General features: G+C 72.1%; 189 protein-coding genes, 1 tRNA gene, 2 pseudogenes and 1 riboswitch (2 of these 193 cut by a window edge). Of the genes and pseudogenes, 114 read left to right on the plus strand and 78 right to left on the minus strand.

From position 1 onward, the window contains the following. From ACF062_RS07415 to ACF062_RS07425, 3 genes are all read left to right on the plus strand, one after another. Nucleotides 1-439, plus strand: partial view of an FAD/NAD(P)-binding protein gene (locus ACF062_RS07415; RefSeq protein ID WP_392136831.1) — the 3' end only. Its footprint begins 1,439 nt before the window's first position; only the last 439 of its 1,878 coding nucleotides appear in the window; the start codon falls outside the window, past its left edge; the stop codon is at nucleotides 437-439. Next, nucleotides 436-2,127: an AMP-binding protein gene (locus ACF062_RS07420; protein WP_392136832.1), complete on the plus strand. Its 1,692-nt coding sequence runs from the start codon at nucleotides 436-438 to the stop codon at nucleotides 2,125-2,127. Before ACF062_RS07415 ends, ACF062_RS07420 begins: the two co-directional genes overlap by 4 nt. 371 nt (nucleotides 2,128-2,498) lie before the next feature. Next, a complete protein-coding gene (locus ACF062_RS07425; RefSeq protein ID WP_392136833.1) occupies nucleotides 2,499-3,770 on the plus strand; it encodes an IS701 family transposase in 1,272 nt (423 codons plus the stop codon). Here ACF062_RS07425 and ACF062_RS07430 read toward each other — a convergent pair. Continuing rightward, nucleotides 3,760-5,520, minus strand: a pseudogene (locus tag ACF062_RS07430) (helix-turn-helix domain-containing protein); the annotation flags it as partial. The gene ACF062_RS07425 and the pseudogene ACF062_RS07430 overlap by 11 nt on opposite strands. Nucleotides 5,521-5,794: 274 nt before the next feature. Here ACF062_RS07430 and ACF062_RS07435 point away from each other — a divergent pair. Beyond that, nucleotides 5,795-6,520 carry a 50S ribosomal protein L11 methyltransferase gene (locus ACF062_RS07435; protein WP_392136834.1) on the plus strand — a complete coding sequence of 242 codons (726 nt, stop codon included), beginning with the start codon at nucleotides 5,795-5,797 and terminating at the stop codon, nucleotides 6,518-6,520. Nucleotides 6,521-6,538: 18 nt separating this feature from the next. Continuing rightward, nucleotides 6,539-8,650 carry an aminodeoxychorismate synthase component I gene (gene pabB, locus ACF062_RS07440; protein WP_392136835.1) on the plus strand — a complete coding sequence of 704 codons (2,112 nt, stop codon included), beginning with the start codon at nucleotides 6,539-6,541 and terminating at the stop codon, nucleotides 8,648-8,650. A 53-nt stretch (nucleotides 8,651-8,703) separates the two neighbouring features. On the opposite strand, the gene ACF062_RS07445 is transcribed toward pabB, so the two are convergent. Next, nucleotides 8,704-9,651 carry a transaldolase family protein gene (locus tag ACF062_RS07445; protein ID WP_392136836.1) on the minus strand — a complete coding sequence of 316 codons (948 nt, stop codon included), beginning with the start codon at nucleotides 9,649-9,651 and terminating at the stop codon, nucleotides 8,704-8,706. A 290-nt stretch (nucleotides 9,652-9,941) separates the two neighbouring features. On the opposite strand from ACF062_RS07445, the gene ACF062_RS07450 reads away from it, so the two are divergent. Together ACF062_RS07450 and ACF062_RS07455 are read left to right on the plus strand one after the other, a co-directional pair. Continuing rightward, nucleotides 9,942-10,574: an HD domain-containing protein gene (locus ACF062_RS07450; RefSeq protein ID WP_223777322.1), complete on the plus strand. Its 633-nt coding sequence runs from the start codon at nucleotides 9,942-9,944 to the stop codon at nucleotides 10,572-10,574. An 86-nt stretch (nucleotides 10,575-10,660) separates the two neighbouring features. Next, entirely contained in the window at nucleotides 10,661-12,178 is a 1,518-nt protein-coding gene (locus ACF062_RS07455) for a vanadium-dependent haloperoxidase (protein WP_392136837.1), read from the plus strand. An 88-nt stretch (nucleotides 12,179-12,266) separates the two neighbouring features. On the opposite strand, the gene ACF062_RS07460 is transcribed toward ACF062_RS07455, so the two are convergent. From ACF062_RS07460 to ACF062_RS07470, 3 genes are all read right to left on the minus strand, one after another. Next, nucleotides 12,267-12,680 carry an SRPBCC family protein gene (locus ACF062_RS07460; protein ID WP_392136838.1) on the minus strand — a complete coding sequence of 138 codons (414 nt, stop codon included), beginning with the start codon at nucleotides 12,678-12,680 and terminating at the stop codon, nucleotides 12,267-12,269. 375 nt (nucleotides 12,681-13,055) lie between these two features. Continuing rightward, a complete protein-coding gene (locus tag ACF062_RS07465; protein WP_392136839.1) occupies nucleotides 13,056-14,015 on the minus strand; it encodes an NAD-dependent epimerase/dehydratase family protein in 960 nt (319 codons plus the stop codon). Continuing rightward, complete coding sequence (locus ACF062_RS07470; protein ID WP_392136840.1) at nucleotides 14,012-14,971, minus strand: ScbA/BarX family gamma-butyrolactone biosynthesis protein; 960 nt, start codon at nucleotides 14,969-14,971, stop codon at nucleotides 14,012-14,014. Before ACF062_RS07470 ends, ACF062_RS07465 begins: the two co-directional genes overlap by 4 nt. Nucleotides 14,972-15,644: 673 nt before the next feature. On the opposite strand from ACF062_RS07470, the gene ACF062_RS07475 reads away from it, so the two are divergent. Both ACF062_RS07475 and ACF062_RS07480 read left to right on the plus strand, forming a co-directional pair. Further along, entirely contained in the window at nucleotides 15,645-16,340 is a 696-nt protein-coding gene (locus ACF062_RS07475; RefSeq protein ID WP_392136841.1) for a ScbR family autoregulator-binding transcription factor, read from the plus strand. Next, the gene (locus ACF062_RS07480; RefSeq protein ID WP_392136842.1) at nucleotides 16,337-17,467 is read left to right on the plus strand and encodes a transposase; all 1,131 of its coding nucleotides are present in this window, start codon (nucleotides 16,337-16,339) and stop codon (nucleotides 17,465-17,467) included. The genes ACF062_RS07475 and ACF062_RS07480 overlap by 4 nt, the downstream gene beginning before the upstream one ends. Here the strand turns inward: ACF062_RS07480 and ACF062_RS07485 are convergent. After that, nucleotides 17,406-18,290, minus strand: a complete 885-nt coding sequence (locus ACF062_RS07485) for a hypothetical protein (protein WP_392136843.1) — start codon at nucleotides 18,288-18,290, stop codon at nucleotides 17,406-17,408. The genes ACF062_RS07480 and ACF062_RS07485 overlap by 62 nt on opposite strands. A 90-nt stretch (nucleotides 18,291-18,380) precedes the next feature. Next, nucleotides 18,381-19,235 (minus strand): 2OG-Fe(II) oxygenase, encoded by an 855-nt coding sequence (locus ACF062_RS07490; protein WP_392136844.1) that lies wholly within the window; start codon nucleotides 19,233-19,235, stop codon nucleotides 18,381-18,383. 453 nt (nucleotides 19,236-19,688) lie between these two features. On the opposite strand from ACF062_RS07490, the gene ACF062_RS07495 reads away from it, so the two are divergent. The 8 genes from ACF062_RS07495 (at nucleotide 19,689) to ACF062_RS07530 (ending at nucleotide 28,349) form a co-directional block, all read left to right on the plus strand. Then, a complete protein-coding gene (locus tag ACF062_RS07495; protein WP_392136845.1) occupies nucleotides 19,689-20,489 on the plus strand; it encodes a BTAD domain-containing putative transcriptional regulator in 801 nt (266 codons plus the stop codon). A 70-nt stretch (nucleotides 20,490-20,559) separates the two neighbouring features. Then, a complete protein-coding gene (locus ACF062_RS07500; protein WP_392136846.1) occupies nucleotides 20,560-22,110 on the plus strand; it encodes an amino acid permease in 1,551 nt (516 codons plus the stop codon). Next, a complete protein-coding gene (locus ACF062_RS07505; RefSeq protein WP_392136847.1) occupies nucleotides 22,110-23,333 on the plus strand; it encodes an MFS transporter in 1,224 nt (407 codons plus the stop codon). Before ACF062_RS07500 ends, ACF062_RS07505 begins: the two co-directional genes overlap by 1 nt. A gap of 19 nt (nucleotides 23,334-23,352) precedes the next feature. After that, complete coding sequence (locus ACF062_RS07510; RefSeq protein WP_392136848.1) at nucleotides 23,353-24,633, plus strand: ATP-grasp domain-containing protein; 1,281 nt, start codon at nucleotides 23,353-23,355, stop codon at nucleotides 24,631-24,633. 89 nt (nucleotides 24,634-24,722) lie between these two features. Then, nucleotides 24,723-24,810 (plus strand) — tRNA-Leu (locus ACF062_RS07515). A 338-nt stretch (nucleotides 24,811-25,148) separates the two neighbouring features. Further along, the gene (locus ACF062_RS07520; protein ID WP_392137727.1) at nucleotides 25,149-25,439 is read left to right on the plus strand and encodes a hypothetical protein; all 291 of its coding nucleotides are present in this window, start codon (nucleotides 25,149-25,151) and stop codon (nucleotides 25,437-25,439) included. A gap of 166 nt (nucleotides 25,440-25,605) precedes the next feature. Beyond that, nucleotides 25,606-27,021 (plus strand): FG-GAP-like repeat-containing protein, encoded by a 1,416-nt coding sequence (locus ACF062_RS07525; RefSeq protein WP_392136849.1) that lies wholly within the window; start codon nucleotides 25,606-25,608, stop codon nucleotides 27,019-27,021. 152 nt (nucleotides 27,022-27,173) lie between these two features. Further along, nucleotides 27,174-28,349, plus strand: a complete 1,176-nt coding sequence (locus ACF062_RS07530) for a spore photoproduct lyase family protein (protein WP_392136850.1) — start codon at nucleotides 27,174-27,176, stop codon at nucleotides 28,347-28,349. Between the two features lie 55 nt (nucleotides 28,350-28,404). Here ACF062_RS07530 and ACF062_RS07535 read toward each other — a convergent pair whose 3' ends face one another. Next, nucleotides 28,405-28,845 carry a MarR family winged helix-turn-helix transcriptional regulator gene (locus ACF062_RS07535; protein ID WP_392136851.1) on the minus strand — a complete coding sequence of 147 codons (441 nt, stop codon included), beginning with the start codon at nucleotides 28,843-28,845 and terminating at the stop codon, nucleotides 28,405-28,407. Nucleotides 28,846-29,006: 161 nt separating this feature from the next. Here ACF062_RS07535 and gap point away from each other — a divergent pair, with 161 nt between their 5' ends. The 13 genes from gap to ACF062_RS07600 all read left to right on the plus strand — a co-directional run bounded on the left by gap (nucleotide 29,007) and on the right by ACF062_RS07600 (nucleotide 44,605). Continuing rightward, nucleotides 29,007-30,011 (plus strand): type I glyceraldehyde-3-phosphate dehydrogenase, encoded by a 1,005-nt coding sequence (gene gap, locus ACF062_RS07540; RefSeq protein ID WP_223777342.1) that lies wholly within the window; start codon nucleotides 29,007-29,009, stop codon nucleotides 30,009-30,011. Nucleotides 30,012-30,280: 269 nt separating this feature from the next. Further along, nucleotides 30,281-31,156, plus strand: a complete 876-nt coding sequence (gene ptlH / locus ACF062_RS07545) for a 1-deoxypentalenic acid 11-beta-hydroxylase (RefSeq protein WP_392136852.1) — start codon at nucleotides 30,281-30,283, stop codon at nucleotides 31,154-31,156. A gap of 96 nt (nucleotides 31,157-31,252) precedes the next feature. Further along, nucleotides 31,253-32,701: an MFS transporter gene (locus ACF062_RS07550; RefSeq protein ID WP_392136853.1), complete on the plus strand. Its 1,449-nt coding sequence runs from the start codon at nucleotides 31,253-31,255 to the stop codon at nucleotides 32,699-32,701. Nucleotides 32,702-32,770: 69 nt separating this feature from the next. Next, a complete protein-coding gene (gene ptlF, locus ACF062_RS07555) occupies nucleotides 32,771-33,580 on the plus strand; it encodes a 1-deoxy-11-beta-hydroxypentalenate dehydrogenase (RefSeq protein ID WP_392136854.1) in 810 nt (269 codons plus the stop codon). A 67-nt stretch (nucleotides 33,581-33,647) separates the two neighbouring features. Next, nucleotides 33,648-35,477 (plus strand): neopentalenolactone/pentalenolactone D synthase, encoded by a 1,830-nt coding sequence (gene ptlE, locus ACF062_RS07560; RefSeq protein ID WP_392136855.1) that lies wholly within the window; start codon nucleotides 33,648-33,650, stop codon nucleotides 35,475-35,477. Nucleotides 35,478-35,538: 61 nt separating this feature from the next. Further along, the gene (ptlD, locus tag ACF062_RS07565; RefSeq protein ID WP_392136856.1) at nucleotides 35,539-36,444 is read left to right on the plus strand and encodes a neopentalenolactone/pentalenolactone F synthase; all 906 of its coding nucleotides are present in this window, start codon (nucleotides 35,539-35,541) and stop codon (nucleotides 36,442-36,444) included. Further along, on the plus strand, nucleotides 36,441-37,454 hold the full coding sequence (locus tag ACF062_RS07570; RefSeq protein WP_392136857.1) for a polyprenyl synthetase family protein: 1,014 nt from the start codon (nucleotides 36,441-36,443) through the stop codon (nucleotides 37,452-37,454). Before ptlD ends, ACF062_RS07570 begins: the two co-directional genes overlap by 4 nt. 215 nt (nucleotides 37,455-37,669) lie before the next feature. Next, nucleotides 37,670-38,680 carry a pentalenene synthase gene (gene ptlA, locus ACF062_RS07575; RefSeq protein WP_392136858.1) on the plus strand — a complete coding sequence of 337 codons (1,011 nt, stop codon included), beginning with the start codon at nucleotides 37,670-37,672 and terminating at the stop codon, nucleotides 38,678-38,680. A gap of 51 nt (nucleotides 38,681-38,731) precedes the next feature. Then, nucleotides 38,732-40,102: a pentalenene oxygenase gene (gene ptlI / locus ACF062_RS07580; protein WP_392136859.1), complete on the plus strand. Its 1,371-nt coding sequence runs from the start codon at nucleotides 38,732-38,734 to the stop codon at nucleotides 40,100-40,102. A 17-nt stretch (nucleotides 40,103-40,119) separates the two neighbouring features. Continuing rightward, nucleotides 40,120-41,109 carry a 4-hydroxy-3-methylbut-2-enyl diphosphate reductase gene (gene ispH, locus ACF062_RS07585; RefSeq protein WP_392136860.1) on the plus strand — a complete coding sequence of 330 codons (990 nt, stop codon included), beginning with the start codon at nucleotides 40,120-40,122 and terminating at the stop codon, nucleotides 41,107-41,109. Continuing rightward, the gene (locus tag ACF062_RS07590; RefSeq protein WP_392136861.1) at nucleotides 41,106-42,977 is read left to right on the plus strand and encodes a 1-deoxy-D-xylulose-5-phosphate synthase; all 1,872 of its coding nucleotides are present in this window, start codon (nucleotides 41,106-41,108) and stop codon (nucleotides 42,975-42,977) included. Before ispH ends, ACF062_RS07590 begins: the two co-directional genes overlap by 4 nt. A 59-nt stretch (nucleotides 42,978-43,036) precedes the next feature. Then, nucleotides 43,037-44,170: a flavodoxin-dependent (E)-4-hydroxy-3-methylbut-2-enyl-diphosphate synthase gene (gene ispG, locus ACF062_RS07595; protein WP_392137675.1), complete on the plus strand. Its 1,134-nt coding sequence runs from the start codon at nucleotides 43,037-43,039 to the stop codon at nucleotides 44,168-44,170. 237 nt (nucleotides 44,171-44,407) lie between these two features. Then, nucleotides 44,408-44,605, plus strand: a complete 198-nt coding sequence (locus ACF062_RS07600; protein ID WP_392136862.1) for a hypothetical protein — start codon at nucleotides 44,408-44,410, stop codon at nucleotides 44,603-44,605. Between the two features lie 94 nt (nucleotides 44,606-44,699). Here ACF062_RS07600 and ACF062_RS07605 read toward each other — a convergent pair whose 3' ends face one another. Next, nucleotides 44,700-44,900 (minus strand): hypothetical protein, encoded by a 201-nt coding sequence (locus tag ACF062_RS07605; protein ID WP_223779241.1) that lies wholly within the window; start codon nucleotides 44,898-44,900, stop codon nucleotides 44,700-44,702. Between the two features lie 191 nt (nucleotides 44,901-45,091). Between ACF062_RS07605 and ACF062_RS07610 the strand changes: the two genes are divergently transcribed. After that, nucleotides 45,092-45,292: a hypothetical protein gene (locus tag ACF062_RS07610; RefSeq protein WP_392136863.1), complete on the plus strand. Its 201-nt coding sequence runs from the start codon at nucleotides 45,092-45,094 to the stop codon at nucleotides 45,290-45,292. On the opposite strand, the gene ACF062_RS07615 is transcribed toward ACF062_RS07610, so the two are convergent. Further along, nucleotides 45,289-45,936, minus strand: a complete 648-nt coding sequence (locus tag ACF062_RS07615) for a histidine phosphatase family protein (RefSeq protein WP_392136864.1) — start codon at nucleotides 45,934-45,936, stop codon at nucleotides 45,289-45,291. The two genes, ACF062_RS07610 and ACF062_RS07615, sit on opposite strands and share 4 nt — an antisense overlap. Before the next feature lie 272 nt (nucleotides 45,937-46,208). On the opposite strand from ACF062_RS07615, the gene ACF062_RS07620 reads away from it, so the two are divergent. Continuing rightward, nucleotides 46,209-46,373, plus strand: coding sequence for a hypothetical protein (locus ACF062_RS07620; RefSeq protein ID WP_392136865.1), 165 nt, complete (start codon nucleotides 46,209-46,211; stop codon nucleotides 46,371-46,373). A 7-nt stretch (nucleotides 46,374-46,380) separates the two neighbouring features. On the opposite strand, the gene cobN is transcribed toward ACF062_RS07620, so the two are convergent. After that, nucleotides 46,381-49,986 carry a cobaltochelatase subunit CobN gene (gene cobN, locus ACF062_RS07625; RefSeq protein WP_392136866.1) on the minus strand — a complete coding sequence of 1,202 codons (3,606 nt, stop codon included), beginning with the start codon at nucleotides 49,984-49,986 and terminating at the stop codon, nucleotides 46,381-46,383. Between the two features lie 36 nt (nucleotides 49,987-50,022). Then, nucleotides 50,023-50,142: riboswitch (cobalamin riboswitch) on the minus strand. A 119-nt stretch (nucleotides 50,143-50,261) separates the two neighbouring features. Here cobN and ACF062_RS07630 point away from each other — a divergent pair. Genes ACF062_RS07630 through ACF062_RS07640 form a run of 3 tightly spaced genes read left to right on the plus strand, consistent with a single transcriptional unit; the run spans nucleotide 50,262 to nucleotide 53,838 of the window. Continuing rightward, entirely contained in the window at nucleotides 50,262-51,677 is a 1,416-nt protein-coding gene (locus ACF062_RS07630) for a cobalamin biosynthesis protein CobG (RefSeq protein ID WP_392137676.1), read from the plus strand. An 11-nt stretch (nucleotides 51,678-51,688) separates the two neighbouring features. Continuing rightward, nucleotides 51,689-52,315 carry a precorrin-8X methylmutase gene (locus tag ACF062_RS07635; RefSeq protein WP_392137677.1) on the plus strand — a complete coding sequence of 209 codons (627 nt, stop codon included), beginning with the start codon at nucleotides 51,689-51,691 and terminating at the stop codon, nucleotides 52,313-52,315. Beyond that, on the plus strand, nucleotides 52,312-53,838 hold the full coding sequence (locus ACF062_RS07640; protein ID WP_392136867.1) for a precorrin-2 C(20)-methyltransferase: 1,527 nt from the start codon (nucleotides 52,312-52,314) through the stop codon (nucleotides 53,836-53,838). The genes ACF062_RS07635 and ACF062_RS07640 overlap by 4 nt, the downstream gene beginning before the upstream one ends. A gap of 127 nt (nucleotides 53,839-53,965) precedes the next feature. Here ACF062_RS07640 and ACF062_RS07645 read toward each other — a convergent pair whose 3' ends face one another. Next, on the minus strand, nucleotides 53,966-54,712 hold the full coding sequence (locus ACF062_RS07645) for a cobalt-precorrin-6A reductase (RefSeq protein WP_392136868.1): 747 nt from the start codon (nucleotides 54,710-54,712) through the stop codon (nucleotides 53,966-53,968). 17 nt (nucleotides 54,713-54,729) lie between these two features. On the opposite strand from ACF062_RS07645, the gene ACF062_RS07650 reads away from it, so the two are divergent. Continuing rightward, nucleotides 54,730-55,866 (plus strand): cobalt-precorrin-5B (C(1))-methyltransferase, encoded by a 1,137-nt coding sequence (locus ACF062_RS07650; protein ID WP_392136869.1) that lies wholly within the window; start codon nucleotides 54,730-54,732, stop codon nucleotides 55,864-55,866. A gap of 64 nt (nucleotides 55,867-55,930) precedes the next feature. On the opposite strand, the gene cobM is transcribed toward ACF062_RS07650, so the two are convergent. Next, a complete protein-coding gene (gene cobM, locus ACF062_RS07655; protein ID WP_223777359.1) occupies nucleotides 55,931-56,680 on the minus strand; it encodes a precorrin-4 C(11)-methyltransferase in 750 nt (249 codons plus the stop codon). After that, complete coding sequence (cbiE, locus tag ACF062_RS07660) at nucleotides 56,677-57,954, minus strand: precorrin-6y C5,15-methyltransferase (decarboxylating) subunit CbiE (RefSeq protein ID WP_392136870.1); 1,278 nt, start codon at nucleotides 57,952-57,954, stop codon at nucleotides 56,677-56,679. Before cbiE ends, cobM begins: the two co-directional genes overlap by 4 nt. A gap of 225 nt (nucleotides 57,955-58,179) precedes the next feature. Between cbiE and ACF062_RS07665 the strand changes: the two genes are divergently transcribed. The 9 genes from ACF062_RS07665 (at nucleotide 58,180) to ACF062_RS07705 (ending at nucleotide 65,764) form a co-directional block, all read left to right on the plus strand. After that, the gene (locus tag ACF062_RS07665) at nucleotides 58,180-58,572 is read left to right on the plus strand and encodes a cell division protein SepF (protein WP_205039809.1); all 393 of its coding nucleotides are present in this window, start codon (nucleotides 58,180-58,182) and stop codon (nucleotides 58,570-58,572) included. Nucleotides 58,573-58,729: 157 nt separating this feature from the next. After that, the gene (locus tag ACF062_RS07670) at nucleotides 58,730-59,806 is read left to right on the plus strand and encodes a type III polyketide synthase (protein ID WP_392136871.1); all 1,077 of its coding nucleotides are present in this window, start codon (nucleotides 58,730-58,732) and stop codon (nucleotides 59,804-59,806) included. Further along, the gene (locus ACF062_RS07675) at nucleotides 59,803-60,369 is read left to right on the plus strand and encodes a cupin domain-containing protein (RefSeq protein WP_392136872.1); all 567 of its coding nucleotides are present in this window, start codon (nucleotides 59,803-59,805) and stop codon (nucleotides 60,367-60,369) included. Before ACF062_RS07670 ends, ACF062_RS07675 begins: the two co-directional genes overlap by 4 nt. 13 nt (nucleotides 60,370-60,382) lie before the next feature. After that, nucleotides 60,383-61,588: a cytochrome P450 gene (locus ACF062_RS07680; RefSeq protein WP_392136873.1), complete on the plus strand. Its 1,206-nt coding sequence runs from the start codon at nucleotides 60,383-60,385 to the stop codon at nucleotides 61,586-61,588. 374 nt (nucleotides 61,589-61,962) lie between these two features. Then, nucleotides 61,963-62,382, plus strand: coding sequence for an RICIN domain-containing protein (locus ACF062_RS07685; RefSeq protein WP_356572189.1), 420 nt, complete (start codon nucleotides 61,963-61,965; stop codon nucleotides 62,380-62,382). 168 nt (nucleotides 62,383-62,550) lie between these two features. Further along, nucleotides 62,551-63,729, plus strand: a complete 1,179-nt coding sequence (locus tag ACF062_RS07690) for an AAA family ATPase (RefSeq protein WP_392136874.1) — start codon at nucleotides 62,551-62,553, stop codon at nucleotides 63,727-63,729. Continuing rightward, entirely contained in the window at nucleotides 63,713-64,048 is a 336-nt protein-coding gene (locus ACF062_RS07695) for a nucleotide pyrophosphohydrolase (RefSeq protein ID WP_356572185.1), read from the plus strand. The genes ACF062_RS07690 and ACF062_RS07695 overlap by 17 nt, the downstream gene beginning before the upstream one ends. Nucleotides 64,049-64,230: 182 nt before the next feature. After that, nucleotides 64,231-64,713, plus strand: a complete 483-nt coding sequence (locus ACF062_RS07700) for a DUF6099 family protein (protein ID WP_392136875.1) — start codon at nucleotides 64,231-64,233, stop codon at nucleotides 64,711-64,713. A 127-nt stretch (nucleotides 64,714-64,840) separates the two neighbouring features. Further along, nucleotides 64,841-65,764 carry an LLM class F420-dependent oxidoreductase gene (locus ACF062_RS07705; protein ID WP_392136876.1) on the plus strand — a complete coding sequence of 308 codons (924 nt, stop codon included), beginning with the start codon at nucleotides 64,841-64,843 and terminating at the stop codon, nucleotides 65,762-65,764. Nucleotides 65,765-65,881: 117 nt separating this feature from the next. Here ACF062_RS07705 and ACF062_RS07710 read toward each other — a convergent pair whose 3' ends face one another. The 12 genes from ACF062_RS07710 to ACF062_RS07765 form a co-directional block, all read right to left on the minus strand. Continuing rightward, nucleotides 65,882-67,234 carry an NADase-type glycan-binding domain-containing protein gene (locus tag ACF062_RS07710; RefSeq protein ID WP_392136877.1) on the minus strand — a complete coding sequence of 451 codons (1,353 nt, stop codon included), beginning with the start codon at nucleotides 67,232-67,234 and terminating at the stop codon, nucleotides 65,882-65,884. Continuing rightward, nucleotides 67,234-67,890: a phage tail protein gene (locus ACF062_RS07715; protein ID WP_392136878.1), complete on the minus strand. Its 657-nt coding sequence runs from the start codon at nucleotides 67,888-67,890 to the stop codon at nucleotides 67,234-67,236. Before ACF062_RS07715 ends, ACF062_RS07710 begins: the two co-directional genes overlap by 1 nt. Further along, nucleotides 67,887-69,866 (minus strand): putative baseplate assembly protein, encoded by a 1,980-nt coding sequence (locus ACF062_RS07720; RefSeq protein ID WP_392136879.1) that lies wholly within the window; start codon nucleotides 69,864-69,866, stop codon nucleotides 67,887-67,889. The genes ACF062_RS07715 and ACF062_RS07720 overlap by 4 nt, the downstream gene beginning before the upstream one ends. A 6-nt stretch (nucleotides 69,867-69,872) precedes the next feature. Then, nucleotides 69,873-70,286, minus strand: a complete 414-nt coding sequence (locus tag ACF062_RS07725) for a GPW/gp25 family protein (RefSeq protein ID WP_392136880.1) — start codon at nucleotides 70,284-70,286, stop codon at nucleotides 69,873-69,875. 51 nt (nucleotides 70,287-70,337) lie between these two features. After that, complete coding sequence (locus ACF062_RS07730; protein ID WP_392136881.1) at nucleotides 70,338-72,257, minus strand: VgrG-related protein; 1,920 nt, start codon at nucleotides 72,255-72,257, stop codon at nucleotides 70,338-70,340. Then, nucleotides 72,254-73,003 (minus strand): LysM peptidoglycan-binding domain-containing protein, encoded by a 750-nt coding sequence (locus ACF062_RS07735; protein ID WP_223777373.1) that lies wholly within the window; start codon nucleotides 73,001-73,003, stop codon nucleotides 72,254-72,256. The genes ACF062_RS07730 and ACF062_RS07735 overlap by 4 nt, the downstream gene beginning before the upstream one ends. Before the next feature lies 1 nt (nucleotide 73,004). Next, complete coding sequence (locus ACF062_RS07740) at nucleotides 73,005-73,442, minus strand: phage tail protein (protein ID WP_392136882.1); 438 nt, start codon at nucleotides 73,440-73,442, stop codon at nucleotides 73,005-73,007. A 65-nt stretch (nucleotides 73,443-73,507) separates the two neighbouring features. After that, the gene (locus ACF062_RS07745; RefSeq protein ID WP_392136883.1) at nucleotides 73,508-74,497 is read right to left on the minus strand and encodes a hypothetical protein; all 990 of its coding nucleotides are present in this window, start codon (nucleotides 74,495-74,497) and stop codon (nucleotides 73,508-73,510) included. Nucleotides 74,498-77,064: 2,567 nt separating this feature from the next. Continuing rightward, a complete protein-coding gene (locus ACF062_RS07750; protein ID WP_392136884.1) occupies nucleotides 77,065-77,223 on the minus strand; it encodes a DUF6760 family protein in 159 nt (52 codons plus the stop codon). Next, the gene (locus tag ACF062_RS07755; protein ID WP_223777378.1) at nucleotides 77,220-77,645 is read right to left on the minus strand and encodes a hypothetical protein; all 426 of its coding nucleotides are present in this window, start codon (nucleotides 77,643-77,645) and stop codon (nucleotides 77,220-77,222) included. The genes ACF062_RS07750 and ACF062_RS07755 overlap by 4 nt, the downstream gene beginning before the upstream one ends. Continuing rightward, entirely contained in the window at nucleotides 77,645-78,088 is a 444-nt protein-coding gene (locus tag ACF062_RS07760; RefSeq protein ID WP_223777379.1) for a phage tail protein, read from the minus strand. The genes ACF062_RS07755 and ACF062_RS07760 overlap by 1 nt, the downstream gene beginning before the upstream one ends. Nucleotides 78,089-78,154: 66 nt before the next feature. Continuing rightward, nucleotides 78,155-79,744 carry a phage tail sheath family protein gene (locus ACF062_RS07765; protein WP_392136885.1) on the minus strand — a complete coding sequence of 530 codons (1,590 nt, stop codon included), beginning with the start codon at nucleotides 79,742-79,744 and terminating at the stop codon, nucleotides 78,155-78,157. A gap of 429 nt (nucleotides 79,745-80,173) precedes the next feature. On the opposite strand from ACF062_RS07765, the gene ACF062_RS07770 reads away from it, so the two are divergent. The 3 genes from ACF062_RS07770 to ACF062_RS07780 all read left to right on the plus strand — a co-directional run bounded on the left by ACF062_RS07770 (nucleotide 80,174) and on the right by ACF062_RS07780 (nucleotide 86,523). Further along, a complete protein-coding gene (locus ACF062_RS07770; RefSeq protein ID WP_392136886.1) occupies nucleotides 80,174-83,407 on the plus strand; it encodes a BTAD domain-containing putative transcriptional regulator in 3,234 nt (1,077 codons plus the stop codon). A 108-nt stretch (nucleotides 83,408-83,515) separates the two neighbouring features. Continuing rightward, nucleotides 83,516-85,132, plus strand: coding sequence for a peptidoglycan-binding protein (locus ACF062_RS07775; RefSeq protein WP_392136887.1), 1,617 nt, complete (start codon nucleotides 83,516-83,518; stop codon nucleotides 85,130-85,132). 5 nt (nucleotides 85,133-85,137) lie between these two features. Further along, nucleotides 85,138-86,523 carry a hydrogenase expression protein gene (locus tag ACF062_RS07780; protein ID WP_392136888.1) on the plus strand — a complete coding sequence of 462 codons (1,386 nt, stop codon included), beginning with the start codon at nucleotides 85,138-85,140 and terminating at the stop codon, nucleotides 86,521-86,523. A 49-nt stretch (nucleotides 86,524-86,572) separates the two neighbouring features. Here the strand turns inward: ACF062_RS07780 and ACF062_RS07785 are convergent, their stop codons facing one another. The 4 genes from ACF062_RS07785 to ACF062_RS07800 form a co-directional block, all read right to left on the minus strand. Next, the gene (locus ACF062_RS07785) at nucleotides 86,573-88,627 is read right to left on the minus strand and encodes an AAA family ATPase (protein WP_392136889.1); all 2,055 of its coding nucleotides are present in this window, start codon (nucleotides 88,625-88,627) and stop codon (nucleotides 86,573-86,575) included. Next, nucleotides 88,624-89,265 carry a DUF4255 domain-containing protein gene (locus ACF062_RS07790; protein WP_392136890.1) on the minus strand — a complete coding sequence of 214 codons (642 nt, stop codon included), beginning with the start codon at nucleotides 89,263-89,265 and terminating at the stop codon, nucleotides 88,624-88,626. The genes ACF062_RS07785 and ACF062_RS07790 overlap by 4 nt, the downstream gene beginning before the upstream one ends. 46 nt (nucleotides 89,266-89,311) lie before the next feature. Next, a complete protein-coding gene (locus ACF062_RS07795; RefSeq protein ID WP_392136891.1) occupies nucleotides 89,312-89,992 on the minus strand; it encodes a response regulator transcription factor in 681 nt (226 codons plus the stop codon). A 193-nt stretch (nucleotides 89,993-90,185) separates the two neighbouring features. Next, nucleotides 90,186-90,788 carry a flavodoxin family protein gene (locus ACF062_RS07800; RefSeq protein WP_392136892.1) on the minus strand — a complete coding sequence of 201 codons (603 nt, stop codon included), beginning with the start codon at nucleotides 90,786-90,788 and terminating at the stop codon, nucleotides 90,186-90,188. Nucleotides 90,789-91,127: 339 nt separating this feature from the next. On the opposite strand from ACF062_RS07800, the gene ACF062_RS07805 reads away from it, so the two are divergent. The 3 genes from ACF062_RS07805 to ACF062_RS07815 all read left to right on the plus strand — a co-directional run bounded on the left by ACF062_RS07805 (nucleotide 91,128) and on the right by ACF062_RS07815 (nucleotide 96,514). Next, a complete protein-coding gene (locus ACF062_RS07805; protein ID WP_392136893.1) occupies nucleotides 91,128-92,624 on the plus strand; it encodes a 3' terminal RNA ribose 2'-O-methyltransferase Hen1 in 1,497 nt (498 codons plus the stop codon). Then, nucleotides 92,621-95,200, plus strand: a complete 2,580-nt coding sequence (locus ACF062_RS07810; RefSeq protein WP_392136894.1) for a polynucleotide kinase-phosphatase — start codon at nucleotides 92,621-92,623, stop codon at nucleotides 95,198-95,200. Before ACF062_RS07805 ends, ACF062_RS07810 begins: the two co-directional genes overlap by 4 nt. 81 nt (nucleotides 95,201-95,281) lie before the next feature. Continuing rightward, on the plus strand, nucleotides 95,282-96,514 hold the full coding sequence (locus ACF062_RS07815) for an arginine deiminase (RefSeq protein WP_392136895.1): 1,233 nt from the start codon (nucleotides 95,282-95,284) through the stop codon (nucleotides 96,512-96,514). A gap of 17 nt (nucleotides 96,515-96,531) precedes the next feature. On the opposite strand, the gene ACF062_RS07820 is transcribed toward ACF062_RS07815, so the two are convergent. From ACF062_RS07820 to ACF062_RS07835, 4 genes are all read right to left on the minus strand, one after another. Continuing rightward, the gene (locus ACF062_RS07820; protein WP_392136896.1) at nucleotides 96,532-97,746 is read right to left on the minus strand and encodes a helix-turn-helix domain-containing protein; all 1,215 of its coding nucleotides are present in this window, start codon (nucleotides 97,744-97,746) and stop codon (nucleotides 96,532-96,534) included. A gap of 213 nt (nucleotides 97,747-97,959) precedes the next feature. Further along, nucleotides 97,960-98,922 carry a hypothetical protein gene (locus ACF062_RS07825; protein ID WP_392136897.1) on the minus strand — a complete coding sequence of 321 codons (963 nt, stop codon included), beginning with the start codon at nucleotides 98,920-98,922 and terminating at the stop codon, nucleotides 97,960-97,962. A 74-nt stretch (nucleotides 98,923-98,996) separates the two neighbouring features. Then, the gene (locus tag ACF062_RS07830) at nucleotides 98,997-100,598 is read right to left on the minus strand and encodes a DUF6801 domain-containing protein (protein ID WP_392136898.1); all 1,602 of its coding nucleotides are present in this window, start codon (nucleotides 100,596-100,598) and stop codon (nucleotides 98,997-98,999) included. Nucleotides 100,599-100,768: 170 nt separating this feature from the next. Further along, on the minus strand, nucleotides 100,769-101,401 hold the full coding sequence (locus ACF062_RS07835) for a hypothetical protein (protein WP_392136899.1): 633 nt from the start codon (nucleotides 101,399-101,401) through the stop codon (nucleotides 100,769-100,771). Nucleotides 101,402-101,985: 584 nt separating this feature from the next. On the opposite strand from ACF062_RS07835, the gene ACF062_RS07840 reads away from it, so the two are divergent. The 14 genes from ACF062_RS07840 (at nucleotide 101,986) to ACF062_RS07905 (ending at nucleotide 115,734) form a co-directional block, all read left to right on the plus strand. Next, nucleotides 101,986-103,080, plus strand: a complete 1,095-nt coding sequence (locus ACF062_RS07840; RefSeq protein WP_392136900.1) for an ABC transporter ATP-binding protein — start codon at nucleotides 101,986-101,988, stop codon at nucleotides 103,078-103,080. Then, nucleotides 103,077-103,841 carry an MlaE family ABC transporter permease gene (locus ACF062_RS07845; RefSeq protein ID WP_392136901.1) on the plus strand — a complete coding sequence of 255 codons (765 nt, stop codon included), beginning with the start codon at nucleotides 103,077-103,079 and terminating at the stop codon, nucleotides 103,839-103,841. Before ACF062_RS07840 ends, ACF062_RS07845 begins: the two co-directional genes overlap by 4 nt. Nucleotides 103,842-103,846: 5 nt before the next feature. Beyond that, a complete protein-coding gene (locus ACF062_RS07850) occupies nucleotides 103,847-104,653 on the plus strand; it encodes an MlaE family ABC transporter permease (RefSeq protein WP_392136902.1) in 807 nt (268 codons plus the stop codon). A 1-nt stretch (nucleotide 104,654) separates the two neighbouring features. Beyond that, nucleotides 104,655-105,917, plus strand: coding sequence for an MCE family protein (locus ACF062_RS07855; protein WP_392136903.1), 1,263 nt, complete (start codon nucleotides 104,655-104,657; stop codon nucleotides 105,915-105,917). After that, on the plus strand, nucleotides 105,914-106,990 hold the full coding sequence (locus ACF062_RS07860) for an MCE family protein (RefSeq protein ID WP_392136904.1): 1,077 nt from the start codon (nucleotides 105,914-105,916) through the stop codon (nucleotides 106,988-106,990). Before ACF062_RS07855 ends, ACF062_RS07860 begins: the two co-directional genes overlap by 4 nt. Further along, nucleotides 106,987-108,090 (plus strand): MCE family protein, encoded by a 1,104-nt coding sequence (locus ACF062_RS07865; RefSeq protein WP_392136905.1) that lies wholly within the window; start codon nucleotides 106,987-106,989, stop codon nucleotides 108,088-108,090. Before ACF062_RS07860 ends, ACF062_RS07865 begins: the two co-directional genes overlap by 4 nt. A 74-nt stretch (nucleotides 108,091-108,164) precedes the next feature. Further along, a complete protein-coding gene (locus tag ACF062_RS07870) occupies nucleotides 108,165-109,244 on the plus strand; it encodes an MCE family protein (RefSeq protein WP_392137678.1) in 1,080 nt (359 codons plus the stop codon). After that, the gene (locus tag ACF062_RS07875; RefSeq protein ID WP_392136906.1) at nucleotides 109,241-110,452 is read left to right on the plus strand and encodes an MCE family protein; all 1,212 of its coding nucleotides are present in this window, start codon (nucleotides 109,241-109,243) and stop codon (nucleotides 110,450-110,452) included. The genes ACF062_RS07870 and ACF062_RS07875 overlap by 4 nt, the downstream gene beginning before the upstream one ends. After that, on the plus strand, nucleotides 110,449-111,732 hold the full coding sequence (locus tag ACF062_RS07880) for an MCE family protein (protein WP_392136907.1): 1,284 nt from the start codon (nucleotides 110,449-110,451) through the stop codon (nucleotides 111,730-111,732). Before ACF062_RS07875 ends, ACF062_RS07880 begins: the two co-directional genes overlap by 4 nt. After that, a complete protein-coding gene (locus tag ACF062_RS07885; RefSeq protein WP_392136908.1) occupies nucleotides 111,729-112,247 on the plus strand; it encodes a hypothetical protein in 519 nt (172 codons plus the stop codon). The genes ACF062_RS07880 and ACF062_RS07885 overlap by 4 nt, the downstream gene beginning before the upstream one ends. Beyond that, the gene (locus ACF062_RS07890) at nucleotides 112,244-112,906 is read left to right on the plus strand and encodes a hypothetical protein (protein WP_392136909.1); all 663 of its coding nucleotides are present in this window, start codon (nucleotides 112,244-112,246) and stop codon (nucleotides 112,904-112,906) included. Before ACF062_RS07885 ends, ACF062_RS07890 begins: the two co-directional genes overlap by 4 nt. A gap of 26 nt (nucleotides 112,907-112,932) precedes the next feature. After that, on the plus strand, nucleotides 112,933-113,481 hold the full coding sequence (locus ACF062_RS07895) for a hypothetical protein (protein ID WP_392136910.1): 549 nt from the start codon (nucleotides 112,933-112,935) through the stop codon (nucleotides 113,479-113,481). Nucleotides 113,482-113,522: 41 nt separating this feature from the next. After that, the gene (locus ACF062_RS07900) at nucleotides 113,523-114,233 is read left to right on the plus strand and encodes a hypothetical protein (protein WP_392136911.1); all 711 of its coding nucleotides are present in this window, start codon (nucleotides 113,523-113,525) and stop codon (nucleotides 114,231-114,233) included. A 271-nt stretch (nucleotides 114,234-114,504) separates the two neighbouring features. Continuing rightward, the gene (locus ACF062_RS07905; RefSeq protein WP_392136912.1) at nucleotides 114,505-115,734 is read left to right on the plus strand and encodes a lytic transglycosylase domain-containing protein; all 1,230 of its coding nucleotides are present in this window, start codon (nucleotides 114,505-114,507) and stop codon (nucleotides 115,732-115,734) included. On the opposite strand, the gene ACF062_RS07910 is transcribed toward ACF062_RS07905, so the two are convergent. Beyond that, nucleotides 115,728-116,162, minus strand: a complete 435-nt coding sequence (locus tag ACF062_RS07910) for an ATP-binding protein (protein ID WP_392136913.1) — start codon at nucleotides 116,160-116,162, stop codon at nucleotides 115,728-115,730. The genes ACF062_RS07905 and ACF062_RS07910 overlap by 7 nt on opposite strands. 252 nt (nucleotides 116,163-116,414) lie before the next feature. Here ACF062_RS07910 and ACF062_RS07915 point away from each other — a divergent pair, with 252 nt between their 5' ends. Both ACF062_RS07915 and ACF062_RS07920 read left to right on the plus strand, forming a co-directional pair. After that, nucleotides 116,415-117,242 (plus strand): enoyl-CoA hydratase family protein, encoded by an 828-nt coding sequence (locus ACF062_RS07915; protein ID WP_392136914.1) that lies wholly within the window; start codon nucleotides 116,415-116,417, stop codon nucleotides 117,240-117,242. A gap of 137 nt (nucleotides 117,243-117,379) precedes the next feature. Beyond that, the gene (locus ACF062_RS07920) at nucleotides 117,380-119,704 is read left to right on the plus strand and encodes a bifunctional salicylyl-CoA 5-hydroxylase/oxidoreductase (RefSeq protein WP_392137679.1); all 2,325 of its coding nucleotides are present in this window, start codon (nucleotides 117,380-117,382) and stop codon (nucleotides 119,702-119,704) included. Between the two features lie 13 nt (nucleotides 119,705-119,717). On the opposite strand, the gene ACF062_RS07925 is transcribed toward ACF062_RS07920, so the two are convergent. Together ACF062_RS07925 and ACF062_RS07930 are read right to left on the minus strand one after the other, a co-directional pair. Then, nucleotides 119,718-120,545, minus strand: coding sequence for a PaaX family transcriptional regulator C-terminal domain-containing protein (locus ACF062_RS07925; protein WP_392136915.1), 828 nt, complete (start codon nucleotides 120,543-120,545; stop codon nucleotides 119,718-119,720). Nucleotides 120,546-120,549: 4 nt separating this feature from the next. Beyond that, nucleotides 120,550-122,208: an AMP-binding protein gene (locus ACF062_RS07930; protein ID WP_392136916.1), complete on the minus strand. Its 1,659-nt coding sequence runs from the start codon at nucleotides 122,206-122,208 to the stop codon at nucleotides 120,550-120,552. 109 nt (nucleotides 122,209-122,317) lie between these two features. Between ACF062_RS07930 and ACF062_RS07935 the strand changes: the two genes are divergently transcribed. The 3 genes from ACF062_RS07935 (at nucleotide 122,318) to ACF062_RS07945 (ending at nucleotide 124,854) form a co-directional block, all read left to right on the plus strand. Next, nucleotides 122,318-123,484, plus strand: a complete 1,167-nt coding sequence (locus ACF062_RS07935; RefSeq protein ID WP_392136917.1) for an acyl-CoA dehydrogenase family protein — start codon at nucleotides 122,318-122,320, stop codon at nucleotides 123,482-123,484. A gap of 108 nt (nucleotides 123,485-123,592) precedes the next feature. After that, the gene (locus tag ACF062_RS07940; RefSeq protein ID WP_392136918.1) at nucleotides 123,593-123,991 is read left to right on the plus strand and encodes a RidA family protein; all 399 of its coding nucleotides are present in this window, start codon (nucleotides 123,593-123,595) and stop codon (nucleotides 123,989-123,991) included. Between the two features lie 116 nt (nucleotides 123,992-124,107). Next, on the plus strand, nucleotides 124,108-124,854 hold the full coding sequence (locus ACF062_RS07945) for a hypothetical protein (RefSeq protein ID WP_392136919.1): 747 nt from the start codon (nucleotides 124,108-124,110) through the stop codon (nucleotides 124,852-124,854). A gap of 149 nt (nucleotides 124,855-125,003) precedes the next feature. On the opposite strand, the gene ACF062_RS07950 is transcribed toward ACF062_RS07945, so the two are convergent. Continuing rightward, nucleotides 125,004-126,533, minus strand: coding sequence for a UDP-N-acetylglucosamine 1-carboxyvinyltransferase (locus ACF062_RS07950; RefSeq protein WP_223777408.1), 1,530 nt, complete (start codon nucleotides 126,531-126,533; stop codon nucleotides 125,004-125,006). A 247-nt stretch (nucleotides 126,534-126,780) separates the two neighbouring features. Then, entirely contained in the window at nucleotides 126,781-127,890 is a 1,110-nt protein-coding gene (locus tag ACF062_RS07955; protein WP_392136920.1) for an alkene reductase, read from the minus strand. A 120-nt stretch (nucleotides 127,891-128,010) separates the two neighbouring features. Between ACF062_RS07955 and ACF062_RS07960 the strand changes: the two genes are divergently transcribed. The 3 genes from ACF062_RS07960 to acnA all read left to right on the plus strand — a co-directional run bounded on the left by ACF062_RS07960 (nucleotide 128,011) and on the right by acnA (nucleotide 132,943). Continuing rightward, the gene (locus ACF062_RS07960; RefSeq protein ID WP_392136921.1) at nucleotides 128,011-128,952 is read left to right on the plus strand and encodes a sigma-70 family RNA polymerase sigma factor; all 942 of its coding nucleotides are present in this window, start codon (nucleotides 128,011-128,013) and stop codon (nucleotides 128,950-128,952) included. Nucleotides 128,953-129,049: 97 nt separating this feature from the next. Continuing rightward, complete coding sequence (locus tag ACF062_RS07965; RefSeq protein ID WP_392137680.1) at nucleotides 129,050-129,940, plus strand: aminoglycoside phosphotransferase family protein; 891 nt, start codon at nucleotides 129,050-129,052, stop codon at nucleotides 129,938-129,940. Between the two features lie 288 nt (nucleotides 129,941-130,228). After that, a complete protein-coding gene (gene acnA / locus ACF062_RS07970; RefSeq protein ID WP_392136922.1) occupies nucleotides 130,229-132,943 on the plus strand; it encodes an aconitate hydratase AcnA in 2,715 nt (904 codons plus the stop codon). A gap of 136 nt (nucleotides 132,944-133,079) precedes the next feature. Here the strand turns inward: acnA and ACF062_RS07975 are convergent, their stop codons facing one another. The 4 genes from ACF062_RS07975 to ACF062_RS07990 form a co-directional block, all read right to left on the minus strand. Beyond that, nucleotides 133,080-133,946, minus strand: a complete 867-nt coding sequence (locus tag ACF062_RS07975) for a GNAT family N-acetyltransferase (protein ID WP_392136923.1) — start codon at nucleotides 133,944-133,946, stop codon at nucleotides 133,080-133,082. Between the two features lie 250 nt (nucleotides 133,947-134,196). Beyond that, entirely contained in the window at nucleotides 134,197-134,577 is a 381-nt protein-coding gene (locus ACF062_RS07980; RefSeq protein ID WP_356572101.1) for a VOC family protein, read from the minus strand. 109 nt (nucleotides 134,578-134,686) lie between these two features. Then, on the minus strand, nucleotides 134,687-136,051 hold the full coding sequence (locus ACF062_RS07985) for an MFS transporter (protein ID WP_392136924.1): 1,365 nt from the start codon (nucleotides 136,049-136,051) through the stop codon (nucleotides 134,687-134,689). A 162-nt stretch (nucleotides 136,052-136,213) separates the two neighbouring features. Then, a complete protein-coding gene (locus tag ACF062_RS07990) occupies nucleotides 136,214-136,522 on the minus strand; it encodes an ArsR/SmtB family transcription factor (protein WP_392136925.1) in 309 nt (102 codons plus the stop codon). A gap of 132 nt (nucleotides 136,523-136,654) precedes the next feature. On the opposite strand from ACF062_RS07990, the gene ACF062_RS07995 reads away from it, so the two are divergent. Together ACF062_RS07995 and ACF062_RS08000 are read left to right on the plus strand one after the other, a co-directional pair. Beyond that, nucleotides 136,655-138,088, plus strand: a complete 1,434-nt coding sequence (locus tag ACF062_RS07995; RefSeq protein ID WP_392136926.1) for an MFS transporter — start codon at nucleotides 136,655-136,657, stop codon at nucleotides 138,086-138,088. A 123-nt stretch (nucleotides 138,089-138,211) separates the two neighbouring features. Next, nucleotides 138,212-139,375, plus strand: a complete 1,164-nt coding sequence (locus ACF062_RS08000) for a S1 family peptidase (protein ID WP_392136927.1) — start codon at nucleotides 138,212-138,214, stop codon at nucleotides 139,373-139,375. 18 nt (nucleotides 139,376-139,393) lie between these two features. Here the strand turns inward: ACF062_RS08000 and ACF062_RS08005 are convergent, their stop codons facing one another. Together ACF062_RS08005 and ACF062_RS08010 are read right to left on the minus strand one after the other, a co-directional pair. Next, the gene (locus ACF062_RS08005) at nucleotides 139,394-139,645 is read right to left on the minus strand and encodes a DUF397 domain-containing protein (RefSeq protein ID WP_392136928.1); all 252 of its coding nucleotides are present in this window, start codon (nucleotides 139,643-139,645) and stop codon (nucleotides 139,394-139,396) included. Then, complete coding sequence (locus ACF062_RS08010) at nucleotides 139,642-140,427, minus strand: Scr1 family TA system antitoxin-like transcriptional regulator (RefSeq protein ID WP_392136929.1); 786 nt, start codon at nucleotides 140,425-140,427, stop codon at nucleotides 139,642-139,644. The genes ACF062_RS08005 and ACF062_RS08010 overlap by 4 nt, the downstream gene beginning before the upstream one ends. 153 nt (nucleotides 140,428-140,580) lie before the next feature. On the opposite strand from ACF062_RS08010, the gene ACF062_RS08015 reads away from it, so the two are divergent. Then, nucleotides 140,581-141,009, plus strand: a complete 429-nt coding sequence (locus ACF062_RS08015) for an ATP-binding protein (protein WP_392136930.1) — start codon at nucleotides 140,581-140,583, stop codon at nucleotides 141,007-141,009. Here ACF062_RS08015 and ACF062_RS08020 read toward each other — a convergent pair. Continuing rightward, a complete protein-coding gene (locus ACF062_RS08020; protein WP_392136931.1) occupies nucleotides 140,981-141,610 on the minus strand; it encodes a hypothetical protein in 630 nt (209 codons plus the stop codon). The two genes, ACF062_RS08015 and ACF062_RS08020, sit on opposite strands and share 29 nt — an antisense overlap. A gap of 187 nt (nucleotides 141,611-141,797) precedes the next feature. On the opposite strand from ACF062_RS08020, the gene ACF062_RS08025 reads away from it, so the two are divergent. Beyond that, nucleotides 141,798-142,397 carry a hypothetical protein gene (locus tag ACF062_RS08025; protein WP_392136932.1) on the plus strand — a complete coding sequence of 200 codons (600 nt, stop codon included), beginning with the start codon at nucleotides 141,798-141,800 and terminating at the stop codon, nucleotides 142,395-142,397. Between the two features lie 73 nt (nucleotides 142,398-142,470). Here the strand turns inward: ACF062_RS08025 and ACF062_RS08030 are convergent, their stop codons facing one another. Further along, nucleotides 142,471-146,340 (minus strand): GH92 family glycosyl hydrolase, encoded by a 3,870-nt coding sequence (locus tag ACF062_RS08030; RefSeq protein ID WP_392136933.1) that lies wholly within the window; start codon nucleotides 146,338-146,340, stop codon nucleotides 142,471-142,473. Nucleotides 146,341-146,571: 231 nt separating this feature from the next. Here ACF062_RS08030 and ACF062_RS08035 point away from each other — a divergent pair, with 231 nt between their 5' ends. The 10 genes from ACF062_RS08035 to ACF062_RS08080 all read left to right on the plus strand — a co-directional run bounded on the left by ACF062_RS08035 (nucleotide 146,572) and on the right by ACF062_RS08080 (nucleotide 161,397). Next, a complete protein-coding gene (locus ACF062_RS08035) occupies nucleotides 146,572-148,257 on the plus strand; it encodes a ribonuclease J (protein WP_320589649.1) in 1,686 nt (561 codons plus the stop codon). A 340-nt stretch (nucleotides 148,258-148,597) separates the two neighbouring features. Beyond that, nucleotides 148,598-150,031, plus strand: a complete 1,434-nt coding sequence (gene ngcE / locus ACF062_RS08040) for an N-acetylglucosamine/diacetylchitobiose ABC transporter substrate-binding protein (protein ID WP_392136934.1) — start codon at nucleotides 148,598-148,600, stop codon at nucleotides 150,029-150,031. 164 nt (nucleotides 150,032-150,195) lie between these two features. Next, the gene (locus ACF062_RS08045) at nucleotides 150,196-151,137 is read left to right on the plus strand and encodes a carbohydrate ABC transporter permease (protein WP_223779247.1); all 942 of its coding nucleotides are present in this window, start codon (nucleotides 150,196-150,198) and stop codon (nucleotides 151,135-151,137) included. A 21-nt stretch (nucleotides 151,138-151,158) separates the two neighbouring features. After that, nucleotides 151,159-152,052, plus strand: coding sequence for a carbohydrate ABC transporter permease (locus ACF062_RS08050; RefSeq protein WP_392136935.1), 894 nt, complete (start codon nucleotides 151,159-151,161; stop codon nucleotides 152,050-152,052). A 147-nt stretch (nucleotides 152,053-152,199) separates the two neighbouring features. After that, nucleotides 152,200-153,462 (plus strand): extracellular solute-binding protein, encoded by a 1,263-nt coding sequence (locus ACF062_RS08055; RefSeq protein ID WP_392136936.1) that lies wholly within the window; start codon nucleotides 152,200-152,202, stop codon nucleotides 153,460-153,462. A 48-nt stretch (nucleotides 153,463-153,510) separates the two neighbouring features. After that, nucleotides 153,511-154,458 (plus strand): carbohydrate ABC transporter permease, encoded by a 948-nt coding sequence (locus ACF062_RS08060; protein WP_392136937.1) that lies wholly within the window; start codon nucleotides 153,511-153,513, stop codon nucleotides 154,456-154,458. After that, a complete protein-coding gene (locus ACF062_RS08065; RefSeq protein WP_392136938.1) occupies nucleotides 154,458-155,339 on the plus strand; it encodes a carbohydrate ABC transporter permease in 882 nt (293 codons plus the stop codon). The genes ACF062_RS08060 and ACF062_RS08065 overlap by 1 nt, the downstream gene beginning before the upstream one ends. Nucleotides 155,340-155,396: 57 nt before the next feature. Beyond that, nucleotides 155,397-155,885, plus strand: a complete 489-nt coding sequence (locus ACF062_RS08070; protein ID WP_392136939.1) for a hypothetical protein — start codon at nucleotides 155,397-155,399, stop codon at nucleotides 155,883-155,885. A gap of 93 nt (nucleotides 155,886-155,978) precedes the next feature. Then, on the plus strand, nucleotides 155,979-159,290 hold the full coding sequence (locus tag ACF062_RS08075; protein WP_392136940.1) for a CHAT domain-containing protein: 3,312 nt from the start codon (nucleotides 155,979-155,981) through the stop codon (nucleotides 159,288-159,290). A gap of 133 nt (nucleotides 159,291-159,423) precedes the next feature. Next, nucleotides 159,424-161,397: a serine/threonine-protein kinase gene (locus tag ACF062_RS08080; protein ID WP_392136941.1), complete on the plus strand. Its 1,974-nt coding sequence runs from the start codon at nucleotides 159,424-159,426 to the stop codon at nucleotides 161,395-161,397. Nucleotides 161,398-161,612: 215 nt separating this feature from the next. On the opposite strand, the gene ACF062_RS08085 is transcribed toward ACF062_RS08080, so the two are convergent. Continuing rightward, nucleotides 161,613-163,241: a protein kinase gene (locus ACF062_RS08085; protein WP_392136942.1), complete on the minus strand. Its 1,629-nt coding sequence runs from the start codon at nucleotides 163,239-163,241 to the stop codon at nucleotides 161,613-161,615. A gap of 351 nt (nucleotides 163,242-163,592) precedes the next feature. On the opposite strand from ACF062_RS08085, the gene ACF062_RS08090 reads away from it, so the two are divergent. The 7 genes from ACF062_RS08090 to ACF062_RS08120 all read left to right on the plus strand — a co-directional run bounded on the left by ACF062_RS08090 (nucleotide 163,593) and on the right by ACF062_RS08120 (nucleotide 173,677). After that, entirely contained in the window at nucleotides 163,593-164,792 is a 1,200-nt protein-coding gene (locus tag ACF062_RS08090) for an ROK family transcriptional regulator (protein WP_356572064.1), read from the plus strand. Between the two features lie 122 nt (nucleotides 164,793-164,914). Continuing rightward, the gene (locus tag ACF062_RS08095) at nucleotides 164,915-166,012 is read left to right on the plus strand and encodes a sugar ABC transporter substrate-binding protein (RefSeq protein WP_392136943.1); all 1,098 of its coding nucleotides are present in this window, start codon (nucleotides 164,915-164,917) and stop codon (nucleotides 166,010-166,012) included. A 132-nt stretch (nucleotides 166,013-166,144) separates the two neighbouring features. Then, nucleotides 166,145-166,945 (plus strand): ATP-binding cassette domain-containing protein, encoded by an 801-nt coding sequence (locus tag ACF062_RS08100; protein WP_127911846.1) that lies wholly within the window; start codon nucleotides 166,145-166,147, stop codon nucleotides 166,943-166,945. Continuing rightward, complete coding sequence (locus tag ACF062_RS08105; RefSeq protein WP_320589641.1) at nucleotides 166,942-168,234, plus strand: sugar ABC transporter permease; 1,293 nt, start codon at nucleotides 166,942-166,944, stop codon at nucleotides 168,232-168,234. Before ACF062_RS08100 ends, ACF062_RS08105 begins: the two co-directional genes overlap by 4 nt. Before the next feature lie 278 nt (nucleotides 168,235-168,512). Then, the gene (gene dxs, locus ACF062_RS08110; protein WP_392136944.1) at nucleotides 168,513-170,435 is read left to right on the plus strand and encodes a 1-deoxy-D-xylulose-5-phosphate synthase; all 1,923 of its coding nucleotides are present in this window, start codon (nucleotides 168,513-168,515) and stop codon (nucleotides 170,433-170,435) included. Between the two features lie 159 nt (nucleotides 170,436-170,594). Then, nucleotides 170,595-172,097: an amino acid permease gene (locus tag ACF062_RS08115; protein ID WP_392136945.1), complete on the plus strand. Its 1,503-nt coding sequence runs from the start codon at nucleotides 170,595-170,597 to the stop codon at nucleotides 172,095-172,097. 83 nt (nucleotides 172,098-172,180) lie between these two features. Further along, nucleotides 172,181-173,677, plus strand: a complete 1,497-nt coding sequence (locus ACF062_RS08120; protein WP_392136946.1) for an ArnT family glycosyltransferase — start codon at nucleotides 172,181-172,183, stop codon at nucleotides 173,675-173,677. Between the two features lie 409 nt (nucleotides 173,678-174,086). Here the strand turns inward: ACF062_RS08120 and ACF062_RS08125 are convergent, their stop codons facing one another. Next, nucleotides 174,087-174,455, minus strand: coding sequence for an NTP pyrophosphohydrolase (locus tag ACF062_RS08125; protein WP_392136947.1), 369 nt, complete (start codon nucleotides 174,453-174,455; stop codon nucleotides 174,087-174,089). A gap of 78 nt (nucleotides 174,456-174,533) precedes the next feature. Here ACF062_RS08125 and ACF062_RS08130 point away from each other — a divergent pair, with 78 nt between their 5' ends. Further along, nucleotides 174,534-175,610 carry a hypothetical protein gene (locus ACF062_RS08130; protein ID WP_392136948.1) on the plus strand — a complete coding sequence of 359 codons (1,077 nt, stop codon included), beginning with the start codon at nucleotides 174,534-174,536 and terminating at the stop codon, nucleotides 175,608-175,610. Nucleotides 175,611-175,676: 66 nt separating this feature from the next. On the opposite strand, the gene ACF062_RS08135 is transcribed toward ACF062_RS08130, so the two are convergent. The 3 genes from ACF062_RS08135 to ACF062_RS08145 all read right to left on the minus strand — a co-directional run bounded on the left by ACF062_RS08135 (nucleotide 175,677) and on the right by ACF062_RS08145 (nucleotide 180,089). Then, the gene (locus ACF062_RS08135; RefSeq protein ID WP_392136949.1) at nucleotides 175,677-177,809 is read right to left on the minus strand and encodes a 3-hydroxyacyl-CoA dehydrogenase NAD-binding domain-containing protein; all 2,133 of its coding nucleotides are present in this window, start codon (nucleotides 177,807-177,809) and stop codon (nucleotides 175,677-175,679) included. Continuing rightward, nucleotides 177,806-179,032 carry an acetyl-CoA C-acyltransferase gene (locus ACF062_RS08140; RefSeq protein ID WP_127912307.1) on the minus strand — a complete coding sequence of 409 codons (1,227 nt, stop codon included), beginning with the start codon at nucleotides 179,030-179,032 and terminating at the stop codon, nucleotides 177,806-177,808. The genes ACF062_RS08135 and ACF062_RS08140 overlap by 4 nt, the downstream gene beginning before the upstream one ends. Nucleotides 179,033-179,150: 118 nt before the next feature. Next, a complete protein-coding gene (locus ACF062_RS08145; protein ID WP_392136950.1) occupies nucleotides 179,151-180,089 on the minus strand; it encodes a LysR family transcriptional regulator in 939 nt (312 codons plus the stop codon). Nucleotides 180,090-180,178: 89 nt separating this feature from the next. Between ACF062_RS08145 and ACF062_RS08150 the strand changes: the two genes are divergently transcribed. Both ACF062_RS08150 and ACF062_RS08155 read left to right on the plus strand, forming a co-directional pair. Then, complete coding sequence (locus ACF062_RS08150; protein ID WP_392136951.1) at nucleotides 180,179-180,589, plus strand: zinc-binding dehydrogenase; 411 nt, start codon at nucleotides 180,179-180,181, stop codon at nucleotides 180,587-180,589. Continuing rightward, complete coding sequence (locus ACF062_RS08155; RefSeq protein WP_392136952.1) at nucleotides 180,586-181,578, plus strand: alpha/beta hydrolase family protein; 993 nt, start codon at nucleotides 180,586-180,588, stop codon at nucleotides 181,576-181,578. Before ACF062_RS08150 ends, ACF062_RS08155 begins: the two co-directional genes overlap by 4 nt. 33 nt (nucleotides 181,579-181,611) lie before the next feature. Here ACF062_RS08155 and ACF062_RS08160 read toward each other — a convergent pair whose 3' ends face one another. The 3 genes from ACF062_RS08160 to ACF062_RS08170 form a co-directional block, all read right to left on the minus strand. Continuing rightward, nucleotides 181,612-182,886, minus strand: coding sequence for an HRDC domain-containing protein (locus ACF062_RS08160; RefSeq protein WP_392136953.1), 1,275 nt, complete (start codon nucleotides 182,884-182,886; stop codon nucleotides 181,612-181,614). A 78-nt stretch (nucleotides 182,887-182,964) separates the two neighbouring features. Continuing rightward, nucleotides 182,965-183,627 (minus strand): response regulator transcription factor, encoded by a 663-nt coding sequence (locus tag ACF062_RS08165; RefSeq protein ID WP_030687574.1) that lies wholly within the window; start codon nucleotides 183,625-183,627, stop codon nucleotides 182,965-182,967. A gap of 258 nt (nucleotides 183,628-183,885) precedes the next feature. Next, complete coding sequence (locus ACF062_RS08170) at nucleotides 183,886-184,557, minus strand: DUF3000 domain-containing protein (protein WP_223777444.1); 672 nt, start codon at nucleotides 184,555-184,557, stop codon at nucleotides 183,886-183,888. Nucleotides 184,558-184,642: 85 nt separating this feature from the next. On the opposite strand from ACF062_RS08170, the gene hemE reads away from it, so the two are divergent. After that, entirely contained in the window at nucleotides 184,643-185,716 is a 1,074-nt protein-coding gene (gene hemE, locus ACF062_RS08175; RefSeq protein WP_392136954.1) for a uroporphyrinogen decarboxylase, read from the plus strand. A gap of 59 nt (nucleotides 185,717-185,775) precedes the next feature. Here hemE and ACF062_RS08180 read toward each other — a convergent pair whose 3' ends face one another. The 3 genes from ACF062_RS08180 to ACF062_RS08190 all read right to left on the minus strand — a co-directional run bounded on the left by ACF062_RS08180 (nucleotide 185,776) and on the right by ACF062_RS08190 (nucleotide 189,816). Beyond that, nucleotides 185,776-186,714, minus strand: a complete 939-nt coding sequence (locus tag ACF062_RS08180) for an NAD-dependent epimerase/dehydratase family protein (protein ID WP_392136955.1) — start codon at nucleotides 186,712-186,714, stop codon at nucleotides 185,776-185,778. A 572-nt stretch (nucleotides 186,715-187,286) separates the two neighbouring features. Then, nucleotides 187,287-188,672 (minus strand): FAD-dependent oxidoreductase, encoded by a 1,386-nt coding sequence (locus ACF062_RS08185; RefSeq protein WP_392136956.1) that lies wholly within the window; start codon nucleotides 188,670-188,672, stop codon nucleotides 187,287-187,289. A gap of 220 nt (nucleotides 188,673-188,892) precedes the next feature. Then, nucleotides 188,893-189,816, minus strand: a complete 924-nt coding sequence (locus ACF062_RS08190) for a DUF4349 domain-containing protein (protein WP_392136957.1) — start codon at nucleotides 189,814-189,816, stop codon at nucleotides 188,893-188,895. A 138-nt stretch (nucleotides 189,817-189,954) separates the two neighbouring features. Here ACF062_RS08190 and hemG point away from each other — a divergent pair, with 138 nt between their 5' ends. The 3 genes from hemG to ACF062_RS08205 all read left to right on the plus strand — a co-directional run bounded on the left by hemG (nucleotide 189,955) and on the right by ACF062_RS08205 (nucleotide 192,745). Continuing rightward, nucleotides 189,955-191,430, plus strand: a complete 1,476-nt coding sequence (gene hemG, locus ACF062_RS08195; RefSeq protein ID WP_392136958.1) for a protoporphyrinogen oxidase — start codon at nucleotides 189,955-189,957, stop codon at nucleotides 191,428-191,430. A 4-nt stretch (nucleotides 191,431-191,434) separates the two neighbouring features. Beyond that, on the plus strand, nucleotides 191,435-192,154 hold the full coding sequence (gene hemQ / locus ACF062_RS08200; RefSeq protein ID WP_392136959.1) for a hydrogen peroxide-dependent heme synthase: 720 nt from the start codon (nucleotides 191,435-191,437) through the stop codon (nucleotides 192,152-192,154). Between the two features lie 204 nt (nucleotides 192,155-192,358). Then, a complete protein-coding gene (locus tag ACF062_RS08205) occupies nucleotides 192,359-192,745 on the plus strand; it encodes an RNHCP domain-containing protein (protein WP_223777450.1) in 387 nt (128 codons plus the stop codon). A gap of 16 nt (nucleotides 192,746-192,761) precedes the next feature. Here the strand turns inward: ACF062_RS08205 and ACF062_RS08210 are convergent, their stop codons facing one another. The 7 genes from ACF062_RS08210 to ACF062_RS08240 form a co-directional block, all read right to left on the minus strand. Further along, nucleotides 192,762-194,363 (minus strand): alpha/beta hydrolase, encoded by a 1,602-nt coding sequence (locus tag ACF062_RS08210; RefSeq protein WP_392136960.1) that lies wholly within the window; start codon nucleotides 194,361-194,363, stop codon nucleotides 192,762-192,764. Between the two features lie 163 nt (nucleotides 194,364-194,526). Further along, nucleotides 194,527-195,300 (minus strand): TIGR04222 domain-containing membrane protein, encoded by a 774-nt coding sequence (locus tag ACF062_RS08215; RefSeq protein WP_392136961.1) that lies wholly within the window; start codon nucleotides 195,298-195,300, stop codon nucleotides 194,527-194,529. A gap of 39 nt (nucleotides 195,301-195,339) precedes the next feature. Then, entirely contained in the window at nucleotides 195,340-196,167 is an 828-nt protein-coding gene (locus ACF062_RS08220; protein ID WP_392136962.1) for a DUF4142 domain-containing protein, read from the minus strand. A 120-nt stretch (nucleotides 196,168-196,287) separates the two neighbouring features. Next, nucleotides 196,288-197,385, minus strand: a complete 1,098-nt coding sequence (locus ACF062_RS08225) for a TIGR04222 domain-containing membrane protein (RefSeq protein WP_392136963.1) — start codon at nucleotides 197,383-197,385, stop codon at nucleotides 196,288-196,290. 4 nt (nucleotides 197,386-197,389) lie between these two features. Next, a complete protein-coding gene (locus tag ACF062_RS08230; RefSeq protein WP_392136964.1) occupies nucleotides 197,390-198,700 on the minus strand; it encodes a DUF692 domain-containing protein in 1,311 nt (436 codons plus the stop codon). A 106-nt stretch (nucleotides 198,701-198,806) separates the two neighbouring features. Then, on the minus strand, nucleotides 198,807-199,574 hold the full coding sequence (locus ACF062_RS08235) for a DUF4142 domain-containing protein (protein WP_392136965.1): 768 nt from the start codon (nucleotides 199,572-199,574) through the stop codon (nucleotides 198,807-198,809). A gap of 181 nt (nucleotides 199,575-199,755) precedes the next feature. Then, nucleotides 199,756-200,520: an aminoacyl-tRNA hydrolase gene (locus ACF062_RS08240; RefSeq protein ID WP_392136966.1), complete on the minus strand. Its 765-nt coding sequence runs from the start codon at nucleotides 200,518-200,520 to the stop codon at nucleotides 199,756-199,758. 66 nt (nucleotides 200,521-200,586) lie between these two features. Here ACF062_RS08240 and ACF062_RS08245 point away from each other — a divergent pair. Together ACF062_RS08245 and ACF062_RS08250 are read left to right on the plus strand one after the other, a co-directional pair. Further along, nucleotides 200,587-201,607: pseudogene (locus ACF062_RS08245) on the plus strand (ATP-binding cassette domain-containing protein). Then, nucleotides 201,604-202,272, plus strand: coding sequence for an ABC transporter (locus ACF062_RS08250; protein WP_392136967.1), 669 nt, complete (start codon nucleotides 201,604-201,606; stop codon nucleotides 202,270-202,272). Before ACF062_RS08245 ends, ACF062_RS08250 begins: the two are co-directional and overlap by 4 nt. Nucleotides 202,273-202,346: 74 nt before the next feature. Here the strand turns inward: ACF062_RS08250 and ACF062_RS08255 are convergent, their stop codons facing one another. Next, a complete protein-coding gene (locus tag ACF062_RS08255; RefSeq protein ID WP_392136968.1) occupies nucleotides 202,347-202,550 on the minus strand; it encodes a hypothetical protein in 204 nt (67 codons plus the stop codon). A 185-nt stretch (nucleotides 202,551-202,735) separates the two neighbouring features. Beyond that, nucleotides 202,736-203,593, minus strand: a complete 858-nt coding sequence (locus ACF062_RS08260) for a polysaccharide deacetylase family protein (RefSeq protein WP_392136969.1) — start codon at nucleotides 203,591-203,593, stop codon at nucleotides 202,736-202,738. Nucleotides 203,594-203,816: 223 nt separating this feature from the next. Between ACF062_RS08260 and ACF062_RS08265 the strand changes: the two genes are divergently transcribed. The 5 genes from ACF062_RS08265 (at nucleotide 203,817) to ACF062_RS08285 (ending at nucleotide 207,769) form a co-directional block, all read left to right on the plus strand. Further along, complete coding sequence (locus ACF062_RS08265; RefSeq protein WP_392136970.1) at nucleotides 203,817-205,031, plus strand: Cmx/CmrA family chloramphenicol efflux MFS transporter; 1,215 nt, start codon at nucleotides 203,817-203,819, stop codon at nucleotides 205,029-205,031. 181 nt (nucleotides 205,032-205,212) lie between these two features. Beyond that, nucleotides 205,213-205,635 (plus strand): RidA family protein, encoded by a 423-nt coding sequence (locus ACF062_RS08270; RefSeq protein WP_392136971.1) that lies wholly within the window; start codon nucleotides 205,213-205,215, stop codon nucleotides 205,633-205,635. 48 nt (nucleotides 205,636-205,683) lie between these two features. After that, nucleotides 205,684-206,262: a TetR/AcrR family transcriptional regulator gene (locus ACF062_RS08275; protein WP_392136972.1), complete on the plus strand. Its 579-nt coding sequence runs from the start codon at nucleotides 205,684-205,686 to the stop codon at nucleotides 206,260-206,262. A 119-nt stretch (nucleotides 206,263-206,381) separates the two neighbouring features. Continuing rightward, on the plus strand, nucleotides 206,382-206,462 hold the full coding sequence (locus tag ACF062_RS08280; protein WP_223779249.1) for a tryptorubin family RiPP precursor: 81 nt from the start codon (nucleotides 206,382-206,384) through the stop codon (nucleotides 206,460-206,462). A 257-nt stretch (nucleotides 206,463-206,719) separates the two neighbouring features. Further along, on the plus strand, nucleotides 206,720-207,769 hold the full coding sequence (locus tag ACF062_RS08285) for a cytochrome P450 (RefSeq protein ID WP_392136973.1): 1,050 nt from the start codon (nucleotides 206,720-206,722) through the stop codon (nucleotides 207,767-207,769). Here the strand turns inward: ACF062_RS08285 and ACF062_RS08290 are convergent. After that, nucleotides 207,766-208,521 carry a class I SAM-dependent methyltransferase gene (locus tag ACF062_RS08290; RefSeq protein WP_392136974.1) on the minus strand — a complete coding sequence of 252 codons (756 nt, stop codon included), beginning with the start codon at nucleotides 208,519-208,521 and terminating at the stop codon, nucleotides 207,766-207,768. The two genes, ACF062_RS08285 and ACF062_RS08290, sit on opposite strands and share 4 nt — an antisense overlap. 366 nt (nucleotides 208,522-208,887) lie before the next feature. Between ACF062_RS08290 and sph the strand changes: the two genes are divergently transcribed. Next, entirely contained in the window at nucleotides 208,888-209,874 is a 987-nt protein-coding gene (gene sph / locus ACF062_RS08295; protein ID WP_392136975.1) for a sphingomyelin phosphodiesterase, read from the plus strand. Nucleotides 209,875-209,925: 51 nt separating this feature from the next. Here the strand turns inward: sph and ACF062_RS08300 are convergent, their stop codons facing one another. Continuing rightward, a complete protein-coding gene (locus ACF062_RS08300; protein ID WP_392136976.1) occupies nucleotides 209,926-211,287 on the minus strand; it encodes an alkaline phosphatase PhoX in 1,362 nt (453 codons plus the stop codon). Between the two features lie 132 nt (nucleotides 211,288-211,419). Next, a complete protein-coding gene (gene zapE, locus ACF062_RS08305) occupies nucleotides 211,420-212,511 on the minus strand; it encodes a cell division protein ZapE (RefSeq protein WP_392136977.1) in 1,092 nt (363 codons plus the stop codon). Between the two features lie 36 nt (nucleotides 212,512-212,547). On the opposite strand from zapE, the gene ACF062_RS08310 reads away from it, so the two are divergent. From ACF062_RS08310 to msrB, 4 genes are all read left to right on the plus strand, one after another. Then, nucleotides 212,548-213,372 (plus strand): pyrimidine reductase family protein, encoded by an 825-nt coding sequence (locus ACF062_RS08310; protein ID WP_392136978.1) that lies wholly within the window; start codon nucleotides 212,548-212,550, stop codon nucleotides 213,370-213,372. Nucleotides 213,373-213,505: 133 nt separating this feature from the next. Beyond that, nucleotides 213,506-213,979: an indole-3-glycerol phosphate synthase gene (locus ACF062_RS08315; protein ID WP_223777470.1), complete on the plus strand. Its 474-nt coding sequence runs from the start codon at nucleotides 213,506-213,508 to the stop codon at nucleotides 213,977-213,979. Between the two features lie 184 nt (nucleotides 213,980-214,163). After that, a complete protein-coding gene (gene murC, locus ACF062_RS08320) occupies nucleotides 214,164-215,567 on the plus strand; it encodes a UDP-N-acetylmuramate--L-alanine ligase (RefSeq protein WP_392136979.1) in 1,404 nt (467 codons plus the stop codon). Between the two features lie 13 nt (nucleotides 215,568-215,580). Continuing rightward, nucleotides 215,581-215,988 (plus strand): peptide-methionine (R)-S-oxide reductase MsrB, encoded by a 408-nt coding sequence (msrB, locus tag ACF062_RS08325; RefSeq protein ID WP_392136980.1) that lies wholly within the window; start codon nucleotides 215,581-215,583, stop codon nucleotides 215,986-215,988. Nucleotides 215,989-216,329: 341 nt separating this feature from the next. On the opposite strand, the gene ACF062_RS08330 is transcribed toward msrB, so the two are convergent. Beyond that, nucleotides 216,330-219,377: a BTAD domain-containing putative transcriptional regulator gene (locus tag ACF062_RS08330; RefSeq protein WP_392136981.1), complete on the minus strand. Its 3,048-nt coding sequence runs from the start codon at nucleotides 219,375-219,377 to the stop codon at nucleotides 216,330-216,332. Between the two features lie 227 nt (nucleotides 219,378-219,604). Here ACF062_RS08330 and ACF062_RS08335 point away from each other — a divergent pair, with 227 nt between their 5' ends. Next, nucleotides 219,605-222,094 carry a tetratricopeptide repeat protein gene (locus ACF062_RS08335; protein ID WP_392136982.1) on the plus strand — a complete coding sequence of 830 codons (2,490 nt, stop codon included), beginning with the start codon at nucleotides 219,605-219,607 and terminating at the stop codon, nucleotides 222,092-222,094. Between the two features lie 405 nt (nucleotides 222,095-222,499). Here the strand turns inward: ACF062_RS08335 and ACF062_RS08340 are convergent, their stop codons facing one another. The 7 genes from ACF062_RS08340 to ACF062_RS08370 form a co-directional block, all read right to left on the minus strand. Beyond that, the gene (locus ACF062_RS08340) at nucleotides 222,500-223,774 is read right to left on the minus strand and encodes a hypothetical protein (protein ID WP_392136983.1); all 1,275 of its coding nucleotides are present in this window, start codon (nucleotides 223,772-223,774) and stop codon (nucleotides 222,500-222,502) included. 134 nt (nucleotides 223,775-223,908) lie between these two features. Beyond that, the gene (locus ACF062_RS08345) at nucleotides 223,909-225,219 is read right to left on the minus strand and encodes a M28 family metallopeptidase (protein WP_392136984.1); all 1,311 of its coding nucleotides are present in this window, start codon (nucleotides 225,217-225,219) and stop codon (nucleotides 223,909-223,911) included. Between the two features lie 208 nt (nucleotides 225,220-225,427). Further along, entirely contained in the window at nucleotides 225,428-225,817 is a 390-nt protein-coding gene (rbsD, locus tag ACF062_RS08350; RefSeq protein ID WP_392136985.1) for a D-ribose pyranase, read from the minus strand. After that, on the minus strand, nucleotides 225,814-226,770 hold the full coding sequence (locus tag ACF062_RS08355) for a ribokinase (protein WP_392136986.1): 957 nt from the start codon (nucleotides 226,768-226,770) through the stop codon (nucleotides 225,814-225,816). Before ACF062_RS08355 ends, rbsD begins: the two co-directional genes overlap by 4 nt. A gap of 43 nt (nucleotides 226,771-226,813) precedes the next feature. Further along, nucleotides 226,814-228,769 carry a substrate-binding domain-containing protein gene (locus tag ACF062_RS08360; protein WP_392136987.1) on the minus strand — a complete coding sequence of 652 codons (1,956 nt, stop codon included), beginning with the start codon at nucleotides 228,767-228,769 and terminating at the stop codon, nucleotides 226,814-226,816. After that, on the minus strand, nucleotides 228,759-230,273 hold the full coding sequence (locus tag ACF062_RS08365) for a sugar ABC transporter ATP-binding protein (protein WP_392137681.1): 1,515 nt from the start codon (nucleotides 230,271-230,273) through the stop codon (nucleotides 228,759-228,761). The genes ACF062_RS08360 and ACF062_RS08365 overlap by 11 nt, the downstream gene beginning before the upstream one ends. Nucleotides 230,274-230,301: 28 nt before the next feature. Then, nucleotides 230,302-230,686, minus strand: the final stretch of a protein-coding gene (locus tag ACF062_RS08370; RefSeq protein WP_392136988.1) for a LacI family DNA-binding transcriptional regulator. The gene runs 677 nt beyond the window's last position; only the last 385 of its 1,062 coding nucleotides appear in the window; its start codon lies off the right edge, out of view — the gene reads right to left on this strand; its stop codon occupies nucleotides 230,302-230,304.

A 230,686-nucleotide genomic window follows, 5' to 3' on the forward strand; every position in this document is an offset into this window, starting at 1 on the left:
GGGTCGCTTCCGGATCGGCTCGCCCCAGGTGGCCGGGTCCGACCGCGCCGCCGAGACGCTCATCGACGCCCGTATCCCCACCCCGAATCTGCACCGCGACGTCTCCCCGCTGGCCCGGTCCCTGAGGGCCGAGGGCCTGGTGAGCGAGTTCATCCACGAGGAACCGGTCTCCGGCCGCACCCGCGCCACCGGAGGCCTGAACGTGACCATGGCGCCTTTCCACGTCGTCTCCGCCGACGGGACGGTCCGCTACGGCCTGTACGCCCTCGGCATCCCGACCGAGCACACCCGCTGGTTCACCCAGGTCGGCAGCGGCAAGCCGGGACTGAACACCCTGTTCCGGCAGGACGCCGACGCCATCGCCCTCGACATGCTGCGCGCGGCCCGCGACGCGGCCAGGGCCGAACCGGCCACGCTCGTCGCGGGGCGTGCGGCATGAGCGTGCACAGCCCCGAGGGGAGCCGGGCCTTCCGCGCCGCCCGCGATGTCCTGCTCGACCACCACGGTGACCTCACCGGCGCGCGGAACGTCTTCTCCTGGCCCAGCCTCACCCACTTCAACTGGGCCTTCGACTGGTTCGACGTCTTGGCCGAGGGCAACGCGAAGACGGCCCTGCACCTCGTCGGACCCGGCACGACGGACGACGAGCTCATCTCCTACGACGAGTTGTTCCTCCGCTCCGACCAAGTCGCGCACTGGCTGCGCCACTTGGGCGTGCGGCGCGGGGACCGGATCCTGATCGCCCTCTACAACGGCCGGACGCTGTGGGAGACCATGCTGGCGGCGATCAAGCTGGGCGCGGTGGTGGTCCCCACCTACGCCACCGCGACACCGGACGACCTCGCCGACCGGCTGTCGCGGGCCAAGGTGAAGCACGTCCTCACCGACGCCTCACTGACCGGCCGCTTCGCCGGCACGCCGGGCGACTGGACCCGCATCGCCACAGGCGAGCGGGTCCCGGGCTGGCTGTCGTACGAGGACTCGTGGACCGCGTCCGGCGAGCGGTTCGTGCCGGAGGTCCTCACCCGCGCCAGTGATCCGCTGTTCCTCTACTTCACCTCGGGCACCACCTCACGGCCCAAGATGGTGGCGCACACCCACAGCAGCTATCCGGTGGGCCATCTGTCCGGCATGTTCTGGAACGGACTGCGCCCCGGCGACACCCACCTGAACATCTCCGCGCCGGGCTGGGCCAAGCACGCCTGGAGCTCCTTCTTCGTGCCGTGGAACGCGGAGGCCACCGTGGTCGCGCTCACCGACCCGCGGCCCGCCGCCGCCGACATCCTCGACGCGCTGCGCACCCGCTCCGTCACCAGCTTCTGCGCCCCGCCCACCATCTGGCGCGGCCTGCTCGCCGAAGGCCTCGGCACGGTGCCGCCGGTGCTGCGGGAGGCCACCTGCGCCGGGGAGCCGCTGGAGGCGTCCCTCGTCGACCGGGTCGCGGGGGCCTGGGGCGTCCAGGTGCGGGACGGCTACGGCCAGACCGAGACCACCGCGCAGCTCGGCCACATATCCGGGGCCCGCACCGCGCCCGGCACGATGGGCAGTGTCCTGCCGGGATACGACGTGGTGGTCGTCGACCCCGCCTCCGGCCTGCCCACCGCGCCCGGCGCCACCGGCGAGCTCTGCCTGGAACTGACCAACCGGCCCATGGGCCTGATGACCGGATACCTCGACGACGAGGAGAAGACCGCGCGGGCGTTCGCGGACGGCCGGTACCACACGGGAGACCTGGTCTCCCTGGGCGTCGACGGGGCGCTGCGCTACGCGGGCCGGGACGACGACATGTTCAAGTCGTTCGACCACCGCATCTCCCCGCTGGAGCTGGAGCGCGTGTTGCTGCGGCACCCCGCGGTGGCGCAGGCCGCCGTGGTCCCGGTGCCGGACCCCGTGGGCCTGTGGGTGCCGAAGGCCTTCGTGGTCCTCGCCCCCGACTGGCTCGACCGGGACGGGGCGGCCGGGGCGCTGCTCGACTTCGCGGCCACCGAACTGCCACCGGAGCAGGCCGTCAGGGTCGTCGAGATCGCCGCACGGCTGCCGATGACGGTGTCGGGCAAGGTGCGGCGGGCCGCGCTGCGCGCGTCCGGGACGCTCGGCGGACCGGAGGTCCGCGCCGAGCTCGTCTGACGCCCGCCGCCCAGGGGCCCGGCCGCGATGTCCGCGGCCGGGCCCCCGGACGTGTGGGCCGCCCCCCCATGGTGGGCGGCCCACACCCCGATCCCCGTACGGCATCCGATTCGCCCCCCGGCGGCGGGCGCCCCGGTGCGGCAGCCACCGGTCACCGCCCCAACGGGGTGCCGGTGCCACATCGTCCGCGCGTCGTCCAGCGGCCACTGTGGTGCTCAGCCCGATGCCGTACACCGAGCCAGAAGGGGGATCTCGTGGTTTCCACCGCACTCACGAGGCAGACAGAAGGTCATGAGGGCAGGGAGCTCTCTCCGGCCTCGCAACCGGTTTCGGTCTCGCGACCGGCTTCGGCCTCGCAACTGACGGGGTACGTGCTGCCGCACTCCCTGCACCGCAGGGACCAGCTCAGCAAGGGTGAGCAGTACGTGGGCGGGCTGCTCGCGGCACAGGGGCGCAAGTCCATGCGCAACATCGCCGCCCTGCTCGGCGGCGGCGCCGCGGAGCAGAGCATGCACCACTTCATCAGCGCCTCGACCTGGGACTGGCGGCCCGCGAGGGAGGCGCTCGCCCACTATCTCCAGCGGAGCGCGCCGCCGAGCGCCTGGGTGGTCCGGCCGCACGTCATCCCCAAGGTGGGGGAGTGGTCGGTGGGCGTCGACCCCCGGAGCGACAGACAGGCCGGCGAGCCCTCCAGCGGCCAGTACGCCTACGGCCTGTGGTCGGCGTCGGACGAGCTGAGCGTCCCGGTGAACTGGCGCCTCTTCCTGTCGGACCGGTGGACCGGTGACCAGACCCGCAGACGCCGGGCGGGCATCCCCACGGAAGTCATCGGCACGACCCCCGAGGAGTGCGCCACCGCGACCGCCCTCGAACCCCTGCGGAGCTGGCGGTTGCCCGCCAGGCCCGTGGTCTTCGACGTACCGGGGGCCGACGTGCGCCGCCTGGCCACCGGGCTCGACGCGATCTCCGTGCCGCTGATCGCCAGGGTCGGCTCGCTGACCGCCTGCGAGGTGGCCGCGCCGGCGATGCCCGGCTTCGGATCGGGCCCGCTCACCGCCCGCCACATCCTGGAGTCGGTCAAGGGCCTGCGGCGGGCGGTGGAGTGGGTCGACCACGCCTCGGGCCGGCGGCACACCTCGCTGGCCATGGCGATCCCGGTGGCCCTGCCCCGCCCCGAGCGCGGGGCGGCGCGCGCGGGACTCGAAGGCCGGCGATCCTTGCTCCTCGTCGGCGAGTGGGAGGATCCCCGGCTGCCGCCGACCCGCGTCTGGCTCACCGACCTGACCCGGACCCCGGTCCCCGAACTGCTGCGCCTGACGAAGCTGAGCGGCTGGACCGCGCACGGCGTGGACAACGTCGGCGCACGGGTCGGCCTGCGGGACTTCGAAGGCCGGTCCTTCGGCGGCTGGCACCGCCACATGACGCTGGCCTCCGTCGCGCACGCCGTCGCCGCCCTGTCGGAGGCGCCCCCCGCCAGGGCCCGGACCCGCGCCTCCGTCGTCCTGGGACGGCGGATCAGCGCCGCGCCGTCAGGCCGCCGCCCCGCGCGCGTACCGTGTGCCGGATCCGGTTCAGCCGGAGCGCGATCTGCACCTCGAGACGCTGCGTCGAGTCCTGCCAGCGTTCACCGAGCAGTTCGGTGATCCGCTCCAGCCTGCGGGCCACCGTGTTGGGGTGGACGTGCAGGGCGTCGGCCGTGCGGGTGGCGCTGCCGCCAAGGGAGAAGTAGGTCTCCAGGGTCCGGGTGAGCTCGGTGCCCTGCTGGGCGTCGTACTCCAGGACCGGGCCGATGGCGTCCGCGATGAACCCTCCCGCGTTGGGCTCGTCGGACAACAGCAGCCCCAGAAAACCCAGTTCGCGCGACGAGGCGGCGCCGCCCGCCGAACCGAGCGCGGTCAGCGCGTCCAGGCAGCGCTGCGCCTCCTGAAAGGCCTCCGAGAGCGTCTCCGCGGACGTGACCGGCCCTGCGCTGCCCACCGTCACCGGATGCCCCAGCGCCGCGGCGAACTCCGTGGCCACGGTCCGGCCGGTGGCCCCGGCGTCCGCGCCCGGCAGCAGGAGCACGATCCCGTCCGACTCCACGCTCTTCAGGCCGGAACGCTGATGCGCGTACGACGACGCCCAGAAGGCCCCCCTGCCCTGCGGGTCGTTCTCGGGGCGGGCCACGACGAGCACATGCGGCACGCTCAGGTCGACGGCGAGTCTGCGGGCGCGGTCGGCCAACTGCCGCGCGGACAGCTGCTCGCCGTGGATCAGGTCCTGGAACACCTCGCTGCGCACCTGGAGTTCGGCGAGGCTGGTGCTCTGCTGAAGGAGCAGGGAGACGGCGGTGACCCGCGCCGTCAGGGAGATGATGTGCGTCTGCTGCTCGTCGAGCGGCCGGTCCGTGGCCAGGATCAGCGTGCCGAGCGGTTCCTCGCCCGCCAGGATCGGGCACACCCAGGTGCCGCCGGGCGTCATCACCGGCTGCCCTCCGGGGTGCGCCCCCATGGCGACCTTGCGGAGCTCGGCCTCGTCGAGCCCCGGGACCGGCGTGGCCGTCAGATCGGTGCCGCTCGGGTCGCGGACCAGGAACGTGCCCCCGAGCAGCTCGCCTGCCTCGTCCACCAGCGTGTGCAGATCACCGCCGCGCAGCACCAGGTCGATGAGCCTGGCGTAGACGAGGTTGAGCCGCTGCGCCGAGGCGTACGAGTCCTCGGCGCGGGAAGCGTCGAGCCGGAGCTCGCTCACCTCGTCCTGCGCCCGGCCCAGCCGTTGCGCCTTCTCGATCGCGACCGCCGCCAGGTCGCCCAGCGACGACATGAGGGTGATCTCGTCCGCCGTGAACGACCGCACCTGCCGGTGCCCGACGTAGAGCACGCCCAGGATGGCGGCGTCCCGGCGCAGCGGCACCCCGAGCACGGCGCGCAGCCCCTCCGCCCGCACCGCGCCGTGCGTGGTGTCGGTGCGCGGGATCTCGTCCTCGTTGAGGTAGTCGGCGGTCCACACGGGGGCGGCCCGCTCGGTCACCAGATTGCCGAGCCCGCCCGCGGTGGGCACCCGCATTCCCACGCTGACCATGCTGATGTGGCCGTCGGCCGCGTGCACCACCGACTCACCGCCCGCGGGGGAGTGGATCGACAGCCAGGCCATGTCGAGGCCGAGCAGGAAGCGGGCCCGGCGCGCGATGACGGTGAGCAGGCTGCTCAGGTCGTAGGGACGGGTCAGCTCGCGCGCGGTGTCGATGAGCGCCGCGAGTCCGGTCTGCCGGCTGTGCTGCTGGGACATCAGCCCCTGCACGCGCAACGCGAGGTCCTTGGCCCGCTCCACCTGCTTCAGCCGGTCAGGCGTCGCTCCCACGGCCAACTGGTCGAGTATGCCCACGATTTCGTCGGTCGCGTCGCCCTGGTGCATGGTTCCTCCCCCGTTGTGGCCTTCCGGCCCGGCCCGTGCCGGGCCCTCGCCCACAACCGCAGAACCTTAAAGAAGGGTCAACTGGAGGTCAACAGATTGTTGAAGTGAAAAACGCAGGTCAGAGCTGGGGCTCGGTGGCCCGGTCACCGCTGGTGGCGGTCCGGCCTGTCGCGGAGGCACCTTCCCGCGGCACTTTCGGGGCGGCAGGGTGATGCCCACACCCGGTGCTCGCCCTATGCCGCAGAGTCACCGAAACCCCCTTTGGAGACGCTCGATGACGCTGCACGTCCAGAACTACGAACGCTCCCTCGAGCGCAGTCGCACCTCCCTGACCAGGGCGGACAGACCCCGTACCTTCCACCTGTGCGATCGCGAGTGGGACCTCCTGGACGAGGTGTTCGCCCCCGTCTACTCTCCCTCGACGGGCATCGGCCTGGACTTCCTCGGCCTCGCCGGAGGCGCCCCGGCGTCCTCGACGCGGTCGTTCCTCGACGTGGGGACCGGCACGGGGGTCATCGCCGTCCAGGCGGCGCTGGCCGGCGCCGAGCGGGTCGTCGCCCTGGACATCAACCACCGGGCCGTGCGCAACGCCGACCTCAACGCCCGCCGGCACGGCGTGGCGGACCGCGTGCGGTCGGTGCACAGCGACATGTTCGACGGACTCGCCCCCGACGAGCGCTTCGACACGGTCTTCTGGAGCTCCAACTACGTCCTGGCGCCCGAGGGTTACCAGTACCGCTCCGTCCACGAGTGCGCCTACGTCGACGTCGGCTACCGCGCCCACCGCCGCTTCCTGGCCGAGGCTCCCGAGCGCCTGACGCCGCACGGCAGGGCCCTGCTCCACTTCAGCACCCGCGGAGACCTCGGCGTACTGCACCGGATCGCCGACGAGTGCGGCCGGGAACTGCGCACGGTGGCCGCCGTCGACGTGCTCGAGGGCGTGTACGGCAGCGACCGGGTCGAGCACCTGCTCCTCGAAGTCGTCCCCGCCGGCCGCTGACCCCTGGAGCAGACACTCGTGCGCACTCTGCTCGTCGACAACTACGACTCCTTCACGTACAACCTCTTCCACTACGTCACCGAAGTGACCGGCAACGAGCCCGATGTGGTCCGCAACGACGACCCCCACTGGCGCACCGGCATGCTGTCCGGCTTCGACAGCGTGATCATCTCGCCGGGCCCCGGGAACCCGCGCCGCCCCGGTGACTTCGGGATCTGCCGGGAGATCGTCGAGCGCACCGAACTGCCGCTGCTCGGCATCTGCCTCGGCCACCAGGGCATCGGGCTGGCCCACGGCGCGCGGATCGGCCGGGCACCGGAACCGCGCCACGGACGGCTCTCCCCCGTCCTGCACGACGGACGGGAACTGTTCCGGGGACTTCCCTCGCCGCTGGAGGCGGTCCGCTACCACTCCTTGGCGGTCACCGACCTGCCGGCCGAACTGGCCGCCACCGCGTGGACCCCGGACGGCGTGCTGATGGGCCTTCGCCACCGGACCCGGCCGATGTGGGGGGTGCAGTTCCACCCGGAGTCCATCTGCACGGAGCACGGCTTACAACTCATGCGCAACTTCGCCGACTTGGCGCGCGGGTGTGGGGCGGAGCGTCCCGTTCCCGCGAAGGTCGGGCGGCACGTGGCCGCCGGTTCACCGCCCGCGGCACCGGATGCGCCGGCCCCGCGCAGGCTGCGGGTGCTCACCCGGCAGCTGCCGACCCGCTGGGGTGCCGAGGAGACGTACGACCGTCTCTTCCGCCCGAACGCCCACGCCTTCTGGCTCGACAGCAGCCGTTTCGACCCGGCCCGCGGCAGGTTCTCGGTGCTGGGCGACGCCTCGGGGCCGCTGGCCCGCGTGGCCACCGCCGACGTCGCGAGCGGCACGGTCTCCGTGACCTCACGCGCGGGAACGGAAGTGGTCGGCGGCCCTTTCCTGGACTGGCTCGACCGGGACCTGCACGGCATGAGCGTCCGACTCCCGGACCTGCCGGGCGGCTTCGCGCTCGGCTGGGTCGGATATCTCGGCTACGAACTCAAGGCCCAGTGCGGCGGCGAAGCGGTGCACCGCTCCCCGCAGCCCGACGCCGTCATGGTCTTCGCCGACCGCGCCCTGGTCCTCGACCACCTGACGGGCCTCACCCATCTGCTCGCCCTGGTCGAGGACGGCCCGGACGAGCGGACGGATGCCGCCGTCGACTGGCTGACGGCCACCGAGGCCCTGCTCCGCGGCGTGCCCGCCCCGCGGCTCGCCGCCCCCGTGCCGCCCGTCAACGCGCCCGACCTCCGCCTCCGCCACGACCGCGCCGCCTACCTGGACCTCATCGACGCCTGCCGGGAGGAACTGGCCGCGGGCGAGACGTACGAGGTGTGCCTCACCAACCAGGCCCGGGCGCACGGGACGTTCGACCCGTGGGAGGGGTACCGGCTGCTGCGCCGCGCCCACCCCGCGCCGTTCGGCGCGCTGCTCCTGTTCGACGGGTTCTCGGTCCTGAGCACCTCGCCCGAGCGCTTCCTGACCGTCTCGGCCGACGGGCGGATCGAGTCCAAGCCCATCAAGGGAACGAGACCACGCGGGGAGAGCCCGGCCCAGGACGCCGCGCACGTCGCCGATCTGCTGGGCAGTGAGAAGGACCGCGCCGAGAACCTCATGATCGTCGACCTGGTCCGCAACGACATAGGGCGCTGCGCGCGGCCCGGCAGCGTACGGGTCACCGGGCTGTTCGAGGTGGAGACGTACGCCACCGTGCACCAGCTGGTGAGCACCGTGCAGGGTTGGCTCGCCCCGGGGCGCACCGCCGTGGACTGCGTGCGGGCGGCCTTCCCGGCCGGCTCCATGACCGGCGCCCCGAAGGTGCGCACGATGCGCGTGCTCGACCGGCTCGAAGGCGGGGCGCGCGGTGTCTACTCCGGCGCCCTTGGCTACTTCTCCCTCTCGGGAGCGGCTGATCTGAGCGTCGTCATCCGGACCGCCGTGGTCACCGACGACCGGGTCACCTACGGCGTCGGCGGAGCGATCGTCACGCTGTCCGACCCGGCCGAGGAGTTCGCGGAGACGATGGTGAAGGCGGTGCCGCTGCGGACGCTGACCGGGGCGGAGCTCACCGCACGGACGCTGGGCCGGCGGACGGACGGCTGAGCCCTGTGCCTCCGTCCCACGCGAGTCCGTCCCTGCCCACCGCTCGGCACCGGTCAGCGGGCGGCGGCGTGCCAGGCGTCGCGGCACCGGGTCAGCTCCGCCGCGAGCAGATCCGCGGCCGTCCGGGCGCCGGCCCCGCCACCCGCGCCGCACAGCAGCAGTTCCTCCTCCCCCTCCCGCACGCCCGGCATGACGTCACCCGCCAACTCGGCGCCGGACGCCGCCGCTTCCAGCTCGGGAGCGGTGAGGGCCACGCCCGTGTTCCAGCCGATGAGCCGGGGCAGGTGGTGTGTCCGCAGTGACGTCCACAGGAGCGTCGGGGGAGCGATGCTGCCGGCCCGCAGCACTCGCCACCACGTGTTCCTCAGGCGTCGTTCGCGGAGCGCGTACAGGAGCCGGGCCATCGCGACGCCGGCGGTCGCCACGCCGGCGTCCGGTACGCCGACGTCGTCCAAGAGGCCGACCGGACAGGTCAGGAAAACCCGGGTCTCCACGGGAGCCGTGCCCGCGACCAGGGCCCGCTCCATGCCGTCGAGCAGCGCGTCGAAGACCCGGTCGGCCTGCTCGACCGTGCAGATCAGTGTGGCGTTGACGCTGATGCCCAGGGCGAGGCACTCGCTCATCGCCTCCAGGCCCGCCTCGGTGGCCGGAATCTGGACCAGTAGGTTCGGCCGGTCCACGGACGCCCGGAGCGATCGGGCGGCCCGTACCAGGGACGGGGCGTCATCGGCGTACGCGGGATCGACCGGAGCCGACACCAGTCCGGGCGAAGACCCGCCGAGCGGGGACGCGGACGCCGCCCGCGCCCGCTCGCACAGGCGCCGCACCGCCTGCAGGTCGGGCGGTGCGTGAGCGGGGAGCAGCACACCGGCCGGGGCCCGAAGGGTGTGCGGGAGCTGGTCCGGGACGGCGATGTGTGGTGCGCCTTCCACGGCCAGCCATGACTGGACCCCTTCGGCGGCGAGTTGTTCCACGAGGCCGACGGCCCGTTGGCTCATCATGCGGTGGATCCTAGGGAGAGCCGCGCCGCCGGGACAGCGACCCCCGCAGGCTCTGTCAAGTCTCCCCGCAGGCAGCCCGATCCCATGGGCAGGGGGGCCGAACCACACCCGCGTACAGCCCAGTTGACGAAGTCGCGGCCCGCGTCCTGTGCCGCCGCCCACCGCGTACCTACTGTCTTGCCCGTCGCCGACGAGCATGCGCCGGACACCTGTCCGGGCCGCACTCCGAAGTCGCCCACCACGGCGCGCCGCGCCTTCCTTTTCCGCTGCACCCGCCCTCAGGAGCACACATGACCATTGCCGACATCAAGGTGCCCGACAGCGTCCTGGCCAAGGAGGCCACGGAGCTGGTCCGGGACACGGCCGACGAACTGATCTTCCACCACTCCCGCCGCGTGTACCTCTTCGGCGCGCTGCAGGGGAACCGGCGCGGTCTGTCGTACGACGCCGAACTGCTCTACGTGGGCGCGATGTTCCACGACCTCGGGCTCACCGAGAAGCACCGCACGTCCACCCGTCGCTTCGAGATCGACGGCGCCGAGGACGCCAAGGAGTTCCTCCTGGCGCGCGGCGTCACCGAGGACGCGGCCCGAGTGGTGTGGGAGGCCATCGCCCTGCACACCACCCCCGAGATCCCCACCTACATGGCTCCCGAGATCGCCCTGGTCACAGCCGGTGTCGAGCTCGACGTCCTGGGCATCGGCTACGACGACATCGCCGACGAGCAGCGGGCCGCCGTCGTCGCGGCGCACCCCCGCCCCGACTTCAAGCGCCGGATCCTTCAGGCCTTCAACGACGGCATCGCGCACCGCCCCGACACCACCTTCGGCAACATCAAGGCCGATGTCCTCGCGCGCTACACCGAGGGCTACGTGCGGCCGAACTTCGTCGACGTCATCACGGAATCGCGCTGGCCCGAGTAACCCACCAACGGCGCCGACCGCCGCCCCCTCACCGCACCCCACCCCACTCCTCACCCCACCATTGAGAAAGGCTCCGTGACACCGTCATGAAGTCCATCCGTCTCCATACGAACTCCCTCAAGCGCTGGGCGGTCTTCGGTTCCGTCACCGCCATGAGTCTCGCCACCACGGTCACCGGACCCGCGTCCGCGGCGGCCGGCGACGCCGGGCCGGCCCCGTTCGCCGTTCAGGCGCGGGCCGACGGCGACAACGTCGTCCTGCAGTGGAACAAGCTGATCAGCGAAGCCATGGCGGTGAACAACCAGGGCTCCATGCACCCCACTCCGCCGCCGGTCGGCGGCCGGACGCTCGCGGTGGTGCACAACGCGATGTACGACGCCTGGGCCGCGTACGACGCGAAGGCCGTCGGCACCCAGCTCGGCGGTGACCTGCGCCGCCCCGCGGTGGAGCGCACCGAGGCCAACAAGCGCAAGGCGGTCAGCTTCGCGGCGCACCGCGCGCTGAGCGACCTGTTCCCCAAGCAGCGGGCGACCTTCGACGCCAAGCTCGCGGCGCTCGGCTACGACGCGGCGGAGGCCGACACCGCCGCGGCGGGAACGCCCGCCGCCGTGGCGGTCGAGGCGACCGACGCGCTGCTGGAGGTCCGCCATCAGGACGGTTCCAACCAGCTGGGCGACCCGCCGTACACGTCGCCGGAGGGCTTCTACAAGCCGGTCAACCCGGCGCAGGACGTGAACCACTTCGACAAGAGCAAGATCGTCGACCCGAACCGGTGGACGCCGCTGACCCTGAACGGCATGACGCACAACTTCCTCACCCCGCATTTCGCGGCGTCGAAGCCGTTCGTCATCAACGACGTGGACAGCTACCTCCCGTCGGCGCCCCCGAAGTACGGCAGCGCCGCATCGAAGCGTGCGATAGCCCAACAGATGGACATAAACGCCGGTCTGACGGAGCGCCAGAAGGCGCTCGCCGAGTTCTGGCAGTACCGGGACACCTCGTCGTCGTCCATCCCGCAGGAGTGGGCGGCCTTCGTGTCCAAGCGCGACCACCACGGCCTCGACCAGGACGTGAAGATGTTCTTCGCCCTGAACATCGCGGAGGGCGATGAGGCTGTCGTCGACTGGAAGACCAAGGTCCACTTCGACTACGGCCGTCCGATCACCATGATCCGCTACGCGATGGACGGCAAGATGATCCGCGGCTACGCGGGCCCCGGCCAGGGCACCAAGGTGATCGACGGCGCCAAGTGGCAGCCGTACCTGAAGACGCCTGCCTTCGCGGCCTACGGCTCGGGGCACACCGGCTTCACCGCCGCCGGGGCGGAGATCCTCGAGCAGTTCACCGGGTCCGACGAGTACGGCGGCACGGGCGTCATCAAGGCGGGCAGCTCGGGCATCGAGACCGGTATGCCGTCGAAGGACATCGCGCTCAAGTGGGACACGTTCTCCGACGCGGCCCAGGAGGTGGGCGAGTCGCGCCTGTGGGGCGGCGTGCACTGGGAGTTCGACCACACCGAGGCCGACGCGCAGGCCCGCGAACTCGCCCGCGACGTCTGGGCGGAGTCCAAGCAGTACTTCGACGGCAGCCACCCCGACGCCTGATCCCCGGACGGCTCCTCCGGCCGAACGCGGCAGCCGCGCCCGGTGACGGTCAGCGTTCAACCGGCCCTGCGGCTCCAGGGACCGGTCCTCAGCCGGCCGCGTTGTCGACGCGCAGCCGCACCTGTTCCTCCAGCCGCTGGAGGCTGCGGTCGAGGGCGGTGCGCACGGCCTGTTCCCCCGGGTCGTGCCCCTCCTCGAAGAACGACAGGTGCACCGTGACCTCACTGGTGCCGCTGTCCATGCCGGCGACCTGGAGCCAGCCGGTGTAGCCGCCCTGTTCGCGGGTGCCCCACTCAAGTCGCATCTGGTCGCGCCGGGCCCGCAGCAGGGCGGACACGTCCTGGTCTGTGCGGTCCTCGTGCACGGTGACGGCGGGTGGCTCACCGGCGTCCACGTGCAGTTCCTGCGGCAGCCACGCGTCCATCTGGTCGACGTCGGCGGCCTGGTCGAAAACGTGCTCGGGCAGTGCGGGCATCGTGCGCGAACGTTCGTACTCGGTCATCGGGACACCGTTCCTCGACTCGGGGACACAGGTACACAGGGGCACAAAAGGAACGTACAAAAGGAACGTCTGTCGCGCTTGCGCCCTACTTGCGCGGAGACGCTCAGACGTCGGACATGGTGACGACCGGCGGCGTCAGTGGCCGAGGGTCTTGGGGGCTCTCCTTCCAGATCCACGGTGACTTTTCGCGTACCCGACGGTCGGCTTCTCACCCGGAGACCCGGGCAGATCGGATGGAATCCATCTGATGCGGGCCGCCGGAGGTGTGCGAGCGGACAGCGACCGAACGGATGAGCAGGCGACCGGCCACTTCTTCCCCGGCAGCATCTGCCGCCGGCGGTGTGGGCGTTACGGGCCCCGAACCTCTTGAACTGCTCAGCCCGTCCGAAGGGCAGCATCACGGGATCGCGTCCGGCTGGGTTGGAATTCCGCCTCGAAGCCTGGGCCAGGGGCCAGTTGGAGGTCCTGCCAGAGGCGGGTCCCATCGAACCAGTGGTCGGTCGTCAGCATCGCCAGGCCGCGCCGCGAAGGTTCCTCGGCCAGGATCTGCTGGGCGCGGGAACGGGAGAGGTCCTGATCCGGCCAGGGAATCCCGTAGTGCGTGGCGACCGCGCGGAGCAGGGTGGACGCCTGGAGGGGGGCAGGATGACTGGCGTGGTACGCGGTTGTCGACAGCCGCTCCGCCTGTGCGAGACCACTGGCCACCACCAGGCGGGCAAGATCCAGGGCTGAGACGACGGACAGTCTGGCGGTCCAGCCCTCCACGGTGCCGGGCAGGGCTCGGAGGAGTCGGGCCAGGCCCGGCAGCAACCAGGTGTCCCCTTCGCCGTAGACCAGATGAGGGCGAAGGACGATGCCACCGGCGTCGAAGACCGCGTCTTCGGCCTCGGCCCGGGTGAGGGAGGTCTGGGATCCGGGGTTTCTGGTGAGCTGGAGGGGCGTGGCGTTCCGGAATGTGCCTCTGCCGTAGACGGATGCGGTGCTTACGTACACGATGCGCTTGACTCCCGCTCGGAGAGCCTCATCGACCAGGTTCTGTGTTCCCTCCGCGTTGACCGACCTGTTGAGTTCGGTTGTCGGGCCGACGTGTGATGCGCAGTGCAGCAGGACGTCGACGCCGTCAAGGGCGCCGTGGAGTGAACGGGGGTCGGAGACATCCGCCGAAACGATGCGCTCGCGGCGGGCTGTGACGGACACGGGCCGACGGTGTGACATCAGCACGAGGCGCAGGTTCTGGTGCGAGGCCGCCTCGCGAGCCACGTGGCTGCCTATGAAGCCCGCGGCGCCAGTGACCAGGACGGTGCGGACAGGGGGTGTCCCAGGAATCGCCGTCATGAGCGCGGATCTCGGAGTGTCAGGTCGGCGTTGAAGACCTGCGTGCCCTGCTGCATCGCGGTCACGTGCACGCGGAGATGTCCATCGGAGTCCAGACCCTCGACCTCCGCTTCCATCCGGCACGGTGCGTCGAGTTCCGCGTAGCGGATGAACGTGCTCTCCATCCCGACGAGGATCGCGTCGGGCCGGTGGGTCACGGCGCGTGCCGCCTGCCGACCGGCTTCGATGAGCACCATGCCAGGTATGTGGTCGACCGGGTGGTCGAAGTAGATGGGATGGTCGGTGTCGATGCGCAGCTCCCAATGCGGTTCGCCCTGCGCCGGCGCGGCCAGCAGGACGTCCTTCTGAGAGGTGCGGCCGACGGCCGCGGGCGCGACCGCAGGGGGAAGGATGCCCTCCGTCGCGGTGGGCCGTTCGCCGCGCAGGCGGCGGTGGGCGGTGGGGCTGGTGCAGCTGAAACGTGCGCCACCGACAGCAACGGCGTGTCCGTCACGCAGGACGGAGACGCTGTAGCGCATGCCGGCGATGGTCCGGCCGCGCCGAACGATGTCGTGACACGTCGTGTGCAGTTCGACTTCGGTCGGGGTGGGGCCGACCGTGAACGCGGCGGGTTCGGCGGCGAAGGACATGTCCCACATCAGGAACTGATGTCCGAAGGGCACTCCGTATTCGGCGTGGGACAGCAGGCTTCCCGCCTGCCGGATCGACTCGATCAAGAGCATCGGGTCCTGGTGGCCGCCGGAGGGAGCGAAGAGGGCGTGCCCCCGGGGCCACTGTGCCCTGACGAGGAAGGAATCCTGTGGGCCTGTTCCGGAACCTCCGGCGCTTTCCCACCCGGTGAGCAGTACTTCCGCAACGGCGGCGCGGTGGACGTACCCGCGCGGAACCGTCGTGGTGGACCAGGGGCTCGGCGAAGGGACGGTGTCGATCCGGGGCGCGGGAATGGCACTCAGCATTTCAGGCGCTCCTGTCTTTCTGGGCACGGAGTGTGACGGGTTGGGCCCGTTTGCCCCGTCGGGGCGGAACGTGTGCAGCCAAAAGATAGAGGCAGCCATACCGGCCCTTCGACCAGTGAACCCATCAGAAGCAGGCAACCCTGCCTTGTTTCTGTGTGCGGTTTGCCCACCTTCGGTACCCCTGCCTGTGGGACTCGAAAGGGCTGCCCGGCCCCAACGGTCCGCTAAGTACCAAATATTCGCATACAGGAGGGTCTTCGATGCTTGCTTACAGGCCCTGCCTGGGCGTGTTCCTCTATCGGAGGGGGTTGATAACCAGACAAGGTTGCCTGGTAATGTCTCGAATGGTGAGCGGCGTAACAGTTCGCCGGTGGCCGTGCGCCGAGCTGTCCCGCACGGCGTGCCGTGGATTTCCCTACGCCTTCGTGAGTCGTCCCGCGGGCTGCCCGACCTCTCGATCATCGAGACGGATACCGCGCTGACCTGCGAATTTGGCACACTGAAGGGGTGCTGGCAACGCGGCCTCGGTGACGACAGGATGGGAGCATGCCGTACACGCCCTCGAACCCTGTGCGGGGATGCCGCGACACCCACTCGTGCGCAACGGCCACGCGAAGCTGAAAAGGTGCAGACAAGTTCGCTTGGTTCTGTCAAGAGGAAGTGAGGAGACGCGATGGCGCAACAAGAGCGTGGCATCAGGTCCCGGCAATCGATCCTTGAGGCCGCGGCCCACGTGTTCGACCAGCGCGGGTACGACGCGGCGAGCACGACTGAGATCCTCGCCAGGGCCGACCTCACCCGTGGTGCTCTCTACCACCACTTCCCCTCGAAGGAGGCGATCGCCTCAGCGCTGATCGAGGCCCATGGTGAAGCCCTGGCGGTTCCCTACCGGGAAGTGCGGTTGCAGGCCGCGATCGATCTCACGCTGGGTTTCGCGCACCAACTGCAGTACGACACCCTTCTGCGGGCCAGTGTGCGGCTCGCTGTCGAGCAGTCGTCGTTCACTCCTTCGGCCCGCACCCCCTACGAGCAGTCCGTCGCGGCGGTTTCAGACCTGTTGCGGCAAGCCGGGGAGCAGGGTGAGCTCCTGCCGGGCACCGACTTCCAGGAAGTCGCCGAGACCATCGTCGGGTCGTTCACCGGTCTCCAGGTGATGTCGCAGGTCTACAGCGACCGCCGGGACCTGCTCGCCCGGACCTCGGCGCTGTGGCGGCTCGTCCTGCCGGGCCTGGCCGCTCCAGGCATCCTCCTGCGGCTGCGGACCACCGCTCCGCCCGAGGTCGATGACGCGCGGGAGGCCACCTCGGTCGCCGGTGAGGACCCCGTCCAGCACCCGGACCCAGTTCACGGAAAGACAGTTCGATCATGACACCGCCGGACGTGGCTCAGCTGTCCGCATCGCGGGACAGCGAGCCCTTGCAACGCTTTACGCAGGAGATCTTCGCGGCACTGCCGCGTGCCGATCAGCGGCAATGGGCGCACATCTACACCCGGGCGCTGTTGACCGCTCCAGGGCGCAAATCGGGCCGCAATCTGGCGGATTCCGTGGGTATGCCGGAGGCGGCTCACAATTTCCACCAGTTCGTCAACGCCAGCCCGTGGGACTGGCTTCCGGTCCGCCGCTCGCTGTTGCAGTGGGTGGAGGAGCGAGACCGCATCCGCGCCTGGGTGGTCGGGATGGCGACAGTGGCGAGGCGTGGAGAGCACTGTGCGGGTGTGCATCAGCGTTTCCTCCCCGAACGGGGGCGCACCGTCAACTGCCAGGCAGGCATCGGGATGTTCCTGGCCGGCAGGCAGGCGCACATGCCTGTCGCGTGGAGGCTGCTCCTGCCGGGCAGATGGGCGCAGGACGAAGGGCTGCGCGCGCGCACCAGAATCCCTGCGGCCGTTCGTGACACCACGCTGGTCGGTCACGTTCTCGAACTTGTGGACTCCCTGGTCGCCGACAGCGGGTCCGCCCCGCGTCCCCTGGTGACCGATCTCTCCCACGAGCAGGGGGTCGGATGGCTTCTGCGGACACTGCGAGCGCGCCATTACGACTTCGTCGTCGCCGTACCGGACAGCCTCCCGGCGCGGACTCGTTCCGGACCAGTGCTCGCTGCGCGTCGCCTTCTAGGGCTTGAGGGGACGGTGGAGGACCCTGTGGGCCGAGGGGGCATCCGTATGCGCAGTCGATCGGTCGGCCTGCCAGGAGTGGCGGCCGGATCGCCTGAGTGCCGCCTGTTCTCCGTCTCGGCGCCGGAGCAGCAGGACCGGCTGTGGATCACCAATCTCGTCGAAGAGACTCCGGAGAAGTTGTACCGGCTGAGCAGGCATGCCGATGCCTCGTCCGCCATGAAGGCCCTCACCGACGAGTTCGGCATGGCCGCCTTCGAGGGCCGTTCCTATCCCGGCTGGCACCATCACATGACATTGCTGTCTGCGGCCTTCGCCTTCAGCCGCCTGGGCGGAGCAGACTCGCGGCTGCATGTGCCGGCTGCGCGCCGGGCAGCGTGAGCGGCAGCAGTCCCGCAGCGGCGGCTTGCGTCACGCAGTGTTTCCGCCCCCACCGCCGGTCATGCTCCGCGAGAGCGTCGCGCGCAGCGAGGTGCCAGCGCCTCCTCACCTCGTCGTCCTGTGCGGGCAGCCCCAGTGAGGTGAAGAGTTCGACTGCCCGCTCACACGCCGCGTCCCAACACCTGACCAGTGTCTCGGCCCTGTCTCTCAGCGCCACGGGATTCGTGGGCATCGCCCCGGTCCGCTCCGGCCCGACCAACTCGCGTACCAGGTCGTCGAGCCGGCTGAGGGCTGCCGCGGAGATTCCTGAGCCGTGATCGCGAACAGCGTCTCGCACCACTGCGTATGCCTGGTTCCGGCGTACGGCCGCCGCTTCACTCATGGACGCGACCTCCGCCACGAGATCGTCCGATGCCGCGACGGCTCGCAGATCTCCGTGCAGCGCCGACAGGGCGGTGGTGATGAGTACGCCGTCACGCAGGAGGTAGCAGGTGCTGACGCGCATGTACCACCGGCTGTCCTCGCTGTCCGCTGCGCGGCGCCGCGACGGCGGCCGTACCAGCGGCGCCCTCTCCCGCGGATGCTCCGGGGTTTCGAGACTCCGGCCCATGGAGCAGGACAGTGCCGCCTCCCGCTCGTACTGCGCGGCGTGAGCGGACAGCACCGAACGCAGGGGGAACGGCACCTCGCACTCGGCAAGCGAATGGAGCGTGGCGGCCATGTCCGCCTGCCCCGCGGCGAGTTCGGCGAACTGTCCGGCCAGGCGCCCGCGCACATACGGATGAAGCGCCCGGCTTCGGGGCAGCAGATCTGCGGTACTCACAGTGCTTCGTCTCTTCTCTCGGTGACCCGCGTGCCGTGCGGCGCGGCGCGGGTGCGGCGGACGGCCGCACCCGCGCCACCGCGGTGCTGGTCAGCTCCAGTAGGTGAGCGGCTGCTCGGTGCCGCGTACTCCGATGAAGAAGCTCACGGCCGCTCGGTCGCGCCCCTTGGAAGGCCGGACCGCGTGGATGCGCGAGGCATGGGAGAGGATCAGCATGCCGGCGGTCGGCTTCAGCGCCACGGCGGGCTCGGGAATCAGGTCGCGGTTGAGCCCGTAGCTGTCCGCGGAAGCGCGCAGAACGTCGTACTCCGCGTGTTCGTAACCGCGCGACCACAGTTCGAGCTCCCCGCCCTCATCGGCGGTCTGCAGGTACAGGTTGGCTGTCATCTGCGTCAGCAGTTCGGCCTTGCCGTCGGAGCGGTCCTCCCGACGAAGGTCCTCCAACTCCCAGGACAGGAAGTCCTGGTGGGGGATTGCGCCCTTGCCCTCGGTGAACACACGGGCCTGGCCGACGAACAGCGGATTGCCCTCCAGGTGCTCCATGTTGGCACCGCCCGGCCAGCCCTCCTGCAGCTCCAGCCGGAGGCGGTCGATGGGCGACAGGTACGGCGCCCAGGCGTCCCGCAGCGACTGGACGGCAGCCACGGCCTCCGAGAAGTAGTGCTGCTCGCGCTCCTTGCTGGACAGCCCCTCGTACGTGTTCAGGCCCCACTTGTGCACACCGGGCACGTTCGCGTACTCGCCGTAGAGGCTGTCGTGCAGCAGCTGCTGTGTGGCACGTGCGCACAGGTCCTGGGGGCAGTAGTCACGGACGACGATCGCGATGGCCTCTCCGTGGGCCAGCGAGAGGAGGTCGTCCCTCGTAATTCGCTCCGCCTCGATGACGCGCGGGTTCTCCATCTCGTCGAACGGGGAGATCTTCTTGGTGCCCTGGTCCGCAATCACGGGATGTCCTTTCAAAGGAAAGTCGAAGACGTTCGGGGTGTGTGGGCGACTGAGCCCTGGTGGCCACCCGACCATAAGCAGACCATTCCTGAAGTGCATCATCGGAACGGACGGAAGAAAGATCTGGTTCGCCGCGGCTTCAGCGCCGCTTTGGTGTGTCCAGGAGCGCAGTCGATAACCCTTCATGCGGAAGCTGGGTTCGTCGTGGTGCTGCGGACAGGAGAGTTGCCAAAGTATCGGTCGCCATGTGCGCCCGCTCGCCCCCCAACTCTCCTGGTGGCACAGGGGAAAACACCGAGGCGAGGGGGGCGCGGAGAGAGAACCCGCAGCTCACAGCTGAGGTACGTTGTGTCGCGCCGGAGGTGCACCCGACCGGGTGCTGCCGTCCAGATGTAGCCAGAGGTCGAGCTCGCCGCCCTTGCGCAGTCGCCTCTCACCCCAGGGGATCCACCTATGGAATTCAAGATTCTCGGCCACTTCGAGGTCGTGTCCGATGGAAAGGAAATCTGCACCCCAAAAGCCTTCAAGCAGCGATCGCTTTTGGCGCTGCTGGTGATCCATCACGACCAGTGTCTGTCGGCGTCCAGCCTTGCGGAGAACCTTTGGGGAGAAGAGGGTCAGCCCTCGACTGCCCGAGCTGCCCTACAGGTGTACATTTCCAAGATCCGGCGGCACCTGACGAGCTTCGGATTCGACCCCGACGGGATCTCGACCAGCCTGCCCGGCTATATTCTCCGGCTGGGCGAAAGTTCCCTTGACCTGGTCGAGTTCCGGGCTCTGGCCCACCATCAGGAAAGCTTCGAGGATGGTGGCCGCGACGCCCTGGAGCGCGAGGTCCGGCGCCTGCGCCAGGCGCTCGCCCTGTGGCGCGGTCCCGCGTTGGCGGACATGCGCGACGTGCCCGCCCTGCGGGAGCTCGGCACCGTACTCGACGAGGCGTGGACGTCCACCCTGGAGCGCAGGCTTGAGATCGACCTGCGGCTGGGCAGAGAACTCATGGTCCTCAGCGACCTGCGCCAGCTGGCTCTGCGTCACCCGGAGCGGGAGAAGGTCCAAGCGCTGTTGATGACGGCGCTCTACCGCGCAGGACGGACCGCGGAAGCCCTCGCCACCTTCCGGCTCCTGCGCTCGACACTCATCAGCCGCTTTGGCGTGGAGCCCGGCCGCATGGCCGACAAGCTGCACCAGGCCATCCTCGCCCGCGAGCCATGGCTGGACGAGCACGCCGACGGGGTCTTCGCGTCGGTCGCCTGAGACGTCCGCCACGACGAATCACAAGAAAGTAGCCACTATGTACATCTTTAGGGCACAAGGATAAAGCTCCATGCGCGTCAAGTCAGTTGAGCAAGTTCTCGCATCCGCGGAGAGCGCAGGAAACGGACGGCTCCGCCGCGACCAGGGGTGGTTCGACCTGATCGTCACCGGCGTGGGAATGGTGCTCGGGACGGGCATCTTCGTCTTCACCGGGCAGGTGGCGAAACAGATGGCGGGCCCCTCGGTCGCCGTCTCATTCGTCCTGGCCGCGGCCGTCTGCGGGTGCGCCGCCCTGTGCTACGCCGAGCTGGCGTCCGCCCTTCCGGTCGCCGGCTCGGCCTATACCTTCACGTACGCCACCCTCGGCGAACTGGCTGCCTGGGTGATCGGCTGGGCGCTCATGCTCGAACTCACGCTCTCCGCGTGTGTCGTGGCCGTCGGCTGGTCCGGCTACCTCCAATCGCTGATGGACACAGCGGGCATCCACCTGCCCGCAGCGGTCCGCGGGGGCGAGGGCTCAGTCATGAACCTGCCCGCCATGCTGCTCATCCTGCTCCTGGTCGCACTGCTCATCCGGGGCGGAACGGTCTCCAAGGGGGCCACCCGGGTCCTGGTCGCCGTCAAGGTGGCGGTGGTCCTGTTCGTCATCGTCGTGGGCGCCTTCTTCATCGATGCGTCCAACTACAGCCCCTTCATCCCGCCCTCCGCCCCGGCGGAGACGGCCACCGGGATGCACACACCGCTGCTGCAGTCCCTCCTCCCGGGCACGACGTCCGCCTTCGGAATCACGGGCGTCATCACGGCAGCGGCCATGGTCTTCGTCGCGTACATCGGATTCGACGTCGTGGCGACCTCGGCCGAGGAAACACGACGGCCCCAGCGTGACCTGCCCATCGGCTTGCTGGGTTCGCTCGCGATCGTGACCGTCCTGTACGTCGTGGTGAGCCTGGTTCTCACCGGAATGCAGTCGTACGGCCGGCTGTCGGTGGACGCACCCGTCGCCGAGGCCTTCAAGGCTGTGGGGCATCCCATGGTGGGGGCGGTCATCAGCATGGGCGTGGTGGTCGGTCTCGTCACGGTCTGCATGGTGAGCATCAGGGGCCAGAGCAGAGTGCTGCTGGCCATGAGCCGCGATCGGCTGCTCCCCCCGGCCTTCGCCGCGGTGCACCCGCGGTACGCCACCCCTCATCGCAGTCTCATCGCGCTCGGCGTGGTGATGACGCTTCTGTCGGGCTTCGTGGACATAGGTGTGCTGGCCGACCTGGTGAACATCGGCACCCTCTTCGCCTTCATGCTCGTCTCCGCCGGTGTCGTCATCCTGCGCCGCACCCGGCCCGCACTGCCCCGCCCCTTCCGCGTGCCGCTCGTCCCGCTGCTGCCCGGAATCTCATTCGCCGCCTGCCTCTACCTCATGATCAACCTGTCCCTGCTCACCTGGTTGACCTTCCTGATCTGGCTCGGAGCCGGCCTGCTCCTGTACGCGGTCTACGGCCGCCGCCGCAGCGCCTTCGCCCAGCCGGTGACCACTCCCGCACCGCAGGTCGCGGACCGGGACGACCCCACCACCCCTCGGGTCGCCGTCGGCAGCGCGGCGGGCACAGTCGTGAAGGGAGACCTCTGATGCGCTTCCCCAAGGCGTTCTGGCTCCTGTGGTGCGGACAGGCGCTGAACCGCGTCGGAATTCTCGCTCCTGCCTTTCTCGTGCTCTACCTGGAGCAGGGGAAGCTGGTCGACGCCCGGACCACACCCCTGATCGTCGGACTGTTCGGAATCGGCGTCGTCGTATCGGGACTGGTGGGCGGAGCACTCGCCGACATGATCGGCCCGCGCCGCACGATCGTCGGCGCCCAGCCGATCGCGGTCGCCACCGCACTGCTCTACCTCTTCACCACCAACATCGTCGCGCTGTGCCTGCTGGCCCTGGTCACCGGATTCCTCTCGGCGGTCGACCGCCCGGCAAGCGCCGGACTGATCCACAAGATCGTTCCCCGAGCCGACTTCGAGCGTGCCTACAGCTTCTACCTCGTCGGATTCAACATCGGCATGTCGCTGAGCCCGGTCATCTCCGGATTCCTCCTGGCGTTCTCACCGTCCCTGCTGTTCATCGTCTGGGCCGTGTGCAGCGCGCTCTACGGCCTGCTCCTGATCGGACTGCCCGCGGACGCCGTCACCGTCCGGCGCCGGGCCTCCGACACCTCCTTGGTCCGGGAGACCGTCCGCTCCATCGCCGAACCCTTCCGGTCCCGGGTGCTGGTCGCATTCCTGGTCCTGACCTTCCTCATGGCCTGCATCTACCTCCAGGTCAACTCCTCGCTGCCGCTGGGCATGCGCAGCGAGGGCATGACCCCCGGCCAGGTCGGACTCGTGCTCGCGGTGAACGCCGTGGCCTCCGTCATCCTGCTGCCGCTGGCGCCGAGAGTCGCCCGGAACATGCGCGAGGAAGTACCACTGGCGCTGTCCGCGGCACTGATCGCGCTGGGTTTCGGCGCCAACGCCTTCGCCCATTCCGTACCTGCCTTCATCGTCTCCACGTTGATATGGACCCTGGGCGAGGTGCTTTGGGCGCCCACGTCCGCCGGATTCGTCGCCAACCGCGCACCCGAGGGCAAGGTCAGCACCTACCAGGGCTCCATGTTCTTCGCGTGGAACGCGGCAGCCGCCGTCGGCGGCCCCGCGGGCATCGTGCTGGCAGGTGCCTTCGGCTACGGAACGCTCTGGCTCTCCGTGCTGGCTCTCGGACTCGCGGTGGCCGTCGGGTTCAAGGCTCTCGTCGGACTGCCCGGGTTCCAGCCGCCTCCCGCCGCTCCCGAGCCGACCGTTCAAGACCGCATCCGGGTCTCCTGACAGAAAGCGATCACCAATCATGCCTCTCTCCGACAACCTCGAAGGCAGCGCCGCCGTCGCTGTCGTCGTCGACGGCTATTCGGCCGGAAACTTCTACCCCGGTGCCTTCGCCGCTCTTGGTGCCGAGGTCCTTCACGTCCAGAGCACCGCGGAGCTCATGCCGACACTGAGCGCTCCGAAGCTCTCGGAGTACGTGGAGAACGTGGTGTCGGCCGATGGCGACCTGGAAGCCCTGGTGCGCCGGCTCAAGCCGTACCACCCCGTGTGTGTGGTGGCCGGCCAGGACGGAGCGGTCACCCTGGCCGACCAGCTGGGTGAGGCCCTGGGGGTACCTTCCAACGGCACGCTGCTGTCCCCGGCCCGCCGGGACAAGTACGAGATGATCGAAGCCCTGCGCCGGGCCGGTGTCCGCTGCGCCGATCAGTTCAAGAGCGAGGACCCGCAGGCCATCGTGGACTGGGCCATGGCGCGCGGCACCTATCCGGTGGTCGTCAAGCCCCTGAGTTCAGCGGCGTCCGACGGGGTGTCCATCTGCAAGGACAGCGAAGAAGTGTCGCGGGCCGCCCAGGCCGTACTCGCCACCCCCGACATCTTCGGGAGGCGGAACCGGGAGATCCTCGTCCAGTCCTACCTGGCAGGCACCGAATACATCGTGGACACGGTCAGCTGCGACGGGCAGCGGTACACCTGCGGCGTATGGCAGTACGAGAAGTCATTGCTGCCCAACGGCAAGAACATCTACGACCGGGACATCCTGCTCGACGGCCACGACTCTCTCGTCACCGACCTCACCGCATACATCGACGAGGTCCTCGCCGCCCTCGACGTCCGCTGGGGCCCGGCACACGCGGAGGTCATCGTGACACCGGACGGCCCCACCCTGGTGGAGATCGGCACCCGGCTCAGCGGCCACATCGACTCCGGCTTCCACGACAGGTGTCTCGGCCACGACCAGGCGGGCCTGACCGCACTTGCCTACCTGCGACCGGACGTCTTCAAGGAACAGTACGGCCGTAAGGCATACACCAGGCTTCAGCCTGCCGCCGTCTACGAAGCGCCCACGACGGCCACCGGCACGGTGAGCGCCGTCGACGAACGGACCGTCGCCTCGATCCGCTCATTGGGGAGCGTCCACCACGTCACCGTCAAACTGAAGCCCGGCGACCGGATCGTTCCCACCGACAGTCTGCTCACCAGCATATTGCGCGTTCACATGACGGCTCCTGACGAGCGCCAACTCACCGCGGACTACGAGAGGGTGCGCACCCTCAAGGACTCCGTCTACCGCGTGGCCGAGTAGAGCGTGTGCGGTTGCCGTTGACCGCGGCTTCGGTACGGACCCGGTGGTCCGTACCGAAGCCGGGCCGGGTACTCACGTCTCCCACTCGCGCCCGGGTGGTGGAACTGGTCAGACACCGGGACCTTAAAAGTCCCTGGCCGCGCTGCGGCCGTGCGGGTTCGAGTCCCGCTCCGGGCACACACTCCACGTGGGGAACGGCGACATCACCGTCAGCCTGCCGCACGCCCCCTTCAGCTTTCCGTGGTCGTCGGCTGCGGTTGATCAGAGCGTGGCCGAGGCCGCCTGGTGGTTTCACCGCCACGGCGTCGTCCACGTCCTGCGCGCACTGCTCGCCGAAGCCGACCTGACCATGGCGGTGGACGGCTGTCCCACCCTCGCCGACCTCACCCCGGAGGCCGGCGGCGACCGAGTGAAAGCCCGGCGCCTCGCGCAACCTTTGCCGCGGTGGGCCGGTTGGGTCCGGCGGCGGCATCCGGTCGGGGTGCCGTGTCGTACCGGACAGGAGCGCTGGAGAAATGAACTCTACGGACAAGAAGGTGCTGGCCGGATCGGTGCTGACCTTGGTCGCGACCGGTATGGCGGTCACGCCGGCCGTGGCCGACGAAGAGGTTCGCGGCCACAAGTCGCAGAACGTCGAGATCATCCGTGACGTGTGTCCGACCGTGCAGGACATCGACGCCGTCATCACCATCGAGGTCCTGGACCAGGCGCGCGCCTTCCAGTGCAATGAGATTCGTCAGAAGTCCCACGTCAAGGACGAGTCCGCCGCCCCCGCGCTGCCGATTCTGGGCACGGTCGTCAACTGACGCACTCGGGTCAGCGGTGGTGCTCGCCAGGAGTTGTCGCGGCACCGGGCCGTGACTTTCCCTGCCGCCTCGTACAACTCTTCGGGCCTCGTGCGTGTCTTCCCTCTGTCGGCCGTGACGTGTCATAAGGACGTCACGGCTCCGCCCCAACGACAGAGAAGGGCCCATGCACCACCGCTACCGCACCGCCCCCGCTCTCGCCCTCGCTCTCGCCGCCGGGCTGCTCGCCGCGGCGCCCGCGCAGGCCGCGCCCACCGCTTCTCCGAGCGGACAGAGCGACGTGAACGGAGACGGGTACGGCGACCTCGTCACCGCCTCCGAAGCCGCCGTGTCGGGAGCCTCGGGCGCCGGTGCGGTCGTCGTGAACACCGGTTCGTCCAGTGGCGTCTCGGCAGGCCGGACCCAGATCGTCACGCAGAACTCGTCCGGCGTCCCCGGCGCCGCCGAGAAGGACGACGAGTTCGGGGCGGCGCTCGCCACAGGTGACCTCAACGGCGACGGCTACACCGACGTGGTCGCCGGCACTCCGAACGAGGACGTCGACGGCGACGCGGACGGCGGCACCGTCGCCGTCCTGTGGGGGTCGAAGTCCGGGCTCGCCGGCGGTACGACGCTCCCCGACCCGGCACCCGCCGCGCACGACCTCTTCGGCAACCGCCTCGCGGTCGGCGACTTCGACGGTGACGGAAGGCCCGAGCTGGCCGTCGGCACCAGCCGCGACGACGTGTGGATCTTCGACGGCGTCACCAAGTCGGGCACCGCGGGCCACCGCGAGCTGAAGACCGCGATCGCCCCGGACGGCTCCGACTATTACCGCTCCCTGGCGGCCGGCGACTTCGACGGCGACGGCCGCGACGACCTCGTCGTAGGGGGACGCTACGACGAGGACGGCAGCTTCGACGGCGCCTCGCTCGTCTACCCGGGGGCTGCCGGCACCTACACCGCCCTGCCCGACGAGGCGCACGCCGCCGCCACGGGGGACTTCGACGGCGACGGCCGGGACGACCTGCTCCTCGGTTCCCCCGACGACAACAGCGTCATCACTTACGTCGGCACCGCCGAGGGCCTGAAGGCGTCCGCGCGGCGCACCCTCACCCAGGACAGCCCTGGTGTCCCGGGCGCCGACGAGCCCGAGGACGCCTTCGGCGAGGCGGTCGCGGTGGGCGACCTGAACGGCGACGGTTACGCCGACGCGGCCGTGGGCGCCGAGTTCGAGACCATCGGCTCGGTTCCCAACGCCGGCGAGGTCGTCGTCCTGCGCGGCTCGGCCGAGGGCCTCAGCGGCACCGGCGCCGAGGTCGTGCACCAGGGGACCGAAGGCGTGCCGGGTGCGAACGAGGCGTACGACCGCTTCGGATCCGCCGTGCGTCTGACGGACACCAACCGTGACGGCCGCGCCGACCTGGCCGTCGGCGCTCCCATGGAGAACACCGGCAATGGCGCGCTGTGGAGCCTGCGTGGCTCCGCCGGTGGCGTCAGCGCCTCGCACGGCGTCAGCTTCTCGGCGGCGGCCGCGGGGCTCTCCAAGGACCCGTACACGTACTTCGGCCGCTCCATGCCGACCAGCGCGCACGGTTCCTGACACCGGCCGCCGGCTGCTGCCGCACGCGTGTGCCGCACCGCTCGGCCCCTGGGGGGCGTGCCGTCCCGGGCCCGTCGTGATGCGCCGGGCCCGGATGAGCGGGAGAGTGAGGAGCGCGGCGCATCGAACGGGTGAGACGGCAGGGACGGCACGTGGATCAGTCAGCGGCGGCGAGCACTCCGGGCGGACCGGAGCAGCCCGCCCTCTTCGGGTGGACGGACACCGCCGCGGCGCGGCCCGCACACGGGTCGTTCCGGGACAGCCCCGAGGCGCGGCGGATGCTTGACGTGCGAGAGGTCTACGCGGAGCCCGCGGCCCTCGACTCCCCGCGCGGGCAGCAGATCATGGCCCGGCTGCCGGGGGTGCGGGTGACCGAGGTCGCGGGCCACTGGCGTATCCCCTCCCTGCACGGGAACGACGGCAACGTCGAGCGGTGGGTCCGCATCAAGACCGAGACGCTCGTCCTCGGGGTCAAGCACCACCTCGTGACGCGCCCCAACGGCAGGTCGGCCGACTGGATCGCTCCGGGGCCCTCCAACGGATGCGCGATGGCCTGCGCCTACTGCTATGTCCCCCGGCGCAAGGGCTATGCCAATCCGATCACGCTGTTCACCAACATCGAGGCGATCGTCGCCCATGTGCGGCGCCACGTGCGGGCTCAGGGGCCCAAGAAGGAACCCAACCAGTGCGACCCTTCGTCGTGGGTCTACGACATCGGCGAGAACGGCGACTGCTCCGTCGACGCCCTGGTCTGCGACAACACCGCGGACCTCATCAGCGCGTTCCGCGGCCTGCCGACCGCCAAGGCGTCCTTCGCGACCAAGTTCGTCAACCCGGACCTGCTCGCGCTCGACCCCCAGGGGCGCACACGAGTGCGCTTCTCCGTCATGCCGCCCGAGGACGCCCGGCTCCTCGACATCCGCACCAGCCCGGTCGCCGAGCGGATCGCCGCGGCCGCCGACTTCCTCGACGCCGGCTACGAGGTCCACTTCAACCTCTCGCCCGTCGTCCTGCGCCCCGGCTGGGAGCGCGACTGGGCCGACCTGCTCACCCGTCTCGACGACGTCCTGCCCGCCCGGGTGAAGGAGCAGGCAGCCGCCGAGATCATCATGCTGACGCACAACGAGGCGCTCCACGAGGTCAACCTCAGATGGCATCCCCGTGCCGAGGAGGCGCTGTGGCAGCCGGACATCCAGGAGACCAAGCGCTCGCAGAACGGGGCCCTCAACGTGCGCTACGCCCTTGACGTCAAGCAGGACTCCCTGGCGCGCCTGCGGCGACTGCTCACGGAGCACACGCCGTGGCTGCGCGTCAGGTACGCCTTCTGAGCCCGGTTCTCGACTCTCCGGGACACGCCCACGCCGCCGAGGCGTGCCGGTCGCCTCATACCGCCGCGTGAGCCGCGCCCGCGCTCTCCCTGCCCAGCTGTGCCAGCCGCTCCAGCGCGGGGATCGCCTTGGCGAGTGCCCTGCGGTCCTCCGGGGGCAACAGCGCGACGAGCGAGGTGAGTTGGCCGATCCGCTCGCGCCTGCGGGAGACGCCGATGCCGCGGCCCTCCTCGGTGATGTGGACGAGGACGGCCCGGCCGTCGCGCGGGTCGCCGCCGCGTACCACCAGGCCGTCGCGTTCCAGGCGCTGCACGAGCTGGGTGAGGCCGGGCTGGCTCAGCTGTTCGCCCGCGGACAGCTCGGCCAGGCGCTTCGGGCTGCCGTCGAAGGCCAGGGCGTCCAGGACCGACAGGGTGCTGAACGGCAGCTTCCGCCGCCGTGGCAAACGGATGTAGAAACGGTTGAAGTCCTCTACTCCGTCAGTGAAGTGAGTCACATTCAGATCGTTGAAGGAGGCGTGCACTCGGGGGAGCTTATAGCTTGCGGAGCGGCGATGTATTGATAGCTTATACAAGTTGCTTATGGTGTTCCGGGTGGTCGCCGCGACGCGATGCGCCGCGCGCAGCTGCCTTCTCTTAACCATCGTGAGAGGAACGCATGACTGTTCGTGTAGGTATCAACGGCTTCGGCCGCATCGGGAGGAACGTCTTCCGGGCGGTTGCCGCCAGGAACGCGGACCTGGAGATCGTCGCGGTCAATGACCTGGGCGACGTGCCGACCATGGCCCACCTCCTGACCTACGACTCGGTCCTCGGCCGTTTCCCGGAAGAGATCACCGCCGAGCCCGGAGCGATCCGGGCCGGCGACCGCAAGGTCACCGTCCTCGCCGAGCGCGACCCGGCCGCGCTGCCCTGGGGCGACCTCGGTGTCGACGTGGTCATCGAGTCCACGGGCATCTTCACCAAGGCGGAGAAGGCGCGCGCGCACCTCGACGGCGGCGCCAAGAAGGTGATCATCGCCGCCCCCGCCAGCGACGAGGACGTCACGATCGTCCTCGGTGTCAACGACGACACGTACGACCCCGAGCGGCACGCGATCATCTCCAACGCCTCCTGCACCACCAACTGCCTCGGCGTCCTCGCCAAGGTGCTGCACGACAGCGTCGGCATCGAGTACGGGATGATGACCACGGTCCACGCCTACACCCAGGACCAGAACCTCCAGGACGCTCCCCACAAGGATCTGCGCCGCGCCCGCTCGGCGGCCGTCAACGTGGTGCCGACGTCCAGCGGCGCGGCCAAGGCCATCGGCCTGGTCCTGCCCGAACTCCAGGGCCGTCTCGACGCGTTCGCGCTGCGGGTTCCCGTGCCGACCGGATCGGTCACCGACCTGACGGTCACCACGAGCCGCCGCACCACCGTCGAGGAGATCAACGAGGCGTACGCGAAGGCCGCCGCCGGCGCGTACAAGGGGCTGCTCTCCTACACCGAGGCGCCGATCGTCAGCTCGGACATCGTCACCGACCCGGCCTCCTGTATCTACGACGCCGGTCTCACCCGCGTGGTCGGGCCGCAGGTCAAGGTCGTCGGCTGGTACGACAACGAGTGGGGCTACTCGAACCGCCTCATCGACCTGGCGCTGAAGGTCGGCGCCTCCCTCTGACCCGCCGCCCCGGCTCCTGACTCCCTCGGCCGCAAGCCCCCTCCTGTGCGCTCCCAGCAATGCCGCTGGAGCGCCGCAAGGGGGGCTTTCCCATGCGCCTTCGCCGGCGACATCACCCGACCGGAAGCCCCCCCCGGAAGATCAAGGCCCCATCGCTGTGGCCTGCCGGCCGCGGCCCCGTGCCGTTCGCCGCAGCCGTCTGCCCGCCGCCGCCCGGCCGGCTCGCGGGCGTACATCATCAGTGCCGAGTCACGCGGAGAGGTACACCCATGACCAACACGCCGACCGCCCCCACGGACTTCGCCGAGTACGTGGACTGCACGCCCCTCCTCGACGACCGCAAGGCCCTCGACGAGTTCTACGACGAGCACGGCTACGTCTTCCTGCGCGGCGTCCTGGACCGCGACCTCGTGCGCAAGTCCGCCGAGGAGATGCTGGCCGGCCTCGTCGCGCTCGGCGCGGCGCGCCCCGAGGCCACGCTCGACGACCTCGTCATCGACTCCTTCGAGGCGGTCGACGAGGTGGCGATGCACGGTTACGTGAAGTACGACGACTTCTGGAACCACCCCTCGACCCTGAAGGTCTTCGAGCAGGTCTTCGGCGAGCCGGTCTTCGTCTTCCGCTCCACGACCATCCGCTACTACCCCTCACAGGCGGCGGCGCGGGAACCGAACTTCTCCTACCTGACGCCGTATCACCAGGACGGCTTCTACATAGGTCCCAACAAGGACTTCCGGACCGCCTGGGTGCCGCTGATCGGCACCACCGCGGGCACCGGCGGCGTCGCCCTCGCGGACGGCAGCCACAAGAGGGGCCCGCGCGAGCACGTGCTCAACGAGAACTACCGCCGGTTCAACCACCCCGTGCGCGGCATCCCGCCGCAGGACATCGAGCCGGGCGAGACCCTGCGCTACTCCGAGATGGACCAGGGCGACGTGCTCATCTTCCACGCCTTCATGTGCCACAAGTCGGTCCCCAACCTGGCGACGGAACCGCCCCTGATGCGGATGTCGATGGACACGCGGGTGCAGCCCGCGACGTCGCACCGCGGCTTCAACGCCGTGACCCCGTGGACGGAGTCGGCGAAGGACGCCAGCAAGGGAATCATGGCGAAGATCACCGGCACGCCCATCGAAGCCGAATGACCCGCGGACAAGCCGAATGACCCGCGGGTCAGCGGAATAACCCCCCACCGAAGCGGAACGGCGAACGCCTTCGCGCGCCGTCGGAGAGGTAACACAGTGACTGCACAAGGGCGTCCGGCGGGCGCCGTCGCGGACGGCGCACCCGGGGCGGGACGAGGCGGCGAGCCCGCCTCGGGGCTGTCGGGAGCCGGTCTCGCGGTGATCCTCGCCGGGTTCGCGCTGTCCATCGTCGACATCTTCATCGTCAACGTCGCCCTGAACGACATCAAGAAGGACCTGGACGCCTCCGAGGCCGGGCTCGAACTGGTGGTGTCCGGGTACGGCATCGCGTACGCCCTCTTCCTGGTCATGGGCGGACGGCTGGGCGACGCGTTCGGCAGGAGGCGGCTGTTCACCTACGGACTCGTCGCGTTCACGGTGACGTCGACCCTGTGCGGATTCGCGCCCGGCATCGCCTTCCTCGTCGTCGCGCGCATCCTCCAGGGCGCGGCGGCCGCGATGCTCGTGCCGCAGGTGCTGAGCACCATCCAGACGGCGACCAGCGGCGAGGCGCGGGCCCGGGCGATGAGCCTGTACGGGGCCACCGCCGGGCTCGCCGCGGTGGTGGGGCAGATCCTCGGCGGTGTCCTGCTCTCGCTGGACGCGGGCGACTTCGGCTGGCGCATCGTCTTCGTGATCAACGCGCCCATCGGCCTGGTCACCCTGCTGCTCGTGCGGAAGATGCCCGCCACCCGTGCGGAGCGCAAGCCCGGCATGGACTACCTGGGCACCCTGCTGTTCGGCATCGCCCTCGTCTGTGTCCTGCTGGTCATCATCGAAGGGCACGTACTGGGCTGGCCGCTGTGGCTGTGGGTCCTGCCGGTGATCGCCTGCGCGGCGGGTGTCGCGCTGGTGAGGGTGGAGCGGGGCCTGGAGGCACGCGGGAAGGTGCCGCTGCTGCCTCCGTCGGTGCTCTCCATCCAGAGCATGCGGGCGGGGCTGCTCGCGGTGATCCCCTTCTCCATCGGCTTCGGCACGTTCATGTTCGTCTACGCGCTGGTGGCGCAGACGAACTTCGGGCTCGGCGCGCTGGCCTCCGGCGCCGTCCTCGCGCCCTTCGCCTCGGCCTTCTTCGTGATGTCGCTGTTCACCCCGAAGATCGCGGCCAGGATCGGGCGGCGCATCGTCTCGGTGGGCGCCGTCATCCAGGGCGCGGGCCTGCTCCTGATGGCTCTGCTGATCGCGCTGGCCTGGCCGGACCTGCCGCTCGTGGTGGTCCTGCTGATCCTCGCGTTCACCGGCGTCGGCCAGGCGCTGATCGGCCCCACCCTGCTGCGGATGACGCTCGCGGACGTTCCCGCATCGGCGGCGGGGGCGAGCAGCGGCGTGCTGGTCACCAGCCAGCAGACGGCCACGGCCCTCGGCGCGACGATCGGCGGGACCGTGTTCCTCTCGCTCGGCTCGTCGATGGACGACCGGGCCGGCGCCATCGGGGTGCTCCTGATGCTGGCACTGTTCTCGGTGGTGATCTTCGTCCTGAGCCTGCGGCTGCCCGAGCCCAAATAGCGGCGCGTACAAGGCAATTCACTTGCATGAATTCACCTGCATGACATCGACGACGGGGGAGACGGCGGGATGCGTTTCGAGGTGGGGGCGGCCGTGGTCACCGGGGCCGCGAGCGGCATAGGCCGCGCGCTCAGCGCCCGGCTGGCGCGAGAGGGCGCGCGCGTGGTGATGACGGACGTCGACGGCGATGGTCTGGCGTACTCCGCGCGAGAGTTGACGCGGGATGGTGCCGACGTCAGCACCTTCGTCGCCGACCTCGTGGACGAGAAGGCGGTCGAGGAACTGGCCGCGACGGCGTACGAGCGGCTCGGCGCGGTCGACGTCGTGTGCAACAACGCCGGAGTCGTGGGGCCGGTGGGCCGGCCCCTGTGGGAGGTGCCCCTCGACGAGGTGCGCGGCGTCCTCGACGTGAACTACTGGTCGCACCTCTACGTCGCGCGTGCCTTCGTGCCGCGCCTCCTCGCCGGCGGGCGCCCGGCGCACCTCGTGCAGACCGCGTCCATGTCGGCGTTCGTCGTCGGCGCGGGCTCCGCCGCCTACGCGGCGTCCAAGCACGCGGACCTCGCCGTGGCACGCAGCCTGCGGGCCGATCTGCGCGGCACGCCGGTGCGGGTCTCCGTACTGTGCCCCGGGCGGGTCGACACCCCCATGACGCGCGGCCTGGTGGCGCCGCGTGACGCGACCGGGGCCACCACGGTCGGCGCCGACGAGGTGGCGCGGACGGTGTGGGACGCGCTCGGCTCCGACCGCTTCTACCTCTTCACCAACGCCGACGCGCCGGACCGCATCGACGCCCAGTACGAGGACGTACGACACCACCTGGAGACGGAATCGCCACCGCCGGTCACCCCCAACCAGCGGTCGGCACAGCCTGGCTGACCGCCCGTCAACACGCGACACCCTGAGCACTTCTCGTACGGTCGAACCACCTGAAGGAGATGCCGCAGTGCCGCTCCCCGACACCCCCGAGACCCCTGAGACTCCTGACACCTCTGACACCCCTGACATACAGGCAGCACGAGCGAAGTACCAGGAAGAGCGCCGTAAGCGCCTCGGGCCCGACCGAAGACGCGAATACCATGGCGCGCGCGGCGAGTTCGCCCGCTTCGGGCAGGACCCCTACGCCGAGCCCGTCGACCGGTCGCCGGTCCAGGACGAGGTCGACGTCACCGTGATCGGTGCCGGGATCGGCGGGCTGCTCGCCGGGGCCCGGCTGCGCCAGGAGTGCGGTCCGCTCTCGATCCGGCTGGTCGACACCGCCGGCGACGTGGGCGGCACCTGGTACTGGAACCGCTTCCCCGGGCTGCGCTGCGACGTCGAGAGCTACATCTACATGCCGCTGCTCGACGACGTGGGCACCATGCCCTCGGAGAAGTACGCGACCGGCGACGAGATCTTCGCCCACTGCCGGGCCCTCGCCGACAGGTTCGACCTCCGGCGTGCAGCGCTCTTCCAGACCTCGGTCACCGGCCTGGAGTGGGACGAGGAAGCGCGGCGCTGGACCGTGCGCACGGATCGCGGTGACCGCTTCCGCTCCCGCTTCGTCTGCATGGCGATCGGCTCGCTGCACCGGCCGAAGATCCCCACGGTGCCGGGCATCAACAGCTTCGAGGGGCATGCGTTCCACGCCTCCCGCTGGGACTTCGCCTACACCGGCGGCGACATCCACGGCGGCCTGACCGGGCTGCGGGACAAGAAGGTGGGGATCATCGGGACCGGGGCGACCGCCGTGCAGGTCATCCCCCACCTGGCCGAGTACTCCGCCCACCTGTACGTCTTCCAGCGCACCCCGCCCGCCGTGAACCCCCGCGGCAACCGGCCCACCGACGCCGACTGGGTCAAGACCCTGGAGCCGGGCTGGCAGCAGCGGCGCATGGACAACTTCCACGCGCTGACCTCCGGGGCCGACGCGGACACGGACCTCGTGAACGACGGCTGGACGGAGATCACGGCCAAGCTCGCCGCGATCCTGCCCAAGTCCGGCACGGACGAGGACCCGGCGGCCAGGGGCGCCGCCATCGAACTCGCCGACCTGCGGCGCATGGAGGAGCTGCGGCGCCGCGTCGACCAGTCGGTGCGCGACAAGGCCGTGGCCGCCGCGCTGAAACCGTACTACCGGCTGTTCTGCAAGCGCCCGTGCTTCCACGACGGCTTCCTCGACACCTTCAACCGGCCCGACGTCACGCTCGTGGACACCCAGGGGCGCGGCGTGGAGCGGCTCACCCCGCGCGGTGTGGTCGCCGCCGGACGGGAGACCGCGCTCGACTGCGTGATCTTCGCGTCGGGGTACGAGTCCGAGTTCGCCGTCCCCTACACCAGCCGCGCCGGCTACGACCCGGTCGGACGTGACGGCATCCGCCTCTCGGAGAAGTGGGCGGAGGGCGCCCGCACCCTCCACGGCCTCCAGGTCAACGGGTTCCCCAACTGTTTCATCATGTCCAAGGCCCAGTCCGGCCTGCACGTCAACGTCCCCTACATGCTCAACGAACAGAGCAAGCACCTGGCGTACATCGTCAGGTCCGTGACGGGGCGCGGCCACGGCGTCGTCGAGGCGTCCGCCACCGCCGAGCAGGAGTGGGTCGACACGATCCTCAAACTGGCCAACCGCAACCTCGACTTCGCCGAGGCGTGCACCCCCGGCCTCTTCAACAACGAAGGCCGGCCCGAGGACGTCAAGATCCTCAACTCCAGTTACGGAGGCGGATCGGTGGAGTTCGTCGAGATCCTGCGCCGTTGGCGGCAGGCCGACGACCTCGCCGGGCTCGAACTGCGCTGATCACCGCCACCCCCACGCGACATGAACGTCAACACGCCCCACCGAAGAGGAGCCAACGCAAGTGGACGTAACGCCCATACCCGGCTCGTCGTTCGGCGCCGTCGTGCGCGGCGCCACCATCTCGGGTGACATCACCCCGCGGGAGATCGAGGAGATCTGGCAGGCGCTCGACGAGCACCTCGTCATCGTCTTCCGGGGACACGACGACCCCACCGACACCCAGCTCATGGAGTTCGGCCGCCATTTCGGGCACATCCCGCGCACGGGACTGACCAACGGCGCGAGCCCCGAGCACAACGAGATCCTCATCATCTCCAACATCGTGGAGAACGGCCGCCGCATCGGCGTCGGCGAGCCGGAGGGGATGGACTGGCACACCGACTACTCCTTCCGCCCGCGCGTCGCCCAGATCGGCTTCCTCGCGGCGGTGGAACTGCCGGTGAGCGGCGGCGGCGAGACGGCCTTCACCAGCACGTACGGCGTCTACGACTCGCTCCCCGCCGACGTGCGGGAGAGCTACCGCTCCTACCGTGCCCGCCACGCCCTGCGCTCCGGCTACGAGGACGTCATCGAGGAGGAGTACCAGGGCGAGGTCAGCCTCACGGCCGCCGGCAAGGCGCCCGAGGTGCAGCCCGAGGACGGCACCTCCACCGTCCACCCGCTGATCGCGCGCAACCCGCGCACCGGCCGCCGCGCCGTGTACGCCAACCCGCTCAACACCAAGCGGATCCTCGAACTCGACCCCGGGGCCAGCGGCGCCGTACTCAAGGAGCTGTTCGCCAGGGCCGGTGAGCCCGCGCTCACCTACACCCACACCTGGCAGCCCGGCGACCTCGTCATGTGGGACCAGCTGGGCACCATCCACTCCCGGCTGCCGTTCGACCCGGCCGAGCGCCGCATCCTGCGCAAGGTCGTGACCATCTTCGACGACCCGGCGGAGCCGTGGCGCGAAGGGGGCGCCGCGTGACCGCGACACCGAGCAGTCTGCACCGGGTCCGCGACACGCTCACGCCCGCCCTGAGGGCGGCGCTCGACCGGCTCGACGAGGAGAGCCGCCGCCAGGCGGCCTACCACTTCGGCTGGATCGACGCCGCGGGCGCCCCGGCCCGTGACGGCGGCGGCAAGGCCGTACGGCCCGCGCTGGCCCTGCTCTCCGCCCAGGCGGCGGGGGCCCGGCCCGAGCGAGGCCTGCCGGGCGCCGTGGCCGTCGAACTGGTCCACAACTTCTCGCTGCTGCACGACGACCTGATGGACGGCGACGAGCAGCGCCGCCACCGCCGCACCGTGTGGTCCCTCTACGGCGCATCGGGCGCGATCCTCACCGGCGACGCCCTGCTCGCGCTCGCCCAGGAGGTCCTCCTGGAGTGCGGGCAGCCGACCGCGGCCGCCGCGGCCCGGCTGCTCTCCCGCGCCACCCGCGAGCTGATCCGCGGGCAGGTGCAGGACATGTCGTTCGAGAACCGGGCGCACGTCACCGTCGAGGAGTGCGTCGAGATGGCCGCCGGGAAGACCGGCGCGCTGCTCTCCGCGAGCGCCGCGATCGGCGCGGTGCTCGCCGGCGCCCCGGTCACCGTGGTGGACGCCCTCGCGCTCTACGGCGACCAGGTCGGCATCGCCTTCCAGCTCATCGACGACGTACTCGGCGTCTGGGGCGACCCGGCCCGCACCGGCAAGCCGGTCCACAACGACCTGCGGACCCGCAAGAAGTCGCTGCCCGTCGCCTACGCCCTCAACCAGCAGGGCACCTCCAGCGTCGAACTCGCCGCCTGGCTCAGCGCACCCGACGAGCCGGACGAGACCGAACTGCGCCGCGCCGCCGACCTCGTCGAGGAGGCGGGCGGCCGCACCTGGGCCGTCGCCGAGGCCACCCGGCGCCTGGAGCTGGGCGAGGCGGCGCTGCGCGACGCCGCGCTCGACCCGGCCGCGCGCGAGGAACTCATCGCGCTCGGCGGCTTCATCGTGGGCCGCGACATGTAGCCGCCCCCGACACCGGCGCCCCGGCCCGCGCGGCAACCCCCACCCGCCGCGGGCCGACCGGCGCCGCCCCACCGCGCACCCCACGGGCCGTCATCCCCCGGCTCGTCACCCGCCCCTCCCCACCGCACCGCGGGCAGCGTCGCCCCGGTCCGCGGCCCCACCACCCCACCTCGGGCGCCTGTCCGTGCCCCTGTGAAGCCCAGGGAGATTCCCCCATGCCGCAGGACGTCGATTTCTCCATACCCCTGCCCAGCCGCCGCAGCCCCGATCACGCGCGCGCCGAGGCCGAACACATCGCCTGGCCCCGGTCGTTCGGGCTGATCAACACCGAGGCCGCGGCGGAGCGCCACCGCAAGGGCGGCTACGCCGACCTCGCCGCCCGCTTCTACCCCTCCACCAGCGGCGCCGACCTCGACCTCGGCGTCGACCTGATGTCCTGGTTCTTCCTCTTCGACGACCTCTTCGACGGTCCGCGCGGTGAGGACCCGCGACGGACCAAGGAGCTGACCGACGCCGTCGCCGCCGCCCTGGACGGCCCGCTGCCCGCCTCGGCGCCGCTGATCGCCCACGGCTTCGCCGACATCTGGCGCCGTACCCGCGAGGGCATGTCGAAGGAGTGGTGCGCCCGCAGCGCCCAGCACTGGCGCAACTACTTCCAGGGATACGTCGACGAGGCGGCCGGCCGCTTCGACGACACCCCCTGCACCTCGGCCCGCGAATACCTCGGCATGCGCCGCCACACCATAGGGGTACAGCCCACGGTCGACCTCGCCGAGGCCACCGGGCACTTCGAGGTCCCGCACCGGGTGTTCGACAGCGCCGTGATGTCGGCCATGCTGCGCGTCGCCGTCGACGTCAACCTCATGCTCAACGACATCGCCTCGCTGGAGAAGGAGGAGGCGCGCGGCGAGACGAACAACCTGGTCTTCATCCTCATGCGCGAGCACGGCTGGCCCAGAAGCCGCAGCATCGCGTACATGCAGGACGAAGTCCGCGTACGGCTGGAGGAGTTCCTGCTCCTGGAGAGCATCCTGCCCAAGGTCTGCGACGCTTTCTCCCTCACCGCGGACGAGCGCGAGGCCGTCGAACGCTACCGGCTCGACGCGGTACGCCCCGTCATCCGCGGCTCCTACGACTGGCACCGCTCCTCGGGGCGCTACGACGCCGAGTTCGCGCTGGCCGCCAGCCGCCAGGGCTACCTGGAGGAACTCGGCAGCCTCCGCTGACGGGCCCGACCACCCGCCCCGAACCACCCCAGGAAAGCCGAGGAGAACCCCATGGTCCAGCAGACCGCCCAGACCGAGCAGCAGACCTTCGTCGCGGGCACCGCGCCCGGCGCCGCGCCCTTCGTCGGACACGCCTGGCAGATGATGCGCCGCCCGCTCCAGTTCATGTCGTCCCTGTCCACGCACGGCGACCTCGTGAAGATACGCCTCGGCCCCACCGAGGCCCACGTACCGACCCACCCCACCCTGCTCCGCCAGGTCCTGACCAGCGACAGCGACTACGACAAGGGCGGCATCTTCTACGACCGCGCCCGGGATATCGCGGGCAACGGCCTGGTCACCTGCCCCTACGCCGACCACCGGCGGCAGCGAAGGCTCATGCAGTCGGCCTTCACCCGCCCCCAGCTCAAGCGGTACGCCTCCGCGATGCACGCGGAGATCGAGACCACCGCGGAACGCTGGCACGACGGCGTGGTCGTCGACGCGTTCCCGGAGATGTACGGCATGGCGCTACGCACCGTCGGCCGCACGCTGTACTCCACGCCCGTCAGCAAGGAACTCGCCGACAGCGTGGAGCGCGCCTTCGACGCCGTGCTGAAGGGGCTGTTCCGGCAGATGTTCCTGCCCACCGCGGTACGCAAGATGCCGAGCCCAGGCAACCGCCGCTACCGCGCGAACCTCGACTACCTGCACCGCACCACCCAGACCCTCATCGACGACTACCGCCGCGACGGCGTCGACCACGACGACCTCCTGTCCGCCCTCCTCGACTCCCGCGACGACGACGGCGGCAGGCTGGACGACAAGGAGATCCACGACCAGGTCATCACCGTGATGGCGGCCGGCACCGAGACCGTCGCCGCCACCCTCACCTGGATCTTCTACCTGCTCTCGAAGTACCCGCGGATCGAGGAGCGGCTGTACGCGGAGATCGACGAGGTCCTCGGCGGCAGGGCACCGGAGTTCGACGACATCGCGCGGCTCGAACTGACCGACCGGATCATCACCGAGACCCTGCGGCTCTACCCGCCCGCCTGGCTCTTCACCCGGCTCACCGCCACCGACCTGGACGTGGCGGGGCTGCGGCTGCCCGCGGGGAGCACCGTCGTGTTCAGCCCCGCGGCGGTGGCGCTCAACACCGATGCCTACCCCAGGGAGCGGCAGTTCGACCCCGACCGCTGGCTGCCCGACCGGGTCTCGCCCCTGGCGCGGCAGGCCTTCATGGCGTTCGGCACCGGCGCCCGCAAGTGCATCGGCGACCTCTACGCCCGCACCGAGGCGACCCTCGCGCTCGCCACCATCCTCGGCAAGTGGCGGGTCACCTGCGAACCCGGCGTCGACGTACGGCCCATCCCGCTGGCCACCGTCTACCAGCCGCGCCGGCTGCGCCTGCGACTGACCGCCCGCACCCCCGGCCAGTAGGGACAGGAGACAGCAGCATGCCCATGACGGAGAAACGGCAGACGGTCCTCGCCGAGCCCAGAGGCTTCTGTGCCGGGGTGCGCCGCGCCATCGGCATCGTGGAGCGCGCCCTGGAGCTCCATGGGGCCCCGGTGTACGTCCGCAAGGAGATCGTGCACAACCACTACATCGTGTCCGAGCTGGAGAAGCGCGGCGCCCGTTTCGTGGACAGCGAGGCGGAGGTCCCCGAGGGCGCCGTCTGCGTCTTCTCCGCGCACGGCGTCTCGCCCGCCGTGCGCGCCGCCTCGGACGACCGGCGCCTCGAAGTCATCGACGCGACGTGCCCGCTGGTGGCCAAGGTGCACCAGGAGGCGCTGCGGTACGCGCGTGAGGGCCGCACGGTCCTGCTCGTCGGGCACGCCGGTCACGAGGAGATCGAGGGCGTCCGGGGCGAGGCACCCGACCGCACGGTCGTCATCGAGACCGTCGAGGACGCCGAGCGGTGCGCACTGCCCGACGACACCCCGGTCGCCTGCCTCACCCAGACCACCCTGTCCTTCGACGAGACGGCACGCATCGTCGAGGCGCTGCACCGCAGGTTCACCGACATCGTCTCGCCGGGCAGCGACGACATCTGCTACGCGAGCCAGAACCGGCAGAACGCCGTCAAGGAACTGGCCGCCGATTGCGACCTGGTGCTGGTCGTAGGCTCCCGCAACTCGAGCAACTCCCTGCGCATGGTGGAGGTGGCCCGCGAGCACGGCTGCGCGGCCCACCTCGTCCCCGACGTCGGCCACCTCGACGAGCGGTGGCTCCGGGGCGTGCGCAGCGTCGGCGTCAGCTCGGGGGCCAGCGCGCCGGAGATCCTGGTCCGCGAGCTGGTGCAGCGCCTCGCGGAGCTGGGCCACGACGACGTCCAGGTGCGGCGGGGCGCGGACGAGGACGTCGTCTTCTCCATGCCCGGACGGCTCACCGACCCGGTCACCGGCCGGATACCCCGCACCCCGTTGGCGGACGAGGCCTCATGAACCCATCAGTCGAGGACATCACCCCCATAGCGGCCCTCCCGGAGGTCACCCCGGACCTCTTGGACTTCGCGGACCCCGCGGACCTGCGGGCCCTGTCCCCGCAGGAGGTACGGCGGCTGGTGCCCCGGATCCGCCGGCTCCTGATCGACACGGTCACCCGCACCGGCGGCCACCTGGGCCCCAACCTGGGCGTCGTGGAGCTGTCGATCGCCCTGCACCGGGTGTTCGACTCGCCCCGCGACCGCATCCTGTGGGACACCGGCCACCAGACCTACGTACACAAACTCCTGACCGGCCGCGGCCGCGACTTCACCACCCTGCGCAGTACGGGCGGCCTCTCCGGCTACCCCTCCCGCGCCGAGTCCGACCACGACGTGATCGAGAACTCGCACGCCTCCACCGCCCTGTCCTGGGCCGATGGCCTGGCCCGCGCCCACGCCCTGCGCGGCCTCGACGACCGCGCCGTGGTGGCGGTCGTCGGGGACGGCGCGCTGACCGGGGGCATGGCCTGGGAGGCGCTGAACAACATCGCGTCCGCCGACCGCCCGGTGATCGTCGTGCTCAACGACAACGGCCGCTCCTACGCACCCACGGTCGGCGCCCTCGCCGCTCACCTGGCCGAACTCCGCGCCCACGGCGTCCCGAAGAGCTTCTTCGAGGGACTCGGCATGGCCTATCTGGGGCCGGTGGACGGTCACGACGTCGCCGCGCTGGAGAACGCGCTGCGCCGGGCGGCGGGCACCGGACGCCCGGTCGTCGTCCACTGCGTCACCGAGAAGGGCCGCGGCCACGCCCCGGCCCTCGCGGACGACGCGGAACGCTTCCACGCGGTCCGGGCCAGGCCGCAGGGTGGCGGGGCCGGGAGCGGGAGCGGCACCGGGAACACCGGTGCGGCGCTCTCCTGGACCTCGGTCTTCGGCCGGGAGCTGGTCGAGATCGGCGTGGACCGCCCGGACGTCGTGGCCCTCACGGCGGCCATGCCGGGCCCGACCGGCCTGACCGAGTTCGCCGCCCGCTTCCCCGACCGCGCCGTCGACGTGGGCATCGCCGAGCAGCACGCGGTGACCGCCGCGGCGGGCCTGGCACTGGGCGGCATGCACCCGGTGGTCGCCCTCTACGCGACGTTCCTCAACCGGGCCTTCGACCAGCTGCTCCTCGACACCGCCCTGCACCGCGCCCCGGTGACCCTCGTCCTGGACCGCGCGGGAGTGACCGGCGACGACGGGCCCTCCCACCACGGCATGTGGGACATGTCGCTGCTCCAGCTCGTACCGGGCCTGCGCCTGGCCGCGCCGCGCGACGCCGCCACCCTGCGCAGGGCCCTGCGCGAGGCCGTGGCCGTCGACGACGGCCCGACCGCCGTCCGCTTCCCGAAGGGCCGTACGGGGGAGGACGTCCCGGCGATCGACACCATCGGCGGCCTCGACGTGCTGCGCCGCGACCCGGAGGCGGAGCTGCTGCTCGTCTCCGTGGGCGCGATGGCGCAGACGTGCCTGGAGGCCGCCGACCTCCTCGCCGGGCACGGCCACGGCGTGACGGTCGTCGATCCACGCTGGGTCAAACCGGTACCGCAGGCACTGGTGGAGCTGGCCGCCACCTACCGTCTGGTCGCCACCGTCGAGGACAACGGCCGCGCGGGCGGCGTCGGCGCGGCGGTCACACAGGCCCTCGCCGACGCGGAAGTACCCACGCCCGTACGGAACTTCGGCCTGCCGCAGAGCTTCCTCGACCATGGCTCACGCGCCGACGTCCTGGAGCGCTGCGGGCTGACGGGCGGACACGTGGCCGGGGCGCTGGCGGACACGCTCGTGGGGCGGGCGCGCCGACAGCCGGCGAACGCACAGCCGATGGCACGGAGGCCGTCGTGACGAATCGAGTCCGTGAACGAGTCCCTGAAGGGGGCAGCGCCGTGCAGGTCTCACTGGGAATGCCGTCCGTACCGCTCACGTTGGCGGAGCGTCGTGTCTCGCGGCGTATCGAGGTGGGTTCGGTGCCGGTGGGCGGGGGTGCGCCGGTTTCGGTGCAGTCGATGACGACGACGCGTACGTCGGATGTCGGGGCGACGTTGCAGCAGATCGCGGAGTTGACGGCGTCGGGCTGCCAGATCGTGCGGGTGGCGTGTCCGACGCAGGACGACGCGGACGCGCTGGGGACGATCGCGCGGAAGTCGCAGATCCCGGTGATCGCGGACATCCACTTCCAGCCGAAGTACGTGTTCGCGGCGATCGACGCGGGGTGTGCGGCGGTCCGGGTCAATCCGGGCAACATCAAGCAGTTCGACGACAAGGTGAAGGAGATCGCGAAGGCAGCGGGGGATGCGGGGACGCCGATCCGTATCGGTGTCAACGCGGGTTCGCTCGACAGGCGGTTGCTGGAGAAGTACGGCAAGGCGACCCCCGAGGCGCTGGTGGAGTCCGCGCTGTGGGAGGCGTCGCTCTTCGAGGAGCACGGGTTCCGGGACATCAAGATCTCGGTGAAGCACAACGATCCGGTGGTGATGGTGAATGCCTACCGTCAGCTGGCCGCCCGGTGCGACTATCCCCTGCACCTCGGCGTGACGGAGGCGGGTCCGGCTTTCCAGGGCACCATCAAGTCGGCGGTCGCCTTCGGCGCGCTGCTCTCCGAGGGCATCGGCGACACGATCCGGGTGTCGTTGTCGGCGCCGCCGGTGGAGGAGGTCAAGGTCGGCATCCAGATCCTGGAGTCGTTGGGGTTGCGGCAGCGGCGCCTTGAGATCGTCTCGTGTCCGTCGTGTGGTCGGGCGCAGGTGGATGTCTACCGGTTGGCGGAGGAGGTCACCGCCGGTCTGGAGGGCATGGAGGTGCCGCTGCGGGTGGCGGTGATGGGGTGTGTCGTCAACGGGCCCGGTGAGGCGCGTGAGGCCGACCTCGGCGTGGCCTCCGGCAACGGCAAGGGGCAGATCTTCGTCAAGGGTGAGGTCATCAAGACCGTCCCGGAGTCGAGGATCGTGGAGACCCTCATCGAAGAGGCGATGAAGATCGCCGCCCAGATGGAGAACGACGGCCTGCCCTCCGAGGGGCCCGAGGTCATCGTCGTCTGAGCCGCGCGCGGGCCCGTACGCGGCGTACGGGCCCGCGCGCACCGCAGTGGGGCGGCGCCCATGAACACCTCGCGTTGTCCTGAGTGTGCTGACACTCGAGGCAAGTGAGGCGGATCGTTCCCTCATCCTCGTACGGGTGATATGGGGCGTATCGGGTGAGGGGGCTGGGGAGGCACGGAGGGGCCCGGGGAAAAGCCCGGGCCGCAGGCAACTCCGCCGTGACGAAAGAGAGTTCACATGCGCCGTACCGCCGCCGTCATCCTTGGGGCCGTCACCCTGCTGGGGGTTCTCGCCGGGCCCGCCGCCGCCGTGCCGGATCCGATCGCGACCGTCGACTGCGCGGCGCAGGCGGTCGGGGACCTGACCACGATCGTCGACCCGACCGCGCTCGGTGTTCCCACCGAGGTGCCGGGCACCGCGTGCCTCGCGCCGTGACCAGCGTGACCTGAGGGCCCCCTGTTCGGTGGCGCACTTGCGTGAAGGCTCCGGAGCCGCGCGCGTGCGCCACCGGGAGGCGGCTGCCCTGCGGTCAGCTCCAGCGGTAGCCGTCGCCGAAGTTGAGGGTGTGCTCCAGCACGTCCTCCATCGGGTCGTCGATCTGTCCGGTGCTGATCAGCGCGACACTGGGGGCGTTGTGCGAGTCCTTGTGCGTCTCGTCGGCGTGTGCCGTGCCGGAACACAGCACGGCCGGCGTGGCCGTCACCGCCGCGACCAGCGCCCAACGGGACATCTTCCGCACCCAACTGCTGTTCACAGCAAGCCTCCTTGGAGCAAGCGCATGGGCCGCCGGTCGCGGCCCGCTGCCGTGGGTAACCCCCCGCGCGTCCAAGAAGTCACCGACGATCATACGAACGGGTCGTCCGATGCCCCCAACATCCCCTGAACCCCCGGAGAAAGAAGCCGGAGAAAGAAGTCAGCCGCATGCGTCATCGTCGCGTTCCGGCCGTCACCCTGCTCGGGGCTCTCACCCTGGCCACCGTCGCGCTCGCCGCCCCGGCCTCGGCGGCCCCGCGGGGTGCGGCCAACCCGAATCCGCTGCCGCACCTGGAGACGCTGATCTCGGAAGGGGTGACCGTCGAAGGGCCGCTGATCAACGGCGTCGCCGTTCCGCTCCTGCGCTAGTTGTCGCCGCCGCCCGGCTCGCAGGCGCGGAACTCCGGCGGGAATCCGGTCCAGCGCAGCTCAGGGGGCAGATGCCGCATGTCGTTGTAGAAGAGCAGCGAGGCGGGCCGCCCCGGCGCGTAGCGGATGACGGTCAGGGCGGCGTTGCAGTGGTTGAGGCCGAGCCAGCGCCACGGCGGGGCGTCGAGGGCGTCCCGGACGAGCCAGCCGATGAGGAAGTTGTGCGTGACGACCAGTTCGTGGCGCGGTTCGGTGCCCGGCGCCGGGCCGGTGAAGCGGGCCAGCGCGTCACGGGCGAGCGCGGGCCCGCCCGCGCGCTCCTCCTCGGGAAATCCGCCGAGCCGCTGGAGCGTCGACTCGGCGCTCTCCGGGGGGAGTTCGTTCTCGCACGGCATGTACGGGATGTAGTCACCCGCTGCGTCCGAGCGGTGCAGGGGCACGCCGTCGAGCCGCCCGGCGATCAGCCGGGCGGTCTCCTCGGCCCGTGGCAGCGGCCCGTGGTGGACCGCGGAGAGAGGAACGCCGCGCAGCCGCTCCCCGAGAAGGACGGCCTGCCGACGGCCGCCCTCCGTCAGGCGGCTCTCATCGGGCGTGGCCTCGCCGTGCCGGGCGAGGTAGAGGTGACGGACGGCGCTCCCGGTCATGACGGAACGGCCCCCTTCCTGATCATGAGTATCGGCTGAGGGGACGCGCGGAGCGCTGACGCGGTTCCGGCGGCGGACCCCTGGGCCCGCCGGGACGTCAGGGCCCGCCGGGACGCTGAAGATGGTGGACGCGGCGGACGAGCCGCGGGCGTGCGGCGCGGCGGGTGGCGGCGCGGTCGGCGCGGCGGGGGCCGGGCCGACCGCGGGACAGCCGCAGTTCCGCGCGGGCAAAGGAGCCGCGGGCCCGATGGCGTCGGGCCGCGTGGCTGCGCATGGGGACCGCCGTCGGTGCCGTGGCGGCGATCGGCGGTCTCGTCTTCACCGGCGTGGCCACCTGCTTCGACGCGCGGGTGGCCGAGGGGCAGCCGCACCAGGCCCGCGAGTGCGGGCACTGGCGGCCGAAGAAGGCGGCGCCGTGCGGCGACACCGGGAAGTAGCCGCGGATCAGCCCTCGTCCTCCAGGTTGCCTTCCGTCTCCAGGTACGCCTGCCGCAGCGCTTCGAGCACCGCCGGGTCCGGCTTCGCCCACATGCCGCGCGACTCCGCCTCCAGGAGGCGTTCCGCGATGCCGTGCAGCGCCCAGGGGTTGTTCTCCTGGAGGAACTGACGGTTCGTCGGGTCCAGGACGTACGTCTCCGTGAGCTTGTCGTACATCCAGTCGGCGACGACGCCCGTCGTGGCGTCGTACCCGAACAAGTAGTCCACGGTGGCGGCGAGTTCGAAGGCGCCCTTGTAACCGTGGCGGCGCATCGCCTCGATCCACTTGGGGTTGACGACGCGGGCGCGGAAGACCCGCGAGGTCTCCTCCACCAGCGTGCGCGTGCGGACCGTCTCGGGGCGCGTCGAGTCGCCGATGTAGGCCTCCGGCGCCGTGCCGCGCAGGGCGCGGACCGTCGCCACCATGCCGCCGTGGTACTGGAAGTAGTCGTCGGAGTCCGCGATGTCGTGCTCGCGGGTGTCGGTGTTCTTCGCGGCGACCGCGATGCGCTTGTACGCGGTCTCCATCTCGGCCCGCGCCGGGCGGCCTTCGAGCCCGCGGCCGTAGGCGTAGCCGCCCCAGACCGTGTAGACCTCGGCGAGATCCGCGTCCGTGCGCCAGTCGCGGGAGTCGATGAGCTGGAGCAGCCCCGCGCCGTACGTCCCCGGACGCGAGCCGAAGATGCGGGTGGTGGCCCGCCGCTCGTCGCCGTGCTCGGCCAGGTCGGCCTGGGCGTGGGCGCGTACGTAGTTGTGCTCGGCGGGCTCGTCAAGCGAGGCCGCGAGCCGCACCGCGTCGTCGAGCAGGCCGATCGTGTGCGGGAACGCGTCGCGGAAGAAGCCCGAGATGCGCAGCGTCACGTCGATGCGGGGACGGCCCAACTCCTCGTACGGGATGGCCTCCAGGCCGGTGACGCGGCGCGACGCGTCGTCCCAGACGGGGCGCACGCCGAGCAGCGCCATGGCCTCGGCGACGTCGTCGCCCGCCGTGCGCATCGCGCTGGTGCCCCACAGGGAAAGGCCCACGGAGGTGGGGTAGTCGCCGTTGTCGTTCCTGTACCGCTCGATGAGCGAGTCGGCGAGGGCCTCGCCGGTCTCCCACGCGAGGCGGGAGGGGACGGCCTTGGGGTCGACCGAGTAGAAGTTGCGGCCGGTCGGCAGGACGTTGACCAGGCCGCGCAGCGGGGAGCCGGAGGGACCGGCGGGGACGAAGCGGCCCTCCAACGCCCGTACGGCGTTGTCCAGTTCGGCGGTGGTTCCCTCCAGGCGCGGGACCACCTCGCGGGCGGCGAACTCCAGGATCGCGGCGACCTGTTCGCCCTGGTCGCGGGGGACGGCGGCGAGGTCCCAGCCCGCGTCGTCCATCGCCTGGACCAGCGCGCGGGCCTTGTCCTCGGCCTCGTCGGCGCTCACGCGCGTCGCCGCGGACTCGTCGAGGCCGAGCGCCTCGCGCAGGCCGGGCAGGGCGGAGGTGCCGCCCCAGATCTGGCGGGCGCGCAGGATCGCGAGGACGAGGTTGACGCGGTCGGCACCGGCCGGGGCGGTGCCGAGCACGTGCAGACCGTCGCGGATCTGCATGTCCTTGATCTCGCAGAGCCAGCCGTCGACGTGGAGGAGGAAGTCGTCGAAGCCGTCGTCGTCGGGGCGGTCCTCAAGGCCCAGGTCGTGGTCGAGCTTCGCGGCCTGGATGAGCGTCCAGATCTGCGCGCGGATCGCCGGCAGCTTCGCCGGGTCCATGGAGCTGATCTGCGCGTACTCGTCGAGGAGCTGCTCCAGGCGCGCGATGTCGCCGTAGGAGTCGGCGCGGGCCATCGGCGGCACGAGGTGGTCGATGAGCGTGGCGTGCACGCGGCGCTTGGCCTGGGTGCCCTCGCCCGGGTCGTTGACCAGGAAGGGGTAGATCAGCGGCAGGTCGCCGAGCGCGGCGTCGGGGCCGCAGGCCGCCGAGAGGCCCGCGTTCTTGCCGGGCAGCCACTCCAGGTTGCCGTGCTTGCCGAGGTGGACCATCGCGTCGGCCCCGAAGCCGCCGTCCGCCGCGGGGGCCGCGATCCAGCGGTACGCGGCCAAGTAGTGGTGCGAGGGCGGCAGATCCGGGTCGTGGTAGATCGCGATGGGGTTCTCGCCGAAGCCGCGCGGCGGCTGGATGAGGATGAGGAGGTTGCCGCGCCGCAGGGCGGCAAGCACGATGTCGCCCTCCGGGTCACCGCCGTCGCCGACCCGCGAACGGTCCAGGAACATCTCGCCGGGCGGCGGCCCCCAGTGCTGCTCGACCGAGTCCCGCAGCTCCTGCGGCAGCGTCGCGTACCAGCGCTTGTAGTCGGCGGCCGGGATGCGCACCGGGTTGGCGGCGAGCTGCTCCTCGGTGAGCCACTCCTGGTCGTGGCCGCCCGCGTCGATGAGCGCGCGGATCAGCTCGTCGCCGTCACCGGAGACGAGACCCGGGATGTCGGCCTCGGGGCCGAAGTCGTAGCCCTCGGCGCGCAGCCTGCGCAGCAGCGCGACGGCGGACGCCGGGGTGTCGAGGCCGACCGCGTTGCCGATCCGGGAGTGCTTGGTCGGGTACGCGGACAGGACGAGGGCCAGGCGCTTGTCGGCGGCCGGGATGTGCTTCAGGCGCGCGTGCCGTACGGCGATGCCGGCGACCCGCGCCGCGCGCTCGGCGTCGGCGACGTACGCCGGGAGCCCGTCCTCGTCGATCTCCTTGAACGAGAACGGGACGGTGATGAGCCGCCCGTCGAACTCCGGCACCGCGATCTGGCTCGCGGCGTCCAGCGGCGAGACGCCCTCGTCGTTCTCCTCCCAGGCCGAACGCGACCCGGTCAGGCACAGCGCCTGGAGGATCGGCACGTCGAGGCCGGTCAGCGCGCCCGCGTCCCACGACTCGTCGTCGCCGCCCGCGGAGGCCTCGGCGGGCTTGGTGCCACCGGCTGCGAGGACCGTCGTCACGATGGCGTCGGCGGGGCGCAGCGCGTCGATCAGCTCCGGCTCGGGGGCGCGCAGCGAGGCCACGTACAGCGGCATCGGGCGCCCGCCCGCGTCCTCGATCGCGCCGCACAGGTCGTCGATGAAGGCGGTGTTGCCGCTCATGTGGTGGGCGCGGTAGTAGAGCACCGCGACGGTCGGGCCGTCGATGTCGCGCGCCGTGCGCTCCAGCGGGCCCCAGGACGGCGCGGGCGCCGGCGGGTCGAAGCCGTGGCCGGTGAGGAGCACGGTGTCGGAGAGGAAGCGGGCCAGCTGCTCAAGGTTGGCGGGGCCGCCGTGCGCGAGGTAGGCGTGCGCCTCGGCGGCGATGCCGACCGGCACGGTGGAGGAGGCCATCAGCTGGGCGTCGGGCGCCTGTTCACCGGTGAGTACGACCACCGGCAGACCGCTGGCGATGAGCTGGTCCAGACCGTCCTGCCAGGCGCGGACGCCACCGAGGAGGCGTACGACGACGAGGTCGGCGCCCGCCAGGAGCGAGGGCAGCTCGGTGAGGTCCAGGCGGGACGGGTTGGCGAACCGGTAGTCGACCGGACCCCCCGCCGCGCGGGCGCTGAGCAGGTCGGTGTCGGAGGTCGACAGCAGCAGAAGCATGCGTGCGCAGGCCTTCCTCGGGGTGTCCGCGCCCCGGGTGGTCGTATGGACGGCAGGAGTTCCTGGCTCGCCCCACGGATGGGGCTCACAGTGGCGGGACCGCGCCGGATTCGCACCGGGCTTCCTCCCCCGGGTCCTGGCGGACCCACGCCGTCGCTGGCGTCGGCGGACCTGGCGGCCCGCCGCCTGCATAGTAAGTCCTGACCGCCGCCGATGGGGCGGCCACCTGCCGGGACGGCCCGTCTCGGGAGGCGACCGGCCGGAACGGCGTGGGTATGCTCGCCGCCATGCCGCCCACCCGAGCAACCTCCACGAACCAGGGCGAATCCCTCATACGTACCCCGGTCCGCGACCGGGGCGACGCCTGCCCCGGAGCGCTCCGACTGCACCGCGCCGACGACGGCGCACTGGCCCGACTCCGCGTGCCCGCAGGTGTATTGACGTCCCGTCAGGCGGCGATACTGGCAGACGTGGCGGAACGCCTCGCGGACGGCCACCTCAGCATCACCTCGCGCGGCAACATCGAGCTGCGCGGCCTCGGCGCGAGCTGCGGCACGGAACTCTCCGCGGTTCTCGCGGACGCGGGCCTGCTGCCCTCCGAACGCCACGAACGCGTCCGCAACATCGTGGCCTCGCCGCTCGCCACGCTCGACGGACTCGGCCACGCCGACGTGCAGTTGTGGGCCCGCGAGCTCGACGGACTGCTCTGCGCCGAGGAGTGGACGACGGCGCTCTCCGGCCGCTTCCTGTTCGTCCTGGACGACGGGCGAGGGGACGTGGCCGGGCTCGGCGGCGATGTGACCTTGATCGCAGAATCGGGCGGGGCGGGGTGTGTGTCCGGGGAGTCGTGCGGGGCGGAGTGCGTGCGCGGGGAGTCGGGCGGGGCAGCGGCCGTGTCCATGACTTCGGGCGGCACGGCATCCGCGGACCCGGGCGGCACGGCGCTCGTCCGCGTCGGTGACCGCGCCCTGCGGGTCTCCGCCGCCGCCGCCCCGCGTGCCGCTCTCGCCGCCGCCGGGGCCTTCCTCGCCGCCGCGCGCGACGCGGGCAACGGGGCGTGGCGGGTCCGGGAGCTGCCCGCGGGGCACCCCGTCGACCTCGCCGGGGCGCTGGCGCGGCAGGGCATCGACGCCGGACCGGCCGCCGCCCCCTTCGGCCCGCCCGGCGCCGCCCCGCACCTGCCCGGCGTCTGCGGCCGCGCGGTGGCTGTCGGCGCCCCCCTCGGCCGCGTGAGCGCCGCCCGGTGGCGGGCCCTGCTGCCCGCCCCGGCCGACGAACTGCGCGTCACTCCGTGGCGCGGCTTCGTGCTCCCCGGCTTCGAGGACGACGCGGCGGCCCGCGAAAGGCTGCGCGCGCTGGCCGACGCCGGTTTCATCGCCGACCCCCGCTCGCCCTGGCTCGGCGTCTCCGCCTGCACCGGCCGACCCGGCTGCGCCAAGTCCCTCGCCGACGTCCGCGCCGACGCCGTCCCCGGCGCCGGTGGCCTGCCCGTCCACTTCTCCGGCTGCGAGCGGCGGTGCGGGCACCCGCGCGGCGACTGGGTGGACGCCCTCGCCACCGGGGACGGGCGGTACGAGGTGACGGTGCGCACCGGCGGCACGGCGGCGCCAGTGAGCGGCGCGAACCTGACCGAGACGGTCACGAGGGCACGTACGACATCCGCAACCACCACAACAACGGCCACGAGATGAGCGAGAGCACAGTGTTCGACTACGAGAAGGACGGCGCGGCGATCTACCGCGAGTCCTTTGCCACCATCCGCGCGGAGGCGGACCTCGCGGGTCTGCCCGCCGACGTCAGCCAGGTCGCGGTGCGGATGATCCACGCCTGCGGGATGGTCGACCTCGTCCGCGACCTCGCCTTCAGCCCGCGCGTGGTGGCCGACGCCCGCAAGGCCCTTCGCGACGGCGCGCCGATCCTGTGCGACGCCAACATGGTCGCGAGCGGCGTCACGCGCAAGCGGCTGCCCGCCGACAACGACGTGATCTGCACGCTCACCGACCCCGCCGTCCCCGGCCTCGCGGCGCGGCTCGGCACCACCCGCAGCGCCGCCGCCATGGAGTTGTGGCGCGACCGCCTCGAAGGCTCCGTCGTCGCCATCGGCAACGCCCCCACCGCGCTCTTCCGCCTCCTGGAGATGATCGAGGAGGGCGCCCCACGCCCGGCCGCCGTCCTCGGCATCCCGGTCGGCTTCGTCGGCGCCGCCGAGTCCAAGGACGCGCTCGCCGAACACCGCTCGGGCCTTGAGTACCTGGTCGTACGGGGGCGTCGCGGCGGCAGCGCGATGGCCGCGGCGGCGATCAACGCGATTGCGAGCGAGGCCGAGTGAACACCCAGAACACCCAGGGGAAGCTGTACGGGGTCGGGCTCGGGCCCGGCGACCCCTCCCTGATGACCGTGCGCGCCGTCGAGGTCATCGCCGCCGCCGACGTGATCGCGTACCACTCGGCCCGGCACGGCCGCTCCATCGCCCGCCGGATCGCGGAGAAGCACCTGCGCACCGACCACATCGAGGAGCCGCTGGTCTACCCCGTCACCACGGAGACCACCGACCACCCCGGCGGCTACCGCGGCGCCCTCGACGACTTCTACGAGGAGGCAGCCGCCCGCCTCGCCGCCCACCTGGACGCCGGGCGCACCGTCGCCGTCCTCGCCGAGGGCGACCCGCTCTTCTACGGCTCCTACCAGCACATGCACAAGCGGCTCGCGCACCGCTACCCGACCGAGGTGATCCCCGGCGTCACCTCGGTGAGCGCGGCGGCGGCCCGCCTGGGCGAGCCCCTGGTGGAGGCCGAGGAGGTTCTCACGATCCTGCCGGGCACGCTGCCCGAGGAGGAGCTGGCCGCGCGCCTCGCGGCGACGGACTCGGCGGTCGTCATGAAGCTCGGCCGTACGTTCGGAAAGGTGCGCGGTGCTCTGGAGAGCGCGGGCCGCCTCGACGAGGCGCGCTATGTCGAGCGGGCCACCATGGAGGGCGAGCGCACCGGCCGCCTCGCCGACGTGGACCCCGAATCCGTCCCCTACTTCTCCGTGGCGGTGCTGCCGAGCCGGGTGGCGCCCCTGACGGGCGGGCCCGCGCCGGAACCGCCCGCGGAGCGGTGCGGAGAGGTCGTCGTGGTCGGCACGGGCCCCGCGGGGCCGCTGTGGCTGACCCCCGAGACGCGTGGCGCGCTCGCCGCCGCCGACGACCTGGTCGGCTACACCACGTACGTCGACCGGGTGCCGCACCGCGCCGGGCAGCGGCGGCACGGCTCCGACAACCGCGTGGAGTCCGAGCGCGCCGAGTTCGCTCTGGAGCTGGCGCGGCGCGGGCGGCGCGTGGCGGTCGTCTCGGGTGGCGACCCCGGCGTCTTCGCGATGGCCACGGCGGTCCTGGAGGCGGCCTCACAGGACGCGTACGAGGACATTCCGGTCCGGGTGCTGCCGGGCGTGACCGCCGCGAACGCCGCCGCCGCGCGGGCGGGGGCGCCGCTCGGCCACGACTACGCCACGATCTCCCTCTCCGACCGCCTGAAGCCGTGGGAGGTCATCGCGGAGCGCCTGGCCGCGGCGGCCTCGGCGGATCTCGTCCTCGCGCTCTACAACCCGGGGTCGCGCAGCCGCACCTGGCAGGTGGGCAAGGCCCGGGAGCTGCTGCTCGAACACCGGGCGCCGGACACGCCGGTCGTCCTCGGACGGGATGTGGGCGGCCCCGAGGAGAGCGTGCGGATCGTACGCCTCGGGGACCTCGACCCCGCCGAGGTCGACATGCGGACGCTCCTGATCGTCGGCTCTTCGCAGACGCGGGTGTCGCGGCGGCGCGGGGGTAGGGAGCAGATCGTCTGGACGCCTCGCAGGTACCCCGAGGGGTGATTCTGTGGGGCGTCGTCTGCGGGTGTGCTGTGGCCGAGCGCGCAGTTCCCCGCGCCCCTGACGGGGCGCGCAGCCCCGTTTTCAGGGGCGCGGGGAACTGCGCGACCAGCCACAACGCACCCGCACCTCACCACGCAGCGGAACGCACCCACTCGACGGCCTCCTCCGGTGTGGCGACCTCGGGGACGGCCTCCGGCAGGGCAGGGCGCCGGACCACCACGACCGGAACCCCCGCCTCGCGCGCAGCGACAAGTTTCGGGGCCGTCGCCGCGCCCCCGCTGTCCTTCGTCACCACGACGTCGACCCGGTGGCGGCGCACCAGCTCCCGCTCCCCGTCGAGCGTGAACGGGCCCCGGTCCAGGAGCACCTCCATCCGGGAGGGGTACGGCGGCTCGGGCGCGTCGACGGAGCGTACGAGGAACCACAGGGCCGCCGTCCCGGGGCCCGCGAACGCCGCGAGGCCCATCCGCCCGGTGGCGAGGAACACCCGCTCGCCCAGGGCGGGCAGCACCCGTGCCGCCTGCTCCAGGGAGTCGACCGTGTGCCAGTCGTCGCCCTCTCCCGCGACCCAGCCGGGGCGGCGCAGGGCGAGCAGGGGAACATGGGCGGTGGCGGCGGCCGACGCCGCGTTGAACGAGATGGCCTTGGCGAAAGGATGGGTGGCGTCGATGAGCGCGTCCACGCGGTGCTCCCGCAGCCACGCCGCCATCCCCTCGGCCCCGCCGAACCCGCCGACACGGACCTCGCCGGGCGGCAGCCGGGGCGCGGCGACCCGTCCCGCCAGGGAACTGGTCACCCGCAGGCCCGCGTCGCCCGCGAGCAGCTCCGCCAGGCGGCGGGCCTCGGTCGTTCCCCCCAGAATCAGTACGTGCACGGAGTTCGGTTCCCCTCATGAGTAAGGCAAGCGGCCCGCACGAGGCGCAGGGCGGACGCGGCGCCCAACTCAAGCACACCGGTCTGCGGCCCGGCTGGACGACCGGCGCCTGTGCGACCGCCGCCACGACCGCCGCGTACACGGCGCTGCTGACCGGCGACTTTCCCGACCCGGTGACCATCACGCTGCCCAAGGGCCAGACGCCGGCCTTCGCGCTCGCCGCCGAGGAGCTGACGGACGCGTACGCCATGGCGGGCATCGTCAAGGACGCGGGCGACGACCCGGACGTCACGCACGGCGCGCTCGTGCGGTCCACGGTGCGGCGGCTGCCGCCCGGCTCCGGCGTCGTCTTCAAGGCGGGGCCCGGCGTCGGCACGGTCACCCGCCCCGGACTGCCCCTGGACGTCGGCGAGCCCGCGATCAACCCGGTGCCGCGTCAGCTGATGCGGGACCACGTGGCGCGGGTGGCGGCGGCGCACGGCGGCAGCGGGGACGTGGAGATCACCGTCTCCGTCGACCACGGCGAGGAGATCGCCCGCTCCACCTGGAACCCTCGCCTCGGCATCCTCGGGGGCCTGTCCATCCTCGGCACCACCGGCATCGTCGTGCCCTACTCCTGCTCGGCGTGGATCGACTCGATCCGGCGGGGCGTGGACGTGGCGCGGGCGGCCGGGCGTACGCATGTCGCCGGGTGCACCGGCTCGACCTCCGAGAAGACCGTCGTCGCCGAGTACGGCCTGCCCGAGGACGCGCTCCTGGACATGGGCGACTTCGCGGGCGCGGTCCTGAAGTACGTACGCCGCCACCCCGTCGACCGCCTCACCATCTGCGGCGGCTTCGCCAAGCTGTCCAAGCTGGCGGCAGGACACCTCGACCTCCACTCGGCCCGCTCCCAGGTCGACAAGGCCTTCCTCGCGGAGCTGGCGCGCGCGGGCGGGGCGGACGAGGCTCTGGCGGCGCGGGTGGCCGACGCCAACACCGGCCTGGAGGCACTGCGCCTGTGCGAGGCGGCGGACGTAGGCCTGGGCGACCTGGTGGCGGTCGCGGCGCGCGACGAGGCCCTGGCGGTACTGCGGGGCGCCCCGGTCGCGGTGGACGTCATCTGCATCGACCGAGCGGGCACGGTGGTGGGGCGAAGTACCGCGACTCCGTGAGTGGCGCCCCCCGAGGGGCGCGGGGAACCGCGCGACCAGCCACGGCGAACCCGCACCCAAGAACTCAGCACACGTGCCGTTCCCTGTCCGCCGAGTACAGATGGCTGTCCCGGAACTGCGAGGCCCCCAACGTCCGCCCCACCATGATCACGGCGGTCCGCACGATCCCCGCCTCCTTCACCTGCCCGGCGATGTCCGCCAGCGTGCCCCGCAGGATCACCTCGTCGGGCCGGCTGGCGAGAGCCACCACGGCGGCGGGGCAGTCGGCGCCGTAATGAGGCAGCAGCTCCTCGACCACCCGGTCGACATACCCGGCGGCCAGGTGCAGCACCAGCAGCGCCCCGCTGCGGCCCAGCGTGGCGAGGTCCTCGCCCTCGGGCATGGCCGTGGCCCGCTGCGCGACCCGCGTGAGGATCACCGTCTGCCCGACCGTCGGCACCGTCAGCTCCCGCTTCAGCGCGGCGGCGGCGGCCGCGAACGCCGGGACGCCCGGGACCACTTCGTACGGGACACCCGCCGCGTCGAGCCGCCGCATCTGCTCGGCGACGGCGCTGAACACGGACGGGTCGCCCGAGTGCAGCCGCGCCACGTCGAGCCCCGCCTCGTGGGCGCGCACCAACTCGGCCGTGATCTCGTCCAGATTGAGCTGCGCGGTATCCACGAGCCGTGCCCCGTCCGGGCATTCGGCGAGGAGTTCCCGCGGGACGAGGCTGCCCGCGTACAGGCAGACCTGGCAGGCGGCGAGCGTCCGGGCGCCGCGCACCGTGATCAGGTCGGCGGCGCCGGGGCCGGCGCCGATGAAGTACACGGTCATCGTTCTTGATCTCCTCGATCGCTTGGCTCTGCGCGCTTGGTGACGGACCATTGGGTGACCGGCATGGCCTGCCGCCACCCGGTGAAACCGCCGACGGGCACGGCCTGCGCGACCGCGAGCCGTACCAACTCGCCGCCGTGGCGCCGGTACCGGTCGGCGAGCAGCGCCTCGGACTCCATCGTGACGGTGTTCGCGACGAGCCGCCCGCCGGCGGGCAGCGCCGCCCAGCAGGCGTCCAGCAGGCCGGGCGCCGTGAGGCCGCCGCCGATGAACACGGCGTCGGGCGTGGGCAGTCCGTCCAGCGCGGCGGGCGCGGCGCCGGTGACGACGCGCAGGCCGGGCACGCCCAGGTGCTCGGCGTTCCGGACGATCCGCTCGGCCCGCACGGCGTTCTTCTCCACGGTGACGGCGCGGCACGAGGGGTGCGTGCGCATCCACTCCACCGCGATCGACCCGGAGCCGCCGCCCACGTCCCACAGCAGCTCGCCGGGCGCGGGCGCGAGCGCGGCCAGGGTCGCGGCGCGCACATGCCGCTTGGTCAGCTGCCCGTCGCTCTCGTACGCCGCGTCGGGCAGCCCCGGCGCCGCGCCGAGCCGCAGGGCGTCCGGGGCGCGGCGGCACTCGACCGCGACGACGTTCAGGGGATCGCCGGGCGCGTGCGACCAGGCGTCGGCGACACCCTCGTACGCACACTCGTGCGCCGACCCCAGCTGTTCCAGTACGCGCATCCGGCTCGGCCCGAAGCCCCGGTCCCGCAGCAGCGCGGCGACCTCGCCCGGCGTCGCGGCGCCCGCGCTGAGCACGAGCAGGCGGCGTCCGTCGTGCAGCGCGGCGGCCAGGCGCGCCGCCGGGCGCCCGACGAGCGTGATCACCTCGGTGTCCTCGACGGGCCAGCCGAGGCGCGCGCAGGCGAGGGAGACCGAGGACGGGTGCGGGAGGACGCGCAGCCTGTCGGCGCCCAGCTCCTCGGTGAGGGCGCGCCCGATGCCGTAGAACATGGGGTCGCCGCTGGCGAGGACGGCGACGCGGCGCCCGGCGTGGCCGTCGAGCAGTGCGCGCACGGCGGGCCGCAGCGGCGAGGGCCAGGCCACGCGCTCGCCGGGGCAGGCGTCGGCGGGCAGCAGGCCGAGCTGGCGCGGGCCGCCGACGATGACCTCGGCGTCCGCGAGGACGGCGCGGGAGGCGGCCGGGAGCCCGGCCCACCCGTCGGCCCCGATCCCGACGACGGTGACGGCCGGTATGCCTGCGGGGGAGGCCGGGGATGCGGGGATCACTGCTGATACCTCGGGGTTCGGGAGGGGCTGCGCCCTGGCACTCTACTGGTGACCAGGTGGTTTCCGGCTCCCGGCTGCCGGCAGGAGCGCCCGCGGGGCCCCTGGGCCGCCCCGTCCGGGACCGTCTTCGGTGCGCCGTCCGTGTCGCTGTTGGGCTGAACGGGTGACTTGGCGTAAGAATTGGCCGGTGCAGACTAAGAGTGCGAGCCAGGACGGGGTGGGCAAGTGAGCAGCAGTCAGCGCCACGACGTCACCGACGAACAGTGGGAAGGGCTCGCCCAGGTCGTACCGCTGCGCAGCCGCAACGAATGGCCTTCATGGCCCGGACACCGCGCGCTGCCCGAAGCGGAGACCGAGACACGCCGGCGGTTCGTGGTGATGCGGGTCAACGTCTTCTCGGACGCCCGCGAGGTCGCCGAGACGGTCATGTCGCAGATCCCGGTCCTGCTCGACCTGACGGGCGCCGAGACGGACGTCGCCAAGCGCGTCCTCGACTTCAGCAGCGGTGTGGTGATGGGCCTCGGCTGCGGCATGCACCGGGTCGACAAGAACGTCTTCCTCCTCGCCCCGCCCGGCACGGAGGTGCAGGGTCTGGTGGAGGCCGTGGCACAGCCCTGACCGCCGGGACAGGCCCGGGACGGTCGGCGCCGCCCGTCTCCCGTCACCCGCTTGCCGCGTCCTCGGCACCAATCGGTGACCTTGGGGGGATGGTGTTCGTTAAGGACCCGTCCCGGGTCAACGAAGGCACTCTGTGCCGGTGGAGTAAGGGTGTCGCATGGCGACCTTGTGTCGGCCGGCCGTCTCGGTTCCGGAATACGTCATCACCATGGAGGACACGCTGGAGCTGGCTCGCACGCGCCATGCGGGCCATCCCCAGCTGCCTCTGGCGTTGCGCCTGATCGAGAACACCGGCGTACGGACCCGGCGTCTGGTGCAGCCGATCGCCCAGACGCTCACGCACCCGGGCTTCGAGGAGCGCAACCGGCTGTACGCGGCCGAGGCGAAGGCCCGTGTGCCGATGGTCGTGCGGCGCGCGCTGGAGGACGGCGAGCTGCGGGCCGCCGACATCGACATGATCATCTATGTGTCCTGCACCGGGTTCATGATGCCCTCGCTCACCGCCTGGCTGATCAACTCGATGGGCTTCCGGTCCACCACGCGGCAACTGCCGATCGCGCAGCTGGGCTGCGCGGCGGGCGGGGCGGCGATCAACCGGGCGCACGACTTCTGCACGGCCCACCCGGGGGCGAACGTGCTGATCGTGGCCTGCGAGTTCTGCTCGCTGTGCTACCAGCCCACCGACGTCGGTGTCGGATCGCTGCTGTCCAACGGCCTGTTCGGAGACGGTGTGGCCGCCGCCGTCGTCCGCGGGACCGGCGGCTACGGCATCCGCCTGGAACGCAACGGCTCGTACCTCATCCCGGAGACCGAGGACTGGATCGCGTACGACGTACGGGCGACCGGTTTCCACTTCCTGCTGGACAAGCGCGTACCGGGCACCATGGAGCCGCTGGCCCCCGCACTGAGCGACCTCGCGGACGACCACGGCTGGGACGCGTCCGACCTCGACTTCTACATCGTGCACGCCGGCGGGCCACGCATCCTCGACGACCTGAGCACCTTCCTGCACGTCGACCCGGAGGCCTTCCGCCACAGCAGGGCCACCCTGAGCGAGTACGGGAACATCGCAAGCGCCGTCGTACTGGACGCGCTGCGCCGGCTGTTCGACGAGGGAGGCGCCGCGGACCAGGCGCGCGGCCTCCTGGCCGGATTCGGCCCCGGCATCACCGCCGAGATGGCACTGGGCCGGTGGAGCCGCACGTCCTGCCCCGCTCCCCAGGAAACCCGATGACCGCCCACCCCCTGATCACGGCGACCCCGGGCAGCGGCCTGGTCGTCCCGCCCGGTGAGGGCCGTACGCTGCGCGCGGCCGCCCAGGACGTGACGTTCAAGGTGACCGGCGGGCAGTCGCGCTTCTCGTCGAGCTTCGAGGTGCTCGTACCGCCCGGTTTCGACGTCGGGGCCCACGTCCACGCCCGCAGCGAGGAACTGTTCTACGTCCTCGAGGGCGAACTCGACGTCCTCGCCTTCGAGCCAGGGGTACGCACCGCGGACAGCTGGCGGGGATGGCAGTCGCCGAAGGGCGAGCGCGTGGTCCGTGCCACGCCCGGCACGGTCATCCTGGTCCCGCCCGGCTGCCCGCACGCCTTCGCCAACCCCACCGGCGACCCGGCCCGGATGTTCTTCCAGTCGTCCCCGCCTCCGAACCACGAGCGCTACTTCGAGGAACTCCTGGAGATCCTCTCCGCCGACGGGCCCGTGGACCACGAGGCCATCACCGCGCTGCGCCGCCGCTACGACATCGAGCAGCTCACCCCGCTGCGCCACGACCCGCCGACGCGAAGCCGGCCATGACGAGGAGCCAGTGATGCAGGACGGGCCCGCCCCGCTGTACGAGGTGTCGGACTTGGCCGCCCTCGACTTCGACCCCTTTCTGCGCCAAGCGCTGCGGACCGAACCGGTCATCCGGATCCGACTGCCCCACGGAGCCCCCGGCGAGTGCTGGCTGGCGACACGGCACGACGCCGTCCGGTTCGTCACCTCTGACTCCAGATTCACCCGTGACATCGTCGGCCGACCGCTGCCCACCATGAACAGGTACCTCATCCCGCTGGACCGCGCGGTCAGCTTCGTCGACCCGCCCGACCACACCCGCGTCCGTTCCGTGGTCTCCTCGGCGTTCAACCGCTCCGGCATGGCGGCCCTGCGCCCTCGCGCCCAGGCCGTGCTCGACCGGCTCGTCGACGCCATGGTCGCCGCCGGGCCGCCCGCCGACCTCATCCAGCACGTGACCTCTCCCTTCCCCATGCATGTCATCGGAGCCATGCTGGGCGTACCGGAAGCAGACCGGCCGCGCCTGCGCACGTGGGCGAGCGCCGTCCTGACCCGGGCGAAGGACGAGACGGAGGTCGAGCGCGCACAGCTCGTCAAGGAAGAGGCCCGCGCCTTCTTCCTGGAACTGGCCCGCGAACGCCGGCGCCGGCCGCAGGACGACCTCGTCAGCGAACTGGGAGCCGCCGTCGACAGCGGCAGGATCGAGGAGGAGGAACTCCTCGCCCTGGCCACGCTGATGGCGCTCAACGGCTGGCACGCGGTACGCAACCACACCTCCAACATGGTCTACGTCCTGCTCACCGACGAGAGCCTGCGGAGCCGGCTGCGATCCGACCCGCGGGCCGTACCGGCGGCCGTGGAAGAACTGCTGCGCTGGATCCCCCACAAGCACGGCGTGGGGCAAGCCCGCATCGCCACCGAGGACGTGGAGGTCGCGGGCGTCCTGGTCCGCCGAGGCGAGGCCGTCTACGTCTCGTACGTCGCGGCGAACTGGGACGAACGGTGCTACCCCGAACCGCACCGGATCGACATCGACCGCGAGGGCCCGCCCCACCTCGCCTTCGGCTACGGCCCCCACCACTGCGTCGCGCCGCTGCTGGCCCGCATGGAGGCCGAGCTGCTGCTGACCACGCTGCTCGCACGCCTCCCCGACCTGCGACTGGCCGTCGATCCCGCGCAGGTGCCCTGGCAGAAGGACGTACTCATCCGAGGGCCGGTGGCACTGCCGGTCACCTGGTAGCGGCGAGCCGTCCACGGCGTCGCCCGGGTCGTTGTCGGCCACGGGCGCGCGGTCTTCCCGTGAACCACCGGCCCTTCCCCGTACCGGCCGCCCCCGCGGCACCGGCCGTCGGCGGGGCGCGGCAGGCCGGACCGCTATGGGTCCCCGCCGGGCTTCGGCCACCGCCGACGGCCGGGGCGCCGCCCGAACCGTGCCCCCTCGGCTGCCGCGGCCGGAAACCCCGGCACCAATCACGCCACCGGCAAACCCCTCCGGCAAGAGCCGCCATGCCGACTCAAACCCCTGGTTACGCAGCCGTGTTGCCGCCGCCTACCGTGAACGCCGCATGGCACCCGCACGTCCCATCCGACGTCTGCGTCCACCGGGGAGAATCCGTGGCCATCGAATCCGGTACCTACTTCATCAAGTGCGCCGCCTACGCGGACCGCGTGCTCGACCTGAGCGGCGGCATCACCGCGCCCAACGTGCCCGTCATCGGCTGGCACTGGCAGAAGAGCGAGAACCAGAAGTGGGAGATCACCCAGACGCACAGCCCGTACGAGGTCATCATCAGGTCGGTCCTCGGTGAGCTCTTCCTGAACCTCTCCACCGACCGGTCGTACCCGCCCAAGCTGGCCGTCCAGCCGTTCTACGTCGTCTGGTCGCTCGCCCCCGTGGCCGAGAACGCCTACCGCGTCAGCTACCCCGGCACCCTCCAGGTCGCCACGCTCTCCAGTGACTCCGAGGGCACCCAGGCCATCATCGAGTCCGGCACCCTGTCCCCGAGCCAGGAGTGGCTGTTCGAGCGCGCCTGACGAGAAACCGAGGAGCTCCCGTTCACCGGCCCGACCCCGGTGGGCGGGAGTTCGGCTGTATCCCCTCGGAGAGGCGGTGTGGGGGAGCTTCGGGGGGAATCCCCCGATCGTAGGAAGGTCGGCTTGGCGGAACGGTTCGCCCCGTGCGACGCCGCTTAGCTTCCGGACATGACGGTGTTCTCCCCGGTGCCGGCCGCTCGGCCGCCGGCAGGCCTGGACCGGCCGCAGGTCACCGAGCTGCGGCTGTCCGCCTTCGCCGGGCATCGCGGCACGGTCCTCCCGTTCGGTCCGCTCACGCTGATCACGGGACCCAGCGGCAGCGGCAAGACCAGCGCGCTGCGGGCGTACGAGGCCCTCGCGCGGCTCAGCGCCGGTGCCGAACTGGTCGACGTCTTCGACGACCCCGCGGCGTGCGTGCCCGAACGGGCCCGCGCCGACGGCCAGCGGCGCCGCGGGTTCCGCATCGGCTGCACGGTCGAGGGGCCCGCAGGCACCATCCGGCTCGACCTCGCCGTCCAGGCCGAACCGGAACTCCGCGTCGTGGGCGAGCGGTTGACGCGTGGCGGCCTCGCCCTCCTGGAGACGGCGCTGCGCGACCCCGGGCGGCGCATGGTCCAGGCCGCCTGGCACACCGCGGGCACCGCGCCCGTGACCCGCGCCCCCATGCCGGACGACCGGCTCGGCACGGCGCTCGTGCCGCTGCGCGTGGCGGGCAAGACCGACGGGCAGCGCCTGGTGCTCGCGGCGGCCGAACAGGTCGTCGTCGCGCTGCGCTCGGCGTTCGCCTGCGATCCGCGGCCCAGCCGGATGCGCGCCCCGGTCCCGGCCGGACTGATCGGCGCGGGCCGCCTGCTGAGCGGCTGCGACAACCTCGCGGAGGTCCTGTGGCGCACCCGCGCCGAGTGCGCGGGACGCCACGCGCTGCTCGTCACGGCGGTGCGCGAAGGATGCGCGGGGCCGGTCGCCGACGTGTTCGCCGAGGAGGCGGAGGACGGATCGGTGCAGGCGTTCATCGACCGGGGGGACGGTGTGCGTACGCCTCTGGCACGCCTCGGCGACAGCGAGTTGAGGTACCTCGCGCTGGCGCTCGTCCTGCTCACAGGACCCGGTGTCCTGGCCGTCGATCCGGTCGCGGAGGTCCCGGAGGCGTACCAGACCCTCACCGTCCTCGCCGACGACCTCGACCGCCGACTGGACGCGCGGCAGGTGCGCGCGCTCGGCGAACTGGCGGCGCGGACCTGCGCCCGCGGCCACATCCGCCTGGTCGGGGCGGTGCGCGACGCCGCCGGGGCGGCCGACGCCGCCGACGCCTCGGTGGTAGACCTGGGGCGTGACGGAACGACTTGATGTGGCGGGACTGCAACGAAGGCTGGCCCGGTTCGCGGCGGCCCGCGACTGGGAGCAGTACCACACCCCGAAGAACCTGGCCGCCGCGCTCAGCGTGGAGGCGTCCGAACTGGTCGAGATCTTCCAGTGGTTGACGCCGGAGCAGTCGGAACAGGTGATGCGGGACCCGGACACCGCGCACCGGGTGACGGACGAGGTGGCCGATGTCCTCGCGTATCTGCTCCAGTTCTGCGAGGTCCTGGGGATCGACGCGCTGGCCGCGCTCGCGGCGAAGATCGAGCGGAACGAGGAGCGTTTTCCGGCTCCCGAGGGCCCGTAGCACCCCTTCCTCGATATTTTCGTCACTCTCCGGAGTGGATGCCTTGTCCAATTTCGATTACTTGTCCACAGAATTCCGCCCTCCCCTGGCTTTTCGCCCGGATGAGTATCACTCTGGGTAGTGGACAGGCGAGTTCGGGCGGACGTGCGGTGTGGGCGCGCGGGATGGATGGGGGGCTGCGCATGGACGCGATGCGGCTCATCGAGGTGAACCGGCGTGCGCTGGCGCTGAGCCAGGACCCGATCGGCATCGTCGTGGAGGTGTGGCAGTCGCAGGCGCTCGCGCAGGCGATCGGCAGCCGCCTCGCGGTCACGGGCCCTCCCGAGTTACGGGGCGAGGCGCTGGGGCTGAGCGAAGTGGGCGGCAGGGCCTGCGGACTGCTCGACGCCCCGCACCTCGGGACGGAGGACATCAGAGCCGCGCGGCTCACCGAGACCGGCGACACCCATGCGGTCCTGGTCGCCCTCGACCGGCTCCTCGGCGAGGTCGGCATCGCGCTCGTCGGTGTCGCGATGGGTGCCGCCGACGAGGGGGTGTACTGGCAGTGCATGGAGGCGATAGACGCCGCCGACGAGTCGAGGGACCGGGTCCTTGAGATGCTGCGCAGGCTCGCGGTGCGCGAGCGCGGTCTGCCGGAGCCCGACTCGGCGGCGGGGCCGGCATGAGGCGCCGGTGCGCGCCGGCGCCGCCCGGGCGGGGCGGCGGTGCCGACGCTTTTTCACCCGACCGGGGCAGCCGCGGACCGGCGGGACCGGCGGGGCCGACGGGCATGCGACCGGGCAGGATGGAGCCATGGATCTTCGCATCTTCACCGAGCCCCAGCAAGGGGCGACCTACGACACCCTGCTCACCGTCGCCAAGGCCGCGGAGGACCTCGGCTTTGACGCCTTCTTCCGCTCCGACCACTACCTGCGCATGGGCTCCGCCGACGGGCTGCCAGGTCCCACGGACGCGTGGATCACCCTGGCCGGGCTCGCGCGGGAGACCAGGCGGATCAGGCTGGGCACGCTCATGACGGCGGGCACCTTCCGCCTGCCCGGCGTCCTCGCGATCCAGGTGGCGCAGGTCGACCAGATGTCCGGCGGCCGGGTCGAACTGGGCCTCGGGGCAGGCTGGTTCGAGGAGGAGCACAAGGCGTATGGCATCCCCTTCCCGAAGGAGAAGTTCGCCCGCCTGGAGGAGCAGCTGGAGATCGTCACCGGCCTGTGGGCCACGGAGATCGGCCAGACCTTCGACTTCGACGGCAAGCACTACCGGCTCACCGACTCCCCGGCCCTGCCCAAGCCCGCGCAGGCCAAGGTGCCCGTGCTCATCGGCGGCCACGGCGCGACGCGCACCCCGCGCCTCGCCGCGCGGTACGCCGACGAGTTCAACATCCCCTTCGCCTCGGTCGAGGACAGCGAGCGGCAGTTCGGCCGGGTCCGCGCGGCGGCCGAGCAGGCCGGGCGCAAGGGCGGCGACCTGGTCTACTCCAGCGCCCTTGTGGCCTGCGTCGGCAAGGACGACGCGGAGGTCGCCCGGCGCGCGGCGGCCATCGGACGGGAGGTGGACGAGCTCAAGGCCAACGGCCTCGCGGGCTCCCCGGCCGAGGTCGTCGACAAGATCGGGCGGTACGAGGCGATCGGCGCGAGCCGCATCTACCTCCAGTGCCTGGACCTCGCCGACCTGGACCACCTGGAGCTGATCTCCTCGCAGGTTCAGTCCCAGCTGTCCTAGCCGCCGGTCCGGTCCACGTGGCGGCCCCCCAGTCGTGGCCGCCGGGCGCACCCCTCCGGTGCCCGGCGGCCACTCCCACGGCCGGTCGCGCGGTCCCGCTGCCCGGCGTCGGGGCGGTTACTGCCCGGTCGAGCGGCCGAAGAACTCCAGCTCGGCGATGGCCACCTGGCGGTTGTCCGCCACGCCGTACGCGGAGCGCAGGATCAGCCGTGCGCTCACCGCGTCCCGTACGCGTACGTCGATCTTCTGGATGCCGCCGTCGTTGATCCGGCGGTGCATGGTGTGCTCCTTGCCCGCCGAATCGCTGACCACCAGGTCGAATTCCATGGGCCTGGCCTGCTGGGCGGCCTGGGCGGTGCGGGGGGAGGTGCCCGGCGTGATGAGCAGGTTGAGCAGGTCGGTGGGCTGGCCGAAGTCGGCCTGGATCCACTGGCCCGCCGAGTCGCCCGCGTAACCCGTGCCCCACCAGGTGTTGGAGTAGCCGTCGAAGGCCAGCTTCGCCGCCTGCTTGGGGGCGGAGTGCGAGGCGCTGGAGTCGGTCGGGTGCACGGGCACCCGCTTGGCGAAGTGGTCCTGCACGGCGCGGGCGGCCGGGGGCCCGCCGAAGATGCCGCCGGCCACCAGGCCGACGACCACCGCGACGCCCACGGCGCGGGCGATCCACCGGGTGCGGTCGCGGTGCAGGCGCGGCCGTTGACCGGCGTACGGGCCTTCGGCGGTCGTGGCCGCGGAGTCCTTCAGGGGGGTGGCGCAGCTGCGGCAGAAGTGCCGGCGCGGGGCGTTGGCCGTCCCGCAGCCACGGCACGGGGCGCCGGACTCGGGCTCGGCAGGCACGGCGGGCCGGCGTACGCGCGGGCGCGCCGCCTCGGGCCTGCCCGGCAGCACACCGCCCGGTGTCTCCGCGGGGGCGACGGGCTCGGAGGCCTCCGGTACGGGGACGAGCAGCGAGCGGATGGCGGTGTCGGACATGCCGGTTCCGGAGGACGAGCCGCGCGGGGGTGTCCCACCGGAGGAGGAACTGTCGGGAGACGAGTTGCCGGGGGGCGCGCTGCCCGAGGGTGTCCCGGACGCGGGTGCGCCGCCGGAGCCGCCCGATGCCGAGTCGCTTGACGACGAGGCGCCCGCGGGTGTGCTGCCGGGGGGCTCGGTCGGTGCGGTCGTCGGGAGCGGGACGGTGGTGTCCGTGGCGCCCGGTGCGGGAGTGGGCGCGGGCGCGGGGCGGTCCGAGGCGGCGGCCTGGTGCGGACGGGGCGGGGCGGGAGTGCTCGGGGCGGCGGCGCCGTCCTGGGCGGGGGCGTTCACCGGGCTCGCCGGGGTGTCCCAGCGGAGGAAGGCGCCGCAGGAGTCGCAGAAGGACTGGCCCCGCTGCCGGGCGGGGGCGCCGCACTCGGGACACGAGGGGCTGGGGGACGTGGAGGAGGCAGGGGAAGGGGAGTTGGGCATCGGGTCCGTCTCAGGCTGCTCGGGCATCAGGTTCCTTCAGGGGAGGGCAGGGCGGTCACCTCGGCCGTGAAGGGGAGGTGGGCGGGGCGGGCCGCGGCGACCACGGACCGCAGGCGGTAGGGGTCCACCGAGGCCGGGTCGGGCACCCGCAGGGTCACGTGCAGGCCGGGGCGCGGAGCCCCGGGGAAGGGGCCGAGCGGACGCGCGGACCAGGTCGCGCCGCCGCTCTCGGTGATCAGGGGCCGTACGCCGAAGGCCAGTTCGACGGCGGCGGACAGGCCGCGGCGGGTGCCGCGCACCCGGTGCAGGGCCACGGCCGAGGCCACCGCGTGGCGGCGCAACGACAGCGGCTCGGTGCCGTCGAGCTCCGTGCCGACCCAGTCCGTGAGCCAGCCGAGGAAGTCCTCGGGCGCCAGGGCGGGCGTGAAGTACGCCTCCAGGCAGTCCAGGACCGTGAAGACGGGCGCCAGCACGATGTCGAGACCGGAGACGAAGCGCAGCGCGAAGTCGTCGTCGGCGAAGACCGCGGGCAGCTGCTCGCCCAGCGGATGCGCGGAGACCAGCGACGGCAGCGAACCGCGCCGCGAGCCGCCCCCCGGCCCCGAAGAGGCGGCGCCCCCGGCCTTGCGCAGCAGTGCGGGACCCGAGCCCACCGAGCCCACCGAGCCCGTCGGCGCCGTCATCGCGCCTCGATGACGCGCACGCGGTGGTCGAAGGGGAACAGCAGCGCGGACGGGGTGAGTTCGATGCGGTCGGTGGCGTCGCCCCGGCGGCCCGTGAGGGGGTCGGCCGGGTGCAGGAGGACCTCGTCGACCAGCTCCACGCCCGGCACCCGCTGGAGCGCCGCGAAGATCTCGCCCGCCCGCAGCGGGCGCCCGAACGGCCAGCCCGCGCCGTGCGCCCCGCCGGTCAGCGGGTCCAGGTAGGCGTAGAGCGCGTCGAGGGCCTCCGCCCGCACCCGCTCGGCCTGCGCGGCGCGGAAGGAGTGCAGCGTCGCGACGACCGTGACGCCCTGGTAGAAGGGTGGCCCGACCGCGAGCCGGGTGCCGATGGGGCGGCGGTCGTCGAGGAAGTCCGTGACGCGGGAGAGCAGTTCGTCGCCGGGGACCAGTTGCTCGAAGCGGAGGCGGCCGCCGCGGTCCGGCACGGCCTGCGGGACGACGAGGACCCGCACCGCGTTCTCGCCCGCGTCCGCCGCGTCGGCGGCCAGGCAGTGGATGCGAGCCGTCTCGGGCGCCGCGCGCCGCGCGAGCTCCTCGTAGTCGCGCGCGGTGACCGCCCGCTCCTGGGCGCGCAGCGCGATCGGCGCGCGGACCTTGGCCTCCTGCACCGTCTCGCCGTCCACCCCGCCGCGCGCCGCCTCGCGGTTCTCCACCCGGGCGACGTACGGGATGGAGCTGCGCAGCACCTGGATCGCGCCGCGCGCCACATTGCCCGCGCGCCCGCCGCCGGTGCGGTAGCGAGTGGCGCGCAGGGCGGCGCCCTTGGCGGGCACCGCGCCGAACTGCCGCAGCGACCCGTCCGGTTCGCGTACGGCGGGGCCGAAGGCGATCTCGCCGGTCGCCGCGTCCAGCGTCACATGCCGGTCGTGCGGCCCCGACGCCGCGAAGTGGTCCACGACCTGCCACTCCTGCCAGCCCACGCCGTCCTCGTCGGAGCCCCCGGCGCCCTCGGAGACTTCCAGGAGGAGCGGCGGCCGGTCGGCGACGACCGGGGCCTGGGCGAGCCGGACCCGCTGGCCCGGCACGCCCGTGGAGTCGCCGAGCAGCTCGTCGCGCACGACGTCGGCGTGCGCGACGACCGTCGTCCCGCCGATGGTGAACGCGGACGCCGCCCGCACGGTCGGCGACGCGCTGTAGAACGGCTGCCCCTGCGCGGCCTCGACGACGCGGCACCGCACCCAGCCCGCGTCCTGCCGCCCCACCCGCGAGACGACGTGCCCGGCCGGGATGTGCAGGACGACGTCGCCGGGCCGGTTGAGGCCGCCGGTGGAGTCCTCCTCCACCTCGCACTCCGTCCAGCCCTCGGCGGTCCACGCCTCCCAGACCAGCGGCGGCTGGCGCGGGTCGACGCCGACACCGTCGACGCGGCTGTCCAGCTGGAGCACGGCCACATTGCGCGGCACGGCGGCACTCAGCCCGAACAGCAGCGTGTCGCCCGGCCGCGGGTGCTCGGCGAAGACCCCCACGTCGCGCCCGCCGAAGACGTCCTGCCCGCAGTCCTGCGGGGTGCCTGCCGCCTCCTGGCGCAGGATGGCGTCCAGTTCGCAGGGCACCACCGTCAGGTCGGCCTCGGTCGCGAAGGCCACCGCCTCCTCGGTCTCCGTGCGGCTGGTGGCCACCTCCGTACCGGCGGGCAGCACCACCGGCTCGGGCTGCGGCGCCGAGAGCCAGAAGGTGACGTCGGCGCGGGCCGCCGAGGGCGGGAAGAGGGTGACGCCGAGCAGGTCGAGGAAGGCCAGGTGGTTCTTCTCGGGCACGCGGTTGAGGCGGTAGACGACCTGGTCGGCCATGTGCGCGACCGCCTCGACGAGGGTGACGCCCGGGTCGGAGACGTTGTGATCGGTCCACTCCGGGCAGCGCTGCTGGATGTAGCGCTTGGCGTCGTCGACGAACTGCTGGAAACGCCGGTCGTCGAGGTGGGGTGCGGGCAGGGCCATCGGACTTCAGACTCCGCTCTCTGATTCCGTGGACGGGATCACGTAGAAGGGAAAGACGAGGCTGCGCGGGTTGTTGGTGCCGCGCACGGTGTAGCTCACGTCGATGAACAGGACGGACGGATCGTCGGGCGCCGGGCCGACCTCGACGTCGATGACCTCGATGCGGGGCTCCCACCGGTCGAGCGAGGACCGCACCTCGTACCGGATCCGGCCCGCCGTCGCCTCGTTGACCGGCGCGAACACCAGGTCGTGGACGGCGCAGCCGAACTCGGGCCGCATCGGCCGCTCACCGGGTGCCGTGGCGAGCACCAGCCGGATCGACTCCTCGATCTCGCGTTCGCGGCGGGCCAGCGCTATGCCGCCGCCCGCGTCCGTGCGCAGCGGGAAGGTCCAGCCCGCGCCGACGAACTGCTCACTCATCTCTGTCGCCCTCTCGGAACGGAACGCATGAACGCATGTCTGTCGCGCCCCTTAGAACGGAATGCCGTTGCGCAGGACGGCCGGTGCGCTCAGCGCGACCGTGGCCGGCGAGCTGATGGCCGCCGCGGCGCCCGCGTTGACGGCCACCGCGCCGACCGCGCTGACGGTGACCGCGCCCACCGAGTTGACCGCGATCGCGCCGGCCGACTTGAGGCTGACCATGCCGGTCGCGTTGATGTCCGCCGCGCCGCCCGCGACGACGCCGAACTTCGCGCCCGCCTTGATGTCCACGGCCCCGCCCGCACTCATCGTCAGCGAGCCGCCCGCGGTCAGCGACAGGTTGCCGCCCGCCCTGATGCTGACGTTGCGGGTGCCGGAGATGGACACCGAACCGTCGCTGCGGATCGTCACGCTGGTGCGCGTCTCGTCCATGTGGACGGTGAGCCGGCCGTTGCCGGTCTGCAACCGGATGCCGCTCTTCATGCGCGACTTGGCGTCCACCAGCTCCACTGTGTGACCGCTGCGCGAGGCCATGGAGCGCCAGTTGACCCGGCCGCTGGTCGGGTCGATGGGCTGTAGGCCGTCCGTGTTGGGCGTCGGCTTGTCGACACCGTTGTACAACCCGGCGAGTACGTACGGATGTTCGAGCGAGCCCCGGTCGAACGCCACCAGCACCTCGTCGCCGACCTCGGGCAGCATCAGGCCGCCGCCCCGCACACCGCCCAGCTGCGCGATGCGGCACCAGTCGCTCTCGTACGTCTCCGAGAGCCACGGGAAGCGCAGCTTGACGCGGTTCAGCTTGAGCGGGTCCTTGGCGTTGCTGACCAGGGCCATGGCGACGCCCGGCATCGGCGGCGCGGCGTCGGCGCCACCCGAGGCGAGGCCGTACAGCGAGCGGAACTGCCGCCCCGACACCGTCAGCCAGGTCGTGAACTGCCGCCCCGATTCGAAGACATGGCGCACGCCGGTCGCCGTGTACTTCCCCTCGAAGGGGAAACCGGCGCCCTTCAGAGCCACGGGCTGCCCCGGCCTCAGGTCCGGGTTGCCGGTGACCGCGACCTCCAGCTCCGCGAAGGAACCGGCCACGTCGTCCGCCAACGCCTGCGCCGCGTGACGCACTTGGGCCTGCGTGGTGTACGGAGTATGTGTACTGGTCAGTTCGGCCTTACCGAAGGGCCGCGAGAGCTGGGCGGGCGTGATGTCGGCGACGATGTCCTTGCTGCTGACCGCCGGGGCCCGCGCGGACAGGGGCCGCTTGGTCCGCATGTCCCAGCCGCGCGCCTCCGCCGTGGAGACCTGCCCGGCGGCGGTCACCGCGACGCGGCTGTGCAGCGCGTTGTGCTTGAATTCGAGGACGTAGGGGTTCTGCGCGGCGGGCGTCGTGTCGGCGGGCGCGCCCGCGGCGGGCTTGAGCTTGCCGAAGCACAGCTTGCCGTTCTCGTCGAACGACAGGTGGGCGTCGTTCTCCTGGGCGAGGCGCGACAGGAAGTCCCAGTCGGTGATGTTGGGCTGGGTGGCCAGTTCGTAGACCGTCGGCGTCGCCTCGATCTTGCCGAGCTTCAGGCTGTTGAGGGCGGCCACGCGGCGCACGATGTCGGAGGCCGTCATGTTCGGGAAGCCCTGCACGCGGCGGTTGCGCAGCAGCCGGTGTCCGGGGTCGTAGCCGCGTACGACGAGGGACTTGCCGCCCCCGTCGGCGTCCACCTCCAGGGCGGTCACCTCGCCGGTCAGCATCGGCTTGCCGCGCACGCCGTCCGTGAACGGACACAGGACGGCCTTGGCGCCCACCTCGATCTGCGGGAACTTCTCCAGGATGTCACCGCCCTCGTCGGCGAACGTGAGCTGGAAGGCGGACGGCACGTTCACGCTGGAGTCCACCCAGCCCTCGACGAGCAGGACCGCCAGCTTGTCGGGCAGCCGGGCGCCGCCGATCTCGGCGTGCAGGACGCTCGTGTACGTCTTCTCGCTCATGCGGACTCCCTGTGCGCGGGCGCGGGGCGGGCCTCTTCGGCGGCGGGCAGCAGCAGTTCGGTGCCGGGTCTCAGCCGCATCGGGTCGTCGATGTCGTTCGCCTCGGCGATCAGCCGCCAGCGGGTGGCGTCGCCGTACTCCCGCCAGGCGAGCGAGGCCAGCGAGTCACCGGCCACGGTGCGGTGCACGCGGCGGGCGGAGAGCGCGCCGGACGTCGGGTTCTGCCCCTTGGTGGGCATCGCCACTTCGGTGAGCGACAGCGCGCACGTCGCGCGGATCGGCTCGCCGGTCGGATTGAACAGGGTGTACGTCGCGCTGACACTGGTCACGTACGCCACGAACTGCACGGTGTTGAACGACCCCCAGGAGAACCGCACCCAGGGCGGCGAGGGCCGCTTGGAGGTCACGCTCTGCGGCGTCACCTCGCAGCAGGAGAGCAGCAGCTCCACCTGCTTCTGCACCTTGCCGGAGTTCGGCGCCCCCGAGGAGTCGAGGAAGACCTCCAGCTGGAGCGTGGCGGGCACGGATCCGGTGAACTTCGGCGGCGCGCCCCGCATGTAGGCCACCGCGGGCTGCGTGCGCCACTCCGCGGAGCGGCCCATCTGGAGCTGCGTCGGGTTGAACTGGAACTCGACCTCGCCGATCTTCCCGCCCAGCGAGCCGCCCAGGTCGGTGGGCGGCTGATGGATGGCGAGCGCGGCCCGTACGAGGCTCGCGCCCGCCTTGCCGCCGGTCGGCGCGGCCATCTCAGACACCTCCCGCGTCGGTGAACCCGTGGTGCGCGATCTCCAGCGTCTCGGTCGCCACGCTCGGGCTGTCCGGACTGAGGCTCGGCCCCTGCCAGCGCACCGGCAGCACCTCCACGAGGCCCCACTGCGCGACGATGGACCCGTCCGCGCGCAGGGCGGCGATCTGGGCCGTGGGCCGGGAGATCCCGGTCGCGATGGAGGAGATCCAGGACGCCACGCGCGAGGTGTCGGCGGTCAGCGGCCGGGTGAGGCGGATGGTGGAGAACGTCACGCGGGTCGGCAGCTGCCACACGAACCCGTTGTTGCCGCCCTCCTGGCGCTGCTCCACCTCCACCTCGGAGGAGAGCCCGTCGCAGCCGTTGAACAGGCCGAGGTCCTGGCCGTCGATGGTGAGCTTGAAGAAGACGGTGGAACCGGGGTCCAGGGTCGAGGGCATCGGGGGTTCTTTCCTGTGGCGGCGAGACGGGCGTGGACGGGCGGGTGGGCGTGCGGGCGGGCCGGTCAGCGGCCGTGGTCGCGCAGCCGGCCGATCCGCTCGCGATCACCGCGCAGCTCCGCGCGCAGCAGCCGGGAGAGGGGGGCCAGCAGGCGCCGGGCGAGGTCGTCGAGTTCGGCGGGGCTGGATTCGGAGGCGGGCGGGCGGGACGCGGAGGCACCGGGGCTCGCGCCGCCGCCGTTGCCGTTCTCGCCGGGGGTGGGGGGAGTGGCGGTGCTCGCCGTGGTGGTCGTGGCGGTGTGCGGGGGGCGTGCGGCGGGGGCCGGGGCGGGCGTGGGCGTGGGTGCGGGCGTGGGTGCGGGCTGGGCCGAGCGCCGCTGGACGGTGGCCGGTCGGGCGGCGGGTTGGGCAGAGGCACGTACGGGGGGCGCGGCCGGTACGGAGGTGAAGCCGGGGGTGGCGGGCGCAGCCGGGGGAGCGGGCGCGGGGGCAGCCGTCCGGCGCGGTGTTCGGGGGCCCGGCTTGCCCAGGGGGACGACGACCGGGGCGGTGGCCGCGGCGGCGGTCGTGGACGTGCCCGCGGAGCGTTGGAGCGGCACGGGGGTCGGTACCGGCCGTCCCTCGGGGGCGCGCGGCGAAGGGGTGGCGCGGTCTGCCGCCGCGGGCTGGACGGTCAGGCTCCGGGAGGGCGCCAGCGGGAGGGCGGCCGCGGCGGCCGCGGGGCGGTGGCTGGCGGGAGTGACGCTTCGGTTGAGCGGTACGACGGGCAGCGGCTTCGAGGCGGCGGGCGTGGGTGCGGGTGTGGCGGCAGTGGGCCGGGGCTCCGGGGTGGGAGCGGGGGCCGAGGGCTGCGTGGAGGGGGCGGCTGTCGTGGCCTTCTGCACGGGAGTGACCGGCGCGGGGCTTCCGGGTGCGGAGGCGTCCTGCTGGGGCAGCGGCTTGCCGAGCCCGGTGCGCGGACGCCCGCCCGGGGTGGCGCCGTCGTCCGGGGAGCGCCGGACGCGGCGTACGAGAGGCCGTCGCTGTACGGGCTGGACGGGGGAATCCGCCCGCACAGCGACGGGGTCTGCCGCCGCGGACACGTCCCCGGGGGCGGGAACGGCTGCGGCAGGCATCCCCGGGCCGGCGGGGGGCACCGGCCCGGGGACATCGGTGGTCCGGACGCCGGGGGAGGCGTCCGGTGCGGAAGACGAACCGGTTCGAGGGCTCGGCCCGTCCGGGGCATCGGCATGGCCCACGCTCGCCCTGCGCACGGCCCCGACGGGGAACAGCCGCCGCTGGGGGACCACGCTCGGCACGGCGGACACCAAGGGGGAACGCGCTGCGGGTGTGCGTTGTACCAGGGGTACGGGTGGGGCGCAGTCGGGGGACGTCGCGGCGCGGGAGGTTTCGGCGTGCCGGACGGTGGCGGCGGTGGGCTGTGCGCCGGACGGCTGCGGGTGCGCATGCGGGGGCGTGGGCCGTGCGTCCGGTCCGTGGCTGAGTCGGTCGGGGTGCGCGCTGGGGGCGGGAGGCGTCCGGGTGCCGGTGAGCGGGGCGACGCTGTCGGCGGGGGCGGGCCGGGGGCCTGTAGGGGACGCCTTGCGTTGCACGGGGTGGGGTTGGGCGGGGGCCGGACTGCCGGTGGCCTTGGGGGCTTGGCCGGAGGGCCGCGAGGGGCCGTCGGCGGGCGGGGTGGTAGGCGGTGCGGCGCTGCTACCGGGAGTGCGGGCCGCTCCCGGCGCGGGATTCGTGGCGGCCCCGGGGGCTCGGCCGGGCGGCGGCTGCGGGGTGTTGTGGCCGGCGTGGTTCCTCGCGGGCGCGGTGGCCTGAGGTGCGGTGGTCCGAGGTGCGGTGGTCTGAGGTGCGGTCTGGACGGGGGTGGGGGTGACGCTCGGCATCGGCGTGCTGGGGTTGCCGATGAGGGGGGCTGTATCGCTGCCTGATGTGCCGGAGGCCGGGCCCTTGGCCCCCGGTATGCCCTTGTGGGGAGCGGTGGTTGCTCCCGGAACTGCCGAGGCACTGCGGCTGCTGCTGAGCGGAGCCGTGCCGTCGGCGGGCTTGCGGGTGGGCGTGTCCTTGGCGGGGGCGGTGGGCGTGGCGGGCTGTGGTGCCGCCTTCCCGGGAGCGGGTGCGACGCTTGGCGTCGGCGCGGCTGTGCCCCTGGTGGGTGCGGCGGGCTGTGGTGCCGTCTTCCCGGGGGCGGTAGCAGGCGCGACGCTCGGCGCCGGTGTGGTCGTGCCCTTGGTGGGTGCGGCGGTTTGCGGTGCGGCTTTCCCGGGAGCGGGCACGGAAGCGGGGGTGACGCTCGGCGTCGGTGTGACGGGGCCGCCGATGAGGGGGGCTGTACCGCTGTCCGACCTCTGCACAGTCATGCCCTTGGCGGGCGTGGCCGGTCGCGGTGCGGTCTTCCCGGGGGCGGGGGTGACGCTCGGCGTCGGTGTGACGGGGCCGCCGATGAGAGGGGCCGTACTGCCGTCCGGCTTGTGCGCGGTCGTGCCCTTGGCAGGCGTGGCGGGCTGCGGTGCGGCTTTCCCGGGAGCGGGCACGGAAGCGGGGGTGACGCTCGGCGTCGGTGTGACGGGGCCGCCGATGAGAGGAGCCGTACCGCTGTCCGACCTCTGCACAGTCATGCCCTCGGCGGGCGTGGCCGGTCGCGGTGCGGTCTTCCCGGGGGCGGGGGTGACGCTCGGCGTCGGTGTGACGGGGCCGCCGGTGAGAGGAGCCGCACCGCTGTCCGACCTCTGCACAGTCATGCCCTCGGCGGGCGTGGCCGGTCGCGGCGTGGCTTTCCCCGTAGCGGGGGTGACGCTCGGCGTCGGTGTGACGGGGCCGCCGGTGAGAGGAGCCGCACCGTCGTCCGGCCTGTGCGCGGTCATGCCCTCGGCGGGCGCTGCCGGCTTCCCGGGAGCGGGGGCCGTGCCCGAGGCAGAGGTACCGCGGGCAGCGGTGCTCTCCGCCGGGCGCGGAGCCGTGGCCCCGGTCGGCCGGTCGGCGGCTCGCTGTACAGGTCTGCCGGGGGCGGGAGCCGGCGCCGACGGCACAGCGGGGGGCGCCACCGCGGACGTCACCGCATGTCCGCCCGTGCCGGAGGCCGGAGGGGCAGCAGGGCCGGGACGCCGCGAGGCCTCCGGGCCACCGGTGGCCGCCCTCGTACCGCCGGCAGACGCAGCGGAAGGCGTGGCGCGCCCGGCGGCGTGTCGTACACCCATGGGACCCGCATCCTCGCCCAGCGGCTCCGGCATCCCGCGGACCGGCAGGCGCAGCGCGGGCAGGTCGAGGCTGCCCGGCCGGCCGGCCACGGGCCTGAGTACGTCACGCAGCAGGCCGCCGGGGGCCGAGGCACGCACCGCGTGGCCCAGCTCCCCGCCGAAGGACGGGTTCTGGTGGGTGGCGAGCGTCGCGCCGAAGCCCCGCTCGGCGACCGTACGCGGCACGGCGAGGACACGCTGGACCGGCGGCACGGCAGCCCAGCCGCCGTCACGCCGCACCTCGGCACCGGAACCGGAACCCGCACCGGCATCGGAACCCGCACCGGCGTCAGCCCGCGCCGGTTCCTCCGCCCCACGGCTCCGCGACCCGCGTCGCCACCCGAACAAGCCCATCACTTACCTCGACTCACCGACTTGCCTGACCCACCGACTCACCGACCCGCTTCCGCCCGCTCCACCAACGTGGCCGTCCGCGCCACGTACGCGCGCCGGTCCGCGTGTTCGAGGTCGAGGATGTCGTTCATGCCCCAGTGGAAGTGGTAGGCGAGGTACGCGACTTCCTCCTCGATGCGGTCGGCGGCGTACGTCACGATTCCCCCAGGCGGCTCCCGGCCAGCTCCACCTCGAAGGACTCCTCGCAGTGCGGGCAGGCCACGGCGGCCCGCGTGTGCCCCTCCGCGTTGATCTGCCGGTAGAAGTCCTGGAGGAAGGCGAGGTCGGAGGCGAACATGTTCTCCACCGTGCCGTCGTGGACGGCGCCGAGCGTGCCGAGCCGGGTGATGACCCGGCCGAGCAGCACCACCGAGAGGTACGCGGGGTTCTCGCGCACCCGCACGTCCCGCAGCGGGACCAGCTCGTCGCGCGCCGTCGCCAGCCGCATCGCGCCGTTGCGGTGCACCGTGCCGGACTCGTCGACGAAACCGCGCGGCAGCTCGAACTCGAACTCCGTGCGCAGCGGTTCACGGGTCCCCGCCGCTGCTGCCCCGGGCGCCGCCGGGCCTTCGCGCCGCATTACTCGATGACCAGCTCTTCGAAGACGATGGTGACCGCCTCGGTCAGGGCGGCGGCGTCGCCCGCCTTGACCCCGCTGGTCTCCACCTTGCTGCACCAGGCGTTGCGCAGGTTGTACCGCTTCACCGGGGAGTTCTGGTAGTCCATCATCATGATCGTGGCGTTCTTGCGCGCCGAACCCATGTCGCCCGCGATGGACTTGTTGATCCACTCGCTGAAGACGGGGCTCTGCGTCATGCCGCGCGTGACCGTGCACTCACCGGCCTTCTTCACGCCGGGCATCTTCTTCACGACGGGCTTCCCGTCCGCCGACACCTGCTGGTACTCGATGACGTCCTGCTCCATCGACAGGCCGCTGACCTCCTGCAGGTACTCGACCATGACGCCGTCGATCTGGAGGCCGAAGTTGTGTGTGGTGAGAGCGTCACCGGGCTGAAGGGACAAGGGGGTTCACTCCTGTAGCGGTTCTCGTGCGTGTGTCGTGGGCGGTGCTTGACGGGCGTACGCGGTCTACTCCTCCAGCTCGCCGCCCCCGCCGGAGAACTGCGCGAGCCGGAACACCACGAACTCGGCGGGCTTGACCGGCGCGATGCCGATCTCGCAGACGACACGGCCGAGGTCGACCGACTCGGCGGGGTTCGTCTCCTCGTCGCACTTGACGTAGAAGGCGTCCTCGGGGCGCTGGCCGAACAGGGCGCCCGAGCGCCACTCGTTGACCAGGAACGCCGAGACGTTGCGGCGGATGCGCGCCCACAGCGCGTGGTCGTTCGGCTCGAAGACCACCCACTGGGTGCCGATGAGGATCGACTCCTCGAGGTAGTTGAAGTAGCGGCGCACGTTCAGGTAGCGCCACGCCGGGTCGGACGCCATCGTCCGCGCGCCCCACACGCGGATGCCGCGGCCCGGGAAGGCGCGGATGCAGTTGACGCCGATCGGGTTGAGCAGGTCCTGCTCACCACGGGTGATCTGGAGCTCCAGGTCGACCGCGCCGCGCACGATCTCGTTGGCCGGCGCCTTGTGCACGCCGCGCTCGGAGTCGTTGCGCGCCCAGACGCCCGCCATGTGGCCGGACGGCGGCACGAGGACCGACTGGCCGGTGGCCGGGTCGAAGGACTTGATCCACGGGTAGTAGAGGGCCGCGTAACGCGAGTCGTAGCCCGCGGTCTCCTGGCGCCACTGGCGCACCTGGCGGGCGTTGAGCGACGGGGGCGGGTCGATGATGGCCATGCGGTCGCCCATCAGCTCGCAGTGCGAGATCAGCCCGAGCTGGACGGCCTTGACCTGCTCCTCGTCGATCAGGCCCTGCTGGTAGGCGGCCATCAGGTCCGGCACCGCCACCATGTTGATCTCGTCCAGGGCCTCCAGACCGCCGAACCCGGTGCGGTCGGCGGAGTCGCCGATGAACTGGGCGGTCTCGACGCGGGGCGCGACGCCGCCCGGCGAGGCCGTCGCGGGCACGGCGGCGGCGGGCGCGGGCGGCGCCAGCGTGACCGTCTGGGCCTCGGGCCGTGCCACCTGGCCGCCCGCCGACGCCTCTTCCAGGACGATGACCTTGGAACGCTGCTTGACCTGGGTGACGACGTAGTTGCGCGCGGTCTTCTTCGCGCTCACGTCGAAGCTCTCGACGACCTTCTCGCCGTCCTTGACGACCAGCTTGAAGCGGTCGGCGGCGCTCTCGCCCTCGCCGTCCTGCACCTCGACGGTGAGGGCCCCGCCCGTGGCGCCCGCCGTGATCGCCGACACCGTGAAGGCGCCGAGCGCCACCGGCTCGCCCGCGGTCAGCTGCTTCGGCGCCTGCGCGGGGGCCGCGCCCTGCGGGCCCGCCTCGGCAGTGTCGGTGCCGCCGACCCGGACGACGTACGCGGCGGCGCCGCCGTTGTTGAAGAACCCGTACACGGAGTGCGCCAGGTAGTACCCGTCGGTGAACTCGCCGAACGCCGCGACGTACTGTGACCAGTTGGTCACGAGCGTCGGCTCATTGAGCGGACCGCGCGGCGCCAGACCGACGAAGGCCGCCACGGAAGTGCCGACGCCCTCGATGGGTCGAGAACCGCTGGCTACTTCCTCGATGTAGACACCGGGGGACAGGTACGTGGGCATGTGGGTCCTGGCTCTCTTCCTGGAGGGAGGGCGATCGACGGTTCGACGTGGGTCCGTGACCGGTCGATATCGGTGACGATGTCTCACGCGCGGGCCGGTGCGTAGAGACGAACGGACGTCAACGAGGGCAGAGGCCGCTGCCCGTTCGGCCGCCCGGTCCGGCTCACCGGCGACGGCGTGCGGGGCGGCGCGCCCGCGGCCGTCGCCGGGGGCAACGCGCGCTGCCCGTCCGGACACCCGCCGGGGCGCCGGCGAGGGCAAGAAAGGGCCCGCCGTTCCCCGCGGCGCCCGGCTCGGCCGAATGTGCGTGTTCCTTGGCGCATATGCCCCGCACCGCGTCTCAGCAGCGTCAATACCTGGTCAACAAGGTGGCGCAAGTGGGCCGGGTGTGTCGGAAGGGCGGTACGACTGTCGTAACGTTTGGTGCTGATGGCCATCCGTGGCCAGTACGAACGGGCACATCCGCGGTGCTTCACGGGCAAGGGGTACGGGCTGACCATGTGGGGCGACGCGCGGGGTGTTCCGGGCCACGACGGCGACGGCGAGCGGGCGGCCGACCGCGGCGACCCCGGCGCGGGACTGTGGTTCCAGGTCCTCGGGCCGGTGCGGGCCCGGCGCGACGGGCAGCAGCTGAAGCTCGGCTCGCCACAGCAGCGCGCCACCCTCGCCGTGCTGCTGCTGCGCGACGGGCGGCCGGTCTCCGCCTCCGAGCTGGTCGACGCGCTGTGGGGCGAGGAGCCGCCGCCGCGGGCGGTGGGCACACTGCGTACGTACGTCTCCCGGCTGCGCGCCCTGCTCGAACCCGACCGGCGTGCCCGCGAACCCGCCCGGCTCCTGGTGTCGGCCGGTGACGGCTACGCCCTGCGGGTCCCGCGCGCCGCCCTGGACGCGTGCGAGCTGGAGGACCGGGTGGCCGCGGCGCGGCGCATGAGCGGCGCGGGACGGCACGCCGACGCCCACGAGGAGCTGACGGCGGCGCTCGCCCTGTCCGACGGCACACCTCTGGCCGGCCTGCCCGGCCCCTACGCCGAACGCCAGCGCGACCGGCTCACCGAACTGATCGTCACCGCCCAGGAGGAACTCCTCGCCTGCGCCCTGGCGCTCGGCCGGCACAGCGAGACGACCGCCCCCTTGCGGGTGTTCGCCGCCGAACATCCGCTGCGCGAGCGCGCCCAGGCCCTGCTGATGCTGGCCCTGCACCGCTGCGGCCGGCAGGCGGACGCCGTCGCGGTGTACGAGACGGCGCGCCGCACGCTCGCCACCGAACTCGGCGTCGCCCCCGGCCCCGAACTCACCGACCTGTACAACGGCCTGCGAGGCGGCGGCCCGCTCCCGCCGGCAGCCGCGGCCACCCCCGGCCCGCCCCGGAACGCCACCCCGCTGAACGCCACCCCGCTGAACGCCCCGCCGCGCCTCGCGGACAGCCCCCGTCCCCGCGTCCCCGTACGCCACGTGGACGGCGGCGTGGGCGGCGGCGCGGCCCCCGCCCAACTCCTGCCCGACGTACCCGACTTCGCGGGCCGCGAGGCTGAAGTCGGCCTGCTGCGGGAGACGCTCGGCAGGGCCGTGACCGGCACCACGATGGCCGTCGCCACGCTCACCGGACTCGGCGGCGTCGGCAAGACCGCACTGGCGGTGCACGTCGCCCACGCCTTACGCGAGGACTTCCCCGACGGGCAGCTGTACGTGGACCTGCGTGGCGCGGACCCCGCGCCGGGCGTCGACAGCGGCAGCGCGCTCACCGGCTTCCTGCGCGCCCTCGGCGTCTCCGAGAGCGCCGTACCGGACGGCCTCGACCAGCAGACCGCCCTGTACCGCTCGCTCCTCGCCGGGCGCCGCGTGCTCGTCCTCCTCGACAACGCCCGCGACACCGCGCAGATACGGCCCCTGCTCCCCGGCACCCCCGGCTGCGCGGTCCTGGTGACCAGCCGCTCACGGACCATCACCCTGCCCGGCGCCCGCCTCGTCGACGTCGAGACCATGGACGAACGGGAGGCGCTCGGCCTGCTCGCCGCCATGATCGGCGACGACCGCGTGGCCGCCGAACCGGCCGCCGCCCGCGAACTGGTCGCCACCTGCGGCGGACTGCCCCTCGCCGTCCGCATCGCCGCCGCCCGCCTGGCCGCCAGGCCCGGCCGCTCCGTCGCCGACCTCGCCGCCCGGCTGCGCGACGAGCACCGCAGGCTGGACGAGCTGCGGGTGGACGACCTCGGCGTCGAGGCCACCTTCCGGCTCGGCTATGAGGCGCTCGACGCGGACCTCGCCCGCGCCTTCCGCATGGTGTCGCTCTGCTACATGCCCTCCTTCTGCCGGGGCGCGGCGGGCGCCCTGCTCGACGTGCCCGACGACGAGGCGGAGACGGCGGTGGAACGCCTCGTCGACGCGGGCCTGATGGAGCTGCACGGCGAGGACCGCTACCGCTTCCACGACCTCGTACGGCTCTTCGCGCGCCGGCAGTGCGAGCGCCGGGAGAGCCCCCGAGAGCGCGCCGACGCCCGGCTCCGCTTCCTCGACTACGTCCTGGCCACCGTCGTCACCGCCATCCGCCACCTGAAGCCGCACAGCGTGCTGCCCGGCCTGCTGCACCGGCCGGCCTCCCCGGGCAAGGACCTGCCGGACGAGGCCGCCGCACGCGACTGGCTGGTCGTCGCGCACACCCGCCTGTACGCGGCCGCCGAGAACGCCCTGCGGCACATCCCGGACGCGGCGGGGGACGACGGCGGCGCACCGTCCGGCCTGCGCCCCACCGTGGACCTGCTCACCGCCTGGTCCCACCTGCTGGCCGGCACCGCCCGCCACCGCGACCTGGAACCCCTCGCCGAACTCGCCCTGCGCACCGCCCGCCGCCACGGCGACGACCTCGCCGCGGCCCGCGCCCTGCGGCTCCTCGGCGCCCCGCACTACGGCACAGAGACCTACGGCCGCGCCGAGCGGGCCCTGCGCGAGAGCCTGCGCCTGGCCGCGACCGCGGGCGATCCGCTGGTCGGCGCCGAGGGCACCCACGAGCTGGGCATCGTCCTCATGGGCACGGGCCGCCCCGCGGCGGCCCTGGAACAACTGCGCCTGGCCTACGCCCGGTTCGGAGCACTCGGCGGACACAGCGACCGCATCCGCGTCCTCTCCCACATGGCGCGGGTGCACGTCACCCTCGGGCGGCGCGCGGAAGCCGACACCGCCCTGACCGAAGCCGTGCGCCAGGCACGGCACTTGGGCGGCACGTCCACCCTCGCGCACGTCCTCTACCAGGCGGGCTGCGCGCTGCTGGCGGACGGCCGGGCCGCCGAGGCCGCCGACCGGCTGCGCGAGGCGCGGCGGCTGCACGCCCGCGCGCGCGATCCCCGCTGGGAGGCGCTGTGCTGGGCCCGCCTCGCCGCCTGCGAACTGGAGCTCGGCAGCCCCGGCAAGGCCATGGACTGCGCGGACGCGGCGCTGGCCGTCGAGGGAGAGCTGGGCGACGCGTTCTGCCACGCCCTGGCGATGGCCGCGCGCGGCCGGGCGCTGCTCGCTCTCGGCGACCTCGACCGGGCCAGGGCCGCCCTGCTGATCGCCTACCGCGTCATGGACCGGCGCGGCGCCATGGAGGCCACCGAGCTCGCCGAGCAGCTCGCCCAGTGGAAGCCCAGGGCCGGCGCGGACCGGCCCCTCCTGTCGGCTCACGGCTGAGCCGCCCCGGCACGGCCCGCGGGCCCGTACGGGAGGGCAGTGCGGGCTGCCCCTGACGTGGCCCTTTCGTACAAGGAGAGCCCCGGCGGCGGGCTCTACCGTGCCCGTATGACGTGGTGGAACTCCCTTGACCCGGCCGCGGTGACCGTTGACCCCGGTGGCCGAGCAACCGTACGGCTTCGCGTACGCAATACGGGAGACACGGTCGAGGAGTACCGGCTCGGGGTGGTCGGCGCCCCGGCGGGCTGGTCCCGCGTCGAACCGGAGGTCCTGCGGCTCTACCCGGGCAGCGAGGGCACCGCCGAGATCTCCTTCGCGCCGCCCCGCTCACCGGACTCGACGGCGGGGCCGACGCCGTTCGGCATCCGCGTGGAGCCCCGCGAGAACCCGCAGACCCGCGACGTCGTCGAGGGGCAGGTCACGCTCACGCCGTTCTCCGAGATCCGGGCCGAGCTGCTGCCGCCCACCGTCGTCGGACGCTTCCGCGGCCGGGCCCGCGTCGCCGTGGACAACCTCGGCAACACCCCGCTCACCGCGTCCCTGACCGCCCGCGACGACGCCGAGCTGCTGACGTTCGAGGTCCTGCCGGCCGGCATCCAAGTGGCGCCGGGCCGGGCCGCGTTCGCCAAGGTGACGATCCGCCCGCAGCAGGTGCTGTGGACGGGCCAGGCGAAGCCGCACCCGCTCACCGTCTCCGTACGCCGGTCCGGCGACGAGACGGCCCACGAGCTGCCCGGCAGCTTCGACCAGCGGCCGGTCCTGCCGCGCGGGCTCCTCGCCCTCGGCGGCGTCCTCGCCGCCCTCGCCGTCGCGTTCGTGGTGCTCTGGTTCTCCTTCGCCCCCAAGCTGACCGGCTCCGCCCGCGAGAACCAGGCCGCCCCGGCCCCGGACGCGGCTCCGCAGGGCGGCGAGAAGAAGAAGCTCGTGAACGCCCCCGAGCCCCCCAAGGACAAGAAGATCAGCGACGAACCGGATGGTGGCGGTGGCGGTGGAGCGGAGCTGCCCGGCGGCGACAAGGGCGGCTCCGGCGGAGGCGGTGGCGGCGGTGGCGGCGGCGGAGGTGGTGGGGGAAGCGACGGCAGCACGGCCGCGGACAGGCCGAAGGCCCCCCGCTCCGGCGGTACTTCCAAGGCGGGACCGCCGTGGAAGCGCGGCTACAAGGCCGACGTCGTCGTGGAGTACGCCCAGCACCGCCTCGCCGCCCTCGGCTCGAAGAATCCGTGCACGCTGAACGGCCGCGTGACCCCGGGCGTCATCGACGCCAACACCGAGGCCTCGCTGATCTGTTACCAGGAAGCCGTGGTCCGTGCCGGCGAGAGCAGCGGCAAGAACACCGCCCAGATCTTCGCCACCGACGACAAGGGCACCCTCGGCCGGGCCACCCTCACCTCCCTGTGGGCCCAGGGCATCCGCGCCGACGACGTCCGCTCCGGCGCCGACAACTGGGAGGTCGTGCAGTTGCAGGCCGCGTTCTGGTGGGCCTCGCAGGCCGGTATCAGCGACGACGACCTGAACCGCGACCGGGCCTACGCCGAGCACGGCGTCGCCTACTTCGCAAATGGCCGCAGCGCGCCGACCACGGCCAGGTACAGCAGTAACACCGCCGCCCACATCAAGGAGTACCAGGGGGCCGTCGGCCTCCCACGGACCGGCGTCGCGGACAGCGCGACCCTTCGGGCGATGGTCGGCGGAAGCGTGAAGAATCCCGGCGTGGTAGGGCGATGAGCGACATGTGGACAGCATTGGAACCCGCCGCGACGACGGTGGAGCCCGGCTCCACCGCGAAGATGCGGCTGCGGGTGCGCAACACGGGTGACACCGTCGAGGAGTACCGCCTCCAGGTGGTCGGCGCCACGGCGGGCTGGGCCCGCGTACAGCCCGACGTACTGCGCCTGTATCCGGGCGCGGAGGCCACGGCCGATGTCGAGCTCGCGCCGCCCCGGACACCGGACGCGGCGGCGGGACCGACACCGGTGGGCGTGCGGGTGGTGCCGCGCGAGGCGCCGCACACCGCGGACGTCGTCGAGGGCCAGGTGACCGTCGGCCCCTTCACCGAACTGCGCACGGAACTCCTGCCGTTGGTCGTACGCGGCCGGTTCGGCGCACGGGCCGCCGTGGCCGTCGACAACATCGGCAACCAGCAGCTGACCGCCTCCTTCTCCGGCCGGGAGAACGGCGAGGAGCTGGAGGTCGAGTCCGAGCCGGGCTCCGTCCAGGTCGCCCCGGGCCGCGCCGGCTTCGCCGACCTGCGCCTGAAGCCGGGCGCGGTGAGCTGGGTCGGCGGCACCAGCAAGCATCCGTTCACCGTCTCCGTGCTGCGGGCCGGGGTCCCCGAGCCCGTCGAGCTGCGCGGCACGTACGTACAGCCTTCGGTGATCCCGCGCTGGGCGATGGCGGTGCTCTCGGTCCTGGTCGCGCTGGGCATCGCGGCGGCCGTGCTGTGGTTCCAGCACAAGCCGGCCCTGACCAGCCAGGCGAGGGAGCTGCCCGGCAAGCAGCAGCAGCTCCCGCAGGGCGACAAGATGAAGAAGGCGCCGAGCCCCAAGCCCGAGCCGAGCGAGGAGAAGAAGGAGAAGCCCGCGCCCCCGGCCGACGAGGGCAAGGGCGAGGAACCGGAGTCCGAGTCCGGCGGCGGCGGTGAGGAGAAGGAAGAGGAACCCGAGGGTCCCAAGACGCACACCATCCGCAGCGCCGAGGGCGGCGGCTGGTACCTGGAGGTCAAGGAGGGCAAGCGGGAGGACGGCACCTACGTCGGCCAGAACCCGTCCCTCACCGACGAGTTCGGCCAAAACCAGGACTGGATCCTCCATCACTACCCGGAGTCGGACACCTACGCCCTGGAGCCCGCCCACGCCCCCGGCACCGTCCTCGACCAGAAGCTGAACACCAACATCGCCCAGATCTTCCACGCCCCGCCGGAGAACATCGAGTCGGGGCAGCTGCCGGACAACCAGAAGTGGAAGCTGGAGAAGCGGCCCGACGGGCTGACGCGGATCGTCGCCGTCGGTTCCGGTGAGTGCCTCGTCGACATGCAGAACGACACGAGCGCGGTCACCTGGAAGTGCGACGACAACAGCAAGAGCATGGGCTGGACCATCTCCGACTGGCCCGAGTAGACCAGCCCCGCTCCGTTCCGTTCCGTTCCGTTCCTCGGAGGCGGGTGGGTCACTGCCAGGGCAGTGCCCCACCCGGTTCGAGCCGGCCCATCTTGCGGTACTCGCGCCGCGCCCCGGCCCGTACATCGGCGCCCGAGACCGGGCCGCCGCGCCCCGCCGCCAGATAGGCGGCGGTCACCGCGGCCGACCGGATACCGCCGCCCGCGAGCTCGAACTCCTTGGCGCACCGGGTGAGTTCGGCCTCCAGATCGGGTGCGCAGGGTGTCCCGGACAGGCAGGTCCGCCACAGCGTGACGCGCTGGTCGACGTCCGGGAACGGGAAGTCGACCACCAGGTCCAGGCGCCGGGTGAACGCGTCATCGATGTTGGACCGCAGATTGGTGGTCAGCACCGCGATGCCGTCGAAGGCCTCCAGCCGCTGGAGCAGATAGGCGCTCTCCAGGTTGGCGTACCGGTCGTGCGAGCTCTTGACCTCCGAGCGCTTGCCGAAGACGGCGTCGGCCTCGTCGAAGAGCAGCACGGCGTCCGTACGGTCCGCCTCGACGAAGATGCGCTCCAGGTTCTTCTCCGTCTCGCCGACGTACTTGTCGACCACCGCCGACAGGTCCACCACGTAGAGGTCGAGGCCCAGTTCACCGGCGACCACCTCGGCCGACAGCGTCTTGCCGGTGCCGGAGTCCCCGGCGAACAGCGCGATGACGCCGCGCCCGCGTCCGCCGCCGGTGCGCAGCCGCCATTCGCCGAGCACCTTGTCGCGGTGCCGGGCGCGCAGCGCCAGCTCACGCAGCATCGCGAGCGGTTCGTCCGGCAGTACGAGGTCGTCGAACCCCACCTCGGGCCGGATCCGCCGGGCGTGCTTGTCCAGGAGGGGCGCGGACTGGAGCCGGGCACTGCTCTGGAGGTGCGCGGCGGTCGGCGCGGTGCCGTCGAACGCGGCGAGGTTCGCGGCGGCGCGGGCGGCCCGGCGGATCTGCGCGGCGCTGAGCCGGTAGGGGGCGACGGCCTCTGCCAGGTCGAAACCGGGACCGTGGTCGGCGTCGGCGTCGGCGTCGGCGTCGGGGGCGTGGTGCTCGTGCCCGTACCGGGCCAGCTCGGCGCGCCACACCAGCGCCGCGTCGATCCCGTCCGGCGGCGGCGCGTCCAGCGCGAGCAGTCCCGCGTCCGGCGCCCACCCGGGGTCGTAGGGCTCACTTCCGACGAACACCACGGGGACGTCCCCGGTCGCCAAGGACCGCACCACGGGCCCCGGTTCGGCGGGCAGCGGACCCACGACGATCGCGGCTCCGCGCAGCCGTGCCTCCCGCAGCAGGGCGAGGGCGACGCGGCCGGTGTCGTCTCCCGGCCCGGCCGCCGGCCGGTGGCGCAGCACGGGCAGCCCGGCGGCCCGCAGCGCGTCGGCCACCGGCTCGGCGGCGGAGCCGTCCCTGCGTTCCCGCAGGTGGACGAGGAGCACCCGGTCGGCGGCGAGGTCCGCGACGCGCGCGGCCAGCGCATCACCGGAGGTGTGGGCCTCCCGTGCCACCGGAAGCAGCAACTCGACGCCCCGGCCCGCCAGTTCCGGGTCGAGGAGCCCGTCGTCGCCGAGCAGCCGCGCCACCACCCGCTCCGGTACCCGCAGCGCCCGACCCGGCAGCGGCCGGTCCTCGTCCTCAAGCGTGAGGAGGCCCCCGGCGCGCAGTGGCGCGAGGGGGTGGAAGCGGGCGCGGGCGGCCGGGTCGTGCGGGGCGGTGCCCGCGAGGTCGAGGGCGAGCGCGACCGTGGCCCTGCGCCGCCCCACGTCGTCGTTGAGATACCCGTACAGCGGCTCGAAGCGGCGGTCCACGTCCGGTGCGCAGGCGGCCAGCAGGATGCGCTGGTCCAGGGCGGACAGTCCGAAGGCCCGCGCCGTCTCGCCCAGTGTGCCGCCCATCTCGTCCGTCCCGGTGACCGCCGCGGGGGGCTGCGGGGGAGCCGTGGCCAGCCGGTGGGCCAGTTCCTGCGTCACATACATGCCGCGCAGCGGGTCGGCCGCCGTCGGGTCGGCAAAGCCGCGCCGCTCCACCAGCTCCGCCACGCGCCCGCGCAGGGCGTCGAGCAGCGCGAGCAGCGTGTCGGGGGCGCTCACGGGGTGCCGCCCTTGCGCTCGCTGGGCCTGGTCCGCAGCATCCGCGGGCGCGCGTCGCCCGGCTCGCCGCTGATGCCGCGTACGGCGACGACGGCGCCTTCGGTGACGGGCGGCGCCACGTCGTACGTCGGCGACACCGGGAACGGCACCGTGATCACCACGTCCAGGGACGGCTTGAGCTCACCGCCGAGCGCCGACCAGATGTCCGCGATGGACCGGGACTCGGGCGGCGGCACCGCGACGCTGAGCGGCAGCGGGACCCCGAGCGCGGCGAGCGCGTCCGGCAGCCGGTCCGGCGGCAGCAGTTCGTGCGGGAGCAGGGTGCCGAGGGCCGCCGAGAGGAGCCGGTGCTCGTCCTCGGGGCGGTTGGTCCAGGCGGTGAGCAGGTACGAGAGCCGGAACCAGCGCGGCGGCTGCCGCCTGCGCAGCACCACGCCGTCCGGCCCCCGCTCCGCGTACGCGCCGCGCTCGCGCCGCGCCACGTCCTCGCGGATGTCGTACAGGTACGAGTTGAGCGTGGGCGCGTTGCGGCGCGCCGCCCAGTCGCGGTTGGGCGCCTCGAAGACGACCTCGCCGGACCCTTCGGGGAGCGCGGCCCGCAGCAACTGGCGCAGCGCTTCGTCCACTTCATGGATCACGGCGAAACCCCCGGCCCGGACGGGCGGAGGCGGTGGATCGGCGGCATCAGATGTATCCCTCCCGCAGCGCGTACGCGACGGCATGCGCGCGGTTCTGGAGCTGCAAGCGCGTCATCAGCGCGTGCAGGACGTTCTTGACGGTGCGTTCGGAGTAGGCGAGCTTCTCCGAGATCTGCTTGGTGTCGAGGCCCTCCGCGATCAGCCGCACGACGTCGACCTCGCGGGGAGCCATGCCCAGCGTCGGCACGAGGGCCCCGGCGGCGGACGGCGACCCGTCCAGCGCCGAGAGCCGCAGCCGCCCGAGCTGGGTCATGAGCCGGTTGATGAGGTCGGGCGGCAGCTCCCCCTCGCCGCGCGCCGCGCTGTGGACGGCGCGCAGCAGCTTCTGCGGGGTCGCCTGGTGCCGCCAGAGGATGGCGCGTACGCCGCACTCGACGACCGCGAGCAGCTCCGGCTCGCGCAGTTCGCTGGCGATGAGGACGACGCGCTGCTCGGCGGACCTGGCGAGCCGGCGCAGTTCGGTGCCCGCGGGGTCGTCGAGCCGGTCCACGAGCATGACGGCGACCCGCTCCGGTGCGGGCGCCGTGCCGTGGGTGTTGTTCCGATGTGCCTGCGATGGTGTCTGCGATGGGTCCTCGGTGCGGTCCACCAGCTCGACGCTGGGCTGGTGGCGGAGGTGACTGATCACTCCGGCGCGGCTGAGGGGGTCGGCGGCGTGTACGGCCACCGATATGCGTGTATCCGACACTGGTCTTTCCCTGTCTTCCCCCGAATATCGACGGGCACAGGGTGATCGGAACCGATCAACAAACGATTACCGACGGATCAACGCGGATGTTTACCGACGTGAGCGGACGTGAGCGGACGTGAGTGGACGTAAGCGGCCACTTCGGGGAGGCGGCCGTCGGCTCGTCGGACCGTCAGGATGCCGGGGGAGGGAAAGGGGCGTCGCGCAGCAGCCGCGCCAGGTGGACGGTGTTCGCCGCGAGGGCCCGGGTGGTGTCGGCGACGGCCTCCGGGGTCTCGTCGAGATCCTGGTAGTCGGTGCCCTGCTGGGCCTCGCCCACCCAGTAGGTGACGGCCCCCGGCGCCAGGCTGAAGCCGATGTCGTTGAGCCCCTGGAAGACGTCGGCGCTCACCTTGTGCGCGCCGTCCTCGTTGCCCACGACCGCCACGGCCGCCACCTTGCCGTGGATCAGCGGGCGCCCCTCGTCGTCGGTCTCGGTCTCGGCGTTCAGCCGTTCGAGGACGCGCTGACAGATGCTCGCGGGGTGGCCGAGCCAGATCGGGGTGGCCAGCAGCAGGATGTCGGCCGCGAGCATCTTCTCGCGCAGCGCGGGCCAGGCGTCGCCCTCGCCCAGGTCCGTCGAGACGCCCGACCGCACGTCGTGGTCGGCGATCCGCACGGACTCCACGCCGACACCCAGCTTCTCCATCTCGGTCAGCACCTGCCCCGCCAGCAGCTCACTGCTGGACGGGGCGGGGGAGGGGGAGAGGGTGCAGACGAGTGCCAGGGCGCGCACGGTGGACTCCTTCGCGGGACGGATGCGGTACGTGGTGCTGAGGCCTCCAGTGTCCAGATCATCACGCACGAAACATCGCCCCGCATGCCGGGCGCCCCCGGCGGCGGCGCCGCCGAAGACACCGCTCCCGCGCTCCCCGCACCTGGCTGACGAGGGAAAATTCCCGGGTGCGCGGGCGGCGCGCGCGGTACGTTGAGGGGGCGTACCGGGGGCGGGGCGCCGTTGCGCGGGGGTTGCCGCGGCGCGGCGTACGTACCGCCGCGAGCCCGTACAAGGGGCCGCGTTCATGGTCCCGGAGCGCGCATCCACAGCCCTCATCCCGTTTCGAGGCCACCCACCGTGTTCCTGACGATCAGCACCACCGGCACCCCTGAACGCCCCGCGACCGACCTCGGTTTCCTGCTGCACAAGCATCCCGGCAAGGCGCAGGCGTTCTCGACCTCGTACGGCACCGCGCACGTCCTCTACCCCGAGGCGACCGCCGGGCGGTGCACGGCCGCGCTGCTCCTGGAGATCGATCCCGTCGCGCTCGTGCGGCGCGGGAAGGGCAAGGGCCGGGGCGGCGCCCCCGACGCGGCACTCGCGCGGTACGTGAACGACCGGCCCTACGCCGCGTCGTCGCTGCTCGCCGTCGCGATCGGCGCGGTGTTCTCCAGCGCGATGCGCGGCGTGTGCCCCGCACGGCCCGAGCGGGCGGCGCTGCCGCTGCCGCTGCGCGTCGAGGTGCCCGCGCTGCCCGCGCACGGCGGTGCCGACCTGGTGCGGGCGCTCTTCGCGCCGCTGGGCTGGACGGTGACGGTGACGCCGGTGCCGCTGGACGAGCGGTTCCCGCAGTGGGGCGACTCGCGGTACGTGGGCCTCGTGCTCGACGCGCCCGAGGAGCGGTTGACTCTCGGCGAGGCACTGCGCCACCTCTATGTCCTGCTCCCCGTCCTCGACGACGCCAAGCACTACTGGGTCTCGGCGGACGAGGTCGACAAGCTGCTGCGGGCCGGTGAGGGCTGGCTCGCGGACCACCCGGAGCAGCACCTCATCACCAGCCGCTATCTGTCGCGGCGCCGGTCCCTGACCCGCGAGGCGCAGGAGCGCCTCGAACTGCTGCGGCTCGCCGAGGCGGACGACACTGACGTCGCCGAGATCGACAACGCCGTCGACGAGGAGAGCGACACGGAGGAGAAGCCGGTGCCGCTCGCCGTGCGGCGCCGCGAGGCGATCCTCGCGGCGCTGACCGCCGCGGGGGCCGGGCGCGTGCTCGACCTCGGCTGCGGCCAGGGCCAGTTGGTGCAGGCGCTGCTCAAGGACCAGCGGTTCACCGAGATCGTCGGGGTCGACGTGTCCATGCGCGCGCTGACCGCCGCCGCGCGGCGGCTCAAGCTGGAGAGCATGGGCGACCGCAGGGCGCAGCGCGTCACGCTCCTCCAGGGCTCGCTGGCGTACACCGACAAGCGGCTCAAGGGGTACGACGCGGCGGTCCTCTGCGAGGTGATCGAGCACCTCGACGTGGAGCGGCTGCCCGCCCTGGAGTACGCGGTGTTCGGCTCGGCGCGGCCCCGCACGGTCCTGGTGACGACGCCGAACGTCGAGTACAACGTCCGCTATGAGGCCCTCCCGGCCGGCCACGCCCGTCACGGCGACCACCGCTTCGAGTGGACCCGCGAGGAGTTCCGGGCGTGGGCGCGCCGGGTCGCCGAACGCCACGGCTACGACGTGGAGTTCGAGCCGGTCGGCGACGAGGACCCCGAAGTGGGCCCGCCGACCCAGCTGGCCGTCTTCCACCGGACGGACCCCACGATCACCAAGACGGACAAGAACGTGAAGCAGGTGCGGGCAGCATGACCCACGACGACAACGCCGATGCCACCACCGATACCGACGTGAGAGGCCGCGTGCTTCCCGTCACCGACCTCTCCCTCGTCGTACTCGTCGGCGCCACCGGCTCCGGCAAGTCCACCTTCGCCCGGCGCCACTTCAAGCCCACCGAGGTGATCGGCAGCGACTTCTGCCGGGGGCTCGTCGCCGACGACGAGAACGACCAGAGCGCCAGCGGTGACGCCTTCGACGTGCTGCACTACATCGCGGGCAAGCGGCTGGCCGCGGGCCGCCGCACCGTCGTCGACGCCACCAACGTGCAGAGCGACAGCCGTAAGCAGCTGATCGAGCTGGCCAGGCGGTACGACGTGCTGCCCATCGCCATCGTGCTCGACGTGCCCGAGGACGTCTGCGCCGCGCGCAACGCCATGCGCGCGGACAGGGCCGGCCTGCCCCGCCGCGTCATCCAGCGCCACCAGCGCGAACTGCGCCGCTCCCTGCGGCACTTGGAACGCGAGGGCTTTCGCAAGGTGCACGTCCTGCGCGGCGTTCAGGAGATCGACGGCGCCCGCGTCGTCACCGAGAAGCGCTACAACGACCTCTCCCACCTCACCGGCCCCTTCGACATCATCGGCGACGTCCACGGCTGCGCCGCCGAGCTGGAGACCCTTCTGCGCGAACTCGGCTACGTCGACGGGGCGCACCCCGAAGGGCGTACCGCCGTCTTCGTCGGCGACCTCGTCGACCGCGGCCCCGACACCCCGGGCGTGCTGCGCCGCGTCATGGCGATGGTCGCCGCCGGCACCGCGCTGTGCGTGCCCGGCAACCACGAGAACAAGCTCGGCCGCCACCTCAAGGGCCGCAGCGTCCAGCACACCCACGGCCTGGCCGAGACCGTCGGGCAGCTGGCGGGGGAGAGCGACGAATTCCGCGCGCGGGTGCGGGAGTTCGTGGACGGGCTCGTGTCCCACTACGTCCTCGACGGCGGCAAGCTGGTCGTCTGCCACGCAGGGCTGCCCGAGAAGTACCACGGGCGCACGTCGGGGCGGGTGCGCTCGCACGCGCTGTACGGCGACACCACCGGCGAGACCGACGAGTTCGGACTGCCGGTGCGCTATCCGTGGGCGGAGGAGTACCGCGGCCGGGCCGCGGTCGTCTACGGCCACACCCCCGTGCCCACCGCGACCTGGCTGAACAACACCATCTGCCTGGACACCGGCGCCGTCTTCGGCGGCAAGCTGACCGCGCTGCGCTGGCCGGAGCGCGAGCTCGTCGACGTCCCCGCGGAGCGGGTCTGGTACGAGCCCGCCAAGCCGCTGCGCGGCGAGGCACCGGGCGGCCACGACGGACGGCCGCTCGACCTCACCGACGTACACGGTCGCCGCGTGGTGGAGACCCGGCACGCGGGCCGCGTCGCCGTGCGCGAGGAGAACGCGGCGGCGGCCCTCGAAGTCATGAGCCGCTTCGCGACCGACCCGCGCCTGCTGCCCTACCTGCCGCCGACGATGGCGCCCATCGCCACGTCACGGCGGGAGGGCTACCTGGAACACCCGGCCGAGGCCTTCGCCTCGTACGCGCAGGACGGCGTCGGCCGCGTCGTGTGCGAGGAGAAGCACATGGGCTCGCGCGCGGTCGCCCTGGTCTGCCGCGACGCGGACGTGGCCCGGGAGCGCTTCGGCGTGGACGGTCCGAGCGGCTCCCTCTACACCCGCACGGGCCGCCCCTTCTTCGCCGACCCGTCCGTCACCGAGGAGCTGCTCGGCCGGGTGCGCGCCGCCGTCACCGAGGCGGGTCTGTGGGAGGAGCTGGAGACGGACTGGCTGCTGCTCGACGCCGAGCTGATGCCCTGGTCGCTGAAGGCGTCCGGTCTGCTCCGCACGGAGTACGCGGCCGTGGGCGCCGCCGCCGGGGCCGCCTTCCCCGGCGCGCTGGCCGCCCTGGAGGCCGCGGTGTCGCGCGGTGTCGACGCGGGCGCGCTGCTCGCCCGGCAGCGTGAACGGGCCGCGGACGCCGCCGCGTTCACCGATGCCTACCGCCGCTACTGCTGGCCGACCGACGGCCTGGAGGGCGTACGCCTCGCGCCGTTCCAGATCCTGGCCGTCCAGGGCCGCAGCCTCGCCGGGCTGCCGCACGACCGGCAACTGGCCCTGATCGACCGGATGGTGGAGCACGACGGCAGCCAGGGCTCCGACCTGCTCCAGACCACCCGCCGCCTCTACGTCGACACCGACGACGAGGCGTCGGTGCGGGCAGGCGTCGACTGGTGGCTGGAGATGACGGGCCGCGGCGGCGAGGGCATGGTCGTCAAGCCGGTCGAGGCCCTGGCCAGGAACGCTCATGGACGCCTTGTGCAGCCCGGCGTCAAGTGCCGTGGCCGCGAGTACCTGCGGATCATCTACGGCCCGGAGTACACACGGCCGCAGAACCTGGAGAAGCTGCGGGGCCGCACCCTCGCCCACAAGCGGTCGCTCGCCCTGCGCGAGTACGCGCTCGGCCTGGAGGCCCTGGACCGGCTGGCGGACGGTGAGCCGCTGTGGCGCGTCCACGAGGCGGTCTTCGCGGTACTCGCCCTGGAGTCGGAGCCGGTGGACCCGCGGCTCTGAGTTCGGGCGCACGGCGCCTGAACAGTCATCAGGTGCCGTGTTGACCGCGCGTGAGCCGCCCGGCCGGGGAAAGATGGACCCATGGGATTCCATGTCGACTCCGAGGCCGGGCGGCTGCGCCGCGTCATACTGCACCGCCCCGATCTGGAGCTCAAGCGGCTGACTCCGAGCAACAAGGACGCACTGCTCTTCGACGACGTGCTGTGGGTGCGCAGGGCCCGCCAGGAGCACGACGGCTTCGCGGACGTGCTGCGCGACCGGGGCGTGGCGGTGCACCTCTTCGGCGACCTGCTGAAAGAGACCCTGGACGTGCCCGAGGCCCGCCTGCTCATCCTGGACCGCGTCTTCGACGAGAAGGAGTACGGCCCTCTGGCCACCGACCACCTGCGGATCGCGTTCGAGACGCTGCCGTCGGTGGAGCTGGCCGAGGCGCTGGTGGGCGGCATGACCAAACGGGAGTTCCTGGAGGCCCACCCCGAGCCGACCTCCGTGCGCTTCCACTGCATGGACCTGGACGACTTCCTGCTCGGCCCACTGCCCAACCACCTCTTCACGCGTGACACGTCGGCCTGGATCTACGACGGCGTCTCCATCAACGCGATGCGCTGGCCCGCCCGGCAGCGCGAGACCGTGCACTTCGAGGCGATCTACCGGTACCACCCGCTGTTCCGCGGCGAGCACTTCAACGTCTGGTCGCAGGGCCAGGCGGACTACCCCTCGACCATCGAGGGCGGCGACGTCCTCGTCATCGGCAAGGGCGCGGTGCTCATCGGCATGAGCGAGCGCACCACGCCGCAGGCCGTCGAGATGCTCGCCCACAAGCTGTTCGCGGCGGGCTCCGCGCAGACCATCGTGGCGCTCGACATGCCGAAGCGGCGCGCGTTCATGCACCTCGACACGGTCATGACGATGGTCGACGGCGACACCTTCACGCAGTACGCGGGCCTTGGCATGCTCCGCTCCTACACCATCGAACCCGGCGTCGGCGACCGGGAGTTGAAGGTCACCGACCACCCGCCGGAGAACATGCACCGGGCGATCGCCGCCGCGCTCGGACTGGACACGATCCGGGTGCTCACCGCCACCCAGGACGTGCACGCGGCCGAGCGGGAGCAGTGGGACGACGGCTGCAACGTCCTCGCGGTCGAGCCGGGCGTCGTGCTGGCGTACGAGCGGAACGCGACGACCAACACCTATCTGCGCAAGCAGGGCCTCGAGGTGATCGAGATCCTGGGGAGCGAGCTGGGGCGCGGCCGGGGCGGGCCGCGGTGCATGAGCTGCCCCGTGACGCGGGACCCGGTGCCGGGGGCGTAGGGGCACCTTCGGCCCCGCTACTCCCCGGTGCCGTGGTCGCGGGAGAGCAGTTGCAGGGCGCGCAGCGAGGCCTCCAGGGCGAAGCGGTGATCGGGGTCGGCGAGGCGGTCGCCCAGCAGGACGTCCAGGTTCCGCAGGCGGTAGCGCACGGTCTGCGCGTGTACGCCCAGCAGCTCGCCGACCTGCTCCGCCGGCGCGCGCGTGGAGACGTGCACCCGCAGGGTCTCGACGAGCCGGTCGCGGCGGCTGGCCGGCAGGTGGTCGATCGGCGCCAGCTCCCCGGCCGCGAGGTGTTTCACCAGAGCCGGGTCGGACAGCAGCCACAGCGTCACGAGATGGTCTTCGCAGCGGACCAGGGGAGCGTCGGCCACCACACCCTCGTCGATCAGCTGGAGCACACGGCGCGCCCAGCGGATGGAGTCGGCCGCCTCGACCGGCGGCACGGTCAGGCCCACCGCGCCGCGGGCGCCCGCCAGCGCCGAGTCGAGCGTCGCCAGGCGTTCCGGGGTGAGGGCCCCGGGCACCAGCAGGTGCGGCTGCGGGGTGTCCAGGTCGCACAGGACGTCGTCGGCGAGACCCGCCTCCAGGTGCCCCGGGACCGGTGAGCGCAGGGCGACCATGGTGACCTCGGCGGGCAGGCGCCAGGCGGCGGCCTCACAGAGCCCGGGGAGCTCCTGGGGCAGCGGGGGAGCGGCGAGGATGAGGTGCAGCAGTCGTCTGCGCCGCACCGGAACCTCGGAGAAGGCCCGCGCCCGCACCTCGGCGTAGCCCTCGCGGGAGATCTGCTCCAGTTCGTCGACGTAGGCGAACAGGGCGTCGGCGAAGGCGAGGATGAGGGTGGGGGAGAGCCGGTACTGCTGGCCCAAGGCCTTGGCGCGGCGCAGCGCGACGCGGGCGCCGAGCCGGTACGCCCCCTGGAGGGTCTCCATCGCGCGTCCCTCGTAGGCTTCCACGCGGCCGAACTCGCGCAGCAGTTCGTCGCGGAGCACGACGTTCTTGCCGGGGTCGGCGACGCGGTCCACGAAGACGGACAGGGCCTGCTCGACACCCTGCCGGATGGGCTCGGCGTGGGGGCCGTTGAGCAGCCGCCCGTACACCGGATAGGCCCGCGTGACCTCGGCGCCGATCTGCTTCATGAGGCCGGGTAACTCCGGTCTCATGTAGGCGGCGAGCTCCTTGGGGAGAGGCCCCAGAGGTTCACCGCCTTCAATCGGTGGCGTGGATGAAGGCATGAGTGCCGTCCCTTGCTCTTCGGTGCCCACGATGCACCGGTCGTGTGCCCCGCTCCTGCACGGGCGGGGCGCACGACCGGACCTGAGGTGCCACGTGTCTGGGCTGCTGAAGCTAAGACAAGTTCGGTGGGACGTACACAGTCCGTGCACATTTCGGTGCGGTGGGGCGTGGTATAGCTGCCGGGACGGCTGAGAATCGCCGTCGCGCGGCCATCAGCCGACGGCGGAGTGCCAGTTCTCCGCGAGGCGCCTGCCCGCGTCGGGGGCGAAGGTGCCGGGGGCGGTCAGGCCGGCGAGGTGGGTCTGGGCGTTGTTGAGCGTCAGGGTGTTCTTCCCGGCGGCGGAGGGCAGTCCGGTCTTGGCGTTGACCGCCGCGTCGATCAGGCCGAGCAGGCCGAGACCGCAGCCACTGGCGCCCGGCACGGCGAAGGTGCTGTCGTTCTGCGCGGCCCCGGTGAGGTTGACGCGGCTCATCTCGCCGTCCTCGGCGATGGTGCCGTCACCGCGGAAGAACGACATGCCGAACTCGGGGAACTGCAGGTTCTCTGGCCGCAGAACGACGGGCTTGGCGGCGGTGCCGATGTAGCACTTGCTGCCGAGGAACGGGTTCTTCAGGTGGATGCGGACCGGTATGGCGACGATCGGCTTGTCGGTGACGATGCCGGCGGTCTGGTCGAAGTCGTAGGGCGTGCCCACGGACTCCACCGTCGCCGTGATCTTGTTGAGGGTGCTGTCGCTGAGCTGCTCGCAGATGTCCGAGATCGCGGGGATGTCGCTCGGGCACATCAGCCCGAGCAGGCCGCCGGGGACGGTCGCGGAGTCGGCGATGAGGGCACCGCCGGGCGGGGCCACCACGGAGCTGGTCCCGTCGGCGTTCTGCACGACCCCGATCTGGAGGTTGGTCCGGCCCGTGGGCACTGTGGTTTTGCCCAGTTTGATGGAGCCGTTCGGCGAGGTGGAGACCACGCACTGGGGGGTGCGGTCCAGGCCGTCGGCGGCCAGCATCGCCGGGGCGTCCACGGGACAGCGGGTGAAGGGCGCCCACTCGCCGTTCGGCACGGCGGCGGCCGCGGTGGCGGTGCCCATGGAGGCGACTACGCCGAGCGCGGTGCCGAGGACGGTGGCGGTGGTGGCGGCGGTGGTGGCGGCTGTGGCGCGGAGGGAGAACCGCATCATGGGGCCTTCCTGGTCAGGGGAGAGGGGAGAGGGGAGGGGAGAGGGTGGAGGGGGTGAAGGGTGTGGCGAGGGGGTCACCGTTCGGCGACGGGGACCTTGCGGGGCTGGGCGTCGTCGGTGCACTCGTCGGGGTTGAGCACATCGGCCGAGACGAAGCAGGTCTGCCCCTGGATCTGCTTGACGTAGTTGCCGGAACCGGACACCGAGGCCGTGAGCAGGCGGTCGAGGTCCTCACCGTCGGCGGTGCCGCAGCCCGTGAAGGCGGGGATGGTGACCTTGCCGGTCAGCGGACCGCCGGACAGCAGCAGATAGCCGGTGGCGGGCTCGCCGGTGGTCTGTTCGCCCCGGCCGTGCAGGACCAGGTGGTCACCGGGGTACTTCGCCGGTTCCGGCTCCGGGGAGGCGAGGGAGGTCTTGGTCCGGCAGTTCGCCCCGACGTCCAGCGGGGTGCCGTTGACCTCCAGCTTCGTCACCCGGAGCACGAGCGGCGCCCGGACGTGGGTGTCCGTGCTGGTGAACACGAAGTCGGTGGTGCCGTGCGAGTCGATGGTCATCGGGCCCGTCTGCTCCAGCACCATCGTGGCCGTCGTGGGAGTGAAGTCGAAGGTCAGGAAGGTCGCCTCGAAGGGCGGGGTCTGCTTGCGCTGCCGGTGGTAGAGGTCGGCGGTGGAGTGCTGGGTGATCCAGGCGCCGCTGTAGTCCGGGAAGAACTCGAACTGGGGCTCGCCCTGGGTGATGAGCGTGCAGAACGGCGGGATCAGCGCGGCGCCATCGAGCTTGTTCACGTTGGAGTAGCCGGTGATGTAGGCGTTGAGCGACATCGGCCCGGCCGGGTATCTCTCGTCGTACTTGCAGGTCGGCGCCGTCGCCTTGGCGGCGGCACCGCCCTGGCCGGGTTCGGTGACCTTCGGGGCGCGCTCGCCCTGCCGGCCCGGCGGGCCCTCCTCGGGCTGCCCCGGTGCGCCGGAGGCGGACGGCACGCCGGAGGGCGATCCTGACGGTGATCCGGAGGGCGGTCCGCCGGGGCCGTCCGTGCCGCCGTCGTCGTCCGCGCCGACCAGGACGCCGACCAGCCGGCCCCCGTCCGGGACGTCCTCGGCGAGGGCGCAGTCGACGGTCACCTCGGCGGGGTCGGGGGCGCCGCCGTCGGCGGTGGTCAGGGTGAAGTCCAGGCTGAAGTCGCCCGCCGTCATGGACAGTTCGCCCGCACCACGCCCGGTGACCGAGGGGACGTCTCCCGTCGCGGTCAGGGTCAGCGGCCCCTCCGCGGGCAGGGCCGCGGGTTCCGTGCTGCCGTGCCAGGTCGCCTCGGCGGTGGCCTCGTCCTGTGTGACGCCGACCTCGAGCCGGGTCGCCGCGCGCACGCCGGCCGCACCGAGCGCCGCGAGGTCCGCGACCGCCGGCTTCGGCAGCTCGACGGTCGTGGTCACGTCCGCGGGTTCGATCGGCTCACCGGCCGCCACCCGCTCGGGGAAGGCCGCCGAGATCCGTACCGCCGCGGAGTGCTCTCCGGAGGGGAACAGGCATACGTAGGGCAGCGCGACGTCGATCTGCTGCGTACCGGACGCCCCGGCCGCCGCGGGCACGGTGGCGGCCAGCACGACGAACGCGGCGATCGCCGCGCCGCGCGCACGGCTGCGGACCGCCCGTCGGGCAGCGGTGCGGGGGCCTGTCATCTGTCACTCCGCTCGGATCGTCCTGGGGTCGGATGGCCGACGGCGGCGGCCGCGTGCGGGCGGCCCGCACGCCCGGCCGGGACCACCGGCCGGGCGTACGGCGAGCCGCGTTCCGCTCACGGCTCCGCTCTCACGGCTCCGCTCTCACGGCTCCGCTCTCACGGCTCCGCTCACGGGTTGGATCCGACGATCTTCGGGATGGTGTTCGTGCCCGTGACCTTGACCGCGTAGTTGCCCTTGAAGGTGGGCTTGGTGGCGGTGGTGACCACGGTGCCGCAGCCGGAGGCCGAGGTGACGGCCAGGTCGCCGCTGACGCTGGTGACCGCGAGGATGCCGGTGGAGTTGGTGTAGGTGCCGGTGGCCTTGCCCTGCACGGTGAACACGCAGGCGCCGGCGGTCACCTTCGCGTTGACGTTGCCGATGTGGCCCTTCGTCACACCGGACGAGGCGGTGTAGTCCTGGGCGACGACGGTCCAGGGCGTGGTCGCGATGGTCGTGACGTTGCCGAGGACGCTGGTGCACGGTGAGGCGCTGGTGCCGAAGTTGATGGCGTTGATGTTGCCCACCGTCGCGGGGTTGCCGGTGGCGCCGGCCATCGTGCCCGAGGCGCTGGACGTCGTACACGTCATCGGGATGTTGGCGGTCAGCACGATGTTCCCGCTGTTGGCCGCCGAGAAGTTGGCCGGCGACGGTGTGACGGTCCAGATCGTGGAGGGGACGGCCGATGCGGGGGCGACGGCCATGACGAAGGCGGCGGTACCCGCGCCCGTCACGACGGCGATTCTTGTCAGGGACTTCTTCATGACGTGGGGACTCCCTTGTGGTTTGACCGGCAGAAGGGGAGCGCGCCCGTACTCATGGAGCGGAAGAACGGGCGGTACGCGGCTCGGAATTCCTCGGCCGCGACCCACGACGTTACTTGCGGGAAACTTAGGCGAACAATGGGATCGGCCAAGATTCTTTCGGTGAGTGGAAATGCCTGTTCCCCGGGTGAGCAGTCCGGGCCCCCGCTTAGTCATCCGTTGCTAAGAAAGGCATCGGTGCTTGCCGGGGCCTGTGCTGCTCACCGAGTGACAAAGCGGAGGCGGGCACTTGTCGCCGCGGTGACAAAGAGGCGGTGGCTGAACTCAAACCTTGGGGAAATTCGGATCCTTCTCTTGCCCCGCCAGGTTACTCAGCCGTAGCGTGCCGGACCAGGCGCTGATCTCCTGGTGGGAACCCCTGCCGAGGAGGCGTCCCGGACGACTTTCCGGCCCTGCCCTCCTACAGGGGCGGACAGCCGTCCGACGGCAGGGCCGTGCGGCGCCGCGCCCCCCTCGGGAGCCGCGCGGCCCTGCCCCGAACCCCGCACACGGACTCGACCGCAGGCACCCACTTTGGAGGCGATATGGGAATCGAAGTGGTGGTCGAGGGCCTCACCAAATCATTCGGCACGCAGCGGATCTGGCAGGACGTGAGTCTCACCCTGCCAGCCGGAGAGGTCAGCGTCATGCTCGGCCCGTCCGGCACCGGAAAGACCGTTTTCCTCAAATCGCTCATCGGGCTGCTGAAGCCGGAGCGCGGCCGTGTCCTCATCGATGGCGTCGACATGGTGAACAGCCCGGAACGGGATATCTACGAGACCCGCAAAAAATTTGGGCTCATGTTCCAGGACGGTGCTCTTTTCGGTTCCATGTCCCTCTTCGACAACATCGCCTTTCCGCTGCGCGAGCACACGCGGAAGAAGGAGTCGGAGATCCGCCGCATCGTCATGGAGCGGATCGACGTCGTCGGACTGCTGGGCGCCGAGGGCAAATTGCCCGGGGAGATCAGCGGCGGCATGCGCAAGCGGGCCGGGCTCGCCCGCGCACTCGTGCTCGACCCGCAGATCATCCTGTGCGACGAACCCGACTCCGGGCTCGATCCCGTCCGTACGGCCTACCTCTCCCAGCTGCTGATCGACCTGAACGCGCAGATCGACGCGACGATGCTGATCGTCACCCACAATCTCGACATCGCCGCCACGGTTCCCGACAACATGGGCATGCTCTTCCGGCGCGAACTGGTCACCTTCGGCCCGCGCGAGGTGCTTCTGACCAGTGAGGAACCGGTCGTGGCGCAGTTCCTGTCCGGCCGCCGCGAAGGTCCGATCGGGATGTCGGAGGAGAAGGACGCCGCCACCCTCGCCGCCGAGGCCGCGGGGGCGCGGGGCGCCGACGCCCCGCGGGAGATCATCCCGCAACTGGAGCCGTCCCCCGGACTTCCGCCGCGCCGCGCCGTCACCCGGCGCAAGGAGCGGGTCCTCGGCATGCTCGACCGCCTGCCGCCCGCGGCCCGCACCGCCATCACCCATACGTACGCCGTCCATGTGACGGGCGGCGCGCCCGGCACCTCCGGTGGGACCGGCACCTCCGGTGGGCCCGGCGCGTCCAGCGTGTCCGGCGCCTCGGCCGCGCCCGGCACCCCCACCCTCCCGACGCGGGCCAACGGGAGTGGGGCGTGATCGCCGGTGCCCTGCGGCAGACCGGGCGGCTGTTCGCGCTCGCCGTCGAGGTGGCGCGGGCGATCTTCCGGCGGCCGTTCCAGTTCCGGGAGTTCGTGGAGCAGTTCTGGTTCATCGCCGGGGTGACCATCCTGCCCGCCGCCCTGGTCGCGATCCCGTTCGGCGCCGTGATCGCCCTCCAGGTCGGCTCGCTCACCCAGCAGCTCGGCGCCCAGTCCTTCACCGGCGGCGCCAGCGTGCTGGCCGTCGTACAGCAGGCGAGCCCGCTGATCGTCGCCCTGCTCATCGCGGGCGCGGCCGGCTCCGCGATCTGCGCCGACCTCGGCTCGCGCACCATCCGCGAGGAACTGGACGCCATGGAGGTCATGGGCGTATCGCCCGTGCAACGCCTGGTGGTACCCCGCGTCCTGGCCACCATGGGCGTCGCGGTCCTGCTCAACGGCCTGGTCTCCGTGGTCGGCATCCTCGGGGGCTACGCCTTCAACGTCTTCCTCCAGGGCGGCACCCCCGGCGCCTACCTCTCCAGCTTCTCCGCCCTCGCCCAGCTCTCCGACCTCTACATCAGCGAACTCAAGGCCCTGGTCTTCGGGTTCATCGCGGGCGTCGTCGCCGCCTACCGCGGCCTGAACCCGCGCGGCGGCCCCAAGGGCGTCGGCGACGCCGTCAACCAGTCCGTCGTCATCACCTTCCTGCTGCTCTTCTTCGTCAACATGGTGATGACGGGCGTCTACCTCCAACTCGTGCCGCCGAAGGGAGGCTGAGTCCCGTGGCTTCCCCGCTCGCCTGGCTGGACCGCTCCGGCGACCAACTCCTGTTCTACGTACGCTCCCTGCTCTGGATCCCCCGCACCCTGCGCCGCTACCTCAAAGAGGTGCAGCGCCTCCTCGCCGAGGTCGCCTTCGGCACCGGCGGACTCGGGGTCATCGGCGGCACCATCGGCGTGATGATCGCGATGACCCTGTTCACGGGGACCGTGGTGGGCCTTCAGGGATACGCGGCCCTCGACCAGATCGGCACCGCCGCCTTCACCGGGTTCGTCTCCGCGTACTTCAACACCCGTGAGATCGCCCCGCTGGTCGCCGGGCTCGCCCTCTCCGCGACCGTCGGCGCCGGCTTCACCGCCCAGCTCGGCGCCATGCGCATCAACGAGGAGGTCGACGCCCTCGAAGGCATGGGCATCCGCTCCCTGCCCTACCTGGTCACCACCCGCATCATCGCCGGCGTCGTCGCCATCATCCCCCTCTACACGATCGGGCTGCTCTCCTCCTACCTGGCATCCCGCTACGTCACGGTCCTCTTCAACGGCCAGTCCCGGGGAACGTACGACCACTACTTCAATCTCTTCCTCTCCCCCACGGACGTGCTGCTCTCCGTCCTGAAGGTGCTCATCTTCAGCGTGATGGTGATCGTCGCCCACTGCTACTACGGCTACCGCGCCTCCGGCGGCCCGGCCGGAGTGGGCGTCGCCGTCGGCCGGTCGGTGCGCAACGCCATCGTGCTGATCAGCGTCACCGACTTCTTCCTGTCGCTGGCCCTGTGGGGCGCCACCACGACCGTGAAGGTGGCGGGCTGACATGGTCGCGGTGAACCTGGCGCGGGGCGCGACCGTGCGCCGCCGGCTCGCCGGAGTGGTCTTCCTGGTGGTCCCCGCCCTGCTGGTGTGGCTCGCGGTCGCCGTCTACGACAAGCGGTTCACCGACTCCGCCCCGGTGGTCGTGGAGACCGGCAGCGTCGGCAACGAGATGCACCTGGGCGCCGAGGTGAAACTGCGCGGCGTCGTCGTCGGCGAGGTCCGCGAGATCGACGCCACCGACGACGGCGCCCGGCTCACCCTCGCCCTGCGCCCCAATACCCTCGCCCGGATACCCGCCGACGTACGCGCCCAGATGCTGCCCACCACCCTGTTCGGCGAACGCTTCGTCGCGCTGGTGCCGCCCGCGTCGCCGTCCGCGCGACCGCTGGCCGCGGGTGCCGTCATCCCGCAGGACCGCTCCGCGAACGCCGTCGAACTCCAGCAGGTCCTCGACGACGTGCTGCCCATGCTGACCGCCGTCCAGCCACAGAAGCTGTCCGCCACCCTCTCCGCCGTCGCCCAGGCCCTGGAGGGACGCGGCGACCGGCTCGGGGACACCCTCACCCTCCTCGACTCCCACCTGCGGAAGTTCAACCCCCGACTGCCCACACTGAACCGCGACTTGAAGCACCTCGTGAAGGTCAGCCATGTCTACGCCGACGCCGCCCCCGACATCCTCACGGCCCTCACCGACTTCACCACCACCAGCGGCACCCTGGCCGAGAAGGAGAGCGAACTGGCCGGCACCTTCGGCGCCACCACCAGGACGGCCGAGGACCTGACCGCCTTCCTGCGGCAGAACGAGGACAACATCATCCGGCTCTCCGCCTCCTCCCGGCCCACCCTGGAACTGCTCGCCGAGTACTCCTCGGCCTTCCCCTGCACCCTGCGCACCCTCGCCGACTCCGTGCCGGCCATGGACAAGGCCCTCGGCAAGGGCACCGACCGGCCCGGCCTGCGGGTCGACGTCACCACCGTGCCCTCCCGAGGCGCCTACCGCCCCGGCCGCGACACCCCTTCGTACGACGCGGACGGCGGCCCCCGCTGCTACCCCGTGCCCTACCTCGGCGTCGCCGCGAAACCGGCCGTGCGGGCCCCCGCGGGGGCCGGGCAGGACCTCGGCCCCGCCAACTCCCCACAGGAGAACGACCTCGTCAACGAACTCCTCGCACCGGCCGCAGGCAAGGCCGCCGCCGACCTCCCCGAGTGGAGCACCCTGCTCGCGGGCCCGGCACTGCGCGGCACGGAGGTGACCCTGCGATGATGCTCCGGCGCACCGCCGACACCCGGCACACCGCCCCCACCCGGCGCCGTCCGCTGACCGGCCCGGTGCTCAAGTCCCTCGCCTTCCTGGTGGTCACCGCGCTGGCCACGGCCGTCCTCGGGCTGAGCGTCTCCGGCACCGGCGTCGGCGACGACAGCCTCTCCTACAAGGCGCTGTTCACCGACGCCACCGGAGTCACCGACGGCGACAGCGTCCGCATCTCCGGGGTCGAGGTCGGCCGGGTCACCGACGTCCGCGTCGTCGGCCGGCGCACCGCCCAGGTCACCTTCACCGTCCGCGACGACCGCACCCTGCCCGCGTCGACCACCGCCGCCGTGAAGTACCTCAACATGGTCGGGCAGCGCTACATCGCCCTGGACCGGGGCAGCGGCGGCATCGCCGGCGCACTCGACGCCGGCGACACCATCCCGCTCGGCCGGACCGCCCCCGCGCTGGACCTGACCCTGCTCTTCAACGGCTTCAAGCCGCTCTTCGAGGGCCTCTCCCCGAAGGACGTCAACGAACTCGCCGGCTCCATCGTGCAGGTCCTCCAGGGCGAGGGCGGCACCGTCGACAGCCTCATCCGGCACGTCGGCTCCCTCAGTACGACGGTCGCCGCCAAGGACAAGGTCATCGGCAAGGTGGTCAAGAACCTCAACACCGTCCTGACCACTCTCAACGACCGCGAGGCCGACTTCGACGGCCTCGTGGACACCCTCCAGAAACTCGTCACCGGCTTCAACGCCGACCGCAAGCCCCTCGGCAAGGCCGTCACGGCCATGGGCGACCTGACCACCGTGACCGCCGACCTCATCGACGAGGGACGCGCCCCCCTGAAGAAGGACATCCGCCAGTTGGGCCGCCTCTCGGACAACCTCGGCGACGCCACCCCGCAGATCGAGGACTTCCTTGAGCGGACCCCCGCCAAGCTGACCGCCCTGGGCCGCCTGTCCTCCTACGGCTCCTGGTTCAACCTCTACCTCTGCGAGGCCCGCGTGGACGGCGTGACCACCTCCACCGGCGCCGAGCCGCCCACCGGCATCGCGGTCACCGAAGCGAGGTGCGGCGCATGACCCTGCTGCTGCGGCCCGAACGCCACGACACCCCCGCTCCCGCGCCCCGCCGCTTCCGCCCGCCGCGCCTGAAGCCGGTCAAGGACCGCGACCCGGTCGCCGTGGCCCTCGTGGGGCTGCTCCTGCTGGCGCTGCTCACCGCCTTCGCCTACAACGCCGACCGGCTGCCCCTCACCGGCGGCGGCACCACCTACAGCGCCGACTTCACCGAGGCGGCGGGCCTGGACGAGGGCGACGAGGTGCGCGTCGCGGGCGTCAAGGTCGGCGAGGTCACCGGCGTGAGCCTCGACAGGGACCGGGTGAAGGTCACCTTCGAGGTCGAGAAGGCCTGGATCGGCGACCGGACCACCGCCGCCATCGCCATCAAGACCCTGCTCGGCGACAAGTACCTGGCGCTCGATCCGCTCGGCACGGGGGAGCAGGACCCCGGCGACCGCATCCCGCGGACGCGGACCACCTCACCGTACGACGTCACCCAGGCGTTCCAGGACCTCGGTTCCACCGCCGGTGCCATCGACACCGAGCAGCTCGCCAAGAGCTTCGAGACGATCTCGGACACCTTCGAGAACTCGCCGCCGCACGTCCGCAAGGCCGCCACCGGACTGTCGGACCTGTCGCGTTCGGTCTCCAAGCGCGACCGCGAACTGTCCGAACTCCTCAAGGGCAGCGCCAAGTTCACCAAGACGCTGAAGGAGAAGAAGTCCAGCTTCGAGACCCTCATCCAGGACGCGGGCCCGCTGCTCGGCGAACTCCAGGACCGGCGCAAGGCCATCACCGCTCTGCTGAAGGGCAGCCGCGCCCTCGGAACGGAACTGAGCGGCCTGGTGGACGACAACGAGAAGCAGCTCGGCCCCACCCTGAAGGCGCTCGGCCGCGTCACGACCGTCCTGAAGGAGAACAGCACCCGGCTCGACCGGACGCTCGCCCTGGTCGGCCCCTATTACCGGCTCGTCGGCAACACCCTCGGCAACGGCCGCTGGTTCGACAGCTATCTGTGCGGGGTGGTGCCCCGCGACTACCTGCCCGCGCGGTCCCAGCCCAAGACGTCGTGCATGCCGCCCAAGCAGTCGGCGGCGGCCCGGGGGAGCGGTGAACAATGAGCAAGCGCAGATTCCTCGTGGCGGCGCGCGGAAAGCTTCTCGCGGCGCGCGGCAAACGCCTTACGGCGCGCGGCATGCCTTTCGCCTCGCGCAGGAAACTCCTCGCGGCCGCGATCGCCCTCGCCGTGGTCGCCGCCGGACTCGTCACGGTGCGCGCCCTGGACTCCACCGGCACCCGCGTCACCGCCTACTTCGACCGTGCCGTCGGCATCTACGCCGGTTCCGACCTGCGCGTCCTCGGCGTCCGGGTCGGCGAGGTGGAGTCGGTCCACCCCCAGGGCACCCGCGTGCGGGTCGAGCTGGCGCTGGACGACGGCATACGCGTACCGAAGTCGGCGCGGGCCCTGGTGGTCGCGCCCAGCGTCGTCGCCGACCGCTACGTGCAGCTCACCCCGGCCTACCGGTCAGGGCCCGCCCTCGCCGACGGCGCCGTACTGCCCGCCTCCCGCAACCGCACCCCGGTCGAGATCGACCAGCTCTACGCCTCGATCACCGAGCTCAGCGAGGCGCTCGGGCCGGACGGGGCCAACTCCTCCGGGGCCCTGTCCAAGCTGCTGAGGACGGGTGCCGCCAACCTCGACGGCAACGGCGAGGCCATCGGCAGCGGCATCGAGGAGTTCGGCAAGGCAACCAAGACCCTCGACGGCTCCAGCGGCGACCTGTTCGCCACCCTCCGCAACCTCCAGACCTTCACCACCATGCTGAAGGACAAGGACACCGACGTACGCACGGCACAGGAGCGGCTGGACACCGTCGTCGGCTACTTCGCCGACAACAAGGACGACCTCGCGGGCGCGCTGAAGGAACTCGGCACCGCACTCGGCCAGGTGAAGACCTTCGTCAAGGACAACCGGGGCGAGCTGAGCAAGAACGTCGAACGGCTCGTCCCGATCACCCGGGCCCTGGCCCGCAACCGCACCTCGCTGGCCGAGGCCCTGGACGTCGCCCCGCTCGCCGCGGACAACCTGGTCGGCGCCTACGACACCGGCACCGGCAGGATCGACGGCCGCGCCAACCTCAACGAGATCAGCATGGGCGGCCCGCTGCTGCCGCTGCCGGTGACGGGCGGTACCGAGCCTTCCGGCTCACCCTCGCCCTCATCCACACCCTCGTCCTCACCCTCGGTCTCACCCACGAGGGAAGGCGCGCGGTGAAGCGCCTCGTACGACGGCGGGCGCTCACCACCGGAGCCGCCACCGGCGCCGGTCTCGGCGGACTGCTCGCCCTCGGCCTCGGCTTCGCGCTCGCCCTCGGCGCCTTCTCCGTTACCGCCCCCCGCTTCGACGGCATCGAGGACCTGCCCCTGCCGGGCGGCGCCGACCTCGGCCCGCACCCCTACACCGTCACCGCCGAACTGGCCGACGCCCTCAGTCTGGTGCCCCACGCCGCGGTCAAGGTCAACGACGTCGCCGTCGGCCGGGTCACCGCCGTACGCCTCGACGGCGACAAGTGGTCGGCCCGCGTCACGATGGAGATCAACGGCGACGTCCGGCTGCCCCGCGACGCGGGCGCCCGCCTGGAACAGTCGAGCCTGCTCGGCGAGAAGTACGTCAGTCTCATCGCGCCCGCCAAGTCGGCACGACCGGCGGCACGGCTCGGCGACGGCGCCGTCATCCCGCTCTCCCGCACCGGCCGCAACACCGAGGTCGAAGAGGTGTTCGGCGCGTTGTCCCTGCTGCTCAACGGTGGCGGCGTCAACCAGCTCAAGACCATCACACGGGAACTCAACAAGGCCCTCGGCGGACGCGAACCCGAGGTCCGCTCCATGCTGAAACGGGTCGAGGAACTCGTGGGGAACCTGGACGACCACCGCGGTGACATCACCGACGCCCTCGACGGCGTCAACCGGCTCGCCACGACCCTCGCCGGCCGCAAGGACGACGTACGCACCGTCCTGACCGGTCTCTCACCCGGCCTGAAGACCCTGGAGGAGCAGCGCGGCTCCCTGCTGACCATGCTGCGCTCCCTGGACAGGCTGTCCGGTGTCGCCGTCTCCACCGTCGAAGCGAGCAAGGACGACATGGTCGCCGACCTCAAGGCCCTCGCCCCCACCCTCAAGGCCCTCGCCGACGCGGGGACCGACCTGCCGGACTCCCTTCAAGTCCTGCTCACCTACCCGTTCACCGATGAGGTGCTGAACGGCGTCAAGGGCGACTACCTCAACGTCTACCTGAAGATGACCGCCGTCCCCGGCACCCAGGTGATCCCTCCTCTGGTGCCGCGCGGCACCCCTTCGCCCACCGCCGCGCCCAAGAAGCGGTCCGGCGCCAAGACCACGGCCTCGCCCTCGGCGCCGCTGCCCCTGCCGTCCGTACCACCGGAACCCACCCGAAGTCCCGAGGACGGAGGCACGCCAGGATGATCACCCTCGCCGTACGCCTGAAGAACCTCGCCTTCCTCGTCATCGCCGTCCTCGTCCTCGGCTTCCTCGGCATCCGTTACGCGGACCTCGGCCGCTACGTCGGCGTCGCCGACCACTACACGGTCAAGGTCGAACTCGCCCGGACGGGCGGGCTCTTCACCCACTCCGACGTCACCTACCGAGGTGTGTCGGTGGGCCGGGTCGGCCCGATCGAGCTGACCGAGGACGGGGTGGTCGCGGAGCTGCGCATCAAGAAGTCCGCCCCCCGCATCCCCGCCGACACGCGGGCCGTGGTGGCCGGACTCTCCGCGGTGGGCGAGCAGTACATCGACCTGCGGCCGGAGAGCGACACCGGCCCCCACCTCGCCGACGGCACCCGGATCGAACAGCCGGACACCGAGGTGCCCGTGCCCGTCACCGACGTCCTCACCAGCGTGAACGACCTCACCCGGTCCGTGCCGCTGAGGGAACTGCGCACGGTGGTCGACGAGTTCGGCAAGACCTTCGACGGGCACGGCGACGATCTGCGGGTGCTCCTCGACAGCGGCAGTGCCTTCATCGAGGCCGCCGACCGCGATCTGCCCTCGACCAGCCGCCTGCTCGTCGACGGCGAGACCGTGCTGCGCACCCAGGCCGAGGAGGCGAAGGCCATCCGCGGCTTCGCCGACGGTGCCACGGAACTCGCCCGCGCCCTCAAGGGTTCCGACACCGATCTACGCCGGCTCCTCACCGTCACGCCGGACGCCGCCACGCAGGTCAGCGGGTTGCTCCGGGACCTCGACCCCAGCCTCGGCGTGGTCCTCGCCAACCTGGTCACCACCTCCGAGATCGCCGTCACCCGGCAGCGCGGCGTCGAGGAACTCCTCGTGAAGTACCCGGCGGCCGTCTCGGCCGGTGCCACCGCCGTCGACGGAGGAAAGCTCCGGCTCGGCCTGGCCGTCACCTTCTTCAAGCCCCTGCCCTGCACCGACGGCTACGGCGGCACCCGGTACCGCACCGGCCTGGACCTCGGTACCGCCCCCGCCCTCAACACCGGCGCCGCCTGCACGGCACCGGCCGCGAGCGGGGTCAACGTACGAGGGTCCGCCAACGCCCCCCGGGGCGGAGCGCTGCCCGAACCGGCCAGGCCCGGCTCCCTGCCCTCGGGCAGCACGGGCAGCAAGGGCCGCACGGGCGGTACCGCTTCGGCGCCCGGCGCGCTGGCCCTCCCGGGCACGGGCGGCACCGGGGCGGCCGGGCTGCCGGGGCTGCTTGGCGCGGACCCGGAGGCGGGCCGATGAGGCGGACGCGGGCCGTCGCCGGGGCGGGACTGGTACTGGCACTGGCGTTCTGCGGCGCCGGGGCGTGGACGTACGCGCAGGCGCGGGGCGACGACTCCCTCGTGTACGGCCGTGAGCGCGACGAGGCGCTGGGCGACGGGCGCGAGCGGCTCGCCGTCCTCAACACCCTCGACGCCTCGTCCCGGCAGCGGGCGCGGGCGGGCATCGAGGACTGGCGTGCCGCCGCGACCGGTCCGCTGCGGCAGGAACTGGGCGCCACCGTCCCCAGAAAGGGTCCCTCGGCTCGGGGCACGGTCACCGAGGCCGCACTCACCGCCCTCGACACGCGCGCGGGCACCGCGAAGCTCGTCGCCACCGTGCGCGTCGAGGTCACGCCCACGGGGGCGAAGACGCCGACCACGGACCGCAAGCGTCTGGAGGCGGTCCTCGCCCGCACGGGCGAAGGCGAGTGGAAGGTCAAGGCACTGAGCGCGGTACCGCTCGCGCGGACGGCGAAGGAGGACGAGAGCCGATGACACCGCTACGGCACCTCGGACGCCCCCGGACCCCCACCGCCCCACCCGCGGGACGGGAAGAGGACGCCCCCCACCCCGGCGGCGGCACTGACGTCGCGTCCGGCCAAGAGGCGCCGCCTGTCGAGCCGGTGGACGGTCGCGGTGGCGGCCGGCGTTCGCGTGTCCTCGTCCGGCGCCTCGTCCCCGCGGTGTGCGCCACGCTGCTCGTCCTCGCAGGCGGTGGCTTCTTCCACGGCGCCCATCAGCTGAGGTCCGCCCCGTCCGCCGACAACCACGCGCTGACCGACGCCGAGGCGACCAGCCGCGTCGCCGGTGACGTCGGCAACGCCCTCGCGCGCGTCTTCTCGTACACACCGGGCGGTCTGGACGCCACCGAGCGTGCCGCGCGGTCCGTTCTCGCGGGGCGGGCGGAGCGCCAGTACACGGAGCTGATGGGCCGGATGCGCGCGGACCTCGCCGCGCAGCGCGTCACCCTCAGCACCCAGGCCGTACGTATCGGAGTGATCGAACTCGACGGTGACAGCGCACGGTTGCTCGTCTTCCTCGATCAGCTCTCGCACCGCGGAAAGGGCCGCACCACCTCCGCGGCGGCCCAGCTCACGGTGACCGCGCGATGGGAGGACGACCAGTGGCGAATCGTCGACATGAAGCCCCGCTGAGCGGGCGCGAGGAGAGGGGAAGACGGATGAGACGCGGGACCAGGGGACCGGCCGGGCTCGGGGCACCGCCGCTCACGGCCCTCGCCGTCGTCCTCGCCCTGACCGCGGCCGGCTTCGGCACATGGGCGGGCTGGGACTGGTACGCCGCGGCCCACGACGACACCGCGGGCTACGCCGAGCAGCGAGACGCGGCCCTCGCCGCCGGTGAACAGGCCGTCCAGAATCTCAACACTCTCGACCACCGCAGCATCAGCCGCGGCCTGGACCTCTGGGAGTCCTCAACCACCGGCGAGCTGCACGAGCAACTGGCCTCCGGGCGCGAGGAGTTCGCCGCCAAGGTGCGGACCGCGAAGACCGTGACCACGGCGAAGGTGCTCTCCGGCGCGCTCACCGAACTCGACGACCGGGCCGGCCGGGCCCGCGTCCTCGTCGCCCTGCGGGTGACGGTGAAAGCCCCCGGCGACGCGAGCACCGACAAGGACAGCCGCATGCTCGGCGAACTGACCCGCACCGACGGCCACTGGAAACTCAGCGCCCTGGGGCAGGCCCCGGTCGGCGGCACGTCGGCAGGCTGACCGGCCGACCGGCCGACCGGCCGCAGGAGAGGACGAACACGATGCCGACGACCCGCCATCACCTGAACAACGCACGCCGCCGCCAGGCCCGGGAGTCCCTCCACCCCCCGGTCACGAGCACCGTCGCCAAGGGGCGCGGGGAACCGCGTGACCAGCCGCGACCGACCCGTACGCGGCACACGACCCGCGACGGAACGGCGGCTCCCCGAAACCCTGGGCCCCCGCCCCGCCGCAGCCGCGCCCTCGTCATCCTCTGCCTGCTCACCCTCGTACTCGGCGGCTTCGCCGGCTGGGCGCACGCCCGCGCGGAGGCGATCCGCGACGCCCCGGCGGCACGCAACACCGCCCTGTCCGACACCGCCCGCACCAGCGAGATCAAGGGCCAGTCGACCAAGGCCGTCGGCGCGCTCTTCTCGTACGACCACGCCGACCGCGGCGCCCTCGACAAGGCCGCGAGCACGTGGCTCACGGGACGCGCCGTCGCCCAGCACCGGGACCTGCTCGGCGACATCCGCACGCGGGCCGACAAGCAGAAGGCGGTGATCACGACCACGGTCACCGACAGCGCGGTCGAGCGCATCGACGGCGACCGGGCGCGCGTCCTGGTCTACGCCGATCAGAGCAGCGTCAGCACGGCGGGCGACAAGAAGGCCGATGACGACGGCACCTACGCCGGGGCGATGTTCGCGGTCGACGTCGTGCGGCGCGACGGCCGTTGGCTCGTCTCGGCCATCGACACCTTCAGCCGCTGAAGGTGCCTGCCTCTTGCGACGGGGGCCGCGCCTGTCTCTTGCCGCCGGGGGGCCGTGCTCGCCCGTCACCGCCGGGAGGACGCGCCTGCGTCTTGCCGCCGGGGGGCGTGCCCGCCCGTCGTCACCGCTGGCCGTGCCTGCCCGTTGCCGCCGGGGGTCGTGCCTGCCCCTCACCACCAGGGAGACCCGCCCGCCCCCCCCCGCTCAAGGAAAAGCCGCCCTCGCCCCGGGAGAACCCGCACGCCCCTCACCACCAGGGAGTGAACCGACCATGCCCGAACACCGCGCCCCACGCCTGCCCGTCCGGACCCGGCAGGGCCTGCGGGCCACCGCCGTCGCCGTGGCCGCGGTGGCGGCGCTCACCGCCTCCCAGGCCCCCGGACTGCCGCAGAAGGAGGGTGTCCGCCCGGCCGCCGACGGCCCGCCCGCCCCGGCCGCGGACCTTCCGTACGCCGAACTCGCCCCGCCCCACGACGGTTCGTACCACACCGAACTCCCGCCCCTGGTGTCCCCGGACGCCCCGCCGCGCGCCACGCAGGCCGCCCCGGTACGTACCCAGTCCGGCATCCCCGGCACCGTGCTGCGCGCCTACCGTGCCGCGGAGCGGTCCGTCGGCCGCACGGACCCCGGCTGCGCGCTGCCCTGGGAACTGCTCGCCGCCATCGGCAAGGTGGAGTCCGGGCAGGCACGCGGCGGCGCGGTCGACCGGCACGGCACCACGCTCGGCCGGATCACCGGCCCGGCGCTCGACGGCCGGAACTTCGCCCTGATCCTGGACAGCGACGACGGCGTCCACGACGGCGACACGGTGTACGACCGGGCGGTGGGGCCGATGCAGTTCCTGCCGTCGACGTGGGCGCGCTGGGGCGCGGACGGCAACGGGGACGGCCGCGGCGACCCCGACAACATCTTCGACGCGGCGCTGGCCGCCGGGCACTACCTGTGCGCCGGGGACCGCGACCTGAGCCGGGCGGCCGACCTCGACCGGGCGGTCCTCAGCTACAACCACTCGCGGTCCTACCTGGAACTGGTCCGCCACTGGCTGGACTTCTACCGCAGGGGCGTGCACGCCGTCCCCGACGGCGAAGGCGTCATCCCGAAGTCTCCTGGAGCCGGGAGCGACGCCCCGGCGACGGAGCCGGCCGACGAGGGCGGCCGCGGCGGCAAGGGAGGTGACGGCGGCAAGGGAGGTGACGGTGACGGCGGCGTCATCATCGGCCCCGGCCCCGGCAGACCCGACACCCCGTCTCCCTCTCCGTCTCCCTCTTCCTCGCACCCGGTGCCGCCCTCGCCGTCGCCACGCCCGTCCCCGTCCGCGACGGACCCCGGCCCCGCCCCGTCCGGCTCTCCCACCCCCGGCCCCTCGCCGACGCCGACCCCCACCGACCCGCCCACGCCGAGCCCTGACCCGTCCACCCCGCAGGACTGCCCCTCCGACTCGGCGAGCCCCTCACCGGACGCGGCCGGAGCGGCGGCGGGACGGTGCGGACCGGCTCAGTGACCGTCCGCCCCACGGCGTGTGGGGAGGGTGAACCAGACGGCTTTGCCGGAGCCGGTGGGCCGGTGGCCGCAGGACGAGCTGAGGGTGCGGATCAGGAGCAGCCCGCGGCCGTGCTCCTGCCAGGGGTCCGGCGCGCCGGGCGAGTCCGGGGCGGTGAGGTCGCCGGGCGGCAGCGGGCTTGAGTCGTGCACCTCGACCTGGCAGCCGGTCGGCAGCAGCTCGATCACCAGCTCTATGGGGTCACGCCCCACGGTGTGCTCGACGGCGTTGGCGACCAGCTCCGCGGTGAGCAGTTCGGCTGTGTCGGTGTCGGCGGACGAGTCGATGTCGGTGAGCGCGGTGCGGACCAGGGCGCGCGCGACGGGCACGGCCGCCGCGGTGTGCGGCAGCGCGATGCGCCAGGAGGCGGGGGAGGCAGGCTCGTGCAAGGCGGGTCCGTTCGGGGCAGCAGGCGGTGCTGCGTTCAACCGTACGAATCCTAAGCGCCATGTCGACAGGGGCGACGGTCGGGCCCGCGTGGGACCTCCGACCCTGGGCTCTCCGTGACCGTATCGCGTACTCATGACGACAGTCACGAATCGGTGATAGCTTCGGGGTTAGCGAACTCAGACTCGCGAACTCAGACTCAGCGATCTCAGACTCAAGCGATCTCAGCCCTCAGGCCGAGGAGGCCGCACCTGATGAGTCCCTTCACCGGCTCCGCGTCCCGCACCCCCGAGTGGCGGCATCTGCGCCTCGCCGTCGACGACGGGGTCGCCACGGTCACCCTCGCCCGCCCCGACCGGCTCAACGCGCTCACCTTCGGCGCCTACGCCGACTTGCGCGACCTCCTCGCCGAGCTCTCCCGGGACAAGTCCGTACGAGCCCTCGTGCTCGGCGGTGAGGGGCGCGGATTCTGCTCGGGCGGCGACGTCGACGAGATCATCGGCGCGACCCTCGCCATGGACACCGCCCAGCTCCTCGACTTCAACCGCATGACGGGCCAGGTCGTGCGGGCCATCAGGGAGTGCCCCTTCCCGGTGATCGCCGCCGTGCACGGGGTCGCCGCGGGCGCCGGCGCCGTGCTCGCCCTCGCCGCGGACTTCCGCGTCGCGGACCCGAGCGCCCGCTTCTCCTTCCTCTTCACCCGGGTCGGGCTCTCCGGCGGCGACATGGGCGCCGCCTACCTCCTGCCCCGTGTCGTCGGCCTCGGCCACGCCACGCGGCTGCTGATGCTGGGCGACGCGGTGCGGGCCCCGGAGGCCGAGCGGATCGGCCTGATCAGCGAGCTGACGGACGAAGGCAAGGCGGCGGAGGCCGCCCGGACCCTGGCCCGCCGCCTCGCAGACGGCCCCGCCCTGGCCTACGCCCAGACGAAGGCGCTGCTCACCTCCGAACTGGACATGCCGCTGGCCGCCTCCGTGGAACTGGACGCGGCGACCCAGGCTCTGCTGATGAACGGCGAGGACTACGCCGAGTTCCACGCCGCCTTCACGGAGAAGCGCCCGCCGAAGTGGCGGGGCCGGTGAGGGCGGGGAAGAGGGGGCCCGCCGCCCCCTTCCCCGGGCCGGACGTCACGGCGACGCCCACCCCACCCCTCGGACCGCGGGGAAGCGGGGTGGCGGCGCGGGGCGCGGGTGCCGGGGATGGCGTGGCTTCGTCACGGGTGGGCCCTGTCTCCGCCGAAGGCTCCGCGACCCCCGCCCGCACCCCCCACCGCATCGCCGTGATCGGCGGCGGCCCCGGCGGGCTCTACGCCGCCGCTCTGCTCAAGCGGCTCGACCCCGCGCGTGAAGTGACCGTCTGGGAGCGCAACGCACCCGAGGACACCTTCGGCTTCGGGGTCGTCCTCTCCGACGAGACGCTCGGCGGCATCGAGCACGCCGACCCCGTCGTCTACGCCGCCCTCCAGGCCGAGTTCGTACGCTGGGACGACATCGACATCGTGCACCGCGACCGGCGCCACACCTCCGGCGGCCACGGCTTCGCCGCGCTCGGGCGGCGACGGCTCCTGGAGATCCTGCACACCCGCTGCCGCGAGCTCGGCGTCGAGCTGCGCTTTTGCACCGAAGCGCCGCCCGCCGCCGCACTCGCCACGGCGTACGACCTGGTCGTGGCCGCTGACGGCGTGCACAGCCTCACCCGTGAGACGCATGCCGAAGCGTTCCGGCCGACGATCACCACCCACCGCTGCCGCTACATCTGGCTCGCCGCCGACTTCGCCTTCGACGCCTTCCGCTTCGAGATCGCCGAGACCGAGCACGGCGTGATGCAGCTCCACGGCTACCCCTTCTCCGCCTCCGGTTCCGGCGCTTCCACCGTCATCGTCGAGATGCGCGAGGAGGTCTGGGAGGCCGCCGGCTTCGACGGCCTCGACGAACGCGAGTCCGCCGACCGCTGCGCCAAGATCTTCACGGAGGCCCTCGGCGGCCGCCCCCTGCACGGCAACAAATCGGCCTGGACCACCTTCCGCACCGTCGTCAACTCCCGCTGGTCGCACGGCAACACGGTCCTGCTCGGCGACGCCGCGCACACCGCCCACTTCTCCATCGGCTCCGGCACGAAGCTCGCCGTCGAGGACGCCCTCGCGCTCGCCGCCTGCCTCCAGGAACAGCCGGACATCCCGAGCGCCCTCCAGGCGTACGAGACGGAACGCCGCCCCGTGGTCGAGTCCACCCAACGCGCCGCCCGCGCCAGCCTGGAGTGGTTCGAGCGCCTGCCCGACCACATCGACCAGCCGCCACGCCAGTTCGCGTTCAACCTCCTGACCCGCAGCCGCCGCGTCACCCACGACAACCTCCGCCTGCGCGACGCCCGCTTCACCCGCTCCGTGGAGCGCGAATTCGGCTGCCCCGACGGCACGCCCCCCATGTTCACGCCCTTCAGCCTCCGCGACCTCACCCTGCGCAACCGCGTCGTGGTCTCCCCGATGGACATGTACTCCGCCGTGGACGGCGTCCCCGGCGACTTCCACCTCGTCCACCTCGGCGCGCGCGCCCTGGGCGGCGCCGGCCTGGTCATGACCGAGATGGTCTGCGTCAGCGAACACGGCCGCATCACCCCTGGCTGCGCCGGGCTCTACACCGACGAGCAGGCGCGGGCCTGGCGGCGCGTCACCGACTTCGCGCACGCCCAGGCCCCCGGCACGGCGATCGGCGTCCAGCTCGGCCACTCGGGCCGCAAGGGCTCCACGAAACTGATGTGGGAAGGCATCGACGACCCCCTGCCCGACGGCAACTGGCCGCTCCGTGCCGCCTCACCGCTCCCGTACAAGCCCGGCAGCCAGACCCCCCGCGAGCTCACCCGCGCCGGGCTCACGGAGATCCGCGAGCAGTTCGTCGGGGCGGCCCGCCGCGCATGCGACGCGGGCTTCGACCTCCTCGAACTCCACTGCGCCCACGGCTACTTGCTCTCCGGCTTCCTCTCCCCGCTCACCAACCACCGCGCGGACGCGTACGGCGGCTCCCTCTCCGCCCGCCTCCGCTTCCCCCTCGAAGTCTTCGACGCCGTCCGCAAGGTGTGGCCGGCCGGGAAGCCGATGACCGTCCGCATCTCGGCCACCGACTGGGCCGACGGCGGCACCACGGCCGAGGACGCCGTGGAGATCGCCCGCGCCTTCGCGGCCCACGGCGCCGACGCGATCGACGTCTCCACCGGCCAGGTGGTCGCGGACGAACGCCCCGCGTACGGACGCTCCTACCAGACGCCCTACGCCGACCTCATCCGCAACCGGACCGGCATCCCCGTCATCACCGTCGGCGCCATCTCCTCCTGGGACGACGTCAACTCCCTTCTTCTGGCGGGCCGCGCGGACCTCTGCGCACTGGCCCGGCCCCACCTCTACGACCCCCACTGGACCCTGCACGCGGCGGCCGAGCAGGAGTACGCGGGTCCGGGCGCCGTCTGGCCGCTCCCGTACCGCGCGGGCAGCCGCCGCCCCCAGACGGGCCGCACCGACGCGCCCAAGCCCCGCCTGTCGCTGCGGAGTTGACGAGGGGCGGGGTTCACTCCCGCGGCGCCACGAAGAGCGCGCCCGCCTCCCGCAGCAGCCCGTCGAGCCCGGCGAACACCGCGGCCGAACGAGTGCCCGGCCAGCCCGCCGGCAGCAGCTCGGCGGGCAACCCGGGATCGGCGTACGGAAGCCGGCGCCAGGAGTCGAGGGCCAGGAGGTAGTCGCGGTAGGCCTCCTCGGGCGGCGGGGGCGCGTCCCCCCGGGCCTCCCAGGAACGCAGCACCGGCTCATGGAGGTCCAGGAACGCCTCGTGCTGCTTGGCCAGCGAGGCGAGGTCCCACCAGCGGCCCACCGCCTCCGCCGTCGCCGCGAAACCCAGATGCTCGCCCCGGAACAGATCGACGTACGAGGCGAGTTGGAGGCGCTCCAGAGTGTGCCGGGTCTCCTCGTAGAGATGCGCGGGAGCGATCCAGACGCCCGGCGCCGCCGTACCGAAGCCGAGCCCCGCCAGGCGCGAACGCAGCACGTGCCGCTTGTGGCGCTCCGCCTCCGGCACGGAGAAGACGGCGAGGACCCAGCCCGCACCCTCCCGCGCGTCCCGCGAGCCCGGCGGGCCGTAGATGCGCCGGTCGCCGTCCTCCAGGAGCTGACGGGCGTCCGGCGACAGCGCGTACCCCGCCGCACCCGACTCGGTACGCGCCGGTACGAGCAGCCCGCGCCGCTTGAGCCGGGACACCGACGAACGCACCGACGGCGCGTCGACACCGACCGGCGCGAGGAGGCGCACCAGCTCGGCGACCGGCACCGGGCCGGGCGCGGTCCGCCCGTAGGCGCCGTAGAAGGTGACGATCAGGGACCGTGGAGTGTGCTGCTCGGACACGTGATCACTCTACGGGCCCCGGCCCGGCCGCAGGATGCGTGGCGGGTGGCGTACGCAGCCGGAACCGCTGGAGCTTGCCCGTCGCGGTCCTCGGCAGCGCGTCCAGGAAGACGATCTCGCGCGGACACTTGTAGGGGACCAGCTCCGCCTTCACGAACGCCCGCAGCCGCTCCGCGTCCCGCGGCGCGCCCTCGCGCGGCACCACGTACGCCACGACGATCTGTCCGCGCAGCTCGTCGGGGTGCCCCACGACAGCCGTCTCCGCGACGTCCGGATGCCGCAGCAGCGCCTCCTCGACCTCGGGCCCCGCGATGTTGTACCCCGCCGAGATGATCATGTCGTCGGCACGCGCGACATAGCGGAAGTAGCCGTCGGCGTCGCGGACATACGTGTCGCCGGTGATGTTCCAGCCGTGGCGCACGTACTGGAGCTGGCGCTCGTCCGCGAGATAGCGGCAGCCGACCGGGCCGCGCACCGCGAGCAGTCCGGGCTCGCCGTCCGGCACCGGCACGCCGGAGCCGTCCACGACGCGCGCCTGCCAGCCCGGCACGGGCCGCCCCGTCGTACCCGGCCGGATGGCGTCGTCGGCGGCGGAGATGAAGATGTGCAGGAGTTCCGTCGCGCCGATTCCGTTGATGACGCGGTGCCCCGTGCGCCGGTGCCAGGCCTGCCAGGTGGCCGCCGGCAGGTTCTCGCCCGCCGAGACGCAGCGGCGCAGGGAAGAGACGTCGTGTCCGTCGAGCTGGTCCAGCATGGTGCGGTACGCGGTCGGCGCGGTGAACAGGACGGTGATGCGATGCCGCTCGATCGCGGGCAGCAGCTGCTTGGGGGCCGCCTGTTCGAGCAGCACCGACGAGGCGCCGAAGCGCAGCGGGAAGATGACGAGACCGCCGAGCCCGAACGTGAAGCCGAGCGGCGGGCTGCCCGCGAACACGTCGTCGGGAACCGGCTTGAGGATGTGCCGCGCGAAGGTGTCGGCGACGGCGAGCACATCGCGGTGGAAGTGCATACAGCCCTTGGGGCGGCCCGTCGTGCCGGAGGTGAAGGCGATGAGCGCGACATCGTCGGCGGCCGTGTCCACGGCCTCATAGCGCCCGGACTGCCGGGCGGCGCGCGCCAGCAGGTCGTCGGGGCCCTCACCGCCGTACGTCGTGACGTGCAGGCCCGGCACACCGGCCTTGATCAGGTCGTCCACCGAGCGGACGTCGCACAGCGCGTGCCGCACCTCGGCGATCTCGCACATGGTGGCGAGCTCCTGCGCGCGCTGCTGGGCGAGCACGGTCACGGCGACGGCGCCCGCCTTCATCACGGCGAGCCAGCAGGCCGCGAGCCACGGCGTGGTGGGTCCGCGAAGCAGCACGCGCTCGCCGGGCCGGACGTCGAGTTCGGAGGTCAGCGCGTGCGCGATGCGGTCGACGTGGCCGCGCAGCCGGGCGTACGTCCAGGTCTCGCCGGACGCGGCGTGGAAGGCGGGCCGCTCGGCGCCCAGCCGGTCCGCCGTCCGGTCGAGCAGCTCCGTGCCGCAGTTGAGACGGTCGGGGTAGTGCAGCTCGGGGCGGTCGTGGACGAGGGCGGGCCACTGGTCGCGTGGGGGGAGATGGTCCCGGGCGAAGCTGTCGATGTGGCCGGATGGTGTCAGCCCTGGGATGCCGTTGGGTTCCATGGCGGCTCTGCCCCCTTGCCTGCCGGTCGGGCGCTGTGGTGGGCTCGCCTGACGAGCGTATCGTGATAGTGACGACAGTCAACGGTGCGCGATAAAGGAGGGGCCCGCGATGCCGACATTCTCCCTCGATCCAGAACAAACCGCCTGGTGCTCGGAGCTGCGCACGCTCTCCGCCGAACGTCTGCGTCCCCTGGCGGAGAAGGGCGAGCCGGGACACGTGAACCGGCCACTGGTCGAGACGCTGGGCGAACTCGGTCTGCTCGACCGTCTGTTCGAGGAGGGGGAGGGGGCGGGCCCGACGTCCGGAGCCCTCGGCCTGTGTCTGATGCGCGAATCCCTCGCCTACGCCTGCACGGAGGCCGAGACCGCCCTCGCGCTCCAGGGCCTCGGCGCCCACCCCGTGCACGCGTACGGCTCAGCGGCCCAGCGCGAGCGCTGGCTGCCCGAGGCTCGCGCCGGGCGCGCCATCGCCGCCTTCGCGCTCTCCGAACCGGGCGCCGGCTCCGACGCGGCGGCCCTGTCCCTGACGGCGGAGCCGGACGGCTCCGGCGGCTGGCGCCTCACGGGCGGGAAACGCTGGATCTCCAACGCCCCCGAAGCGGATTTCTACACCGTGTTCGCCCGTACGTCCCCGGGCGCGGGGGCGCGCGGCGTCACCGCCTTCCTCGTCCCGGCCGACCGGCCGGGCCTGACGGGTACGCCCATCGACATGCTCTCCCCGCACCCGATCGGCGCGCTCGCCTTCGACTCCGTACGGGTCGGCCGAGACGACGTCCTGGGGGAGATCGACCGGGGCTTCCGGGTGGCGATGACCACCCTGAACCGGTTCCGCCCGAGCGTCGGCGCCTTCGCGGTCGGCATGGCCACCGCCGCGCTGGACGCGAGCCTCGCCCACACCGCGGAACGGGACGCGTTCGGCGGCAAGTTGAAGGACCTCCAGTCTGTCGCCCACCAGATCGCCGAGATGGCCACGCGCACCGAGGCGGCCCGCCTGATGGTCTACGCGGCAGCGGCGGCGTACGACGAAATGGGGGCGGCGGGCGCGGAGGGGGCCAGGGGCCCCGGCATCGCCCGACAGGCGGCCATGGCGAAGCTGCTCGCCACCGAGACCGCGCAGTACGTGGTCGACGCGGCGGTGCAACTGCACGGCGCCCGCGCGCTCCAGCGGGGCCACCTCCTGGAACACCTCTACCGCGAGGTGCGTGCGCCGCGGATCTATGAGGGGGCGAGCGAGGTGCAGCGGACGATCATCGCCAAGGAGCTGTACGACCGATAACGGGTACCACCCTTGCCCACCGCCCCGGACCCACCGCCCTTGCCCCACCACCTCTGCCTCGTCACCCTCCCCCCATCACCACTGCCCCATCACCCCTGGAGCCGGACCATGCCCCTGCACCGCGTGAACCCCGCCGAACTCTCCCCGCCCACCGGCTTCTCGCACGCCGTCACCGCGACCGGGTCCCGCCTCGTCTTCCTCGCCGGGCAGACCTCTCTGGACGGCGACGGCAAGGTCGTCGGAGCCGGCCTGCCCGCGCAGTTCGAGCGGGCGCTCACCAACCTCCTGACCGCCCTGCGCCACGCGGGCGGCACCCCCGCCGATCTCGCCCGCGTCACCGTCTACGCCACGGACGTCGCCGACTACCGCGAGCACGCGCCCGAACTGGGCCGCATCTGGCGGCGGTTGGCGGGCCGCGACTATCCCGCGATGGCGGTGGTGGGCGCCGTCCGGCTATGGGACGACCAGGCCCTGGTCGAGCTCGACGGGGTGGCGGTCCTGGACTGAGGGCCGCCGGTCCCCTCCCGTGCCGCTGTGCAACTGCCCCGCGTCGCACCGGAGTTGCGGGGTACACGGAGACAGCCGCGGTCAACGGGACCGCGGTGTCGAGGAGGGGTGAAGACGTGCGTGCGAGCAAGGTTTCGGGTGTCATCGGGATCGTCGGCCTGTCGGCCGCTCTGCTGACGGGCTGCGGTGACGGAGGCGACGGGGGCGGCTCCGACAAGCCCTTCGCCAAGGACAGCGCCGACCAGATCGCCGCCAAGGCGGTCGAGGCCACCAAGAAGGCCGACTCGATGCGCCTCAAGGGAGACATGCGGCAGGACGGCAGGACGGTCAGCCTGGATCTCGTGGTCGACCAGGAGAAGAACTGCGAGGGGACCTTCGACAGCGCGGGCGCCAAGGCCGAGCTGCGGCACATGAACGGCACGCTGTACGTGCGCGGCGACGAGCAGTACTGGAAGAATAGCCTGAAAGGCCGGCCCGGTTCGGACAAGGTGATGTCCAAGGTCGTCGACAAGTGGGTGAAGATGCCCGCCGACGACGCCTCGACGTCCGGCATGTGCGACAAGCAGGGCCTGATCGCCTCGATGGACGAGGACAAGTCGACCCGTAAAGGCATGAAGAAGGGCGACACCACGACCGTCGGCGGGAAGGAAGCCATCACACTGAAGAAGAAGGCGTCCGGGGGCGAGACGCACACGATGTACGTCGCCACGGAGGGCGAGCCGTACATCCTGCGCACCACCGTGAAGGGTGGCGACGAGCCGAACGAGGCGACGTTCTCCGACTACGGCAAGCCCGTACGCCCGAAGACCCCGTCCAAGGGCGAGGTGGTCGACCTCAAGGAAGCCGCGGCGGCGGGACGGTAATCGCTCCTTGCCCCCGCCGGCCGCCGGACGGGTCCCCGGACTTCCTCGGCAGGACAGCGTCAACAACTCCGTGACCCACGCCGGAAGAGCGGCCCGCCGGAAATCCTCCCCGGCGGGCCGCTCTTCGTGGTCTGCGGGCCCGGTGCCCCTCAGATGTCCCGGAACGTCTCGATCTGCGCCCCCACGGAGTTCAGCCGCTCCGCCAGGTCCTCATAGCCGCGGTTGATCACGTACACGTTGCGCAGCACCGACGTGCCCTCGGCCGCCATCATGGCGAGCAGGACGACCACGGCGGGGCGCAGCGCGGGCGGGCACATCATCTCGGCGGCGCGCCAGCGGGTCGGGCCCTCGACCAGGACCCGGTGCGGATCGAGGAGTTGGAGGCGGCCGCCGAGGCGGTTGAGGTCCGTCAGGTAGATCGCGCGGTTGTCGTAGACCCAGTCGTGGATCAGCGTCTTGCCCTGCGCCGCCGCCGCGATGGCCGCGAAGAAGGGGACGTTGTCGATGTTCAGGCCGGGGAACGGCATCGGGTGGATCTTGTCGATGGGCGCCTCCAGCTTGGAGGGGCGCACGGTGAGGTCGATGAGGCGGGTGCGGCCGTTGTCCGCGGGGTACTCCGCCGAGCGGTCGTGGTCCAGGCCCATCTCCTCCAGGACCGCCAGCTCGATCTCCAGGAACTCGATCGGCACCCGGCACACCGTCAGCTCGGACTCCGTGACGACGGCGGCGGCGAGCAGGCTCATCGCCTCGACCGGGTCCTCGGAGGGGGAGTAGTCGACGTCGACGTCGATGGTCGGCACGCCGTGCACGGTCAGCGTCGTCGTGCCGATGCCCTCGACCTTGACGCCGAGTGCCTCCAGGAAGAAGCACAGGTCCTGGACCATGTAGTTGGAGGAGGCGTTGCGGATGACCGTCGTGCCGTCGCTGCGGGCGGCGGCCAGCAGCGCGTTCTCCGTGACGGTGTCCCCGCGTTCGGTGAGGACGATGGGCCGGTCGGGGGAGACGTCCCGCGCGACCTCGGCGTGGTACAGCCCCTCGGTCGCCGCGATGTCCAGGCCGAACCGGCGCAGCGCGATCATGTGTGGCTCGATCGTGCGGGTGCCCAGGTCGCAGCCGCCCGCGTACGGCAGCTTGAAGCGGTCCATGCGGTGCAGCAGCGGGCCGAGGAACATGATGATCGAGCGGGTGCGGCGCGCGGCCTCCGCGTCGATCGCGTCCATCTCCAGCTTGGCGGGCGGCACGATCTCCAGGTCGACGCCGTCGTTGATCCAACGGGTGCGTACGCCGATGGAGTTGAGCACCTCCAGGAGGCGGTAGACCTCCTCGATGCGGGCCACCCGGCGCAGTACCGTACGGCCCTTGTTGAGCAGCGACGCGCAGAGCAGCGCCACGCACGCGTTCTTGCTCGTCTTGACGTCGATGGAGCCGGAGAGCCGGCGGCCGCCGACCACCCGCAGGTGCATCGGCCCGGCGTAGCCGAGCGACACGATCTCGCTGTCGAGCGCCTCACCGATACGGGCGATCATCTCAAGGCTGATGTTCTGGTTGCCGCGCTCGATGCGGTTCACGGCGCTCTGGCTGGTGCTGAGCGCTTCGGCGAGCTGCGTCTGCGTCCAGCCCCGGTGCTGACGGGCGTCGCGGATGAGCTTGCCGATGCGTACGAGGTAGTCGTCTGCCATGCGTCGCAGGCTATCTCAGATATGAGATGACGCGCGCGCTGGGGTGGGCCGTTCGGGAAGCGCTCCTCCGCGGGCCGCTCCCCGCAAGGGAGTTGCCGCCGCCCGCGTCACCCGGGCGGCGGCAGCGCGTCCTGCCGACGACAGTGCGTCGGTTCCACTCTGCATCCGCCACGCGTGCGGCGCACTTCGAGGGAGCGATATCGGCCACAAGAGTCACTCGCGAGCAGCGCGCGCCGCTCCGGCCCCGTCATCCCGCCGCAGGGTAGTCCGTGTATCCCCGCGCTCCACCCTCGTAGTACGTGGCCGGGTCACCGGCGGCCAACTCGCGGCCCAGCGCGAACCGGCTGACGAGGTCCGGGTTGGCGACGAAGTGCCGGGCGAATGACACGGCGTCGGCGACGCCCTCCCGTACGGCCGTGTTGGCGCAGGCCTGGTCGAAGCCGTTGTTGACGATGAGCGGGCCGTCGAAGCGCCGCCGGTGGCGGGTGAACACCCCGGGGTCCGGAGTGTCCGAGGGGTGCGTGAGGTCCGGGCCGCGCAGGTGCAGATAGGCCACGGGGTGGTTGTTGAGGGCGGTCACGAGTTCGTCGTAGTCCGCGAGCGTCGCCGCGTCGGCGGTGAAGCGACCGCCGGTCCACCACGGCGAGAGCCGCACGCCCACGCCCCGGCGGCCCCACGCCGTGGCCGCCGCGTCGACGACGTCGAGCAGCAGGCGCCGCCGCCGCGCGCGGTCACCGCCGTAGGCGTCCGTACGGCGGTTGAGCCTCGGGTTGAGGAACTGGGCGAGCAGGAAGACGCCGAGGGCGCCGATCTCGATGCCGTCGAACCCGGCGCGTCGCGCGTTCTCGGAGGCCACGCGGTACTCCTCGACGGTCTCCTCGATGGCCGCGAGGCTCATCGCACGGGGCGTGACCGTCTCCTTGAAGCCGTTCGCCGTGAAGGACTTCTCGCACGGGTCGACCGCCGAGGGCCCGGCGGGCAGTTCGCCGCCGAGGTGGTCGGGGTGCGAGGCGGCGCCCGTGTGCCACAGCTGCTGCACGATGCGGCCGCCGAGCGCGTGTACGACGTCGGTGACGCGCCGCCAGCCGGCGACCTGCTCCTGCGTGTAGACGCCGGGGACGTGGACGAAGCCGATCGCCCGCTCGCTGACCCAGGTCCCCTCGGTCACGATCAGCCCCGCCCCGGCCCGCTGCCCGTAGTAGGCGACGTGCAGCTCCGTCGGCGCGAGGCCCTCACCCGTGGCACGGGCCCGGGTGAGCGGGGCCATCACCACGCGGTTGGGCAGGCGCAGGTCCCCGAGATCGAAGCCGCCGAGCAGGGGCTGGGTGAGGGCGGGCAGAGTGGTGGTGCGGGTCATGGCATGTCTCCTTCGCGGGCCGATGTCACGGTCTCCTCGCCGCGCGCGTCATGAAGGTGACCGCGGCATGAAAGTGACCGAGTCACGGAAGTGACGGGGAACGGCCGGGAAAGGTGACCGATGGACGACGGGCAGCAGGCACTGGCGGAACGGTTCGAGGCCCACCGGGGGCAGCTGCGCGGCGTCGCCTACCGCATGCTCGGCTCGCTCAGCGACGCCGACGACGCCGTACAGGAGGCCTGGCTGCGGCTGAGCCGTACCGACGCCGAGGAGATCGAGAATCTTGCCGCCTGGCTCCGCACCGTCGTCTCCCGCCTCTGCCTCGACATGCTGCGCTCCGGCGCGGCACGCCACGAGGAGGCGGTCGGCGGCACACTCCCCGACCACCTCGGCGGGCGCGCCGCCGCGCGAGAGAGCGAACCCCAGGAGCCCGAGGAACAGGCACTGGTCGCCGAGTCGGTCGGCCGCGCCCTGCTCGTCGTCCTCGACACGCTGGGCCCCGCCGAACGCGTCGCCTTCGTGCTGCACGACCTGTTCGCCGTGCCGTTCACGCAGATCGCGCCCGTCGTGGAGCGCACCCCGGTCGCCGCGAAGAAGCTCGCGAGCCGTGCGCGCGGCAAGGTCCGCGGCGCGCCGAGCGCCGCCGCCCCGGAGCTCGAAGAGGAGCGGCGCGTCGTCGCGGCCTTCCTCGCGGCCGCCCGCAACGGCGACCTCGCGGCGCTGCTCACCGTCCTCGCCCCCGATGTCGTACGCGGCGCCGACCTCACCGCGCTGCCGGGGGGCCGCGCCGCACGGATCCAGGGCGCCCGGGCCGTGGCCGAGGAGACGGTCCTGCTCCGCCGCAACGCCCGCTTCGCCGAGCCCGCGCTGATCGACGGCGCCGTCGGCCTGGTCGTGGCCCCCTACGGGCGGCTTCTCCTCGCGCTGCGGATCCGTGTCGAGGGCGGCCGGGTCGCGGCGTACGAGGTGATCGCGGACCGGCGGCGGCTGCGCGCGCTGGACCTGGCGGTGCTCCCGGCGGCCGGTGCCGGCACGTGGGGTGGCCGGAAAAATCTCAGTTGATCTGGACCCTGGCGTCTGAATACTGGCTGTCGTCTCAGTTGATCTGGTCTGCTTCCCGCGTTTCGAACTGACTGGTGGAGGGCCTGCGAGATTGACCATGCACGATGACCAAGTGGACGTGACCACCGAAATCGTTGCGGCCTTGATCCAGGAGCAGTTCCCTCAGTGGAGCGGCAAGGCGATCCAACCACTGCCGTCGACCGGGACGGTCAACGCCATCTTCCGCATCGGGAGCGACCTCTCTGCGCGTTTCCCCCTGCGTCCGGCCGATGCTGCCGAGGCGCTGGCGGTCTTGGAACAGGAAGCCCAGGCGAGCGCGGAGCTGGCACAGGTGTCTCGGTTCCCCGCTCCGGAACCCGTCGCCCTGGGAAAGCCTGGAGCGGGCTATCCCATGCCGTGGTCGGTCCAGACATGGTTGCCGGGAACGGTCGCCTTTGATGCCGACCCGAGTGGGTCGGACGCTTTTGCCGAGGACCTTGCGGCCTTCATCGCAGCCCTGCGGGACGCCGAGACGCAGGGGCGGCTTTTCAGCGGCGAGGGTCGTGGCGGTTCTCTCGCTCACCACGACGATTGGATGGCGAAGTGCTTCGAGGAGAGCAAGGGGCTGCTCGACGTGCCCCGGCTGCGCCAAGTGTGGAGCCACTTTCGGGAGTTGCCGCGCACGGGTGCCGACGTCATGAGCCATGGTGACTTGATTCCCGGCAATGTACTGGTCACGGGCGACCGGCTCAGCGGCGTACTCGACACCGGCGGCTTCGGCCCGGCCGACCCCGCGCTGGATCTGGTCAGCGCCTGGCACCTGTTGCGGCCCGGCCCGCGGGAAGTGCTTCGGCGGACACTGGTCTGTGACGATCTGGAGTGGGAGCGCGGCAAGGCATGGGCGTTCCAACAGGCGATGGGTGTCGTCTGGTACTACGTCGAGAGCAATCCGACGATGAGCACGATGGGGCGCCGGACCCTCGACCGCATCTTGGAGTCGATGGAGTGATGCCGCCCCGATCGTAGGCAGTCCAACAGCGGACGGCTCCGCAAGATCCACTCCGACCGGTACGGCCACCCGGCACGGATGTCAGCGGTCAGGCAGCACAGGGCGACACCCCTCGTCGTCACGCCGGGTCATGTACTAGAGTTATCTCGACATCGAGATATCTGCCGAGGCGCACCAGAAGCCGCCACTTGGTAAGGGTTACCTAACTAAGCCTTACCTTAGCGGATCGACGAGGAGTCGTGGCGGCAGGATGTGACGAAACGCGCGAAAAATCTGAAGGAGACTGTCGTGTCGGCGAACAGCTTCGACGCCCGCAGCACGCTGCGCGTGGGCGACGAGTCGTACGAGATCTTCAAGCTGGACAAGGTCGAGGGCTCCGCACGGCTGCCCTATAGCCTGAAGGTCCTCCTTGAGAACCTGCTCCGTACCGAGGACGGCGCGAACATCACCGCCGACCACATCCGCGCGCTCGGCGACTGGGACTCCCAGGCACAGCCGTCGCAGGAGATCCAGTTCACGCCGGCCCGCGTGATCATGCAGGACTTCACCGGCGTGCCCTGCGTCGTGGACCTCGCCACCATGCGTGAGGCCGTGAAGGAGCTCGGCGGCGACCCGGCGAAGATCAACCCGCTGGCCCCGGCCGAGCTGGTCATCGACCACTCCGTGATCGCCGACAAGTTCGGCACGGCGGACGCCTTCGGCCAGAACGTCGAGCTGGAGTACGGCCGCAACAAGGAGCGCTACCAGTTCCTGCGCTGGGGGCAGACCGCCTTCGACGAGTTCAAGGTCGTCCCCCCGGGCACCGGCATCGTCCACCAGGTGAACATCGAGCACCTGGCCCGCACGGTCATGGTCCGGAACGGCCAGGCGTACCCCGACACGCTCGTCGGCACCGACTCGCACACCACGATGGTCAACGGCCTGGGTGTCCTCGGCTGGGGCGTCGGCGGCATCGAGGCCGAGGCCGCGATGCTCGGCCAGCCGGTCTCCATGCTGATCCCGCGCGTCGTGGGCTTCAAGCTGACCGGTGAGCTGAAGCCGGGCACCACCGCCACGGACCTCGTCCTCACCATCACCGAGATGCTGCGCAAGCACGGCGTCGTCGGCAAGTTCGTCGAGTTCTACGGCGAGGGTGTGGCGGCCACGAGCCTCGCCAACCGCGCCACCATCGGCAACATGTCGCCGGAGTTCGGCTCCACCGCCGCGATCTTCCCGATCGACGACGAGACCCTGAAGTACCTGAAGCTGACCGGCCGCTCCGAGCAGCAGGTCGCGCTCGTCGAGGCGTACGCCAAGGAGCAGGGCCTCTGGCTGGACCCGGCCGCCGAGCCGGACTTCTCCGAGAAGCTGGAGCTCGACCTCTCCACGGTCGTCCCCTCCATCGCAGGACCGAAGCGTCCGCAGGACCGCATCGTCCTCGCCAACGCCGCCGAGCAGTTCAAGATCGACGTCCGCAACTACGTCGACTCCGTGGACGAGGCGGGCAAGGAGTCCTTCCCGGCCTCCGACGCCCCGGCCACCACGAACGGCGTCCCGTCGAACCCGGTCCTCGTGACCGCCGCCGACGGCTCGACGTACGAGCTGGACCACGGCGCGGTGACGGTCGCGGCCATCACCTCCTGCACCAACACCTCGAACCCGTACGTGATGGTCGCCGCCGCGCTCGTCGCGAAGAAGGCCGTCGAGAAGGGCCTGACCCGCAAGCCGTGGGTCAAGACGACCCTCGCCCCGGGCTCGAAGGTCGTCACCGACTACTTCGACAAGGCGGGCCTGACCCCCTACCTCGACAAGGTCGGCTTCAACCTGGTCGGCTACGGCTGCACCACCTGCATCGGCAACTCGGGCCCGCTGCCCGAGGAGGTCTCGAAGGCCGTCAACGACCACGACCTGGCCGTGACGTCCGTCCTCTCCGGCAACCGGAACTTCGAGGGCCGCATCAACCCCGACGTCAAGATGAACTACCTGGCGTCCCCGCCGCTGGTCGTCGCGTACGCCCTCGCCGGCTCGATGAAGATCGACATCACCACCGAGGCGCTCGGCACCGACCAGGACGGCAACCCGGTCTACCTCAAGGACATCTGGCCCTCCGAGGCCGAGGTCAACGACGTCGTCGCCAACTCCATCGGCGAGGACATGTTCAACAAGTCCTACCAGGACGTCTTCGCGGGCGACGCCCAGTGGCAGGCCCTCTCCATCCCGACCGGCAACACCTTCGAGTGGGACACCGAGTCGACGTACGTCCGCAAGCCCCCGTACTTCGAGGGCATGACGATGGAGACCACCCCGGTCTCCGACATCACGGGCGCCCGGGTCCTGGCCAAGCTGGGCGACTCGGTCACCACCGACCACATCTCCCCGGCCGGTGCGATCAAGGCCGACACCCCGGCCGGCAAGTACCTCACGGAGCACGGCGTGCAGCGCCGCGACTTCAACTCCTACGGCTCGCGCCGAGGCAACCACGAGGTCATGATCCGCGGTACGTTCGCCAACATCCGCCTGCGCAACCAGATCGCGCCGGGCACCGAGGGCGGCTTCACGCGTGACTTCACGCAGGAGGACGCGCCGGTCTCGTTCATCTACGACGCCTCGCGCAACTACATCGAGCAGGGCATCCCGCTCGTCGTCCTCGCGGGCAAGGAGTACGGCTCCGGCTCGTCCCGCGACTGGGCCGCCAAGGGCACCGCGCTCCTCGGCGTCAAGGCCGTCATCGCCGAGTCGTACGAGCGAATCCACCGCTCGAACCTCATCGGCATGGGCGTCCTGCCGCTCCAGTACCCGGAGGGCATGTCCGCCTCCTCCCTCGGCCTGACCGGCGAGGAGACCTTCTCCTTCTCCGGCGTGACCGAGCTGAACGACGGCACGACGCCGCGCACGGTGAAGGTCACCACCGACACGGGTGTCGAGTTCGACGCGGTCGTCCGCATCGACACGCCCGGTGAGGCCGACTACTACCGCAACGGCGGCATCATGCAGTACGTGCTGCGCAGCCTGATCCGCAAGTAGGCTGACGGTACGCAGTAGTCGAGGGCCGCATCCCGTTTTTTCGTACGGGGTGCGGCCCTCGCTTTTTCGTCTGCGGGCCGTGGGGGCTGGTCGCGCGGTTCCCCGCGCCCCTGACGGGGCCCGTGCAGGGTCATCCTCAGGCGGCTCGGCTGACGTCCAGTCGTTCGGACGATGGCTCGTATCCAGCCGCCCTGTAGGTGGCGACGGCGGCGGCGTTCGAGCTCGGGGTGGAGACGAGTGCGCTTGACGCGCCCAGTTCACGCAGCACCGCCGCGGCGGCGACGCTGATCGCCGTCCCGTGGCCGCGACCGCGATGGTCGGCGTGCACGCCCACCGGCTCCAGCAGGCCGGGCCTGCCGGGCCCGGCCGACCAGACCGTCGCCGCGGCCACCGCGTTGTCCTGGTCGTCGTAGCCGATCAGGCAGCGCGCGTCGGCATAGACCGGCCCGGCCGCCAGGACGTGCCAGATCTCCTCGGTGAACCACGGGCTGCCGAACGCCGAGCGGTGCACCGCGGTCCGCACCCCCGCCGTTTGCGGACCGGCTACCTCGACCCGCAGGCCGGAGTCCTCCACCGGCTCGGAGAGGTCGCGGCGCAGCGGCGTCCACGGCTCGTCCGGATGCCAGCCCGCCTCCAAGAGGACCTCGCGGAGCAGGGCGCCGTTGGGAATTTCGAGGCCGACCTTCCCGGGAGGCAGGACCCCGCGCTCCGGGTCATTGAGGTCCGCCAGCATCCGGCGCGCCAGGTCACCGTCCTGTCGCAGCTCCGGCGCGGTCGTCAGACGCAGCACATCAGGGGCGTCCAGGTACCCGACGGCGATGATCCGTCCGTCCACGCTCCAGGTGCGGACGGCCGCGGCCAGCCTCTCCGCGCCCAGCGCCCAGGCCCAGCCGAGGTCTCCCGGATGCAGTTGCAGCGGGGTGCGGTCGTCCTGCCACCCGCGGAGGGCATCCACGACCCTGGTCAGCCCGTCGACGCCGGGCTCGTTCAGAACGATCGTCATGCCCCGCATCTCACACCATCGCCGCGACCGGCCGCACCTGGTTTTGCTCGGCCGGCCGGACCGGCGGGAGACGCCCTAGGGCCTGTCTGACAATTCCCGCCTGCCTCGCGACGCCATGCACGCACTCTCGCCGCACCGGGCGCAGAGCCAAGTACATCCAGTACGAGGCCCTACGCCCGGCACGCCGAGAGCACGCACCTGACGCCGCGAGGCCGCCCTCCGGGCGACGACGCGAATTGTCAGACAGGCCCTAGCCGCCGTACGGCACCGTGATCAGTTCCATGGCGTGGTCCGACGGGTCGAGGAAGTAGACCCCCTTGCCCCCGTCGTTGCGGTTGATCTCGCCCGGCTGCTTCTGGTGCGGGTCCGCCCAGTGCTGGACGCCGCGCGCCCGGATCTTGTCGTACGCCGCGTCGAACTCCGCGTCGGAGACGAGGAAGGCGTAGTGCTGCGGGGTGAGGTGTTCGGCGGGGATGGTGGCGAAGTCCAGAGTGACGCCGTTGCTCAGGGCCACCGCGATGAACGGGCCCCATTCCGCGGTGATTTCGAGGCCGAGCAGGTCCGCGAAGAACTCGGCGGACTCCCGGTTGTCCCGGGCGTGGACGATCGTGTGGTTCAACTCGACTGACAAGGAATGCCTCCAACAGGCATCTCCTGACACCTCCATGCCTCACCCGGTCGGTGACCGGCACGCGATGTCGCCGTGGATCTTATGCACGGCGACTCCGCGCTGTCGAGAGCTATTTCCTGCGGCCCAGCGCCGCCACGGCCACGGCCGCCGCCAGCACGCCGAGTGCCGCCCACCCGAACGCCGTCCGGTAGTCGGCGCCTTGAGGGGTGCCGCCGCCGAGTGCCGCGCCCACCAGGACGGCGAGGCCGAGTGAGCCGCCGAGTTGGTCGACGGAGCGCTGCACGCCGGATGCGGTGCCCGCGTCGTCCTCGGTCACGTCGGAGAGCGCCGCGTGCTGGAGGGCCACCAGGCCGATGCCCATCCCCGCCGCGACACCCAGCATGCCCGGCAGTACGTCCGCCAGGAATCCGCCGTGGTCGGGGAGCCGGGCGAGCCAGCCGAGGCCGGCCGCCGTCAGGAGCAGTCCGAGGAGCGCGGTGTACGTGACGCCGAGCGCGCGGATCAGCCGGGCCACCTGGGAGACGGCCAGCAGGAGCGCGGCGCAGAACGGCAGGTAGGCCAACCCGGCCTGGAGCGGGCTGAGTTCGATGACCTCCTGGAGGTAGAGCGTGGCCAGGAAGAAGGTGCCGGAGAGCCCCGCGCTGAGCGGCACCGTCACCGCGTTCGCGAGCGCCCGGGCGCGGTGCGCGAAGAACGCGAGCGGTACGAGGGGATTCCTGGACCGCGCCTCGACGAGGACGAAAGCGGCGAGGAGGACGGCTCCCGCGAGCAGGGCGGCGGCGGAGCCGCGCAGCACGCCGTAGACCAGGGCGAGCGGTCCCGCCGTCAGGAGGGTGGCGCCGGGCAGGTCGAGACGGCCGGACCGTGCGGGGCGCGGCCCGTCGGGGCGTACGAGCACCGGGGTCAGGGCGAGCACCGTCGCGGTGAGGGGCACGTTGACGCCGAAGATCCAGCGCCAGTCGAGGAGTTGGACGAGCGCGCCGGACAGCAGGACCCCGACGACGAGGCCACTCGCGGAGATCGCCCCCCAGATGCCGAGCGCCTTGGCGCGCTCCTCGGGGGAGGGGTACAGCAGGGCGATGAGCGACATCGCGGCGGGGGAGGCGAGTGCCTCGCCCGCGCCCTGCGCGAAGCGGGCGGCGACGAGCGTCGGAAGGTTCGGCGCGAGCCCGGCCGCCAGCGAGGCGAGGGCGAAGAGCGCGGCGCCGAGCAGGAACATCCGCCGCCGGCCGAGCAGGTCGGTGAGCCGCCCGCCGAGCAGCAGGAGGCCGCCGCCGACGAGGGTGTAGCCGGTGACGACCCACGACAGGGCGGCCGGTTCCGCGTCGAAGCGGGCGCCGATGGCGGGGAGGGCGACGTTGACCACGGTCACGTCGATGGCGATGAGGAACTGGAGGAGGGAGAGCAGCGCGAGGACGGGGGTGCGTCGCCGCGCGGCGGCGCGCGCGGAGAGGCGCACGGTGAAGGTGTTCATGTGGTGGGCACTCCAGGTCGGCCCCTGGCCGGTGTGCGGCGGGGGCTGAGGAAGACAGGGCGCTTCCGTGCCACGGACCCGCGGGGCGGGTGGGGCACCTGGAGTTACTTGGTCACGGACATGGGTGGCAAGGTAGCCGATCCCGTGCCGGGACGCATCCGGTTATCCGGCGGCCACCAGGTCCAGGAGCCCCGGGAACCGCTCGTCCAGCTCCTCTCTGCGCAGCACGGCCGTCCTGCTGTTCCCGTGGTCGACCATGCGCAGCAGGCCCGCCTCGCGCATCACCTTGAAGTGGTGGGAGGTGGTGGACTTCGAGACGGGCAACTGGAAGTACGCGCAGGTGCGTTCGGCGCCCGCCGGTTCGCGCAGGAAGCGGGCGATCACCCCGAAGCGCAGCGGGTCGGCGAGTGCGTGCAGGACCGTGCGCAGGTCCATCTCCTGCGGGAGGGGGTGGCCCTCGTCGTCCGGCATGGGAAGCCTCCTCGATAGCTTCGACCTCGATAGGTTCGACTTGCATCGTACCTCCCGGGCGTGCCAAGGTCAGGTTCGATCAAATCCGAACCTTGCGACCTTGCGTCATCTCCTCTCGGGGGTCTTCCAGTCATGCCCGGACCACAGACACCGCCGCTCGCGCCCACCGCACCCGACACGGCGCCGCCCGAGCCACCGTGGCTGCCGCTCGCCGCGATCCTCCTCGCCGTCTTCGTCGTCCCCATGTCCATCTCCGGGACCGCCGTCGCCCTGCCCGGCATCGGCGCCGACCTGGACGCCGGGGCGGCCCCGCTCCAGTGGGTGGTCAACGCCTTCAACGTCGCCTTCGCCTGCTGCACCCTCGTCTGGGGCTCGGTCGCCGACATCGTCGGCCGCGTCAGGGCCTTCACCACCGGCGCGGCCCTCTACGCCGCCGCCTCGCTCGCCAGTGCCCTCGCCTCCGACGTCCTGCTCCTGGACGCGGCCCGCGCCCTCGCGGGCATCGGCGGCGCGGCGATCTTCTCCTGCGGCGCGGCGATCCTGTCCACGGTGTACGAAGGCCCTGCGCGCGCCAAGGCGTTCGCGCTCTTCGGCACCGTCGCGGGCGTGGGCGTCGCGGTCGGCCCCTCGCTCTCCGGGGCGCTGCTCCAGAGCGTGAACTGGCGCTGGGTGTTCGCCGTGCACGCGGTGGCGCTCGCCGCCGTGCTGGTCGCCGTACCGGCCGTCGCGCGCTCGCTCCCGGCCACGCCCCGCCCGGCCGGCGCACGCGTCGACATACCCGGCAGCGCGGTCTTCGTCGTCGCCATGGTGCTGCTGACCACGGCCATCGTGCAGGGCTCCCAGTGGGGCTGGGGCAGCGCGGGCGTGCTCGGGCTCTTCGCCGGGGCCGCCGCCGCGCTGGCGGCCTTCGCCGCCGTCGAGAAGCGCCGCGCCCACCCCATGCTGGACCTGGGCCTGCTGCGTGACCGCCGCTTCCTGGGCCTGTGCCTGGTGCCGGTCGCCGGCTCCTTCGGCTTCGTCACGATGCTCACCTACCTGCCGAGTTACCTGACGGAGGTCACCGGCCGCGGCACGGGCGCCGCCGGCCTGCTCATGGTCCTGCTCACCGCGCCGATGCTCGTCTTCCCGCTGCTCGCCGCCAAGCTGGTGGCCCGCGGCGTCCCCGCCCTCACCCTCATCTACGCCAGCCTGGCCGCCCTGGTCGTCGGCGACGCCGCCCTGACGGTCTTCGGGCCGGACGTGACCGTCGCCGTCGTCGCCCTGCCGATGATCGTCACCGGCGCGGGCATGGCCCTGGCCGCGGGCCTCGTCGACGGCCAGGCCCTGGCACTCGTCGACCCCGCGAAGGCGGGCATGGCCGCGGGCTTCCTCAACACGCTGCGGCTCGGCAGCGAGGCGGTCGCGGTGGCGCTGTACGGCTCGGTGCTCACCACGCTCACGGCGTCACGGTCGTACGACGACGCGTTCCACCTGGTGCTGTGGGGGATGGCCGGGGTCTGCCTGGTCCTCGGCGTCATCGTCTTCGCGCTCCTCGGCGGAAGGCCGCGGAACCGCGCCCGCGGCTGAAGGTATGGACTTGTCCGCGCCCCCTCCCTACGCTCTGCCGCGCACCGAATGAGAGCGCTCTCAGCAACGCACGACGTAACGCTGTTCCACCCCCACCCCGTTGGAACGACGAGAGGCCCCCCTGTGAGACGCGTAACCGGAGCACGCCTCGCCCTGTCCGCCCTGCTCGTGACGGCCACTTGCGCCGCCACGGGCCTCGCCCCCACCGCGGCCGCCGACTCCCGCCCCGCACCTCGCCCGCCCGCCTCCGCCGCGCTCCTCGACGCCATGCGGCGCGACCTCGGCCTGACACCCGCCGCCGCGCGCGAGCGACTCGCCGACGAGCGGCGGGCCGTCACGACCGAACGCGCGGCGCGGAAGGCGGCCGGAGCGGCGTTCGGCGGTGCCTGGTTCGACGCCGGGCGCGGGCGGCTCACCGTCGCCGTGACCGAGCGGCGGGCCGCCACGGACGTACGCCGGTCCGGTGGTGGCGACGGCGTTGACGTACGGCTCGTCGAGCACAGCGCGGCCGCCCTGGACGCCGCGAAGAACCGCATCGACAAGTTCAAGGCGCCCTCGGGCGTGGCCAGTTGGCGGGTCGACCCGCGGGCCAACCGCGTCGTCGTCGATGTCGTCGCCGGTCACCGCGGCGACAACGATGTCTCCGCGTTCCTGCGGCGCGCCCGCGCCACCGCGCCCGTACGGGTGGACACGGTCCCCGAGGCGCCGAGCACCTTCGCCGCCGGGACCGTCGGCGGCGACCCGTACTACACCGGCAACGTCCGCTGCTCCATCGGCTTCTCCGTGCACGGCGGCTTCGTCACGGCCGGGCACTGCGGTCGGGCGGGCGCGGCGGTGCGCGGCTGGGACGGCTCCGCCATCGGCACCTTCCAGGGCTCCTCGTTCCCCGACAACGACTACGCGTGGGTGTCCGTCGGCAACGGCTGGTGGACCGTGCCGGTCGTACTCGGCTGGGGCACCGTCCCCGACCAGCTGGTGCGCGGCTCGGCGGAGGCACCGGTCGGGGCGTCGATCTGCCGTTCCGGTTCCACCACGAAATGGCACTGCGGCCGGCTCCTCGCCAAGAACGAGACCGTCAACTACTCCGACGGCACGGTCGTCCACCAGCTGACCAAGACCAGCGTCTGCGCCCAGGGCGGTGACTCGGGCGGCTCGTTCATCAGCGGCGACCAGGCCCAGGGCGTGACGTCAGGCGGCTGGGGCAACTGCGCCAGCGGCGGCGAGACGTGGTTCCAGCCGGTGAACGAGATCCTTCAGCGGTACGGGCTGCGGCTGCACACCGCGTGACCCGGTACGGCTCTGCCGTCAGGCGGACGCCTGGGGGAGGGACAGGAAGGCGGTCCAGGCGTCCGGCGCGACGGTGAGCTGCGGGCCGTCGTCCGGGTTCTTGGAGTCGCGGATGTGTACGGCGGCGGGGTGGGCGGCGATTTCGACGCAGGCGCCGCCTTCGCCGCTGCTGTAACTAGACTTGCGCCAGGCGTAGGCGACTTCGAGGCACTCGCCGCCCTCACTTCCACTGTAGGTCGACTTGAACCACTCAAGCGCCGTGTCGCTCATTGCTCTCCTAGCAGACGGTCGAGCAGATCCCTGGTGTCCTCCGCGTTCAGGGCCTGTGTCCGCAGCATCGCATATTTCTGGGTCAGGATCGCTACCTCATCTGGATCTGCGATCAGCTGGCTGCCGCGTTGCGTTTCCGTGTACCCGAGGCGTTGGTGCTCAGGTGTCTCCAACAGGATGAAGGCACCTTCGAGTCCGGCGTGGGCGGTGCGCCCCAGTGGCAGAATTTGCAGGGCGACGCCGGGCAGTTCGGCGTACTGACGCAGGTGGCGCAGCTGCTCGGCGTACACCCCGGGACCTCCCAACTGATCGCGCAGTGCGGCCTCCCAGATCACGAAGCTGGCCGTCGGTGGCTGCTTGCGGTGGAGTACCTCCCGGCGGTCGATGCGCGCCGCGACGAGCTGCTCGATCTCGTCCTCGTCGTACACCGGGACGCGGCTGCGGAAGACCGCCCGCGCGTACGCCTCAGTCTGGAGCAACCCAGGCACCAAGAGGCTCTCGTACCAGGAGATGGCGATGGCCTCCCGCTCGCAGTCCAGGTACTCCTCCGCCCACCGAGGGATCAGATCCACGTCCGGCATATGGTCGACGGCGGTCTCCAGCGTCCGGTTCGTGCCCAGCAGCGCGTCCAACTGCACCGCCAAGTCCATCTTCAGGGGGCGCCGCCCCTGTTCGATGGAGGCGATCTGCTCCTCGCCCACGACGAAGTGCTCGGCCAGTGATTTCTGCGTGTACCCCGCCGCCTCCCGGTGGATGGCGAGCAGTGCGCCCACCATCCTCATCGCCGAGGCATTCCTGCGTGATCGTCGCCTTGGGCTGCTCATGCGGTACAACTCCCCATCAGGAACCGTGTTTCTACGCCGGGGGTCCGTACAGCCCGGCCGTACGACCTCACGTACTGCTCCATGATGGCCACGCAGCGTGACTCTCGTCACGTGAACGAGAAAACTCCTCTCCCCTCCCGGCGGGAGCCGCGCGAACGCTTCTACCGGCGCGAACGCCAGTCCATCCCCAAAGCCCGCGGCTTCGTCCGGGCAGCCCTCAACGGCTGGGGAATCCGGGAACGCGCGGACGACATCACGCTCTGCGTCAGCGAGTTGGCGACCAACGCGCTGCTGCACGGCGTCCCGCCCGGACGCGGTTTTCTGCTGCTCCTCCACCTCGACGCCGACGTCGTCCGCGTCGAGGTGCACGACAGCGGCGGCGGCCGGCCCCGGTGCGGCGGCGTCGTGGAGGACACCGACGAATCGGGGCGGGGGCTGCTGCTCGTGGCCGCGCTCGCGGACAAGTGGGGCGTGACGGAGCGCGACCCGGGCAAGGTCGTGTGGTTCGAGATCAGTACTGGTTCGGCCGCTTCTTGCTGATCATGTGGGCCATGCCGTAGGCGCCCCCCGCGGCCACGGCGAGACCCAGGAGGGCGACACCGCCGTTGAGGCGCTTCCACCAGAACTTGTGCGGAGCCATGGGCTCGTTCTCCAGCACGAATTCGAGCAGGTCGGTGCCGCCGGCGTCGAGCAGGGTGAACACGTAGCCGTTGGCGACGCCGAAGTACGCGCCGAGCGCGGCCAGGACGGCGGCCCAGACGTGCGGTCCCGCCCCGCGGCCTCCGGTGCGGCCCACCACCGTTCCGACACCCACCGCGAGCAGGGCTGCCACGACCAGGTAGCCGGCCTGAAGGCCTACGCGGGACAGATCCTCGTTCGAGGCGAGCAGGATGCCCGCGTAGGCCGAGCCCACGGCCGCCGCGACGAGCAGGCCGAGGAAGAAGGCCTTGCCCGGCTTCGCGCCACTGGGCGGCGGGAAGCCGGGGGCGTACGGGTACGGGTGGCCGGGCTGCATGGGCTGCATCGGCTGCTGCGGCGGGTAAGGGGCGGGGTAGCCGTACCCCGGCTGCGGTGCGGGTGGCTGTACGGGCTGGCCGTACGGGTTGTGCTGAGGCGGGTGCGACTGCCAGGGCTGGTTCATGGTTCCCCCGATGGTGAATGCTTTCCCCGCGCATCAGTGCGGGAGCGGCCCAAAGTATCAATACCAGGGGCGGGTGATCCGGTAGCCTGCCCCGGGCCCTTCGCCTTTCAAGCAACCGTTCGCACCGCTTGAACCGTCTGAACCACCTGAACCATCTGCGCATTCTGTTTTTTCGGGGGATCATCACATGCGTGTCCGTCGTGCCGTCGGCGCTGCCACTCTCGCGCTCGCCGCCATCGCCGTACTGTCCGGCTGTACCGACAATCCGAACGACAAGGCCTTCGGAGGCCTCGGCGACATGCCCGCGCCACCGACCGGGCCGAATCCGTCGTTCACGATGACTCCGCCGAGCGGACTGCCCGACGCTCCCGGCACCTCTGGAGGAACCGGCACCTCTGGAGGAACCGGCACCTCTGGAGGAACCGGCGGAATCGGCGGCAGCAGCGCCAGCCCCACGGCGCAGCCGTCGTACAACGCGGACGCCCTCAGCGAGGTGATCGGCGAGAACTGCCGTTTCGAGCGTTCCGCCGGGCGGATCAGCTACGACGTCGACCTCCAGAACGCGTCGACCGACTTCGCCTACCGGTACAACTTCACGGTGGAGTTCAAGGTCGGCATGTACCCCAACTCCACCGTCGCGAGCAAGAGCATCGGCTCCCGGTTCGAGACGGTGACGGTCGCCCCGAGCGGCGACCGGTCCGTCACGGTGCACGCCTCCCACAGCACCAACGACCGGCTCGTCTACTCCTGCCAGGTGACCTCGGCCCGTAAGTCCCCGGCGTCCTGACACGGAAGCCGCGGGGACGGGGTGGCACGCGCCACACCCGTCCCCGCGGCGACGGAGCCCGCGGGTCGGCGGATCAGCTGAGCAGCTCCACCTCCGCGAGGGTCGCGGAGCCCCGCGGCACCAGCCGGTAGTGCCCGTACGTCCCCGGCCGCGCCACCGTGAACACCCGCGTCTGCTGGTCCCAGGCGAAGGATTCACCGGAGCGCTTGTCCAGCCGCTTCCACGTGCGGCCGTCGGCGGATCCTTCCAGCACCCAGCCGCGCGGCGCCTTCGCCCTGTCGGTGGACGACGTCAGCGTGTACTGCACCGCCTTGGTCGCCTTGCCGACCGGGAGCTCCAGGGCTCCCGACTCCGAAGTGGCCGCCGTGGCCGAGGAGTCGTCGAAGAGCGCGCCGTCACCCTTGAGGACGTCCCGCCTCGGCGACGGCACCTTGTCGTCCTGGGTGATCGACACCGGCTGGGCGTTCTTGCCGGAACCCCACGCCGACGGCTTCGGGCCCATGTCGAACTCCAGGACCCCGCCGCGCGCGATCAGCTTGTGGGGGAGCGCGGTCGACGTCCACGCCTTGCCGTTGACCTTGAGCCCCTGCACGTACACGTTCTTCGCGCTGTTCCTCGGCGCCTTGACGACCAGGTCGCGGCCGTTGTCCAGGTGCACGGTCATCTTCTTGAACTGCGGTGAGCCGATGGCGTATTCACCGCTGCCCATCACCAGCGGGTAGAAGCCGAGCGAGGAGAAGAGGTACCAGGCGGACTGCTCGCCGTTGTCCTCGTCGCCGTGGTAGCCCTGGCCGATCTCGCTGCCCGTGTAGAGGCGGGCGAGGACCTCGCGGACCTTCTCCTGCGTCTTGGCCGGCTGCCCGGCCGCGTCGTACATGTACGCCACGTGGTGGGCGACCTGGTTGGAGTGGCCGTACATGCCCATGCGGACGTCGCGCGCCTCCGTCATCTCGTGGATGACGCCCCCGTACGAACCCGCGAACTCGGCGGAGCCGGTCTCGGGCGTCGCGAAGTACGTGTCCAGCTTCTCGCCCAGCTTCTTGCGGCCGCCGTAGAGGTTGGCGAGGCCGCGGGAGTCCTGCGGGGCCGTGAAGGCGTAACCCCAGGCGTTGGTCTCCGTGTAGTCGTGACCCCACACGCGCGGGTCGAACTTGTCGGAGGGGACACGCCACTTGCCCTTGGCGTCCTTGCCCTGGAAGAAGCCGGGGGCCGTGCCGGCGCCCGCCGCCTTCTCGTCGAAGAGGTTCACGTACTCCCGGGCGCGGTTGAGGAAGTACCGCGACTCCTCCTTGTAGCGCTTGACGCCCGTCTTCTTGTGAAGCGCCTCACCCATGCGGGAGATGCCGTAGTCGTTGAGGTAGCCCTCCAGCGCCCACGACAGGCCCTCATGCGTCTCGCTGCTCGTGTAGCCGAGGAACGGCGAGGTCTTCATGCCCTTGCGGCCGACGCCCGCGCTCGGCGGCACGACCGTCGCGTTCTTCAGCGCGGCCTCGTACGCGGCCTTCGCGTCGAACTTCACGCCCTTGACGTACGCGTCGGCGAACGCGACGTCCGACGAGGTGCCCGTCATCAGATCCGCGTAGCCCGGCGACGACCAGCGCGAGGTCCAGCCGCCGTCCTTGTACTGCTGCACGAACCCGTCGACCAGCTCGCCCGCCTTCTTCGGCGTGAGCAGGGAGTACGCGGGCCACGTCGTCCGGTAGGTGTCCCAGAAGCCGTTGTTGACGTACGGCTTGCCCTCGACGATCTTCGCGCCGGTGTGCGTCGGGGTGTCCGGGCCGGTCTGCGGGGAGAAGGGCGAGGCGTACTTGTACGTGTACTTGCCGCCCGCTGAAGCGACCTTCTCGAAGCCCGAGTTGGGGTACAGGTACAGCCGGTACAGCGACGAGTACAGCGTCGTCAGCTGGCCCTGGCTCGCACCCTCCACCTCCACCTTGCCGAGGATCGCGTCCCACTGCTTCTGGGCGCGGTCCTTGACGCGGTCGAAGGAGGTGCCCGCCGGGATCTCCTGGCCGAGGTTGGCCTTCGCCTGGTCCACGCTGATCAGGGACGTGGCGAGACGGAGAGTGACCGTGCGGTCCTTGCCGGGGGCGAAACGCAGGTAGCCGGTGACGTCACCGCCACCGCCGCCCGCCAGCTTGCCGCCCGCGGTGACCGGCGCGTCGAAGGTCCCGTACACGAACAGGCGCGTGGCGCCCGTCGACAGGCCGGACTTGACGTCCGAGAAACCGGAGACGATCCCCTTCTCCTCGTCGAGGGTGAGACCGCCCTTCTCCGAGACGTTGTCGAAGATCACGCTCGCGTCGTCACCCGGATAGGTGAATCGCATCATCGCGGCGTGGTCGGTCGGCGCCATCTCGGCCTTGAGGCCGTTCTCGAACGTCACGCCGTAGTAGTGCGGTCGCGCCGTCTCCTTCTCGTGCCGGAAGGGCAGCGCCCGCTTGGTCCGCGAGGCGTTCGGGGTGTCCTTGTCGACGGACGGCATCAGCTGGAACGTCTGCCGGTCGCCCATCCACGGGCTCGGCTCGTGGCTCGCGCCGAACGCCTGCATCGTCGGCAGGTTGTCGTCGTTGTTGCCGCGCGCGTAGTCGTACAGCCAGCTCAAGGATCCCGCGTTGGTCACCGGCGTCCAGAAGTTGAAGCCGTGCGGGACCGCCGTCGCCGGGAAGGTGTTGCCGCGCGAGAAGCCGCCGCTGGAGTTGGTGCCGCGGGTGGTGTCCGCGTAGTCGGAGGGGTGCGCCTTGGGCCTCGGCGGGGCCTTCTCCTTCAATGACACGTCGTCCAGCCAGCCGCGGAACTTCGCCGGGCCCTTCGGCGCGTCGTACGCGACGAGGATCCGGTCGACCGTCTTGCCGCGCGCGACCTCGCCGACGCGGGAGGAGACGTTGTTCCACTGGTTGACGTAGAGCACCTTGGCGGCGCCCTGGCCGCGCGGGTCCAGCGGGAAGCCGTGCTGGTCCGTGGCCTTGAGGTCACTCAGATAGGTGCCGTCGGTGAACGCCAGGTCCACGGAGACGTGCGTCGCCGCGTAGTCGAGGTCGCCCTCGGCCATCGAGGGAAAGACGCGGTAGCCCAGCTCGGTGTTCCGCCGCACCGGCACGTTCACGTCGAAGACCTTGTTGTACGAGTACCCGCGGCCGTCGGCCTTGTGGGTGCCCGCATAGCGCAGCGCGTGCCTGCCCGTGAACCCGGCCCGCGACTTGGCGGTGGGCGAACCGCTGGGGCCCCGGTCCACCAGGCTCAGCATGTCCTCGGGGGCGGGGGCTTCGGCGCCGCCCACCGAGAGCTGCACATCGGCCAGTTGGACTATGTCGGGCGCGCCGTTGTTCGCGGTGACGTCCAGGCGGTAGTGGCGGTACGCAGTGGTGTTGGCGAAGTCGTACTTCTTCGTCTTGTGCCGGCCGTCGAAGGCCTCGCCCTTGCGCTCATCGAGGACCTTCCACTCCTTGCCGTCGGCGGAGCCCTTCAGGGTCCAGTCCTTGGGGTCGCGCGGGGCGTGGTCGTTGGCGGACGTCAGCGCGTACGTCACCACCTCGGCCGGCTCCTTCAGGTCGAACTCGACCCAGCCGGACGTCGCGAACGTCAGCCACTTGCTGGTGGCCTCGCCGTCGACGAGGTTCTCCGCGACCTCGCCCGAGCCCGCGTTCTCGCCGCTGGCCCGGACCTCGGTGACGTGGTCCATCACGCTGCCGGGCAGGCCGGAACTGAACGCGCCGTTCACGCCCGAGGCCTTCTTGCCGCCGCCGGGGGCCGTCTCCACGGTGTTCAGCCAGTCGGGCCGCGCTTCGCCCTCCTCGAACGAGGAAGCGAACTCCTTCTCGACGCGCGGCGGTTTCTCGGGCCCCGCGACGGCGGCCCCCTGCGCGGCCACGACGAGCGCGAGCGCCAGCGTGCCGATGGCCACCGGCGGACGATGGTGTCTATGACGAGATCTGCGTGCCATGTGCGGCATCCCCGAGCCCCTCCCTGCGAGTTGGACAACGTTGTCACGATCGCTGCGCAAGGTCTAGTAGGGAGTCAAGTGACGAAGGGTGTCAAGGCTGTTGGCGTTATTCGCGGGGCTGATGCCACGTACGAGGCCGAACGGGACGCCCCGGGGCAGATCGGGTGGTCGGCGGAACGGGTCCGGCACCGGCAAAGGATCACCCGCGCGCCTCTCCGGTAGCGTCGGGGCATGAGTCATCCACATCCAGAGTTGAAAGCCGCCCCTCCACTGAACAAGCGTGGGCTGAGGATCGTCGCCCTCGGCGGTCTGGGTGAGATCGGCCGCAACATGACCGTCTTCGAACACGCGGGCAAGCTGCTGATCGTCGACTGCGGTGTGCTCTTCCCCGAGGAGACCCAGCCCGGGGTGGATGTGATCCTGCCGGACTTCACCTCCATCCGGGACCGCCTCGACGACGTGGCGGCGATCGTGCTGACCCACGGCCACGAGGACCACATCGGCGGTGTGCCCTACCTGCTGCGCGAGCGGTCCGACATCCCCGTCATCGGCTCGAAGCTGACGCTGGCGTTCTTGGAGGCCAAGCTCAAGGAGCACGGCATCCGGCCGCGTACGGTACGCGTGCGCGAGGGCGACCGGCGCGGTTTTGGTCCCTTCGAATGCGAGTTCGTGGCGGTCAACCACTCCATCCCGGACAGCCTCGCGGTCGCGATCCGTACCAGCGCCGGACTGGTCCTGCACACCGGGGACTTCAAGATGGACCAGTTCCCGCTGGACGACCGCATCACCGACCTGCGCGCCTTCGCCCGGCTCGGCGAGGAGGGCGTGGACCTGTTCCTGACCGACTCCACCAACGCCGAGGTGCCCGGTTTCACCACCTCCGAGCGGGAGCTGAACCCCGCGATCGAGCAGGTCATGCGGACCGCGCCGCGCCGCGTGATCGTCTCCAGCTTCGCCAGCCATGTGCACCGTATCCAGCAGATCCTGGACGCCGCCCACCAGCACGGCCGCAAGGTCGCCTTCGTGGGCCGCTCGATGGTCCGCAACATGGGCATCGCCCGTGACCTCGGCTATCTGAAGGTCCCCGCCAACCTGGTGGTCAACGTCAAGGAACTGGAGAACCTGCCCGACCACAAGGTCACCCTGGTGTGCACCGGCTCCCAGGGCGAACCGATGGCCGCGCTCTCCCGGATGGCCAACCGCGACCACCAGATCCGCATCGGCAAGGGCGACACGGTCCTGCTCGCCAGCTCCCTCATCCCGGGCAACGAGAGCGCCATCTACCGCGTCATCAACGGCCTGACCCGCTGGGGCGCGAACGTCGTCCACAAGGGCAACGCCAAGGTGCACGTCTCCGGGCACGCCAGCGCCGGCGAACTCGTGTACTGCTACAACATCGTCAAGCCCCGCAACGTCATGCCGGTGCACGGCGAGTTCAAGCACCTGAAGGCCAACGCCGACCTGGCCATCCGTACCGGGGTCGACCCCGACCGGGTGGTCATCGCCGAGGACGGCGTCGTCGTCGACCTCCTCGACGGACGCGCCAAGATCACCGGGAAGGTCCCGGCGGGCTACGTCTACGTGGACGGCATGGAGGTCGGCGGCGCCACGGAAGCCTCCCTCAAGGACCGCCGGACCCTCGCCGAGGAGGGCGTGGTGACGGTGGTGGCGATCGTCGACGCCGACACCGGCGCCCTGGCCGAGGCCCCCGACTTCCTGGCCCGCGGCTTCGTCCACGACGAGACCACCTTCGAGTCGGTCGTCCCCGTGATCGAGAAGGCCTTGGCCAACGCCGCCCAGGAAGGCGTCGGGGACGCGCACCAGCTCGAACAGCTCATCGCGCGAGCCGTGGCGAACTGGGCGTTCCGCACCTACCGACGCAGGCCCCTGATCATTCCTGTGATCATCGACGCCTGAGCCGCCCACCCCGACGCCGGGCACGCCCGCCCCGAGGGGGAGGGCACACCCGGCGTCGCGCGCGGCCGCGCGGGAAAGTCCATGGGGACCGGCGCGAAAGTCCACGCGCCGGCCAGGCGATGTGCGAGAGGTTTTGACCATGGATCTCCGCAGGTCTCAACTCGGAGAACCTGTGGCGGAAACCTGTATTCGATCTTGCCCAGCCAACCGGGAGTGGACTATACCTGTCGGCATTCGCGCAGCCGTTCGGCACGATCGCACGACCCCAGCTTCACACCACCGCGGTGCCGGGGAGGGTCCGGTTCACCGCCTGAGTCCTGGAGAAGGCGAGGACTTGAGCATGGGATCCACCAGCGTCAACCGTCGTGATGTGATGAAGAGGGCGGCGGCCGCCGGCCTCCTCGCCGTGCCGGCCGTCGGGGCGCTGAGCTCCTGCGCCAGCGGAGGCGGCGGGGAGAACGAGGCCGAGAAGGGCGAGAAGTCCAAGAAGAACCCGCTCGGGGTGAAGCAGGACGCGGCCCTGACGGTCTACATCTTCAACGGCGGATACGGCGACAAGTACGCCCAGTTCGTCACGGACATGTACGCGAAGAAGTACCCCGAGGCCAAGCCGGAGCAGAAGGCGACCGAGAAGATCGCCACCCAGGTCCAGCCGAAGATCGTCCGTGGCAAGCCCACGGCGGACGTCGTCAACAACTCCGGCGCCGAGCAGATGAACATCGGCAAACTGGTGCACAACAAGCAGGTCGCCGACCTCGTCGAGGTGCTCGACGCACCCTCCTGGGACGACCCGGACGTCACCGTGCGCGAGACCCTGGTGCCGGTCGTCGAGCAGATGGGCCGCTTCGGCGGCGAGGAGTGCTACCAGCTCAACATCGCGCTGACGGTGTACGGCAACTGGTACTCCGCCAAGCTCCTGGAGGACGGGCTCGACAGCGCGTACCCCAAGACCTGGGACGAGATGCTCGCCGTCTGCAAGAAGGCCAAGGCCAAGGGCATCCACGGCTGGAGCTACCCGGGCGGCCACCCGCGCTACATGTTCTTCAGCATGTACGCGATGTTCGCCCAGCGCGGCGGCCGCGAGGTCATCGAGGCGATGGACTACCTGGAGCCGGACGCCTGGCGGCACGACGCCGTCAAGGACGTCTTCGAGGCCTGGGAGGAACTGGTCGCCAAGAAGTACGTGCTGACCGGCTTCGACGGCCAGCAGGCCCACACCGAGATGCAGACCGCGTGGACGAAGGAGGGCAAGTGCCTCTTCGTGCCCAACGGCTCCTGGGTGGAGAACGAGGCGAAGGACACCACGCCCAAGGACTTCCGGATGGCGGTGGGCGCGACCCCGTCGCTCGACTCCGGCGACAAGATGCCGTTCGGCACGCTCTACGCCCCCGCCGGTGAGCCCTTCATCGTCCCCGCCAAGGCCAGGAACCGGCAGGGCGGCCTGGAGTGGATGCGGATGATGTACAGCAAGGAAGCCGCCCTCAACCTCTTCAAGGAGGTCGGCTCGATGCCCGTCGTCAAGGGCGCCATCGACGGCGTGAAGCTGCCCTCGGGCACGGCGAGCGCCCAGGCGGCCATCAAGGCGGCCGGCGAGAACATCGTCATCCCCCAGTTCATGGACTGGTACAACGAGCTGTTCCGCGAGGACTTCAACAACATGATCCACAAGTTCATGCAGGGCCAGATCGGCCCCAAGCAGGCGATGGACACCATGCAGAAGGCCTCCGAGCGGATCCTGAAGGACCCCGACATCACCAAGGTCAAGAAGGCCTGAGCGGACGACACACCAAAGCCGACGAGGCACAGGAGCGGGCGGGGCTGAGCAGCGTGAAGACCGAGACCCGGGTGGGCGAACCGCCACCCTCGAAGAAGACGCGGACCGAGCACAAGCCGCCGCCGCCCCCGCTCCCCGGCCTGCTGCTGTGGCCGGCGGTACTGCTGCCGCCCGGCCTCACCCCGAGGCGCGTCCGCTACGACCGGCGCTACCGCACGCTCGACAAGTACCGCTTCATCGTGGGCTTCCTGGCCGTGCCGCTCGCCTTCTACGCGCTGTTCGTCGTCTCGCCGTTCCTCCAGGCGATCTACTACTCCTTCACCGACTGGTCCGGCGGCCCGGTCGCGAACTTCATCGGGTTCGACAACTACCGGAAGATGTGGGACGACGTCCGGTTCTGGGACTCGCTCCAGGTCAGCGCGCTCCTGCTGGTCGTCGCACCCCTTCTGACGCTCGTACTCGGCATGTTCTTCGCCTACATGATCACCGCGGGCGGCCGGCACCGCAGGGGCAAGGCCATCGCGGGCGTCGCCGGCTCGTCCTTCTACAAGGTCGTCTACTTCTTCCCGCAGGTGCTGTCCGTCTCCATCATCGCCGTGGTGTGGGGGCGCGTCTTCAACACCAACAGCGGCCTGATCAACGGCGGTCTGGAGAAGGCCGGCATCGACGGGCCCGCCTGGCTCGGCGGCGACGAGACCCTCGCCCTCATCGCGCTGCTCACCGTCATCAGCTGGAGCTTCGTCGGCTTCTACGTCGTGCTGTTCTCCGCGGCGATGGGGGCCATCCCCAAGGACATCCACGAGGCCGCGCTCCTGGACGGCGCGGGCCGCGCCCGCAGCTTCTTCGGCGTCACGCTCCCGCTGATCTGGGACACGGTGCGCACCGGCTGGATCTACATGGGCATCCAGGCGCTCGACACCTTCGCGATCTGCCTCGTCATGGTGCCGCCGCACGTCCTCAAGGTGACCCCGGTCTTCCTCTACGAACGCTTCCGTGACGGCCAGTACGGCTACGCCACGTCCATCGGCGTCGTCCTCCTCGTCCTGAGCGTGGCGTTCTCCCTGATCGTCATGCGGGTCGGGAACCGCGACCGGATCGAATACTGACACCGCGGGAGCCACTGCATCATGACCACGACCGCCACCGCCGCGCCCCGCCCCGACAGCACCGCCGCACCCCGCGGCGAGAGGGAGTCGGGCGGCACCCTCAACGTCTTCTCGCACGCCTTCCTCGTCCTGTGGGTGGTTCTGGCCGCCGGGCCCCTGATCTGGGTCGCGCTCACCGCGTTCCGGCCGTCGGCCGAGATCCTCAGCGACCCGATGGGCTGGCCCGCCGCGTTCCACTGGGAGAACTTCACCAACGCCTGGAGCAAGGCCGACATCGGCCGGTACACCATCAACTCGCTGGTCATCCTCTGCGGTTCGCTGACCGGCACCATGCTGCTCGGCTCCATGGCGGCCTACGTCATCGCCCGCTTCACCTTCCCCGGCAACCGCTTCGTCTTCATGCTGTTCGCGGGCGGCATGATGTTCCCGGTCATCCTCGCGCTCGTCCCGCTCTTCGCCGTCATGGAGAACTTCGGGCTCCTCGACACCCGGCCGGGCCTGATGATCGCGTACATCGCCTACTCGCTGCCCTTCACCACCTTCTTCCTGACCTCCTTCTTCCGCACGCTGCCGACCGGCGTGCAGGAGGCGGCGATGGTCGACGGGGCCTCGCACACCCGCACGTTCTTCCAGATCATGCTTCCGATGGCCAAGCCGGGCCTGGTCAGCATCGGCATCTTCAACTTCCTCGGCCAGTGGAACCAGTACCTGCTTCCGCTGCTGCTCAACAACGAGGAGGAGAAGAACTACGTGCTGCCGCAGGGACTCGCCTCGCTCGCGGTCTCCCAGGGCTACCGCGGGGACTGGGGCGCGCTCTTCGCGGGCCTGACCATCGCCATGCTCCCGGTGCTCGTCGTGTACGCCGTCTTCCAGCGACAGGTACAGGCCGGTCTGACCTCCGGAGCGCTCAAGTGACCTGGTGAAGCAGGTGATTTCAGCTTGGCCACGAAAGTGGTCTAGGCCTGTCGGGCCAAAACCGGACGTGAGTAGTGTCGGCGCGACGGCGCCGCGGGGGGCGACTGTACGCGCCAAGTCGACACCGATGTCGAAGGGTTGAACAGCATGAGGAATCGAATGGTCGCCACCGGTGCGGCAACGCTCTGCCTGGCGCTTGGACTTACCGCCTGCGGCGGGGACAGCGACAGCGGTGACGGCAAGACGATCAAGCTCGTCGCCGCCGACTACGGCGACAAGGCCTCCAACGCCTCCAAGGTGTACTGGAACCAGGTCAAGAAGGAATTCGAGAAGGCCAACAAGGGCTACAAGGTCGACGTCCAGGTCATCAACTGGAATGAGATCGACAAGTCCGTCAAGAACATGATCCAGGCGGGCGACGAACCCGACCTGCTCCAGACCGGCGGCTACGCCGACAAGGTCGCCGACGACCTCCTCTACAAGGCGGACGAGGTCATGTCCGCCAAGACCCGCGACAACCTCATCCCCACCTTCGCCAAGGCCGGGGAGGTCGACGGCACCCAGTACGGCATCCCCTGGGTCTCCTCCAGCCGCGTCATGTTCTACAACAAGGACGTCTTCAAGAAGGCCGGTGTGAAGACCCCGCCGAAGACCTGGGACGAACTCGCCGCCGCCGCGAAGAAGATCAAGGACAAGAAGGCCGCCGAGACCCCCTACGCCCTGCCGCTCGGCCCCGAGGAGACCCAGGGCGAGACGATGATGTGGGAACTGGGCAACGGCGGCGGCTACACCGACGCGAGCGGCAAGTACACCATCGACAGCCCCCAGAACGTCGAGACGTTCGAGTGGCTCAAGACCGAGCTGGTCAAGCCGGGCCTCACCTACGCCAACCCCGCCTCCACCGACCGCAAGACGGCCTTCGCCGACTTCGCGGCCGGCAAGGTCGGCATGCTCAACGGCCACCCGAGCCTCATCCAGATGGCCAAGGGCGGCAAGGTCGACTACGGCGTCGCGCCCATCCCCGGCAAGGAGGGCCCGCTGAAGAGCACCCTCGGCGTGGCCGACTGGATGATGGCGTTCAAGGACGGTGGCGCGGAGAAGGAGGGCGTGAAGAAGTTCCTGGACTTCACGTACTCCAAGAAGATGCTGGCGTTCGACGAGATGTACAACCTCATGCCGGTCACCCAGGACGCCCTGAAGGAAATGCAGACCAACGGCAAGCACAAGGACCTGGAGCCGTTCTTCGAGGTGCTGCCGAGCGCCAAGTTCTACCCGCTGGGCGACACCACCTGGGACCTCGTCTCCGCCGAGATCAAGAAGACCGGCGGCAAGGCCGTCGTCGACGACCCGAAGCAGGTACTCGGCGACCTCCAGAAGAAGGCGCAGACGGCGGCGGCCGAGGCCAAGTAGCGCGCTCACCCCGCTCCTGTCACACCTCCCCGTCCGCAAGGAGTCCTTGTGTCACTGAAGGCCCCTCCGTCCCCGGCCGGCTCCGGCCGGGGACGGAGCGGGCGCGCACCCCGGCCGGTGAGCCGCCGCGGCGGAATCGCCCGGCTCGGCCCGCTGCCCTGGATAGCGCCCGTCATCCTGCTGATCCTCGCCGTGGTCGTCTGGCCCGTCATCGAGCTGATCCGCACCTCGTTCCTCAACATCTCCATCGCCGGCAAGGTGCGCGGCAGCGCCGGGACCGACAAGTTCAAGAAGCTCTTCGAGGAGAGCGACTTCGGGGCCGTCCTGCTCTGGACCGTCGTGTGGACGCTCGTCGTCGTCACCGTCACGATGGTGCTCTCCCTGGCCCTCGCGCAGCTCTTCAACCAGAAGTTCCCCGGCCGCCGCATCACCCGCTGGGCGCTCATCGCCCCCTGGGCCGCCTCCGTCCTGATGACCGCCATCGGCTTCAAGTGGATGCTCAACCAGACCGCCGGCGTCCTCAACACCCTGATGCTCGACCTCGGCCTCATCGACAGCTCCAAGGACTGGCTGGGCAGACCGGAGACCGCCTGGCCCTGGATGATGGCCGTGGCCGTCTTCGTCTCCCTCCCCTTCACCACGTACACGCTGCTCGCCGGGCTCCAGACCATCCCCCAGGAGGTCTACGAGGCCTCGCGCATCGACGGGGCGGGGCCCTGGCAGACGTACCGCCACATCACGCTGCCGATGCTGCGGCCCGCCTTCCTCGTCGGCGTCGTCATCAACCTCATCAACGTCTTCAACTCCTTCCCGATCATCTGGGCCATGACCCAGGGCGGGCCGGGTTACGACACCTCCACGTCGATGGTGTTCATGTACAAGCTGAAGGAGACCGACATCGGTGAGTCCGCGGCCATGTCGGTCGTCAACTTCCTGATGGTCGTGGTGCTCGTGCTGATCTTCCTGAAGGTCAGCCGATGGAACGAGGAGGACTGATGGCCACGGCGACGGCGACCCGCCCCGCGCCCCCCGGACCCGGCGGGCGCGAGAAGCCCCGGCGTGCCTTCCGGCCCCGCACCCTGGTCATCACGGCCTGCGCCTGGCTCCTCGCGGCGGTCTTCCTCGCGCCGTACCTGGAGATGATCGTCACCGCCCTGCGCCCCAAGGAGGAGCTGCGGGACCGCACCTACCTGCCGCAGAACCTGGAGTGGGCGAACTTCATCGAGGTATGGAAGGAGTCCGATCTCGGCCAGAACCTCCAGGTCACCCTGCTGGTGTCGGGCGGCGCGACGCTCCTGGTCCTCCTGGTCTCCCTCCCGGCGGCGTACTACACGGCCCGCATGCGCTACCGGGGCCGCAAGCTCTTCCTGCTCCTGGTCCTGATCACCCAGATGTTCCAGCCCACGGCCCTGCTGGTCGGCCTCTACCGTGAGTTCCACCAGCTGGACATGCTGAACTCGGTCTGGACCCTGATCCTCACCAACGCGGCGTTCAACCTCGCCTTCGCGGTCTGGATCCTGACGGCGTACATCTCCTCCATCCCCCCGGAGCTGGAAGAGGCCGCCATGGTGGACGGCACCAGCCGCTTCGGCGCCATGATCAAGGTGACGCTGCCGCTGGCGCTGCCGGGCGTGGTCACGGCGGTGATCTTCACCTTCATCACGTCCTGGAACGAGTTCGTGATGGGCCTGACCCTCACCACGGAACCGGACAAGCAGCCGCTGACGGTCGGCATCAGCAACTTCATCGGCAACTACACGGTGCAGTGGAACTACCTCTTCGCCGCGTCGGTGGTCGCGATCATCCCGGTCGTCGTGCTGTTCGCCTTCATCGAGCGGCATGTGGTGTCGGGGCTCACGGCGGGGTCGGTGAAGTAGCTGGCGGGGTCGGTGAAGCGGCCCCCCAACAGCCGCCGCTCCGGCGAGAATCGAGACATGCAGATGCGAGAACAACTGGAGCGGGACATCCGGGAACTCTCCGACGAGGCCGCCGTGCGCGCCCTCGCGGCCGTGGTCGAGGAGCGGGGGCTCCTGCCCCGGGCCCACGCCGCCGACTGGGACGGCGGGGAGCTGGCCGAGACGCTGGAGAGCGAGGACGTCGCGGAGTACGTCGGGCCGGACCGGCCCGAGGCGACCGAGGGGGAACTGGCCCGCGCCACCCTGGAGTACGCGGCCTCCCAGGGCGAAGACCTGTCACGCACGGTCGGCGAGGCCGTCGACTACGCACGCTCGCCGATGCAGCGCTTCGACCCCGTCGGCCTCTCGGTCACCGTGCTCGTCGTCGTCCTCCTCCAGACCGAGGTCCGCGTGAGGCGGGACACGGAAGGGAAATGGAGCCTGACCATCCACAAGCGGGCCATGAAGGAGGCGGCGCTTGGCCGGGTCTTCACGGCGTTGCTTTCGCGGATCAGCGGGGGGAAGTAGGGGGACGGGATTCGGCGACCAGGTTCGGGGGGGCAGGCCCGGCCGCCGAGCCCGGCAACCCCCGGACCCGGCAGGCATATCTACGGAGGCAGGATGGCGGTCTCGGCGAGGGTGACCTACTCGTGGCGGTGCGAGGGGTGTGAGCGGGAGAGCGCGGCCGTCGTCTGGCGGGTCGTCGACGCTCGTGAGCGCGCCGATGCCCTGAGCGGGGAGAGCCCCGGCCTGGCGTGGGCGGACTGTTCCGGATGCGGCGCGCGGACGGCCATCGACGCGCCGCTGCTCGTCCTGCGACCGGGCGTGACGGCACCCCTGTTGCTCGCGCTCTCCCTCACGGAGCTCCGGTCGGGGGCCCTGCCGTCCGCGCCCGTCCTGCTCGACGAGGCCGGGCGGGCCGGAGCCTTCCGCGACACCGTCTTCCACGGGCAGGTGATCCCGCTGCCCCGCAGGCTGCTGCCGGTCGTCCTCACCCGTGACCTCGACCGGGACCTGGCCGACCCGGCGGCGGCCCGCGCCGAGCTGGCGCCGCAGGGGGAGCCGACGGCCGACAACTACGAGACCTTCCTGCACCACCTCGCACAGGACCGGGAGCAGACCGAGGTGAACGGCCTGCTGTACGCCGTACTGACCAGCCTCCCGGACCAGCTGAGAGAACTCCTGCGCACCCGACCGGAGTTGACCCGCGGCACAAAGGTGCGCGACGCCGGGCGCGCGGAACTGGAGGCGGCCGCGGGCGCCCCGTTCGAACCGGACCTGCGCCGGCGCCAGCGGCTCCTGGAAGACCTCAGCGACGGCCGCACCCCGCAGGAGGAGGCGCTCCAGCGCTACTTCGACTCCCTGAGCGCCCTCGGCGGCGACCTGCGGGAACGGCTGTACGCGCTGTACGAGACGGCCCGCACCGCCGAGGGAACCGCGTCCATCGCACCGGCCCGCGAGGCGCTGGCCCTCGCCGCCGACCTCGGCGAAGAGGAGCTGGAGACCGAGATCGCCGCCCTGCTCGGCGAGCGCCTGGTGGCCGCCGCCCACGCCGGGCCCGACGCCGACCTGTCCGAAGCGGTCACGCTTCTCGAACACGCCCTGGCCCGGCTCCCCGAAGGCAGCCTGGAGTGGGTGCACACGGCGAACAACCTCGCCAGCGCCCACTACGCGCGCGACGACGGCGACCGCCTGGAGGTCTGGGAGACCGCCCGCGACCTGCTCGCCCGCGCCGGCGAGCTCGACCGGCGCGCACACCCCGAGTTCTGGGCGCGCATCCAGACCAACTACGGCCTGCTCCTGTCGGAGCGGCCGGGCGGCGACGCCACGGACCTCGGCCTCGGCATCCGCCACATCAGGGCCGGTCTCGAAGAACGCTCCCCGGAGCGCTCCACCGTCAACTGGGCCTACTCCATGGTCAATCTCGGCCTGCTCCTCCAGCGCCGCGCCGAGCCGGACGACCTGGGCGAGGCCGAACGCTGCTACCGGGACACCCTGAGCCACCTCGCACCCGGCGACGACCCCGCCCTCTGGGCACAGGCCCAGTACAACCTCGCCGACCTGCTCCTCACCCGCGACCCCCCGGACCCGTACGGCGCACGGGCCGCCGCCTCGGCCGTGCTCGACCTGGCCACGGAGCACCCCGGCCTGCTCGACACCGGCCGCATCACCTGGCTGCTGGCCCGGTCCAGCGACCTCATCGACGGGCCGGACAGTGCCGAGAGCCTCCGCTTGCGCCGCGCGGCCCTGGCCGCCGTACCACCCGCCCTCGCGCCCTCCCTGCACCTCAGCATCGCCCGCGAGCTGGTCGACAGCTGCGCGGACGCGGGCCGTTGGGAAGAGGCGGCCGACATCGCGTCCGGCATGCTGACCGCCGTGAACGTGCTGTACGACGCCCAAGTGACCGTCGAGAGCCGCCGGGGCGTCCTGGTGCAGGTGGACCGGCTCGCCCGCTGGACCGCCTTCCTGCTGGCCCGCGCGGGCCGGCCCGAGCGCGCGGTGGAAGCGCTGGAACGCGGCCTCGCCTGCGAGCTCTCGGTGGTGGCGGGGCGGGGAGCGGCCGACCTCGCGGAACTCGACCGCGTCGACCCCGTCGTCGCCCGCCGTTACCGCGCCGCCCGGGCCCGCTACAGCGCCTGCGCCACGGAACCGACCGCGACGACACCCGGCGGCCCCGCCTCCGCGACGCGCGCACAGGCGGACGCCGAACGCGCCGTGCGCACGGTGGTCGAGGAGATCCGCGCCATCCCCGGCTTCGAGGACTTCCTGCGCACCACCGAACTGCGCGACATCGTCAAGGCCGCGGGCGGCAAACCGCTCGCGTACCTGGTCAACGCGCCCTGGGGCAGCTACGTCCTCGTGGTCACCGGCGCCGAACCCGCGGTGCGGGCCGTACACGTCCCCGAGGTCAGCAGCGTCACCCTGCTGCACCTCCTGGTCATCGACCCGGACGAGGGCACCACCGGCCTGTGGCTCGCGCAGTACGGCACGAGGCTGGCGTGGCGGCGCACCTTCCCCGCCACGCTGGAGCGGCTCACCGCCCTCGAACCCCTCATGCGCCCCCTCGCCGAGCTCCTCGCCGACGATCCGCGCAACGAGGCGGTCGTCGTCCCGACCGGCCTGCTCGGCCTCGTCCCGCTGCACGCCGTGCCGCTCGGCCCCGACCAGGTGGTCGACGACCTCGGCACCGTGACCCTCACCCCGTCCGCGGCCGTCCACGCCGTCTCCCGGGACCGCGCCGCTCGCCCGCCGCGCGCCGTGCCGCGTCTGGTGGCCGTCACCGACCCCGACGGCTCGCTCCCCGGCAGCCGTGGCGAACTCGCCGAGGTCCAGGCGCTGTTCGCGCCGCGCGGCGAGGTCAGCCGCGCGGTGGGGGAGGAGGCCACGGTGGGCTGGGTGCTCGACCACCTCGCCGAGGCGTCGTACCTGCATCTGAGCTGTCACGGCAGCGCGGGCTCCGACAGCCGGGGCGGCTCGCTCGTCCTCGCCGACGGCCACCTGGACATGGACACCCTCGTGCGGCACCAACTCCCGCTGTGCAGACTGGCGGTGGCAAGCGCATGCCAGTCGGGGCACTACGGAATCATCGAGACGCCCGATGAGTTCCAGGGCCTTCCTGCCGCCTTCCTCCAGGCGGGCGCCGCCTGCGCGGTGACCGGCCTGTGGCAGGTGGACGACATGGCCACCGCGTTCCTGATGACGCGCTTCTACGAATTCCTCTGCCAGGCCGAGGAACCGGTACCGGTACCGGCACTGCGCCGCGCGCGCCGCTGGTTGCGCCGCCTCACGTGGGAGGAGTTCGCGCGGTACACGGACACGCATCCGCACCTCGCGGACCTCGCGGACCGGTACGCCGCCCACGCGAGGGCGACGCAGGACCGCCCGTTCGCCTCACCGGTCCACTGGGCGGCGTTCACCGCGTGGGGCGTCTGAGGAGCGGACCTGATGTGCAGCTGGTCAGTGGCTCTGGCGCGGGCGGTGGGTGGCGTACTCGACTCCCCGCCCCGCCGCACGCGAGTGGGGTACTTTGACCTTCGACCAGGCACGGCAGACAGCGGGGGACGGCGTGAAGGCACTGGGCGACGGGGATCCAGCACGCATAGGGGCGTATCGGCTCCTGGGTGTGCTCGGCGAGGGCGGCATGGGCCGCGTGTACATGGGCCGGTCGGAGGGCGGACGCACGGTCGCGCTCAAGGTCGTGCGGAGTGAGATCGCCCAAGTCCCCGACTTCCGGCGGCGGTTCGCGCGCGAGGTGGATGCCGCGCGGCGTGTGGCCGGACCGTGGACCGCGGCCGTTCTCGACGCCGACGTCGAAGCGGCCGTCCCTTGGGTGGCCACTCAGTACATCCCGGGCCCGGATCTGCACACCGTGGTCGCACAGGACTTCGCCCCGCTCCCCGAGCGTTCCGTACGCTTCCTCGCCTGCCGCCTCGCCCTCGCCCTCCAGGCCGTACACGGCGGCGGGTTGATCCACCGCGACCTCAAACCGTCGAACATCCTGGTCACGGTCGACGGGCCGCGTGTCATCGACTTCGGGATCGCGCGGGCCCTCGACGCCCTGGACGCGACGGCCGCGGAACCGGCGATGACCCGCACGGGCATGGTCATCGGCTCACCCGGGTTCATGTCCCCCGAGCAGGCCCGCGGTCGCGAACTCACCCCGGCCAGCGATGTGTTCTGCCTCGGCTCCGTCCTCGTGTACGCGGCCACGGGGCGTCAGCCGTTCGGCGCGGGCGGAAACGGCGGGCTCGCCGCCCAGCTGTTCAGTGTGGCCGAGGATGAGCCGGACCTGAGCGGAGTGCCGTCTTCGCTGGTGGATCTCGTGCGGGACTGCCTGGCGAAGGACCCACGGCAGCGCCCCACCCCCGGCCAGATCGCCGAGCACACCGAGGACGGGTCGACCGAGCCCTGGCTACCCGGCGAGGTGCTCGCCCAACTGGCCCGCCGCACCGCCGAGTTGCTCGACTACGACCCGGCGCCGGCTGCCTTGGCCGCATCGCGGGCCCACCCGGCCACGGTTCGCACCCCCGGGCCGCCGCCCCCGTTCCCGACCATGCCCGCGCGGCCCCCTGCCGCACCGCCGCCGTCAGAGCCCGCACGGCGCCGCCGCCGTACGGCCGTCACGGCGGGGGCAGTGGCCGCGGCGATCGCCGCCGTCGGTGGGCTGGTCGCGCTCGAGCCGTGGGAAGACGGCGGCAGCGGCGGTGATGGAACGGCTGGAAAGGGAGAAACAGCCGACGAAGTCACCATGGCCACCGTCCCGAGCAAGTTCACGGGCACCTGGGAGGGGCAGCTCGCCAAGAAGGGCGCGATGAGGAGCGATCGCGTCGTACGGGTCGAGATCCTGCCCGGCGACGCCAAGATCTCCGTGCAGACCGTCGACTCCGAGCGTTTCTGCATCGTGGAATCCGCCCCCGTCAAGGTGAAGAAGGAGTTCTACGACCGGCTGGTGCTCGGCACGCCGAAGCTCAGGACCGGCGCACCCGCATCCGAGAAGGACGCGTGCGCGGGGCAGCGGATCGGCAGCTTCGTCGCGGAGGGTGCGGAGAAAAGCGAGGTGACGACGCTCAAGTGGGAGTTCGGCGACTACGCGGTCACGCTGTTCAAGAAGCCGAAGATCGCCGTCAAGCAGGAGGTGCCGGCAGTGTTCACGGGCCACTGGCGACTCAGGGAGGACGACAGCGGCTTCTCGCGAGACCGGAAGCTCCAGCTCCAGACGGTCACCATCGATCCGGGAAAGGTGCTCCTCACCAGCAAGGTCGCGGTCTCCCTGAAGGCCGGGAAGCCCGGTAAGGCCACCTGGTGCTACTACCAGGGCGGCGTGTTCTCGATCTCCGGCGAGAAGAAGGACTTCCTCTTCACCACGACCCTGGAGCCGGGGTCGCCCCGGGACGACTCCGCCGACACCGCCTGCCCGGCTTCCCTGCCTGCCCAGATGTACTCGATGGGGATCGACGAGAAGCACCTGGGGATGATCACCATGGGTTCCGAGGGAGTCGCCGCCGTCGGTTCCGGCGGCCTTCAGCGCGCCACACCCTGACCCGTCCCCGCCCTCCGCACAGCTCGGCCGGGCGGCGTTCACAGCTTGGAGCGCCTGGGGAGCGCGTGTCGGTCGCGTCGCGTCGGCCCGAGCGTGTAGCACCAGCCGGCCAGGCCGCTGACGGTGAACCTCACCGGGTACCGGACCTCTTCTTGCCTTCCGCGCAGCTCGGCTGGGGGGGGCGTTCACCGCGTGGGGCGCTTGAGGAGTGCGTGTCAGTTGCGCCGCGTCGGTCCGAGCGTGTCGAGGGAGTAGGAACGGACGGGGTCGTCGGCTGATTGGGGGGCGTCGACCCGCATCGTCGTGTAGCGCCCGCCCGCCAGGCCGCCGACGGTCACCGTCACCGGGTACCGGACTTCCCTGCCCTCCGCGCAGCTCGGCTCGCAGGTGACGTGCCAACCGCGCCCGGTGGCGCGGGCCGTGGGCTCGCCCCAGCCCGACCACGACAGGCCCAGGAGCCCAACCTTCCCGTCGCCGCAGGCGACCAGGAGCCGGTCCGGCCTGTCCAGCGCCTGCCCGCCGCAGTCGGCGATGGCGGCGGGCCGCGTGCTCGGCCTCGTCCCGACCCTGGGCGGAGGCTGCCGGGAGGGCTCGCGCACGGCCGAGGGCCCGGGGCCGGGCGCCGTCTCCTTCTCGACGGCCGGCGACGGCTCGGCGGTCGGCGACGGCTCGGCGGTCGGTTCCGGGGGGCGCGGCGCGGGCGTCCGCTGGACCGTCTCGGTCACCCGCTGCGGGCGGTCGACGGTCCGGGTGCCGTCCTCGCGCCATGGGTTCAGCGCGATGACGGCCGTGGCGGTCAGCGCGGCGACCGCGACGGCCGTCACCGCGAGCGCGGCGAACCCGCGCGCCGGGCCGGCGGGGCCACTCGCGCCGGGCGGCGCCCCCTCGACGGCGACCGCCGCCTCGTCGCGCTCTTCCCGCGGGCGACGCTCCAACTCCTCCCGGAGCCGGGCGATCTCGGCCTGCTGGGCCGCGATCAGCTCGTGCACCTCCGTGGGCCAGGGCCGCTCCCGCGACGTGATCCGGCCGATGTCCTCAAGGAGCTGGGCGGGCGTCGGACGCGCCCCGGGGTCCTTCGCGAGGCAGCGGGCGACGAGGGGGCGGACCCTCGGGGGCAGCCCGCCGAGGTCGGGCTCGGTGTGCACGATGTTGTACAGCGTCTGCGGCACGGAGGGTCCGACGAAGGGGCACGTTCCCGTGCACGCCATGACCAGCACCGTCCCCAGCGAGAACACGTCACTGGCCGGACCGAGCGGCCGCCCCTCGGCCTGCTCGGGGGACATGAAGCCGGGCGAGCCGACCAGACGTCCCGTATGCGTCAGGTCCGTGCCGGTGCCGGTGCCGGTGCCGGTCTCGTTCTCGGTCGCCCGGGCGATGCCGAAGTCGATCACGCGGGGCCCGTCGTCGGCGAGCAGCACGTTCGACGGCTTCAGGTCCCGGTGCACCAGCCCGGCCCGATGGATGTCGACCAGTGCCGAAGCGAGCCCCGCGGCCATGCGCAGGACCGCTTCCTCGGGCAGCGCGCCGACCGCGGCCACCGCCTGCTGCAACGAGGGCCCGGGCACGAACTCCGAGGTCAGCCACGGCTCTTCCGCGTCCGCGTCCGCGTCGATCACCGCCGACGTATGGGCTCCTGACACCTTGCGGGAGGCCGCCACCTCACGGCGGAAGCGGGCACGGAAACCGTCGTCCTCGACGAACTGCGTACGCACCTGCTTCAGCGCGACGAGGCGGCCGTCCGGATCGCTGCTCAGCAGGACCCGCCCCATGCCGCCCCGGCCGAGCTCCGCGATCGAGCGGTAGCGCCCGACCTCCACCGGATCGGTCCCTGTCAGTCGTCTCACCGTGTCCCCCTGCCCCCGTGTCCCCGTGTCCCCGCGTCTCCCGTATCCCGTGTCGGGGCGAGCCGTGCAACCGACGGGGCAGATCGTCTCGCGCGCCCCGCACCCGGACAAGAGGCCGGGCGGCATGCCGACATCTCTTGCACACGGTCACGCCCCGCCCCTCGCACGGGCCCACGGGGGTCCGCGAGGTCGGACAGGTCGCGGTGGCGGATTTCCCTCAACGACTTGACTGCGGCATCTCCTTCAGCAGAGTTTGGAGTTCACAACTTGTACATGGCCCGGTAGCCGTTTCCGGGACCGGCGTCGCGGGGGGCCTCGGGTCGTCCGTAAAGAGGGCAAAGGTGAGAGTCAATGGAGACTCCGGGGTCGCAGTCGTCTCTGCACCGGGCCAATCTTGAGCGGGTCGTACGCGCCGTACGCCTCGCCGGTTCGCTCACGCAGGCGGAGATCGCGAGGACGACGGGCCTGTCGGCGGCGACGGTCTCCAACATCGTGCGGGAGCTGAAGGACGGCGGCACCGTCGAGGTCACGCCCACCTCGGCGGGCGGCAGGCGGGCTCGCAGCGTCTCGCTCAGCGGGGACGCGGGCATCGTCATCGGCGTCGACTTCGGGCACACGCACTTGCGCGTGGCCGTCGGCAACCTCGCCCATCAGGTGCTCGCCGAGGAGGCCGAACCGCTGGACGTGGACGCGTCCGCCGCGCAGGGCTTCGACCGGGCCGAGCAGCTGGTCAGCCGCTTGATCGCGGCCACGGGAGTGGACCCGGCGAAGATCGCCGGAGTGGGGCTCGGCGTGCCGGGGCCCATCGACGTGGAGTCCGGGACGCTCGGCTCGACATCGATCCTGCCGGGCTGGACCGGGACGAAGCCCGCCGAGGAGCTGGGCGCCCGGCTCGGCGTGCCGGTGCACGTGGACAACGACGCCAACCTCGGCGCCCTGGGCGAGCTGGTCTGGGGGAGCGGCCGGGGGGTCAAGGACCTCGCGTACATCAAGGTGGCGAGCGGTGTCGGCGCCGGGCTGGTGATCAGCGGACGGATCTACCGGGGCCCCGGTGGCACGGCCGGGGAGATCGGGCACATCACGCTCGACGAGTCGGGCCCGGTCTGCCGCTGCGGCAACCGCGGCTGCCTGGAGACCTTCACCGCCGCCCGTTATGTCCTGCCGTTGCTCCAGTCCAGCCACGGCACCGACCTGACCATGGAGCGCGTGGTGGGTCTCGCGCGGGACGGCGACCCGGGGTGCCGACGGGTGATCGCCGACGTCGGGCGGCACATCGGCAGCGGCGTCGCGAACCTCTGCAACCTGCTCAACCCCTCCCGGGTGGTGCTCGGCGGGGACCTCGCGGAGGCCGGGGAACTGGTGCTCGGGCCCATCAGGGAGTCGGTCGGGCGGTACGCGATCCCGAGCGCCGCGCGCCAACTGTCCGTACTGCCCGGGGCACTTGGCGGACGGGCGGAGGTGCTGGGCGCGCTCGCCCTCGCGCTGAGCGAGATGGGCGATTCAACCCTTTTGGACGGGACGCTGCCCGCCGGGACGCCTGCCTTCACTTAGATAACGCATGGCACCGTTGTCATCTCGTTAAGGATTTACTCCTTGACGCTGGTGTGGCGGCCGAGTTGACTTCGAGCCACCTCGGCCGCAACGACGCGGCCTCGTCAGGGAGGCACCCCACCATGAACGCAATGACGCGTCGCGTCGTCATAGGCACGGCCGCGGTTTCGATGGCACTGGCCATGACCGCGTGCGGCAAGGCCGGCGACGGCGACGACAAGGGCAGCGGCGGCGACGACAAGACCATCGGTCTGCTGCTCCCCGAGAACAAGACCACCCGGTACGAGACCTTCGACCGCCCCATCATGGAGGCGAAGATCAAGGAACTCTGCTCGGACTGCAAGGTCAAGTACAACAACGCCGCTCAGGACATCGAGAACCAGAAGAAGCAGTTCGACGCCCTCGTCACCCAGGGCGTCAAGGTGATCATCCTGGACGCGGTCGACTACAAGTCGACGAAGTCGTGGGTCAAGCAGGCCGACAAGCAGGGCGTGAAGGTCGTGGCGTACGACCGCCTCGCCGAGGGCCCGCTCGCCGCCTACGTGTCCTACGACAACGAGAAGATCGGCCGCCTCCAGGGCGGGGCCATGGTCAAGGCGCTCGGCTCCGAGGCCAAGGACGCCAACGTCGTCATGATCAACGGCTCGCCGACCGACCCGAACGCCCCCTTCTTCAAGAAGGGCGCCCACTCGGTGCTCGACAAGAAGGTCAAGAAGATCGCGTACGAGCAGGACATCCCGGACTGGTCGCCCGACGAGGCGAACAAGAAGATGTCCTCCGCGATCGACAAGCTCGGCAAGGACGGCATCCAGGGCGTCTACGCCGCCAACGACGGCATGGCGGGCGGCGTGATCACCGCCCTCAAGCAGCGCGGCATCAAGGTCCCGGTCGGCGGCCAGGACGCCGAGCTCGCGGGCGTGCAGCGCCTGCTGAGCGGCGACCAGGACTACACGATCTACAAGGAGATCAAGCCGGAGGCCGAGACCACCGCCGAGATCGCCGTGGCGCTCCTCAAGGGCAAGGCCATCGAGCCCCTCACCGACCGCAAGGTCGACTCGCTCAGCGGCGACTTCAAGGGCATTCCGGCCAAGCTGTTCGACGCGCAGGCGATCACCAAGGACGAGATCGCCGACACGATCATCAAGGACAAGGTCTACAAGGTCAGCGAGATCTGCACCGCCCAGTACAAGAAGGCGTGCGACACCGCGGGCATCAAGTAACCCCCGCAACTCCCGCGGACGGCCGAGCCGTTCGCACCCCGTGGGTCCCGTGGGGCGTTCGTGAGAGCGCTCCACGGCCCGCTGCTCTGCTCTCGCTGTACCACCATCCCCGCCGGTCAGGCGGCGAAGGAGATGATTCACGTGTCCGCTACGCCCGTGCTGGCGTTGCGCGGGGTCTCCAAGCGGTTCGGCGCCGTCCAGGCGCTCACGGACGTAGACCTCGAAATCCACACCGGTGAGGTGGTCGCCCTGGTCGGCGACAACGGCGCCGGCAAGTCCACCCTCGTCAAGACGATCTCGGGCGTTCACCCGATCGACGACGGCACCATCGAGTGGGAGGGCCGCCCGGTCCGCATCGGCCGGCCGCACGACGCCCAGAACCTCGGCGTGGCCACCGTCTACCAGGACCTCGCGCTCTGCGACAACCTCGACGTCGTCGCCAACCTCTTCCTCGGCAGCGAGCTGAAGAGCGCTTCAGTCCTCGACGAGATCAAGATGGAGAAGCGGGCCAGGGAACTCCTGGACACCCTCTCCATCCGCATCCCCAGCGTCCGCATCCCGGTCGCGGCGCTCTCCGGCGGTCAGCGTCAGGTCGTCGCCATCGCCCGCGCGCTGGTCGGCGACCCCAAGGTCGTCATCCTCGACGAGCCCACCGCCGCCCTCGGCGTCGAGCAGACCGCGCAGGTCCTCGACCTGGTGGAGCGGCTGCGCGAGCGCGGCCACGGCGTGATCCTCATCAGCCACAACATGGCCGACGTGAAGGCCGTCGCGGACCGCGTGGCGGTGCTGCGGCTCGGCCGCAACAACGGCACGTTCTCCGTCGCCGACACCACCAACGAAGAGATCATCGCCGCGATCACCGGCGCCACGGACAACGCCGTGACCCGCCGCAAGGCGCGCACGGCCACGGCACCGAAGGAGGGAGCGAAGTGAGCGACCTCGCCAAGACCCCGACGAGCAAGAACACCGACGCCCCGGCCTCCGCGGCGCCCGTCCCCGCCGTCGACCCGCGCCTCCTCGTCCGCGAGGAGGGCCTGGCCGGGTACTGGACCGAGTTCAAGCGCAAGATGCGCGGCGGCGAGCTCGGCTCGCTGCCCGTCGTCATCGGCCTGATCGTCATCGCGGTCGTCTTCCAGCTGAAGAACGACCACTTCCTGGACGCGAGCAGCCTCGCGAACATCGCGGTCTTCACCTCCGGCCTCGGCATCATGGCCGTCGGCATCGTCTTCGTCCTGCTGCTCGGCGAGATCGACCTCTCGGTCGGCTCGGTGGCCGGCATGGGCGCGGCCGTCTGGGCCGTGCTGAGCGTCACCCACGGCCTGAACGACTGGCTCGCGGTCCTCCTCGCCGTCCTCACCGGCCTCGTCATCGGCGCCGTCCACGGAGCGTTTTTCGCCAAGATCGGCGTGCCCGCCTTCGTGGTCACCCTGGCGGGCTTCCTCGGCTGGAGCGGCCTCCAGATCTGGCTGATGGGCGGCGAGGGCAGCATCAACACGCCCGAGGGCAGTGTCGTCGAGGACCTCACCGGCCACTTCTTCGCGGACAAGGCCGCGGCGTACGGTCTCGCGGCCGTCGCGATCATCGCGTACGCCGCCTCCCTGCTGCTCGACAGCAAGCGCCGCAAGGCCGCCGGGCTGCCCTCGCGCCCGGTCAGCGAGATCGTGCTGCGCACGGTCGTCGTCGCGGTCCTCGCGGGCGGCGCGGCGTACGTCCTGAACGAGCCCGCCGGCGCCCGCGGCCTGCCGCTGGCCCTGGTGCTCTTCCTCGCCGTCCTGGTGATCGCGGACTTCGTGGCGCGCCGCACCACCTTCGGCCGGCAGGTCTTCGCGGTCGGCGGCAACGCGGAGGCGGCGCGGCGCGCCGGCATCAACGTGGACCGGGTCCGGATCACCGTCTTCGCCATCTCCGGCATGCTGGCGGCCTTCGGCGGACTGTTCATCGCGAGCCTCTCCGGTGGCGCGACGAAGAGCCTGGGCGGCGGCAACACGCTGATGATGGTGATCGCGGCGGCCGTCATCGGTGGTACGAGCCTCTTCGGCGGGCGCGGCAAGGTGTGGTCCGCGCTGCTCGGCATGCTGGTGATCCAGTCCATCCAGCAGGGGCTGAACCTGCTCGGCATGGCGAGTGAGATCCAGTACATGATCACGGGGGCGGTGCTGCTGGCCGCGGTGGTCATCGACTCCGTCTCGCGGCGGACGCAGAAGTCCGCGGGGCGCGCGTAGGCGCTCCGCTGGTCGGGCCGCTTTCGGCTGCGGGTTCGTCGTGGCTGGTCGCGCCCACGCGGCGGAGCCGCACATGTCACGGCCCCGCGCCCCTTACGGGGGCTTCCCCCCCCCGGCTGCTATCGGGGCTCTTCCCCGCGTCCCTGCTCAGGGGCGCGGGGTTTCCCTTGTCCGGGAAACCCGCCTCCCGGGCGCAGCGCCCGGTGGCGGAACATTAGACTCGACAGACCCGGCAACGCTCGAACAGCACATCTCAGCTCTACTGCAAGGAGGCACGGGTGCCGCTGCTGACCCGCATCACGGGACCGCGCGATCTGGACCGGCTCAGCCCCGAGGAGCTGGACGAGCTGGCCGGAGAGATCCGCGGCTTCCTCGTCGACGCAGTCTCCAAGACCGGCGGCCACCTCGGCCCCAACCTCGGCGTGGTCGAGCTGACCATCGCCCTGCACCGCGTCTTCGACTCCCCCAAGGACAAGGTCCTCTTCGACACGGGCCACCAGAGCTACGTCCACAAGCTGCTCACCGGCCGCCAGGACTTCGAGAGGCTGCGCGCCAAGGGCGGCATCTCCGGCTACCCCTCGCGGGCCGAGTCCGACCACGACGTGATCGAGAACAGCCACGCCTCCACGGTCCTCGGCTGGGCCGACGGCCTCGCCAAGGCCAATGAGGTGCGCGGCAAGGACGACCACGTCGTCGCCGTCATCGGTGACGGCGCGCTCACCGGCGGCATGGCCTGGGAGGCGCTGAACAACATCGCGGCCGCCAAGGACCGCCCACTGGTGATCGTCGTCAACGACAACGAGCGTTCCTACGCCCCCACGATCGGCGGTCTCGCCAACCACCTCGCCACGCTGCGCACGACGGACGGCTACGAGCGCTTCCTGGCCCGCGGCAAGGACATCCTGGAACGCACCCCGGTCGTCGGCAGGCCGCTCTACGAGACGCTGCACGGCGCCAAGAAGGGCCTGAAGGACTTCATCGCCCCGCAGGGCATGTTCGAGGACCTCGGCCTGAAGTACGTGGGCCCGATCGACGGCCACGACATCGAGGCCCTGGAGTCCGCCCTGACGCGCGCCAAGCGCTTCGGCGGCCCGGTCATCGTGCACTGCCTCACCGAGAAGGGCCGCGGCTACAAGCCAGCCGAGGAGGACGAGGCCGACCACTTCCACGGCATCGGCCCGATCCACCCCGACACCGGCCTGCCCATCGCCGCGGGCGGCATGGACTGGACGTCCGTCTTCGGCGAGGAGATGGTCAAGCTCGGCCACGAGCGCGAGGACATCGTCGCCATCACGGCGGCCATGCTCCAGCCCGTCGGCCTGGCCAAATTCGCCAAGGAGTTCCCCGACCGGGTCTACGACGTCGGCATCGCCGAGCAGCACGCGGCGGTCTCCGCGGCGGGCCTGGCCACCGGCGGCCTGCACCCCGTATTCGCGGTCTACGCCACCTTCCTCAACCGCGCCTTCGACCAGCTCCTGATGGACGTGGCCCTGCACAAGTGCGGTGTGACCTTCGTCCTGGACCGGGCGGGCGTCACCGGCACCGACGGCGCCTCGCACAACGGCATGTGGGACATGTCGATCCTCCAGTGCGTGCCGACGGTGCGGATCGCCGCCCCGCGCGACGCCGACCAGGTCCGCCTCCAGCTGCGCGAGGCCGTCGAGGTCGACGACGCGCCGACCGTCGTGCGCTACTCCAAGGGCGCGGTCGGCCCGGCCGTCAAGGCCGTCGGCACGGTCGGCGGCATGGACGTGCTGCGCGAGGCGGGCAGCGACCGGCCCGACGTGCTGCTGGTCTCCGTCGGCGCGCTCGCGCCCATGTGCCTGGAGATCGCGGGCCTGCTCGACAAGCAGGGCATCACCACGACCGTGGTCGACCCGCGCTGGGTCAAGCCGGTCGACGAGGCCATGGCGCCGCTCGCCGAGAAGCACCGCGTCGTCGTCACCGTCGAGGACAACTCCCGCGCCGGCGGCGTCGGTTCGGCGATCGCCCAGGCCCTGCGCGACGCGGGCGTCGACGTACCGCTGCGTGACTTCGGCATCCCGCCGCGCTTCCTCGACCACGCCTCCCGCAAGGAGATCATGGCCGAGATCGGTCTGACCGCGCCGGACATCGCCCGCCAGGTCACGGGTCTGGTCGCCAAGCTGGACGGCAGGTACGAGCGCGACACGGCCGCAGCCGTGGAGCCCGCCCGCGACTGACGTCGACCCGACACGGCCGATGGGCCGGTTCCGGCACCCTGTACGGGTGGTGGGACCGGCCCATTCGCGTGAATAGGGTCGTGCCGGACGGTGTGCGATACCTGGCCTCTCGATCATGTCGGGGACGACAAGCGTGGAGGCAAGCGTGGAGGTTCGCCCGTGACAAGCACCCTGTTCCGAACAAAGAGCGTCGAACAGTCCATCCAGGACACCGAGGAACCGGAGCACGCGCTCAAGAAGTCGCTCTCCGCCCTCGACCTCACCGTGTTCGGCGTCGGTGTCATCATCGGCACCGGCATCTTCGTCCTCACCGGAAAGGTGGCCAAGGAGACCGCGGGGCCCGCCACCGCGCTCGCCTTCGTCGCGGCGGGCGTCGTCTGCGCGCTCGCGGCCCTCTGCTACGCGGAGTTCGCCTCGACCGTGCCGGTGGCCGGGTCGGCGTACACCTTCTCCTACGCCTCACTGGGCGAGCTGCCCGCCTGGATCATCGGCTGGGACCTGGTGCTGGAATTCGCTCTCGGCACCGCCGTCGTCGCCGTCGGCTGGTCCGGCTACGTCCGCTCGCTGCTGGACAACGCGGGCTGGCATCTGCCGGAGACGCTCACCGGGCCCGACGCCGCCGAGGGCTTCGGCTTTGACATCCTCGCCTTCGCGCTGGTCCTCGTCCTCACCGTCATCCTCGTCCTCGGCATGAAGCTCTCCGCGCGCGTCACCACGGTCGTCGTGGCCATCAAGGTGGCCGTCGTCCTGATCGTCATCATCGCGGGCGCCTTCTTCATCAAGGCCGACAACTACAAGCCGTTCATCCCCAAGGCGCAGGAGGTGCCGCCGGGCGACAGCATCCAGTCGCCGCTGATCCAGCTGATGTTCGGGTACGCGCCCACCAACTTCGGCGTCCTCGGCATCTTCACGGCCGCCTCGGTCGTCTTCTTCGCCTTCATCGGCTTCGACATCGTGGCCACCGCCGCCGAGGAGACCAGGCTGCCGCAGCGCGACATGCCGCGCGGCATCCTCGGCTCCCTCCTCATCTGCACGCTCCTGTACGTCGCCGTGTCCATCGTCGTCACGGGCATGCAGCACTACAGCGAACTCTCCGTGGACGCCCCACTGGCCGACGCCTTCAAGGCCACCGGGCATCCCTTCTACGCGGGCATCATCAGCTTCGGCGCCGCCGTCGGCCTCACCACCGTCTGCATGATCCTGCTGCTCGGCCAGACCCGCGTCTTCTTCGCGATGAGCAGGGACGGGCTGCTGCCCCGGTTCTTCTCCCACGTCCACCCGAAGTACAAGACGCCGCACCGGCCGACCATCCTCCTCGGCGTGCTCATCGCGATCCTCGCGGGCTTCACCAGCCTCAACGAACTCGCCGAACTGGTGAACATCGGCACGCTCTTCGCCTTTGTCGTCGTCGCCCTGAGCGTCATCATCCTGCGCCGCACCCGCCCCGACCTGCCCCGAGCCTTCCGCACGCCGATGGTGCCCCTCGTGCCCATCCTCTCGGTGGCGGCCTCGGTGTGGCTGATGCTGAACCTGCCCGCCGAGACCTGGCTGCGGTTCGGCATCTGGATGGCGCTCGGCTTCGTCGTCTACTTCGTGTACGGGCGTTCGCACAGCCGGCTGGGCCGACGCGGGAAGCAGCTCCACGCCGACGACGCACGGTAGCCGCCGCCGTTCGGAAGGCATTTCTCACCGGCCCCGTATGTCCCGATCCGATCGGAACTGCGGGGCCGGATAGCGTGCACCGTATGCCCGCCGCGCCCGCCACCCCACTACGCTCCGTACGCGGCCTCCGGGTGCCGGGGCCGCGCAAGGAGCCCCTGACCGCCCCCCGGACCGGTTACTGGAGGCGCCTGCTCCCCCTGCTCGCGGCCCTGGCGTGCGTGACCCGACTGCCCTCTTTCCGGCTGCCGCTGTGGAACCCCGACGAGGGCTATCTCGCCGTCCAGGCACGGATATTGGCCGACGGCGGCGAGCTCTACGAGACGGTGGTCGACCGCAAGCCGCCGCTCGTCCCCTGGCTCTACGCCGGCGCCTTCGCGCTCTTCGGCGACTCCTCGCTCCTGCCCCTCAAGATCCTCGCCGTCGCCGCACAGCTCCTGACGGCGCTGCTCCTGGCCTCGCTGGCCCGGCGGCGCTGGGGCGACGGGGCGGGCCGCACGGCGGGCGTGCTGTACCTCCTGATCTCGATCGGCCTGAACCCCGAGGACGCCCAGGCGGCCACCTTCGAGGTCTTCATGCTGCCGTGCACGGCCGCCGCCATGTGGTGCGCGGACCGCCGCCGGTGGGGCACGGCGGGCGCGGCGGTGGCCTGCGCCTTCCTCGCCAAGCAGACCGGCGGGGCGGTGCTCCTGCCGGTGCTCTGGCTGCTGTGGCGCTCCGGGGCGCCCCGGAGCGGCGGCCCGCGCCTGGCGGCCGGACTGTGCGGGCCCGTCCTGGCCGCGGCCCTGCTGACCTCACCCTCGGGCTTCCTGTTCTGGACGGTGACGGGATCGGGTGCCTACGCCTCCTTCACCGGCTCCGAACTCCACGTCCTCGGGCGGGGCTTGGCGAACGCCGCGATTCTCGCCGCGGCCTGCGCGGGCCTCGCCCCGCCGGTCGTACGCGTCCTGCGTGTCGCCCGCACCGGGGCGGGGGAGCTGTGGCTGTGGCTCGCCTCGTCGGTGGCGGCGGTGCTGCTCGGCTTCCACTTCTTCGGCCACTACTACCTGCAACTCACGCCGCCGCTCGCGCTGTTGGGCACGGCGGCACTCCAGATCCTGCCGCGCGAGCGGACGGTCAGGGCGATCGTCACGTCGGGGTGCGCCTGCGCGGTGTTCCTGGCCTGGGGCCTGACCGCGCCGCGCCCCGAACTGGCCCACGCGACGCGCCTCGCGGAGACGGTGAGGGCACACACGCGGCCCGACGCGAAGGTGCTGTTCTGGGGCATACACCCGGAAGGCTACTGGCTGGCCGACCGCCCTCCCGCGAGCCGCTTCCTCACGGCGGGCCTGCTCACCAACTACAGCGGCGGCCGCAACGGCCCACAGGTGGGGGAGAAGTACGCGGTGGAGGGCGCCTGGGCGGCCTTCCGCGAGGAGTGGCACGCCCACCCCCCGACCCTGGTGATCGACGACTCCCGCGGCAAGCCGTACGCCCCCTCCAGGGTGCCGTCTCTGCGGAGGGCCTTGGCGGTGGGGTATGAGCCGGTGCTGTGGGTGGAGGGGGCGGTGGTGTACGCGAGAGCGGGCGGGGCGGCGCGGTGAGGTGCGGGGGCAAGGGGCCGGGGTGCGAGGTCGCCGCCGTGGCAGCAGCCTCCGTTGGGGGCGCGGGGAACTGCGCGCTCAGCCCGTCACGACTTGCGGCGGCCTGCGGTCCGGTCTTCGCAGACGCGTCTGCCTTCGGCGGCTGTGTGGCGGCTGCGGGTGGGTTCTGGGTTGCGCGCGCAGTTCCTCACGCCCCTGAGGGGGGTGCGAGGTCGCCGCCGTGGCAGCAGCCTCCGTTGGGGGCGCGGGGAACTGCGCGCTCAGCCCACGACGAGTCGCACGGGCCAGGAGTGCGGGCTCTGCGGACGCGTCTGCCTGTGGGGGCCTGCGTGGCGGCTGCGGGTGGGTTGTGGGTTGCGCGCGCAGTTCCCCGCGCCCCTGGCGGGGCGGGGGCGGACGGAGCCGCGCGCTACGGCCGCACCGTCCGCGGCCCCACGCACTCCGCCCCCGACTCCTCGACCCTGCGGCGCAGTTCACGGTCGGCCGTGATCACCACGCACGGGCGGTCCGCCGCCTCGGCGGCCACCTCCACGATGCGGTCGTCGCCGTCGGCGGGTGCGCTCTCGACGCGGACGCCGGGGATGGACTCGACGCCGCGCGCGGCGCCCTCGACGACGAGGACGACCTCCACCGGGCCCGGATGCCCGGCGATGCCCTCCTGCGCGTACGGGACGAGCCGGTCCCGTAGCCGCTCGGCGGCCCCGCGGCGGTCGTGCCACCAGCCGTCGGGCACGGAACCCACCACGTTCGCGGCGTCGACGACGACAAGAGTTCTCATACGGCAAACGTAAACTAATCGGCAGAACGCTGTGCGTATGCGCACGTGTACGTGGACGTGGAAGGGTGCCGCCGAGTCATGCCGTCGAGGACGAGGAACCTCAGCACCGGTGCCCCGGACACCGCCCGCTGGCTGCTGCGCGGCAAGGACGGCCGCCTCAGCGCGTACGCCCGCGCCGAGGACGGCCTGCTGCGCTGGACCGAGGCCAGGGCCGGCGGCCCCGAGTGGGACGGCCCCGACTTCTTCGAGGCGCCCGACCTGACGTACCTCACCCTCGCCCAGGGCGCCGACGGATACGTGCACTTCGTCGGCCGCAGGGAGCGGCGCGACGAGAAGGGCGAGGCCGTCGTCGACCTCGTGCACTCCGTGCAGTACCAGTCGGGGCGGCCGCTCATGGACTGGCGCTCCCTCGGCAACCCGCACACCAAGCTCGTGGAGCGCGCGCCGCGCCTCGGCGCGCCCGCCGCCGCCGTGGACGCCGCGGGCACGGTGCATGTCTTCGTGCGGGACGCCGTGAACAGCGTACGTATGCGCCGTGAGGGCAAGGGCGGCAAGTGGGAGGGCTGGAAGGACTTCAAGGTCCGCGAGGCCCTGGACGGCATCGCCGCCCTCGCCACCTCCACCGGCCGGGTCGAAGTCCTCGCACCCGGCGCCAAGGCCACCCTGCGCTGGGCGCAGGAGAAGCAGGGCGGCGAACTCACCCGCGCGGACGACATCCCGCTCGCCCCGGCCCCCGGCTCCGGCACCGCCCTGGAGACCGCCCCCGACCGCCTCACGTACTACGCCGCCGACGCGCTCGGCAGCGGCGTCCTCGCCCACCGCCCCGCGCTCGGCGGCCCCGCCATCCCCCTCGGCGGCGCCCCGGGCACCGGCCCCGTCGCGGCCCTGCGCACCGCCATAGACGGCCACGACTGCACGGTCCTCGCGCACCGCACGGCCGCCGGCCGCCCCGAACTGGCCGCGTTCCCCACCGAGGACGAGGAAGCGGGCCTGTGGTGGGCCGCGACGGGCGAACCGTGCCTGGGCGCCCCGGCGTTGGCGCTGGACGCGCGGGGCCGCGTCGTCATGGCGGCGATCGGCCTCGACGGCACCCTGCGCCTCGCGCGCCAGAAGGCGGAGCCGGGCCTCGCGCTGGAGGCGTGGACCCGGGTGTGACGTGAACGGACGACGGTGGGCCGTACGGGACGATTCCCGTACGGCCCACCGTCGTTGTGGTACCCGCTACGCCGGGACGCTCGCGACGCCCTGCGCCAGGAACCGCTTGCCGTTCACCCGCTCGCTGACACCCTCACGGTCCAGGTACGGCGTGATGCCGCCCAGGTGGAAGGGCCAGCCCGCGCCGGTGATCAGGCACAGGTCGATGTCCTGCGCCTCGGCGACGACACCCTCGTCGAGCATGAGCCCGATCTCCTGCGCCACCGCGTCGAGCACGCGGTCCCGCACCTGCTCCTCGGTCAGGACCTTGTCGCCCTGCTTCAGGAGCGCGGCGACCTCCGGGTCCAGCTCCGGCTTCCCGGAGTCGTACACGTAGAAGCCGCGCTTGCCCGCCTTCACGACGGCGGCGAGGTTCGGGGAGACGGTGAAGCGCTCCGGGAAGGCGCGGTTCAGGGTCTCGGAGACGTGCAGGCCGATGGCCGGGCCGACCAGCTCAAGGAGAACCAGCGGCGACATCGGCAGACCGAGCGGCTCGACGGCCTTCTCGGCGACGGCGACCGGGGTGCCCTCGTCGATGACGTTCTGGATCTCGCCCATGAAGCGCGTCAGGATGCGGTTCACGACGAACGCCGGGGCGTCCTTCACGAGCACCGCGGTCTTCTTCAGCTTCTTGGCGACACCGAAGGCCGTGGCCAGCGACGCGTCGTCCGTCTGCTCGCCGCGCACGATCTCCAGGAGCGGCAGGATCGCGACCGGGTTGAAGAAGTGGAAGCCGACGACCCGCTCGGGGTGCTTCAGCTTCGACGCCATCTCGGTGACCGACAGCGAGGAGGTGTTCGTGGCGAGGATCGCGTGCGCCGGGGCGACCGCCTCGACCTCGGCGAACACCTGCTGCTTGACGCCGATCTCCTCGAAGACGGCCTCGATGATGAAGTCGGCGTCGGAGAAGCCCTCGGCCTTGTCCAGGACACCGGAGACCAGCGCCTTCAGGCGGTTGGCCTTGTCCTGGTTGATGCGGCCCTTGCCGAGCAGCTTGTCGATCTCGGCCTGGACGTAGCCCACACCCTTGTCGACGCGCTCCTGGTCGATGTCGGTCAGCACGACCGGCACCTCAAGGCGGCGCAGGAAGAGCAGCGCCAGCTGCGAGGCCATCAGACCGGCACCGACGACGCCGACCTTGGTGACCGGGCGCGCCAGGTTCTTGTCCGGGGCGCCCGCGGGGCGCTTGGCACGCTTCTGCACGAGGTTGAACGAGTAGATGCCCGCGCGCAGTTCACCGCCCATGATGAGGTCGGCGAGCGCGACGTCCTCGGCGTCGAAGCCCTGCTGGAGGTCGCCGTCCTTGGCGGCCGCGATGATCTCCAGGGCGCGGTAGGCGGCCGGAGCGGCGCCGTGCACCTTGGAGTCAGCGATGGCACGGCCGCGCGCGACGGCGGCATCCCAGCCCTCGCCGCGGTCGATCTCGGGCCGGACGACCTCGACCGAGCCGTTGAGGACGGAGGCCGTCCAGATCAGCGACTGCTCCAGGAAGTCCGCGCCCTCGAACATCGCGTCGGCGATGCCGAGCTCGAAGACCTGCTTGCCCTTGAGCTGGCGGTTCTGGTTGAGCGAGTTCTCGATGATGACCGTGACCGCGCGGTCCGCGCCGATGAGGTTCGGCAGCAGCGCGCAGCCGCCCCAGCCGGGCACCAGGCCGAGGAAGACCTCGGGCAGCGAGAAGGCGGGCAGCGCCTTGGAGACGGTGCGGTAGGAGCAGTGCAGACCGACCTCGACGCCACCGCCCATCGCGGCGCCGTTGTAGTACGCGAAGGTCGGCACGGCGAGGCCCGAGAGCCGCTTGAAGACCTCGTGGCCGCCCTTGCCGATGGCGAGCGCGTCCTCGTGGTGCTTGAGCAGCTCCACACCCTTGAGGTCGGCGCCGACGGCGAAGATGAACGGCTTGCCGGTGATGCCGACACCGACGATGGAGCCCTCGGCGGCCTCCTTCTCGACCTGGTCGATCGCCGTGTTCAGGTTGGCGAGGGACTGCGGGCCGAAGGTGGTCGGCTTGGTGTGGTCGAAGCCGTTGTCCAGCGTGATGAGCGCGAAGCGGCCCGCACCCTGGGGGAGGTCGAGGTGGCGTACGTGCGCCTGCGTGACGACCTCGTCCGGGAACAGCTCGGCCGCACCCTTCAGAAGCTCGGTGGTCGTGGTGCTCACTTGTCGCCTCCGGCGTCCTTGTGGTTCGGGTTCTCCCAGATGACCGTCGCGCCCATGCCGAAGCCGACGCACATGGTCGTGAGGCCGTACCGCACCTCGGGCTGCTCCTCGAACTGCCGCGCCAGCTGCGTCATCAGGCGTACGCCGGAGGAGGCGAGCGGGTGGCCGAAGGCGATGGCGCCGCCGTACTGGTTGACGCGCGCGTCGTCGTCCGCGATGCCGTAGTGCTCGAGGAAGGCGAGCACCTGCACGGCGAAGGCCTCGTTGATCTCGAAGAGACCGATGTCGGAGATGGACAGGCCCGCCTTGGCGAGCGCCTTCTCCGTGGCCGGGATCGGGCCGTAGCCCATGACCTCCGGCTCGACGCCCGCGAAGGCGTACGAGACGAGGCGCATCTTGACCGGGAGGTTGTTCTCCCGCGCGAACTCCTCGGAGGCGATGAGGGAGGCGGTGGCGCCGTCGTTGAGACCGGCGGCGTTACCGGCCGTGACGCGGCCGTGCGTACGGAACGGCGTCTTCAGCCCCGCGAGGTTCTCCAGCGTCGTGCCCGGGCGCATCGGCTCGTCGGCGGTGGCGAGGCCCCAGCCGGTCTCACCGGCCTCCGCGTTGGTACGGCGTACGGAGATCGGCACCAGGTCCGCCTGGATCTTGCCGTCGGCGTACGCCTTGGCGGCCTTCTCCTGCGAGCGCACCGCGTACTCGTCGGCGCGCAGCTTGGTGATGCTCGGGTAGCGGTCGTGCAGGTTCTCGGCGGTCATGCCCATGAACAGCGCGGACTCGTCCACGAGCTTCTCGCTCACGAACCGCGGGTTGGGGTCGACGCCCTCACCCATGGGGTGGCGGCCCATGTGCTCGACACCACCGGCGACGGCGATGTCGTACGCGCCGAACGCCACGCTGCCCGCGACCGAGGTCACGGCGGTGAGGGCACCGGCGCACATGCGGTCGATGGAGTAGCCGGGCACGGACTGCGGCAGCCCGGCGAGGATGCCGGCGGTGCGGCCGATCGTCAGACCCTGGTCGCCGATCTGCGTGGTCGCCGCGATGGCGACCTCGTCGATCTTGGCGGGGTCGAGGTCCGGGTTGCGGCGCAGCAGCTCCCGGATGGCCTTCACGACGAGGTCATCGGCACGGGTCTCGTGGTAGATGCCCTTCGGACCCGCCTTGCCGAACGGGGTGCGGACGCCGTCCACGAAGACGACGTCCCTGACGGTACGAGGCACGATGGCTCTCCTCCAGGGTGCGGTTGCGCCACGCCTGCGGCGCGCTTCCTGGGGCCATGCTACTTGTCGGTAACTATGTGGCCAAGAGCTGCCCGGTACCGCCTCTGCGAGGCGAAGGTCACACTGGTTCCGGTCCGCTCGCGGGCGGCTCCGGCAGCCAGTCGCGAGCCGGGTCGTACTCCAGCCAGCGGCTGCGCCCTCCCTCCTCCGCGCAGGCGGTGACGAGCCCCTTCAGCCCCGGGTGCTCGTCCCCGGAACGCCACAGCAGCGACCACGCGTACAGGGGTGTCGGATCGATCAACGGGACGGAGCGCAGCCCCGGGACCCGCGGCAAGGGCACATCGGCGGGCATCAGCGAGAAGCGGTCCGGCTCGCGCGCCACCTCGGCGAGAAAGTGGGCGAGCCCCAGATTGACGCTCGTCGCCGTGTGCCGGACGCCGAACCGCACGGCGAACCGGTGGAGGAAGTCGAGCCGGTCCAGCGGGCCCGGCGCCCACAGCACGCCGCCGCTCAACCGGTCGGGCCGCAGCGCCGGTTCGGCCGCGAGCGGATGGTCGGCACTCAGTACGGCGTCCACAGGTTCGAGGCGGATCAGACGGTGGGCGAGACCGGCGGGCAGCGGCGGGTGGACCCGGCCGAACGCCGCGTCGACGTCGCCGTTCAGCAGCGCCTTCGCCACTGACGGCAGATCGCGCCCGTGCCCCGACACCAGCTCCCCGGCCCGCCCGGCCACCCGGGCCAGCGTGCGCATCGGCGCGTAGAGGTGGCCCCAGGTGTCCACGTGCAGCGGACGATCCGCGCCGGACACCGCCGCGACCGCGGCGTCGGCGGCGGCCACGCTCCGCCGGGCCGGTCCGAGAAAGCGCCGCCCGGCCCCGGTGAGGCGCACCCCGCTGCCGCCGCGCAGGAGCAGTCGGGTGCCGAGCAGCGCTTCGAGCCGGGCGATCCTCTTGGACAGCGCCTGCTGCGAGATCGCGAGCGTCCCGGCGGCCCGCCCGAAGTGCAGTTCCTCGGCGGTGCGCACGAAGGCACGCACCTGCGCGACATCAAGATCCACGGCGCTCACCATAAGCGACAACCAACAGTTGTGGGTGATGCTCGTCCGTTGTTGGCTCTCCGGACGGCCGCGACGGTTGCATCCCCTCCATGCGAAGACTGATTCCCACGGGGGAAGCGACGCGCCCGGTCGCCCTGACCGAGGCCCACCAGCCCGTACCGGCGCCCGGTGAGGCACTGATCAAGGTCGAGGCGTTCGCGCCGAACCGGGGCGAGACCTTCCTTCTCGAACACCCGGAACCGGGGCTGCTGCCCGGCAAGGACATCGCGGGGCTCGTCGTGCAGGAGGCGGCCGACGGCTCGGGCCCCGGCATCGGCACCGCGTGGTCGGACATCCGGCGCGCGGATCTCTCGGCTCTGGTGCGGCTGGTCGAACAGGGCCGGCTGCACCCGGAGATCGGCCGCACCGCCGACTGGACGGAGGCCGCCGCCACCCTGGTCGACCTGCGCGAGCGCCGGATACGCGGCAAGGCCGTCCTGCTGACCGGGGGAGCGCGATGAGCGCCACCGACTTCGCCGCCGCCCAGTGGACCCGCGCCACCGGCGCGGGCGTGGACCCCCGCGAGTACCGGCGCGTCACCGACGGCCTGACCTCCGTCGCTGACTGGGGTCCGTCCTTCGTCCGCACCGCACGCGGCCACCTCCGGCGCGCGCAGGAGGCGGGATCACCCCTGTCCGCGGGTGAGTTCCTGCTGACGGCCGCCCGCTGGTTCCACCTGGCCACCCTGGCGCCGTACGCGGAGGCGCACCACGCCGCCACCGAGGCCGACCATGCCCTGGGGAGGGCGCTCACGCTGCTGGAGCCCGGTGCGCGGCGCGTGAGCGGCGAGGGCTTCACCGGGTGGCTGCGCGGCCCCGCCGACGCGCCCGGGACCGTGGTGATCGTCCCCGGTCTGGACTCGGCCAAGGAGGAGTTCCTCGATCTGGCGTCCGCGCTGCTGGCCAGGGGCCTCGCGGTGTTCGCCATGGACGGCCCGGGGCAAGGCGTCCTCGCGGCCACCACGGCCCTCGTGCCGGAGTACGAGCACGTCGTCGGACGGGTCGTCGACGCCCTCGGCGTCCCTCGCGTCGGGCTCGTCGGCCTGAGCCTGGGCGGCTACTTCGCGGCCCGGGCCGCATCGCTTGAGCCCCGCCTGGCGGCCGTCGCCACCGTCAGCGGCCCCTTCCGCCTCGACTGGGAGGAACTGCCCCCGCCCGTACGGGAGATCATGGCCCGCCGCACCGGAGGAACCGACGCCGCCCGCGCGTTCGCCCGCCAGGTGGACCTCACCGTCCGGGCACCCCGCATCACGGCGCCGCTGCTGGTCGTGGACGGCGGCCGGGACGTCATCCCCGGCGTCACGAACGGCGAGCCCCTGGCCCGCCTGGCGCCCCACGGCACCCACCTGTCCGTCCCCCACGGCGACCACCTCCTCGGCAACGCGCGCGCGGACTGGCTGCCCCGCCTGTGCGACCACATCGCACACACCCTGACGGGAGCATCGGAGTGAACCCTGACCTGTCCCCGCCCGACGGCGGCCCGCTCAGGAGAGGGCCGTCACCAGGGCCGGGGTGACCTGCTCGATCTGCCACCGACGCGCGCCATGCGCGGCCAGCGCCGACGCCACGGAGTCCACGTCCACCTGAGCCGGCGGCTCCCAGCAGACGCGCCGGACCGTGTCCGGCGTGATCAGGTTCTCCTGCGGCATGTTCAGCTGCTCGGCGAGCGCGGAGACCGCGGCCCGCGCGGCGGAGAGCCGCGCCGCGGCGGCCGGGTCCCGGTCCGCCCAGGAGCGCGGCGGCGGCGGCCCGCTCACCGTCTGCCCCGGCTGCGGCAGCTCCGCGTCGGGCAGCGCCTTGGCGCGGTCCACCGCGGCCTGCCACTGCTCCAGCTGACGGCGCCCCATGCGGTGCCCGAAGCCGGGCAGCCCGGCGAGCGCGTGGACGTTGGGCGGCAGGGCGAGCGCCGCCTCGACGATCGCGCCGTCGCTGAGCACCTTGCCCGGCGAGACGTCACGCCGCTGCGCGATGCGGTCCCGCGCGGTCCACAGCTCCCGTACGACCGCCATCTGCCGGCGCCTGCGCACCTTGTGCATGCCGGACGTCCGGCGCCAGGGGTCCTTGCGGGGCGGCGCGGGCGGCGCGGAGGCGATGGCGTCGAACTCCTCGCGGGCCCACTCCAGCTTGCCCTGCCGGTCCAGCTCCTTCTCCAGGGCGTCGCGCAGGTCGATGAGGAGTTCGACGTCGAGCGCGGCGTACCGCAGCCAGGGCTCGGGCAGCGGCCGGGTCGACCAGTCGACGGCGGAGTGCCCCTTCTCCAGTACGAAGCCGAGTACGCCCTCGACCATCGCGCCGAGCCCCACGCGCGGGAACCCGGCGAGCCGCCCCGCGAGCTCCGTGTCGAAGATCTGCGAGGGGACCATGCCTATCTCGCGCAGGCACGGCAGGTCCTGGGTGGCGGCGTGCAGGACCCACTCGGTGTCGGCGATGGCCTCGCCGAGACCCGAGAGGTCGGGACAGGCGACGGGGTCGATGAGCGCGGAGCCCGCGCCCTCGCGGCGGAGCTGCACGAGGTAGGCGCGCTGGCCGTACCTGTAGCCCGACGCGCGTTCGGCGTCCACGGCCACCGGGCCGGTGCCGCGGGCGTACTCGGCGATCATCGCGGCGAGGGATTCCTCGTCGGCGATCACCGGCGGGATGCCGTCACGGGGTTCGAGCAAGGGGGTCGGCAGCCCTTCACAAGCGAGGCCGTCGTCCGGAGGGGCGCCTCCGGTGGTTCGCAGTGAGCTGTCTGCTGCGGTCTCTTGGGCGTCGGTCACCTGTCAAGGGTATCTGTGTATGCACGGCGCCCGTCGACGGAACGTTCCGTCGACGGGCGCGGGAGGGTTGTAAATCAGTCAGTGAATGATTCCGGTACGCAGCGCGACCGCCACCATCCCGGCCCGGTCACCCGTGCCGAGCTTGCGCGCGATCCGGGCGAGGTGACTCTTCACGGTCAGGGCGGACAGGCCCATGGAGACGCCGATGGCCTTGTTGGACTGGCCCTCGGCGACGAGCCTGAGCACCTCGACCTCACGGCCGGACAGCTCGCGGTAACCGCCGGGGTGGCTCGGGGCGCCCGGCGGGCGGCGGTGCATTCGGGCGGCGGCCGAACCGATGGGAGCGGCGCCGGGGCGGGTGGGGAGTCCGACGTTCGTACGCGTGCCGGTGACGACGTAGCCCTTGACGCCGCCCGCGAGGGCGTTGCGCACGGCACCGATGTCGTCGGCGGCGGAGAGGGCGAGGCCGTTGGGCCAGCCCGCGGCACGGGTCTCGGAGAGGAGCGTCAGGCCGGAGCCGTCGGGGAGATGGACGTCTGCGACGCAGATGTCCCGGGGGTTGCCGATGCGGGGACGAGCCTCAGCGATGGACGAGGCCTCGATGACGTCGCGTACACCGAGCGCCCACAGGTGGCGGGTGACGGTGGAACGGACGCGGGGGTCGGCCACGACGACCATGGCGGTCGGCTTGTTCGGGCGGTAGGCGACCAGGCTTGCGGGCTGCTCGAGGAGAACGGACACCAGGCCTCCTGGTGGGGGCGGGACGGGACCGGCTCGGGGATGAAGCCGGGACGAACCGTGCTTTCAAGGTCACAAACCTCTTCGGCAGCAAACCCGCCCGCCTTTAGGGAATGATCACGATTTGGTGAGAGCCAATCGGGGCAATTCGGACGCGCGCTCGACCTTCCGGAGAATGACCGAACAAGCCGCCGTCCGGGCGACCCACGCACAGCGGCCCCGCGGCGGTGAGCCGCGGGGCCGAGAAGACCGGTTGAGCCGTCAGGGAGCGAGTGGCCCCCGGCGTTGCGGAAGGGAGACGACGGAGCCGTCCCCCGACCCGTTCCCGGGGCCGGCCGGCGGCAGCCCGGCGATCTGGCAGAGCAACTCGCACCACGCGGCGAGATGCGCCCCGGTGTCCGGCACCCCGCCGCCGCCCTCCCGGGGGGTCCACGACGCCCGGATCTCGATCTGCGAGGCGGGCGGCCGCTCCGCGAGCCCCCCGAAGTAGTACGACCCCGCACGCGTCACCGTGCCGCTGGCCTCACCCACGGAGAGCCCCCGCGAGTGCAGCGCGCCGGTCAGCCACGACCAGCACACCTCCGGAAGCAGCGGGTCCGCCGCCATCTCCGGCTCCAGCTCCGCCCGCACCAGCGTGACGAGCCGGAAGGTGCCCTGCCAGGCGTCGTGCCCCGCCGGATCGTGCAGCAGCACGAGCCGCCCGTCCGCGAGGTCCTCCTCGCCGGCCACGACCGCCGCCTCCAGCGCGTACGCGTACGGCGCGAGCCGCTGCGGCGCCCGCGTCGCATCGATCTCGATCTCCGGCCGCAGCCGTGCCCCCCGCAGCGCCTCGACCGCCGCGCGGAAGGCCCGCGGAGCCGAATCCGCCACCTTCCCCTCCGAACCGTCCATCTCTCCAGCGCCGTCCGACCGTTGTCCCTGAGCCGCAGCCATGCGGGGAAGGTTAAGGGGAACGGCGCCTTCGCGCAGGGAGAGACACCCGTGAGGGGGTCCCCGGTCAACGTGCGAGACTTTCCGCGTGAGTGCCAACAACAGCCAGAGCCCCGCGGGCCGGCAGAACGCAGCGACGTACGACTCCGCCTTCATGAAGGCGTGCAGGCGCGAGGCCGTGCCGCACACGCCGGTCTGGTTCATGCGGCAGGCGGGGCGCTCACTGCCCGAGTACCGCAAGGTCCGCGAGGGCACCGCCATGCTGGAGTCCTGCATGCGGCCCGACCTGGTCACCGAGATCACGCTCCAGCCGGTGCGCCGCCACAACGTGGACGCCGCGATCTACTTCAGCGACATCGTCGTACCGCTGAAGGCGATCGGCATCGACCTCGACATCAAGCCCGGCATCGGTCCGGTCGTCGAGAACCCCATCCGCTCGCGCGCCGACCTCGCGCAGCTGCGGGACCTCACCCCGGAGGACGTGCACTACGTCACCGAGGCGATCGGGATGCTGACGGGCGAGCTCGGCGCCACCCCGCTCATCGGGTTCGCGGGCGCGCCTTTCACTCTCGCGAGTTACCTCGTGGAGGGCGGCCCGAGCCGCAACCACGAGCACACCAAGGCGCTCATGTACGGCGACCCGCAGCTCTGGGCGGACCTGCTCGACCGGCTCGCGGAGATCACCGCGGCCTTCCTGAAGGTGCAGATCGAGGCGGGCGCGAGCGCCGTGCAGCTCTTCGACTCGTGGGTGGGCGCGCTCTCGCCCGCCGACTACCGGCGCTCGGTGATGCCCGCGTCGGCGAAGGTCTTCGACGCCGTCGCCTCGTACGGCGTGCCCCGGATCCACTTCGGCGTCGGCACCGGCGAGCTGCTCGGGGCCATGGGCGAGGCGGGCGCGGATGTCGTCGGCGTCGACTGGCGCGTGCCGATGGACGAGGCGGCGCGCCGCGTCGGTCCCGGCAAGGCGCTCCAGGGCAACCTCGACCCCGCCGTCCTCTTCTCCACGCGCGAGGCCGTCGAGGCGAAGACGGACGAGGTGCTCGCCGCGGCGAGCGGCCTGGAGGGCCACATCTTCAACCTCGGCCACGGCGTCCTGCCGACCACGGACCCCGAGGCGCTGACCCGGCTCGTGGAGTACGTCCACACGCGTACCGCTGTCTGAAGAATGTCCTGAAAGGGTCCCTGTCCGGCCGGACAGGGACCCTTTGACGTGGCGGTACGTCACGGAACGCTCGTGCCGCGGCTCCCGGTGGCCGGCGCGAGGCGCGGGTCGCCGTCCGAGGCCCAGAGCGCGGCCAGCGACTCCCGCAGGGTGAACCGCGGGCGCCAGCCCAGCTCCCACTCCGCGGCGGTGACGTCCGAGCACTGCCAGGGTGCCGCCGTCGGCCGGCCCGCCGCGCCGAGCGTCTCCTCGACGTCACCGGTGAAGCCCGCCGCGTCCGCCAGCCCCCGCGCAAGGTCGCGTGCCGGGGCGGCCCGCCCGCTGCCGATGTTCAGCAGGCGCGGCAGCCGCCCCGGCAGGGCCAGCGCCAGCGTCACGGCCTGCGCGACATCGCGTACGTCGACGAAGTCCTGCCGCGCGGAGAGGTCGCCGACCCGCACCGTGCCGTGCGGGGTGCGCGCGACGGCCCGGCTCAGCTCGGCGGTGAGGCGGCCCGGCAGCCCGGCCGGGGGCGCGCCGGGGCCCACCGGGTCGGTGACCCGCAGCACCAGGGCGTCGATCCGGGCCTCCAGGACGGCGAGGGTGCCGGCCAGCTTGGTGGCGCCGTAGAGGGCGATCGGGCGGGTGGGTGCGTCCTCCGCGGTGCGCTCGCCGACGCCTCTCGGGCCGTACTCGGCCGCCGATCCGAGGTGCACCAGGCGCGCGCTCGGCGACGCGGCCCGCAGGGCCTGGCAGAGGACCGCGGGGCCACGGGAGTTGACCCCGGCGAGGTTCAGGGCGGTGCCGGTGACCGTGCCCGCGCAGTTGACCACGGCGTCCGGCGCCGCCCGGCCGAGCTGCTCGGCGAGCGCGTCGGCGGTGATGGTGGCGAGGTCGATCCGGTGGTCGTCGACGGGCGCGCGGCCCCCGCGCAGCAGCCGTACGCCCGGCAGGGCGCGCAGCCGCTCGGCGACGTGCCCGCCCAGGTATCCGGTGGAGCCCAGAAGGAGTATGCGCACGGCGTCCTCACGCTCCCTTGGGGAGCGAGGCGGGAGCGCCGGGCGGCGAGGGTACGGGAAGCGATGCGCCGGCGCCGGGAGCCGCCGCTCGCGCGGTGTGATTCATGCGGTGTGTGGTCCCCTCCACGGTCGGGCCGCGGGGGTGTCTCCACCCGCGGGCCGCCCCCCAAACGGCACGGTCACACGTCGCGGTGCGTGTCCGTGCCGCTCTGACGCGTCACATAGTGGGGCCCCTCTGTGGAGTCTGTGCCGATTCTGTGAAAGGTGGCGGAAAAGAGGTGGGACGTCCTCGGCGTTGCGCCATGAGGGACGCCGGAAGCGCGATGCGCCCCGCAAGCGCGGCTTCCAGGGCGCCGTGGCCGCTCAGAGGGGTCGCCCGTGCCCGCGCCACGTGTGGGTGCCGGATACACGCGCCCACCGTGGGCGGGCTCCCACGGAGCGGGAAAGGAGAGCGGCCCGAAGCGCATGGATTCAGCCAACCGGGCCCGCTCGCCGGACGGCCGCCATTCTCCCGGAAAGTCCGTACTGACCTGCGCGGCAAGCGCGTTCCACGCCGAGCGGCAGCGGTGGTCTCAGGCCGTGTCCGCCCGTACCGCCGCCACCGCCTTGCGCGCCGCCACCAGGATCGGATCCCACACCGGCGAGAACGGGGGCGCGTACCCGAGGTCGAGCGCCGTCATCTGCTCCACCGTCATCCCCGCCGTCAGCGCGACCGCCGCGACGTCGACCCGCTTGCCGGCGCCCTCGCGCCCCACGATCTGCACGCCGAGGAGCCGGCCCGTGCGCCGCTCGGCCAGCATCTTCACCGTCATCAGGGCCGCGCCCGGGTAGTAGCCGGCCCGGCTCGTCGACTCGATGGTCACCGCCACGAACCGCAGCCCGGCCGCCAGCGCGTCCTTCTCGCGCAGGCCCGTACGCGCGATCTCCAGGTCGCACACCTTGCTGACGGCCGTGCCGACGACGCCGGGGAAGGTCGCGTAGCCCCCGCCCACGTTCGAGCCGATGACCTGCCCGTGCTTGTTCGCGTGCGTGCCGAGGGCGATGTGCCGCTCCCGCCCCGACATCAGGTCGAGGACCTCCACGCAGTCCCCGCCCGCCCAGATGTCCTCGTGGCCGCGCACCCGCATCGCGAGGTCCGTCAGCAGGCCGCCGTGCTCGCCCAGCGGCAGCCCCGCCGCACGCGCCAGCTCGGTCTCGGGGCGCACGCCAACACCGAGGATCACCACGTCCGCCGGGTACTCGGCGTCCTCCGTGGCCACCGCGGCGACCCGGCCGTCCTCGCCCGTGAGGATCTTGGTGACCTCGGCGTCGTTCACCATCTCGATGCCCATGCCGGTCATCGCCTCGTGCACCAGGCGGCCCATGTCCGGGTCGAGCGTGGACATCGGCTCCTTGCCGCGGTTGACGACCGTGACGTCATAGCCGCGCTGGATCAGCGCCTCCGCCATCTCCACGCCGATGTAACCGGCCCCGACGACCACCGCCCGGCGGCCCTCGGTGCGGGTCAGGGTGTCGATCAGGGCCTGGCCGTCGCCGAGGGTCTGCACGCCGTGCACGCCCGGCGCGTCGACGCCGGGCAGCGGCGGACGCAGCGGCCGGGCGCCGGTGGCGACGACGAGCTTGTCGTACGCCGTCCAGTACTCCTCGCCCGACTCCAGGTCACGGGCGAGCACGCGCCGGCCCTCCACGTCGATCCGCCGCGCCTCGGTGCGCATCCGCAGGTCGATCGCGCGCTCCCGGTGCTCCTCGGGCGTACGCGCGACCAACTCGTCCCGGTCGCCGACGGAGCCGCCCACCCAGTACGGGATGCCGCAGGCGGAGTACGAGGTGAAGTCGCCGCGCTCGAACGCGACGATCTCCAGCTCGTTCGGGCCCTTGAGCCTGCGTGCCTGTGACGCGGCGGACATGCCGGTCGCGTCGCCTCCGATGACCACCAGTCGCTCTTGTGTGCTGCTCATGTGGACACGCTACGGGGGTGGCGGCGGGGCGGTGGTGGTGCGGTGATGTTGTCTGCCGGTCTGTGGTGGCTGGTCGCGCAGTTCCTCGCGCCCCTGAGCGCCGTGTTGGCCGGTGTGGTGATGTGTGTGCTGGTCTGTGGTGGCTGGTCGCGCAGTTCCCCGCGCCCCTTACGGGGCGCCAGTCCCCGCGCTCATCACGGGGCGCCAGTCCCCGCGCTCATCACGGGGCGCTGTCCGGGCCGGGGCGCGTTGTTCGGCGGCGCGTCACCCGTAGCCACAGCAGGAGCAGCAGCGCCGCGGTTGCCGCGAACGGGAGGACTGCGGCCAGGGCGATGCCGATCCAGCGCAGGCCCGTGACGAACGCGTCCCAGCCGCCCGCGAGCGCGTCACCGAACGTCGTGTCGTCGCCCCCGCCGTCGGTCTTCCCCGCGCTCTCCGTGAGGGACAGGGTGATCGTCGCCATGCTCGTGCGGTCCTTCAGCGCGGCCCGCTGCGCGAGCAGCGACTCCAGGTCGGCCTGACGGGTGCTCAACTCCCCTTCCAGGGTCACCACATCGCTCAGCTTCGTCGCCTTGTCCATCAGCTCCCGCACGCGCGCCACGCTCGCCCGCTGCGTCTTGACGCGGCTCTCGACGTCGACGACCTGGTCGGTGACGTCCTGTGCCTTGGCCTCGCGGTCGATCAACCTGCCTGTCCCTTCGAGGGACTTCAGGACGTCCTCGTACGTGGCCTGCGGCACCCGCAGCACGACACGGGACCGCTCGCGGCCCTCGTCGTCGCGCGAGGTGCTCTCGTTCCCCACCATGCCGCCCGCGTCCTCGGCCGCCGCCCGGGCCTCGGCCAGCGCCTTGGGGACGTCCTTGACGCGGACGGTGAGCGTCGCGGTGCGGATGACGTGCGTGCCGCTGAGCTCGGGGCGCTTCTGGCCGCCGGACTTGTCGCTCTGTCCGCCTGCGGCGCCCTTGGCGCCCTCCAGACCGGCGGCCCGGTCGCCCGCGCCCGCCGCCTTGTCGTGGTCTCCGCTGTCGCCGCCGCTCGCGGTGCACCCCGTGAGCGCGAGCGCGGCAGCCAGCAACACCCCGGAGAGGGCACGGACCGCGCGGTGCCTGGACGTGCGATGACGAGACGTGCCGGACGTGTGCATCGGCGTACCCCCGAGAGACGTGGCCAGTGATGCTCCTACGACGCCGGGGAGGCCGCGACGGTGGTTGCCGACCGGTCCCGATGCGGTCACGGTCGGGACTCGGCGATCCGAGAGAGTGCGGTCTGAGAGAGTGGGGACATGCGCGAAACGGACACATGTACGGGTGCGGGCACGGGCACCGGCCACGCCGTCGTCATCGGCGGCGGGATCGCCGGCCTCGCCGCCGCACACCGGCTCCTTGCCACCGTCCCGACGAGCCGTGTGACCGTCCTGGAGGCCTCCAGCCGGCTCGGCGGCAAGCTGCACGCCGGGGAGATCGCCGGCGTCGGCGTCGACCTCGGCGCCGAGTCGATGCTCGCCCGCCGCCCGGAGGCCGTCGCGCTCGCCCGCGAGGTCGGCCTCGACGGCCGACTCCAGCCGCCCGCCACCGCCACCGCCTCGATCTGGACCCGCGGCGCCCTGCGCCCCATGCCCAAGGGCCACGTCATGGGCGTGCCCGGCGACGCCTCCGCCCTCTGCGGGGTCCTCTCCGAAGAGGGCCTGCGCCGCATCGAGCGGGACCGCGAGCTGCCGCCCACCGAGGTCGGCGACGACGTCGCCGTCGGTGAGTACGTCGCCGCACGCCTCGGCCGCGAGGTCGTAGACCGCCTCGTGGAGCCCCTGCTCGGCGGGGTCTACGCGGGCGACGCGTACCGCATCTCGATGCGCTCGGCCGTCCCGCAGCTCTTCGAGGCCGCCCGCACGCACACCTCCCTCACGGAGGGCGTCCGCGACATCCAGGCGCGCGCCGCCCAAAACCAGCAGACCGGCCCCGTCTTCATGGGCATCGACGGCGGCATCGGACAGTTGCCGCTCGCCGTCGCCGATGCGGTACGCGCGCGTGGCGCACGCATCCTGACCGGCACACCGGTCACCGGGCTGCACCGCACGGGGGAGCGCTGGCGCGTGGTCACCGACAGCGGCGTCCACGAGGCCGACGCCGTCGTCCTCGCCCTGCCCGCGCCCGCCGCCGCGCGGCTCCTGGCCGCCGAGTCGCCCGCCGCGGCCGCCGAGCTGCGCACCGTCGAGTACGCCTCCATGGCGCTGATCACGCTCGCCTACCGGCGCGCCGGGACCGACCTCCCCGAAGGCAGCGGCTTCCTCGTGCCGCCCGTCGACGGGCACACCATCAAGGCGTCCACCTTCGCGAGCCGCAAGTGGGGATGGATCGACCGGCAGGACCCCGGCCTGCTGGTCCTGCGCACCTCCGTCGGGCGGTACGGCGACACGGCGGTCCTGGAGAAGGACGACGCCGACCTCGTCGACATCTCCCGCCACGACCTGCGCGAGGCCACCGGGCTGAGCGCCACGCCCGTCGCCTCCCGCGTCACCCGCTGGGACGACGGCCTCCCGCAGTACCCCGTCGGCCACCACGCGCGCGTGGCCCGCGTCCGCGCCCACGTGGCCGCGCTGCCCGGCCTCGCGGTCTGCGGAGCGGCGTACGACGGCGTCGGCATCCCCGCGTGCGTCGCGAGCGCCAACGCGGCCGTCGACCAGCTGGCGGGGGATCTCACGGGTGTGGAGGAGCTCACCCGCAACCCGGTGCAGAGCCTGCACGGCGGCGGAGGAGAATAGCCCCATGAGTGACGACGCCCCCGCCAAGACCCCCAACGCAGGCAAGAAGGCCAAGGACCTCAACGAGGTCATCCGCTACACCCTGTGGTCGGTCTTCAAGCTGCGTGACGTGCTTCCGGAGAACCGCGACGGCTACGCCGACGAGGTCCAGGAGCTGTTCGACCAGCTCGCCGCCAAGGACGTCACCGTCCGCGGCACCTACGACGTCTCCGGCCTGCGCGCCGACGCCGACGTCATGATCTGGTGGCACGCCGAGACCGCCGACGAGCTCCAGGAGGCCTACAACCTCTTCCGCCGCACCAGGCTCGGCCGCGCCCTGGAGCCGGTCTGGTCGAACATGGCGCTGCACCGCCCCGCCGAGTTCAACAAGTCGCACATCCCGGCCTTCCTGGCCGACGAGACGCCGCGCAACTACGTCAGCGTCTACCCCTTCGTGCGCTCCTACGACTGGTACCTGCTGCCCGACGAGGACCGCCGCCGCATGCTCGCCGACCACGGCAAGATGGCCCGCGGCTACCCCGACGTGCGCGCCAACACCGTCGCCTCGTTCTCCCTCGGCGACTACGAATGGCTGCTGGCCTTCGAGGCCGACGAGCTGTACCGCATCGTCGACCTGATGCGTCACCTGCGCGCCTCCGAGGCCCGCATGCACGTACGCGAAGAGGTGCCGTTCTACACCGGCCGCCGCAAGTCCGTCGCGGAGCTGGTGGCGGGTCTCGCCTAGCCGTAACCGGTAATTCGCTTGCCGCGTCCCGCCCCGCGCGGGTTTCATCGAGAGGTCGGGCCCACCGGGGTCCGGCCTCTCGTGCGTCGATCGCATGCTCATGCGTGTCCATACGCGGACAGAAAGCCGGTGAGTGTATGCCCAGGGCCCTGCGGAACAGCTCGAAGTCAGCCCCTTCCGCATCGCTCAGGAGTCACTCCAGCCATGTCCCGCGACACATCTCGCAACAGATCCCGGCGGGCCCGCACTGAGGCGCGCGCCGAGTCCTTCCGCTGCCTGCACTGCGGCCTCGACGTACCGATGGCCGCACCCGGCACCGACCACCGCAACCACTGCCCGACCTGCCTGTGGAGCCGTCACCTCGACGACACGCCGGGCGACCGGGCCGCTGACTGCGGTGCCCGGATGGAACCCCTCGCCATCTCCGTACGGGGAGACGGCGAATGGGTTCTCGTCCACCGCTGCACCCACTGCGGCGTCCTGCACGCCAACCGCACCGCGGGCGACGACAACGCCCTGCCGCTGACGCGGCTCGCGGTGCGCCCGCTCGCCCGGCCGCCGTTCCCGCTGGAGCGGCTCGGGGCGCTGTGACCGGCCGGCGGCCGTCCTAGCGCTTCCTGGGCAGGACCCTCGCCCGGACACCGGACGTCGGTTCCGGCTCCTTGTGCGGCGCGCACGCGGCGTGCCGCACCGGGAGGCGGCCCTCCAGGAGGTACGCCTCCAGGTACCCGTTGACGCAGCGGTTGGGGCCGCCGCCGATGCCGTGCGTGCCCGCGTCCCGCTCGGTGACAAGGACCGAACCGGACAGCCTGCGGTGCAGCTCCAGCGCGCCGCCGTACGGGGTCGCCGCGTCGCGCTCGGCGGCCAGGATCAGCGTCGGGGCCAGCGTGCCCTTCGCCGCTCCCACGTCGACCGGCCGCTGCCGGGGCGCGGACCAGTAGGCGCACGGCAGGTTCATCCAGGCGTTGTCCCACGTCTCGAAGGGCGCGACACGGGCCAGGGCGGTGTTGTCGCGGTCCCAGGTGGCGAAGTCCGTCGGCCACGGCGCGTCGTTGCACTCGACGGCCGTGTAGACGGCGTTGCCGTTCTCCTCCTCGACCGCCGCCCGCGGCTCGGGCGCGGCCTGCTGGATCAGCGGCCTCGCGTCGCCCTTCAGATACGCGGAGAGCGCCTTGGCGCGGGCGGGCCAGTAGTCGTCGTAGTACCCGGCCATGAGGTAGGCGGCCTGGAGCTGGCCGGGGCCGACCTTGCCGCCGGCGGGCTTGTGGGCCAGCTCGGCGCGCACCTTCTCGTAGTTGCGGAGCACCTCATCGGGCGTCTTGCCCAGGTGGTACGTCCTGTCGTGCTTGGCGACCCAGGCGCGGAAGTCCGCCCAGCGCCGTTCGAAGGCCGCCGACTGGTCGAGGTTGTTGCGGTACCAGATCTGGGAAGGGGCGGGGTTGACCGCCGAGTCGAAGACCATGCGGCGCACGTGCGCCGGGAAGAGCGTCGCGTACACCGCCCCGAAGTAGGTGCCGTACGACGCCCCCATGAACGTCAGCTTCCGCTGGCCGAGCGCGGCCCGCAGCACATCGAGGTCGCGCGCGTTGTTCAGCGTCGTGTAGTGCCGCAGCCCCGGATTGCGGGCGGCGCACCCGCGCGCGTACACCTTCGCCTGGGCGATGCGCTCACGCTTGTACGACGGGTCGGGGTAGCTCTGGGACTGCGTGGGCGCCTTGGTGAACTCCTTCGGGTCCTGGCAGGACAGCGGCGCCGAGCGGCCGACACCGCGCGGCGCGTACCCGACGAAGTCGTACGCCGCCGCGAGCCGCTTCCACTCGGGCATGAGGCCCATCAGCGGGAAGTACATGCCGGAGGCGCCGGGGCCGCCCGGGTTGAAGACGAGGGCGCCCTGCCGCGCGAGGGGCCGCTTCGCCGACGTGCCCGTCGCCTTGGCGCGGCTGACGGTCAGTCTGATCTGCGGGCCGTACGGGCGGGCGTAGTCCAGCGGTACGGAGACCGTGCCGCACCGGAGGAACGAGGGCAGATCCTCGGCCTTGGCGCAGGCACCCCAGCGGATACCGGCGGCCTCGGCGCGCTGCGCGGCGACGGTGGTGCCACGGGTCTCGGGGGAGGGCGGGGCGGCGCCCGCGCTCCCCGCGGGAGCGGCGACGAGGGCCGTCAGGACCAGGGATCCGGCGGTTCCATAGCGGGCGGCTGCTGCTCTCATCGCGCTTCTCCACCTCTTCTGTCCGGCCGGGCGCTCCAGTTGGCGCGCTCCGGATGACGTCCGAACCTCAGGACGTTCGAACAAAAGGGATGATTCGTGTGATTATCGACGAAGTAAAGCACCGACCGCCGGTGTCGGACCCGGTGTCGGATCCGGCGTCGGATCAATGCCCCCCGTGCGCGGCTCCCGGGCCGCGACGGGTGGAGAGGGCCGCCCGCAGGCCAGGATCGGCGACGGCGCCGACCCCGCGCACGGCCACCGCGGTGAGGTGGTCGTCGCGGGTGGACAGCGCGCCCAGCAGCCGCCGGCCCGCGGGGGACGCCCAGCGCGGGTACGGATGGACCTCCACGCGCGCGATCACCAGGCAGCCCACGCACAGCAGCAGCGGAAGACCGAACCAGACGGCCACCGGCACCTGCCCCGCGCCCCCGCGCGTCTGACCCGGCATCAGTACCGCCGCGGCGCCGAGCGCGAGCACCACCGCCGTCGCGGCCCGCACTTGGCGCACGGCGGCCGCGACACCCGAGGCGACGCCGTCCGGCACGGCGAGACCCGCGCCGACCAGCCGGTCCGCGAGCGCCCGTACGGCATCGGCGGTGGCCGCGCCCCGGCGTATCGGGGCTATCCGGGCCTGGCCCGCCGGGCCGATCGCGCCGAGCACGGAACGCTCCATCGCGTCGCGGCCCACCGGATCGACCACGGTCGCCCAGCCGGTGTGCGCGATGAGCAGCCGCCGTGTCCGCGCCATCGCCACGAGCGTCACGTCGGCGACGCGGGCGGGGCCGCCGGCGAGGAACGCGGCCTCGTACAGGGTGAGTTCATGCCCACAAGGCGCGCACGCCTCCTGGTCGGCGGCGCGGCTCGCGGTCAGACAGAGCCGGCCGCAGGCGAGGCCGGTCACGGCCCAGGCGAGGAGAAGCAAGGGGACCCAGAACATGGCGGTTTTCTATGCGAAGGCGCCCCCGCGCGCCACGGCTTATTCACCATGCGGACGTGGGGTGACGGGTGGGTAACGTTCCGCTTGAGCCCTGGGGTCCGACGCGTCCGGCGCGTCCGGCGCGTCCGGGTTCGGGCGGGACGCGGCGGGCGGCAGCGGGAAGTCAGGGGACGGGGTGACCGGCGCCGCCGGGGCCGGTGACGCGGTCGGGCCGGGCGGCGCGGGGGAGCGGGTCAGGGGCGGCGGGCCCGTGGTCGCGGCGTCCCGCGCGAGGCCCTCGAAGTCGACGAGGCCGGTCTCCTCCAGGACCGTGATGTGATCGAGGACGGTGGTGTTCGCGTCGTCGGCCAGGGCGCGCACCAGCGAGTTGCGGGTGTTCGCCCGGACCTCCGCCACCACGGAGAAGACCTTGCCGTGCGCGCGGCGCAGGATGTTCGCGAACTTCTCGTCGTACGTCTCGCCGCGCGCACGGCTCAGCTCCGTGAGCCACCGGCGCTGCCGGGAGTCCGGCTGGCTCGGCAGTTCGAGGCCGAGCCGGGTCGCGACCTCACGTACGCGGGCGTCGAGGAAGGTGTGGCCCTCGACGAGGTGCCGGCCCGCGGTCCGCACCGCCTTGGTGGTGCCGCGCTCCTCGGCCTGCTGCCCGGCGGGCAGCTCCCACAGGCCCGCGAGGCGCACCTTCGCGATGAAGTCCCGGTCCAGGGCGGACAGCGGCCCGAAGTCGGTCGGCACCGTCTCGGCGTTCAGTCTGTCGAGGCCGGTTCCGGAGCGGTCCGCGTAGGACCAGAGGGGGAAGAGCAGCGCGGCCACGGTCGCGACGAGTCCCGCGACGATGAGGCCGGTTCCGTTGATGGCGGGGAAACGCATGGTGCCTCCAGGTGCGGCACCGCACGTTAGTGCGCCTCGGGCACGGGAGGATGCGTTATGGCGTGCGGTACGCCAACTGCCGTATTGGTGAGGCTGGTTGATCTCCGGGGTGTACGCCCGTCAGGAGGAGGAGGACGAGCTGCCGCAACTGGACCCGCCGCCGGAGCTGGAGGAGCCACCGGAACAGGAGGACCCGCCGGAAGAACCGCTGGAACAGGAGGAGCCGCTGGAGCAGGAGGAGCCGCCGGACGAGCCGCTGGAACAGGAGGAGCCGCCCCCGCCGCCCGAACACGCCGAGCCGCCGCCTCCACCGCCCCCGGAGCCCGAGCACGCGAAGCCGCCGCCCCCGCCGCCCGAGGAGCACCAGACCGCCGCTGCCGCACCCCACAGATGCGGGCCCGGGAGCAGGGCGGGTTGCGCGCCCGCGGCGGACCGCCCGCGACCGAGCCGCGCGGCGGCGACCAGCTGCGCCCGCAGGTCGGGGTGGGCGGCGGCCAGGCCCCGGGTCGCCACGAGGTGCGCCGCGCCCGTGAGATGGCCGGCCGAGGCGACGTACGCGGCGAGGGCACGGCGCCCGGCACCGGTGAGCTGCTTCTCGCATACCGCCGAGCAGATCAGCGTCACGGCGAAGTTGAGGACGAGCACGGGCACCAGGGCGAGGACGCCGTCCACCGTGCGGTCGGCGCCCCCGAACTCGACGGCCTCGCCCGCGTACTGCGCCACCGTCAGCATCGCCGCCACCAGGAACCCGAGGAGGCCCACGAAGAGCTGCGTCAGGGCCCAGCGCAGGCCGGTGCGGCGCGGTCCCGGCCGCATGACGAGGCCGCGCGCCGCGAGCGCGTCGCCCGTCTCCTGCACCGGACGGCTGCGCATCACGGCCGCCCGCAGCCAGTGCAGCGAGCCGTGCGGAGCCGCCGCATGGGCGTCGACGACCGCCTGCTCGACGGCGTTCCTGGCGGTGGGCCGCGGCATGCCGACGACACCGGGCCCGGCCACCACCAGGCGGCCGTCCTCGTGCAGACCCGCGATCACCGCGTCGGCGACCCGCGCGGGACCGCCCGAGAGGAACGCGGCCTCCGCCGTGCCGCGGACGAAGGCGACCTCGTCGTCATGGCCGCCGGCCGGGACCTGGGCGCTGCCGGCCGCCACGACGGCCCTAATCAGCGCGGCGCAGGAGAGCGCGACGGCGATCGTGTAGATGATGCCCGCGATGCTCATGGCGTCACCGCCCCAGCAGGGCGCGGCGGGTGGCGCGCAGCAGCCGGGCGGCGGGCCGCCGGGACAGCGGTGCCGGGCCCGAGCGCTCCAGCCACCAGTCGCCCAACCGCCCCCGCGCCTCGGCGTCGGCATCGGCGTCGGCACTCACGGGCTGCCCCGCGAGCAGCAGGTGCCCGGCGAAGGCCAGCGCGTCCTGGCGGTAGCCGCCCGTCATGGGCCGGGCCCTGGCGTAGTCGAGGAAGGCGGAACGGTACGCCGCGCCGAGGATGTCCGGCAGCTCGGGCGCGACCTTCGCGACCACGTCGGCCCGCTTGGCGGCCAGCGCGCGGCTCTGCACCTTCAGGCGCGCGTGGTCGAATCCCTCGGGCGCCGGGGTGCCCGCGACGAGCGCGGAGAGCAGGGCGACCTGGGCGACGGCGGTGCGCTGCCGGGCGGCGGCGGGGGCCGACGGGACCGGTGCGCGAGTGCCCGGCGGGTCTGCGGGCAGTTCGCCCGAGGCCTTCACCGTGGCCCGTATCGCGTCCAGCTCCCGCTCCAGCTCGGCCGGTCCGGGGAAGTTCTCGTCCCGCTCCAGGAGCACGCCCGGCGGCGTCACCCGCGAGGCGAGATTGGCCAGGATCGCGAGGACCGGCTCGGGCACCGGGTGCGCGTGGCTGTCGTGCCAGACGCCGTCCCGCTCGAAGCCGCCCGCGACATGGACGTACGCGATGGCCTCGACCGGCAGTTCGTCGAGCGCCTCGGCCGGGTCCTCGCCGCGGTTGACGTGGTTGGTGTGGAGGTTGGCGACGTCGATGAGGAGACGTACGCCGGTCCGCTCGACCAGCTCGTACAGGAACTGCCCCTCCGTCATCTCCCCGTCCGGCCAGGAGATCAGGGCCGCGATGTTCTCCACGGCGAGCGGCACGGGCAGCGCGTCCTGCGCGATGCGGATGTTCTCGCAGAGCACGTCGAGCGCGTCACGGGTGCGCGGCACCGGCAGCAGATGCCCGGCCTCCAGGGGCTGCGTAGCGGTCAGGTCGCCCCCGCCGCGCACGAACGCGATGTGCTCGCTGACCAGCGGCGAATCCAAGGCCACCGCCCGCTCGGCGAGCGCGGCCAGGCGCCCCTCGTCGGGGCGGTCCGCGCCGCCGAGCCCCAGCGAGACGCCGTGCGGCACGACGCTCACACCGCGCTCGCGCAGCCGCACCAGCGAGTCGGGCAGATGCCCCGGGCAGACGTTCTCCGCGACGGCCTCCACCCAGTCGATGCCCGGCATCGCCTCCACGGCGTCCGCGATCTCGGGCCGCCAGCCGATGCCCGTGCCAAGTCGCCGCATGTCGCTCCCCCTAGTCGTCCCCCTGGAGCCCCGTCCCCCGGTCCCCCGTCCCCAGCACTTTCACCCGGGCCGCACCGGCCGAACCCTCACAGGGAGACGTTCAGAGCTACATTTGAGGTTCCGGCCGACCGGTGTTGACCTGGCCCGGTGGCGCCGGCGAGGGCCGGGACTTGGTGGGCACCTCGCCGCGGGGGCCGGCGGGGACGGGCTCGCGGGGCCTGGCACCGGAGGGCGGGGGCGGCCCGGTGGGCACGGCGGTCGCGTTCGACGCGGCGCCGTTCGCGATCCCGTCGAAGTCGACGAGCCCGGTGGCCTCCAGCATCGTGATGTGGTCCAGGACGGTCTGGTTGGCGTCGGTGGCGAGCTGCCGGATCAGCGTGTTGCGGGTGGTGTCCCGCACCTGGGCGATCACGCTGAAGACCTTGCCGTGCGCGACGCGCAGCAGATTCGCGAACTTCCGCTGGTACGTCTCGCCGCTCGCCTCCGTCAACTCCTTCAGCCAGCCCTGCTGCTGCTCCGTCGGCTGGTTGGGCAGCTCCACGCCGAGCTGCGCGGCGACGCCACGGACCCGCTGGTCGAGGTCGGTGTGGCCGACGATGAGGTGGTCGCCCGCCTCCTTGATGGCCTCGGTGGGCGCGCGCTCCATGGCCTGCTGCCCCGCGGGTATCTCCCAGAGCCCGGCGAGCCGCACCTTCACCAGCAGGTCCCGGTCGGCGGCCGAGAGCGGCCCCCACTGGGTGGCCACGGTCCCGGCGGCCAGCTCGGCGGGTCCGGTGCCGGAGCGGTCGGCGTACGACCACACGGGGAACGCGATCGCGCCCAGTGTGGCGACGAGCGCCGCGATGATCAGAGTCGTGCCGTTGACGCGCCGCAAGGTGCCTCCCGTGGTGCTCCGTGTCGCCGGTGGTACCGGGGAGTACGGAAGATACGGGCGGGGCGTTCAACGGCGCGAGAGGCTGGGGGCGTCGGATGCGTCGTACGCGGGCGTGTGCCTCAGGGGGTGGGCGGGCGGCTCGGCGAGGGGTGTGGCGTTCGCCGGCGCGCGGGATACGCGGTCACGGCCGGGCCCGGCGCAGGGCCGGGTGGTCGGCGACCACCGTGCAGGACCCCGGCGCGATCTCCGTGAAACCCGCGTCACGGACCACCGGCAGGCCGCTCGCGGTGAGTTCGCGCCAGTGGGCGGGGCCGGGCGTGCGCACGGAGAGCGGGAAACCGGCGTCGCGCCAGGCGGTGCGGTCCTCGGCCGACAGCTCCCACCAGGCCAGTTGGGCGCCGTGGCCCGCCTGGGCCATGGCCTTGCCCGCCGACATCGCGACGTCCGGGCTCATCCACAGGACGGGGTGCGTCGGGTCGGCACCGGCCGGGGGCTCCGGGTCGTCCAGGTCCGTGCCGGAGACCTGGAGGCGGGCCAGGTCCTTGGGCCAGCCGTCCAGCGGCACCGGCGGGAAGACGCGGACCTCCGCCGACTTGCCGGTGACCGTGATGCCGGGCAGCGCCTCGGCCCTGCGCCACTCGGCGCCGCGCGCCCGGCGCACCACCTTGCGGATGCGGGCGTCCTGCCAGTCGCGCATCGCCTGCGCCCACTCGCCGTCCCCGATGGAGCGCTCGTCGCCAAGCATCACGAGGACCGCGCGGGCGGCGGTCTCCAGGGCGTCCGTGCGGGCAGGGGGAGCGGCGCGCTCGATGCGGGCGACGAGGGGCAGCACGAACTGCGGGGCCTCGTCACGCGCGGTGCTCGCGTGACGGAAGGGGCTGTCGGGGGCGTCGGAGGTGCCCGGGGTGCCGGTAGCGGGGATGGTGGTCGTCTCGTCGCTGCTCACGGGGCAAGTCTGCCAGGCGGGCGGGCGCCGCCCGCCTGGGGAAGCCCGTACGCGAGGATGGCCCGCATGGAACGTGATCTCGTGGTGCGGCTCGGCGGGGTGGGCCGGCGCTATGGCGTGCGGGGCCCGTGGGTGCTGCGCGGCGTCGACCTCGGCATCGGCGCGGGCACGCTGGTGCGCGTGGAAGGCGCCAACGGCAGTGGTAAGTCGACCCTGTTGAGGATCCTCGCCGGTATCGACACCCCCTCCCAGGGGCGGGTGACCGGACGTCCGCGCACGGCGTTCGTACCGGAACGCTTCCCCGCCGCGATGCCGTTCACCGCGCTCGGCTACCTCACGCACATGGCCCGCGTGCACGGTCTCGCGCGGGGCGCGGCGGAGCGGAGCGCGGAGCAGTGGCTGGAGCGCTTCGGCGTGGGCGGCTTCCTGCGGACGCCCCTCTCGCACCTGTCCAAGGGCAGCAGCCAGAAGGTGGCCGTGGCCCAGGCCCTGGTGGCGGCTCCCGACCTGCTGGTCCTCGACGAGGCGTGGACGGGCCTGGACACCGCCGCCCGCGCGGAACTGGACCGTGCGGTGGCCGAGCGCACGGCCGAGGGCGGCTCCGTCGTCTTCGTCGACCACGACCCGCGCCGCCTCGCGGGTGCGGTCGACGAGGCGTACGCGGTGGACGGGACGGTGGTGAAACGGCGTACGCCCGGCGGGACTTCACCGACGGCCGAGGACCGGGAGTCCGCGATGCGGCGCGGCCCCACGGTCGTCATCGTCACGCGCGGCCCGCACGGCGCGGAGCTGCCGGGACCGGTCGCCGCGGCGGCGGTGGAGGCGACGGCCGACGCGCCCCCGCGCGCCTCGGCTTCTTCGTACGAGGGGACTACGTACGAGGGGGGCTTCATGCGAGGCGACCGACGCTCCGGCGGCCGGGAGGGTCACGCGGCTCACGGTCCCGGAGAGCCACTCGGATCTGGTCCTGCGGGAACTGCTGACGGCGCGGCCGCCCTGGCACGTGGTGACGGTGGAACGCGCGCCGGTGGTCCCCGGCCCGGCCCCGGCCCCCGCCCCGGAGACTGACGGGCGGGCCCACCGATGAGCGCCCTCCTCCACTACCAACTCGCCCTGCTGGCACGGTCGCAGCGGTGGCTGGCTCCGGTGATCCTGTACGCCGTCTTCCTCGCCGTCGGCGTCCAGGGCGGGCAGCCCATCCTGGACTCGCTCGCGTACGCCGCCGCGGCGCTGCTGCCGGTGGCCGCCTGGCTGGTGCGGATCTGCGTGAGCAACGAACCGCCCGCGGCGCGCACATGCTCCGCCGCCGCGGCCGGGCCCGCGCGGGCCCACCTCGCCGCGCTGCTGGCCGCGTTCCTCGCGGCGGCCGCGCTCGGGGTCCTTGCGGTGCTCGTCGTGACGGTGATCAGCGACGCGGGGAGCACCAACGGACGGCTGCCGGTGGCGCGCCTCCCCGCGGGCGCCGCCGGACTGCTGGCGATGCTGGTCAGCGCATTGCTCGGGACCGCCGTCGGGGCGCTCACCGCGTGGCCGCTGCTGCGCTCGGCGGGCACGGCGGTGCCGGCGATGCTGCTCGGCGCGCTGTTCCTGCTGGTCACCACCGGTTCCCCGGCCCAGACGGTGCTGACCGCTCTGACCACGGGCTCGCGGGAGGGGGTCGTACCGTGGCCGCTGGGCGCGTCCGCCGGGGCGTTCGCCGTGGCGGTGGCGGCGGTGTGGACGGCCTGCGCGCTCACCTCGCGGCGGTCCTGACGGCGCCTGGCATGCCCGGCAGGGGCGGGCGGGCCGCGCCCCAGCGCGAGGCTCGGCACGTGCGGCCGGTCCGCTCAGCCCGAGCACATCGTGCGCTCGGCCTCCTGCCACTCGCAGACGGGGCAGAGCGTGATGCCCTTGTGGGACTCGGGGTACTCGGTGGGGGACTGGCACAGCACGCAGGCGGCGAAGGGGCCGTCCGCCGGGCTCATACTCATACTCGTGCCGGCCCCCGCCGTGTTCCTGCTCGTCCCCGCGCAGTAGTCGTCGTCCGCCATACGGTCCAGCCTAGGGCTTGTCTGACAATTCCCGCCTGCCTCGCGACGCCATGCACGCACTCTCGCCGCACCGGGCGCAGAGCCAAGTACATCCAGTACGAGGCCCTACGCCCGGCACGCCGAGAGCACGCACCTGACGCCGCGAGGCCGCCCTCCGGGCGACGACGCGAATTGTCAGACAGGCCCTAGCTCCGCGCCCCGGACGCCCGCTTCGACCGGATCTGCTCCGACACCTTCACGAACCGGAAGCCGCGCTCACGCAGCTTCGGGATGATCGTCCGCAGCGCGCGCTCCGTCGTCGGGGCGGCGCTGCGTGTGCAGTGCATGACGACGACCGACCCCGGCCGTACTCCGTCGAGCACCTGTCGGGCCACCGCGTCGGCGTCCGTCGCGAAGGCGTCGCCGCTCACCACGTCCCACTGCACGGCGGTGACGCCGCCGGGCGCGAGCGTGCGCAGGGACCGCTCGTCGTAACAGCCTCCGGGAAAGCGGAAGTACGGCATCGGACGCTTGACGCCCGCCTTGCGGAGGGCGTCGAAGGCGCGGTCCACGTCGGCGCGCATCCGCTCCGGCGGCACGGTCGGCAGGCCGTAGCAGTCGCGGGTGAAGGCGTGGTGGCTGTACGAATGGTTGGCCACCTCGAAGAGCGGGTCCCGGCCGATGGCCTTGGCCTGGTCGGGATACTCCTCGGCCCAGCGGCCCGTCATGAAGAAGGTCGCGGGCACCTTCAGCCGGCGCAGCGTCGCCACCAGCTCGGGATGGTCGAACCGCTCGCCCGCCGCCGCGCGCGCTCCCTGGTTCGCGGTCATGTCGGCGTCGAAGGTGAGCGCGACGGTACGGCCCTGGGTGCGGGACCCGTGGGCGAACACCGGGGTGAGACCGGCGGGGCCGGGCGCGAGCGTGGGCGGGGCGGACGCCGCGGGCCGGCCCGGCCGGCCGGGCGTCGCGGGGTCGCCGGACGAGCAGCCGGCGAGGACGGTGGTCAGGGCGCCGAGGGCGCCGAGGGCGCAGAGCGCGGCGCGTCTCCGTACGGAAGTGATCACGCGGCGACGATATATGCGCAAATGCGACAAATGAGGTTATCGGTCCGAAGAGTGTGGCGCGGCCACCCGTCTGCCCCCCGTTCTGAAGCACTCGTTTCAGAATGTGCTAGCGTCCTGACTCGCCGATTCTGAAGCACTCGCTCCAAAAAACCGTCGGCCCATCCCTTCCCCTTCCGTCCCGAATCCCGAATCCCGACTCCCGAATCACGATCGGAGGATCCCCATGCCACCTGCGGTGTACATAGTGGGGCTCGGCATCTTCACCCAAGGAACCTCGGAGTTCATGCTGTCCGGCCTGCTGCCGGGCATGGCCGACGACTTGGGGGTGTCGATCCCGGACGCGGGCCTGCTCATCTCGGCCTTCGCGATCGGCATGGTCGTCGGCGCGCCGCTGCTCGCCATCGCCACCCTCAGCTGGCCCCGCCGCACGGCGCTCGTCTCGCTCCAGGCCGCCTTCGTCGTGGCGCACGTGGTCGGCGCCCTCGCGCCCGGCTACGCGGTGCTGTTCGTCTCACGCGTCGTCAGCGCCCTCGCGTACGCCGGTTACTGGGGCGTCGCCGTGGCCACGGCGGTCGCGCTCGTCCCGGCGGCGGCCAAGGCGCGGGCGGTCGCCGTGGTGGCCGGTGGGCTGACGCTCGCCACGATCGTCGGCGTCCCCGCCGGCACGGTGCTGAGCCAGTACTCCAGCTGGCGCGCCGCGTTCTGGGCGGTGGCCGCGGCCACCGTGGTGAGCCTCGTCTGCACGCTGCTCGTGGTCCCCGGCGGCCGCCCCGAGGGCGAGCGGCCCTCGGTCAGGGCCGAGCTGCGGGGCATGGCCCGGCCGCAACTGTGGCTCTCGTACGCCGTCACGGCCTTCGCCTTCGGGGCGGTCATCGTCACCTTCAGCTATCTGGCGGCGCTCCTGACCGAGGTCAGCGGGGTCCCGGAAGGGTGGGTGCCGGTGATCCTCGCCCTGTTCGGCGTCGGCGGCCTCGCGGGCATCGTGATCGGCGGACGCACCGGCCAGACGAGGCCCCTCGGCACGCTGGGCCTCGGGCTCGGCGCCCTCGCCGTGTTCTCCGCGCTGCTCGCCCTCACCGCGCAGGTGACGGCCGTGGTGGTCGTGCTGGTCTTCCTGCTCGGCCTCGTCGGGTACGTCACCAACCCCGCCCTTCAGTCACGGGTGTTCACGCTCGCCCCGGACGCCCCGACACTCGTGGGTGCGACCAACACGGCCGCGTTCAACGTCGGCAACACCGTGGCCCCGCTGCTCGGCGGCCTGGCCATCGACGCCGGACACGGCTACGCGTCGGTGGCCTGGGTCGGCTCGGGCCTGGCCGTGGCGGGAGCGGCCGGCGTGCTGTGGGCGGCGCACCTCCAGCGCTCGGAGCCGAAACGGGCGGGGACGCAGCCGCGTACGGCCGTGATCTCCCCCGAGCCGGCCAAGGCGAGGCCGTGAGCGCCGGAGCGCGGCGGGAGCCGCCCGTGAAGCCCCCGTGACCCATCCCGAGGAAGCCCGCGCGACCCGCGCTCAGGAGACCCCCGTGACCCGCCCCCAGGAAGCCCGCGAGCCCCGCCCCGAGGAGACCCCCATGACCCGCCCCCAGGAAACCCGTGAAACCGGCGCCCAGGTGCCCCCCATGCCCCACGTGACCCTCGCCCAGGAAGCCCCCGCCACCCGCATCAGGGTGACCGCCGACCCCGACTGGTACGAATCGGCCGGCATCTCGCTCGGTATCCGCGTCGGTGGCCTCGTCTTCACCTCGGGGCAGGCTCCGATCGACGCGTACGGTGTCACCGTCGGTGTCGGGGACTTCGAGGCGCAGGCCCGGCAGGCGCTTGCCAATCTCGCCACCGTTCTCACCCACGGGGGCTCCGGTCTCGACCGGCTGGTCAAGCTCACCGTGTTCGTCACCGACATGGCCCACCAGGACGTCTTCGCCGGACTCCGCGCGGAGCACTACGCCGCGCCGTTCCCCGCCGAGTCCTTCGTCCAGGTCGCCGCGCTCGCCGACCCCGAGTGGCTGATCGAGATCGAGGCGATCGGCGCCGTCGGGGGTTGAGGGGCGCGAGTTTTGTGAGTGTGTTCCAAAACGTCTACTGTGGGGTCCATGGCCAGGCCACGAGAGTTCAACGAGGACCGCGTCGTCACGGCGGCCATGGAGACGTTCTGGCGCCACGGGTACGAGGGCACCTCGACGCGCGACCTGTGCGACAGCACCGGCCTCGGGCCTTCGAGCCTCTACAACACCTTCGGCGGCAAGCGGCAGCTCTACCTCCGTGCCCTTGAGCGCTACCACGACACCGCCACCGCCGAACAGGTCGAGATCCTCCGCGGCCCGGGCCCGGCGAAGGAGCGGCTGCGCGCCATGATGCTGCACGCCGTCGACACCGACCTCGACGAGGCGGACGGACGCGGCTGCTTCGCGATCAACGCCGCCGTCGAGGCCGTGGGGCTCGACCCCGAGGTCAGGGGCGCCGTGCGGCGCTGCTTCGACCGGGTCGAGGAGGAGCTGTGCGCGGTCGTGGAGGAGGGACGGCGCGCGGGCGAGATCCGCTCCACCGGCGACGCGCGGACCGTGGCCCGCCGGGTGCAGAGCACCTACTACGGGCTGCGCGTCCTCAGCCGCGTGCACGACGACCGCGAGACCCTGCTCGCCACGGTGGACGGCGCGCTCGCCGACCTCTGACACGCGCCGCGCTGACGTACCGCTCACGCGGCCCCGGTGTCCGTTCATCGGATGTTGATCGCCTCCCCGCACGCTCCGCTGGTCCACGTGAACCAGCGGAAACGACCGGAGGTATGTGCATGAAGATCGTCCGTTCGCTCAAGAAGAGGATCACCGGAGAGAAGAGCCTGAAGGCGTACGCCTGGTACCACTGGTACTAGGGCCTGTCTGACAATTCCCGCCTGCCTCGCGACGCCATGCACGCACTCTCGCCGCACCGGGCGCAGAGCCAAGTACATCCAGTACGAGGCCCTACGCCCGGCACGCCGAGAGCACGCACCTGACGCCGCGAGGCCGCCCTCCGGGCGACGACGGGAATTGTCAGACAGGCCCTAGGCCGGCGAACCGTCCCTCAGAGCCGCGTCCGGCGTGCCCGAGCGGCCGCCGGACGCGGGCCGCCCGCCCCTGGAGACCACCGATGCCCCTCTCCGGTACCGACCGGTCCGCCCGGACCACCGTCTTCACGCCCCGACTCCACGCCCTGCTGCGCGACCACCGAGGCGAGGACGTGTTCCGCCTGGACGCCGACACGATGGGCGTCGCCGGACCCGAGCTCACCGACCGGATCCTCGCCGCCCGGCCGGCCACGGAACATGAACGCCCGACCTTCAAGCCGCTGCACGGCCGCTCCATCTCCCGCCCCGAGGCATCGGGCGTCATGCGGGCGATCGGCCGCGACGTACGCGCCGCGCTGCGCGCACCCGTGCCGGGCGGGACCGACCTGACCGGCGTGTGGCCGCATGTCGGCCACGTCCACCTGCGCGACCTGATCCTCGGCGCCGACCCCTACCGGCTGCGCGTCCTCATGGACCGCACCCTGGAGCTGACGCCCAAACTGACCTGGACGGTCATCGCGGCCGGTGCGGCGCTCCCCGGCCGGCTCCGCCCCGGAGCGCCCGTGACCGCGATCGCCGGGCTGACCGCCGACGCCGCGAACTACAGCGACCGGCGGTACGCGATGGGCCTGTACCGGCGGGCCGCGGCCCCCGTCTGCTTCACCGTCTCCACGCTCGTCGCGAACGCGTACTGGCTCGGGGCGCCCTTCGACGACGACACACCGAACGAGCACATCCTGTACGAGGCGATGCGGCTGCTGCCGCCCTCCTGGAACATCCTGCGCAACGCGTCCCCGGAGTACCCCGCCCTCGACGCCCGCATCGGTACCGGCGACGACGTCCTGCTGCTGCCGCTGCTCAGCCACCGCGACCCGGCGCTCTGGGACGAACCCGACACGTTCCGTCCGGAGCGCTGGGCCACCCTCGACCCCGACGACCACCCCGGCTACCTCCCCTTCGGGCACGCCTCGGAACGCTGCTGGGGACGGCACATGGTGATGCCGCTGGCCGAGATGCTGCTGGACATCCTGCGCGCCGACGGGGTGACGGTCGACGCCCGGCAGACCACCGCGAAGGTGCCGCTCGCGGGGCTGCTCGGCGTCGACAAGGTGCGGCTGGTGCGACAGGGCTAGCGGGCTTGCCCGGCGGGCGCGTCGTTGCGGAACAGGCCCGTCCAGAGGAAGGGTTCGCCGAAGAGCGCGGAGTCCGCGGGCTCGTCGCGCATGCGGCGCAGCTCCACCTCCGTCAGGTCGCGGAAGATCCGCCGCAGCGACTCGTCCTCGTAGGCGAGGCCGCCGTGCAGCCGCGCGTCGCGGTAGAAGGCCGCGTCGGGCAGCTCGGAACCCATGCCGCCCTCGCCGGCCGCGAAGCACGTGAGCGCGAAGTGGCCGCCGGGAGCCAGGACGCGGTCCAGGAGCGCGAGATAGCTGACGCGGCGGTGCGGCGGCAGGTGGTGGAAGCAGCCCGAGTCGTAGACCAGGTCGTACGGCCCCGCCAACTCCGCCCGCGTCAGCGCGAAGGCGTCGCCCTGGTGGAAGCGCACGTCGGCCCCCGCCTCGCGGGCGCGCTCCCCGGCCCAGGCGATGGCGGCCGGTGACAGGTCGACGGCGTCCACCTCGAAGCCGAGGGAGGCGAGGTGCAGGGCGTTGCGGCCCGGGCCGCAGCCGAGGTCGAGGGCGCGGCCCGGCGTGAGGAGGCCCCGCTCGGCATAGGAGACGAGGTTCTCGTCCGGCTTCGCCACGAAGAACGGCACGGGCTTGGTGCGGTCGGCGTAGAAGTCGTCCCACCAGGAGGCGCCGTCGGACGTCCAGCGGTCGGCCTCGGGCGCGAACAGGTCGTCGAGAAGGTTCATCACGTCGTCGGTCGTGCGGATGTCGCGGTCCATCAAGTCCCCTTTCGCGGTACGGGAATTGTAGGTCGCGGAGAGGGGTAAGCGCAGGTCAGGCGGGGTTTGTGGGAGGCGGTGGGAGAGCTTCGGCCGCTGCCTGACGCGCCCGTGCGGAGGATGGCCGTGGCCTCGCCCGGTCCCGGCCCAAACGCCGCCCGCACGGCCGCCGAAGGGCCGCACGGGGCCTTTCCGGGCGCCGCCGGAGCGGGTTTTTCCGAGGGGGGCAGGGGAAACGAACGGACGTGTTCACGCGAAGTATCCCCAGAAGTAACCGCGGCTGATTGGATGTTCGAGCGTCCGAACGGGGGCGCCTTCCGCACCATCCGGAACAGCAGCAACCACCCCCCACCCTCAGGAGTCTCCGTGCCGCACTCAGCGCTGCGCAGGTCCCACGCGGCGGCGGTCGCCACCGCGCTCGCCGCCGCCACCCTCGCCGCCGTCGCCCCGGCCGCGACCGCCGCCGACGGGTCCGCCGCGACCCCCTCGCTCAAGGTGCTCACGTACAACACGTTCCTGTTCAGCAAGACGCTCTACCCCAACTGGGGCCAGGACCACCGCGCCAGGGCCATACCGGCGGCCGGCTTCTTCGGGGGGCAGGACGTCGTCGTGCTCCAGGAGGCGTTCGACAACTCCTCCTCCGACGCGCTGAAGGCCGCCGCCAAGGAGCGCTATCCGCACCAGACCCCCGTGATGGGCCGAGGCAAGGACGGCTGGGACGCCACCGGCGGCGCGTACTCCTCCGTGACGCCCGAGGACGGCGGCGTGACGGTGCTGAGCAAGTGGCCGGTCCAGCGCAAGGAGCAGTACGTCTACAAGGACGCCTGCGGCTCCGACGCGTACTCCAACAAGGGCTTCGTCTATGCCGTGCTGGACGTGAACGGCAACCGGGCGCACGTGGTGGGCACGCACGCCCAGTCCACCGACCCGGGCTGCGGCAGCGGCGAGGCGGCCGCGACGCGCGCCAAGCAGTTCAAGGAGATGGACGCCTTCCTCGACGCCAAGAACATCCCGGCCGACGAACAGGTCATCGTGGCCGGCGACTTCAACGTCGACACGCACAGCCCGGAGTACGCCTCGATGCTCGCGGACGGCGGCTTCGTCCCGGCCGACGCGCGCACGGGCCACCCGTACTCCTTCGACACCCGGGACAACTCGATCGCCGCCGAGCGCTACCCCGACGACCCCCGCGAGGACCTGGACCACATCCTGCACCGCAAGGGCCACGCCCGCCCCGCCACCTGGCACAACAACGTGCTCAAGGAGCAGAGCGCGCCCTGGACGGTCTCCAGCTGGGGCACGAAGTACACGTACACGAATCTCTCGGACCACTACCCCGTGACGGCGTACTGATCACCGGGCACCCGGCGGGGACACGAGAGCCGTGCCCCGCCGGGCGTGCCGCTACTTGTGCCAGGGCCCCGTCACGGCGAACGTCGTGCCGGGGGAGTAGCAGTTGACGTACATCGTGTCGTGGTCGGGGGAGAACGTGACGCCCGCGAACTCGCCCCACTCGGGCTTCTCGGGGGTGCCGATGGTCTGGCGGTTGCGGGCCATCGCGTAGACCTCGCCCCGCCGCGTGAGGCCGTAGACGTGCTGCGCGCCGTCGCCGTCCTCGCACACCATCAGGCCGCCACTGGGCGCGAGGCAGATGTTGTCGGGGGACTCGCCGGGCAGCTGGATGTCCGTGCTCGGGCCGAAGACGATGACGAGGGTGAGGCGGCGCCCCGCCGGGTCGTACCGCCAGACCTGGCCGAAGTGGTCGCCCGCCGAGCCCTCCGCGCTGCGCGCGAAGGACGAGACGAAGTAGACGGACGAGCCGCCCCAGTAGCAGCCCTCCAGCTTCTGTGCGTGCGTGATGCCCTTCGGGCCGAAGTCCTGGTGGCGGATGGGGGTCTGCGCGGCCAGCGGGTCCGGGACGTCGGCCCACTCGATGCCGTCGAAGCGCGCGCCCGTCTCCTGGACCGAGGACAGGTCCGGTACGCCCGGCACCCGCATCGCCTGGAGCCTGCCGCCCGCGCGCAGCGAACCGCGACCGCCCCCCGGCTTCTCGGGCAGGAAGCGGTAGAAGAGACCGAACGGCTTCTGGAAGGCGTCCTCGGTCTCGTAGACGACGCCGCGCCGGGGGTCGACGGCGATGGCCTCGTGCTGGAAGCGGCCCATCGCGGTGAGCGGCACGGCGCCGGTGCGGCGCGGGTCCACCGGGTCGACCTCGAAGATGAAGCCGTGGTCCTTGGTGTAGCCGTTCGTGCCGGCCTTGTCCTCGGTCTCCTCGCAGGTGAGCCAGGTGCCCCAGGGGGTCGGCCCGCCCGCGCAGTTCACCGCCGTCCCGGCGATCGCGACGCGTTCGTCCAGGACGTTGTCTCTCCGGTCCAGGGCCAGCGCCGTACAGCCGCCCTTGGCGGCCCGGTCGTAGGTGAGGCCTTCGACCGTCGGCACGCCGATCTTGCCGGTGACGCGGTTCTCGTGGTTGCGCACGAGGTGGACGCCGCCGCCCTTGCCCGGGAAGGCGGCCATGCCGTCGTGGTTGCTGGGCACCTTGCCCTCGCCCGACCGGAGTTCGTCGCCCTCGCGGGAGAGGACCCGGTAGCGGAAACCTTTCGGCAGGTCGAGCAGGCCCTTGGGGTCGGGGACGAGGGGGCCGTATCCGGCCTTTCCGTGCGCGGCCGCGGTGCCCGCGAAGAGTTCGGAGAGCGCGCCGGTGAAGGCGATCCCCGCGCCTACGGCACCGGTGCGGGCGAGAACCTGACGTCGAGTGGCAGACATGATGGGCAACCTCCTGCTGGCGGACAGGAATATGACCGGATGTGTGTACCACGTGCCTTGGTGCGCGGGAACCACGCGCGTAGAGATCGGTTCGGCGTGGCGGCGGCGCGGCAGCCCCCTGCCGCGCACCGGCTACTCGTGGACGAGCCCCTTGGCGTCACGGGCGAGCGCCGTGAGCCGCGATATGGCGCGGAAGTACTTCTTGCGGTACCCGCCGTTCAGCATGTCCTCGCTGAACAGTTGATCGAAGGGCACACCGGAGGCCAGCACCGGGACCTCCCGGTCGTACAGCCGGTCGGCGAGCACCACGAGGCGCAGCGCGGTCGACTGGTCGGGCACCGGCGTCACATCCGTGAGGCAGACGGCCGTGAGCTGGTCGGTCAGCGCGCCGTAGCGGCTCGGGTGGACCTTGGCCAGGTGCGTGAGCAGGTGCGGGAAGTCGTCGAGGGAGGCGCCCGCGGTCGCGTACGCCGCCTTGGTGACCTGCTCCTCCGAGTACGGGGCGGGAGCCTCCGGAAGACCGCGGTGGCGGTAGTCCTCGCCGTCGATGCGCAACGCCGTGAAGTGCGCGGACAGGCCCTGGATCTCCCGCATGAAGTCGGTGGCGGCGAACCGGCCCTCGCCGAGCTTGCCCGGCAGCGTGTTCGAGGTCGCGGCCAGCGCCACGCCCTGCTCGACGAGCTTGGCGAGCAGCGAGGAGACGAGCACCGTGTCGCCCGGGTCGTCGAGCTCGAACTCGTCGATGCAGAGCAGCCGGTGGTCACTGAGCGTGCGCACCGTCTGCTGGAAGCCGAGCGCCCCCACCAGGTTCGTCAGCTCGACGAAGGTGCCGAACGCCTTCTGCTCGGGCGCCGCGGGCGTCGCGTGCCAGAGCGAGGCGAGGAGGTGGGTCTTGCCGACGCCGTAGCCACCGTCGAGGTAGACGCCGCGCGGTCCCGTGGGCGCGGGCGCCTTCTTCTGGAACCAGCGCCTCTTGCCCGCCCCCGAGGCGTGCGCCCCGCCGAGCCCGGCCGCGAAGCCGCTCAGGACGCGGACGGCCTCGGTCTGGCTGGGCTGGTTCGCGTCCGGGATGTACGTGTCGAAGCGGACCGCGTCGAAGCGCGGCGGCGGCACCATCTCGGCGACCAGACGGCCGGCGGGGACGTGGGGCTCGCGGGCGCACAGGGACTGCGGAGCCACGTCGGGGAGGGAGCTGGGCCCGGAGGCGGTGGTGGAGGGCGACACGGTTCCCCAGTTTAGGGGGCGTGCGAGACTGCGGATATGCGACGCCTGTTCCCTGTGACCGACCAGACAGCCGACCGGACGGCAGACGCCGCCGACGCCGTGGGTGCGAGCGGTACGAGCGCCGCGGCCGCGCGGGACTGGAGCCTGGACGAGCTGGCCGAGGCCTATGCCTACCCCCCGGGGGTGCTCGCCGGGGAGGCGACCTGGCTGCGCGCCAACATGGTGTCCACGCTCGACGGCGCCGCCCAGCACGACGGCCGCTCCCAGCCCATCTCCAACGACACCGACATGCGGATCTTCGGCACCCTGCGTGGGCTCGCCGACGCCGTGGTCGTGGGAGCGGAAACGGTACGCCTGGAGGGCTACCGCCCGGCGCGCGCGCGTGAGGCCTTCGCGGCGCGCAGGGCCGCGGCCGGGCAGACCCCGGCGCCCGCCATCGCGGTCGTCAGCGCGAGCCTCGACCTGGATTTCTCGCTTCCGCTTTTCACGGAGCCGCTGACGCCCACCCTCGTGGTGACCGGCGCCGCCGCGCCCGCCGACAGGGTCACCGCCGCCGAGCGGGCGGGCGCCGTCGTGGTGATCGCCGGGGAGGGCGCGACCGTGGACCCGACGCGCGTGGCGCCCGCCCTCGCGGAGCGGGGGCTCACCCGGCTGCTCACCGAGGGCGGGCCGCGCCTGCTCGGGCAGTTCGTGGCCGCGGGGGCGCTGGACGAGCTCTGCCTGACGGTCTCGCCGATGCTCACCGCCGGGGACGCGCAGCGGATCGCGGGCGGGCACGCGCTGGCCACCCCCGATCAATTCGTACTTACGTCCGTACTGGAGGAAGCCGGGTTCCTTTTCACCCGATACCGTCGTAGCTGAGAATCAGCGGAATCAGTCGTTCCGTTTGTCTTTCGCCGGGCACACTAGATCTCGCAGACCCCCGTGCGGCCACGGGGCAGGATGGTTTCCGCAAGGGCCTCAGGACGGCCCACGGATGAGAAGGGCGCCTGTCGTGTTCACAAGCGTATTGATGATCGAGAAGGCCCTGACGTCCGCCGACGTGGAATTCGTCACCACCTTGCACGGTGACGAGCCGGTCACCTTCCACGTGCTGCTCCAGCCCCGGGGCGATCAGGCGGACCGGCTGCTGCGGGCCATCGACGACGTCGCCCTGGGCGAGCTCGACGAGGCGGCACGCGAGGGCGAGACCCCCGAGGGGGCGGACGCGGCGGCCCTCGGCGAACAGGCGCTGCGGGTATCGCTGGCGGCGCTGCACGCGGCGGGGTGCGAGGCGCAGGGGCGGCTGATCGAGGACCACCCGCTGGACGCCCTGAGGACCCTGGTCGACGAGGCGGACGCCGACGAGGTGATCGTGCTGACCGACCCGCACTACGTGGAGGAGTTCTTCCACCGGGACTGGGCCTCGCGGGCGCGGCACAAGGTGGGCGTGCCGGTCCTCAAGCTGTTCTCGCACAGCGAGGCGTGACGCCCCGCTGTGCGGGGGCGGTTTCTCTGTCCTGCGGGTTCGTGGGGGCTGGTCGCGCAGTTCCCCGCGCCCCTTCGGGGCGCCCCTGGCGGCGCGCGATGTCGTCCTCCACGCAGGGAATAGGCTGGGGCCTTCACCGTCGTACGAACGCGACACCGTCGCACCACCCAGGGGAGACACACGCATGGCATCCGGCCTGCCCCAGTCCATGGCCGACATGGACCGACCGCACTTCATCGGCATCGGCGGCGCCGGAATGTCGGGCATCGCGAAGATCCTGGCCCAGCGCGGCGCCAAGGTCGCGGGCAGTGACGCCCGGGAGTCCGCCACGGCCGAGGCGCTGCGGGCGCTCGGCGTCACGGTCCACATCGGGCACGACGCCGCGCACCTCGCGTCCGACGCGACCTGCGTCGTCGTCTCCTCCGCGATCCGCGCCGACAACCCCGAGCTGGCCCGCGCCGCCGAGCTCGGCATCCCCGTGGTGCACCGCTCGGACGCCCTGGCCTCCCTGATGAACGGCCGGCGCCCGATCGCCGTGGCGGGTACGCACGGCAAGACCACGACGACGTCGATGCTCGCCGTCACGCTCGCCACCCTCGGCCTCGCCCCGTCGTACGCGATCGGCGGTGACCTGGACGTGCCGGGGTCGAACGCCCTGCACGGCGAGGGCGACATCTTCGTCGCCGAGGCCGACGAGAGCGACCGCAGCTTCCACAAGTACGCGCCCGAGGTCGCCATCGTCCTCAACGTGGAGCTCGACCACCACGCCAACTACGCGTCGATGGACGAGATCTACGAGTCCTTCGAGATCTTCGCGGGCAAGGTCGTCCCCGGCGGCACGCTGGTGATCTCGGCGGACCAGGCGGGCGCCGTCGAGCTGACCAAGCGCGTGCGGGACCTGGGCGAGCTGAAGGTCGTCACGTACGGCGAGTCCGAGGGCGCCGACCTGCGCATCCACAAGATCACCGCGCGCGGCCTGACCAGCGAGGTCACCGTTCTCCTCGACGGCAAGCTGCTGACCTTCACGGTCTCGGTGCCCGGCCGCCACTACGCGAACAACGCGGTCGCCGCCCTCGCGGCGGGCATCGCCCTCGGCATCCCGTCCCGGAACCTCGCGGGCGCCCTGAAGTCGTACACCGGCGTCAAGCGCCGCCTCCAGCTCAAGGGCGAGGCCGCGGGCGTGCAGGTCATCGACTCGTACGCGCACCACCCGACGGAGATGACGGCCGACCTGGAGGCGATGCGCTCCGCCGCGGGCGACTCCCGCATCCTCGTCCTCTTCCAGCCCCACCTCTTCTCGCGCACCCAGGAACTGGGCACCGAGATGGGCCAGGCCCTCGCCCTCGCCGACTCCTCGGTGGTCCTCGACATCTACCCCGCCCGCGAGGACCCGATCCCCGGCGTCACCAGCGCCCTGATCATCGACGCGGCCCGCGCGGCGGGCGCCGAGGTGGCGGCCGCTGCGGACAAGGACGCGGCCGTGGCGGCGATCGCGGGAATGGCGAAGCCCGGTGATCTCGTTCTGACCATGGGAGCGGGCGACGTCACGGACCTCGGCCCGCGGATCCTGGCCCACTTGTCGAAGTAAGGGGATGTCACCCATGGCGTACGACGTCGAGAAGCCGGACGAGCAGTGGCGGGCGGAGCTGACCCCCTCGGAGTACGCGGTGCTGCGCCAGGCCGGCACGGAACCCGCCTTCGTCGGTGAGTACACGGACACCAAGACCAAGGGTGTCTACTCCTGCCGCGCGTGCGGCGCGGAGCTGTTCACCTCGGCGGAGAAGTTCGAGTCGCACTGCGGCTGGCCGAGCTTCTTCGACCCCAAGGACACGGACGCGGTCGAACTGCTCCAGGACACCTCGCACGGCATGGTGCGCACGGAGGTGCGGTGTGCGCGGTGCGGGTCGCACCTCGGCCATGTCTTCGAGGGCGAGGGGTATCCGACGCCGACGGATCAGCGGTACTGCATCAACTCGATCTCGCTGCGGCTGACGGCGGACGAGGACTGAGCGGGGCACGGCTTGTGAGCACGGCGGCGGGATCACCGCCGCCGTGCGTGCGTGCGCGGTCAGGCGCGGGGCCCTCCCGGGTGGGGAGCGGCGGTGCGAGCGGGGTTCTTCCCGGCGTTCGCTTCAGCGGTGGAGCCCCCTGAGGGCATACAAATCAGTACTCCCACGGCGGGTACTGCGAGCCCGGCGATGGTGGCGAGCCGGACGTACTTCGAGGTTCTCCTGTATTGCGTACCTGCCATGTGCGGATGAACTCCACTCTCGGTCATGCGGGTTGTTGACGGGTTGAAGGTACCGTCCCCGAGTGGCGTTCGTGAGAGAAATTGGAGATCCCTGGGAATTCAGACCCGATGCCCGGGATTTCCATCCGGAATGACCGATTCCGTCCTTATCTCCGCCAACGCGGCCCGCGCCCGGGCCGCCTCGTCCGCCGCACCCGTGCGTTCGGCCACGGCCACCGCCGCGGCGAGGTGGTCCGCCGCCGATGCCGTGCGGCCCAGGCGGTGCTCGGCCGCCCCCAGACCACGCAGGGCCTGCGCTTCCTCGTGTGCCGAGCCGATGCTCCGCGCGAGATCCAGGGCCCGGGAGTGATGATCCGTCGACTCCTCGAAGCGGGCCGCCGCGTGCAGGGCGAGGCCCATTCCATGCAGGGTTATCGACGCATTGCGCCGGTCTCCCAGACGCTGAAACGCGCTGAGGGAATCCTGGTACAGGTCGAGCATGGCAGGGAGTTCCCGCGGGGAATCCATGGTATTCGCGAGATTGACCTGCGCCATGGCATGCTCCGCGGCGGTGCCGGAAACCGCGAGTAGTTTCCGCGCCTCCTGGAGGTATTTCCGCGCGGATTCCCTTTCGCCGATGTGCAGCTTGAGATCCGACAGATTATTGAGCACATGGGCCTCTTCATGCGCGTCGCCCGCCGTGCGGAACATGTCGAGCGCCGAATGGAAATGATCACGGGCGGCCGTGAAATCACCCAGGTACAGGTGCGTGATGCCGAGGTTGTTGCGGGATCGTGCGATCTGCCATGGATCGTCCGCACGTGTCCGCAGCGCGAGGGTCTCCTCCTGGTCGGCGAGCGCCTCCGGCAGGTGGCCGAGGTTCCACAGCAGTACGCCCCGCGCGTGGAGCACCTCCGCCACCGCCGTGTCGCCGATGGTCCGTGCCGTGCGCAACGCTCGCCCGAGGACGGTCAGGGCCTGGGCGTACTGTCCGCTCCGCGACAGCGCGGTGCCCTGGTCGACCAGGGCGTACACCTCGGCCTCCGGGTGGGCGACGGTCCGCCAGTGCTCCGCGGCCGCCCGGTGCATGCCCTGGGTGTCGGCCGAGTGCCGCTCCTCCAGCAGGAAGCCCGCGAGGGATCCGGCGAGCAGCGCCGCCTCGTGCGGCCGGCCGTGCGCCCGGCAGTGGCGTTCCGCCGCGATCAGCGCGGAGCACTCCGAGGTCAGCCAGCGCCGGGCGTCGGCGGCGCCGCTCCACGCGGGTATCCGGTAGGCGCAAAGGCGCCGGGGAAGTTGCGGACGCGGGCGGCGAGGGGCGATGAGCCGGTCCGCCGCGTCGGATGCCTGTACGTAGAAATCGATCAATCGGCGCTGGGCGCTTTCCCGTTCGGCGGGCCCCAGTTCGGATGCCGCCAGCATGCGCGAGTATTCCCCGAGAAGATCATGAGTGGTGTATCGGTCGGGTGCCGGTTCCTGAATGAGATGGGCGTCGAGGAGGCCTTCGAGGGTGCGCTCCGCGTGATCGAATGCGAGATCGGTGAGCGCGGCCGTGCTGAACGCGTCGTAATCCGTTCCGAGTTGCAGGCCGAGAAGCCGGAAAACGGATCTTTCCTCGGGATGGAGCGTGGAGTAGGAGACCTCGAAGGCGCGGGCCATCTCCTGGTTGCCGTCGCGGATCTCGCGCAGCCTGCCGTGCCCGTGGGTGAGCCGGTGCAGCAGGTGGCCGGTCGTCCAGGAGGGGCGGGAGGCCAGGCGTCTCGCGGCGATCTCGGTGGCCAGCGGAAGCCGTCCGCAGAGCCGGACGATGGCGGCGACCTCGCGGACGCGCGGCGTGCGGCCCTCACCGGCCAGCTCCCGGAACAGGGCGACGGCGTCCTCCTCGGGTAGTACGTCGAGCAGGACCGGCCGGACTCCGGGCAGCCCGGAGAGCCGGCGGCGGCTGGTGACGATCATCAGCGAGGGGGAGGGGCCGGGGAGCAGGGGTTTCACGTGCTCGGCGTCGGCCACGTCGTCCAGGACGATGACGGCGCGGCGGTGGCTGAGCAACGTACGCCAGAGGCTGACGAGTTCGTCGAGCCGGCCCGGCAGGTCCGACGCGGGGACCCCGAGCATGCGCAGCAGTGCCCCGAGGGCGGACGTGGCGCAGAGGGGGGTGCGGCCCGGGGAGTGGGCGCGCAGGTCGAGGTGGAGCTGGCCGTCGGGGAACAGGGGTTCCAGGCGCCGGGCCGCGTGCAGCGCGAGCAGCGTCTTGCCGATCCCCGCCATGCCCGAGATGGCCTGCAACGCGATCACGCCGCCGTCGCCCCGCTGTGCCGCGTGGACGATGGCCGCCAACTCCTCCTCGCGGCCCACCAGTTCGGCGTGGCGCGGCAAGGTGTGCGGGGCGGTGGTGGCCGGCTCCTGGCGAGGGAGCAGCTGCCGCGCCGGGGCGCCGTTCAGCACGAGGCGGTGCAGCCGCGTGAGCGCCTCGCCCGGGTCGGTGCCGAGGTGCTCACGCAGCTGGCGGCGGACGGTGTCGTACACGTGCAGGGCTTCGGCCTGTCTGCCGCAGCCGTAGGTCGCGGTCATGAGCAGGGCGGCGAGGGTCTCGTCGCCGGGATGCCGATCGAGGAGCGCGGCGATGTCGGGGACGAGTTCGGCGTAGTGGCCCCGGCGCAGTTCGGCCTCGATCCGGGTCAGCTGGGCGGCGAGCCGCTTCTGGGACAGGCTCGCGCGGACGCTCTCGGCCCACAGGCCGCCGAGCCCGGCCAGCGGCTCTCCGCGCCACAGGTCCGCCGCCTCCCGCAGCAGGCCGAGGGCCGCGGTGTCGTCCGCGCCGTCGGCCAGGGTGCGGGCCCGGGCGGCGATCTGCTCGAACCGGTGGCAGTCGACCTGCTCGGGGCGGACGTCGAGCAGGTAGGTGTGGGCTCGCTGGACGAGCAGGTCGTCGCCGGTGCCCTCGCGCAGCCGCCGGCGGATCCGGGCCGCGTAGGTGTGCAGTCCCGCGCGCGCCTTGGCGGGCGGCGAGTCGTCCCACAGGCGGTGGATCAGGGTGTCCAGGGAGACGGGGCGGCCCGCGTCAAGGGCCAGCGCCGCCAAGGCGAGGCGCTCTTTCGCGGAGCCGAGGAGATCGATTCGCCCGTCGTATTCCAGGGCGACGGTTCCCAGGACGCGAATGCCGAGCTTCACGAGTGCCCCCGTCCACCGGTCGGCCTGCGCTATGAATGAGCGTCAAAGAATCGCATGAGGTCGATATCGTTCAAATAGTGACGGTCATTCGTTCACTTCATTGGCTTGTTTTGGCTTGGTCACTCTTCTTGGTGAGGTGTTCGGTAGGGGCGTTCGGTCTGACGTGAGCGCCCTGCGGGTAGGACGCTGAAACGGCGTGAGCCGTGGATCTCGGGGGAGGCGGCGCGATGGACCAGGTGACGGCCCTGGAATTGACGGCCGCCCTGACACTGGCGGCCGCCCGGCCCAGGGCACGGCGCGCGCTGCTCGACGCGGTGAGCGCGTCGGTGGACCCCGCCACCGCCGATCTGCTCCGCGCGTGGGAGTCGGCGGAGCCGGCCGAGGACCCCGGCGAGACCGCACGGACGCTGAGCGCCGCCCTGGCGCAGCAGGCCGCGCACCGCCCGGAGCTGGCGCGGGAGTTGCGGCACTGGATCACCGCCACCCTCAGCCCCGCCCCCGCGCGGGCCGGCAACTCCATCGACGGGTCGGCCCGTGTCCAGGGCACCGCCATCCAGGCCCACGGCATCCACGGCGACGTGCACATCCACCCCGCCCCGGCCGCCCCCGCCGTGCCCCGCGGCTTCGACGTCCCGCGCCAACTGCTGCCCGTACCGGACCACTTCACCGACCGGGTGCGCGAACTGGCCGACCTGGACCAGCGGGCGGCGGACTCACCGGGGGCGCCGGTCATCGCGGTCATCAGCGGTCCCGCCGGGGTCGGCAAGACCACGCTGGCCAGGCGCTGGCTGCTCGGCCTTGCCGACGCCTTCCCCGACGGCCAGCTCTACGCCGATCTGCGCGGCCACTCCGAGGGCGGACCCGCCCGGCCGGGGGAACTGCTCGGGCAGTTCCTGCGCGCCCTCGGGCAGGAGCGCCTCCCCGCCGACCTGGGGGAGCAGGCCGCCCTGTGGCGCTCGGCGACCGCCGGCAGCCGCATCGCCGTGCTCCTGGACAACGCGCTCAGTGCCGCGCAGGTCCGCCCGCTGCTGCCCGGCGGCGCTCGGGCGCTGACGGCGGTGACGAGCCGGGGGCGGCTGAGCGGCCTCGGCATGGACGGCGCGACGTTCCACCCGCTGGACGTGCTCGGCACCGGCGACGCGGTGGAGCTGCTCCGCCGCCGGATCGGCGCCGACCGCGTCACCCGGGAGCCCGAGGCCGCCCTGGCGGTGGCCGAGGCCTGCGCGGGCCTGCCGCTCGCCGTGTGCGTCGCGGCGGCGCGGATGGCGTCGCGCCCGCGCCAGCCACTGGCGGCGATGGCGGGCGCGCTGGGGGGCGGCGCGGGCGGCGCGCTGGACGTGCTGCGCGTCGAGGGGGAGTACGCCGTGCGGGGCGCCCTCGACGCCTCGTACCGCCTGCTAAGCCCCGAACTCGCGCGTGGCTACCGGCGGTTGGGCCTGGCCCCCGTGCCGCTGATCGGCGTCGAGGCCGCCGCCGCGGCCTGCGCGCTGCGCACGCGGGAGGCGGATCAGCTGCTGGACGAGCTGGCCGAGGTGAACCTCCTCGAAGACCTCGGCCCCGACCCCCGCACGGGGAGCGGCCGCTACCGCTTCCACGACCTCGTCAGGGCGCACGCGGGGCAGCTCGCCGCCACACACGAGGGGCCCACCGGCAGCGGGGCGGCGGTGCGGCGCGTCGTGGACTTCTACCTGTACGCCGCGACCGAGGCGGAGGCCCTCCTCACACCCAGCCACCGGATCCTGCCGCGCCGCTACGACCGCCGCCCGGCACCGCCCCCGCCCTTCGCCGACGCGCGCGGCGCGCTCGACTGGCTCGACACCGAACGGGCTCATCTGATGGCGGCGTTGCGTACCGCCGCCGAGCACGGCTGGCACGACACGGCGTGGATGCTCGCCGACGCCATGTGGCCGCTCTTCCTCCGCCTTCGCCCGTACGAGTTGTGGGTCGAGGCCCATGAGATCGGGCTCGCCGCGGCCCGCCGGGCGGGGGACAGGGAGGCCGAGAGCCAGATGCTCACCTCCGGCGGCGCCGGGCTGCGCAACGCGGGCCGGCCCGACGAGGCGGTCGGCTGGTTCGAGCAGGCGCTGGAGGTGGCGCGGGAGAGAGTGGCGGCGCGGGAGCAGCTCCCCGGCCCGGGTGGCCCGGACGCCCTGACGGCCGCCCGCCGGGCCGAGGCGCAGGCGCTGCACGGCCTGGGGCAGTCCCACCGCCTGGCCGGCCGGCTGGCCGAGGCCCTGCGCTGCTTCCGACTGGCGCTGCCGCTGCGCGAGGCGATCGGATACACGCGCGGGGCGGCCCTGACCCGGATCTGCCTCGGCGACGTGGCGCTGGCCGCCGGACGTCCCGAGGAGGCGCTGCCCGAACTGGCCGCAGCCAGGGCGGCCCTGCTGTCCGAGGACGACCCCTACGACGCCGCCCGCGCCCTGGCCTTCCTCGGCCAGGCCGCGCTGAGGTGCGCGGGCGACGACGCGACCGCGGTGGAGGCGGCGAAGACGCAACTGACGGAAGCCCTCGGCGAGTTCGAGGCGACCGGCTCCGTGCACTGGCAGGGCCGCGTCCTGGAGATGCTCGGCGAGGCGGCCGAGGAGCGGGGCGAGACGGAGCGGGCCAGGGTCTGGTACGGCCATGCCCTGGCCCGCTATCGGAGTGTCAGCGCTCCTGATGTGCGGCGGCTCGAAGACCGTCTGAGTGGTCTGGGCCCGGGGGGTCTGGACTGAGGGCTTGGGTCCTCGGGGCCGCGGGCCGCTTCGGCAGCAGGTCCGCGTACCACGCGCGCAACAGGGATACGACGTCCCGTCCCGCCAGGCCCCTCGTCTCCACGGACGGCCCGGCCCGCCGGGAGCCCCGGCGGGCGTGCGTCACCTGAGTGCCGCCCGCCCGGCGGACCACCACCAGCAGGCAGCCGGGATAGCGCTCCAGGGCGCGCAGGGCCAGCGGCGCCGTGTCGGGGCAGGGGCGCGGGCGGCCCGCGTAGAGCACGTCGGCGCACTGCCGCCACCGTTCGCCTCCGGGGCGGCCCGTGACGTGGCACGGCCGGGGGCAGTCGAGGCAGACGATCAACGGATCGAAGGGATCTGCCGGGGCTGTTGCACAGGACGGTGCGATGGACTCGGCGGGTGTTCTCATGCCGGGATCCCGTCGGGGGCTCCCGTGGCCATCCGCGCGGCCGGGACCGGCAGCACCGGCAGCGACGCCTCGTAGGCGGGCTGCCCGATCCCGAGGATCCGGTACATCAGCCTGCGTGTGTTGCGGGCGAACCGGCCCGGCTCCGAGGAGATGCGCCGCCCGATCCGCGCGTACTCCTCGGCGGGGTACTCGGCGCGCGCGTAGGCGAGCTGCTCCGGCAGCGGGTGCGCCGGGGACAGGGCGGGCGCGGTCGTGGCCAGTTCCGCCGCGGGGGAGTCGGGGTTGACGTCGGCGCCGGGGTAGCGGGTCAGCAGGATGACCGCGCGGGTGAGCGTGGCGTACAGCGTCACCGAGCCGTGGTCACCGAGCACCCAGTCGGCGGCGATGAGCGGAATGCGCCAGTCCGTTTCCGGTGGCAGCACGGTGATGCCCCGCCGTTCGGCACCGGCCAGCCACGACCGGACCTGCCAGTCGCCGTGCCCGGACCAGACGTTGGGGTGCACCAGGACCGCGATGCGGTGCCGTGCGGGGTCGAGCTCCGTCAGCAGCCGGGGCAGGAGGGCGTCCAGGCGGTTGAACGACGAGCCGAGCCCCCAGGTGGAGGAGACGAGGACCAGCCGCTGTCCCCGGCGCAGGCCGAGGGCCGTACGGTAGCGCCGGCGCAGCGGCAGGCTCGCCACGATCCGGTCGTGACAGGCGTCGCCCACCACCTCGCTCACCGGCAGCGCCTCGGGGCAGGTGCGGGCCAAGGTGGCCAGATCCTCGCGGTGCGCGAGGGCCAGCGCCTTCGGCACCACCTTGCCGTCACGGGTCAGATACTGCCGCCCCAGCTCCCCGACGGTGCGCGGCGCCCCCGGATCGCGGTCGTCCGTCGTACGGGACAGCTTGATGTGGCCCGCCCCGTGCGGCATCCGCAGCAGGGGGCCGCGCAGCCGGTCGATGCCCTGGGAACCGGCCGCGAGCACCAGGTCGAACTCCCGGCGCACCGCCTCTTCCCAGGGCAGCACCGTGCTGTTCAGTGCGCGAAGGATGCGCTCCGCTCCCGCGTTGAAGGCGTGTGGAGCGATGGTGAAGTGGGTCTGGATCCGCAGGTCCGACTCCAGCAGCGGGAGCACGTCCCGCAGCCGGCTGCCGTAGACCTCGGTGTGGACGACGACGAGGACGCGCTTGCAGTGGGTCAGGGTCAGCCACTGCGCGTCGTGCCCGGGTCCGGAGAGGGCTCCGGACCCGGGTAACGGCTCCGTGGAGGTGGTGCTGTGCTCAACCGCCATGGTGTCCCCCGGTGGTATTGGCTCCCGTTGGGTGTTCGGGCTTGGCCGGGGGGTGCCCCGAAGTCCGGGCGGAAGGCTTGCGCGGTGCTTGCGGAATCCTTGCAGCGCGGATCCGTGGGGCGAGCGGACGCCGGTTAGAACGTCAGCTTCCAGCTGTTGATGTAGCCGGTGTCCTGCGCCGCGACATCCTGCACCCGCAGCTTCCACGCGCCGTTGGCGCTCTCGCTCGACGCGTCGACCGTGTACGTCGCGATGACGTTGTCCGCCGAGTCGTTGCCGCTGGAACCCTTCAGGCGGTACGCGGTGCCGTCCGGGGCGAGGAGGTCGATCACCACGTCGCCCCGCCAGGTGTGGCGGATGTCGACGTCCACCTTGAGGGCGGCCGGGGCGTTGCCCGTGCGGCCGGTCACGTTCACCGTCGAGGTCACCGCGGCGCCGTTGTCCGGGATGGTGACGTCCGTGGTGTTCTCGTACGCGTCACCGGGCGGGACCGGGGTGTCCGTGCCGAGGGTCCAGACGGCGTGCGCGATGGCGTCGCTGTTGCGGTCCAGGGCGGTGTCGTTGACGTTCGTCGTGGTGTCGCACGACGAGTGGTAGCAGCGGTCGAAGGCCTGGCCCGCCGTGCCGCCCCACTTCTGCGCCTGCGCACTGGACTTGGCGCGCTCGGCGCCGCTGAACAGGCCGCCGACGGGGATGCCGACGTTCTTGAACGGGGCGTGGTCGGAGCGGCCGTCGCCCTCGGTCTCGATCTCCGTCGGGACGCTGAGGCCGGCGTAGTAGTCCTTGAACGTCTTCTCGATGACCGGGTCGTCGTCGTAGACGAAGTAGCCGGCGTTCGGCGAGCCGATCATGTCGAAGTTCAGATAGCCGCTGACCTTTGAACGCTCCGCCGTGGGGAGGTTGTTCACGTAGTGGCGGGAGCCGACCATGCCCAGCTCCTCGGCGCCCCACCAGGCGAACCGCAGGTGCTTCGTCGGTTTGAGCTGCGCGCGGGAGACCGCGAGCGCCGTCTCCAGGACACCCGCCGAGCCCGAGCCGTTGTCGTTGATGCCGGGCCCGGAGGAGACGCTGTCGAGGTGCGCGCCCGCCATCAGGACCTTGTTCGGGTCGCCGCCCGGCCAGTCCGCGACGAGGTTGTAGCCCGTGGCGCCGCCGGACGTGAACTGCTGGACGGTCGTGGTGAATCCGGCCGCGTCCAGCTTGCCCTTCACGTAGTCGATGGAGGCCTTGTAGCCGGGGCGGCCGTGCGCGCGGTTGCCGCCGTTGGCCGAGGCTATGGACTGGAGCTGCGAGAGGTGTGCCTTGACGTTGGCGAGCGGGAGGTCGGGTGCCGCGAGCGCGGGTGACGGGGCGGCGGGCGCGGCGGTGGCGGGAGCGGCGGTGGCGAGCAGGCCGCCGATGGCCAGGGTGGCGGCACCGACGGCCGCACGTCTGAAGAGATTCATGTGTGGGGCTCCGTATTCCGAACAGCGAGGGGGACGGAACGTGCGGAACGCCCCGCGACGCGGGTGCCGCGGGGCGCCTTTGGAGCTGTGCGTTGCCTGATGTTGAGGGCGCGACGATCTCCCGTCAAGAGAGGAAACCGGTCAGAATACGGTCAGCGGCGTCCGTATAGCGGACGGCTCGGCGGCCTCCGCTCGGTGCAGGACGGCGTCAGAAGAAGACCCCGCACCTCAACAGCACATTCGCGTACGGGCGGGCCTCGCCGGTGCGGACCACGAGGCGGGCGCTCGCGGAGAGGCCCTTTAGCTCCTCGTGGGCGACCATCTCCAGCGCCGGCAGGCTCTCGCGCAGCAGCAGCGCCGCCTGCGGGTTCGCCCCCCGGATCTCGCGCGCCGCCGTCCCGCCCTCCACCACCAGCTCGGCGAGCAGGCCGTCGAGGACCTCCGCGAAGGCGGGGACCCCGGCCCGGAACGCCAGGTCCACCACGCGCGGGCCCGCCGGGATCGGCATGCCCGCGTCGCAGACCAGGACCGTGTCGCCGTGCCCCAACTCCGCGAGCGCGCCCGCGAGATGGCGGTTCAGTATGCCCGACTTCTTCACGGTGACGGGACCCCCGGGGCGGCCGCCGGAAGTTCCGAGGCCGTCGGGTAGGAGGCCTGCGCTCCCTTACGGGTGACCGCCGCCGCCCCCACCCGGACCGCGTACGCGGCCGCCGTCGGCAGATCCTCGCCGAGGCCGAGACGCCAGCCGAGGGCCGCGGTGAAGGCGTCGCCCGCGCCGGTCGTGTCCACCGCGTCGACCCTCGGACTCGGCACCCGTACGGGAGACCCCGCCGAGCCGTCCGCGGTGAGCGCCCCCTCGGCGCCCAGCGTGATCACCACCGAGCGGGGCCCGAGCGCGAGCAGCCCCCGCGCCCAGTCCTCCGGAGCCCCGCCCGCGTCCTCGCCGAGGATCACGCGCGCCTCGTGCTCATTGACCACCAACGGGTCGCAGGCGGCGAGGACCTCGGCGGGCAGCGGCGCCGGCGGCGAGGGGTTCAGGACGAAGCGGGCGCCGGGCCGCAAGCCGCGGACCACCTCGGCGACCGTCTCCAGCGGGATCTCCAACTGGCTGGAGACGACCCGCGCCGCCGCGAGCACAGGGCCCGCCGCGCGGATGTCCTCGGGAGTGAGGCGGGCGTTGGCGCCGGGCGAGACCACGATGCTGTTGTCGCCCGACGGATCGACCGTGATCAGCGCGACGCCGGTGGGCGCGCCGCCCACCAGGACACCGGCGGTGTCCACGCCGGCCGCGCGCTGCGCGTCCAGCAGCAACGTGCCGTGGGCGTCGTCGCCGACCCGGGCGAGCAGCGCCGTGCGGGCGCCGAGCCGGGCGGCGGCGACCGCCTGGTTGCCGCCCTTGCCGCCGGGGTGGACGGCCAGGTCGGAGCCGAGGACCGTCTCGCCCGCCGCGGGGCGCCGCTCCACGCCGACCACCAGATCGGCGTTGGCGGAGCCCACGACGAGCAGCTCGTAATCCGCGTCGCCGGTGCTGCCGGCGTGGTTGTCGTTCATGTGCTGCTTCCTGCTTTCGTACGGTGCTGCCGCGGGGCGGTGGTCAGGAGAAATCCTGCACGTTCTTCGACGTCACGACCTTCACCGGTACCTTCACCAGCTCCCGCACCCGCTTGCCCTCGGCCGCCCGCACCGCGTTGCGCACGGCGATCCGGCCCAGCTCCTTCGGCTGCTGAGCCACGGACGCGTACAGCGTGCCCGCCTCGACCGCCTTCAGCCCGTCGGGGGTGCCGTCGAAGCCGACCACCGGCACGGACGTGCCCGCCTTGGCGCCGAGCGCCTTGACCGCGCCGAGCGCCATCTCGTCGTTCTCGGCGAAGACGCCGTTCACGCCCTTGTTGGACTGGAGGAGGTTCGTCATGACGTCCAGGCCCTTGGTGCGGTCGAAGTCCGCGGGCTGCTTGGCGACGACGTCGATGCCGGGGTACGCCTTGATGCCCTCGGTGAAGCCCTGCCCGCGCTCGCGGCTCGCGGAGGTGCCCGGCGTGCCCTGGAGCACGACGACCTTGCCCTTGCCGCCCAGCTTCTCGGCGAGCGTCTTCGCCGCCAGCCTGCCGCCCGCCACGTTGTCGGAGGCGACGAGCGTGGCCGTCTTCGCCTTGTTCACGCCGCGGTCGGCGGCGACCACCGGGATGTCCTGCTTGTTGGCGCCGCGCACGGCCGGGCCCGCCGCGTCGGAGTCCACCGGATTGACGATGATCGACTTCACGCCCTCGCCGGTGAAGTTCTGCAGCTGGTTGGTCTGCTGGGAGGCGTCGTTCTGCGCGTCGGTGACGGTCAGGTCGACGCCCGCCTTCTCCGCCTCGGCCTGCGCGCCCTCCTTCATCTGGACGAAGAAGGGGTTGTTGAGGGTGGAGAGCGACATGCCGACCTTCGTCGACGTGCCCGATGAGCCCGAGTTGAAGAGGGACACCGCGCCGATCACCGCCGCGACGACCACGGCGGCCACCGCGTACTTCAGCGCCTGCGGCCCCTTGCCCCGCACGCCCCCTGACGTGCCCGAGGAGGCCCCGGGGGTCGCCCCGGCCCGCCGCCGCAACGTGTCCAGCAGGACCGCGAGCGCGATGACCACACCGATCACGACCTGCTGCCAGAAGGCGGAGACCGAAAGGAGGTTGAGGCCGTTGCGCAGCACCGCGAGGATCAGCGCGCCGATGAGCGTGCCGGACGCCTTGCCGACGCCGCCCGCGAGGCTCGCGCCGCCGATGACGACCGCGGCGATGGCGTCGAGTTCGTACCCCTGCGCGGCCTGCGGCTGCGCGGAGACCAGGCGGGAGGCGAGCACGATGCCCGCGACGGCCGCGAAGAGACCGGAGAGCGCGTAGATGACGAGCTTCTGCCGCTTGACGCGCAGGCCGGAGAGGCGGGCCGCCTCTTCGTTGCCGCCGATCGCGTACATGGAGCGCCCGATGAACGTCCGGCCGAGCACCAGGGCCGTCACCAGCCCCATCACGACCATCACGACCACCGGGACCGGCAGCCATCCGCCCACGGTGTCACCGAGGTGCGAGACCGCGTCGGGGAACGGGATCGGGCTGCCCTGCGAGATGACCAGGGAAAGGCCGCGGGCCACCGACAGCATCGCGAGCGTCGCGATGAACGGCGGCAGCTTCCCGTACGAGACGAGCAGGCCGTTGACGAACCCGCACGCCATGCCCGTGCCGACGGCGAGGACGACCGCGAGCCAGACCGGCAGCCCCTCCGAAGTCGCCGACCAGGCAAGGACGGTGGCCGAGAGCGCGGCCACCGAGCCGACCGACAGGTCGATGCCCGCCGAGACGATCACGAACGTCACGCCGAACGCGAGGATCGCCGTCACGGCGGCCTGCACGCCCACGTTGAGCAGGTTCTGCGTGGTGAGGAAGTCACCGGAGAGCAGCGACATCGCCACGACCAGGACGATCAGGGCACTCAGCGCGCCGTTGTCGAGCAGGACGCGGCGGAGCGTCGCCGCACCACCCGCGCCGCCCGCGTCACGCTTCACGGTTTCAGTGGCCACGGGAGCCCTCCGCTTCTTCTGCTTCTTCTTCGTTCCGTATGTCCGATGGGGCCGCCGTACCGACGGCCAGCGCCATCACCGCGTCCTGCGTCGCCTCGTCCGCGCTCAGCTCACCGGCGATCCGGCCCTGCGCCATGACAAGCACCCGGTCGCTCATGCCGAGCACCTCGGGCAGGTCGCTGGAGATCATCAGGACGGCGTGCCCGGACGCCGTCAGTTCGTTGATCAGCTGGTAGATCTCGACCTTCGCGCCCACGTCGATGCCGCGCGTCGGCTCGTCGAGGATCAGCACCTTGACGTCCGCCAGCAGCCACTTGCCGATGACGACCTTCTGCTGGTTGCCGCCGGAGAGCGTGCGCACGTGCTGGCCGAGCCCGGCCATGCGCACCTTCAGCTGCTCGGCGATGCGGGCGGCGTCCCTCGCCTGGCCCTTGAGGTCCACGAGCCCGGCCCGGGTCGCCGAACGCAGCGTGACCAGGCCGAGGTTCTCCCGCACGGACGCGTCCAGGACCAGGCCCTGGCCCTTGCGGTCCTCCGGAACGAGGCCGATGCCCGCGCCCATCGCGGCGTTCACGTCGTGCCGGGGCAGGCGCTCACCGCGTACGCCGACGCTGCCCGCGTCGTACGGATCCGCGCCGAATACCGCGCGCGCCACCTCCGTGCGGCCCGCGCCGACGAGCCCCGCGAGCCCGACGACCTCACCGGCCCGCACCTCGAAGCTGACGTCGTGGAAGACGCCGTCACGGGTGAGCCCCTCGACGGACAGCAACGGCGGGCCCACGTCCGGGCGTTCGCGCGGATACTGCTGCTCGATGCTGCGCCCCACCATGAGGCGGACGAGTTCCTCCTCCGGGGTGGAGGCGGGCACCTGGTCGACGCTGCGGCCGTCCCGCAGGACGGTGACGCGGTCGCCGAGCGCGGCGATCTCCTCCAGGTGGTGGGTGATGAAGACGATGCCGACGCCGTCCTCGCGCAGCGCGCGCACGATGGCGAAGAGCTTCTCGACCTCCTCGGAGGTGAGCACGGCGGTCGGCTCGTCCATGATGAGCACGCGCGCGTCCAGGCTCAGCGCCTTGGCGATCTCGACCATCTGGAGCCGGGCGATGCCCAGTTCGCGCACCTTGGCGCGCGGCGACACCTGGACGCCGACCCGCCGGAGCAGGGCCTCGGCGTCGTCCTCCATCTTCTTGCGGTCGATCATCCCGAAGCGGCGCGGCTGCCGGCCCAGGAAGATGTTCTCGGCGACCGTCAGATCGGGTACGAGGTTGAACTCCTGGTAGATCGTGGCGATACCGAGCCGCTCCGCGTCCTGCGCGCCATGGATGCGTACGTCCTCACCGGCCACGACGATGCGACCGCTGTCGGGGCGGTAGGCACCGGAGAGCATCTTGATGAGGGTGCTCTTGCCCGCGCCGTTCTCACCCAGCAGGACGTGCACCTCGCCGCGGCGCAGATCGAAGTCGACGGAGTCGAGCGCGACGACACCGGGGAACGTCTTGCGCATGCCTTCGATGCGGAGCAGCTCGCTCTGGTCACTCACGGGTCGCTCCTTCGGATCGTACGGAGGTGTCCTCGCCGGCGCACTCACCGGTGGCCTCGCCGCAGGAACGCCGGACGACGAGGCGGGCGGGCAGGGTCACGGACCGCGGGCTCCTGCCCTCGATCCGGTCGATCAAGGCGTGCACGGCGGCCCTGCCGAGGTCACCGGTCGGCTGGGCGATCGCGGTGACGGGCGGGTCGGTGTGCACGAACCACGGGATGTCGTCGAAGGCCGCGAGCCCGATGTCGCGCGGGACCCGCAGCCCCTGGGCGCGGATGGCGTCGAGGGCGCCGAGCGCCATGAGATTGTCGGCGGCGAAGACGACGTCGGGCGGCTCGGGCAGGGCGAGGAAGCGCTCGGTGGCGCGGCGCCCGCTC

Origin of the sequence: Streptomyces sp. NPDC015345 (assembly GCF_043078805.1) — a bacterium.
Lineage (GTDB): Bacteria > Actinomycetota > Actinomycetes > Streptomycetales > Streptomycetaceae > Streptomyces.

Excerpts from the sequence above, each read along its gene's own strand:
- ACF062_RS07420 (WP_392136832.1), top strand. The coding sequence starts at position 436 with ATGAGCGTGCACAGCCCCGAGGGGAGCCGGGCCTTCCGCGCCGCCCGC.
- ACF062_RS07435 (WP_392136834.1), top strand. The coding sequence starts at position 5,795 with ATGACGCTGCACGTCCAGAACTACGAACGCTCCCTCGAGCGCAGTCGC.
- ACF062_RS07445 (WP_392136836.1), bottom strand. The coding sequence starts at position 9,651 with ATGATGAGCCAACGGGCCGTCGGCCTCGTGGAACAACTCGCCGCCGAA.
- ACF062_RS07450 (WP_223777322.1), top strand. The coding sequence starts at position 9,942 with ATGACCATTGCCGACATCAAGGTGCCCGACAGCGTCCTGGCCAAGGAG.
- ACF062_RS07455 (WP_392136837.1), top strand. The coding sequence starts at position 10,661 with ATGAAGTCCATCCGTCTCCATACGAACTCCCTCAAGCGCTGGGCGGTC.
- ACF062_RS07460 (WP_392136838.1), bottom strand. The coding sequence starts at position 12,680 with ATGACCGAGTACGAACGTTCGCGCACGATGCCCGCACTGCCCGAGCAC.
- ACF062_RS07465 (WP_392136839.1), bottom strand. The coding sequence starts at position 14,015 with ATGACGGCGATTCCTGGGACACCCCCTGTCCGCACCGTCCTGGTCACT.
- ACF062_RS07470 (WP_392136840.1), bottom strand. The coding sequence starts at position 14,971 with ATGCTGAGTGCCATTCCCGCGCCCCGGATCGACACCGTCCCTTCGCCG.
- ACF062_RS07475 (WP_392136841.1), top strand. The coding sequence starts at position 15,645 with ATGGCGCAACAAGAGCGTGGCATCAGGTCCCGGCAATCGATCCTTGAG.
- ACF062_RS07480 (WP_392136842.1), top strand. The coding sequence starts at position 16,337 with ATGACACCGCCGGACGTGGCTCAGCTGTCCGCATCGCGGGACAGCGAG.
- ACF062_RS07495 (WP_392136845.1), top strand. The coding sequence starts at position 19,689 with ATGGAATTCAAGATTCTCGGCCACTTCGAGGTCGTGTCCGATGGAAAG.
- ACF062_RS07500 (WP_392136846.1), top strand. The coding sequence starts at position 20,560 with ATGCGCGTCAAGTCAGTTGAGCAAGTTCTCGCATCCGCGGAGAGCGCA.
- ACF062_RS07505 (WP_392136847.1), top strand. The coding sequence starts at position 22,110 with ATGCGCTTCCCCAAGGCGTTCTGGCTCCTGTGGTGCGGACAGGCGCTG.
- ACF062_RS07510 (WP_392136848.1), top strand. The coding sequence starts at position 23,353 with ATGCCTCTCTCCGACAACCTCGAAGGCAGCGCCGCCGTCGCTGTCGTC.
- ACF062_RS07520 (WP_392137727.1), top strand. The coding sequence starts at position 25,149 with ATGAACTCTACGGACAAGAAGGTGCTGGCCGGATCGGTGCTGACCTTG.
- ACF062_RS07525 (WP_392136849.1), top strand. The coding sequence starts at position 25,606 with ATGCACCACCGCTACCGCACCGCCCCCGCTCTCGCCCTCGCTCTCGCC.
- gap (WP_223777342.1), top strand. The coding sequence starts at position 29,007 with ATGACTGTTCGTGTAGGTATCAACGGCTTCGGCCGCATCGGGAGGAAC.
- ptlH (WP_392136852.1), top strand. The coding sequence starts at position 30,281 with ATGACCAACACGCCGACCGCCCCCACGGACTTCGCCGAGTACGTGGAC.
- ptlF (WP_392136854.1), top strand. The coding sequence starts at position 32,771 with ATGCGTTTCGAGGTGGGGGCGGCCGTGGTCACCGGGGCCGCGAGCGGC.
- ptlA (WP_392136858.1), top strand. The coding sequence starts at position 37,670 with ATGCCGCAGGACGTCGATTTCTCCATACCCCTGCCCAGCCGCCGCAGC.
- ptlI (WP_392136859.1), top strand. The coding sequence starts at position 38,732 with ATGGTCCAGCAGACCGCCCAGACCGAGCAGCAGACCTTCGTCGCGGGC.
- ispH (WP_392136860.1), top strand. The coding sequence starts at position 40,120 with ATGCCCATGACGGAGAAACGGCAGACGGTCCTCGCCGAGCCCAGAGGC.
- ACF062_RS07590 (WP_392136861.1), top strand. The coding sequence starts at position 41,106 with ATGAACCCATCAGTCGAGGACATCACCCCCATAGCGGCCCTCCCGGAG.
- ispG (WP_392137675.1), top strand. The coding sequence starts at position 43,037 with ATGCCGTCCGTACCGCTCACGTTGGCGGAGCGTCGTGTCTCGCGGCGT.
- ACF062_RS07600 (WP_392136862.1), top strand. The coding sequence starts at position 44,408 with ATGCGCCGTACCGCCGCCGTCATCCTTGGGGCCGTCACCCTGCTGGGG.
- ACF062_RS07605 (WP_223779241.1), bottom strand. The coding sequence starts at position 44,900 with ATGTCCCGTTGGGCGCTGGTCGCGGCGGTGACGGCCACGCCGGCCGTG.
- ACF062_RS07610 (WP_392136863.1), top strand. The coding sequence starts at position 45,092 with ATGCGTCATCGTCGCGTTCCGGCCGTCACCCTGCTCGGGGCTCTCACC.
- ACF062_RS07615 (WP_392136864.1), bottom strand. The coding sequence starts at position 45,936 with ATGACCGGGAGCGCCGTCCGTCACCTCTACCTCGCCCGGCACGGCGAG.
- ACF062_RS07620 (WP_392136865.1), top strand. The coding sequence starts at position 46,209 with ATGGGGACCGCCGTCGGTGCCGTGGCGGCGATCGGCGGTCTCGTCTTC.
- cobN (WP_392136866.1), bottom strand. The coding sequence starts at position 49,986 with ATGCTTCTGCTGCTGTCGACCTCCGACACCGACCTGCTCAGCGCCCGC.
- ACF062_RS07630 (WP_392137676.1), top strand. The coding sequence starts at position 50,262 with ATGCTCGCCGCCATGCCGCCCACCCGAGCAACCTCCACGAACCAGGGC.
- ACF062_RS07650 (WP_392136869.1), top strand. The coding sequence starts at position 54,730 with ATGAGTAAGGCAAGCGGCCCGCACGAGGCGCAGGGCGGACGCGGCGCC.
- cobM (WP_223777359.1), bottom strand. The coding sequence starts at position 56,680 with ATGACCGTGTACTTCATCGGCGCCGGCCCCGGCGCCGCCGACCTGATC.
- ACF062_RS07670 (WP_392136871.1), top strand. The coding sequence starts at position 58,730 with ATGGCGACCTTGTGTCGGCCGGCCGTCTCGGTTCCGGAATACGTCATC.
- ACF062_RS07675 (WP_392136872.1), top strand. The coding sequence starts at position 59,803 with ATGACCGCCCACCCCCTGATCACGGCGACCCCGGGCAGCGGCCTGGTC.
- ACF062_RS07680 (WP_392136873.1), top strand. The coding sequence starts at position 60,383 with ATGCAGGACGGGCCCGCCCCGCTGTACGAGGTGTCGGACTTGGCCGCC.
- ACF062_RS07690 (WP_392136874.1), top strand. The coding sequence starts at position 62,551 with ATGACGGTGTTCTCCCCGGTGCCGGCCGCTCGGCCGCCGGCAGGCCTG.
- ACF062_RS07700 (WP_392136875.1), top strand. The coding sequence starts at position 64,231 with ATGGACGCGATGCGGCTCATCGAGGTGAACCGGCGTGCGCTGGCGCTG.
- ACF062_RS07705 (WP_392136876.1), top strand. The coding sequence starts at position 64,841 with ATGGATCTTCGCATCTTCACCGAGCCCCAGCAAGGGGCGACCTACGAC.
- ACF062_RS07710 (WP_392136877.1), bottom strand. The coding sequence starts at position 67,234 with ATGCCCGAGCAGCCTGAGACGGACCCGATGCCCAACTCCCCTTCCCCT.
- ACF062_RS07715 (WP_392136878.1), bottom strand. The coding sequence starts at position 67,890 with ATGACGGCGCCGACGGGCTCGGTGGGCTCGGTGGGCTCGGGTCCCGCA.
- ACF062_RS07720 (WP_392136879.1), bottom strand. The coding sequence starts at position 69,866 with ATGGCCCTGCCCGCACCCCACCTCGACGACCGGCGTTTCCAGCAGTTC.
- ACF062_RS07725 (WP_392136880.1), bottom strand. The coding sequence starts at position 70,286 with ATGAGTGAGCAGTTCGTCGGCGCGGGCTGGACCTTCCCGCTGCGCACG.
- ACF062_RS07730 (WP_392136881.1), bottom strand. The coding sequence starts at position 72,257 with ATGAGCGAGAAGACGTACACGAGCGTCCTGCACGCCGAGATCGGCGGC.
- ACF062_RS07735 (WP_223777373.1), bottom strand. The coding sequence starts at position 73,003 with ATGGCCGCGCCGACCGGCGGCAAGGCGGGCGCGAGCCTCGTACGGGCC.
- ACF062_RS07740 (WP_392136882.1), bottom strand. The coding sequence starts at position 73,442 with ATGCCCTCGACCCTGGACCCCGGTTCCACCGTCTTCTTCAAGCTCACC.
- ACF062_RS07755 (WP_223777378.1), bottom strand. The coding sequence starts at position 77,645 with ATGCGGCGCGAAGGCCCGGCGGCGCCCGGGGCAGCAGCGGCGGGGACC.
- ACF062_RS07765 (WP_392136885.1), bottom strand. The coding sequence starts at position 79,744 with ATGCCCACGTACCTGTCCCCCGGTGTCTACATCGAGGAAGTAGCCAGC.
- ACF062_RS07770 (WP_392136886.1), top strand. The coding sequence starts at position 80,174 with ATGGCCATCCGTGGCCAGTACGAACGGGCACATCCGCGGTGCTTCACG.
- ACF062_RS07775 (WP_392136887.1), top strand. The coding sequence starts at position 83,516 with ATGACGTGGTGGAACTCCCTTGACCCGGCCGCGGTGACCGTTGACCCC.
- ACF062_RS07780 (WP_392136888.1), top strand. The coding sequence starts at position 85,138 with ATGTGGACAGCATTGGAACCCGCCGCGACGACGGTGGAGCCCGGCTCC.
- ACF062_RS07810 (WP_392136894.1), top strand. The coding sequence starts at position 92,621 with ATGACCCACGACGACAACGCCGATGCCACCACCGATACCGACGTGAGA.
- ACF062_RS07815 (WP_392136895.1), top strand. The coding sequence starts at position 95,282 with ATGGGATTCCATGTCGACTCCGAGGCCGGGCGGCTGCGCCGCGTCATA.
- ACF062_RS07820 (WP_392136896.1), bottom strand. The coding sequence starts at position 97,746 with ATGCCTTCATCCACGCCACCGATTGAAGGCGGTGAACCTCTGGGGCCT.
- ACF062_RS07825 (WP_392136897.1), bottom strand. The coding sequence starts at position 98,922 with ATGATGCGGTTCTCCCTCCGCGCCACAGCCGCCACCACCGCCGCCACC.
- ACF062_RS07830 (WP_392136898.1), bottom strand. The coding sequence starts at position 100,598 with ATGACAGGCCCCCGCACCGCTGCCCGACGGGCGGTCCGCAGCCGTGCG.
- ACF062_RS07835 (WP_392136899.1), bottom strand. The coding sequence starts at position 101,401 with ATGAAGAAGTCCCTGACAAGAATCGCCGTCGTGACGGGCGCGGGTACC.
- ACF062_RS07840 (WP_392136900.1), top strand. The coding sequence starts at position 101,986 with ATGGGAATCGAAGTGGTGGTCGAGGGCCTCACCAAATCATTCGGCACG.
- ACF062_RS07855 (WP_392136903.1), top strand. The coding sequence starts at position 104,655 with ATGGTCGCGGTGAACCTGGCGCGGGGCGCGACCGTGCGCCGCCGGCTC.
- ACF062_RS07860 (WP_392136904.1), top strand. The coding sequence starts at position 105,914 with ATGATGCTCCGGCGCACCGCCGACACCCGGCACACCGCCCCCACCCGG.
- ACF062_RS07865 (WP_392136905.1), top strand. The coding sequence starts at position 106,987 with ATGACCCTGCTGCTGCGGCCCGAACGCCACGACACCCCCGCTCCCGCG.
- ACF062_RS07870 (WP_392137678.1), top strand. The coding sequence starts at position 108,165 with ATGCCTTTCGCCTCGCGCAGGAAACTCCTCGCGGCCGCGATCGCCCTC.
- ACF062_RS07880 (WP_392136907.1), top strand. The coding sequence starts at position 110,449 with ATGATCACCCTCGCCGTACGCCTGAAGAACCTCGCCTTCCTCGTCATC.
- ACF062_RS07885 (WP_392136908.1), top strand. The coding sequence starts at position 111,729 with ATGAGGCGGACGCGGGCCGTCGCCGGGGCGGGACTGGTACTGGCACTG.
- ACF062_RS07890 (WP_392136909.1), top strand. The coding sequence starts at position 112,244 with ATGACACCGCTACGGCACCTCGGACGCCCCCGGACCCCCACCGCCCCA.
- ACF062_RS07895 (WP_392136910.1), top strand. The coding sequence starts at position 112,933 with ATGAGACGCGGGACCAGGGGACCGGCCGGGCTCGGGGCACCGCCGCTC.
- ACF062_RS07900 (WP_392136911.1), top strand. The coding sequence starts at position 113,523 with ATGCCGACGACCCGCCATCACCTGAACAACGCACGCCGCCGCCAGGCC.
- ACF062_RS07905 (WP_392136912.1), top strand. The coding sequence starts at position 114,505 with ATGCCCGAACACCGCGCCCCACGCCTGCCCGTCCGGACCCGGCAGGGC.
- ACF062_RS07915 (WP_392136914.1), top strand. The coding sequence starts at position 116,415 with ATGAGTCCCTTCACCGGCTCCGCGTCCCGCACCCCCGAGTGGCGGCAT.
- ACF062_RS07930 (WP_392136916.1), bottom strand. The coding sequence starts at position 122,208 with ATGGAACCCAACGGCATCCCAGGGCTGACACCATCCGGCCACATCGAC.
- ACF062_RS07935 (WP_392136917.1), top strand. The coding sequence starts at position 122,318 with ATGCCGACATTCTCCCTCGATCCAGAACAAACCGCCTGGTGCTCGGAG.
- ACF062_RS07940 (WP_392136918.1), top strand. The coding sequence starts at position 123,593 with ATGCCCCTGCACCGCGTGAACCCCGCCGAACTCTCCCCGCCCACCGGC.
- ACF062_RS07950 (WP_223777408.1), bottom strand. The coding sequence starts at position 126,533 with ATGGCAGACGACTACCTCGTACGCATCGGCAAGCTCATCCGCGACGCC.
- ACF062_RS07955 (WP_392136920.1), bottom strand. The coding sequence starts at position 127,890 with ATGACCCGCACCACCACTCTGCCCGCCCTCACCCAGCCCCTGCTCGGC.
- ACF062_RS07960 (WP_392136921.1), top strand. The coding sequence starts at position 128,011 with ATGGACGACGGGCAGCAGGCACTGGCGGAACGGTTCGAGGCCCACCGG.
- ACF062_RS07965 (WP_392137680.1), top strand. The coding sequence starts at position 129,050 with ATGCACGATGACCAAGTGGACGTGACCACCGAAATCGTTGCGGCCTTG.
- ACF062_RS07975 (WP_392136923.1), bottom strand. The coding sequence starts at position 133,946 with ATGACGATCGTTCTGAACGAGCCCGGCGTCGACGGGCTGACCAGGGTC.
- ACF062_RS07985 (WP_392136924.1), bottom strand. The coding sequence starts at position 136,051 with ATGAACACCTTCACCGTGCGCCTCTCCGCGCGCGCCGCCGCGCGGCGA.
- ACF062_RS07990 (WP_392136925.1), bottom strand. The coding sequence starts at position 136,522 with ATGCCGGACGACGAGGGCCACCCCCTCCCGCAGGAGATGGACCTGCGC.
- ACF062_RS07995 (WP_392136926.1), top strand. The coding sequence starts at position 136,655 with ATGCCCGGACCACAGACACCGCCGCTCGCGCCCACCGCACCCGACACG.
- ACF062_RS08005 (WP_392136928.1), bottom strand. The coding sequence starts at position 139,645 with ATGAGCGACACGGCGCTTGAGTGGTTCAAGTCGACCTACAGTGGAAGT.
- ACF062_RS08010 (WP_392136929.1), bottom strand. The coding sequence starts at position 140,427 with ATGAGGATGGTGGGCGCACTGCTCGCCATCCACCGGGAGGCGGCGGGG.
- ACF062_RS08020 (WP_392136931.1), bottom strand. The coding sequence starts at position 141,610 with ATGAACCAGCCCTGGCAGTCGCACCCGCCTCAGCACAACCCGTACGGC.
- ACF062_RS08025 (WP_392136932.1), top strand. The coding sequence starts at position 141,798 with ATGCGTGTCCGTCGTGCCGTCGGCGCTGCCACTCTCGCGCTCGCCGCC.
- ACF062_RS08030 (WP_392136933.1), bottom strand. The coding sequence starts at position 146,340 with ATGGCACGCAGATCTCGTCATAGACACCATCGTCCGCCGGTGGCCATC.
- ACF062_RS08035 (WP_320589649.1), top strand. The coding sequence starts at position 146,572 with ATGAGTCATCCACATCCAGAGTTGAAAGCCGCCCCTCCACTGAACAAG.
- ngcE (WP_392136934.1), top strand. The coding sequence starts at position 148,598 with ATGGGATCCACCAGCGTCAACCGTCGTGATGTGATGAAGAGGGCGGCG.
- ACF062_RS08050 (WP_392136935.1), top strand. The coding sequence starts at position 151,159 with ATGACCACGACCGCCACCGCCGCGCCCCGCCCCGACAGCACCGCCGCA.
- ACF062_RS08055 (WP_392136936.1), top strand. The coding sequence starts at position 152,200 with ATGAGGAATCGAATGGTCGCCACCGGTGCGGCAACGCTCTGCCTGGCG.
- ACF062_RS08065 (WP_392136938.1), top strand. The coding sequence starts at position 154,458 with ATGGCCACGGCGACGGCGACCCGCCCCGCGCCCCCCGGACCCGGCGGG.
- ACF062_RS08070 (WP_392136939.1), top strand. The coding sequence starts at position 155,397 with ATGCAGATGCGAGAACAACTGGAGCGGGACATCCGGGAACTCTCCGAC.
- ACF062_RS08075 (WP_392136940.1), top strand. The coding sequence starts at position 155,979 with ATGGCGGTCTCGGCGAGGGTGACCTACTCGTGGCGGTGCGAGGGGTGT.
- ACF062_RS08090 (WP_356572064.1), top strand. The coding sequence starts at position 163,593 with ATGGAGACTCCGGGGTCGCAGTCGTCTCTGCACCGGGCCAATCTTGAG.
- ACF062_RS08095 (WP_392136943.1), top strand. The coding sequence starts at position 164,915 with ATGAACGCAATGACGCGTCGCGTCGTCATAGGCACGGCCGCGGTTTCG.
- ACF062_RS08100 (WP_127911846.1), top strand. The coding sequence starts at position 166,145 with ATGATTCACGTGTCCGCTACGCCCGTGCTGGCGTTGCGCGGGGTCTCC.
- ACF062_RS08120 (WP_392136946.1), top strand. The coding sequence starts at position 172,181 with ATGCCCGCCGCGCCCGCCACCCCACTACGCTCCGTACGCGGCCTCCGG.
- ACF062_RS08125 (WP_392136947.1), bottom strand. The coding sequence starts at position 174,455 with ATGAGAACTCTTGTCGTCGTCGACGCCGCGAACGTGGTGGGTTCCGTG.
- ACF062_RS08130 (WP_392136948.1), top strand. The coding sequence starts at position 174,534 with ATGCCGTCGAGGACGAGGAACCTCAGCACCGGTGCCCCGGACACCGCC.
- ACF062_RS08150 (WP_392136951.1), top strand. The coding sequence starts at position 180,179 with ATGCGAAGACTGATTCCCACGGGGGAAGCGACGCGCCCGGTCGCCCTG.
- ACF062_RS08155 (WP_392136952.1), top strand. The coding sequence starts at position 180,586 with ATGAGCGCCACCGACTTCGCCGCCGCCCAGTGGACCCGCGCCACCGGC.
- ACF062_RS08170 (WP_223777444.1), bottom strand. The coding sequence starts at position 184,557 with ATGGCTGCGGCTCAGGGACAACGGTCGGACGGCGCTGGAGAGATGGAC.
- ACF062_RS08185 (WP_392136956.1), bottom strand. The coding sequence starts at position 188,672 with ATGAGCAGCACACAAGAGCGACTGGTGGTCATCGGAGGCGACGCGACC.
- ACF062_RS08190 (WP_392136957.1), bottom strand. The coding sequence starts at position 189,816 with ATGCACACGTCCGGCACGTCTCGTCATCGCACGTCCAGGCACCGCGCG.
- hemG (WP_392136958.1), top strand. The coding sequence starts at position 189,955 with ATGCGCGAAACGGACACATGTACGGGTGCGGGCACGGGCACCGGCCAC.
- hemQ (WP_392136959.1), top strand. The coding sequence starts at position 191,435 with ATGAGTGACGACGCCCCCGCCAAGACCCCCAACGCAGGCAAGAAGGCC.
- ACF062_RS08205 (WP_223777450.1), top strand. The coding sequence starts at position 192,359 with ATGTCCCGCGACACATCTCGCAACAGATCCCGGCGGGCCCGCACTGAG.
- ACF062_RS08210 (WP_392136960.1), bottom strand. The coding sequence starts at position 194,363 with ATGAGAGCAGCAGCCGCCCGCTATGGAACCGCCGGATCCCTGGTCCTG.
- ACF062_RS08215 (WP_392136961.1), bottom strand. The coding sequence starts at position 195,300 with ATGTTCTGGGTCCCCTTGCTTCTCCTCGCCTGGGCCGTGACCGGCCTC.
- ACF062_RS08220 (WP_392136962.1), bottom strand. The coding sequence starts at position 196,167 with ATGCGTTTCCCCGCCATCAACGGAACCGGCCTCATCGTCGCGGGACTC.
- ACF062_RS08225 (WP_392136963.1), bottom strand. The coding sequence starts at position 197,385 with ATGAGCATCGCGGGCATCATCTACACGATCGCCGTCGCGCTCTCCTGC.
- ACF062_RS08230 (WP_392136964.1), bottom strand. The coding sequence starts at position 198,700 with ATGCGGCGACTTGGCACGGGCATCGGCTGGCGGCCCGAGATCGCGGAC.
- ACF062_RS08250 (WP_392136967.1), top strand. The coding sequence starts at position 201,604 with ATGAGCGCCCTCCTCCACTACCAACTCGCCCTGCTGGCACGGTCGCAG.
- ACF062_RS08255 (WP_392136968.1), bottom strand. The coding sequence starts at position 202,550 with ATGGCGGACGACGACTACTGCGCGGGGACGAGCAGGAACACGGCGGGG.
- ACF062_RS08265 (WP_392136970.1), top strand. The coding sequence starts at position 203,817 with ATGCCACCTGCGGTGTACATAGTGGGGCTCGGCATCTTCACCCAAGGA.
- ACF062_RS08270 (WP_392136971.1), top strand. The coding sequence starts at position 205,213 with ATGCCCCACGTGACCCTCGCCCAGGAAGCCCCCGCCACCCGCATCAGG.
- ACF062_RS08275 (WP_392136972.1), top strand. The coding sequence starts at position 205,684 with ATGGCCAGGCCACGAGAGTTCAACGAGGACCGCGTCGTCACGGCGGCC.
- ACF062_RS08280 (WP_223779249.1), top strand. The coding sequence starts at position 206,382 with ATGAAGATCGTCCGTTCGCTCAAGAAGAGGATCACCGGAGAGAAGAGC.
- ACF062_RS08285 (WP_392136973.1), top strand. The coding sequence starts at position 206,720 with ATGCCCCTCTCCGGTACCGACCGGTCCGCCCGGACCACCGTCTTCACG.
- ACF062_RS08290 (WP_392136974.1), bottom strand. The coding sequence starts at position 208,521 with ATGGACCGCGACATCCGCACGACCGACGACGTGATGAACCTTCTCGAC.
- ACF062_RS08300 (WP_392136976.1), bottom strand. The coding sequence starts at position 211,287 with ATGTCTGCCACTCGACGTCAGGTTCTCGCCCGCACCGGTGCCGTAGGC.
- ACF062_RS08310 (WP_392136978.1), top strand. The coding sequence starts at position 212,548 with ATGCGACGCCTGTTCCCTGTGACCGACCAGACAGCCGACCGGACGGCA.
- murC (WP_392136979.1), top strand. The coding sequence starts at position 214,164 with ATGGCATCCGGCCTGCCCCAGTCCATGGCCGACATGGACCGACCGCAC.
- msrB (WP_392136980.1), top strand. The coding sequence starts at position 215,581 with ATGGCGTACGACGTCGAGAAGCCGGACGAGCAGTGGCGGGCGGAGCTG.
- ACF062_RS08335 (WP_392136982.1), top strand. The coding sequence starts at position 219,605 with ATGGACCAGGTGACGGCCCTGGAATTGACGGCCGCCCTGACACTGGCG.
- ACF062_RS08340 (WP_392136983.1), bottom strand. The coding sequence starts at position 223,774 with ATGGCGGTTGAGCACAGCACCACCTCCACGGAGCCGTTACCCGGGTCC.
- ACF062_RS08345 (WP_392136984.1), bottom strand. The coding sequence starts at position 225,219 with ATGAATCTCTTCAGACGTGCGGCCGTCGGTGCCGCCACCCTGGCCATC.
- ACF062_RS08355 (WP_392136986.1), bottom strand. The coding sequence starts at position 226,770 with ATGAACGACAACCACGCCGGCAGCACCGGCGACGCGGATTACGAGCTG.
- ACF062_RS08365 (WP_392137681.1), bottom strand. The coding sequence starts at position 230,273 with ATGCGCAAGACGTTCCCCGGTGTCGTCGCGCTCGACTCCGTCGACTTC.